This is a genomic window from Mesorhizobium sp. WSM4311, from assembly GCF_002295115.1.
Lineage (GTDB): Bacteria > Pseudomonadota > Alphaproteobacteria > Rhizobiales > Rhizobiaceae > Mesorhizobium.
In genome coordinates this window covers 279,963-504,648 of record NZ_NSFV01000005.1, presented here as the reverse complement: position 1 = coordinate 504,648, position 224,686 = coordinate 279,963, and the positions used below count along the sequence as shown (strand labels likewise).

The following is a 224,686-nucleotide window of genomic DNA, read 5'->3' as shown; positions in this document are numbered from 1 at the left end:
GCCAAAGAAGGTGGCGTGGCCGAACGACAGCAGGCCGGTGTAGCCGAGCAGGAGATTGAACGCGCAGGCCAGCAGCGCGAAACACAGCATCTTCATCAGGAAGATCGGATAAACCAGGAAGGGCGCAACCAGCAGCGCCGCTATGGCGAGCCCGACCAGCGTCCATTCGGGCCATGCCGGGGTTCCGGCTGCTGTCTCGCGAGGCGACGGCCCGGCCATGTCAGATGTCCCTTCCGACATGTCAGGCATCCCTCCCGAACAGACCGGCCGGCCGGACCAGAAGCACGATCGCCATGATGACGAAGACCACGAGGTTGGAGGCCTCGGGATAGAAGACCTTGGTCAGGCCCTCGGCGAGGCCGAGCATGTAGCCGGTGACGATCGCGCCAAGAATCGACCCCATGCCGCCGATCACGACGACCGCGAAGACGACGATGATGAGATCCGATCCCATCAGCGGGCTCACCTGATAGACGGGGGCGGCCAGAATGCCGGCAAGCCCGGCAAGGGCGGAACCGAGACCGTAGGTCAGCGTCAGCAGCAACGGCACGTTGACGCCGAAGGCCTGGACGAGACGGGGATTCTCGGTTGCCGCCCGCAGATAGGAGCCGAGCCTGGTCTTCTCGATCAGCGCCCAGGTTCCGAAGCAGACGATCAGCGAGGCGACCACGACCCAGCCGCGATAGTTGGGCAGGAACATGAAGCCGAGATTGGTGCCGCCCGCAAGCAGCGGCGGCACGGCGTAAGGGTTTCCCGACACGCCGTAGTAATAGCGGAATATGCCTTCGAGCACGAGCGCGAGACCGAAGGTGAAAAGCAGGCCGTAGAGCGGATCGGTGTCGTAAAGCCGCGACAGCGCCAGGCGCTCGACCGCGATGCCGAAGAGGCCGACGATCAGCGGCGCGAGGATCAGCGCGGGCCAGTAGCCGATGCCGAGATAGGTGAGCAGCAGGTAGCCGACGAAGGCGCCGAGCATATACTGGGCGCCGTGGGCGAAATTGATGACGCGCAGCAAGCCGAAAATGACGGCCAGCCCCAGGCTCAGCATGGCGTAGAAGGAGCCGTTGATCAGCCCCACCAGCAATTGGCCAAGCAGTGCCTGGACGGGGATTCCGAAGATCATCGTCATGGCGTCCTCATACACCCAGAACGTCGTGGAGCTGCCCCATGCGGTTCGTCAGTTCGCCGACCGGGAACCCGGCGACGACCTTGCCGTGCTCCATCAGGTAGAAGCGATCGGCGACACGGCTGGCGAAGCGGAAATTCTGCTCGACCAGCAGGATCGTCATGCCGCGCTTCTTCAACGTCACCAGCAACTCGCCGATGCGCTGCACGATGACGGGAGCCAGGCCCTCGGTCGGCTCGTCGAGAAGCAGCATCTTGACGCCGGTTCGCAGCATGCGGGCGATCGCCAGCATCTGCTGTTCGCCGCCCGACAGCCTCGTGCCGGGACTGTTGCGGCGCTCCTTCAGATTGGGGAAGAGGTCGAATATTTCCGCGACGCTCATGCCGCCCTCGGCGACGACCGGCGGCAGCACCAGATTCTCGTCGACCGTCAGCGTCGCGAAAATGCCGCGCTCCTCCGGCACGAAGCCGATGCCTTGATGCGCGGTGCGGTGCAGCGGCAGGCGCATCAGATCCGCGCCGTCGAAAACGACCTCGCCGGTCCGCGTGCGGATCAGCCCCATGATGGCGCGCAGCGTCGTCGTCTTGCCGACGCCGTTGCGGCCGAGCAGCGTGACCGTCTCGCCGGCAAACACCTCCAGATCGACGCCGTGCAGCGCATGGCCCTCGCCATACCAGGCGTTGAGGCCGCGGACCGCAAGCAGGGGAGCGGCACTAGTCATCTGCGGTGCCCATGTAAGCGACCTTCACCCGCTCGTCGCGGCTGACCGTCGCGTAGTCGCCGGCCGCCAGCACCTCGCCGCGCTGCATGACGGTTATCCAGTCGCAGAGATCGGCGACAACAGTCAGGTTGTGCTCGACCATCAGCACCGCGCGCTCGCTCGCCACCGAACGGATGAGGTCGGAAACCATGGCGACGTCCTCATGCCCCATGCCGGCCATCGGCTCGTCCAACAGCAGCACCTTCGGGTCGAGAGCCAGGGTCGTGGCGATCTCCAGCGCGCGCTTCCTTCCATAGGACAGATCGCCGGCCAGCCTGTTCCTGGCGTCGTCGAGACCAACGGCGTGCAACAGTTCGACGGCTCGCGGCGTCAACCGATCGAGCGCCGCCAGGGAGCGCCAGAACTGGACGCCGAGCCCGCCCGGCCGCTGCAATGCGACGCGCACATTGTCGAGCACGCTGAGGTGCGGAAAGATCGCCGATATCTGGAACGATCGCACCAGCCCCATGCGCGCCACCTTTGCCGGTGGCGTGCGGGTGATGTCGTGGCCGAGCAGTTCGATCCTGCCGCTGGTCGGCGCCAGGAACTTGGTGAGCAGGTTGAAGACAGTCGTCTTGCCGGCGCCGTTAGGCCCGATCAGCGCATGGATGTTGCGATGGCGGACATCGAGATCGACATTCCTGACGGCGACGAAGCCGGCAAAATCGCGCCGCAGCCCGCGGGCGGAGAGCACCACCGGCGGCTCGTTGGCGTTGAGATCAGACGGCGCCACGGGCCGCACCGATCACTGGGCCGCGGTTGGACAGCCGCTTTCCTTCTCGCTCAGGAAGGCCTGGTTGCCGGGGATGGTTGCGAGATATTTGTAATAATCCCAGTCCTTGGTGCTCTCGCCGGGCGCCTTGACCTGGTAGAGATACATGTCGTGGACCATGTTGCCGTCCGCCTGCACCTTGCCGTTGGTCGTCACGGCGTCGTCAACCGGCATCGAATGCAATTGCTTGGCGACGGCTTCGGTCGCGTCGGTGCCGGACTTGTCGATCGCCTTCAGATACTGCGTCACCGCCGAATAGGTCGCGGCCTGGACCATGTTCGGCATGCGGTTGGTGCGTTTGAAAAAGCGCTGTCCGAATTTGCGGCTCTTGTCGTCGCGATCCCAGTAATAGCCCTCGGTCAGCACGACTCCCTGCGCGGCCTGAAGGCCCAGCCCATGCACCTCGGCCAGCGTGAACAGAAGCGCGGCAAGGCGCTGGCCGCCCTGGACGATGCCGAATTCGGCAGCCTGCTTGATGGAGTTGGAGGTGTCGAGGCCAGCATTGGCCAGCCCGACGACCTTGGCGCCCGACGACTGCGCCTGCAGCAGGAAGGATGAATAATCGGTCGACCCCAGGGGATAACGCACTTCGCCAAGCACCTTGCCGCCGTGGCTCTCGACGAATTTGGCGGTCTGCTCCTTGAGCGAATAGCCGAACGCATAGTCGACGGTGACGAAGAACCAGCTGTCGCCGCCCTGCTGCACGAGGGAGCCCCCGGTTCCCACCGCCTGCGAATGGGTGTCATAGGCCCAGTGGAAGCCGTAGGGCGAGCATTGCTTGCCGGTGAGATCGGTGGTTGCCGCGCCGGTAACGATGTCGATCTTCTTCTTTTCCTTGGAGATCCCCTGGACGGCGAGCGCGACCGATGAGGTCGTCAGCTCCATGATGGCATCGACTTGTTCGGTGTCGTACCATTGCCGCGCGATGTTGGAGGCGATGTCAGGCTTGTTCTGGTGGTCGGCGCTGATGATCTCGATCGGCACGCCCTGTACCTTGCCGCCGAAGTCCTCGACCGCCATCTTGGCCGCCTCGACCGACCATTTGCCGCCGAAATCGGCATAGACGCCGGATTGATCATTGAGGATGCCGATCTTGACTTTTCCATCGGAAATTTCGGCGGCCGAGGCGGGGATAGCGGCCGCGGCAAGAAGCGCGGCGGAAACGAAATAGCATACCTTCATTATCGACTTCCTCCCATGATGAATCCGACCGTTCCCCCGGACGATCACCAGCAAGCGGTATTGAACATGAGCAAGATGGGGAATAACGGCAAGGGGCCGTTGCGGATTTCTGGTTCGAAGCACCCCTTCCTCGCCGGGAGTTTACCGCCACGAGGGCAGCCAAGGCGACTGGCCATCACGCCAGCCGGAAACCTCGGAAGCAGCAAGACCATGTGAACCGTGACCGGCGGCCTGGCGGGACAGCGCGTCCATGCCCACGAACTTAGTCGGGAGTATGGACTCGACCACCGGAGTCACAGCGCTTAGATTGCGTACGGATCACTAACCTTTCCACGGGGGAAGCCAACTGAGATATCAGGATGGCTTTGGCAATGAACAGGTCGATAACTGCCATTACTGTGACGCATAACAGCGCGCATACCGTGCGGGGGGCGCTCGCGCGCCTGCCTCCAGGGGTGGAGATCGTATGCGTCGACAATGCAAGTACCGACGATCTTGCCGGCGCGCTGTCCGGCCTTGCCGTTCATCGTATCGACAATCCTGTAAACCTCGGCTTCGGGCGCGCCTGCAACATCGGGGCGGCGGCGGCGACGGGTGAGTATCTGCTGTTCGTCAACCCCGACGTGCGTCTTGGGACGGACGCCGTCGATGCGCTCATGCAGGCGGCTGAACGCTATCCAAATTGCCGCGTCTTCGTGCCGCGCACCAATACGGTGGATGGCCGGCTCTGGTTTCGCGAGGAGAGCGAGATCGATCGCCTTTCAGGCATGTCGCTGCCCACACGCATCCGGCAGGTCTGGGGAGATTGTTGCGTCCGCTTCGTCAATGGCGGCGTGTTCATGATCAAACGAACGCTCTTCCTCGATACGGGCGGGTTTGACGAGGATATTTTCCTGTATTTCGAAGATGACGACCTTTCATATCGTCTGCTGCAGCGTGACGAGCCCATGATCCTTGTCAGTGGCGCGCATGCTGTCCACGACATTGGCACATCGGTTGCGCAATCAACCCGGGCGCGTATTTTCCGGTATCGCTCTAAGATGCGATCGGAGATCCACTTGCGCAAGAAATACGGCATCGCCTATAGCCCATTTGTAGACATACTCCGTTACTTGACGAAAATAGGCTTCTATTGCCTGACGCTTAATCGAAACAGATTGATCAATTCCCTGGGCCGGCTGATTGGCATATTCGACAGCATCCTTGACCGATCGCGCGCGAATCGGAACGGCGGCTATGTCGCCTGACGCTGCCGACACGAGCGTTGCCTTGCCTGATGTCCTGTCCCGCGAGCCGCGAAAAGGCGACAGCGTCGACCCAAGCAGTGCCGTGGGCGAAATCCACATCCACGCGCCGGGACGCTATGTCGTCGAGCTTTGGCCGACAGAGAGGTCGATGCCGTTTCTCCGGCTCGATGTTCGCCGCCCAGGACATGCGGACAGGGTCGTCTATGTGCCGGTCACCACGCGCACGTCCTATCTGCTCACAAGCAGCGAAGGCGGCCTGGGACTGCAATTTGATAGAGGCGACGTCGTCGCGGCGAGTGTTCGGCCCTTAGCCATCGGGGATATTGGCGCGCTGCTGCGTCGGCGTCGTCGCCATAAGCGATTTCAGCTGCCGCTCGGCGAAGGCCTGGTCTTGCAGCCTCTCTTGCACATCTCGGGACCGCAAGGGCGTGAGTTGGCCCGCGCCCTCGGCAGTCTTGCCGGTTGGGGCTTTGGCCCTGCGAGCGACAATCTGCAGAAGACCCTGTCGCGGCACTTTGATGGTCCGCCAGCCGAGGCCCTCGAACGCCGGCCCACCGCCGAGCCGAAGATTGCCGTGGCGCTTCACCTGCATTACCCCGATCTCTGGCCCGAGTTCGAGGCGTTGCTGGAAGCGACCGGTCGTCAATTCCAGCTCTTTCTCACGCTGACCCGGCCTGACGCGGCACTCGCGCAACGCGTTCAGGCGAGATTTCCGGGTGCCGAGATCACGGTCTACGAAAATCGTGGCCGCGACGTCGGCCCCTTCATCCAATTGCTTCGCGAAGGAAAGTTCGATCCCTTCGATCTTATCTGCAAGCTGCATGGCAAGAAGTCGGGGCAGAGCGGGCCGCGCATGGTTCTCGGCGAGATCTGGCGCCAGGCGAGTGCGTTCGACCTGATCGGATCCCGCGGCGTGGTCGACCGCATCATCGCCAAGTTCGAACGTTCTCCCGACATCCAGATGATTGGATCCGGACGCTTTCGGATGCCCAATGAATGGAAGGGGGAGAAGGCTGCGTGGGGCGAGAACAGGGCGATGGCTCTCAATCTGCTGGAGGCAATGGGGATGCCCTCCAGTTCTCCCCTCGATTTCTTTGCCGGGACGATGTTCTGGGTTCGTCGCGACGCGCTGGAACCGCTGCGACGGCTCGATCTGCCCTTGGCAGCCTTTCCCGAGGAGACAGGCCAACAAGACGGCACATTGCAGCATGCCCTCGAGCGTGTTCTTGGAATGATCTGCACAAAGATCGGCGTTGCCTCGGATGGTGACATGACGACGGATTCCCGCGAGGCAGACCCGTTTGGATAGATCCGAATTCTTGGTCTTGGTAAGATCGCTCACCAGCAGAAGCCGATGGAAGAGATTTCGCCTGCGGCAACGAATTCGAGCCAGCGGTCTGTTCGATGTGTCGTGGTATCTGGTTCAAAATCCGGATGTAGCCCGGAGCGGGAAAGATCCGATCCTGCATTACATCAGGCATGGTGTCGCGGAGTCGCGAAACCCGAGTCCGAACTTCGACAACGAATACTATCTGACGAAAAATCCCGACGTGGCTGCCGCCTCGATGAATCCGTTGGATCACTACATTCGCTTCGGCAAGATCGAGGGGCGCAGCCCCCGAGGTGCTCCGGGCACAAATGCCGGCGCCATCCAGAGACCCGCCACCTACGTGCCGCGATCCAGCGAGAGGCGACCCGTCGCACTGAAGGCGCGCCTCATTGCCTTCTACCTACCACAGTTTCATCCGATTCCTGAAAATGACGCCTTTTGGGGAAAGGGTTTCACGGAATGGACGAATGTGACACGCGCGGCGCCGCAGTTCGATGATCATTATCAGCCCAGGCGGCCGGCGGACCTCGGCTTCTACGACCTGAGAGTGAAGGACATCCAGAAGGAACAGATCGAGATTGCCCTTCAGTACGGCGTCTCGGGGTTCTGTTTTCACTTCTACTGGTTCAACGGCAAGCGCGTCCTTGAGATGCCGATCAGGCAATTCGTCGAAAACGATGCGCACGAACTGGGCTTCTGCATCAATTGGGCAAATGAACCCTGGAGCCGCCGTTGGCATGGGCTCGAACAGGAGGTGCTGATTGCGCAATCGCATTCACCCGAGGACGACCTGGCCTTCATCGAATATGTATCCCGCTATTTTCGCGACCGGCGATACATCCGCATCGGCGGCAAGCCTCTTCTGATGATTTACCGGCCAGGATTGTTTCCGTCGGCCGCTGAAACAGCACAACGCTGGAGAGCCTATTGCCGGGAAGCCGGCATCGGCGAGATTTTTCTTGCCTACCCGCAGTCGTTCGACAAGGACGATCCCGCCGAATTCGGATTCGACGCCGCCGTCGAATTCCCACCGAATCTTGGGAAATTTCGCGAGATCAGCGGCAGAATTCCAACGCTCAAGAGCGGCTTCAGGGGAAAGATCTTCGACTGGACGGAGCTCCTCAAACGCAGCCGCGCCTACCCACAGGTTCCCTACACGCTGTTTCGCGGACTTTGCCCTTCCTGGGACAACACCGCACGGAGGATGGAGGCAGCCCACATTCTGGTGAACGCATCGCCGCCCCGCTACGCAGAATGGCTCGCCAACGCGGTCGCCGATACATGCGATCGTTTCGCCGATTTCGACAGCCGCCTGATCTTCGTCAATGCCTGGAACGAGTGGGCGGAGGGAGCCTATCTCGAGCCTGACGCCCGCTATGGCTACGCCTATCTGCAAGAGACGCGGAACGTCCTGTCGGCTCCGTCAGCGGCCGGCAAATTCCCCGGGGGCGCGTCCTGGCGCGTTCTGTTCGTTTCGCACGATGCGGCTCTCGGTGGGGCGCAGGCTTCGTTGATCGACATCGTCCAATGGCTGCAATCGCACACCGAGCTGGAGATCAAGGTGCTGTGCCTGGCAGGCGGTGAACGGCTCGAACAGTTTCGACGCATTGTCGATACCGCCCTTCTGGACGATCTGGTTTCGCCAACCGAGATGACCGCCACGAAGCTGGCCCGCATCGCCGATTGGTACGGTGGCAGACCGGACCTCATCTATTGCAACAGCCTGGCCACCGGCCGTGTGCATGCGCTGCTTGGGGAACTGGGCATTCCTATCCTGACGCATGCCAGGGAATTGGCAACGAGCGTCGCCCGATACGCCAAGGACGACATTGAGGATGTGGTTTCCCACACGCGGAGATTCGTTGCGTGTTCGCCAAGCGTCCGGGACTATTTGGTGGCCGAGCACAAGGTCGAAACGAACGCCATCGACGTCATTCCAAGCGCGGTTCCGCAGCCCGGCGCCGATCCCGGTCAGGAAACCCAGCGTCTTGAACGTCGCCGACTGGCCGGCTGGCCCGTGGACAAGACCATCGTCCTGGGATCCGGCCTCGCAATGCCATTCCGCAAGGGTGCCGACCTGTTTATCGAGGTGGCCCGAATTCTTCGGGCCCGTGGGGTCGAGGACTATCATTTCTACTGGCTCGGCTCGTTTCCGGAGCGGGAACGGGATGAGGCTCTCGGCACCTGGTCGCAGCACCTCGACAGGATGCGGGCGGACGGGTTACACGAAAAAGTTACATTTCTGGGCGATGTCGACGATGTGCGCGGCTATCTTCGGGCTGCCGATCTGTTTCTTCTGACATCCCGCGAAGAGCCGTTCGGCCGCGTCATGCTGGAGGCGGCATTCGCCGAGTTGCCGGTAATCTGCTTCGCAGGCAGCGGCGGGGCACCGGATTTCGTCGAGGACGATGCCGGCATCATCGTCGAACGGGCCGATCCGGCCGCCATGGCCGACGCCACACTGAAACTGATCCGGGACAAGCCGCTGCGGACGAAGCTCGGCAGGCAGGCGAGCGCCAAGGCGCGGCGGCATTTTTCCACCGACCAGGTCTTTCCGCGCCTGCTGTCGACCATGCGGAAGGTTGCAGGCCAGCCGCCCGCGGGCCCGATCATCATGCCGAACTAAAATTACCGCCCGCTACCTGTCCGCAGCGACGAGGTGGCCGTTGCCGACATCCTGCAAAGCCAGTTTCAGCGGCGCCTCGCCGATCCTGCGGGTGGCGCTCGGGATTTCCTGGTCGAGGCGGGCGAAGCGGCTTCTGCGCCGCGCTGGATCGGGCACCGGCACGGCTTCGATCAGCCGCCTGGTGTAGGGATGGCGCGGGTTGGAAAAGACCTGGTCGCGCGTGCCCATTTCGACGATCTGGCCGAGATACATGACAGCGACGCGGTCGGAGATGTTCTCGACCACCGCCATGTCATGCGAGATGAAGAGATAGGCGACGCCGAATTCGCGCTGCAATTCCTTCAACAAATCGAGCACGCGCGCCTGCACCGAGACGTCGAGCGCCGAAACGCTTTCGTCGGCGATGATCAGCTTCGGCCGCAAGGCGAGCGCGCGGGCAATGCAGACGCGCTGGCGCTGACCGCCGGAGAATTCGTGCGGATAAAGCTCCATCTGATCGGCCGACAGGCCGACGCGCTCGAACAGGGCCGCGACACGCTGGCTGCGCTCTTCCCTGGAGGCGATGCCATGGATAACCAGCGGCTCGGCGACGAGGTCGCCGACGCGCATGCGCGGATCGAGCGAGGCGAAAGGGTCCTGGAAAATCATCTGCACGTCGCGGCGCACCGCCTTGCGTTCGTCGCGGCCGAGGCCCGACAAATTGCGCCCGCCAACGATGATGTCGCCGCTGTAAGGTACCAGCCCGGCCAGCGCCTTGGCGGTGGTCGACTTGCCGCAGCCGGATTCACCGACCAGCGCCAGCGTCTCGTTGGGCGCGACCGAGAAGCTGACGCCCTCGACCGCATGAACCCGGCGGGTGACCCGGCCGAAGACGCCTCCGCGCAGGTCGAAGCGGACATGCAGGTCTTTGACCAAGGCGACGCTGGCTGGCGTTGCCGTCTCCACATGCCTTGATTTCTGCCGCCCGACGCCGCTGCCGATGCGCGGCACGGCGGCCAGCAGTTCGCGCGTATAATCCGCCTGCGGCCGGGCGAAGATGTCCGGTGTCTTGCCCTCCTCGACCATGCGGCCATGCCGCATGATGATGACGCGATCGGCCATTTCGGCGACCACGCCCATGTCGTGGGTGATGAGGATGACGCTGGTGCCGTGCTGGCGCTGCAGGTCGCGCAGCAGTTCCAGCACCTCGCCCTGCACGGTGACGTCGAGGGCGGTCGTCGGCTCGTCGGCGATCAGTACGTCGGGCTCGAGCGCCAGGGCCATGGCGATCATCACCCGCTGGCGCATGCCGCCGGACAGCTCGTGCGGGAACTGAATTAGCCGGCTTTCGGCTTCCGAAATGCGCACCGCCTTCAGCGCCTCGATGGCGCGCTGGCGGGCTTCGGCCGGCGAGAGGCTGGTATGCGCCTCGATGGATTCGGTGAGCTGCCGGCCGATCGACAGCACCGGATTGAGCGAGGTCATCGGCTCCTGGAAGATCATGGCGATGCGGTCTCCGCGAATGCGGCGCATCCGGCGCTCGTCGAGGTCAGCCAGGTCGGTATCGCCAAGTCGGATCTTTCCAGATGAAATGCGGGCGGCAGGCTGCGGCAGGAGCTGCATGATCGCCAGCGCGGTCATCGACTTTCCGGAGCCGGATTCGCCGGCGATGCAAAGCGTTTCGCCACGCGCCAGCGTCAGCGACAGGTTGGACACGACCTCGCGCTCGCCATCCTCGCCGCGCACGCTGACGGAGAGGTTGGCGATGTCGAGGATGGTCTTGGGGGCTGAGTTCATTGGGAGAGCAGGGTTCTGAGAGGTTTATTCGGGCACGCCCCCCACCCGGACCTTCGGTCCGACCTCCCCACAAGGGGGAGGTAGGGCGCCAGCGCTTCACCCTCCCCCTTGTGGGGAGGGTCGCTGCGAAGCAGCGGCGTGGGGGTGCGGCGCCAACCTCGCGTCATTCAAACACGCAGCGCGGGAAGTAGAACGACACCACCCAGTTCGGCATGTCGACGATCTCGCTGATCCTGAGATCGCCGCACACCGAGGCGAGCATATAGGCCTCGACCGGGTCGATCTGGTAGCGCCCGGCAATCAGGTCGACCATCTGGGCAACCGCTTCCCTGGCGCCGGCCATCAGGTCGGGGCCGATACCCGTCGTCACTTCATAACCCTTGGCGTCGAGGTGACGCGTCACCGGGCCAGGGGTGGTGAAGCGCGGCGTCTTCAGCCTGGCATCCTTGAGCAGGTCGAGGTTGAGCACGACGTCCATCGGGCTTTCGATCGCCGTGCCGCAGACCTCGCCGTCGCCTTGCGCGGCGTGCGTATCGCCTACCGAGAACAGCGCGCCAGTCACCTCCACCGGCAGGTACAATATGGTGCCGGCGGCGAGATCGCGGATATCGAGATTGCCGCCGACGCGCCGCGGCGGCACCACCGAGTGGAGGCCCATCTCGGCCGGCGCATTGCCGATGGTGCCGGCGAACGGCTTCAGCGGTACGCGGGCATTCTTGCCGAACAGCGCCGGCTCGAGCGAGGCGGCGTCGTATTTCCAGATGTTGAGCGCCGGCTCCTTGAAGTCGTCGGCGAGCAGGCCGAAGCCCGGAATGTTCCCCGTCCAGCCGAAGCCGGACGGTTTGAACAGCTCGATCGTCACCTTCAGCGCGTCACCGGGCTCGGCACCTTCTACGAAGATCGGCCCGGTCACCGGGTTGATGCCGGCGAAGTCCAGCTTGGCGATGTCGGCGACCGTGCTGTCGGGCTTCAGCTGGCCGCCGGCGGAATCCAGGCACTGGAACTCGATGGTCGATCCGGGCGCCACCCGCTCGGCCGGGGCAAAGGAATTGTCCCAGCCGAAATGGTGATGGCGCCCATGGATGGTGTAGTCGCAACTATTGCACATCTTTTACGTACACATTGTCATAGTTGATCGGGATATGGACCGGGTCGACATAAAGGTTGTCGGCACCGCCCATGCGGGCCGATTTCATGGTGAAGCGCTGCTCGTTGAACACCGGCGCCCAGGGTGCGTCCTCCATGATCTTGTCGTAGATGGCGCTCCACATCTTGCCGCGCTCCACGGCCTTGGCCGGGTCAACCACGGAGTCGGCCTCGGCCGCCTTGGCGTCGAGGTCCTTGTTGCAATACCACGACCAGTTCCAGCCGCCCGGTACCGCACCGGCGCAGCCGAGGATCGGGCCGTAGAAGTTGGACGGATCGGGGAAGTCGGCGATCCAGGCCATGCCGCCCGACCAGATCATCGGCGCGCCGGCCTTGTCGCCGCCGGCGGCGATGACGTTGGCCTGGGCGAGCGACTGGATGCTGGCCTTGATGCCGATCGCCGCCAGATCCTGCTGGATCGCCTGGGCGATGCGCGGGTTCGGGTCGGTGTTCATGGCGAACAATTGCGTGTCGAAGCCATCGGGATGGCCGGCCTCGGCCAGCAGTGCCTTGGCCTTGGCAACGTCATACGGGTAACCCTTATACTCCTTGTCGTAGCCCGGCATCGATGGCGGCAGCGGCTGGTTGGCCGGCACGGCGCGGCCGTTGATGATCTGGATGACGCGCGCCTTGTTGATCGCCATGTTGACGGCCTGGCGCACCTTCACATTGTCGAACGGCGCCATGGTGGTGTTCATGGTGACATAGCCGGTGTGCAGCTGGCCGCCTTCGACGACGCGCGCCTTCTGCTCGGGATCGGCCATCACCTCCTGGAATTTTGCCGGCGGAATGCCGTCGCCGGGCACGTCGATCTCGCCCTTCTGCAAGCGCAGCAGCGCCACGATCGGCTCCTGGCCGATCTCGAAGGTGATCTTGTCGAGATGCGGCAGACCCTTGTGCCAGTAGTCCGCATTGCGCTCGAAGACGATGCGCTGGCCGAGCGTCCACTCGGCGAGCTTGAAGGCACCGGTGCCGACCGGATGCTTGCCGAAATCCGCGCCATATTTCTCGACCTCCTCCTTCGGCACGACATGCGAGAAGTTGATGGCCATCACATGCAGGAAGGTGGCGTCGGGGCGGGTCAGCTCGAACTTGACCGTATAGGGATCGACGACGGTGACGCCGGACAGGCTTTCGGCCTTGCCGGCGGCGACATCGTCATAGCCCTTGATCGAGCCGAAGAAGCCGGCGCCCGGGCTCTGCGTCTTCGGATTGGTGACGCGATCGAGCGAATATTTCACGTCGTCGGCGGTCATCTCGCGGCCATTGTGGAATTTCACGCCGTGCCGCAGCTTGAAGGTGAAGGTCTTGCCGTCTGGCGAGATCTCGTAACTTTCGGCAAGGTCGGACTTGAGGTTGGTGGTGCCCGGTTCGTAGTCCATCAGGCCGTCGAACAGGCTCTTGATCATCGACCAGTTCTGCCAGTCATAGCCGATCGCCGGATCGAGGGTGGCGACATCGTCCTTGTAGGTGATGGTGATGGCGCCGCCCTGCTTGGCGTTGGGGTCGATCGTGTCCTCGGCGCGGGCGCTTGCCATGCCGAGCATCAGCGCCAGCGCCGATGCCGCCACGGTGGTAGCCAGAAATCTTTTCATTTGGTGTTCCCTTTCTCTGATTGTTTTCTTGGTTTCATCTGAGCTTGATGCGCGGGTCGATGAAGGGCGCGATGATGTCGGCCAAGAGGTTGCCGAGCACGATGGCGAAGGCCGAGACCAGCGTGACGCCCATGATGATGGGGATGTCGACGCGCTGGATGGCCTGCCAGGCGAGCTGACCGATGCCGGGCCAGCCGAACACGCTTTCGACGACGACGATGCCGCCCATGAAGATGCCGATATCGATGCCGATCATGGCGATGACCGGCAGGATGGCGTTGGGCAGCGCATGGCGGAAAATGATGGCGCCGCGCGCCAGGCCTTTCGCGCGCGCGGTGCGCACATAATCCTGGCGCAGCACGTCGATCATCGACGAGCGCATCATGCGGGCGTACCAGCCGGCGCCGAGGATGCCCATGGTCAGCGACGGCAGCACCAGATGGCGCCAGGTGCCGTAGCCGCCGATCGGAAACCAGCTGAGCCGCACGGCAAAGACGTAAAGCAGCAAAAGCCCGACGACGAATTGCGGCGCCGAGACGCCGACGAAGGAGGCGACCATCAAGGTCTGGTCGGTCGCGGTGCCGCGCTTGACGGCGGCGATGAGGCCCATGCTCAGCCCGATCAGTAGCTCGCACAGGATGGCGCCGACCATCAAAAGCAGGCTGGCCGGCAGCCGCGAGACGATGAGTTCGGTGACTTCGGAGCGCTGGATGTAGGAGCGGCCGAGATCGCCGCTGACGAGCCTGGTCAGATAGTGCCAGTACTGGACGACAAAGGGCTGGTCGAGGCCGAGCTGCTGGCGGATGTTCTCGACCGTCTGCGGCGTGGCGCTGCGGCCGGCGATCTGGCGCACCGGGTCGGCCGGCAAGAGATAAAGCAGCGCGAAGGTGATCAGCGAAACACCAAGCAGGATGAGCAGCGACTGGATGAGGCGGCGGCCGAGATAGGCGATCATGCCCGGCCCCTTTGCATCGGATCGAGGATGTCGCGGAGCGCGTCGCCGATCAGGTTGAAGGCGAGCGCCAGCGCCAGGATCGCGGCGCCGGGGAAGAACACCAGCCAGGGTGCTGCCTGGAAATAGGTCTGGTTCTCGAAGATGATGTTGCCCCAGGACGCCGTCGGCGGCTGCACGCCGATGCCAAGAAAGGAGAGCGTCGCTTCGAGCAGCACCGTCGTCGAAATGCCGAGCGTGCCCCAGACGATGATGGTCGGCAGGAGATGCGGCAGGATGTGGCGGAACAGGATGCGCGGCGCGCCGGCGCCGATGGTGCGCTCGGCGTCGATGAATTCGCGCTCTGCAAGCGAGGAGGTTTCGGTGTAAATGACGCGCGCGGTCTGCACCCAATTGACCAATGCGATGACCAAGGCGACGATCCACAGGCTCGGTTGGAAAACCGCCGCCAGGCAGATGGCGAGCAGCAGCGCCGGAAACGCCATCATCAGATCGGTGAAACGCATCAGCGCACTGCCGATCCAGCCGCGGAAATAGCCGGCGGTGACGCCGACCAGTGTGCCGATGAACAGCGCCACCCCATTGGCGACGATGCCGATGATCAGCGAGGTGCGGGCGCCATAGAGGATGCGGGTCAGAAGGTCTCGACCGAGCAGGTCGGTGCCGAGCCAGAATTTGGCATCCGGCGGCAGCGGCGAGCCCTCTATGGTCAGGCCGTCGAACATCTGCTCGTTGGGATCATAGCCGGTCAGCCACGGTGCCAGCACGGCACCGGAGACGACAATGGCGACGATGACCAGGCCGAGCAGCGCCAGGCGACGTTTGACCAGCCGGCGCCAGACACCGGCGCGCGGCTTGGCCGGCATGCGCGCCGTGGCCGGGAGGTCAGGCGCGATGGGACTGGTCATCGCCGCCTTCCTCACCCGTTGCTTCCTCATCGGTCATCGCCACGATCCGGCGCGCGGCATCCTCGACGCTGATCTGCCAGCTCATCGCCAGCGAGCGCAGCTGCGCATAGGCGCGCTCGTCGTCCGAGCCTTTCGACAACGCCGCCACCGCGCGCACGATGGTCTGCCGCTCGGCGACACGCTGGCGCAGCGATGCAATTTCGCCGGCTAAGTGTTTACGCGCCTCGAAACTCTGCCTTGCGATCAATAGCGCGCTGTAGACGCCGGCAGTGCCGACCGGCTTAAGCAGTTGCGCGTCGGCCTTGTGCGAGAGCGCCCATTCGATGCGGCCGGGCGCCTCGGAACCGATCAGCGCCACCAGCGGCATCGGCGCTTCACCGGCTTTCCAGGGGAATTGCTCGTCGAAACCGAGATCTGCATCGAAGAAGACGAAATCGGCGGCCAGCGCCTCCGGCGGCAGTTCCGGCCAGCAGTCGAGCGCGATCAGGCCGATCGCCGACAATTGCCTGGTGATGGCCTGTACCGTCGGATGCGGGCGATGCAGGATGAAGGCCCTGGCGCCGCCGAGGTTGGGAATGCGCGGCGTCCTCGTCACGATACCACCCGCAGGCGCGGACGCCCGAACGTCCTGGCAGGATCATAGCGCGACAGATAGGGATCCGGCGCGACCTCATCCTCACGGCTGACGACCTCGAAGAACCCATCGGCGATCCGGCCGATGATGACAGGCAGCGTCGCGTGCTGGGTGTTGGCGTCGATGACGATCGGTCCAAGCCGGGTGGAGAAGCGCCGTTCGGCGAAAGCCTTGGAGAATTCCGCGGGTCCAGCTTCGGGATTGCGCGCGAGCACGTCGGCCATCACCTGCACCGAGGCATAGGCCGAGGCCTCGAAGGACGACGCGAAGGCCGCCGGCCGCGGCGCGAAATACGGGCCGACGGACAGATGGCCTCTCCCCGTCTCGCCGATCGCCGGCAGTTCGCCCTCGGTGAGGTTGCAGGAGATGACAGGACAATTTTCCGGACGGAAGGCGGCATCCTCGTCGCCCAAATCGCGATAGGCGGCGAGGAAGGCGTAGGACGAGGTGCCTATCAGATTGTTGAGGATGAAGCTCGGCCGCGTCGCCCGGATTTCCCCGATGAGGCGCGACACGTCGGTCTCGCCGATGCGCAGATAGCGTTCGCCCAGCACCTTGCCGCCGGCGTCGGCGATCAGGTCGCGCGCCACGCGGTTCATCTCCCAGCCCCAGATATAGTTCGAGCCGAGCAGGAAGCCGTTGGCGCCGAAGCGCGGCACGACATGGGCCATCAGCGGCACCAGATGCTGGTTGGGACAAGCGTGCATGTAGACGACATGCTCGTTGGCCTCGAAGCCTTCATAGGGGCATGCATACCAGAGCATGCCGCCGGCCTTCTCCAGCACCGGAATGGTCTCCTTGCGGCTCCAGGAGGTGACGCAGCCGACGACGTGGCGCGCGCTGCTGGTCTTGAAGATGTCTTCGCAAAGCGTCGCGTAGCGGTCGGCATTGCTTTGCGGATCGCGCTCGACCGGCACCAGCTCGATGCCTGAGCCGCGGTCGGCATTGATGTCGGCGATCGCCCGCATGGCACCCATGCGGCATGCATCGGAGACGAGCTGATAGCTCCCCGAACGGGAATAGAGGATACCGATCTCGATGCGCCGTTTCAAACAGGACCCCAGAAAATGAAAATGCCCCGCAGCCAGCGCCGCAAGGGCGAGGCATACGAGGCATTCTTGCCGCCCGGCGATCAGGGCCGGTATCTGGCCTTAGGGTATTCGGTCCGGCTGGTCAGTCAAGCGGGAAAGTGCGAGGGATCGGCACGTAGAGGATGTCTATCGTTTCCGGACGATGTCTTCGAAGCTGAGGTCGAAGCGCATGAGATATTTGCGCAGCCGGTCAGCATCGTTGCCGCTGGTCTTTTGCAGCCGCGAGACGGCGAACAGTTTTCGTCCGGCGGCGCTGATCGAATTGCTGTCGCGGCAAACCGTCAGCACGGTGGCCAGTTGTGCCCGGTCGAACATGTCGATCCGGCTTTGGCGCTCGGGGCCGAGGACCTCCTGCAGAATGGCGTCGCGATCGCCGGTGGCACCGGCATGCCATAGGGCCGTCAGACGATCGGTCTCGTCACGCACGGTCTCCTCGTTGATGCGGCCGAGCGGCGCCAGCGTCGCCATGCGGGTGACAGAGGCCGAGAGATCGCGGAAATTGGCCCGCCACATCGCCTCCGGAGCCACGGCGAATTTCAGATAGAGGTCGCGGGCCTCCTTGTTGAAGGTGACGTTTTGTGCTTCCCGCTCGCCGAAGCGGCGCAATTCGAAGTCGAGGTTCGGTTCAATGTCCTCCTTGCGGTCTCGAAGCGCCGGCAGCTGGAAGGTCCACAGGTTCAGGCGCGCAAAAAGATCCTCGCGGAACTTGCCCTCCTTCACACCGATCGACAGATCGCGGTTGGTGCCGGCGAGAAGCTGGAAATCCGACATGACGTCCTGGTCGGCACCAACCGGCAGGAAACGTTTTTCCTCGATGGCGCGCAGACACATGGCCTGTTCGTCGGGGCCGAGTTCGCCGATCTCGTCGAGGAACAGCACGCCCTTGTTGGCCGATTTCATCAGTCCGGCGCGCTCGTTCTGGGCGCCGGTGAAGGCACCCTTGACGTGACCGAACAGGGTCGACATCGCCTGGTCGCCACGCAAGGTAGCGCAATTGACCTCGATGAAGGCGCCTGAAACCTGCCGCTGTGCCTTCTTGAGCTCATAAATGCGCCTGGCCAGCTGCGACTTGCCGGCACCCGTCGGGCCGGTGAGCAAAACCGGCGCACGCGAGCGGATCGTCACCTTCTCGATCTGGTCGATCATCTGGTTGAAGGCCGCATTGCGGGTGGCAATGCCCGATTTCAGGAACGACGTCGCCTCGTCGCGTTCGGCGGCAAAGCGCGTGGCGATCGCGTCGTAGCGGGACAGGTCGAGATCGATGATCGAATGGCTGCCCGACGCGTCGTCGCGTCCCTCCTTGCGCGGCGAAAGCTGCAGCAGCCGCGCCGGGATGAAGTGCGCCTCGGTGAGCAGGAACCAGCAGATCTGGGCGACATGCGTGCCGGTGGTGATGTTGACGAGATAGTCTTCCCTCTCGGGATCGAAGGCATAGGCGCGGGCGAAATCGCGCAGCCCGGTATAGACCTCGCTGAAATCCCAGGGGTCACGCATGCTGATCAGATGTTGCCTGACCTCCGTGGCAGGCGAGACCTGCTCGATGTCGGCAATGATCTGCGTGGCCAGTTGCCGCGACTGAGTCCCCTGGATGAGCTCCAGCCGATCTATGAACAATCCCGGCTGCTGACACAGCGCAACCGTTGGCCGCCACTTCCTCCAACGGTCATCCGTACGCCCCGCATCAAGCGTTGTACCGAGAATGCCAATCGCGACGCGTCTTTTCATCTTATCCCATGATATAAGTACCGAGATTTTTGGATCACTATACAGGCTCTCCCCCGGACAGAGCCAGAGGCACCAAACAACCGGCTTGTTTTTTATTTTCTCATTAAATCAAACGGCTAGCCGAATTTAAGCGGATCGGCACGCGTTCATTCTTCAAACTGGCACGCCACCTGCTTTGATGGCGGTGTAAAAATGAAGGATGAGAACAATGGCGAACAAATCCGTGTTTGCGACGATCGCAGGAAAGCGGCTCCCGCCGGCTGACGCCAGGAATCGTGAAGGCGCCCAGGCTTACCGCCTGTCGCCGCATCAGGCTCTGGCGCAGCTGGCGGCGACGGGCACGTTCAACGCGACTTTCTATGCCGAGCCGCGGGAGCAGCTGGACGAGGTGCTGAAGCTCGCCTGGCAGGTCGAGCCGGGATTCCTGGCGCGCACCGCCGTCCACGCTTTCGAGCAGGGCTACATGAAGGATATGCCGGCGCTGCTGCTGGCCGTTCTGTCCTGCATGCAGGGCGACGAGTTCAATCGTGCTTTCGGGCGGATCGTCAGGAACGGCAGGATGCTGCGCGACTTCGTGCAGGTCATGCGTTCGGGCGCCACCGGGCGCAAGTCGCTCGGCACGCGGCCGAAGCGGCTTATCCAGGCGTGGCTCGAGCAGGCCGCCGACTTCGAGCTAATGCGGGTCGCTGTCGGCAACGATCCGTCGCTGGCCGATGTCATCAAGATGGTTCACCCGAAGCCGAAGTCGGCCTCGCGTGAGGCGCTTTATGGCTATCTGATCGGCAAGCCGCATGATGTGGCTATGCTGCCGGACGTGGTGAAGGCATTCGAGGCGTTCAAGCGCGATCCGTCGCTGCCGGTGCCGGAAGTGCCGTTCCAGATGCTGACCTCGATGCCGCTGTCGCGCGAGCATTGGGTGCAGATCGCGGCGACGGCCGGATGGCAGATGCTGCGCCAGAATCTGAACACTTTCGCCCGCAACGGCGTGTTCGAAGTGGACGGGTTTGGCGAGACGCTGGCGGCGCGCCTGCGCGATCCCGAGGAGATCCGGCGCGCCCGGGTGTTCCCGTATCAGCTCATGGTGGCGTTCACCATGGCCGGTGCGGAGGTGCCTGGCGTGGTCAGGGACGCGCTGCAGGATGCGATGGAGATCGCGCTCGACAACGTGCCCCTGGTCAAGGGTAATGTGGTCGTATGTCCGGACGTTTCGGGCTCGATGAGTTCGCCGGCGACCGGCTACCGCAAGGGCGCGACGTCGGCCGTCCGCTGCATCGATGTGGCCGCCCTGGTGGCCGCCGCGATACTGCGCCGCAACCCCACGGCCCGGATCCTGCCGTTCGAGAACGATGTGGTGGAGATCCGCCTCAACGCGCGCGACACGGTGATGACCAATGCCGCCAAGCTTGCAGCCATCGGTGGCGGCGGAACCAACTGTTCGGCTCCACTGGCACGGCTGGTTCGTGAGAAGGCTGATGTCGACCTGGTGGTGTTCGTGTCGGACAACCAGTCCTGGGTGGATGCGACGGCGCATGCGCATCAGGGGACGGCGACGATGCAGGAATGGCGGAAGCTGAAGGGGTTGAACCCGGCAGCCAAGCTGGTCTGCATCGACATCCAGTCTCATCTGACGACGCAGGCCAAGCCGCAGGCCGACATCTTGAATGTCGGCGGCTTCTCCGACCGCGTCTTCGACGTGGTGGGCACGATGCTGTCCTCGAACAGCGACCCGGACCATTGGGTGCGCACGATCGAGGCGGTGGAGCTCTAGACAATGGTCCCGGCGGCGCGTCCGCCGGGACTAACAGAAACAAAAATCCGGGCATGACGAATGCCGATGGAACTACAGGCTGTTCACCTCCAGGTCGCGGGTTCGAATCCCGTCGGGTCCGCCACTATGGACCCGTAGCTCAGCGGATAGAGCGGGACGTTTCGTCAAACCTTGTCGTCATGCCCGACGACTTTTGCGCGACATCGGTCGCAACTGGACAGAAAGGAACTGAACAAACGGCGTGACGAATGCCCGTGGAACTACATTCTAACTTTCGGGTCGCGGGTTCGATTCCTGCCGGAGCTGCCAATCGGCTCTGTAGCTCAGTCGGTAGAGCAGAAAGGCAGTTTCACAACAGACTTTGTCGTCACACCTCGCAAGAAACAGCCGCGGCGAATGCCCGATGGAACTACAGTACAACCAAGCGGGATGCTCCGTGAGGTTCGACTCCTCACCTTGCTGGCGCTCTCTGGCACGAGCGGGACTCCCGGGTTTCATCCTCTTTTGTCGCCGCGGCGACGCGAATACATGGCGAATGCAGGCAGGACTACAGGTAGCGCGCCCGCCGAAAAAGCGGGAGGTCGGGTGTTCAAATCACTCTCCCGCTCTGCGGAGCGGGGTGGCGCAGTCACCGTCTTGCCGATCCTTGTCGCCAGCCGATTGAAACAGGGCGAATGCCTGCGGGAATACACTGGTATCTGGCGGTTCGAATCCGCTCGTCGATCATCGATCGATCGGTTTCTCGCATCGACTTGTCGCCCGCCGGAGAGAAAGAGAACGAATGGCGAATGCAGGCAGGACTACAGGAAAGAGGTTCAAACCATCCCTTCCCTCCCAGGATGGAAGTAGCTCAGTCATTGTCTTGCCGATTCTTTGTCGCCAGACCGAAAGAACAGGACGAATGCCTGCGAGACTACAGGTAGACGCGGCTCGCTTCAGGCAAGCGGGTGCCGAAAGGCGTGAGGGTTCGTGTCCCTCCTTCGCGGCTTCGCGAAGTGGCGGAAAAGAGCTCTCGCATTCCCTTGTCGTCCGCCCGCAATACGCAGTGCTTGATATGGACCGAAAGTGAAAGACATGACCGAGATTTTGAGTGGACAGGATTTGATCGACGCCGGCATGCCGCAGGGCAAGTGGTTCGGCAAGGCGCTCGCCGCCGCCAACGCGGTGCTGGAGAGCGGCGGATCGCAGGGCGATGCGCTCGAGGCCGCGCGTGCCTTCGCGCCGCAGCCGGCCATGAAGCTGAATGCGGCCGCGTCCATGCCGCTGCACCTGAACATCGAGGCCGAAACGCCTGACGAGGCTGCCAATGTCGACGCGGTGACGCGCTCAATGGCCGAGCTGATGCGTACGCCGGTGATCCGTGCCGGCGCCATCATGCCGGATGCTTGTCCGACCGGTCCGTCGGGCACGATTCCCGTTGGCGGCGTCGCGGTCTCCGAGGCGATCCATCCCGGCATGCATTCGGCCGACATCTGCTGCTCGATGGCGATCTCAGTGTTCCCTGATGTGACGCCAGCCGTGTTGCTCGATGCCGTTCATGGCGTCACCCATTTCGGACCGGGCGGGCGTCCGCGTGGCCAGCAGATCCGGCCGGCCAAGGAGATCTTCGAGCGTTTCGAGGCCAACCCCTTGCTGCGTGACCTAACCAGTGCGGCGATCGAGCATTTCGGCACGCAGGGCGACGGCAACCACTTCGCCTATGTCGGCACGCTGAAGTCGAGCGGCGAAACGGCGCTGGTTACGCATCACGGCTCACGGTCGCCGGGTGCGCGGCTCTATGCCAAGGGCATGAAGATCGCCGAGGGCGTGCGCAAGACGCTGTCGCCGGAGACCTTGCCGCAGAACGCCTGGATTCCGGCCGACACGCGGGAAAGCGATGACTATTGGGAGGCCCTGCAGACGATCCGCGAATGGACCAAGGGCAACCATATGCTCATCCACGACCTGGCGGCGGAAAAGCTGTCGGCGAAGGTGTCGGACCGGTTCTGGAACGAGCACAACTTCGTCTTCCGCCGTTCGGACGGGCTGTTCTACCACGGCAAGGGCGCCACGCCGGCCTTCGACAACTGGGCCGACGACGCGACCGACCTGACGCTGATCCCGCTCAACATGGCGGAACCGGTGCTGATCGTGCGCGGCAAGAACGCGGCGCATGGACTTGGCTTCTCGCCGCATGGCGCCGGGCGCAATTTTTCGCGCACTCAGCACCGGCGCATGCAGGCGGGACGCAGCGACGCCGATATTTTCGCGCAAGAGACGAAAGGCATCGATGCCCGCTTCTTTTCCGGCGTGACGGATATTTCGGAGCTGCCTAGCGCCTACAAGAACGCGGCCTCGATGCGCCGCCAGATCGAGCATTTCGGCCTGGCGGAAATCGTCGACGAAGTGCTGCCCCATGGCTGCATCATGGCCGGCGACTGGGAAGCCAATGCGCCCTGGCGCAAGAAGCGGGAAGCGCGCCTACAGCAGGGGCGTTAGCCGGAAAATTGGATGCGGGTCGCGAGGCCCGCATCCACCCTATGTACGATCAGCGCCCTGCAGCTGCTTGCGCCGCCAGGCGGCAGGCGCTTCGCCTATCCGTTCGCGGAAGAAACGCGAGAAATAGGCGGGGTCGTCGAAGCCGATCTCGTAAGCGATGTCCTCGACCGTGCGCACGGTGAACAGCAAGAGCCGCTTGGCTTCCAGCAGCCGCCGCTCGCTGACGACGCGCTTGACGCCGCTGCCCAGCACCGCATGGGCAGCCTTGTCGAGGAGATGCGGCGTGGTGGCCAGCGTCGCGACGTAGCGGTCGACCGGCCAGTTGTCGCGGAAATGCGCATCGACAAGCCGGCGCAGGCCCATGGCCAGCGACGCATCGGAAGACGGTGCGGCGGCGACTGTCGCCGGCGCGAGACGCGCGATGTGGGAGAGCGCTACGGCAATCAGCGACGGCAGGATTTTGTCATTGCCGGCCTGCGCCTCGGCATATTCGGCGGCGATCATCTCCAGCACCGTCGCCAGCTTTTTCCATGCGGCGTGCCGGGGCAGGCCGTCGGCAAAGACCGGCCTGTCCAGCGGCAACAGGCTATGGCCGGCAAGGGCGGCGAGCGCATCGTCCGCGACAGAGACGACGATGGCGTCGGTGCCGGGGCCGATCGAGAAGCCATGCACGATGGTGCTCGGCACGAAGCTGACGGCCGGCGCCGAAAAGTCCCAGGCGCGGTCCTCGATGCGGTAGGTGCCGGAGCCGCTGGTCCAATAGGTGATCTGACCCATCTGCGGATGCTTGTGCGCCGCCACCTGGCCGAGATGGATGTTGCTGCGCGCAAGCACTGTCTCGACATGCAGGAAGCCGACATCGAGCGGCCGCACCGGCTCGCCATAGACGAAGAAATCGGGAATACCAGTTTCGCTCATGCCAGTGGAGAAAGTCCAAGCGGATTCGTGCTTTTGTCCATAAACCTTTGTAACGGCCAGCGCTATTGTTAACACGTTAAGGGAGGATGATGATGCGATCGGAAGATTTCCGGGCCGACACGAAACGCCCGTTCACCGGGGCCGAGTATCTGGAGAGCCTGCGCGACGGCCGCGAGGTCTATATCAACGGCGAGCGTGTGGCCGACGTCACCACGCATCCGGCGATGCGCAATTCGGTCCGCTCGCTCGCCCGCCTCTACGATGCCTTGCACGACCCGGCGCGGCAAGCGGCGCTGACCTCGCCGACCGACACCGGTTCGGGCGGCTACACCCACAAATATTTCCGCGTCGCCCATTCCGCCGCCGATCTCGCCGCCCAGCAGACGGCGATCGCGCAGTGGTCGCGCATGTCGTATGGCTGGATGGGGCGCACGCCCGACTACAAGGCGGCGCTGATGAACACGCTCGGCGCCAATGCCGACTGGTACGGGCCGTTCAAGGACAATGCGCTCGCCTGGCACAAACGGGCGCAGGACGCCGTGCTGTTCATGAACCATGCCATCGTCAACCCGCCGATCGACCGCCACAAGCCGGCCGAGCAGGTGAAGGACGTCTTCGTCCACATCACCAAGGAGACGGATGCCGGCATCCATGTCTCCGGCGCCAAGGTGGTGGCGACGTCCTCGGCGCTGACGCACTACAATTTCCTGGCGCAGGGCTCGGCGACGGTCACCGAGGATCCGTCGCTGTCGGTGATGTTCATCGTGCCGATGAACGCGCCGGGGATAAAGATGTTCTGCCGCGTCTCTTATGAACAGACAGCCAATACGGTGGCGGCACCCTTCGACTATCCGCTGTCGTCGCGCTTCGACGAGAACGACGCGATCCTGGTGCTCGACAATGTCTTCATCCCCTGGGAGGATGTTCTGGTGCTGCGCGACGCGCAGAAGATCCTGTCGTTCCACCCGGCGTCGGGCTTCATGCATGGCTATTGTTTCCAGGGCTGCACGCGCTTCGCCGTCAAGCTCGACTTCCTCGCCGGTCTGCTCGCCAAGGCGCTGCGCGCCACCGGCGGCGACGCCTTCCGCGGCAATCAGGCGGCACTTGGCGAGGTGATTGCGCTCAGGCACATGTTCTGGAGCTTTTCCAACGCCATGGCCTACAATCCGATCCCGTGGGCGAATGGCGCGGTGCTGCCCAATCTCGACGCCGCCCTCGCCTACCGCACCTTCATGTCGGAAGCCTATCCGCGCGTCATCGACACGGTGCGCCGGGTGATCGCCTCGGGCCTGATCTATTTGCCGTCATCGGTGCGCGACTTCAACAATCCCGAGATCGACAAGTACCTGGCGCAATATGTGCGCGGCTCCAACGATATGGGCCATGTCGAGCGCATCAAGATCATGAAGCTGTTGTGGGACGCGACCGGCACCGAGTTCGGCGGCCGCCACGCGCTCTATGAGCTCAACTATGCCGGCGCACCGGAAGAGGTGCGGCTGCAGGTGCTGAAGGGCGCCGAACGCGGCGGGCGGCTGAAGGCGATGGAGGAACTGGTCGACACCTGCATGGCCGACTATGACGAGAATGGCTGGACTGGCGACACCTGGCTGCCGCCGCTGACCTCGACGGCTGGATGAACTCCGATGGCCACGCAGATCTCGAAAACCGATTTCCGCGACGCCATGGCCAGGGTCTGCGCGCCGGTCAACATCGTCACGACGGACGGCCCGGCCGGGCGCGGCGGCTTCACCGCCACCGCCATGTGCAGCGTTTCCGACGAGCCGCCGACGCTGCTGGTCTGCATGAACGGGCGTTCGACGCAGGCCGCCATGTTCCTCGCCAACCGGCGCTTCTGCGTCAATGTGCTGACGCATGACCACATGCACCTGGCGGGAAAGTTCGCCGGTGCGACAAGGGACATGGAGGCCCGCTATTCGGCGGCGCGCTGGCAGACGCTGACCTCGGGCACGCCGGCGCTGTCGGACGCGATCGTCAATTTCGATTGCGAGATCGAGGACGTGCATATCGTCGGCACGCACAATGTCATGATCGGCCGCGTCATCGACGTGCGGCACGGCGGCGGTGGCTCGGCGCTGCTCTATGTCGACCGCAACTACACGCAGCCGACACGGCTCGGAAGCTTTGGAGGGTGAGGCGGGGCGAACGGCGCGGGACGGAGAGCGCTCAGCTCTCGCCGTCGATCAGCGCCTCCAGCAGATCGAGCAACTGCTCCAGCCGCTCATGGCCGAAGCGCTTTTCGATGTCGTCGTAGATGACGCGGCGTTCGGGGGACAGGGCGTCGATCAGGGCAGAGCCGGCCGGGGCGATGGTCAGGATGACGCGGCGGCCGTCGCCTTCCGCTTTGTTTCGGGTGATGAACTTTCGGCCCTCGAGCGCCTTGATGATGCGCGTCAGGCTCGGCGGCAGCACCGAGGCGCGATCGGCGAGCTCAGTCGCCTCGACCGGGCCGGCCTCGCTCAGCACGCGCAACACGCGCCATTGCTGTTCGGTCACGTCATGCGCGGCGAGCATCGGGCGAAACCGCGCCATCACCACTTCGCGGGCATGAAGGAGCGCCATTGGCAAGGAGCGGCGGGTGTTCTCGGGCAGCAAGTAAAATTCTCTCCAGCGCTGGCTTGCGATCGGCGGCGGGCTTTGCCCGGCAGCGCTGGCCGTCAAAGCCTGTCATCCCGTATCGTCGCCTCGGGCCGGATGCAAGGCTTGACTTCGGCGACATCACATGTAATTAACGCGTTAACTACAACAAGCAATGTTCCAGGGAACGAAACGCGGTGCCTCACTTCTCCATCGAGTATTCAGCCAATCTCGATGCCAAGGTCGACATGGCCGAATTGTGCGCGCTGGTGCTGCGCACCGTGCTCGACACCGGGCTGTTCGAGACCGGCGCGGTGCGGGTGCGAGCCTTCCGCGCCGAGGCCTACGCCATAGCCGACAATCTGCCGGAAAATGGCTTTCTCGACATGTCGTTTCGCGTCGGGGCGGGCCGCGGCGCCGAGGACAAGAAACGCACCGGCGATGCCGTCTTCAAGGCGGTGAACGAATATCTGGCGCCGCTGTTCGAGACCCCGCATTTCGCTTTGTCCCTGGAGATCCGAGAAATTGATCCGGCGCTGAGCTGGAAGAAGAATGCCATCCACCCGCGGCTGCGCGGCAAGTGACGGAAAGCTGACATGTCCGACCTCGAAGGCAATCTGAAGAAGGCCGAGGCCTATCTGGCCCGTTTCAAGAGCGATGGCGTGCTGAACCAGATTGGCGGCGAGGCGGTGCCGGCCGCTGACGGCTCGACCTTCGAGACGCTGTCGCCAGTCGACTTGAAGCCGCTGGCCAAGGTCGCGCGCGGCAGCAGTGCCGACATCGACCGCGCCGCCAAGGCGGCCAAGGCGGCCTTTCCGGCCTGGGCGGCCATGCCTGGCGAAGCGCGCAAAAAGCTGCTGCACAAAATCGCCGACGCGATCGAGGCGCGCGCCGAGGAGATCGCCTTCGTCGAATGCATGGACACCGGCCAGGCGCTGAAATTCATGGCCAAGGCTGCGTTGCGCGGTGCGGAGAATTTCCGTTTCTTCGCCGACCGCGCGCCGGAAGCGCGCGACGGCGAGACGCTGCGGACGACCGGCCAGATCAATATGACCACCCGGGTGCCGATCGGCCCGGTCGGCATCATCACGCCCTGGAACACGCCGTTCATGCTGTCGACCTGGAAGATCGCGCCGGCGCTGGCGGCAGGCTGTACGGTGGTTCATAAGCCGGCTGAGTTCTCGCCGCTGACGGCGCGCCTGCTGGTCGAGATCGCCGAGGACGCCGGCCTGCCGAAAGGCGTCTGGAACCTGGTCAACGGGCTTGGCGAACATGCCGGCAAGGCGCTGACCGAGCACCCCGACATCAAGGCGATCGGCTTCGTCGGCGAGAGCCGCACCGGCTCGATGATCATGAAACAGGGCGCCGACACGCTGAAGCGTGTGCATTTCGAGCTCGGCGGCAAGAACCCGGTGATCGTCTTTGCCGATGCCGATCTCGAACGCGCCGCGGATGCGGCGGTGTTCATGATCTACTCGCTCAACGGCGAACGCTGCACCTCGTCGTCGCGGCTGCTGGTTGAAGCCTCGGTCTACGACCGGTTCACCGATCTGGTGGCGGGGAAGGCCAAGCGCATCAGAATAGGCCATCCGCTCGATCCGAAGACCGTGGTCGGGCCGCTGATCCATCCGGTGCATGAGGAGAAGGTGCTGTCCTATATCGAGATCGGCAAATCGGAGGGCGCCGTGGTCGCTGCCGGCGGCGGCAAGTTCGCTGGCCCCGGCGGCGGCTGCTATGTCAGCCCGACGCTGTTTACCGGCGCCACCAACCGGATGCGCATAGCCCAGGAGGAGATTTTCGGGCCGGTGCTGACGGCAATCGCCTTCAAGGACGAGGCCGAAGCGCTGGCACTGGCCAACGACACGCAATACGGCCTGACCGGCTATCTCTGGACCTCCGACGTGACACGCGCCTTTCGCTTCACCGACGCGCTGGATGCCGGCATGATCTGGGTCAATTCGGAGAATGTGCGGCATCTGCCGACACCGTTCGGCGGCGTCAAGAATTCCGGCATCGGGCGTGACGGCGGCGACCATTCCTTCGATTTCTACATGGAGACGAAGAACATCGCCTTCGCCACGACGGCACACGCGATCCAGAAACTCGGCGGCTGACCGGAGGAGATCAGAATGCCCTTGCCCAAGCCCAACCTCTATCCGGCCTTCAACATCGTGCGCCTCAGCCATGTCGAGCTGGCGGTGACCGATCTGGCCAGAACGCGCGCCTTCTATGTCGACACGCTCGGCCTGCAGGTCACCGACGAGACATCGGGCGCCATCTACCTGCGCGCCATGGAGGAGCGCGGCCATCACTGCATCGTGCTGCGCAAGGCGACGACGCCGGAAGCCCGCGACCTCGGCTTCAAGGTCTTTTCGGATGAGGACCTCGACAAGGCGGCGCATTTCTTCAAGGGCAAGGGCCTGCCGGTGGACTGGGTCGAGCGGCCCTATCAGTCGCGCACCTTCCGCACGCGCGATCCGCACGGCATTCCGCTGGAATTCTATGCCGAGATGGCAAGGCTTGCGCCGATCCATCAGAAATACGCGCTCTATCGCGGCGTGAAGCCGCTGCGCATCGACCACTTCAACTGCTTCTCGCCCAATGTCGACGAGTCCGTCGCCTTCTACAACGAGCTCGGCTTCCGCGTCACCGAATACACGGAGGATGCCTCGAGCGGAAAGCTGTGGGCGGCCTGGACGCACCGCAAGGGCGGCGTCCATGACATCGCCTTCACCAACGGCATCGGACCGCGCCTGCACCATGTCGCCTTCTGGGTGCCGACGCCGCTCAACATCATCGACCTGCTCGACCTGATGGCAACGACCGGCTATCTCGCGAACATCGAACGCGGCCCGGGCCGGCACGGCATTTCCAATGCCTTCTTCCTCTATGTGCGCGACCCAGACAACCACCGCATCGAGATCTATTGTTCGGATTACCAGACGGTCGATCCGGACCTCGAGCCGATCAAATGGGACCTCAAGGACCCGCAGCGCCAGACGCTGTGGGGCGCGCCGGCGCCGAAAAGCTGGTTCGAGGAAGGCAGTGTTTTTGCCGGAGCGGAGGTGCGCCAGCCGGATTTGACGGCCTCGCCGATTGTGGCGCCCTGATGAGATTTGATCGATGACGGCATTCCTTCGCGCCCCCCTCTGTCCTGCCGGACATCTCCCCCACGAGGGGGGAGATTGGACGTCATCTCCGCCTTCGCCAATCTCCAACGCTGCAAGAAGAGCGCCATCCGTCCGAGCTGCCAATCTCCCCCCGTGTGGGGGAGATGTCCGGCAGGACAGAGGGGGGCGCCGTAGGGCTCCAACCTCGCCGATATTCCGCATCACCATCGGCGGAGCCGCCGCATGACCCCGTCACGCCTCGCCACCTTCACCGCCGGCGGCAAGGCGCGCTATGGCGCGGTCACAGGCAAGGGCGTCGTCGACCTGTCGGCCCGCTACAGCCAGTGGCCGACATTGCGCGAGGTGATCGAGGCCGGCGCCTTGCGGCGGCTGGCGGAAGAGGCGGAGGGGTTTGCCGCCGATTTTCCGCTCGACGCCGTCGCCTACGACATCCCTGTCCCGTCGCCGGAAAAGATCATCTGCGTCGGCGTCAACTATCCGGACCGCAACGAGGAGTACAAGGACGGGCAGGCGGCGCCGACCAACCCGTCGCTTTTCATCCGCTTCCCGCGCTCCTTCGTCGGACACGGCGCGCCGCTGGTGCGGCCGCCCGAATCGCCACAGCTCGACTATGAGGGCGAGATCGTCATCGTCATCGGCAAGGGCGGCCGCCGCATCGCGGAGACCGACGCGCTCAGCCATATCGCCGCGCTGTCGCTGTGCAATGAAGGCACCATCCGCGACTGGGTCCGGCATGCCAAGTTCAACGTCACGCAAGGCAAGAATTTTGACCGCACCGGCTCGATCGGCCCGTGGCTGGTGCCGTTCACCGGCGAGGCGCAGGTCGCCGACATTACGCTCTCCACCCGGGTCAATGGCGAGCTGCGCCAGCAGGACCGCACCAGCCGCATGATCTTTTCCTTCCGCAAGATCATCAACTACATCTCGACCTTCACCACGCTGGTGCCAGGCGATATCATCGTCACCGGCACGCCGACCGGCGCCGGCGCCCGCTTCGACCCGCCGGTCTGGCTGAAGCCGGGCGACGTGATCGAGGTCGAGGCCGACGGCATCGGCGTGCTGCGCAACAGCGTCGTCGACGAGGCAGCTTCATGACCCCGGAACAAGTGGAAGACGCCGCCAACCGGCTGTTCGAGGCCGAGCGCTCGCGCCGCCAGATCCGGCTGCTCAGCCTCGATTTTCCCGACGCCACCATGGAGGACGCCTATCGCGTCCAGGCGGCGCTGGTGACGCGCAAGATCGATGCCGGGCTGAAGCCGAAGGGCTGGAAGATCGGCCTGACCTCCAAGGCGATGCAATATGCGCTGGCCATCGACACGCCGGATTCCGGCGTGCTGTTCGACGACATGTTCTTCAACGACGGCGCGACCATTCCCGCCGGCCGCTTCATCCAGCCGCGCGTCGAGGCCGAGATCGCCTTCGTCATGAAAGCGCCGCTCAAGGGGCCTGGGGTGACTCTCTTCGACGTGCTCAATGCCACCGACTACATCACGCCGGCGCTGGAAATCCTCGACACGCGCATCGAACGCGTCAACGCCGAGACGAAGAAGGCGCGCAGCTTCTTCGACACGATCTCCGATAACGCCGCCAATGCCGGCATCGTTATCGGCGGGCGGCCGCAGCGGCCCGATGAAGCCGACATGCGCTGGATCGGCGCCATCGTCTCGCGCAATGCCGAGGTCGAGGAAACCGGGCTCGGCGCCGGCGTGCTCAACCACCCGGCCATGGGCGTTGCCTGGCTGGCCGACCGGCTCGCCCGCTACGGGATGTCGATCGCCGCCGGCGAAGTGGTGCTGTCGGGCTCATTCGTGCGTCCTGTGGAGGCGCGGCCCGGCGACACGATCGTCGCCGATTTTGGCAGTTCAGGCACGGTCAGCATTCATTTCGCCAAGGGCTGACGGTGCCGCCTATTCGCCGCGCAGATAGGCGATCACCACATCGGCCGCGATGTTGGACATGCGCAGGCCGACCTCCCTGGTGATGTCGCCTTCGACGCGGCTCTGCACCCAGCCCAGAAAGGCGAATGACCGCAGCGCGGCGAACAGCGGTAGCGCGGCGACATCGTGCGGCGTCAACGTCCGCTCCTGCCGGTAGCCCTCGAGCAGCGATGCCTCGATCAGCGGATAGAGCGGCTCCTGCCGGTTCTGATACAGGGCGACGGCAAGGTCGTACATATGCCAGCCAAAGCCGCAATCGTCGAAGTCGATGATGCGCACCGCGCCGTCATGGATCAGCACGTTCTCGCGCACCAGATCGGCATGGATGATGCCGAAGTTGCGAGGGCCGCGCTCATGCTCCGAAAGCGCCTTTGCGGCCTTGTCCCATGCCTGCAGAACAAGGTCGCGGCGCGGGCCATCGAGAAAGGGCGAGGTCTCGAAGCGGCCCCAGGTCGGGCTCGGGCCGAAGAAGCCGTCGAAATCCCAGGCATGGCGGGCAAAACCGGCGGGCGGCGTCCAGCTGGCGCTGATATTGTGCATCTGCGCGATGGTTCGGCCGATCGCGGTGAAGACCTGCCTTGCCTGTTCAGGAGTGTAGGCCAGGGGTACGCCCCGCGCGCCGACGGCGCGGCCTTCGAGCCAGCTCAGGCAATCGGCCTGGCGAGGCGGTCCTGAGGCGGCCTTCCTGACAAGCACGAACAGATCGCCGGCCGGTGTCGGCACCGGAGACGGCGTGGCGATACCGGCGGATTGCAGAAAACCCATCCATTGCAGTTCCGAGCGCAGCGCGGCATCCGTGTGGTAGCCAAGCCGATGGATGCGCATGGCGGCCGGCTGGCCGTCCGGCAAAGAAACGCGGAAGACCGCATTCTCGCGGTATTTCAGCAGCTCCGGTTCGCCGTCGCGGACGCCCCAATGGGTGAGCGCATGCCGGGCAAGTGCGGTAACATGCGCTTCCGTCTCGGGCTCGGATCGCTCGGAAACCACGTTCACGCCGTCCCTCCGTCGACTTCATCGAGCACTTCGTCGAGCGTGCCGATCAGCAGATCGGCATGGGCGCGGGAAAACGGCATGGGCGGGCGGATCTTGAGCACATTGCCGTGGATGCCGGTCTTGCCCATAAGCACGCCACGGTCGCGCATCGCGTTGATGACGCGCCCGGCGATGTCGGGCGCGGCCTCGCGCGTCTCGCGGTCGTGGACCAGCTCGGCGCCGAAGAACAGGCCGGCGCCCCTGATCTCCCCGATGCAGTCATGCCGATCGGCCAGCGGCCGCAGCAGGCCGAGCGCATAGGCGCCGACATCGCACGCATTGGCGACGAGGTTTTCGTCTTCCAGGACATCGAGGACGGCATTGGCGACCGCACAGGAAACCGGATTGCCGCCAAAGGTGTTGAAGTAGCGGAAGGCGTTGCGGAACGTCGACAGGATCTCTGTGGTGGTGACGACAGCGGCGACCGGGTGGCCATTGCCCATCGGCTTGCCCATGGTGACGATGTCGGGAACGAAGCCGGCGCGCTGATGGCCCCAGAAATGGCTGCCGGTGCGGCCAAAGCCGGGCTGCACCTCGTCGGCGATGACCAGACCGCCGGCCTCACGCACCGCCGCCACGGCGTCGTCGAAGAATCCGGTGGGCAGCGTCGGGAAACCCTCATTGGCGAGCAGCGGGCAGAGGATCATGCCGGACAGGCCGATACCGTCCTTTGCCAGCGAGGCGATGGCTTCGCGCACCGCGTCGCCGAACGCCTTGCCGTTGGCCATGGCGTCGGGATGGCGATAACTGTCGGGCGCCGGCACCAGCCGGACATAGGGCGCACGGCCGCCGACCGGAGGCATGCGCGTTGAGAGCTGCGAAACGGCGGAAGTGTTGCCGTGATAGGTGGCGTCGGTGGCGATGATACCCATCTGGCCTGACGTCGCCTGCGCCATGCGCAGCGCGATGTCGTTGGCCTCGCTGCCGGTGCAGGTCAGGATGGCGGTGGACAGGCCGGCATCGAATGTCGCGGTCAGCCGCTCGACATAGTCGAGGATGGCGGTGTGGAGATAGCGCGTGTGGGTGTTGAGCAGGCCTGCCTGCCGGCACAGCGCCTCGACCACATGCGGGTGGCAGTGACCGACATGGGCGACATTGTTGTAGGCATCGAGATATTGGCGGCCGTCAGCGTCATAGAGCCAGACGCCTTCGCCGCGCACCAGATGGACCGGCTCGTCATAGAACAATTGCGATTTCGCGCCGAGCAGGCGGCCACGCCGGCCAATCAGCGTTTCTCCAGCCGGTTTCTTCTGGGATTGAGCCATCTGCATGTAGCAAAACTCCGTTGTATCAGCCGCTTTGTCAGACCTTCGAGAGGCCGGCGTCCAGCGCTTCGCCAATCTTGGCGACATCGGCGGCGCTGATGATGAGGGGCGGCGACAGGATGATGTTGTTGCCGGAGACACGCAGCATGACGCCGGCCTCGTAGGCCGCCTCCGAAACCACGGCCATGGTCTTCTTGTCGGTCGGCTTCTTGGTCGCGCGGTCGGAAACCAGTTCCAGTGCCGCCATCAGCCCCTTGTACCTGACATCGCCGACGATGGCGTGCCGGGCCTTCAGCCCTTCCAGCACCGCCCCAAGCTCGACGCCGCGCACGGCCGCGTTCGCGTTCAGACGGAGCCGTTTGGTCTCGGCAAGTGCCGCCAATCCCGCCGCGCAGCCGACAGGATGGCCGGAATAGGTGTAGCCATGGCCGATCGACCCAAAACTGGTCTTGTCGGCCTCGAAGACATCGGCAACCCTGGCGCCGATCAAGGTCGCGCCGAGCGGGAAATAGCCCGACGTGATCGCCTTGGCGATGGTCATGAAATCCGGCTTCACACCGGTCAGCCGCGAGCCCGACCAGGCGCCTGTGCGGCCGAAGCCTGTCACCACCTCGTCGGCGATCAGCAGGATTTCGTGGCGATCGCAGATCTCGCGCACCAGCGGCATGAAGCTTTCGTGTGGAACGATGACGCCGCCGGCGCCGAGCACCGGCTCCATGATGAAAGCGGCGATGGTGTCGCCGCCCTGGAAGGCGATCTCCTCCTCCAGCGCCCTGGCGCAGAGTTTGGCCAGCCGCGCCGGGTCTGCCTCGTCGAACGGGTTGCGGAAGGTCCAGGGTGCCGGGATATGGAACACGCCGGGCAGCAGCGGCTCGTAGTTGCGGCGGAAATTCGCGTTGCCGTTGACCGAAGCGCCGCCGAAATGCGTGCCGTGATAACCCTTCTTCAAGGCGAGGAACTTGGTGCGGTCGGCCTGGCCGCGGATCTTCCAGTATTGCCTCGCCAGCCGCAGTGCTGTCTCGACCGAATCCGAGCCGCCCGAGGTGAAGAAGGTCCGCACCATGCCTTCCGGTGCGAACCATTCGGCGAGTTCGTAGGCGAGCTCGATCGACGGCCCGGTCGAGGTGCCGCGAAAGCCTGAATAGTAAGGCAGCGCGCCGAGCTGGTCGGCGATCGCCTTCTTGATCGGGTCGCAGCTGTAGCCGAGATTGACGTTCCACAGGCCTCCGACCGCGTCGAGCACGCTCCTGCCATCGATATCGGTGACGGTGACGCCCTCACCCTTCATGATCACCTTGGGCGGATTGGCCCGCATCTCGGCCGGATGCGCCATCGGATGCCAGATCGGCTTGGCATTGGTCTCGGTGAGGAAATTGATGTCGCGCATCACAAGGCTCCGCAAATGGTCTCAGGCAACTGGGACGAGGTCGAAATGGGCAAGGGCTTCGGCGTAGGAAAGCGCTGGCCGGGCAACGTCGAAATGCACCGTGCGCATGCCGGCGGCATGGCCGCCATCGACATTGCGCTGCTGGTCGTCGACGAAGACACAAGCCTCGGCAGGCAGGCCTAACGCCTCGGTGACGAAACCATAGGCGCGCGCGTCGGGCTTGAGGATGCCGGTATAGGTGGCGTCGACGATCACGTCGAACAGGCCGAGCAGCGGCAGCCGCCGGCGAAAATCGGCACCGTAGAACAGGTCGAGTTCGTTGGACAGGATCGCCAGGCGAAAGCCGGCGGCATGAACGGCGCGGATGGCATGTTCGGCTTCGGGCCGCACCACCTTTTCCGGCTCGGCCCCCCGTGCGCGCTGGACGAAGGTTTCCATCGCCTTCCAGTCCTCTCCGACGAGACGCCCGACCTCACTCGTGCGGGTGCGCCAATAGTCACGCTCGCTGATCTCGTCGGCCTGCATCGAGCGCCACAGCGGATCGCTGGCTGGATCGAACGGGCCGCGCCATTGCAGCGTTCCCGGCTTCAAGCCGAGCGCCTGTTCGGTCAGGGCATGGGTCTCGAACAGCGTGCGGGTGACGACGCCGCCGAAATCGAGGACGAGCGCCTGGGCCGGAGCAGCGCTCACGCTGCCACCCCCTTGGCCGGCATGCCGCGCGGGATGATGCCTTCCTCGACCCAGCGGTCGAAGATCTCGAGTGCCTTGGCGACAAAATCGTCGCTGTTGATATGGGCGTCGATCTCGTGGAACTCGACTTCGGGGGAAATCGCCTTGCGCATCTCGTCGACGAAGGCGGCGAGGGCTTCCGGCTCATAAAGCGGCTCGCCCGGCATGTCCCACTCCTGGATGCCTTGGGAAGGCAGGATGAGGGCGGAGCGCCCTTTCGAGGCGTCGAGCTTGGCGGCGATGGTCCTGGCGACCTCGCGGCGGTCGTCGGCATCGACGGTGATCGAGGCGATCAGCCTGTTATGGGCGTGAAACGGGCGCTCGGAAAATTTAGCCGGCAAATCCTGCCAGGTCGGCAGGTCGACCATGTCCACCGCGCCAGGGGCGGCGATCTGCGGAATGCCGCGAGCGCCGGCATTTTCCAGCCGGTCATTGCCGGAGGAGACGACGGAACCGGCCAGATGGTTGGTGATCTCCTGCAGGCTGAAATCGAAGACGGCGCAGAAATGATCCTGGCCGGCGATCGATTCGAAGGCGCGGCCGCCCATGCCTGTGGTGTGGAAGACGGCGACATCATAGCCGCGGCGTTCCAGCGCCGGCTTCAGCGTCTTCATGTAGCGCAGGCAGGAGCTGCCGAGCGACGTCATGCCGATGGTGGGGCCGATCGCCGGGGCCGAGGCGCGGTTCTCCAGAACGATCCTGGCCGCGCCGACCACCGCGCCGCAGGCCTGCGACAGGACCAGTCTGCAGATCGAGTTGAGGCCATAGAGCCCGCCGGCCCAGAGGATCATCATCAGGTCCGGCGCGACGCGTTCGGGCGGGATCAGGTGCGAATAGGCGATGGTGGAGACGACGAATTTCGGCACGCCGAGCGGCAGGGAAAGCGCGACGTCGAGCGCCAGGTCGGTACCCATTGAACCGCCTATGGCGATGAAGGCGTCGATCTCGCCATTGCGGTGCAGCTGGCGCACCAGTTGCACGGCCCCGCCCGCCATCAGCGTCATGGCGGTGTTCTCGTCACCGCTCGCGACGATCTCCTCGATCGTCACGTCGACGGCGCGGGCCACGGCGTGCTTGTCGTGATCGGGGCTGTAGGGCGGATTGCCCAGCACACTGACATCCATCATCACGGCGCTGCCGCCCGATGCCTCGATGCAGGCTTTCATGAACAGCAATTCGTCGGCCTTGGTGTCGCCGGTGCCGATAACCAGGATGCGGGGCGCGGTCTCTGCGGACATTAGGCCTGCCTCCTTAGACTTTGCAGATTGTCGCCATTGAGGCGCATCGAAATCTCCCGTGCCGTTGCCATGACCGCAAGTCCGCGTTGCGTGATGTCGGCCGTCGTCGTCCTGGCCTTCGGCGCGGCCACGGCGATGGTGCCGAGCGCGAAGCCGTCCGCCGCCAGGATTGCCGCCGCGACGGATATGACGCCTTCTTCCAGGCCCTGATCGCAGATCGAATAGCCGCGCTCGCGCGCCTCGGCCATGGAACGGGAAATGGCCGCGGGCTCGGTCAGCGTGTGCGCCGTGAAGGCTTCGAGAAGACCCGCCAGGCATGCCTTGACGGCCTCATCCCTGGCAAAGGCCAGATAGGCGATGCCCGACGCGGTCGAATGCAGGGGCAGAAGCTGGCCGATATCGATGTTGACGCGGTTCGCCCGGGCCGGATGCTCGACATGGACGGTGACCAGCCTGTCGATGCCGAATTCCGACAGATGCACGGTCTCGGCCGTGGCGCTGGCCAGATCCCGCACCAGCGGTACCGCGGTCCGCAGGAAAGGGAAGCGCGCCTCGCGGATGCGTGCCAGCCGCGACAGGCCGGCACCGAGCCTGTAGTGCCGCGTGGCGGCGTCCTGCTCGACGAAGCCATGACGCGTCAGCGCCACCAGCAGCCGCCGCGTCGTTGCCTTGTCGAAGCCCGAGCGGCGCGCCAGATCGCTCAGCCCGAGTTCGGGTTCGGCCACGGTGAACAGCTCCAGAAGTGAAATCGCCTTGCCGACCGTACCCAATGCGTCCTCCCGGCATTTGCCTCCCAGCAGGGGCAATCAATTAACGTGTGAATTAACTTGACAGCAAGCCGCTTGGTTTGCAAGTCTATATTCAAAATAACGGTTCAAATAATGAACCAATATCCAGAGCATATGGGACAGGCCATTCGGCCGGCAAGCCAAACCGGTTTGCAAACAGGAGGGATCAATGACAGCAGTTTCGGAACAGGCGCCGGCCAACAGGCTGCGCAAGAACAGTCTCGGCGTCGGCGCCATCACCTTCATGGTGATCTCGGCGGCCGCGCCCCTTACGGCGGTGGCCGGCGGCACGCCGCTCGGCATGCTGATGGGCAATGGCGCGGGCTTTGCCGGCACCTACCTGATCGTGACGGTGCTGCTGCTGCTGTTCGCGGTCGGCTATGTCGCCATGTCGCGCCATGTCGGCAATGCCGGCGCCTTCTATGCCTATGCCGCGCGCGGCCTGGGCGGTTTCGCCGGCGGCGCCACGGCGCTGATCGCCATCCTGTCCTACAATGCCATGCAGATCGGCGTCATGGGCCTGCTCGGTGCAGCCACCTCCGGCCTGTTCGCCGGCTGGGGCATCAACCTGCCCTGGTGGGTGTGGAGCTTCATCGCCATCGCCATCGTCGCCGTGCTCGGCTACCGCCAGGTCGACCTGTCGGCCAAGATCCTGACGGTTCTGGTGCTGTGCGAATATGCCGTGGTGCTGATCCTCGATCTGACGATCCTCAAGACCGGCGGCGACAGCGGCCTGTCGGCCGCGCCGTTCAGCTGGAGCCAGATCATTTCGGGCGCACCGGCCATCGCCATCCTGTTCTGCTTCGCCGCCTTCATCGGCTTCGAGGCGACGACGATCTATGCCGAGGAAGCCCGCGACCCCAAGGTCACCATTCCGCGCGCCACCTATTTCTCGGTGCTTTTGATCGGCGTGTTCTACATGGTCACCGCCTGGCTGATGGCGGTGGGCGCCGGCGTCGACAAATTGCTGCCGGCGCTGCAAGGCCTGCAGGATCCGACGACCTTCCTGTTCGGCTTGTCCGACCGCTACGCCGGAACGCTGCTGACCCACGCCATGAGCATCCTGTTCGTGTCGAGCCTGTTTGCCGGCGTGCTGGCGTTCCACAATGCGGTCGCCCGTTACATCTATGTCTCTGGCCGCGAGAAGCTGTTGCCGCAGTCGATCGGCGTGACGCATTCGGCGCATCAGAGCCCGCATGTCGCCTCGGTGATCCAGAGCGTGCTTGCTGCCCTCGTCGTCGGCCTATTCGCCGTGCTCGGCCTCGATCCGGTGCTGGCGCTGTTTTCCTGGCTGACCAATGTCGCGACGCTCGGCGTCATCGTCATGATGGCGGTGGCCTCGCTGGCCGTGGTGATGTATTTCCGCGCCAACCCGTCGGCGCAGGAGAACGCGGTGAAGACCACCATCCTGCCCGGGCTGACCTTCATCGCCTTCGTCATCATCATCTATCTGATCGTCATCAATTTCGGCAGCCTGTCGGGAGCCGGCGGCTTCCTCGGCGTGTTCCTGCCGGGGCTGGTGCTGATCGCCGCGGTAGTCGGCCTGCTGCTGGCCGGCGCCCTGCGAGGCCGCGACCCGGTCGCCTTCGAGAGCCTCGGCCTGCCGCTGAGGGATTGAGCGAAATATCTGGGCGGCGTACCAAGCCGCCCAGCCCACCTGAAATGAGAAGATCATGATCAGTCAAAATGCCATCGACACGCTGCGCCACACGGAGATCGGCACGCGCGGCCTGTTCATCGATGGCGCACAATCGCAGGGAATAGCCGGCGCGACGCTGCCGGTGATATCGCCGATCGACGGCCGCGTTTTCGCCAGCATCGCCGACGGCAATGCCGCTGATGTCGACCGCGCGGTGACATCGGCGCGCAAGGCGTTCGAAAAGGGTTCGTGGTCGCGCGCCGCGCCCGCCTTCCGCAAGAAGGTGCTGAGCAGGCTCGCCGAATTGGTCGAAAAGCATGCCGACGAACTGGCGGTGCTCGGCGTGCGCGACAACGGCACCGAGATCGGCATGGCCTACAAGGCAGAGCCGCTGTCCGCGGCCGGCACCATCCGCTACTACGCCGAGGCGATCGACAAGGTCTATGGCGAGATCGCGCCGACGGCAGAGAACGTGCTGGGCCTGATCCACAAGGAGCCGCTCGGCGTCGTCGGCGTCATCGTGCCGTGGAATTTTCCGCTGATGATCGGCGCCTGGAAGGTCGCGCCCGCCCTTGCCGCCGGCAATTGCGTGGTGGTCAAGCCGCCGGAGATCGCCTCGCTGACGCTGTTGCGGCTGGCGGAACTGGCGGCCGATGCCGGCCTGCCCGCCGGCGTGCTCAACGTCGTCACCGGCCGGGGCGCGGTCACCGGCGAGGCGCTCGGGCTGCATATGGATGTCGACGCCATCGCCTTCACCGGCTCGGGGCCGGTCGGCCGGCGGCTGCTCGACTATTCCGCCCGCTCCAATCTGAAACGCGTCTTCCTCGAACTCGGCGGCAAGTCGCCCAACATCGTCTTCGCCGCCGCCCCGGACCTGAAGCAGGCGGCGGTCGTCTCGGCCAACGGCATTTTTCGCAATTCCGGCCAGGTCTGTGTCGCCGGCTCGCGCCTGCTCGTCCAGGCATCGGTCTATGACCGTTTCATGGACGAGCTTGTCTCGGCGACCACGCGGCTGAAGGTTGGCGATCCGCTCGATCTCACCAGCGACATCGGCGCGGTGTCGAGCGCGGAACAGCTGGACAAGAACCTCGGCTTCGTCGCCCGGGCGCAAATCGAAGGCGCACGCCTGGTCACCGGCGGCGAACGCATCCTGGCCGAGACCGGCGGCAGCTACATGGCGCCGACGATCTTCGAAAACGTCACGCAGAACATGCAGCTTGCCCGCGAGGAGGTGTTCGGCCCGGTGCTCGGCGTCATGCGTTTCGATACCGAGGAGGAAGCGGTACGCCTTGCCAATTCCACCGTCTACGGGCTCGCCTCCGCGGTGTGGACAGCCAACCTCTCCACCGCGCACCGCATGGTGCGCGCCATCAATGCCGGCGTCGTCCACGTCAATACCTATGGCGGCGCCGACATCACCGTGCCGCTCGGCGGCGTCAAGCAGTCCGGTTTCGGCCGCGACAAGTCACTGCACGCGCTGGAGAAATATCTGGAGCTGAAGACCGCCTGGATCGCGCTATGAGGACCCGCTAGGCCTCCAGAATCTGATCCCTCCCGATTGCCCCGGATCGCAGCGCTACATCGCCGCGGTCGATCCAATGGCGTCTTGTGCTCCCTCCCTTCAAATTTTTGAGAGAATATTCCGGGCTTTGCCGAGAACGGCGAAACACGTTCTTTGATAAACTCGATAGAATTTCTGACGATGTGACCAAGCCTGGGCAATCCGCCTTGCTGCCATGACTTCACAACCGCAGAGATCAATCATGTCCGACGTCAACAACACTTTGCCATCTTCCCTTTGGTCAACCATCAACCGCCGCAGCGGCCTGGCTCTGCTGTTCGCATCGGCCGTCGCGGTCGGCAGCCTGATGGCGCCGCATGCGTCTTTCGCCGAGGACAAGAAAGCGATCAAGGTCGGCATCATCAGCGGCGAGGACGAGGATGTCTGGCGCGTCGTGGTCGCCCAGGCCGCCGAAAAAGGCCTGACCATCGAGACCGTAGTGTTCAACGATTACACCCAGCCGAACGAGGCGCTGGAGCGCGGCGAGATCGACGCCAACGCCTTCCAGCACCAGCCCTATCTCGACAACCAGATCAAGACTCAAGGCTATCACATCGTGCGCGTCGGCTACACCGGCGTCTGGCCGATCGGCCTCTACTCCAAGAAGTACAAGGCGGTCGCCGATCTGCCCGAGAGCGCGGTGATCGGCGTGCCGAACGACCCGTCCAATGAAGGCCGGGCGCTGCGCGTGCTGCAGAACGAGGGCGTGATCAAGCTGAAGGACGGCACCGGCATCCTGGCGACCACGGCCGACATCGCGGAGAACCCCAAGAAGGTCGAGATCAAGGAACTCGACGCCGGCATCGTCGGCCGCTCGGTCGAGGATCTCGATGCCGCCGTGGTCAACACCGACTGGGCGCTGAAAAGCGGCCTGACGCCGGAAAACCGCATCGCGCAGGAGCCCATCGCTGACAATCCCTACCGCAACTTTATCGCGGTCAAGGTCGGCAATGAGAACTCGGCCTGGGTGAAGACGCTGGTGGCCTCCTACCAGAACGACGCGGTGAAGGCCGAGTTCGACAAGGTCTACAAGGGCACCGGCCTCAGCGCCTATTGATCCGCGACCGGACGCCCGGTTCGAGAGCAAATGCGGTCCGCGCCTGAGCGCGGGCCGCACTTGCGTTTTCGATGGCGAGAACAGGAAACCGCATGAACCAGCATATCACGGCATCCAGGGAGATCGCCGATCCGCCCCACGCCGGACCCGACCTGTCGCAAGACGTTGTGCGCCTTGTCGACCTGAGGCGCCGCTTCGGTGCCACGCCGGCGATCGACGGCATCTCGCTGACGGTGCGCAAGGGCGAGATCCTCGGGATTATCGGCCGCAGTGGCGCCGGCAAGTCGACGCTGATCCGCTGCCTGAACGGGCTGGAGCGGCCCGATTCCGGCAAGGTCTTCATCGAGGGCCGTGAGATCAGCCGGCTCGGCGAGCGCGACCTGCAGCCGTTGCGGCGGCGAATCGGCATGATCTTCCAGCATTTCAACCTTTTGTCGGCCAAGACGGTCGAGGACAATGTGGCGCTGCCGCTGAAGATCGAGGGCCGTCCGAAGGCCGAGCGGCTGGCGCGGGCGGCGGAGCTGCTTGAGCTCGTTGGCCTGTCGGAGAAAGCCCGGGCCTATCCGGCATCGCTGTCAGGCGGCCAGAAGCAGCGCGTCGGCATCGCCCGGGCGCTGGCCGCGCGGCCGGCGCTGCTGTTGTCGGACGAAGCGACATCGGCGCTCGACCCGGAGACGACGCGCTCGATCCTCGCGCTGCTGAAAGACATCAACCGGCAGCTTGGGCTGACCATCCTGCTGATCACCCATGAGATGGAAGTGATCCGCTCGATCGCCGACCGTGTGGCGGTGATCGACGCCGGGCGCATCGTCGAGCAAGGCCCGGTCTGGTCGGTGTTCGCCGAGCCGCAATCGGACATCACCAAAAGCCTGCTCGGCGCCATCCGGCCGCAACTGCCGGCCGAACTGGCGGCGCGGCTGCTGCCGGCTTCCGGCGCGGAGACGATCCTGCGCGTGGACGTGGCCGGCGAAGCGGCAAGCGGCCCGCTGCTGTCCGACCTTGCCATTGCTGTTCCGGGCGCCTTCCGCCTCGTCCACGGCGGCATCGACCATATCCAGCAGCAGCCGGTCGGGACGCTGTTTCTCTCTGTCGCTGGCAGCGATGCAAGCCACCTCGCTGCCGTCATCACATTCCTGAAGGCCCGCCAGGCGCGGGTGGAGGTGCTTGGCCATGTCGCCAGTCCTGTTTGAGCTTCTGCTGCGGTCGATCTGGGAGACGGTGCTGATGACGGCCGCCTCCGGTCTGATCTCGCTGGTCTTCGGCCTGCCGCTTGGACTTGCCCTGATCGCCACCGAGCGCGGCGGCATCGCGGAGAGCCTGTGGGTCAACCGCGTGCTCGGCGCAATCATCAACGGCTTCCGCTCGGTGCCGTTCATCATCCTTCTGGTGGCGCTGATCCCGCTGACGCGGCTGATCGTCGGCACCTCGATCGGCACATGGGCGGCCATCGTGCCGCTGTCGATCGCCGCCACGCCGTACTATGCGCGCATCGCCGAAGTGTCGCTGCGCGAGGTCGACCACGGCCTGATCGAGGCGGCGCGCGCCATGGGCGGCAACCGCTGGACGATCATCCGCGAGGTGCTGGTGCCGGAGGCGCTCCCCGGCATCGTCGCCGGCTTCACGGTGACGCTGGTGACGCTGATCGGCGCCTCGGCCATGGCTGGCGCCATCGGTGCAGGCGGCCTCGGCGACCTCGCCATCCGCTATGGCTATCAGCGATTCGAGACCTCGGTGATGGTCGCGGTGGTGATCGTGCTGATCATCCTGGTGTGTGGCATCCAGTGGGCGGGGGATCGATTGGTGGCGCGGCTGGATCGGCGGGGATGACCCGGCGAGCTACGCGATGATGTCTTCGATGAGAGCCTGTAGTGGTGCCTCGGACCCACTGAAACTGTCTATCATGGCCTGAATCACCCGGTCACGGTCGAGGATATCGGCGTTGAACGTGAAGCCTGCGTGCTCGGCGAGCATGGCCAGGAATGTAAGCTGGGTACGGCCATTGCCTTCACGAAATGGGTGAACGGCATTGATCTCCGCGATGATGTGCGCCAGATGCTTCGCAAAGCTGACTCTGTCAAGATCAGCCAGGTGGTCGGGGTTGCCGAGTTCGCGGAACACCCGAGCCATCTCACTGGCTATGTGCTCAGGATAACAGAACCAGCTGCCGGCCTTGCCGATGCGGATCGTGCGCGCCTGACCCGCCCAGCCATAGACATCCTGGAACAAGTGCTGGTGCACGTAGTCGAGTTCGCCTGCCGGAAGAGGCTCATCGGCGCGAGTCAGGAACAGGGCGAGCTCAACCTCATCGAGTTCGGCCTGATCGCGGACGTCCAGCAGATTGATGAGCACCGTCGTGCCGGGATAGCAGAGCGGATCGAACTCGGCAGCGTAGGCCAATGTCTATTTCTTTTTGCGGATTTCTTCCTTGATGAGCGAACGCCGCTCATCACCGGACAGTCCGCGCCGGACGCCCTGGCTAAGTATTTCACCCATGCGAGGGGAGAGCTTCATGCCTTCCACGGCGCTGATTTTCTCGCCGCGCACGCTCGTCAAGACGAACTGGCCTGTCTTGGCCGAACGGATGATTCTTGAATTGGGAGCCTTCATTCGCAAATCATATCATGGACCCGGAGGGGAAACCAAAACGATTCCAGGCAAGCCGGGCTACCCCCCTCAATCTCATACCCTCGGGATCGAAGAACGGCATCGGCGCCAAGCGCAGATGCGCGGTCGCCAGCGCCTTGCCGTCGTCTTCGTAGCCGAACTCCACCCCGCAACAGGAGCATATGGCATAGCTGGGTTCTCCGCCGCTCTCGCCCCACGGCATATCGGGGGACTGATCGAGGCCGCAGACACGGCACTTGAACTTGCCCTGAGGGTTCATGTGGTCCCGAACAAATCCTTGGCTTGCTCGGCTGTATAATAGCCAAGCCGGACGTCGCGCGCGACCAATTCCGGGTCGCGCTGGCGCGGGTCGCCGTAACCGCCGCCGCCGGGCGTGCCAACGCGCACGCGGTCGCCGGCCTTGAGCGGAATGTCCTGTTCCTTGGAGAGATGCGGCGGCACGTGTTCCTCGCCACCACGGAAGACGGTCACGCTGTTGACCGCGCCGTCCTTGCCGCCGAGCGCGCCTTGCGGGCCGAAACGGCCGTGATCCATGACGAAGGAGGCCCGCGCATCGCCACGCAGGATCTCGACCTCATAGGCGAGGCCGAAACCGCCGCGATGCTTGCCCGCGCCGCCCGAGCCTTCGCGCAAGGCGTAGTGGCGATAGAGCACCGGAAAGGCCTGCTCCATGATCTCGACCGGAGGCGATTTTGAAATGCCGATGGTCGAGCAGCCATTGGTCAGCCCGTCATGGCCCGAATTGCCGCCATAGCCGCCACCGGAGATCTGGTACATGACGTAATCGCGGCCGCGCGCCGGATCGTTGCCGCCGAGCGCGAAATTGCCGCTGGAGCCGGCGGGCGCCGCCGTCACCTTGTCGGGCAATGCCTGCACCATGGCCGCGAACACCGCCTCGGCGATGCGCTGCGAGACTTCCGCCGCGCAGCCCGACACCGGACGCGGATATTTGGCATCGAGGAAGGTGCCTTCCGGCCGCTTGACGATCAACGGCTCGAAGGCGCCGGCGCTGATCGGCACGTCCGGAAAAATGTGGCGCATGGCGAGATAGACCGAGGACAGGGTCGTCGCCAGCACGCTGTTCATCGGCCCGGCGCAAGGCTTGGACGAGCCGGCGAAATCGAAGATCAGCGTGTCGCCTTGTTTTTCCACCGCAAGGGCGATGGTCAGCGGCTCGTTGACCACGCCATCGGAATCGACAAAGGCCTTCGAGCGATAGGTGCCGTCGGGAATGGCCGCTATGTTGGCGCGCATCTGCTCGGCGGCGCGGCGGCGCAGTTCGGCGATCGCCTCGACAACGGTTTCGTCCCCGTAACGATCCAGGATTCCATTGAGCCGATCCTGACCGATCAGCAGCGCGGCGGCCTGGGCCCTAATGTCGCCGATGCGCTGGTCTGCGACGCGGATGTTGGAGCAGATGATGGCGTAGATCTCGGGATCGAGCACGCCCTTCTTGAACAGTTTGACCGGCGGCAGCCGCAGGCCTTCCTGTTCGACCGCCGTCGCCGAGGCCGAGAAGCCACCGGGCACCGAGCCGCCAATGTCGGGCCAGTGGCCGGTGTTGGACAGCCAGCAGAAGATCTTGCCGTCCCGGTAGACCGGCATGGCGAAGCGCACATCCATCAGATGCGTGCCGCCAAGATAGGGATCGTTGACGATGTAGATGTCACCCGGCTCAGGGGCCAGGCAACGGCCATCGGCGATCATCTCGATCACCGTTTTCGTCGAATATTGCATGACGCCGACGAACACCGGCAGGCCCTGGCTTCCCTGTGCGATCAGCGAACCGTCGACGGCGGAATAGATGCCGTCGGAACGGTCGTTGGCTTCGGCGATGACCGGCGAGAAGGCAGCGCGGGAGAATGTCAGGTCCATCTCGTCGCAGACCTGCTGCAAGGCCGCCTGGAGGACCGAAAGGGTGATGGCGTCGAGCTTTGCCATGTCAATGTCAGGCATCTCAGGCCTCGCCAATGTCGATGATGATGTTGCCGTCGGCGTCCGACCTTGCGCGGTCGCCGGGTTCGAGCACGGTGGTGGCGTCCATCTGTTCGAGGATCGCCGGGCCTTCGATGACGGCATCGAGCGGCAGTTTTTCCCTGATATAGACCGGCGTGTCGTGCCACTGGCCTGCATACCAGACCGGCCGGATCTCGCGCCGCGCCTCGTCCAGCGCCCTGGCGCGCCCGGCCGGGTCGATCAGCCGCGACAGGTCGATCGCCGGGCGCACGCCGGTGACCGAGGTGTTGAGGTTGACGAGGTTGGCGCGGATTTCCGGCAGCTCGACCTTGAAGCGGGCAAAATAGGCCTTTTCGAACAGGGCCTGCAGCTCCTGCCGGGTCACGGACGAGGACGGCAGCGGCACGTTGATGATATGGGTCTGCCCGACGAACTGCATGTCGGCGGAGTGGGTGACGCGGATCGTCTCCGGCTTCACCGCTTCCTTGCCGATCAGCTCCTCGCCTTCGTTTCGGTGCCGTTCCAATACTTGATGAAGCTGACTTTCGTCCAGAACCGCGACCGGCTGGTTGATGGTGTTGACGAAGTCATGGCGCAGATCGGCAACGACGCAGCCGAGCGCGTTGGTGATGCCGGGGCGCGCCGGCACCAGCACACGGGGCAGGCCGAGTTCGCGCGCCAGCGCCGTCGCATGCAGCGGCCCGGCGCCGCCGAAGGCAAACAGCGCGAAATCGCGCGGGTCATGGCCGCGCGACACCGAGACCATGCGGATGGCGCCGGCCATCTTCATGTTGCCGAGCCTGAGCACCGCACCCGCCGCCTCGACACCGGACAGGCCGGTCGCCTTGCCGATCTTGTCCTCGAAAATGCCGGTGACGCGCTCCACGGTGACCGGGTTTTCGACGGCCAGCAGCTTCTTCGGCGCCAGCCGGCCAAGCACCAGATTGGCGTCGGTGATGGTAGGCTCGAGGCCGCCGCGGCCATAGCAGATCGGCCCGGGATTGGCGCCGGCGCTTTCCGGACCGATCTGGATCAGGCCGGCGGCGTCGACGCGGGCGATCGAGCCGCCGCCGGCGCCGACCGTGTGCACCGCCACCATCGGCACATGGATCGGCATGGCATATTCGATCTCGATCTCGTTGGAGACCGCCGGCTCGGCGTTGCGGATCAGCGCCACGTCGGTCGAGGTGCCGCCCATGTCGTAGGTGACGAGGTTCTCGAAGCCGGCACGCTTGCCCGTATAGGCGGCGGCGATGACGCCCGAGGCCGGGCCGGACATCACTGTCTTGGCCGATTCACGTGTGACGAAGCGGGCCGAGATCATGCCGCCATTGCCGTTCATGATCAGGAAGTCGCGGGCATAGCCTTTGGCGGCCAATTCCTTGCGCAGCCGCTCGACATAGCGCTCGAGAATAGGCTGCACGGAGGCGTTGACGGAAGCCGTCACCCCACGCTCGAATTCGCGCGCTTCCGACAGCAGCGCGTGGCCCGTGGTGATGTAGCCGTTCGGCCAGAGCTCGGCGGCGATCTCGGCGGCGCGCCGCTCATGCGAAGGGTTGGCGTAGGAATGCAGGAAATGGATGACGAGGGATTCGCAGCCGGCCGCGATCAGCGCCTTCACCGCCTCGCGCATCCCGGCCTCGTCGAGCGGCGTGCGCACCGCGCCGGAAGCCTCGACGCGTTCCGACACTTCGAGCCTGAGATTGCGCGGGATGACGGGAACGAAAGTGCCGGTCATGCCATAGGGTTGCGGCCGCGTGCGCCGGCCAAGCTCGATCACGTCGCGAAAGCCGCGCGTGGTGATCATGCCGGTCTTGGCCAACCGGCGCTCCAGCACGGCATTGGTGGTGGTGGTCGTGCCATGCACGATGAGGTCGATGCCGTCGATCGCAAATCCGGTGGCGCCAAGTGCCGAAACCACGCCGAAGGCCTGGTTGTCGACCGTCGTCGGGGTCTTGGCGATATGCACCTTGCCGCCGTGCTTGCCGTCGATCAGAAGCAGGTCGGTGAAGGTCCCGCCGACATCGATGCCGGCCACGACGCTGCCCAGGGAATCCGGCGGCTGCACCGAAAAATTCTCTTTCATTGTCGAAACCCGAAATGCTGGGACTACGGATATGGCACAGTTTGGAAAGGTGTTTCGCGACGGTATCTTGACGCAAATATCGTTTGTATACTAATAAATTCCGGACACAAGAGCTTACCGCTTTGGAGTGTGCGAGCAGCACGCCGGGACCTGAACGGTCCGGGCGCGCAGGAAAAGGTTTGGCGCCCGCGTCCCCGGCTGGGCCAGAAAGTTGGATTTGATGAACACCACATCCGCCTTCAACACCGCCGGCGCCCGCCCGCTGCAGTTTCCTATACCGGCCAATGTCTATGCCGAAACCGTCGTCTCGGTGAAGCACTACACCGACCGGCTGTTCTCGTTCCGCATCACCCGCCCGCAGTCGCTGCGCTTCCGCTCCGGCGAATTCGTCATGATCGGCTTGCCCAATGCCGAGAAGCCGGTGTTCCGCGCCTATTCGGTGGCAAGCCCGGCCTGGGACGAGGAGCTGGAATTCTTCTCGATCAAGGTGCCGGACGGCCCGCTGACCTCGGAACTGCAGAAGATCCAGGTCGGTGACACCGTCATCATGCGCCAGAAGTCGACCGGCACGCTGGTGATCGACGCGCTGACCCCGGCCAAGCGGCTGTTCATGATCTCGACCGGCACCGGCATCGCGCCCTTCGCCAGCCTGCTGCGCGACCCCGACACCTATGAGAAATTCGACCAGCTGATCCTGACCCATACCTGCCGCGACAATGCCGAACTGACCTATGGCCAGGAATTGGTGGCGGCGCTGGAAAGCGATCCGCTGATCGGCGAACTGACCACCGGGCGCGTCACGCTCTACAATTCGACGACCCGCGAAGAATCGGCCCGCATGGGCCGCATCACCGCGCTGATCGGCTCGGGCAAGTTCTACGCCGATCTCGGTATCGAGAAGCTCAATCCGGAAACGGACCGGATCATGATCTGCGGCTCGATGCATATGCTCAAGGACGTCAAGGAACTAGCCGAAAGCCTCGGCTTCCAGGAAGGCTCGCTCAGCCATCCCGCGACCTTCGTCGTCGAGCGCGCCTTCGTCGGCTGAGGACCGCACGCCGGCACCTCAAGACCCGCATTTTGACCATGCGGTCAAAAACTAGCTGCTTTTGCGGCCTTTTTCAGCTATCCCTCGCTTGAGGACTCGTGAAGCGTGGCTTCACGGGCTATCTTGTCGGGAAACGACGCGCACCAAGACATAAGCGCAAGTCGCTGAATGAAAGGGCAGGAGATGAGCAGCACAATCCGCGAAGCCGATCTTGGCACCAAGGTGACGCCGCTGCCGGCCCGCGCCGCCGCCAACACCCCCGTGCCGCTGGACCATCGCATTGCGCGCAATCCGGGCATGAAACTCGACCTCGGCTTCATGGAATCGGTGCGCAGCGTCAACCGCTCGGCACTGGAACGGCGCGTCGCCAGCCTGACCAAGCGGCGCTCGATCAAGGCCGACAACCAGGCGGCCTGGCTGCTGCGCGCTGTCGCCTGCATGGATCTGACGACGCTGAACTCCAACGACACCGAGGAGCGGGTGCGCCGGCTCTGCGCCAAGGCGATCAATCCCTTCCGCCGCGACATCGTCGAAGGCCTCGGCATCGCAGGTGAAACCATCCGGCCGGCTGCCGTCTGCGTCTACCACCCCTTCGTCGCCACGGCCGTGGATGCCGTGCGTGGCACCGGCATCCACGTCGCCGCCGTCTCCACCGCCTTTCCGCATGGCCTGGCACCCCTGTCGACCCGGCTGCAGGAAATCGAGGCTTCGGTGCGCGACGGCGCCGACGAGATCGACGTCGTTATTCCGCGCGGGCTGGTGTTCGGCGCCAAGTGGCGGGAGCTCTACAATGAGATCGTGTCGATGCGTGCTGCCTGCGGCGATGCGCATCTGAAGGTCATTCTGGGCACTGGCGACCTCGCCACTTTGCGCAATGTCATGCTGGCCTCGATGGTGGCGATGATGGCGGGCGCCGATTTCATCAAGACCTCGACCGGCAAGGAAAGCGTCAACGCCACGCTGCCCGTCGGCCTCGCCATGGTGCGCGCCATCAGGGCCTATTTCGAGGAAACCGGCTATCTCATCGGCTTCAAGCCGGCCGGCGGCATATCCACGGCAAAAGCCTCGCTCGACTGGCTGGTGCTGATGAAGGAAGAGCTCGGCCGGCCATGGCTGGAACCGGAACTGTTCCGCTTCGGCGCGTCGAGCCTTTTGACCGACATCGAGCGGCAGCTCGAGCATCATCTGACCGGGCACTATTCGGCCAATCACCGCCACGCAATGGCTTGAGCACCCACCCCGATCGGCTTGGCCGATCGACCCTCCCCGCCAAGGGGAAGGGTGAAGGAGGCACCCCATGAATATTCTCGACCGCTATCACGCCATGGAATACGGACCGGCGCCGGAAGCCCGCAACGAGGCCGATGCGTGGCTTGCCGCGCGCGATTTCGGCAAGGCGCTGTTCATCGACGGCGGCTGGAAAGCCGCTTCCGGCGGCAAGACTTTCGAAACCAGCGAGCCGTCTTCCGGCAAGCTGCTGGCCAAGGTCTCCGACGCCAGTGCCGCCGATATCGACGCGGCGGTTGCGGCCGCCACCAAGGCGCTGCCGAAATGGAGTGCCAGTTCAGGCTACCAGCGCGCCAAGGTGCTTTATGCCATCGGCCGTGCCATGCAGCGTCATCAGCGCCTGTTCGCGGTGCTCGAGTCCATCGACAACGGCAAGCCGATCCGCGAAAGCCGCGACATCGACGTGCCCCTGGCGATCCGCCATTTCATCCATCACGCCGGCTGGGCGCAGGCGCTGGACAAGGATTTTCCCGGGCACAAGGGCGTCGGCGTCGTCGGCCAGATCATCCCATGGAATTTCCCGCTGCTGATGCTGGCCTGGAAGATCGCGCCGGCACTGGCCGCCGGCTGCACGGTGGTGCTGAAGCCGGCCGAGTTCACGCCGCTCACCGCCATCCTGTTCGCCGAGATCTGCGAGCGTGCCGGCGTACCGAAGGGCGTCGTCAACATCGTGCAGGGTGGACCGGAAGCGGGCGCCGCCATCGTCAACCATCCCGGCATCCAGAAGATCGCCTTCACCGGCTCGTCGGAAGTCGGCAAGATCATCAGGAAGGCCACCGCCGGATCGGGCAAGAAACTGTCGCTGGAGCTCGGCGGCAAATCGGCCTTCATCGTCTTCGAGGATGCCGATCTCGACAGCGCCGTGGAAGGTCTGGTCGATGGCATCTGGTTCAACCAGGGCCAGGTCTGCTGCGCCGGATCGCGGCTCCTGGTGCAGGAAGGCATTGCCGAAGCCCTGATCGCCAAGGTCAAGATGCGGATGAGCCGGCTGCGCGTCGGCAGTCCGCTCGACAAGAACACCGATATCGGCCCGCTGGTCGATCCGACGCAGCTCGACCGCGTCAAGGGTCTGGTCGCCGAAGGCGCGAAGCAGGGCGCCGTCTGTTGGCAGCCGGATGCGGCGCTGCCGGCCACCGGCTACTATCACCTGCCGACACTCGCCACCGGTGTTTCGCCGGCTAACATCCTGGCGCAGGAAGAGGTGTTTGGGCCAGTTCTGGCGACCATGACCTTCCGCAACACCGAGGAAGCGATCGAGCTTGCCAACAACACGCGCTACGGGCTCGCGGCGAGCGTGTGGAGCGAGAATGTCAACCTCGCGCTCCATGTCGCGCCGCAGCTGAAGGCCGGCGTCGTCTGGGTCAACGGCACCAACATGTTCGACGCCGCCTGCGGCTTCGGCGGCTACCGCGAAAGCGGCTTCGGCCGCGAGGGCGGGCGCGAAGGCATGTTCGAATATCTCGCGGCAAATCTGCCGCTCGGACCGGTCATCAAGCCGGCGGTGGTCTCGGCGCAACCGGTCGAGCAGGCTGACGGCGCGGCCATCGACCGCACGGCAAAATTGTTCATCGGCGGCAAGCAGGTGCGGCCGGACGGCAATTATTCGCTGGCTGTCGCCACCGCCAAGGGCAAGCTGGCCGGTGAAGTCGGCTTTGGCAACCGCAAGGATGTCCGTGATGCCGTCGCGGCCGCCCGCGCCTGCAAAGGCTGGCCGGAAGCCACCGCCTACAATCGCTCCCAGGTGCTTTATTACCTGGCCGAGAATCTTTCCGGCCGCGCTGGCGAGTTTGCCGCCCGTCTCAGCGAGCTGACCGGGGCTACGCCCAAGGCGGCGCGCGAGGAGGTCGACCAATCGATCGAACGGCTGTTCCTCTATGCTGGTCTTGCCGACAAGTTCGAGGGGCGCGTGCACCAGCCGCCGGCCCGCGCGGTGACGCTGGCGCTGCATGAGCCGGTCGGCGTCGTCGGCATCGTCGCACCGGACGCATCACCGCTGCTTGGCCTGATCTCGCTGGTGGCGCCGGCGCTGGCCATGGGCAACACGGTGGTCGCGGTGCCTTCGGAACGCTATCCGCTGCTCGCCACCGATCTCTATCAGGTGATCGAATATTCCGACGTTCCGGCCGGCGCCATCAACATCGTCACCGGCCGCACCGCCGAGCTTGCCGGCGTGCTGGCCAAGCATGACGATGTCGACGGGCTCTGGGTGTTCGCCGATGCCGAGACCTGCGCCAAGGCGGAAGCCGAGTCCATCGGCAACCTCAAGCGCGTCTGGAGCGGCAATGGCCGCGGCCTCGACTGGGCATCCGACGAGGCGGCCGGCGATGCTTTCCTGCGCCGCGCCGTCGAGGTCAAGAATGTCTGGGTGCCTTACGGCGACTGACATTTCCCGGCTGTCGCAATGGTGATCGTGTTCGGGCTTGACGCCCGGACATATGTTCTTTAACGAGAAAAAACATCTTTATCAGTGAACTGGCTGCGCCACAGGCCGCACAATCGAGCCTGACTGGCACATGACGCCTCGGCCGGTCGCCGATAAAGGCAGTTGACACCCAAGCAGGCGAGGAAAAAGGCATGGCGGATCTGGCAGGCAAGGTCGTTGTCATCACGGCGGCGGCGCAAGGCATCGGCAAGGCGAGCGTGCTGGCCTTCGCCAAGACTGGAGCCACCGTCCACGCCACCGACATCAACGAGACGCTTCTCGCCGAACTCGCCAAGACGCCAGGGATCAAAACCCGCAAGCTCGATGTCCTCAACGACGAGGCGGTCAACGCCGCCTTCGCCGAGATCGGCCGCGTCGACGTGCTGTTCAACTGCGCCGGCTTCGTCCATTCCGGATCGATCCTGGAGATGAAGGATGGCGATCTCGATTTCGCCTTCAACCTCAATGTCCGCGCCATGATCCGCACCATCCGGGCCGTGCTGCCCGGCATGCTGGAGCGCGGCGACGGATCGATCGTCAACATGTCTTCCGTCGCCGGCGCCGGCAAAGGCGTGCCGAACCGCTTTGCCTATGGCGTCACCAAGGCCGCTGTCATCGGCCTGACCAAGGCGATTGCCGCCGACTATGTCGGCAAGGGCATACGCTGCAACGCCATCTGCCCAGGCACGGTCGAGAGCCCGTCGCTGCAGGACCGCATGCATGCGCAGGGCGACTACGAAGCCGCCCGCGCCGCCTTCATCGCCCGCCAGCCGATGGGCCGGCTCGGCACGCCGGAGGAAATCGCCGATCTCGCCGTCTATCTGGCCGGCGCGACCTACACGTCCGGGCAGGCCTATAATATCGACGGCGGCTGGTCGATCTGAGATCGGGTTCCGCTCCAACGTCTGCCGTGGATCGGGAAGTCTGAAAATCCGGCGCGCCGGCCCGCCCAACAGCTGTCCGTGCTTGCCCGGGAAGAGGTCGATGGGTACGGTCCGCCCGGCTCCCTGGGGAGCCATCGCCTCGGCGGAGAGTTTGCAAAAGGCCGCGAGGCCGCAACCAGGAGAAGGATTTAGATGAAACTGCTGCGCTATGGCGAGGCGGGGAGCGAACGCCCCGGCCTGCTCGATGCGGATGGAACGATCCGCGATCTCTCCGCCCATGTCGCCGACATTGCCGGCACCACGCTTCATCCGGCCTCGCTGGAGATGCTGGGCAAGCTCGATCCGAAGTCGCTGCCGGCGGTTTCCGGCAAGCCTCGCCTCGGCGCCTGCGTTGGCGGCACCGGAAAATTCATCTGCATCGGCCTCAACTACTCCGACCACGCCGCCGAAACCGGCGCCACCGTGCCGCCGGAACCGATCATCTTCATGAAAGCAAGCTCGGCCATTGTCGGTCCGGATGATGACGTGCTGATCCCGCGCGGCTCTGAAAAGACCGACTGGGAAGTCGAGCTCGCCGTGGTTATCGGCAGAAAAGCCAAATATGTCAGCGAAGCCGATGCGCTCGACTATGTCGCCGGCTATGCCGTTGCGCATGACGTGTCCGAGCGCGCCTTCCAGGCCGAGCGTCAGGGCCAGTGGACCAAGGGCAAGAGCTGCGACACGTTTGGCCCGACCGGCCCGTGGCTGGTGACCAAGGACGAAGTCGCCGATCCGCAGAACCTGAAGATGTGGCTGACCGTCAACGGCAAGACCATGCAGAACGGCTCGACCAAGACCATGGTCTATGGTGTCAAATATCTGGTGTCCTACCTCAGCCAGTTCATGTCGCTGCACCCCGGCGACATCATTTCGACAGGTACCCCGCCCGGCGTGGGCCTCGGCATGAAGCCACCGGTGTTCCTCAGGGCTGGCGATGTGGTGGAACTGGGCATCGAGGGCCTGGGCCAGCAGAAGCAGACGTTCAAGGCTGATTTGTAGGCGCGGCTCCTGCGTTCCTCTCCCCGTCGATCGGGGGAGAGGTGTCGAGCGAAGCTCGACGGAGTGGGGGTCGACTGCTCGGCGAGACCAGGCATTCGCTGGGTTGTGCCTGTTTTTCAGCGACTGCACTTGGTGGACCGGCTTCCCCCACTCCGTCGCCGCTTCGCGGCGCCACCTCTCCCCCCTCCGGAGGGAGAGGAAAGAACACGCGCGGGCGTATCTACTTCAGCACCTTCCCATCCGCGCCAAACCGGTAGGTCTTTGCCGGATCCGGTGTCGCATAAAGCGTCGCGCCTGGCTCCGCGTCATAGACGCCGAAGATGCGCACCGTAATCAGCCCGGCCTTTTCGCAGTCGAGATAGAGATTGGTGTCGGCGCCGAGATGTTCGGCATGCACCACCGTGCCCTTCCAGGCGCCTGACTTCGTGTCGACGGTCAGATGTTCCGGCCGCACGCCGATGGTCTTGGCCGTCTCGCCGAGACGCGCACCCTCGATGAAGTTCATCTTCGGCGAGCCGATGAAGCCGGCGACGAATTCGTTTGCCGGTGAATTGTAGAGCTCCATCGGACCGCCGATCTGCTCGATCCTGCCGGCGTTCAGCACGACGATCTTGTCGGCCAGGGTCATCGCCTCGACCTGGTCGTGGGTGACGTAGATCATCGTTGCCTTCAGCCGGCGGTGCAACTGCGCGATCTCAAGCCGGGTGTTGACGCGCAGTGCTGCGTCGAGATTCGACAAGGGCTCGTCGAAGAGGAAGAGCTTGGGCTCGCGCACCACGGCGCGGCCGATGGCGACGCGCTGGCGCTGGCCGCCGGAGAGTTCGGCAGGCCGCCTTTCGAGATACGGCTCCAGCGACAGCATGGACGAGGCGATGCCGATGCGGCGATCGATCTCCGGGGCGGGCGTGCCGGCCTGTTTCAGCCCGAGGCCCATATTGTTCTTCACCGTCAGATGCGGGTAGAGCGCATAGGTCTGGAACACCATGGCGATGCCGCGCTTGGCCGGCGGTGTGGCCGACACATCCGCGCCGTCGATCACCACCCGGCCCGAGGTCGAATCCTCCAGCCCGGCGATGACCCTGAGCAAGGTCGACTTACCGCAGCCCGACGGGCCGACGAAGACGACGAATTCGCCATCCGTCACTTCGAGGTTGATGCCTTTCAACACCTCGACCGGCCCGAAGGCCTTCTTCACATTTTCGATCTTCAGCGAGCCCACGGCAGTCCTCCAAATTGATGAGTGAGCGCCAAGGCACCCCCCGATGACAATGCCCCGGTCACAATCGCACCGCCTTTCCGCTGCGCACGCTCTCGTCGGCGGCAAGGCAGACGGCGAGCGACTTGACCGCGTCGTCCATGTGGCGGGTGAGATCCATGTCCTCGCGGATCGCCTTCAGGACGAAGGCCTGTTCGAGATCGCAGAGGTCCTGATGTCCGGGTTCGCCGGCCATGGACAGCATCTCGTCCGCCTTGACGAATTTGCCGTCCGGGCCGGTCGCCGCACCGTGCAGGCGGATGGTCGAGGTCTTGGTATGGGTGTCGATGTCGTCCGACTTCACACCTTCTTTCATGACGATCGACACGCAGCCATTCGGCGAGATGACGTCCTTCACGAAGAAGGCGGTTTCGGAAATCATCGGCCCCCAGCCGGCTTCGTACCAGCCGACCGAACCGTCATCGAACAGCACCTGCAGGTGGCCGTAATTGTACATCGTCGGCGCCACTTCCTGCGTCAGCCGCAGCCCCATGCCGCGCACCTCGACCGGCCTGGCGTCGGTGATCTGCAGCATGACGTCGAGATAGTGGACGCCGCAATCGACGATAGGCGACGTCGTCTGCATCAATTGCTTGTGCGTCTCCCAGGTAGGGCCTGAGGACTGCTGGTTGAGGTTCATGCGGAAGACATAGGGGCCGCCGAGCTTGCGCGCCTCGGCGATCAGCCGGATCCAGGACGGGTGGTGGCGCAGTATATAGCCGATCACCAGTTTCCTGTCGTTGGCCTTGGCGGCCGCGACGACGCGCTTTGCGTCGGCCACCGTCGTTGCCAGCGGCTTTTCGACAAAGACATGGCAGCCGGCCTCGAACGCCCTGACCGCATAGTCGGCATGGCTGTCGGAATAGGTGGCGATGCAGGCGAGATCAGGCTTTTCGTCGCGCAGCGCCTCGTCGAAGGAACGCCTGATGCCATAGGCCGACAGGCCTTCCGGCAGCGGCACGTCGGAACGGTTGATCAGTGCCGCAATCTCGAAGCCAGGATTGGTGTGATAGGCCAGCGCATGGCTGCGGCCCATATTGCCGAGGCCGGCGACGACGACGCGAAGGGGTGGTTTTGAGCTCACTTGACGGCTCCAGACGTAATGCCGCGGATCAGCTGCCGCGAGAAGATGACGTAGAGGATCAGCACCGGCATGATCGCCAGCGAGAGGGCTGCCAGGATGGCGTTCCAGTTGGTGACGAACTGGCCGAGGAAGAGCTGCGCGCCGAGTGTCACCGTCTTGGTCTCTTCAGACGGCGCCAGGATCAGCGGAAACCACAGATCGTTCCAGATCGGGATCATGGTGAAGACGGCGACCGTCGCCATCGATGGCCGCACCAGCGGCAGCACCAGCCGGAAGAAGATGGTGTATTCCGACAGGCCGTCGATGCGGCCGGCATTCTTCAGGTCGTCGGACACCTGCTTCATGAATTCCGACAGGATGAAGACGGCGAGCGGCAGGCCTTGCGCGGTGTAGACCAGGATGAGTGCGGTCAGCGTGTTGACCAGCCCGCTCGCCACCATCAATTGCAGGATGGCGACGGTGCCGAGGCGGATCGGGATCATGATGCCGAGCGCCAGATAGAGCCCCATCAGCGAATTGCCGCGGAAGCGGTATTCCGACAGTGCGAAGGCCGCCATGGCGCCGAACAAAAGCACGAAGAACAGCGAGGCGACGGTGACGACGAGGCTGTTCTGGAAATAGTGGATGAAGTCGCCCTGGCCGATCACCGTGGTGTAGCCGATCAGGTCGAATGTCTTCGGCGTCGGCGGCGTCAGCGGCGCGCCGAAGATGCCGGCGCGGGACTTGAACGAATTCATGATGACCAGGATCACCGGAAACAGCGCGATCGCCGTATAGGTCAACAGAATCGCGTGGGCGCCGATGGTGCGGGGCAGCGAACGGGTGGCAGTGCTCATCTCTTGCCCTCAGAACTGGTAGCGACGCAGGCGCGTCTGGACGAGGAAGAGGTAGACACAGACGCCGCCGAGGATGATCAGGAACATCATCGTGGCGATCGCCGCGCCCATGTTGGGGTCGCCGACCTGCAGCTGGAAGCCGAAGAAGGCGCGGTAGAGGAAGGTGCCGAGAATGTCGGTCGAATAGTTCGGCCCGGCGAGCGCCCCCTGTGCGGTGTAGATCAGGTCGAAGGCATTGAAATTGCCGACGAAGGTGAGGATCGAGATGATGCCGATCGACGGCAGGATCAGCGGCAGCTTGATCTTCCAGAACTGCGACATGCCGGTGATGCCGTCGCATTCGGCGGCCTCGATCACCTCGTCGGGGATCGACAGGAGTGCTGCGTAGATCAGCATCATCGGGATGCCGACGAACTGCCACACCGAGATCAGGCTGAGCGCGGTCAGCGCGTATTCTTCCTTGCCGAGCCACGGCGTGAACAGGCTTTTCAGGCCGATAAGGTCCAGCATGTGCGGCGCCACGCCCCAGAGCGGCGACAGGATCAGCTTCCAGGCGAAGCCGACGATGACGAAGGACAGGATGGTCGGCACGAAGATCGCCGTGCGGTAGAAGGCCGCGAATCTGAGCCTCGGGCTGGACAACAGGGCTGCCAGCATCACGCCGATCGGGTTCTGCACCAGCATATGGATGATGAAGAACCAGACGTTGTTGCGCAGCGCATTCCAGAAATTCACCGACCAGTTGGGGTCGCCGAACAGCGTGCGGAAATTGTCCAGTCCGACAAAGACCTGGTGCTGCTCGATGTTGCGGAACAGCGACAGCTGCAGCGTGCCGGCGAGCGGCAGGATCATGATTGCCGTATAGACGAGCACGGCCGGCGCCAGGAAGATGGCGATGTGCCAGCGAAACGGTCTTTTCGGTCGGATATCTGCGGCCATGAGTTCGGTTCCCGCCGTCTCTCGGTTCCAGACGATGTTGTTGCTAGATGATGCCTCGATGCACGGCCCAGACATCCTTGCCCGGTGCGGCAAGAACAGAGGCCTGCGACTGATCAGCTAGCCTTCCCCAAGACGAGCAAGGGGTAAGGCCGCGAGGCGGTGCCGACAATCGCTATCTGAACGGGGTATCCGGAACCGGCCAGGCATGCGCCCGGCCGGCTCCGTTGCCTGAACTCTTACTTCGCCGGCTTATACCAGCTGTCGAGACCGGTCTGCAGCTTCTTGGCCGCGGCTTCCGGCGTGTCGGTGCCGTTGATGACGTTGGCCGATTCAACCCAGGTCTCGTTTTCGAGGTTCGGCGTGCCGCGCGACAGGATCTGGTAGGTCGAGCGGATCGTCGACTTGCACTTGCCGCGCCAGGAGACGAATTCCTGCGCCAGCGGGTCCGCCATCTTCACCGGCGAGGAGTTCAGGCTGAAGAAGCCCGGCAACGCGTTGGCGTAAATGGTGGCGAAGTCCGGCGAGGCGACCCACGACAGGAAGGTCTTGGCCGCGTCGGCATGCTTGGAGGCTGCATTCAGGCCCATGCCGATATCGGTATGGTCGGAGATGTAGCAGGTGTCGCCGGCCTTCTCGACCGGCGGCGGGAAGGCGCCCATCTTGAACTGGGCCTGGGTGTTGAACAGGCCGATTTCCCATGAGCCGGCCGGGTAGATGGCGGCGCGGCCGAGCGTGAACAGGTTCTGGCTGTCCGGATAGGTCTGCGCCTCGAAGCCGTCGCCGAGATACGGCTTCCACTTGGCCAGTTCCTCATAGGGAGCGACCCAGTCCTTGTCGGTCAGCTTCTGCGTGCCCTTGATCAGCGCCTGACGGCCGTCCTCGCCCTTCCAGTAGTTGGGGCCGATGTTCTGGTAGCCCATGGTCGCGGCTTCCCAGAGGTCCTTGGTGCCCATCGCCATCGGGATGTAGGTGCCGTCGGCCTTGATCTTGTCAAGCGCGGCGAAGAACTCGTCGCGGGTCGTCGGCACCTTGATGCCGAGCTTGTCGAAGGCGTCCTTGTTGTAGATGAAGCCGTGGATGACGGATGCCATCGGCACGCAGAAGCTCGCCTTGCCGTCATCGGTCTGCCAGGCGGACTTGGCGACCGGCGAGAAGTTCTCCATGCCGGGCAGCGCCGAGAGATCGGCGAGGTTGCCCTTCTTGTAGAGTTCAAGCGACTTGTCGAAGGGGCGGCAGGTGATCAGGTCGCCCGCCGAGCCGGCGGCGAGCTTGGCGCCAAGGGCGGCGTCATATTCGGTCGGAGCCGATGGTGCGAACACCACCTTGATGCCGGGATTCTTGGCTTCGAAGGCCGGGATCAGCTTGTCCTTCCAGATGGCAAGGTCGTCGCCGCGCCAGCTTTCGATGTTGAGCGTTACGTCCTCGGCGTGAGCCAACCCGGCCGAGCCGAGAATGCTGGTGCCCAGAAGCAGTGCCGTCAGTAGTTTCGTTGTCATGCTCAGTCTCCCTGTTGACCTTTTTCAGGTTCGGTTTTGATGAGAACGGAGGCAGTGCGCCCCTTGCTCCCCTCGATCGCGGAAAGCGCCGGCCTCAGCCTCTGGCCGGTTCCTTCCAGCAGTTTCTCCGCCGCGTCGGCGCTGTCGGCGCCGGCGGCGAGCAGAATGGCGGTCTTGACCGCGCCGCCGCTCTTTTCGAGCAGCCGGGCGGCTTCGTCCCTGTCGCGCCCGCTGATGGCGGCGACGATGCGCGCGGCGCGGTCGCGCAGCTTGATGTTGTCGGCCAGGAGATTGACCATGTACCCGTCATGGACATGGCCGAGATGGACGGCGGTCAGCGTCGACAGCATGTTGAGCGCGATCTTCTGCGCGGTACCGGCGCCCATGCGCGTCGAGCCGGCGATCACTTCCGGCGGCGTTTCCAAGAGGATGGCGGTTTCGGCCTGGCGCAGCAGGGCCGAGTCCCGATTGTTGGCAATGCCGATGGTGGCTGCACCCTGGCTGGCAGCTTCCTCGATGGCGCGCACTGCATAGGGCGTGGCGCCGCTGGCGGAAAGGGCGATCAGGCAATCGCCCACGCCGATACCGGCATTGGCGACGGCAGCCGCCGCCTCCTCCGTATCATCCTCCGGGCCGCCGGCCAGTGTCCTCAAGGCCTCGTCGCCGCCGGCGATCAAGATGGCGATGCGGTCGCGGCGGATGCCGAAAGTGCCGGGAAGTTCCAGGGCGTCGGCCAGCGCCATCAGGCCGGAACTGCCGGCCGCGGCATAGGCAAGCTTGCCGCCGCCGCTCAACCGGCCGGCGATGATCTCGGCTGCCTTGGCGATGGCGGGGATGGCGTTGCGGACGGCCTTTGCGGCTTCGATCTGCGCATCGGCCAGCGAAACAAGGATGGCTTCCGGAGCCTGGATATCCAGCCCCTCGGCATTCCTGTGAAGCGCTTCGGTGCGCGTTTCAGCCATCCGTGTTCCTCCAATACCAGAACAATACCAAAAAAATACCACTTGTCCACATGCATTAACGAATTCGCGGAGAGGAAATCGCTGAGCCGGCGAAATGTGCAGGGTTTTCAATAAAATACGGCTTAATCTTTTTGAAACGGAAATTAACTCTTGGCTATTGGTATTTTATTGGTATTATCCGCCCGGAGGAGAAATCGCGTGAAATTCGTGCTCGGCATCGATGGCGGCGGCACCAGCTGCAGGGCCGCCCTGGCAACAGTTGAAGGTTCGGTCATTGGCCGTGCCAAAAGCGGCGCCGCCAACATCCGCACCGATCTCACCGGCGCGCGCTCGAACATTGTCGACGCCGCGCGGCAGGCTTTCATTGCCGCCGGGCAGGATCCCGAACTCATCCCGCAAACACCGGCCATTCTCGGCCTTGCCGGCGCCAATGTCGGCACCTACCGGCAGCAGCTCGAAGCCATCCTGCCGTTCAGCATCAGCCGTGTCGAGACCGATGCCGAGATCGCGCTCGAAGGGGCCGTCGGCTCCGGTGACGGCGCCATGGCCATCCTCGGCACCGGCACCGCCTATATGGCGCGCAAGCACGGCAGGTCGCGCGCCATCGGCGGCTGGGGCTTCCAGGTCGGCGACCAGGGCAGCGGCGCCCGCATCGGCCGCGACCTGCTGGAGCAAACGCTGCTTGCCCAGGACGGCGTGCGCGCACGCTCGCCGCTGACCGACGCCATGATGGCGATCTTCCGCAACAATCCCGAGGACGTGGTCGAATTCACCACCAACGCCAAGCCCGGCGATTTCGGCGGCTTCGCGCCCAAAGTGTTCGAGCATGCGCAAAAGGGCGATGCCGTCGCCAACTGGATCGTCGACAAGGCGGTCGGCGATGTCGAGGCCTCGCTGGGCGCACTCGACCTTTCGGATGACGCGCCGCTTTGCCTGCTTGGCGGGCTGGCGCCGCTTTATGCGCCGCGCCTGTCGGCGCGCTACCGCGCACTGCTCAAGCCGCCGCTCGACGACGCGCTGGGCGGCGCGGTGCAGATGGCGGTCCGGCTTTTCGCCAAACCGGTGGAGGCGGCGCGATGAGCGACGCCGCCGACCAGATCTTCGCCACGCTGAGGCAATCCGCGCAAAGCGGCGCGCCGCTCTATCTGCAGCTGCGCAAGAGCATCGAGGACGCCGTCAACCGTGGCCTGATCGGGCCTGGCGATGCGCTGCCCTCCGAGCGCGATATCGCCACCAAGGCCGATATTTCGCGCGTCACCGTGCGCAAGGCGGTGCAGGACCTGGTCAAGGGCGGCATTCTCGTGCAGCGCCACGGCTCCGGCACTTTCGTGGCGCCGCGCATGGAACGCGTCGAGCAATCGCTGTCGCGGCTGACCTCGTTTACCGAAGACATGGCGCGGCGCGGCATGGCGGTGCGTTCGGCATGGCTGGACCGCGGCCTCTATGCGCCCTCGCCCGACGAGATGATGGTGCTTGGCCTGTCGTCGAGCGAGCTGGTGGCGCGCGTGGCGCGCCTGCGCATCGCCAACGACACGCCGCTGGCGATCGAACGCGCCTCGCTGTCGGCCAGCGTGCTGCCCGACCCGGCGGGTATCGGCTCTTCGCTCTATGCCGCGCTGGAATTGACCGGCAACCGGCCGGTGCGGGCGGTGCAGCGCATCTCGGCCGCCAATCTCGGCGACAGCGATGCGCGCCTGCTCGAGGTGCCGCCGGGTATCGCCGGCCTGCATATTGAACGCATTTCCTATCTGGCGAGCGGCAAGGTGATCGAATTCACCCGCTCCATCTACCGGGGCGACGCCTATGATTTCGTCGCCGAACTGCGGCTGACAGGGCCGAGCGAAGAGGGCCGACCATGATCTCCAACATCACCCATATGCAGCGCGAGATCGAGGAGATCCCCGAGGCCGTCGCCCGCCTGCTCGACGGCTCCGGCGCCGTGCTCGCCGAGGCCGGGCGCGGTATCAAGGAGCGCGACCCGCATTTCGTCGTCACCGTGGCGCGCGGCTCGTCCGACCATGCGGCGACCTTCATGAAATATGCCGTGGAGCTGACCGCGGGCCTTGCCGTCGCTTCGGTCGGTCCGTCCATCGCCTCGATCTATGGCCGCAAGCTGAGGCTCGACGGCTCGGCGTGTCTGGCGATCTCGCAGTCGGGCAAGAGCCCCGACATCGTCGCCATGGCTGAAACCGCCCGCGCCGGCGGCGCGCTGACCATCGCCGTCACCAACACCGCCGACTCGCCGCTGGCGCGCGCCTGCGACTATTCGATCGACATTCTTGCCGGACCCGAGCGCAGCGTCGCGGCGACCAAGACCTTCGTCAATTCCGCCGTCGCCGGTCTCGCCTTGATGGCGCATTCCACCGGCGACGAAGCGCTTCTGGCAGCGCTGGCCCGCTTGCCCGAGCATTTCGGCAAGGCGATCGCCTGCGACTGGATGAGCGTGCTGGCCGAAACCATCGAGAAGCAGAAATCGCTGTTCATCCTTGGCCGCGGCCCGTCGGCGGCGATGGCCAACGAGGCGGCGCTGAAGTTCAAGGAAACCTGCGGCATGCATGCCGAGGCCTATAGCGCGGCCGAAGTCATGCATGGCCCACTGGCGCTGGTCGGCCCCGACTTCCCGGTGCTGGCATTGGCCGCGCGCGATGCGTCCGAACCGTCCGTCGCCGAAGCAGCCGACGGCCTGGCGGCCAAGGGAGCGCCGGTGTTCGTCACCTCAACGCTCGCCAACCGCGCGACGCGCCTGCCGCATGTCGCCACCGGTCACCCGCTGACCGATCCGCTGACGCTGATCGTTTCGTTCTACGTGTTCGTCGAGGCCTTCGCGCGCCATCGCGGCCTCGACCCGGACACGCCGCGCAATCTTCGCAAGGTGACGGAGACCGTATGAGCGACCGTTTTGCCCTGACTGGCGCCCGAATTTTCGACGGTGACGACTGGCATGAAGGCCACGCCCTAGTCGTGCGCGACGGCCTGGTCGAGGCGATCTTACCCTCGGGCGCCATTCCCTCGGATATCCGTGCCGTCGACGCCGGCGGCGGCATGCTGGTGCCGGGCTTCGTCGACATCCAGGTCAATGGCGGCGGCGGCGTCATGCTCAACGACCATCCCGATGTGGCCTCGATCGAGACCATCTGCCGGGCGCATGCGCCGTTCGGCACGACGGCGCTCTTGCCGACGCTGATCACCGACACGCCCGCGATCACCGCTTCCGCCATCGCCGCCGGCGCGGCCGCCGCTCGACAAAAGGTGCCGGGATTCCTCGGCCTGCATCTCGAAGGCCCGCATCTGTCGATCGCGCGCAAGGGCGCGCATGACCCGGCGCTGATCCGGCCGATGACAGATGCCGACCAGGCAATGCTGATCGCGGCGCGGCCGAAACTACCGGTGCTGCTCACCACGATCGCGCCGGAATCCGTCGATCCGGCGCGCGTTGCGGCCTTGGTCAAGGCCGGCATCATCGTCAGCCTCGGCCATTCCGACACGGGTTATGCCACGGCAAAAGCCTTTGCCGAGGCCGGTGCCGGCGTGGTCACGCATCTGTTCAACGCGATGAGCCAGATCGGCAACCGCGAGCCCGGCCTCGTCGGCGCGGCCGTCAGCATCGGCACACTGTCAGCCGGGCTGATCGCCGACGGCATCCACGTCCATCCGGCAACCATCCGGATCGCGCTCGACGCCAAACAGGGGCCGGGCAAGATCGTGCTGGTCACCGATGCGATGGCGACGATCGGCACCGACATGACCTCGTTCACGCTCAACGGCCGCACCATCTACCGCAAGGACGGGAGCCTCAGGCTTGCCGACGGCACGCTGGCCGGCGCCGATCTCGACATGATCTCGGCTGTGCGGTTCATGCACGATGTCGTCGGTGTCGATCTGTCCGAGGCCTTGCGCATGGCTTCGCTCTATCCGGCGCAGGCGATCGGCCAATCGCACCGGCTTGGCCGCCTGGCCAACGGCACGGCGGCCGACATCGTTGCGCTGTCGGACGATCTTGGCATAGGAAGCGTCTGGATCGGCGGCGACAAGGTGTTCGAGGCCGGCGCTTCACGCTGAAGGCGGGCCATGCAGACAATCGATTGTGTCGTCGCCGGAGCAGGCGTCGTCGGGCTTGCCATCGCCAGGGCGCTTGCCGTGTCGGGCCGCGAGGTGGTGGTGGTCGAGCAGGCGGATGCGATCGGCACCGTCACCAGTTCACGCAATTCCGAAGTCATCCATGCCGGGCTCCATTATGCGCCGGGAAGCCTGAAGGCCCGGCTCTGCGTCGAAGGGCGCCGGCGTCTCTACGCCTACTGCGCCGAGCACGACATCGCCCATAAGCGTACCGGCAAGCTGATCGTCGCCAGCGAGCCAAGCCAGACCGACGGATTGCGGAAGATCGAGGCCAATGCGCGATGCTGCGGGGTCGACGACCTGCAATTCCTGACGCGTGACGAAGCCGAAAACCTGGAACCTGCACTGACATGCGCGGGCGCGCTCCTGTCGCCATCGACGGGCATTGTCGACAGCCATGCGCTGATGCTGTCGCTGCGCGGCGAGGCCGAAGCCGCCGGTGCGTCCTTGGCTTTCCTGACCACCGTTGCCGGGGCGACGATCGGGACCGGCGGGATCCGGATCGACACGCGCGATGCCAATGGCGAGACCTTCGCCCTGGAAGCGGCTGCCTTCATCAATGCCGCGGGCCTCGAGGCTCAGGCCCTGGCCGCCCGGATCGACGGTTTCCCCGAGGATTTCATCCCCCGGCAGTGGCTGGCGCGCGGGAATTATTTCGCGCTTCCCGGGCGCTCGCCTTTTTCGCGGCTGATCTATCCGGTTCCGGTCGACGGCGGCCTCGGCGTCCATCTGACGCTCGACCTTGGCGGCGGTGCGCGCTTCGGGCCCGATGTCGAATGGATCGACCGTGTGGATTATACGGTCGACCCCGGCCGAAGCGCCGTCTTCTACGAAGCGATCCGGCGCTATTGGCCCGACCTTGCCGAGGGCGCCCTGCTACCGGCCTATGCCGGCGTCAGGCCGAAATTGTCTGGCCCCGGCCAGCCTGCCGCCGATTTCATCATCCAGGGTCCGGCCGATCATGGCGCCGGGCGGATCGTCAATCTGTTCGGCATTGAGAGCCCCGGCCTGACGGCAAGCCTGGCCATCGCCGACCATGTCGTCGAACTGCTGCACCCGCGATAACGGGCGCGGTCAGGAATTTGTCATCTCAAGCGGCCATCATGAAACCTTTTGATTTCGAGCTCGTTGTCGGGGCGTATGTCCGAGGCGAAACCCAGATCCAGACCGGCCGACGGCATCAAACCGCGCGGCGCCCCCAAGCCGCGACGGCAGCGTGACGATCGCTCGCGCGCCGAGGAGCCGCGCGAAAAGAAGCCACGCAACAAGAGGATGTCGACCGTCGAAGCGGCCGCGTCCGGGACTGGCGGCGAAGCTCCGCCGCCGGAAGCCGTCGAACCCGATCCCGAACTGACGCCCAAGCAGGCAGAGGAGGCGCGCAAGAAGTACCTGCTGAAGCGATTCTGGATCAGCGGACGCGGCTATTGGGGACGGCACGGCGACAAGCTCGGCTGGCCGTTGACGGTCGGACTGCTGGTCCTGATCGTCGTCAATCTCGGCTTCCAGTACGGGATCAACGTCTGGAACCGCTCGATCTTCGACGCCATCGAGAAGCGCGACGCCCACACCGTCTATTTCCTGAGCGCGGTGTTCGTGCCTGTCGTGCTTGGCAGCATCAGCCTTGTCGTCGCGCAGGTCTATCTGCGCATGACCATGCAGCGCCGCTGGCGCTCCTGGCTGACCGCCTCGGTGATAGCGCGTTGGCTCGCCAACGGCCGCTATTACCAGCTGAATCTCGTGCAGGGCGACCACCAGAACCCCGAGGCCCGCCTCTCGGAAGATCTGCGCGTCGCCACCGAGGCGCCGGTCGATTTCGTCGCCGGCGTGATCGTTGCCACCCTGTCGGCGTCGACCTTCATCGTGGTGCTGTGGACGATTGGCGGGGCCTTGAGCTTCACCCTGGGAGGCTCGACCTTCACCGTGCCCGGCTTCCTCGTCGTCACGGCGGTGATCTATGCCGCGATCACCTCCACCTCGATGTTCGTCATCGGCCGCGATTTCGTGCGGCTGTCCGAAGAGAAGAACCAGACGGAAGCCGAATTCCGCTACGTGCTGACGCGCGTGCGCGAAAACGGCGAGAGCATCGCCTTGCTCGGCGGCGAGGAGGAGGAACGCAGCGGCATCGACAGGACCTTCGGCGGCGTGCTGAAGCGATGGGCGCAACTGACCGGCCAGCATATGCGCACGGCCCTGGTCTCGCAGGGCTCGAGCCTATTCGCACCCGTCGTGCCGGTCTTGCTCTGTGCTCCAAAGTTCCTTGAAGGCTCGATGTCGCTCGGCCAGGTCATGCAGGCGGCCTCCGCCTTCGCCATCGTGCAGGGCGCTTTCGGCTGGCTGGTCGACAATTATCCGCGCCTCGCCGACTGGAACGCCTCCGCGCGCCGCATCGCCTCGCTGATGATGTCGCTCGACGGGCTGGAGCGCGCCGAGCAGAGCGACGAGCTCGGGCGCATCCAGCACGGCGAGACCAAGGGCGATACGATGCTTTCCCTCAACGAGCTCTGCGTGACGCTCGACGACGGCACGTCTGTGGTCAAGGAGACGGAGGTCGCCGTCGAATCGGGCGAACGGGTGCTGGTTTCAGGCGAATCCGGCTCGGGCAAGTCAACGCTGGTGCGGGCGCTCGCCGGTCTGTGGCCGTGGGGAAGCGGCAGCGTCGATTTCCATCCCGACAAGCGGTTGTTCATGCTGCCGCAGCGGCCCTACGTCCCTTCGGGCACACTGCGCCGGGTGGTCGCCTACCCAGCGGCCCCCAACAAGTGGAAGCTCGACCAGATCAAGGCCGCCCTCGACAAGGTCGGCCTCGGCTACCTCGCCGACCGGATCAAGGAGGAAGCGCCCTGGGACCAGACGCTGTCGGGCGGCGAAAAACAGCGTGTCGCCTTCGCGCGCCTTTTGCTGCATCGCCCCGACATCGTCGTGCTGGACGAGGCGACGTCGGCGCTGGACGAAAAGAGCCAGGACCAGATGATGCAAACGGTGATCCGCGAACTGCCAGAGGTGACCATCGTCAGCGTGGCGCATCGCGCCGAACTGGAAGCGTTCCACACCCGCAAGATCACGCTGGAGCGGCGTAAGGGCGGCGCGAAACTGGTCGGGGATATCGACCTCGTGCCGCGCAACCGCAAACGCGGCCTATTTCAGCGCGCCTTGTGGGGCTCCGGCACGAGGACCGAAAAGCCGCGTAAGACGAAGTAACGGGGCCCCCCACTACCTAGAGCAATTCCAGGAAAAGTGTGAGCGGTTTTCCGTCCGGAATTGCGTCAAAACAAAGAGTTAGAGCGGTTCGCCGTTTCCATGAAACGGTGAAACGCTCTAGGACGTGTAGAGATCCTTGTAGGCGTCGCGCAGAAGATTCTTCTGGACCTTGCCCATCGTGTTGCGCGGCAATTCGTCGACGAAGATCACCTGCTTCGGGTGCTTGTACCTGGCCAGGCGCTCGGCGATGGCGCCGAGGATTTCGGCTCCGCTGATCGCCGCCCCCGGCGCCCGCACGACGACCGCGGTGACGCCTTCGCCGAAATCCGGATGGGCGACGCCGATGACGGCGCTCTCGCTCACGCCGTCAAGCGCGTCGATCTCGCTTTCCAGTTCCTTCGGATAGATGTTGAAGCCGCCCGAAATGATCAGGTCCTTGCCACGGCCGACGATATGGACATAGCCGTCGGTGTCGATCATGCCGAGATCGCCGGTGATGAAGAAACCGTCGGCGCGGAATTCCGCCTTGGTCTTTTCCGGCATGCGCCAGTAGCCGCCAAAAACGTTCGGACCCTTGACCTCGATCATGCCGACCTCGCCTTGGGCCAGCGGCTTGCCGCTGTCCGGGTCGGCGATGCGCAGCGACACGCCAGGCAAGGGGAAGCCGACCGTGCCGGCGCGCCGTTCGCCCTCATAGGGGTTCGAGGTGTTCATGTTGGTCTCGGTCATGCCGTAGCGTTCGAGGATGGCGTGGCCGGTGCGTTCGCGCCAGGCCTTGTGCGTGTCGGCCAGCAGCGGCGCCGAACCGGATACGAACAGCCGGATGGTCTTCGTCGCCTGTCGGTCCAGTCCATCCTGCTGCAGCAGCCGCACATAGAAGGTCGGCACGCCCATCAGCGCGGTGGCGCGCGACAGTAGCGCGACGATGCGGGCCGGATCGAATTTCTGTTCGAACAGCATCGAGGCGCCCGCCATCAGGACGACATTGGTGGCGACGAACAGGCCATGGGTGTGGAAGATCGGCAAAGCGTGGATCAGCACATCGCCCGACGTGAAGCGCCATTGCTCGACCAGCACCCGCGCATTCGAGGCCAGGTTTTCGTGGCTGAGCATGGCGCCTTTCGAGCGGCCTGTCGTTCCCGACGTGTAGAGGATTGCCGCGAGATCATCCGGCCCGCGCACCACATCGTGAAAATCCGACGGCAGATGCGAGGCCTGGTCCGCCAGCGATCCCCGGCCATAGCGGTCGAGCGTGACGACGACGGCGCCGGATGGCTCGACCATGCGGCCGATATCGGCCGCCTTTGCCGGATCGCAGACGATGACGCGCGGCGCTGCATCCGAGAAGAAATAGTCGAGCTCGGTCAGCGTGTAGGCGGTGTTGAGCGGCAGGAAGACGGCGCCGGCGCGCACGCAGGCGAGATAGAGCAGCAGCGCTTCCGGGCTCTTCTCGACCTGCACGGCGACCCGGTCGCCGGGCTCGACATCCAACTGCAGGAGCGCATGCGCGAGCTGCGCCGACCGCGCCAGCATGTCGCCATAGCCGAGCGCGCGCCCGTCATCGGTTTCCATCAACAGATGCCCGGGCGCCGGCATCCGGGACCGGAACGCGTCGAACAGATGATTGCTCATGAAGTCTTCCTGCGGTGACGGCAATGGCGACGCCGGCAGTGCCTCTGGGGCGACATGAGTCGGCGGCGAAGAGTTCGCGTTTCCCGGCCATGCCGTCAAGGCCGCAAACGGCGGTCCAGCACGTCACGTCCGCCGAAAGGTGGCTAAGGATCGCGACAAGGCGCCAAGGGAAAAGATCGTTACGGCCGGGCGCGTGCGGCCGAGGCGGCGACCTTTGAGACTTCGCCTTGCTTGAAACGCTCCATGCATATGGAAGCGGTCAGCTGGTAGTGCTCGATCAAGGCCTTGACCGCGCCGTCGGCATTGCCGTCCAGTGCGCATTCGGCGATCAGCCGGTGTTCGGCGAAATCGTCGCGCGGGATGCTTTCGCCGTCATTGGCCATTTGCCGGTAGCGGTAGGCGTGATCGGAAAGCTGATCGCAGAAACCCACCAGCCAGTGCGACCGGCAGGCCGAAATCAGCACCCGATGGAAGGTGCGGTGCAGTTTCTCCCAATCGGAATCGAGCGACGTGGCATTTTGCAGCGAAAGACGTGAGGCGCGGCCCAGGCGATGCAGCGCCAGCACCAGCTGTTCCTCCCATTCGGCGGTGCGATGGTCGATGGATTCGCGCAGCGCCCGCTCCTCGAGCCAGCAGCGGGTGCGCGTCAGCTCCTCGAGCTCCGCCGCACTGACCGGCATGATGAAAAAGCCACGCTGGTCGTGGCGACCAAGAAGTCCTTCGGAGGCAAGACGATTGAGAGCTTCGCGAACCGGGGAAGCGCCGGCGCCATATTTGGAAACAACCCACTCGACCCGCAGCTTGCTTTCGGTTTCAAGAGCGCCGCTGAGCAGATCCTCCCGCAGTTGATGATAGACGGTGCTGGCAAGCGTGCTCTTGGATCCTGTGCCGTCGTCGTTCAGATTGGCAGCTCCGTACGTCAAAGCGACTCCTCGTCCCAATTTCTGGCCTGGGCAATTCGAGTCCGAAAAACGTCCCTCTCCGTACATGTATTATACAGCCTCTGCCGTCGGGCGCTCAAGCAGAAGATCGCGTTATTGTACTTTAGCACAAAGAAATATACCCCAAACCGCTGGCGGGTCGGGCAAACTCGCTCATCTCCACAACCAGCGGAAACTTAACGTGTTTCGTATGCACGCAGAATCATCTGTTCTTCGTGTGCTCGTGCGAGCGTCTTTTCTGCCGCGCGCAAAGATGCCGGATCGGGCGGCCGAATCAGCCTTGTCCGGGCTCGACACTCGGCGCATGGATGCACAAGGCGGCCCGCACGAATCCTTAGCCGGCGGCCTTGTCGGCCGCTGTCCTGATCGCCTCGATGTTGGCGCGGTAGGCTTCGATGCTGCCGCCCTTGAAGATGGCCGCGCCCGCCACCAGCACATCGGCGCCGGCTGCCGTGACCAGGGGGGCTGTTTCGGGCGAAACGCCGCCGTCGATCTCGATGCGGATCGGCCGGTCGCCGATCAGCGCCTTGACCCTTCTCACCTTGTCAACGATCCCCGGGATGAAGGCCTGGCCGCCAAAACCCGGATTGACGGTCATGATCAGGATCAGGTCGAGCCGGTCGAGCACATATTCGATCATCGTTTCCGGCGTCGCCGGATTGAGCGATACACCGGCCTTCTTGCCGAGATTCCTGATGGTCTGCAACGAGCGGTCGAGATGCGGCCCGGCCTCGGCATGCACGGTCATGCCGTCACAGCCGGCTTCGGCGAAAGCGGCGAGGTAGGGATCGGCCGGCGCAATCATCAGATGGCAGTCGAAGAAGGCCTTGGTGCGGTTGCGGATCGCCTTGATGACGGGCGGGCCGAAGGTGATGTTGGGGACGAAATGGCCATCCATGACATCGAGATGGATCCAGTCGGCGCCTGCCGCCGCGACGGCTTCGACCTCGTCGCCGAGCCTCGAAAAGTCCGAAGCCAGCACCGACGGTGCGATCAAGGTCTTTCTGCTCATCCTGCGGCCTTTCCAAGCGTCCTTTTTCATCGGGCTCTGAACCGACTGCCTAATGCGCTCCAGATGACTTGTCGAGGGCGCAGGTACGGGCGCCGCCTGCAGCGTATGGCGCGGCAGGATTGCCAAGGATCAAAAAAGAACCCGCCGGATCGCTCCGGCGGGTTTCTGGTCTGGTGTCGAGCAGCTGGTTACTGCTGCTGGAGCTTCAGGATTCTGTTTGGATCCTGCTGCTGGTCGACCTGCGGCTGACGCCGTGGCAGCACTTGCTGCAGCAGCAATCCCGGGTTGATCTCCAGCGATGGTTGTCCCCGGATCGGCCGGCAGTTCGGATACCGTCCAATCGTGCCTTCCGGGCAGCGCCGCTTGAAGATCGGCTGGCACTGGCCATTGATCATCTGCGTGCCCGGCGCGCACTCCGTCTGCTGCCTGGGCCTGCGGCATGCGCCGTCGATCACCTCGGTGCCGCGCGGACAGACACACTCGCCGCGCTTGTTGTGGACCTGGCCGCGTATGTCGCATTGCTCCAGTTGCGGCTGCTTGCGCCGGCACGCGCCGTCGATCACCTCGGTCCCACGCGGGCAGACGCAATCGCCATTGGCATCGTGCACCTGGCCGCGGATAGCGCACTGCTCGGGCTTCGGCCGGACCGGCCGGCAGGCCCCATTGCGCACCTCGGTGCCCTGTGGACAGACGCAATCGCCATCGCCATTGCGGATCTGTCCGGGGATGCGGCACTGCTCAGGCTTCGGCCGCACCGGACGGCAGGCGCCGTTGCGCACCTCGGTCCCTTGCGGGCAGACGCAGTCGCCATCGCCATTGCGGATCTGGCCGGGGATGCGGCACTCCTCAGGCTTTGGCCGCACCGGGCGGCAGGCGCCGTTGCGCACCTCGGTCCCTTGCGGGCAGACGCAATCGCCATCGGCATTGTGGATCTGGCCGCGGATGGTGCACTGTTCGGGCCTGTCGGTCCTGACGCACGTGCCGTTCTCCAGCGCCGTGCCGCGCGGGCAGATGCAGTGCCCGTCCTCGGTGCGGATCTGGCCTTCGAGCAGCACGCAGCGCTTCGGCGGTGGCGTCGGCAGAATGTTGGTGCCGCCGCCGGTGCACTGGCCGTTGCGGAAGGTGGTGCCTTCCGGGCAGACGCAGCGGCCGGCATCGTTCATGACGAAGCCCGGCGAGCATTCCTTCTTCACCTCATGGGTGATGTTGAAGGGATGGCACGCATAGGCCTTGCCGCGATCGCCCTGCACATTGGCCGCATCCTTGGACAGCACATCGCCGCCGCCCTGCACCCGTGTATCGGGAGACAGGACGCCAACGCAGTTCTGGCCATTGACGTTGCCCTGCAAATTGGCCAGACGCCCGTCGTCGGGAATGACCACGGTGACGTGATGCGACTGGCTCTCGCCGGCGCCGAGCGTCAAGTTGGCAATACAGGACAGAGGCAGGGTCGCCGGTTCGGGCGAGCAGCCGAAGGGCGGGTCGATCGAGGTGATCGCAACGCCGTCCAGCCGGCCGAGACCCTCCACGCCGATCGCATCGCCGATGCGAACCGGACCGGAGAAGGGACTCGTCCCGTCATTGGTGATGGTGATGTCGAACGAGCAGGGCTGGCCGAGCCGGCATTCGCGGTCGCCGGTCTTCTCGACACGGATGGTCGAGGAGCCGCCACCCTTGGCGCAGGCCTGGCCGATCGGATAGACGATGTCGTCGCCAGGCGCCGGACCATAGGAGCCGCGCGCGCAGTTCTCGAACTCGCCATTGGCCGAGACGGTGACGTCGAAGTGCCTGCTGGTTCCGGGCGTCATGACGGCGCCGGGAATCTGGCACGACAGCGTGTTGGCCGGAAGCGGTCCGCACGCCCATTCCGCGCCGTCGGGGGTGACGGTCTGGATCTGGACCGGCGCCCCGCCCGACACCAGCGCGGCAGCATCGTTGACCCGCACAGGACCGGTGGGGGCGGCCGTGCCGGCGTTGGAGACGGTGATGCGGCAAGAAACGACCGCGGCACCGGCCAGCGAGCCGTTGCACACCTTGGTGATGCGCAGGCCAGGCTTGCCGCCATTGGGACGACGGATGCGTTCCTTGGCGCAAGCCTTGTTGTTGGTGAGGTCGACCTCACCGGGAATGGCCTTCACCGCGGCGCAGTTCTCGACCGTATCCGACTGGTAGCCGGCCGGCATGACCGCCTTGACGAAGATCGGCGTCGAGGCGCCCGCGGGCAGCGAGAGGCCGGCATTGTCGCAGCGGAACTGGCCGGGGCCGTTCGGACCGCATGTCCAGGGCGGGCTCGGCCCGAAGGTCGAGGAGCTCGGTGCGCCGCCAGGATAGTTGTCGATCACCGTCAGCGGCCCGTTATAGGTCGATGTGCCATTGTTGATGATGTCGATCACGAAGGTGCAGACGCCGTCCGGCGTGCAGATTTCGGTACGGGCCCGCTTCTTCAGGATCAGGTCGACCTTCTTCTCGACCGGCGGCTGGCAGTCGCGGTCACGATCGCCACGGCGGCAGATCGGGATCGAGGCGCAGCCACGGTCGTTCGACTGGCTGCCGAACAACGGCTTGCCGCTGGCGGCATAGTTGTAGGTCGCGCAGTTGCGCAGTGCACTGCCTTGCCAGCCCCCGGCCGGCTTGAAGCCGAGCTTGAGGTCGACAAAGGCCCCCGGGTTGAGCGTGGTCACCGGATAGGTGCACGTCATCGGGGTGGTGCCGGGCACGCAGACCCAGGGCGGATTGGGCCCCGAACTCAGCGTCGAGCCGGCCGGCAGCGTCACCTCGTCGAGCACGATCTTGCCGTTGTAGGGTGCGGTGCCGACATTGGTGACCCGGATGGTGAAGTCACAGCCGCCGGCCATCGTGCAACGTGGCACGTCGGCGCGTTTCTCGACCTTGAGGTCCGGCTGCTTTTCAGGCGGGCATCTGACGTCGCGCGGGATGACGATGTCGATGGTCTGCGTGCAGCACAGGCCCCAGCCTTCCTTCGGCCCGGCATAGGTCTCGATGCCGGTGACGATGAGGTGGATGACGTCGCCGGGCGATGCGCCGACGATCTTCCAGTTCAGCACGCCGCCGCCTGGAGGCACCAGCTGGGTGTCAGGGATGATGGTGATGCCGGGCGTCGTCGTCGAAACCTGCACCCACTTGCCGCCCATCTCCGGGCCGACCGGCATGTGGTAGATGAAGGCACCGCCGCCGGGCACGCAATCGACGGTGCCGCGTTCCACCTTGAAGCATTCCTTGCCGGGAGGTGGCGGCGGCGGGTTGCATTTGGTGACGTCGATCTTGATCGAGGTCTTCACACCGGTCTTATAGTCGCCGTCGTCCGGCTTGCCCGGATCCTGCGACGGGATGACGGTCGCCGGGCCGCCCCTCAGGCTCACTCTGATCTGGCCCTGGTTGTCGACCGTCGTCGGCGCAGGAAACGCCGCATGGTCTATCTTGGCGGTGATCCGGAAGGTGATGATGCGTTCGTTCACGGCGCCTGACCCGTCGAGGTCGGAGGCGGAAATCCGGAAATCGGAAACATCGGCGGTATCGTCGGGTCCGGCCGAATTGCTGATGACGGCCGCCGGCAGCGGTCCGCCAGAAGCGTCCGTGCCGTCGCCGGCGACCTGCACGTTGACGATCGACAGTCCGTGCGGCAGCTGGTCCTTGAAGTCGATCCTTGCGGCTTTCAGCAAGGCGGCGAGGCTCGGATTGTCGAAGCCTTTCGGATCGCCGCGCAGGCCGAAGCTCAGGAAATATTCGACATAGTCGCAGCTTCGCTGGCCGCCTTTCTTGGTGAAGAAGGGCACGATCCGGCCGGGCTCCGGATTGATCACCCGGGGATTGTCGAGTTCGAGCCGTGGCTCCGGACTGACGGTTTCGAGTTGACCGGCCGGAGCAAGGTCTTCAGCGAAGCCGTGCACCGGGGTGAGCATGGCGACCGCGATACCGGCCGCCATCAGCCAGCGCGCGCCGCGCCTGGCATATGACAGGGGTTTCATGATCGTCTCCATGACGGTTGAGTGGTTTTGCGCGAACGGGGAGAGTGCGAGATTGTTCATCTTCCCCTCCTCAACGTTCGCAGCTGACGGCTGGGGTGCGGAGCGGCAAGGTCATCTTGCAGCAAGGGTAGTAGCCACCCTTGTCCTTGTCGGACTTCCTGTAGAAGCAAAGTCCAACATCCACTCTGTCGCCCGGATAGTGGCCGGTGATGCCGATCGTGTAAGGCGTGCCGGGCGCATGCGACATGGGTGAGGTCACCGCGACGCCTGGCGTCCTGGACTGGGCCTTGATCGAATCGCCGCCGAAGCCGGCATGGTCATGGAGATAGAGATCGGCCTCGAGGCCCGAAGGCGTGCAGTAATACTGGACGTCCTCGACATCGAGACAGGGAGGCAGGTTGCCGGGCGGTGGGAAGTCCGGCGGGTAGAAGGGTGGCAGATAGCCGCCCGGGATTTCTTCATAATAGCCGGCGCGGCCCTCGCAGGGGTGCCAGACGGCGACGTCGCCGACATGGCCTTCCACCTCGGGATCTTCGAAATAGCCGTCGAAATCGTCGAACCAGGAACCGAAGGGCGGCACGTTGGCCGGCTTGACCAGGTCCTTGGGCGTGATCTGCACGCCATGCACGGCGAGCGGCCCGCCGGCTGAGAGCTGCTCGGCAAGCGTCGGATTGTCGCGCAATTTGTCGCCGGTGTTGACCAGCGTCTGCGTGCACACCGAGGTGTCGAGATTGCCGTCGGCGTCATAGCCATATTGCAGGTCGAGGCCGCCGGCCGACTGCCGGTTGCCTTGCGGGAAGCCGACCGCATATTCCTGCGGCACTTCCACCCAGACCGATTCCGTTGCCGGATCGTCCGGATTCTCGTGCCAGTAGCGGATGACCTCGCCTTTGCCGGAATCGGCGAACTGGCTGTAATCATAGCGGTTTTCGACCGGGCCGCGCTGGGCGAGATACATGAAGCCACTGTCGTCGAAGGCGATATCGGTGACGGCGTAGTCCTTGTCGGCCTTGACCGTCAGTTCCCAGCGCGGGTCGCCGGCAAAGCCGCCGTCGCGGGCAATGCCCACCGACCAGATTTCCGACTTTTCGCCGACCGAATAGTAGAGCCGGCCGCCATGGTAGGAGACGGCCCAGACGCGGCGCTCGTCCTGGGTGTAGCCCCAGGTCTCGGGGTCTTCCGTGTCGAAGGCGGCACCCTGAATGTCCATCACCGCGGCATCGTCGGCGACGGGAGCCAGGCCATGCGCCGGGCGCCCGGCGACGCCATGATCGAACGTGTCGATCAATCTGCCGGTGGCGTCGATGCGATGGATCAGGCCGGTGTCGAGATCCGAGGCGAAGAACTGGCGGTGGTTGGGATCGAAGGTGAGATTGCCGATGCCGGGACCGCTGTCGGTGTCGATGTCGGCGAATTTGGCGACCTGGCCGGTGATGCCGTCGATCTTCCAGATGGTGCCCGGGCCGCCGCCGTTTTCGGTGCCGAACTGGCCATCCATGAAAGTGGCGCCTGCCGTGCCGCGGCGCTGCCGCTCCGGCCTGCCGTCACTGTCGGCGTCCGGCGTGACGATGCGGATGCCGTGCAGCGAGGTTGCGGCGGCGTAAAGATTGGGAACGCCCGACGGAACCCCGTCGCGCACGCCGTCATCATAGGTGAGGCCGAAAACCTGGCCGATCTGGCCGGCCGTCACCTCGAAGGGCGGCGGCGTGAAGACGAGCTGGCCCGAGGCCGGCCCGCCGAGATGCGAAACGTCGAAAACGCGCAAGGTGGCGCGCGTGGTGTCGATGAAGGTTTCGTCGACCGGATCGACGCCGGGCGGCAGGCCTTCGTCGAAGTTCGGAATGACGGTGCCGGAAAATCCGGTGACCGCCATCGAGCCGGGATAGATGATCTGGGTGTCCTGCGCCCGGGCGACGCCGCCAAGCCAAAGGCCGGCGGTCAGGGCAATCGCAAGAAGTCCGCCGGTTGCCTTGATCAGGCGGTGCAAACGGCTGGCGCGATAAGACACGAACGGGCCGTGATCGCAAGACATGGAACTCCCCCCGAAGTCTGCGGGAGGAGCCTCCGGCTGTGCCGCGCGAACCAGGGCAAGGCGCGGCGGTCCGGCTCGTTCTTCCCTGCTCGAATTGTCTGCTTTCCTCATTGTCACGATACGCCTGCTCTTACGCAGGGTCAACGGAATCAGCAGGAAGCCCAGCGCATCGACCCCGTCCCGAAGGCGGTGGTCGCGCCGAGTTCCTGTTGTTCCCGGAGACCTGGGAGTCTCTGGGTTGCTGGTCATGGGGGCTTCCTTTCCGGGCCGCACCATGCGGCACCTTGACCTCTGTCGCGGACGGAGGTGGAAAGGTTCATGGAAGCCTTGCGCAGAATGCTTGCGCCCGCTGTCGCGTGTTCTTATATACGCGCCAAGCCGTCCGACGCCGGAACTCCGGTGGCCGGACGGGATTTCTTGTGAACAGGGGCTTTCGTCGGAACGCCTTCACGGGTCCTGAAAGCCTGCTTAGCGGAGAGACTAGAAAAATGGCAAAAGTAATCGGTATCGATCTCGGAACCACCAATTCCTGCATCGCCATCATGGATGGCAAGGAGCCCAAGGTTATCGAGAATGCGGAAGGCGCGCGCACGACGCCTTCCATCGTCGCCATCTCGGGCGACGGCGAACGTCTGGTCGGCCAGCCGGCCAAGCGCCAGGCGGTCACCAATCCTGAAAACACCATCTTCGCGGTCAAGCGCCTGATCGGCCGCCGCTATGACGATCCGGTGACGGAAAAGGACAAGAAGCTTGTCCCCTACAAGATCGTCAAGGGCGACAATGGTGATGCCTGGGTCGAAGCCGGCGGCAAGAAGCAGTCGCCCAGCCAGATCTCGGCCATGATCCTGCAGAAGATGAAGGAAACGGCGGAAGCCTATCTCGGCGAGAAGGTCGAGAAGGCGGTCATTACCGTTCCGGCCTATTTCAACGACGCCCAGCGCCAGGCCACCAAGGACGCCGGCAAGATCGCCGGCCTCGAAGTGCTGCGCATCATCAACGAGCCGACGGCCGCCGCGCTCGCCTACGGCCTCGACAAGAAGGATGGCAAGACCATTGCCGTCTATGACCTTGGCGGCGGCACGTTCGACATTTCGGTGCTCGAAATCGGCGACGGCGTGTTCGAGGTGAAGTCGACCAATGGCGACACCTTCCTCGGCGGCGAGGATTTCGACATGCGCCTGGTCGAGTATCTGGCGGCCGAGTTCAAGAAGGAACAGGGCATCGACCTGAAGAACGACAAGCTCGCCTTGCAGCGCCTCAAGGAGGCGGCTGAAAAGGCCAAGATCGAGCTGTCGTCCACCACGCAGACCGAAATCAACCTGCCCTTCATCACCGCCGACGCGACCGGGCCCAAGCACCTGACGCTGAAGCTGACGCGCGCCAAGTTCGAAAGCCTGGTCGAGGATCTCGTCCAGCGCACCATCGACCCGTGCAAGGCAGCACTCAAGGATGCCGGCCTGAAGGCTGGCGAGATCGACGAAGTGGTCCTGGTCGGCGGCATGACCCGCATGCCCAAGATCCAGGAGATCGTGAAGCAGTTCTTCGGCAAGGAGCCGCACAAGGGCGTCAACCCGGATGAGGTCGTTGCTCTCGGCGCCGCCATCCAGGCCGGCGTGCTGCAGGGCGACGTCAAGGACGTGCTGTTGCTCGACGTGACGCCGCTGTCGCTCGGCATCGAGACGCTGGGCGGCGTGTTCACCCGGCTGATCGAGCGCAACACGACGATCCCGACCAAGAAGAGCCAGGTGTTCTCGACCGCTGAAGATTCGCAGTCGGCCGTGACCATCCGCGTCTTCCAGGGCGAGCGTGAAATGGCCGCCGACAACAAGGCGCTCGGCCAGTTCGACCTGGTCGGCATTCCGCCGGCGCCGCGCGGCGTGCCGCAGATCGAGGTCACCTTCGACATCGACGCCAACGGCATCGTCAACGTTTCGGCCAAGGACAAGGGCACCGGCAAGGAGCACCAGATCCGCATCCAGGCCTCGGGTGGCCTTTCGGACGCCGACATCGAGAAGATGGTGAAGGACGCCGAAGCCAATGCCGAGACCGACAAGAAGCGGCGCGCCGTGGTCGAGGCCCGTAACCAGGCCGAGGCGCTGGTGCATTCGTCCGAGAAGTCGCTGAAGGAATATGGCGACAAGGTCTCGGAAGCCGAGCGCACGGCGATTTCCGATGCCATCGCGGCACTGAAGACCGCCGCCGAGGGCGACGACGCGGCCGACATCGAGGCCAAGAGCCAGGCGCTCGCCGAAGCTTCGATGAAGCTCGGCCAGGCCATGTACGAGGCCTCGCAGAAGGAAGCGGCGGAAGCCGACGCCAAGGCGGATGCCGCCAAGGACTCCGACGTGGTCGATGCCGATTTCGAGGAAATCGACGAGGACGACGACAAGAAGAAGTCGGCCTGAGCCGCTTGACGGCAAGATAAAGCGGAAAGCCCGGCGTAAAGCCGGGCTTTTTTGCAACCCTCGCTGAAAAAAGTGCGGGGCCTGCCGAAAAAATCACTGAAAACCACGGACAAGTTCGCGCCGGCCCTAGCATCGGGGCAGCACCGCTCCTAAATCGAGGCGACGTGCCGGCAAACGACGCAACAATGCATCAAGACGTTGAGCATCCGGACAGCGGGAAAAAATGAAAGCTGATTTCTACGAAACGCTGGGCGTACAAAAGGGCGCCGACGAGAAGGAGCTCAAGAGCGCTTTCCGCAAGCTCGCCATGCAGTTCCATCCTGACCGCAACCCCGGCGATCACTCCTGCGAGCACAAGTTCAAGGAAATCAACGAAGCCTACGAGACGCTGAAGGACCCGCAGAAACGCGCGGCCTATGACCGTTTCGGCCACGCCGCCTTCGAACAGGGCGGCATGAATGGCGGGGCGCAAGGCTTTGGCGCCGGCGGTTTCGCCGACATCTTCGAGGATATTTTCGGCGACATGATGGGTGGGCGCCAGCGCCGCTCGTCGGGCGGCCGCGAGCGCGGCGCCGACCTGCGCTACAACATGGAAATCTCGCTGGAAGAGGCTTTCGCGGGAAAGACCGCGCAGATCCGGGTGCCGGCCTCGATCTCGTGCTCGGAATGCTCCGGCAGCGGCGCCAAGCCCGGCACCCAGCCGGTGACCTGCTCGATGTGCCATGGCCATGGCAAGGTGCGGGCGACGCAAGGCTTCTTCTCGATCGAGCGCACCTGCCCGCAATGCCAGGGCCGCGGCCAGACGATCAAGGATCCGTGCCCGAAATGCGCCGGCCAGGGCCGCGTCACCGAGGAGCGTTCGCTGTCGGTCAACATTCCGGCCGGCATCGAGGACGGCACCCGCATCCGCCTTGCCAATGAGGGCGAGGCCGGCCTGCGCGGCGGGCCCTCGGGCGATCTCTATATTTTCCTGGCGGTGAAGCCGCACGAATTCTTCCAGCGCGATGGTGCCGATCTCTATTGCAAGGTGCCGATCTCGATGACGACGGCGGCCCTTGGCGGCTCCTTCGAGGTGACGACGCTGGACGGCACCCAGACCAAGGTGAAAGTGCCCGAAGGCACGCAGAATGGCCGCCAGTTCCGCCTCAAGGGCAAGGGCATGCCGGTGCTGCGCCAGCCCAATATCGGCGACCTCTATATCCAGACCGCTGTCGAGACGCCGCAGAACCTGTCGCGCCGCCAGCGCGAGTTGCTGGAGGAGTTCGAGCAGCTGTCCTCGCAGGACAATTCGCCCCAATCGAGCGGGTTTTTCGCCCGCATGAAGGATTTCTTCGAGTCCTTCAGCGAACGTTGATGGTGCAAGAACGGCGCGGGAATCGATGAAACGCGCCGTGTTTTGAGACGCGACGAAATCTATCTTATCCACGACATGCGTCTCGCAACGCCTTGCCTTGCGTCAACCAGGTGTTAAGTAGCTTTGCGGGGGAGCCTTGAGGAGAGCTTGCATGACACGTGGTCACGGACTGCGGAAGGCGCTTGCCGAGAAGTTCGACGACGAACTCAAATTCTTCAAGGGCTGGATCGACAAGCCGAAGACGGTCGGTTCGATCGTGCCGACCAGTTCGATCACCGCGCGCAAGATGGCCTCGATCGTCAATCCCAGGTCCGGCCTGCCGGTGCTTGAGGTCGGTCCCGGCACCGGTGTCATCACCCGTGCCATCCTCGCCCAGGGCGTGCGGCCCGAAAACCTCTATGCCGTCGAATACAGCGCGGATTTCGTGCGCCATCTGCGCCAGCTCTATCCCGGCGTCAACGTCATCGAGGGCGACGCCTTCAACCTCAACGCCACGCTTGGCGAGAGGAGCGGGATGATTTTCGATTCCGTCGTGTCCGGCGTGCCGCTGCTCAATTTCCCGGTCGCCCAGCGCATCGCCTATATAGAGAGCCTGCTCGACCGCATTCCGGCGGGCCGTCCGATCGTGCAGCTGACCTATGGCCCGATGTCGCCAATCCCGGCCGGTCGCGGCGACTATACGGTCAAGCATTTCGATTTCATCTTCCGCAACATCCCGCCGACGCAGCTGTGGATCTACCGCCGCGAAGCGCATTAAGTGAGAGGGGAGTAAGGGAGTAGGAAATGACGATTCAATTTCCGGACTGTTCCCTGCTGACCTACTGCCTTACCGCCTTACTCCCCTATTCACCGACCCAGCCGTTGATTTGAGCTGCCTCTGGCTGTACCTGTCCGGGAACAAGGGTGGCCAATGGCAGTGATCCCGAAAATCCTCGTCTTCGCCGGCTCGGTGCGCAGCGGCGCCTATAGCGGCAGGACCGCCGATGTGGCGCAGAAGGAACTTGCGGTGCAAGGCGCCGAGGTGACCCGCATTTCGCTCGCCGATTATCCCTTGCCGATCCTCGACGAGGATCTCGAGAAGGAAAAAGGCGTTCCCGAAAACGCCGCCAGACTCGGCCGTCTGATATCAGCCCATGACGGATTGCTGATCGCCACGCCCGAATATAACGGCTCGATCCCGCCGCTGCTCAAGAACACGATCGACTGGGTGAGCCGGGTGCGCCGCGATGGCGGCCGATCGGTCAGGCCGCTTGCCGGCAAGGTCGCCGGGCTGTGCTCGTCCTCCAACGGCCGTTTTGCCGGCATACGCTGCATCAACCATCTGCGCGCCGTGCTGGTACGCTGCCAGATGGAGGTGGTGACACCGGAATGCTCGGTGCCGGATGGCGGCGACGCCTTCGACGAAGGCGGCAATTTCCGTGACGAAAGACTGTACAAATCGATGGAGCATTTATGCCGCACGCTGATCGAAACCTCGCGCATGCTGTCGACCCGGGTCGAGGCGTGACCGCCACGACCATGCAGGCCAAATCCATCCGGGCCCAGTCCATCCAGGAAAGACTGATCGTCGGCCTCGACGTGCCGACCGTGCGGGAAGCCGAGCAGGCGGTGCGCGAACTCGACGGCGTCGTCTCCTTCTACAAGATCGGCTATCAGCTGGCCTTCGCCGGCGGGCTCGACTTCGCCAGGGAACTGGCGAGCGGCGGAACCAAGATCTTCCTCGACATGAAGCTGCTCGACATCGACCATACGGTGGCCAAGGGCGTCGAGAACATCGTCAAGATGGGCATGACCATGCTGACCATCCATGCCTATCCCAAGGCGATGCATGCAGCGGTGGAAGCGGCCAGGGGCAGCGACCTTTGCCTGCTCGCCGTCAGCGTGCTGACCTCGATGGACGAGCAGGACATGATCGATGTCGGCTACGAATATGACCCGCACACGCTGGTGCTGAGGCGCTCGGAACAGGCGCTGCATGCCGGCATGGGCGGCATCGTCTGCTCGGCGGCGGAGGCAGAAGCGGTGCGCCGCATCGTCGGCCCCGACATGGCGGTGGTGACGCCCGGCATCCGGCCGGCCGGCAGCGACCATGGTGACCAGAAACGCGTGGTGACGCCGGCGCAAGCAGTCCGCAACGGCGCCAGCCATCTTGTGGTGGGCCGCCCGATCGTCGCGGCAAACGACCGCCGCGCGGCAGCGCAGGCGATCCTCGACGAAATGCGCTCTGCGTAGACAAGGGAGAGAACAATGCCGAAGGGATACTGGATCGCCCGCGTCGATGTACGCGATGCCGAAGGCTACAAGGCCTATATCGCCGCTTCGAAGCTCGCCTTCGACCGTTTTGGCGCAAAATTCCTGGCGCGCGGCGGAGCCCATGAGCTGGCCGAAGGGCCTGGCCGCGCCCGCAACGTGATCATCGAATTCGAATCGCTTGCGATCGCGCATGACTGCTACCACTCGCCGGAATATCAGCGAGCGGTGGCCATTCGCCAGAAGGTCGCCAACGGTGAGATCGTGCTGGTCGAAGGGGCCTGAAGCCTATCGCGGCCCACAGGCTTCAGACGAAGTCCTGAAGGTTCACGTCCCGCAGCTTGGCTCCGCCAAGCAGCGCCCCCACCAGCTGGTGCTTGAGGGCAAGGCACTGCGAGCGGGCGAGTTTCACGATGCCGGGAACGTCGCTCTTTTCGCAGGCCTGCAGCAATTGCCTCTGCTGTTCGATGATCAGCGGCATGAAATCGCGCGACTTGAAGCCGAGATGGAGCGCCCGTTCCGACTGGTCGAGGATCTGGCTGAGGAGCTGTACCAGCCGCAAATTCTCGGAAAGCTCGACGATCGCCAGGCGGAAGGCACGGTCGGCCGCGAGGAACGCAACGGGGCTGCGCAGCGTCTCCGGCTTCAGCACCTTTCTCGCCGCCAGCCTGATCTCGTCCAGCCCGCGCTCGGTAATGCCGGTGGTGGCAACCCGGAACACTTCCGGCTCGACCAGGCCGCGCACGTCGAAGATCTCGTTGACATCGCGCAGGGTCAGCGTGGTGATGACATAGCCGCGACGCGGCTCGCTCCTGACCAGCCCTTCCTGCATGAGTCGGGCAAGTGCGGAGCGGATCGTCGCCTTCTTGATGCCGTAGCGCGCCTCGATCTGTTTTTCGGTCAAGGCTTCACCGGGCGACAGGACGCAGGCGACGATGTCGCTCTTCAGCTGTTCGTAGGCCTGTTCGCTGCGCAGCACATCGGCCGTCGACAGCGCCGGCGTCCCGTCCGGGGACGCGGCCGATTTCGATGGCGTGATTTTGGTCGGCCCCATGCTTCTCTCGCTTCGCGTCGGCCTTGACGCGCATTGGCCATCTTAGTTATGCTCACTGAGCATCTCAGTCAGGAGCTGTGGCATGCCGCTATTGGCCGACTCCCCTCTCTACCCCGCGATCAGGGATATCGTCAACGCGGCGGCTGGCGCCAATCCCTTCGAGGACGTCAAGGCCGTGCTAAGCGACTATACCAACCGCTTCCATGCGCGCGGCGGACTGGCTCACGAGGAGGAGGACGACGAGCTTTTGCTGCATGCCAGCCCGCAGCTGACGATCTATCACATCACGCTCTCGCCCGGGGTGCAGTATCCGCCACATAACCATCTGATGGACGCCCTGATCGGCATCTATTGGGGCGGCGAGACCAATTTCATCTACCCGCTCGCCGGCCAAAAGGTCGACGAACCGGAGCGGCAGGATTTTTCGGCGCCCGCGCTGGTGCACATGTCTTCCAGCACCATTCACTCGGTCGCCAATACCGGCAGCGCCCGGTCCGGAGCCCTGCATGTCTATCTCGGCGATCTGCCCGGCGCCGACCGCCAATTGTGGAGCCTGGCCGACAACCGGCCGGAGCCGTTCGACAACGCCAGGTACATGGCCGGCGCACGGCCGATATAGGCCGAGCCTAGCCGCCGTGGCGCTCGCCGATAAATCGGCTTGCCGCCGTCTCGGCCATGACGTCGGCAAGCTCCAGGCCCCATTGCCGGCGGCAGTAGGCACGGAAATCGAAGCAGGGAAGGCCGGGGCAGACCTCGAATTCGATCAGGTGAACCGTGTCGTCGGCCTCGACGCGCAGGTCGATGGAAAACACGTCGCGCAGGCCGAGCCCGCCGATCAGCCGCCCGGCGATCGCTCTGATCCTGGCGTCGGCGACCGGCTGGACATCGGCGACGGCGACGAGCTCTGGTTCGGCATAAAATCCTGCCGCCTTCGCCGCCTCGCCGGTTTCGCCGTAGAGCGCCATACTGTCCGCCATGGTCTGGAAATCCGCGCCGGAATCGACAAAGGCGACGCCGAGCGCCTCGACACCGGTTTGCGGCGTCAGTGCGAGAAAGCTGGCGCGCACATTGCGGCCGGCGACATAGGGCTGGACGACGACATCGTCGCGATAGGCGGCGAAGACCCGCCGGCTAAGCTCCAGCGCGTGGCCGAGATCAGCCACACGTGAATCCGGCCAGATGCCGATCTTGGCGCCAAGCCGGTTGGGCTTGACGAACCAGCCGGCGGCGGAGGCCGGCGGCTCGACCAGCCATTTGCCATCACGGGCAAGGCCAGCCTGCGGCGCCGGCAGGCCGAGCGCGCCAAGCACGGCACCGGAGCGGAACTTGTCCTGGCAGAGCGCGAACAGCGAATCATCGGCGCCGATCGTCCGCAACCCCTTGAGCCGGGCCAGTGCGGGAGCCGCGCCGCCACGGAAATAGGCGACGCCGTCGGACAATGTCCAGACCAGCGTGCTCTGCGCATCCGCACCCTCCAGCGCCTCGGCGACATCGTCGAGCGCCACCGGCGCAAAGGCGAGACCCCGCGCCTCGCAGGCGGCGGCGAGTGCGGCGAATTCGGGGGCGATGTCCGTCGACTGCGCGAGGTAGGATGAGATCTCGGTGGCGCGCTGCGATGGGAAGCCGTCGGCGATCAGACGATCGAAACAAGCCTTCTCCGGCTCGTAGACAAGGATCAGCTTCGGCTTATGCTTTGCCATGATGGGGCGGATTCCAGCGGTGCGATGGCTTAGAGCGCGTCGCGTCGAAACGACATGCATTACCATCCCACGGCGCCTGCCATCGGCTTTCGCGAAACCGACCGTGCCGGGCGCTTGCGTGACAACGCCCGCGAAAACAATTACCTGCCGCGGGTGTTCAGGCGATCAGCACGCGCGGTTCGAACCGGCCGTTGACGGGGATATCGACGAGGAAGGTCATGCCCGCCTGCGGATCGAGCTTGCGCTGCTTGTCGTCCTTGCCCTTCCAGGCCGAGGTCACCGCCAGCCGGTCGGCCTTGGCGCCGATAAAGGCCGGACAGGACGCCTGCGTCGCCGGCATGGGAATTTCGCGCAACAATGTGCCATCGGGCGAATAGGCCTTCACCGCCTTGCCGCCCCAGACGGCATTCCACAGCACACCATCGCGGTCGACGACAGAGCCGTCGACGTAGCCCTTCGACGAGCGGTGGTCGACGAACACTTTCGGTTCGCCAACCGGCAGGCCTGTCACCGGATCGCAGCCGACGCGCATCAACAGGCCGGTCGCGGTATCGGTGTAGTAGGCGATCGTTCCGTCCTCGGAAAAGCAGATCGAGTTCGACACGGTGATGTCCGAAAACAGGCGGCGCAGTTCGCCCTTAGAGAACCAGTAGATCGAGCCCGCGCCCTTGCTCTCGTCCTTGGCCATCGTGCCGACCCAGAAGGCACCGCAGGGATGGACGCGGGAATCGTTGGAGCGGGTGAGCGGGTTATCGGCCTCGATCGGCGTGTGCAGCGTCATCGTGCCGGTCGCGACATCGCGGACAAAAAGCCCGGTCTCGGTGGCGATCAGCTGGCGCTGCTCGTCGATGATGGCAATGGCGCTGGCCATCTGGCCAAGCTCGTGGATCTTCAGGGCGCCCGTGAGCGGCTTTTCCAGAAGCTGGCCGTTGACGATGTCGAACCAGAACAGCGCATCGGTAGCGGGATCGTAGCTCGGGCCTTCGCCGAGCTGGCAGATGTGATCGGAAAAAATCGAAACCGCGCTCATCATGCTTCTCCGAACACCGCATCCCAGGCCGCAACGGCGGCGTGCGCACGGGCGGCGACGTCGTCGACGCTCATGCCCGGTTTGAACAGGCTGGAGCCCAGGCCGAAGACCGAGACGCCCACCGCCTTGTAGCCGGCAAAGTCCTTCTCCGAAACGCCGCCGACGGCGCCGACCAGGGTCTGCGCCGGCAGCACCGCCCGGATGGCGGAAATGCCTGATGCGCCGAGCGCGCTCGCCGGAAAGAATTTCAGGGCCGAAGCGCCCAGCCGGATCGCCTGAAAAGCTTCCGTCGGCGTGAACACGCCGGGCATGGTCACCATGCCGTAGTGCATGGCGCGCGCCATCACCTCGGCATCGATGTTGGGGCTGACCAGCAGCCGCCCGCCGGCCTGGTGCAGGCCGTCGACATCGGCCGCCGTCAGCACCGTGCCGGCACCGACCAAGGCGGTTTTCGGCAGCACTTGGACAATCCTGGCGATCGACGAGAATGGCTGGGGCGAGTTGAGCGGCACTTCGATCGCCTCGATGCCGGCGTCGAACAGCGCCTGCCCCATGGCAATCGCCTCCGTGGGTTTCAGGCCGCGCAGGATGGCGACCAGCCCGCGCTTGAGTCTTGGAAAGGCTGCGGTCTCGGTCATGCCAAGGCTCCGGTTCTGGCGATCATGCCGTTTTCGCGCGCGGCTTCGATGAGGCCGGCGCGCACCGCTTCATCGGCGTCGACGGTGCGGACGGCAAGCCCCGCAAAGCCGAGTGCGGCCTGGTAGAGCACAGCGAGCGCGCCCGAGGCAATCAGCACGACGGGCGCATCGCCGGCGCCATAGCGGCGCTTCGCCGAGGCGATCTCGCCGCCGATCAGAAGCCCGGACAGACAGGAAGCCGCATCTTCCGACTTCAGGTCCTGCAGGAGCCCGGCGGCGCGGATGGCAAACAGCTTCGAGGTGACGTCACCGCCCTCGCCGAGCGCGCGTTCGCACCACTGCCGGAAGAACGGATTGCCCGCAGCGACGGGAGCCGGATGCTCGCCCAGCGAATGTTTGAGGATGGAATGCGCTGAAAGCACCGAGAACAACTCGCCGGTCGGCCATGTGCCGAAGCCGGCAACCGCGCCGTCCTCGACCAGCACCCATTTCGAATGGGTGCCAGGCATGCAGGCGAGATGCCGCCCCTTCGGCGGCAAACCGGCGCCGGCAAGCTGTGTTTCCTCACCGCGCATGACATCGGGCGCATCGGCCAGGCGCTGGGCAAGGCCCGGCACGATGCGGATGTCGCGTTTCTGATCAGCCACGCGGGCGGCACCGCCGAGGATGGCGCCGATCGGCGCCGGCACGCTCACATAGGGCGCCTCGATCCAGCCCTGACGGGAGCCGGCCATGCCGCAGATGATGACGGGCAGTGTTTCCGGCGCGCCCAGGGCGGCCAGATGGCCTTCCAGAACGTTCGAAAAACCTTTTTCGCGCGCGGTGATCAGGCCGTCATCGCCGCGGCGCTCGGCAAGCACCTTGCCGCTGCCGTCGATCAGCCATGCGCGAAGCCGGGTCGTGCCCCAATCAAGCGCGGCTACCGCCGGCATATCGCCGGCAAATTCCGGGCTCACAGAAAACCTCCGTCGACGATCAGCATCTGCGCGGTCAGCATGCGCGAGGCATCCGAGGCCAGGAACAGCACCGTGCCGACCATGTCGTCCGGGCGCATGACCTCCTTGATGCACTGCTTGGCGACATGGGCTGCAAGCGCCCCTTCGGTCACCCAGCGTTCCTGCTGCCGCTCGGTGATCACCCAGCCGGGCGCGACGGCGTTGACGCGGATACGGTCGGGCCCGAGCTTGCCGGCCAGCCCTTTGGTGAGGCCGAGGATGCCCGCCTTGGCGGCGGTGTAGGCCGGCATGTCGGGATGGTTGATGAGGTAGGATGTCGAGGTGAAGTTGATGATCGAGCCGCCCCCGGCCCGCTTCATGCCCGGCGCCACCGCCTGCGCGGTGAAGAAATGTGGTCTGAGGTTGATCGCCTGGTTGTTGTCCCAGAACTCCACCGTCACGTCCTCGACGGCGTGGCGCTCGTCCCAGGCGGCATTGTTGATCAGCACGGTGACATCGCCATGCGCCTGTGCCGCCTTGGCCGCCGAGGCGCGCAGCGCCTCGATGTCGCGCAGATCGGTCTTGAGATAGAGCGGCCGCCGGCCGAATTCCTTCTCGATGCGGTCGGCAAGCAGCGTGCTCGGACCCTCGGCGATGTCGATGAAGGCGACATTGGCGCCCTGGCGCACGAAACCCTCGGTCAGCGCCGCGCCGATCCCGGAACCGCCGCCGGTGATCAGCACCGAGGCGCCCTTGAGGTCGGCAAAATCCGCCGATGGCATCATCTTTCTTGTCTCCCAGCGCATGACCCCGAAAATCGGATCGATTTTCGGATAGGGATCATGCGCAAACATAAGTTGCAACAGCGTCCTTTGCGCGTCCCAAGGACGCACGGCGCTGTAGGCGTGAACGGCGCGCATCCTAGCCACGCAAGTCGCGCGGGCAAGGGCGAAACGTCGGATTTGCAGGCTCATGTCGGACAAAACGACAATGCGCCGCAGTGGAAGCGCGCCGCGACATCGGCGGAATGCTGACTACGTCGAAATCGCCGGTCAGATCGCCTTGGCGCGCAGGGCGCCGCGGAAGGAATCGCGGAGATAGCCGAGCGTGGCGTCGGCATCGACCGGCTTGCCAAAGAGATAGCCCTGCCCGCCGGCGCAGCCGAACTGGACAAGGCGATCGGCCTGCGCTTCCTCTTCGATGCCTTCGGCGACCACGTCCATGCCAAGCCCTTCGCACATGGCGAGAATGGCGCGGATGATGTGTTCGGACGGGCGGTCGTCGAGAATGGAGGAGACGAAGGCGCGGTCGATCTTGAGCTTGTCGAAATGGAATTCGCGGAGGCGGCCGAGCGAGGACTGGCCGGTGCCGAAATCGTCGAGCGAGACGCGGATGCCGACGCGGCGCAGATCCTCGACGATCTGCGCGGCCGAGGCCGGGTCGTTCATCAGGCCGGTCTCGGTAATCTCGATCTCGAGGCGGCGCGGATCAAAGCCGGTGCGGTCGAGGATCGCCAATATGTGCAGGCCGGTGTTCTGGTCGACGAGCTGCGAGGGCGACAGGTTGAAGGACAGGAACAGGTCGCTCGGCCAGTTTCTGGCCGCCTCGGTCGCCTTGCGCAGCACGAGCTGCGACAGCGGGCCGATGATGCCGCGCTCTTCGGCGATGGGGATGAAGACGGTCGGCGGCACGGCGCCGAGGTCCCGATCGGTCCAGCGCGCCAGCGTCTCGAAGCCGATGGTGCGGCGCGTGGTGAGGTCGACGATAGGTTGGAAATGCGGCTCCACCTCGCCGGCCGAGACGGCGCGGCGCAGAGCCTGCTCGATGCGGGTGACGCGCTTGGCCGCCTCTTCCATCTCGCGGGTGTAGACGACGACCCGGCCACGGCCGGAGCGCTTGGCGTGGTAGAGCGCGGTTTCGGCCTTGTTGATGAGGATCTCGGTGGTCTCGTCGCCGGAATAAAACAGCGAGCAGCCGACCGAGGCCGACAGCCTGGCGGTGCGTTCGCCGACATCGTATGGCGCCGACAGGATCTCGATCAGCATGCGGGATTTTTCCGCCGCCGCTTCCTCGGAGAACACCAGCGGATAGAGGAAGGCGAATTCGTCGGCGCCGATGCGGCAGACCGTCGAATGGCCGTCCATCGAGGCGCGCAGCCGCATGGCGACCTGGATCAGGATGTCGTCGCCGGCCTTGTGGCCGAACAGATCGTTGATCGGCTTGAAGCCGTCGAGGTCGAGAATGCCGACGGTGAAAGGCGCGGGATCATCGGCGCGGTCGCTGATCAGGCGATCGACCTTGTCGAAGAAGCGGCGATGGTTGCCAAGCCCGGTCAACGGATCGGTGAAGGCCAGATCCGTGCTCTCCCTGTTTGCCTGACCGGTGCCAAACGGAGTTTGCATCGGTGTCCCTGTTTTTGACGTCGGAATTTATATCGGAGACTGGCAGCAAACCCTTTAGGAAACGTATCTCGAAAATCGATTTTTTTGCGGCCGGGACACGATCCGGAAAACGCAATCCGGTTTCCCCGGCGATGTTGTCGCGGCAAAGAGCCGGACGCCCAGGGAAAGCCGGCTAAGCTGAGCGTCAAACCCTTGTTTTCGCGGTGATTTTCAGCCGCCAAGCTTGACGCGATAGAGCTCAAGCAGGGGCCTGCCCGTCTCCGCCACCGGCTCCAGCCAGTCCGGCACGTCGCCGCGCGCCAGCCTGGCCAGGAATCCGTCAGGCGCCCTGCCGACGAGCAGGCGGGTTTCCGGGTTGCCACGGCAGAGCGCGACAAGCCCGACATGGTGGCTTTCGACCACCGACCTGGCATCGGCGTCCGATCCGAGGAAGGTATCGAGTGCAAGCAGGTTTCCCGCGACGTTGCGATGATACGGCCCGGCGAAAACGCGATGTCCGGAATAGGCCAGGATGGGCGATCCGAGATTGGAAATAGCGAGCACGGCGGTGTCCGGCAGCTGGCTGAGCGCCGCAAACGAGGTCTTGCCTTGGCAGTTCCCATTGACACTGGCGCCGTTGACGGCCGCACTGGTTTCGAAGGCGCTTGACGCAGCCACGGCCGCGCACGCCCAGAGTGCATTGACCGAAACCAGCCAGGCCGCGGCCACCCTGAGCGCGGAGCCGCGCGACGGGCTGGCTTCGGCCCGCTGCCGCCATTTGGCGATCCAGGCGCAAAGCGGGATCACCGCCAGGGCAATGGAGAAGGTCGAGCCGCGCACTTGCCAGGCACTGACCAGGAACGCCACCACCAGCAGCGCGCCAACCAGGCTGTCCTGCCGCCGCGAGCCGCCACGACCGAGGCCAAGCGCCATCAGCAGGATCGCCACCAGTGGCGTGGCAAAACGCTCTACCACCGCGACCCGATTGTAGATGACAAGCTTGTACAGCGACTGCGCCTCTTCGATGTTGTCGAGCCACAATTCCCTGAGGCGCGGATCGAGGTTCGCATAGGGAGCCGCCAGGCATTGCGGGAAAAGCGACACCACGACAGCGGCAAGCACCACGCCAAGCAGGCCGAGTGCCACGAGACGCCGGCCGAGCGTGGCTTTGGCCATATCGAGCGATGCCGCGGCGGCGAGGCCGCATCCGGCGAGCGCGGCCACCACGAACTGCACTGTCGAAAAGGCATCGCATTGCGGCTGGCCCCACGCCGACGGGGCGATGGTGGTGACGAAGACCAGCCCTGAAACGCCGGCAAAGCCAAGGCCGAAATCCCTGGCGATCCGCCCCTCGCCGCCGGGGTCGGCGACAAACAGCAAGGCAATGCACGCGCCGATGGTGGCGACGTAGGGCGCCGTTTCCATGCCGACGGCCAGCATCAGCGCCGCGCACAGGCCCGCGAGCAGCGCGGCCCAGCGCTGCACGGGTGCATCGAGCAGCAGGCTCAGGCAGGCCATGGTCAGCGTCAGCTGGACATTGTGATGATCGAGCGAGCCGGGCGAAAAGATGCCGATGAAATGCAGCGCCGCGGCGCCGATGACGACGGCCGGCAGCACGGCGGCGGCACCGGCGAAACTGCGCGCCGCGCGGGCGGTAAAGAGCAAAGCGAGGGAGAAGAGCAGTGCCGGCCAGAGCACCTCGGCGATTGTCTCGGCCCTTGCCATGCTGCCGGTCAGCGCCGAGGCTACGAGAACGATGGCGGCAAGCGGTGCGTCGACCAACCGCGACCAGTGCATGACGAAGCCGCCTTCGAGACCCATCCGGTACTGATGCAGGTCGAACCAGCCCTGGCCGGCCAGCATGTCGCGAACCTCGACCAGGCGCAGCAGATTGTCATTGTCGCCGCCGGCGTCGGTCAAGTCACGGAATCCGCTGAGAGCGCTGACGGCAACCATCACCAGCGTGGCGACGAGCACGAGCGCGAGGTCGTTATACCGTGACGGACGTGGCGTGGCCTCGGCGGAGATCATGGTCTTGGCAGGAGTCACGGGACGGCCTCTGGGCGCTCTTTTCGTGCCGGAAGTTATCGCGAACTCACTGCGCAAATCTTAAACCAGCCTTGCGCTTCGTCGCATCGCGTCGACGGGCCGCCGTCGAATGCCTTCACGCGGCTCTTTGATCGTCGCGAAACACCCAGACCGATGAGAGCACATAGCTCGCGGCGCTTGCGGCGATCGTGATGATGGCTGACATGATCAGCGGCGAGGCGGAAAATATCGACACCGCGACATGGGCGGACAGGCCTGCGAACCCTGCGCAGACCAGCTGGGTGGCGAGATACCGTGGCAGCGCATGGGCGTGGTCGTGCCGTCCCTCGAACGTCCAGCCACGCTGTGCCGAATATGCCACGACAAAGGCCAGCATGTAGGCGATGACGCTTCCGACGAATGGCGGCATCCCGGCCGACACCAAGGCCCATGACAGTACGAAAAGCAGCAGCGCCGCGCCAATGCCGACGATGACAAATCGGACAAGCCGTATGGCGGCGAATTTTCGTAGAAGCCGGCTCATTTTTCAGCAGGCGCGGCGGCTTCGCCTGATCCGCCGGGCTGGCCGGCTTTCAGCCGCTTGACCGGAATCTCCAGGACACCGAGCAGGAATGCCGAAAAGAAGGCCTGGAACGAAATGACGATCAGGCTCAGGCCCAGCACGACGATGCGCGGGATTTCGGAATCGTTCAGCGGGCCGAAGCCGAGATGCGCCCAGCGCAGCACCGCATAGCCGAAGAACAGGACACCGCCGGCAAAGCAGATGCCGGCATTGGCGGCAAGACGGTCGGTGCTGATGGTCCTTCTCAGCCAGTCGGACCCGCGGCTGCGCGGCAGGATGCCGGTGATCTCGGCATAGTATCGCGATATGGCGCCGAAGGTGATGAGCTGGATGCCGGTGATGATCATGAAGCAGGCGGCGACGAAAGTGTTGAGGTCGAGCGAAAGATTGTCGATCACCCGCAGCGGTCCAAACACCAGAAGGGCCGCGAACAGCGTGCCCAGGCCGCACAGCGCCGCGCCCGGGATGAAGAACATCCAGCGCGGATTGTAGACGAGCAGGAATTTGAGATGCCGCCAGCCGTCACGCCAGGTCCTGAGATGCGGGGGCCGGCTGCGGCCGTCGGGCTTGAGCGTGGTCGGCACTTCCTCGATGCGCAGCCCGGCAAGCGCGCTGCGCACCACCATTTCGCTGGCGAATTCCATGCCGGTCGTCTGCAGGTCGAGCTTGCGGATGCTCTCGGCGTTGAAGCCGCGTAGGCCGCAGTGGAAGTCCCCGGTCTTGATGCGGAAAAACAGGCGGCCGACGAAGCTCAGCACCGGATTGCCGAGATAACGATGCAGCGGCGGCATGGCGCCGGTTTCGATGCCGCCCTGGAAGCGATTGCCCATGACCAGGTCGGCGCCGTCGCGCAGGCGCGTCATGAAGGCATCCAGCGCGCCGAAATCGTAGCTGTCGTCGGCATCGCCCATGATGATGAAGCGTCCCCTGGCGGCGGCGATGCCGCCCAGCAGGGCCGCGCCATAGCCCTTCTGCGCCACCGGAACGACACGGGCGCCGCCCTGGGCCGCGATCTCCTGCGAGCCATCGGTGCTGCCATTGTCTGATATCAGCACCTCACCCAGGATGCCGGCCTTGTCGAGGAAGGCCCTGGCCTTGCCGATGCAAACGGCCAGCGTCTCGGCCTCGTTGAGGCACGGCATCAGGATGGTGAGTTCAAGCTGGTCGGTCGCGGCGGCGCGGATGGCGGTGAGCGCGTTCATGGTCGTTGTTCCATCGAGGACCCCCATCCGGCGCCTGCCGTTGGGGTATTCGAGGCTTATTCTTGTACGGCAAGGCTTAAGAAAACGATGACGCGGCCGCTTGCCTTGTCGCGATCGGGCTGGCGGGGGTTGCGTCCTGCCGTTGCCGTTCTTCAGACGTCGCGATTGGCAGAAGGCGCGGCGACCCTTATATCGCTCTCGTCGACTGCGCTGGGGACCCGCCATGAAGCTGAAAATCGCCGTCCAGATGGACCATATCTCCACCGTGTCGATCGCCGGCGACACTTCGTTCGCGCTGTCGCTGGAAGCGCAGAGGCGCGGCCATCAATTGTTCCACTACACGCCCGACCGGCTGTCGCTGCGCGACGGCAAGGTGTTTGCGCGCATCGAGGAATTGCAGGTGCGCGACGAGAAGGGCAGCCATTACTCGTTGGGCGAGAAGGTGCGCACCGATCTGTCGGAGATGGACGTGGTCCTGCTGCGCCAGGATCCGCCCTTCGACATGAACTACATCACCACCACGCATATCCTCGAGCGCATCCACCCGAAGACGCTGGTGGTCAACGACCCGGCCTGGGTGCGCAACAGCCCGGAAAAGATCTTCGTCACCGAGTTTGCCGACCTGATGCCGGACACGCTGATCACCAAGGACAGCCAGGAAGTCGCAGCCTTCCGCAAGGAGTTCGGCGACATCATCGTCAAGCCGCTCTACGGCAATGGCGGCGCCGGCATCTTCCATCTGCACGAGGCCGACCGCAACCTCGCCTCGCTGCTCGAAATGTTCGGCCAGATGTTCCGCGAGCCCTATATCGTGCAGCGCTATCTCAAGGACGTGCGCAAGGGCGACAAGCGCATCATCCTGATCGACGGCGAGCCGGTCGGAGCCATCAACCGCGTTCCGGCCGAGCACGATTCCCGCTCCAACATGCATGTCGGCGGCCGCGCTGAAAAGACCGAACTGACCGAGCGCGAGCGCGAGATCTGCGCCCGCATAGGCCCGTCGCTCAGGGAACGCGGCTTCATCCTGGTCGGCATCGACGTCATCGGCGACTACATGACCGAGATCAACGTGACCTCGCCGACCGGCGTGCGCGAGGTGCAGCGCTTTGGCGGCGCCGACATCGCCAGCCTATTCTGGGACGCGGTCGAGGGGAAGCGGCGCAAGTAGGCAGTTTTCAGTTCGTATTAACCATGTTCCGCCTTTTCAACCGGGCTCAATCCGGCTGCAACCATGGCGATTGCCTTGTTCTCGTAATGTTCTTGCTTTGACCGGCAATCTGTGATTGTCTTCTGCCGGGGCCAGGTTCCAGGCCTATCGCATGGGTTGCGGCCCATATCCGGGGTGGGAAAATGGTGGCGCGGGTTCGCACGGTCGCTTTCCAGGGCATCGAGGCCGTGCCGGTCGACGTGCAGGTGATGATCGCGCCCGGCAAGGTCGGCATGCAGATCGTCGGGCTCCCCGACAAGGCGGTGGCCGAAAGCCGCGAGCGGGTGCAGGCCGCGCTCCATGCGTCGGGCCTGTCGATGCCGTCGAAGAAGGTGACGGTCAATCTGGCGCCGGCCGACCTGCCCAAGGAAGGCAGCCACTACGATTTGCCGATCGCGCTTGGCCTGATGGCCGCGCTTGGCGCCATTCCGGGCGACATGCTGGCCGGTTATGTCGTGCTTGGCGAATTGTCGCTCGACGGCACCATTGCCGCCGTCGCCGGTGCCTTGCCGGCGGCGATCGGCGCCAATGCCGAGGGCAAGGGCCTGATCTGTCCGTTCGCCTGCGGGCCGGAAGCGGCGTGGGCCGGCAAGGATTTCGACATTCTGGCGCCGCGCAGCCTGATCGCCATCGCCAATCATTTCCGCGGCACGCAGGTGCTGTCGCGGCCGGAGGCCGGCATCCACGCCGCGGCGCGCGACCTGCCCGACCTCGCCGACATCAAGGGCCAGGAGACGGCCAAGCGGGCGCTGGAAGTGGCGGCGGCCGGCGGCCATAATCTTCTGATGGTCGGCCCGCCGGGCTCGGGAAAATCGATGCTGGCGCAGCGGCTGCCGTCGATCCTGCCGCCCCTGATGCCGAAGGAATTGCTCGAAGTCTCGATGATCGCCTCGGTGGCAGGCGAGCTCGGCGAAGGCAAGCTGACCGACCGGCGGCCGTTCCGCGCGCCGCACCATTCAGCCTCGATGGCGGCGATGGTCGGCGGCGGGTTGCGCGCACGACCTGGCGAAGTGTCGCTCGCCCATCACGGCGTGCTGTTCCTCGACGAGTTCCCCGAATTCACGCCGCAGACGCTGGATGCGCTGCGCCAGCCGCTGGAGACCGGCGACTGCATGATCGCGCGCGCCAACCACCGCGTCACCTATCCGGCGCGCATCCAGCTGGTGGCGGCGATGAACCCGTGCCGCTGCGGCATGGCCGGCGAGCCGGGCTATCGCTGCCTGCGCGGCGAGCGCTGCCGCACTGATTATCAGGCACGCATTTCCGGTCCGCTGCTCGACCGCATCGACCTGCGGATCGAAGTGCCTGCGGTCTCGGCCAGCGACCTGATAAGGCCGGACCGGGCGGAGAAGAGTGCTGATGTGGCGCTGCGCGTGGCACGCGCCCGCACCTTGCAGCGCGAGCGTTTCGAACGGCTCGGCGTGACCAGCGCCACCACCAACGCCCATTGCGCGCCCTCCGTCATCGAGGAGATCGCCATGCCCGACGCGTCAGGCCTGTCGCTGCTCAAGGACGCCAGCGAAAAGCTCGCCTTTTCGGCCCGGGCCTACCACCGCGTGCTGAAAGTGGCGCGCACGCTGGCCGATCTCGACGCCAGCGAAATCGTTGGCCGCATCCATCTGGCCGAGGCGATCTCCTATCGCATGAGTTCGGAGCGCGTGGCGCAGGCGGCGTAGGCGAAGGCATCCGCAGCTACGCCAGGTCCGTTGCTCCGGGCCGATCCGTCTTTGCCCGGATCATTCGGTCGGGGATCAACTTCTGCAGCGTCGGCGTCAGGATCATGCCGAAGGTCAAGACATCGCCATAGGCTCGCGCGGAAAGCATTGCGCCATGCACGGTCGCCATGAAGGCCTCGGCCTCAACGCGTGGCGAAGCGGAAATTGCCAGCGTGCCTTTGTCGGCACCGCGCTCGATGACGCCAGTCAGCCATCCCGAGAGAAACTGAAAATACGCCCGGACTTCAACGGCAAGCTCCGGTGGAAGGGCCGGCAGCTCGCTGGCAAGCAGTGCGCAGACGCAGAACGGCATGCTCGCATCCTCGATGCACCGGGCCCAGATACCGGCATAGGTGCGAAGCAACTCCGGCGGCTCGGGGACATCGCGCTCGAGCCCTGCCATGCCCGTGACGGCATCCTCGAGGTAACGCTTGAGAAGGGTCTGCACGAGGTCGACCTTGCTGGGGAAATGGTGATGGATGCTGGCTTTGCGGATGCCAACCACCTCGGCGATATCGGCGTAGCTGAAGCCATTGTAGCCGCCGGCGACGATGAAGCTTCGCGCGGCGGCCAGGATCTCATCGGCGGTGTTCGAAGGCTTGCTCATGACTTGCTCCGGCGGAGGGCTCCTCTGCACTTAGAGCGGTTCGCCGTTTCATGGAAACCGGCGAACCGCTCTAACTCTTGTTTTGACGCAATTCCCAAGGGAAAGCGCTTACACTTCCTGGAATCGCTCTAGCTTGCGACCCGCGGTGACTTGCGAAGGATGTCGCTGACCGACAGCCATAGAGCGGACACGAGGAAGTAGAAGGCGCCGAACGCGGCATAGGGCGCGACATTGGCGATGCCAATGATCTCCGTGCCGCCGGCCATCTTGACGAAGAAGAGACCCGCCAGCGCCGATTGGGCGCCGCTCAGGATCATCGGCCATTGCGCACCGTTGGTTTTCCAGCGCCGCGCCGCGGTCAGGAGCTGAAATACGCCGGAGACAACGGCCCAGACGCCGTAGACCGAAAGCACCGCGTTCATGCTGTGACCGAGCGCGATGGCGACGGCAATCGTGGCGAGGATGCTGACGGCGAAGTTCAGCAACTGCGACTTGTTGCGGCCGAGCCCGCCGGTACGCTGGGCGTCGATGTAATTCGCGAGCGCGTCCCATGCAGGGTAGGCAACCAGCATGGCGGCGGCGAGCGGCGGGCTGCTTTTCGCGACGGTGAAAGCCACCGCAACCCAGGCCGCCGATACGGCAAACCGCAGATAATAATAGCTTTTGAGCCAGCCGTTCGATGTCGCGGCGCGGCTCTGATCATTCATTTGTCCAGACATGGTGGGGATCTCTCGTTTCACTTCCTACCAACTAGTAGGTAGCCCAGTGACCGTCAAGGCGCCTGGAAACGATTGCCGGTCACCTCGACATCGCATTTGTGTGATCGGCGCTCGATCTCGTGGCGCCAGTTCGCTGTCCAACCAATTGTAGCGCCGCCCCTCATCCGCCTGCCGGCACCTTCTCCCCGTATAGTGACGGGGAGAAGGGAGCTGCTGCGCCCTCGGCGCTCTTCTTGCGACATTGATGATTGGCGAATCGGCGATAGAAGCGTCTTTCTCCCCGTCACTACGGTGTCACTACGGGAGAAATGCCCGGCAGGGCAATTGAGGGGCAGCGCGGACCGACGATACTTGGTCGACCCGTTGCGTCAGGCCGTTTCAACGCAAATCCGCTTGATCCTGCTTCGCCTTCAGTTCCAGCCGCCGCGCGTGCAGCACCGGCTCGGTATAGCCGTTGGGCTGGCTGGTGCCCTTGAACACCAGGTCGCAGGCGGCCTGGAAGGCGATGGACGTGTCGAAATCCGGCGCCATCGGCCGGTAGAGCGGATCGCCGACATTCTGGCGGTCGACGATGGCCGCCATGCGCTGCAGGGAATCGCGCACCTGGATCTCCGAGCACACTTTGTGGCGCAGCCAGTTGGCGATGTGCTGCGATGAGATGCGCAGCGTGGCGCGGTCTTCCATCAGCCCGACATCGTTGATGTCGGGCACCTTCGAGCAGCCGACGCCCTGGTCGATCCAGCGCACGACATAGCCCAGAATACCTTGCGCATTGTTGTCGAGTTCGCGCTGGATTTCGTCCGGCGTCCAGTTCGGCCGCACGGCCACCGGCACGGACAAGATGTCGTCGAGCCTGGCCTTCGGCCGGTTCTTCAGCGCCGCCTGCACGGCGTGCACGTCGACCTTGTGATAGTGCGTGGCATGCAGCGTCGCGGCCGTCGGCGACGGCACCCAGGCGGTATTGGCGCCGGCCTTGGGATGCGCGATCTTCTGTTCCAGCATCGCCGCCATCAAATCCGGCATCGCCCACATGCCCTTGCCGATCTGGGCATGGCCGGCCAGCCCGCATTCGAGCCCGGTGTCGACATTCCACGCCTCGTAGGCGGAGATCCAGGCGGCCTGCTTCATGTCGCCCTTGCGGATCATCGGGCCGGCTTCCATCGAGGTGTGGATCTCGTCGCCGGTGCGGTCGAGGAAGCCGGTGTTGATGAACACCACGCGTTCCCGCGCGGCGCGGATCGCCTCCTTGAGGTTAACGGTGGTGCGCCGCTCCTCATCCATGATGCCCATCTTGATGGTGTTTTTCGCCATGCCGAGCAGCGCCTCGACCCGGTCGAAGATCTCGACGGCGAAGGCGACTTCCTCCGGCCCATGCATCTTGGGCTTCACGACATACATCGAGCCGGCGCGGGAATTGGCGTGGCGGCCTTTCGGCCCGACATCGTGCAGCGCGATCAGCGCCGTCAGCGCGGCGTCCATGATGCCTTCGGGCACTTCGTTGCCGTCGCGGTCCAGGATCGCCGGATTGGTCATCAGGTGGCCGACATTCCTGACCAGCATCAGCGAGCGGCCGGGCACGGTGAGCTGGCCCCCGGCCGGCGCGGTGTAGGCGCGGTCGGGGTTGAGCTTGCGGACAAACGTCTTGCCGCCCTTGCTGATCTCCTCGGCGAGGTCGCCCTTCATCAGGCCGAGCCAGTTGCGGTAGACGACGACCTTGTCCTGCGCATCCACCGCCGCGACCGAATCCTCGCAGTCCTGGATGGTGGTCAGCGCCGATTCCAGGATGACGTCGGCAATGCCCGCCGGATCGGTGCGGCCGATCTGGTTGGCGCGGTCGATGACGATCTCGATGTGCAGGCCGTTCCTGGCCAGCAACACGGCATCGGGGTTGGCGGCGTCGCCGCGGAAGCCGGCGAATTGCTTGGGATCGGCGAGTGTCGTGACACCGGCACCCTCGCCCAGCCGCAGCATGCCGTTGACAAACGACAGCCCGTTGACGCCGGCCCATTTGCCCGAGGTGAGCGGCGCCGACTGGTCGAGGAAATCCTTGGCCCAGGCGATGACTTTGGCGCCGCGCGCCGGATTGAAGCCCTTGCCCTTTTCGGCGCCGCCGGTCTCGGGAATGGCATCGGTGCCATAGAGCGCATCGTAGAGCGAACCCCAGCGCGCATTGGCAGCATTGAGCGCATAGCGCGCATTCATCACCGGCACGACCAGCTGCGGTCCGGCGACGACGGCGATTTCCGGATCGACATTCTCCGTCGACACGCTGAAGGCCGGCCCCTCGGGAACGAGATAACCGATCTCTTTCAGGAAGCCCCTGTAAGCCTCCATGTCGACGGGCGCGCCATTGTCGCGATACCAGCCGTCGAGCTTTTCCTGCATGGCGTCGCGTTTTTTGAGCAGCGCCCGGTTCTTGGGCGCCAGGTCGTGGACGATGGCCGAAAAACCGTTCCAGAACGCATCGGCGGCGATGCCGGTGCCGGGCAGGGCCTCGCCAGCCACAAAATCATGCAGCTCGCGGGCAATCCGCAATCCGGCGATCTCGATGCGATCGGTCATCAGTTTGTCTCCAGACGAAAGGCTCGGGCGCGCCTTTGGCATGTCAGGTCTACAGGGTCAATTCGGCTTAAGGTGAAGGGGACGTTTAGGCAAGGTTGGCGAAGCAGCCGATCTCCCTCCTTGTGGGGGAGATGCCCGGCAGGGCAGAGGGGGGCGTGAAGGATCGCAACCTTTACCCTGTGATCGATTTGAGACCGGGCCAAAAGGCTTGATTGAAAACCACAGATAGGTCGGCGGGACAGCGCCCCCCTCTGGCCTGCCGGCCATCTCCCCCACAAGGGGGGAGATCGCTCTCATCCTCACACGGCGATCCTTGGCCGTCCCGAGGCCACCGCCACCACATGCGCTTCGATGAACATGCGCTGGGCTTCCACCGTGGAAACCTTGAATTCGGTCGCGACGTCGATCTCGGCATTGTCGGTGCCGGCGTCCCGGGCGCGCCCGGCGACGATGGCCCGCACATCGGCCTCGGCGGCCGCGATCGCCGCCGCCTCGTCGAGGAAATCACGCACCGTCTCACCCGAGGCAAGCCGGAACAGCCCTTCCCTTGGCTGGCTGACCCGCGCCTCGGCCGAGACCCTGACCTGGCCGACGACGGCGCCAAGCGCGTTGGCGACATCGGTGTCCTCGGGCACCACGCAGTCATTGCCGACCAGGGGCGCCAGGCCGGCATAGTGCAGCGGCGCCGAGGCGCCGAGGCCGATGACAGGGCGGTCGAGCGCGACGCTCAGCCGGGCGATGCCGGGATGGGCATCGACGGCACGCTGCACGAGCGCGTGTGCCACTGTCGCCGCGCCATCGAGCCCGTCCTCGGCGAAGGCGGTTTCGAGGATGTATTCGGCCGACCAGCGCGTCAGCGTCACCAGCACGCGCTCCGAGATTATCTCCGGCGACCCGGCAATAGGCTGGCCGCGGCCGTCGCGCTTGCGGGCGAACAGCTCGGCGCCGAGGCGCGCGGTGGCGGCATCCCAATTGGCCTGTTTACCCATCACATGCGCCGCGTCCGAGGGGGTGAAGCCTGAGATATGCACCAGGCCGCGCGAGACCAGCCGGTTCAAGGTGGCGTTCTGGGCATTCGACGTCAGCAGCCTGTCGAGGGCCAGCGGGGTCGCGCCGATCGCCTCGTAAAGCCGCGCTTCCGGAGCGGTCAGCCCGGCGGCAAGCCTGTCCGGCACGCCGGTGCGAACCGCGAAGCGGCCGTCCATGCGGCCGGGATTGGGCGAACGCAGCTGGCGTTCGAGCTCCGATTTGACGGCCTCGCCATGCGCCATGCCAGCCAGCGCCAGCGGCACCAGGCGGCGCGGCCCAAGCAGGATCTTTGGATTGAGCGCGCCGTCCTCCAGCGCCACTTCGGAATCGCCGCCAAGGCCGAAGGTGCGCATGGCGACCGCCTCGACCATGGTGCGGAAGCCGCCGACGGTGGCGCCTTCGGGATCCAGGCGCGGCCGGCCCTTGTCGAGCACGGCGACATCGGTGGTGGTGCCGCCAATGTCGGAGACCACGGCGTTGTCGAGCCCGGTCATGTGGCGGGCGCCCACCAGACTGGCAGCCGGACCGGACAAAATGGTCTCGATCGGCCGCTGGCGGGCGAACGCCGCCGAGACCAGCGCGCCGTCGCCGCGCACCACCATCAGCGGGGCGGCGATGTCGCGGGCTTGCAAAAACCCTTCGGTCGCGGCCACCAGCCGGTCGATCATCGAAATCAGCCTGGCGTTGAGCAGCGTGGTCAGCGCCCGGCGCGGGCCGCCGAGCTTGGCCGACAGTTCATGGCTCGCGGTGACCGGCAGGCCGGTTCTGTCGCGGATCAGCTCGCGGGCGGCGATCTCGTGCGCCGGGTTGCGGGTGGCGAAATAGGCACAGACGGCAAAGCCGGACACCGAGGCGCCGAGTTCCGGCAAGGCCTCTTCCAGCCCTGACAGATCAAGCTTGGCGGCATTGCCGTGGACATCGTGGCCGCCCGGGCAAAACACCACCGGATCGGTGCCGAGCGCCGTCTTCAGCCCGTCGCGGGCGAGGTCGGCTTCGGAAAAGCCGATCATGACGAGCGCGACGCGACCACCCTGGCCCTCGACCAGCGCATTGGTGGCAAGCGTCGTCGACATCGAGACCAGTTTGATCGCGGCCGGATCGGTGCCGGCCTTTTCGAGCACCGCGTCGACCGCGCCGGAAATACCAACGGCGAGATCATGCCTGGTGGTCAGCGCCTTGGCCTTGGCCAGCACCTTGCCCTTGTTCGGCTCCTGCTGCGGGCCTTCGGTCTCGGACCACAGCACGGCATCGGTATAGGTGCCGCCGGTGTCGATGCCGAGGAACAGGGGTTTTGGCTTGGTCTTGGCGGTCATTGGCAGTCCGGGCGGTGGGGAATTTTGCTTCCCCGCCCTTAGCCTATCGCGGCCGGCCGATAAAGCCACGAGCGCTGGGCCAACACGCGATGACCGCAATAGGAGCCTCGATCTCCCCCTGGGAGGAGATCGGCGGCCTTGACCACAGCGCCAGGGACCCTCTGGCGAGGATGCCGCTATTTGGCTGTGACAATGCCCTTCATCGAGCTGTGGATCGCACAATGGAATGGATGTGCGCCGGCAGCCGATACCTTGACCTTGGCGCTCTTGCCGGTGGCGAGGTGGCCCGTGTCGAAGGAGCCGTCGAGCGCCGTGGCGGTGTGCGTCATCGGGTCGGCATTGGTGAAAGTGATGGTATCGCCAACGGCGGCCGAGATTTTCGCCGGGTTAAATTTCATGCCCTTGATCTGGACCGCATGATTGGCGGCATAGGCGGGCATGGCAAAGGCAAGCAGAGCAAGAACGAGCATGGTGCGCATGATGGATTTCCTCCTGAACGCGAACCCTCATCCTGCACTAACGCTGGCGAACGGCCTTTTATCCCACGAAGCCGATCTTCTTATGCGTATTGTCACAAAACGGCTTGTTGGCCGAATGGCCGCAGCGGCAGAGGAAGGTGCGTTGCGTGCGGTCGATCGTGTGGCCGGTGCCGGTGACGATCTCGACATTGCCTTCGAGCTTGAGCGGGCCGTTGGTGGTCGGCGTCACTTTCAGCGGGCCATTGCGCGCTTCTAGCGCCGGCGCGTCCTTCAGCGCCGGTTCGCCGGTGGCGGTGAAGCCAGCCTTGCTGTGGCTGCCGTCGCAGAACGGCTTGTTTTCCGACGCGCCGCAGCGGCACAGCGTGGCGCGATAGAAGGTTTCACCGTCGAGCACGATCTCGGCATGCACGGCGAGCGGGCCGTTTTCGCGCAGCCGCACGGTGTTGACCACCGGCGGCTGTTCCTGCGGCCCGCCATCCTTCCTGACATAGGTGATGGCGCCGGACGGACAGCTTTCGGCTATGGCGACGATCTTCTCGACACTGGCCGCCTCGGGATGAATCCATTGTCCCGGCGCGTTAGGCTCGAAGACATGCGGGTCGCCGAGCACGCAATTGCGCGAGTGGATGCAGCGCTTGCCGGCAAAGCCGACGTCGATCTTCTCACCCTCGACCGTGCCTGCCATTGCCGTGCTCCTCTTGCCTGGGCCGCGTCGCGGCTGAACAGACGCGGCGCGCTTTGGGTATCGGCACAGGCTATGGCTCCCATGGGGAAAACCGTCAAGCTGGCAAACCGGTCAGGGGACGAGATTGATCTCCTCGGTCTCGCCGCCGCTGCAGGTGTAGCAGCAATCCTCGCATTTTTCCTTGTTGCCGGGGCCGACGCCCCAATAGGTGCCCTCGTCGCCATCGACCCAGGCGCCGTAGCAGATCGATTCGCCCTCGTTGCAGGAGATCGGCAGCGACTTGGTCTCGCCGTCATCGAGATAGAAGTCCTTGCCGTTGCCCGGCCAGACATAGTCGCGGTCCTGGCTGTAGAGCTCGAGGCGCATGGCGTTGGGATGGCTGTTCTTGACGGCGAAGGTGACGTCGCCGGCATGGGCGGCTGGTGCAAACAGGATGGCGAGAGAAAACGCGGCGGCAAGCCGGCGCGCTGGTATGAAAGACATGGAAACCCCCGATGAAGAATCGGCCCCCACGGCCGATGGGGTCATCATGCCATGACGGGGGCCGGTGCTAAAGGGGGATGACGACGATCCCTGAAATAATCGCAGGAGTTAAACGACGAACCGGCGCCATTGCGCCCTTCGCCTATCGTTGCCAGAAAGGCAGCTTGGCGATCTCTTCATCGACCTGCCGTCTGGTCAGGCCGATATCGTCGATCAGATGCGGGTTGACTTCCGAGATCCGCTTGAGATCCCAGCGAAAGCGTGTCTGTTGACGCCAGGCCGCGATGGTGTTGCGCAGGGTGGCAAGGCTGTAGCGCCGGCGCGATGCCTGCCCCATTCCCCGCCGCACTGCCCGATGGGGAGCCGATGCAAGAATATTGGTCATGACAACCTCCATATGGTTTGGCGCCCACAGGCTTGAGAATGGGCGGCCTTCGATCTGAACGAGGTTGAATTCTGCAGGATATGGAGGGCGCCGTAATTAAGCCCTGCCAAATAGTTCTCAAAAGTTCCAAACAGGCCCTAACGCGTTGTTTTGGCGTCATTCCCTGGGGGAGGGCGGCGCGCTTTTTTCCCGGTGAAACCGCCTCACACTTTTCCCGGAATTGCTCTATAGATGCGCCCTATGCAGGGATCGCGCTTTGCCTTTGGTCCGTTCGTGCTTGATCCGGGTGCGGGAACGCTGCTTCGGAACGACGATCCCGTTGCCGTCGGCTATCGCGGGCTGAAATTGCTTGCCGCGCTCGTCGGACGGCCCGGCGAAATCCTTGAGAAAGCCGAGCTGATGGACGCGGCGTGGCCGGGGACGGCGGTCGAGGAAGGCAACCTCACCGTCCAGATCGCGCAGTTGCGCAAGCTGCTTGGTTCGCCCGCCGATGGCGGCGAATGGATATCGACGGTTCCGCGCGTCGGCTACCGCTTCACGGGCGCCATCGAACAGCTTGATCGCGTGAAGCGAAAACCCTTGCCGCTGCCGGACAAACCATCGATAGCGGTGCTGCCTTTCGTCAATCTCAGCAACGACCCCGAGCAGGAGGCCTTCGCCGACGGGTTGACCGAAGATTTGATCACCGACCTGTCCAGGGCCCCGGGCCTGTTCGTCATCGCGCGCAACTCGACCTTTGCCTACAAGGGCAAGGCGATGGACGTGCGCGCGATCGCCGAGGAACTTGGCGTGCGCTACCTCCTGGAAGGCAGCGCCAGACGCGCCGCGGGGCGCGTGCGTATCAACGCCCAGCTGGTCGACGCGATAAGCGGCGAGCATTTGTGGGCCGAACGCTTCGATCGCGGCCTGGACGATATCTTTGCCGTTCAGGACGAGGCCACGGCCAAGATCGTGGAGGCGCTGCTCGGACGGCTGCGGGCGCCACCGCCACGCAACCGGCCGACAAATCTCGAGGCCTACGATCTGTGCGTGCGGGCGCGCAAGCTGATCGACGAATCACCGCAGACGGCACGGGAAGCGCATCTGTTGCTGACGCGCGCGGTGTCCCTCGATCCGGACTACGCCGAGGCCCATCGCTGGCTTGCCATGAACCACTGGATGGGATGGGTGCATTGGGGCGAGCCGGTCGAACCCAACCGTCGCATCGCCCTGGACCTGGCGCGCAAGGCGGTGGCGATCGATCCCAACGATGCCGGCTGCCGTTGGGTGCTCGGCAATCTGCTCGCCTATGAGCACAGTTTCGAAGAGTCGGATGCCGAATTCGCCAAAGCGTTCGAACTCGACCCGAACGAGGCCGACGCCTGGGCGACCTTGTCCGACATCGCGGTGCTGGCCGGAAAGGTCGAGGAAGGCCTCGAGCATATCCGCAAGGCGTTCCGGCTCAATCCCTATCCGGCAAGCTGGTACTATCTGACGCTCGGCGAGGCGCAATATGCGGCGCGCGACTACGAAGCCGCCGTCGAGACCTTGCGTCGGGAAGAGACCTACCGGACGAGCTCACGCCGCTTCCTGGCGGCGAGCCTGGCGCAACTCGGCCGGCTCGACGAGGCGCGCGCAGAAGTCGAATTATTCCTCATCGGCAACCCGCATTTCACGACCAGCTACTGGGTCTGGACGGAGCCATTCCGCGATACCGCGATGCGCGATCATTTCGTCGATGGTTTTCGCAAGGCCGGTCTTCCCTAAAGCGCTCACACTTTTCTTGGAATTGCTCCAGAGCGTTTCCGGACGGAGACCGTTTCACAATTTCCTGGAATTGCCCTGGTGATGCCCCGGCCAATCACGGCACCAGATCGATCGTCTCGGTCGTGTGTTCCACGCAGATGAAGCAGCAGATGTCGCAAGGCTGGTCGTTGTCAGGCCCGACGCCGGCCGAGATCTTGTCATTGCCGTCGACCCAGGCACCATAGCAGATGCGCTCACCCTGATTGCAGGACAGCGGCACCGATTTCTGGGAGGTCGGGTCGATCAGGAACACCTTGCCGTTGCCCGGCCAGACCGTCTCGCGGTCGCGGCTGAACAGTTCGACCGCAACCGCTTCCTTGCGCAGGTTCTTGACGAAGAAGGCCATGTCGGCGGCCTCGGCCGAATTGGCGCAGACCAGCGCCGCGAGCACGGCCACACGAAACAGCGTCACGGTCGGACCTCCCGAATCACCGCCGCAGAATCGCATGGCCGCCCATGCCTGTCGCTGGCTTTTGGAACTATTTCACGGAAGGACCTTCCGCCGCGATCTGCCGCCCAGCCGCGCTGGCCAGCCGGCTCGACGAGGCGCGCGGCTTTGCCGCCGCGATCCGCAGGACATTGCCGGACTACCGCGCCGACGATTTCATCGGCACGTTCCGCTTCGATGCGGACGCCGAGGCGCTGTCCCGGCAAGGCGCATCGGGCTCAGCTGATTTCGCGCTTGCAGCCCCGTTAACGAAGTCGGAAGGAGTTGCTTAACAGTTCGCCTCTATGTGACCCCTGGGGTCCATGGCAAAGTGAGTATGATGAGCGACAGCCCCGACAAGCGCAGCAACGAATGGCGCGCCATTCTTCATATACAGGCTCGTGTCGCCGTCCTGTTCGTTCCGGTGGTGGCCAGCCTGCTGCTCATAGCCGCGCTTGCCGGCAACGAACGCAGATCCGTTCCCGATGTCGACCGGACGGTCACCGGATCGGTGCGATAGGCGGCACAACAGCCGGCCGCGAACCCGTGTTGGGCGGACGTGCATGTCTAGGGCCGCCAACCATCCTGCGAGGCGCTCAGCGTGCGCTATTGGGCGCGTCATCCTTTGGCGCTAAGGTCATCCAATGGCAACATTGAGCGAATGGGCCCGGGCGATCAAGCGCGACGTGCATGCGCTCTACCTTGCCGCGCGCGATCCGCGAACGCCGTGGTACGCCAAGGCGCTTGCCGTGTGCGTCGCGGGCTACGCCTTGTCACCAATCGACCTGATTCCCGATTTCATCCCCGTGGTTGGATACCTCGACGATGCGATCCTGGTGCCCTTGGGCATCCTTGTCGTGGTCAAGATGATACCGACCGAGGTCATGGCAGAACACAGGCAGGCCGCCGCCCTTGCCGTCGACAGGCCGGTGAGCCGCGGCGCGGCGCTGATCATCGCCTGTATCTGGGTTGCTTCGGTGGCGCTGGCGGGATGGCTGGGGTATCGGTACTTCGTAGGCTGATCCTGAAGCCGAGTCCCGTCGCCTGGAAACAGCCCGATCGCGTTCGCGAACGCGTCCTTGAGCAGCGCCCGGCCCGGCTGCGTGGCACGGCGCCTCAATAAAAGCGCGGGATCGGACCGTTCTGCGGCGTCGTGCGGTCGCCAAGGTCGAGAAAGACCTCGTCGACATAGCACCAGCCCCAGCCTTCCGGCGGATCGTAGCCCTCGATGACGGGATGGCTGGTGGCGTGAAAATGTTTGGTTGCGTGGCGGTTGGGCGAGTCGTCGCAGCAGCCGACATGGCCGCAGGTGCGGCAGAGCCGCAGATGCACCCACCACGAGCCGCTCTTCAGGCATTCCTCGCAGCCGAGCGCGCTCGGCGTCACATCCTTGATCCCGGCCGCATGCCTGCATTCGTCCGCCATCACTCTCTCCTGAACTGTCTCTTCGTTGAAGCTTTTCCGAAAACCGACTTTTCGGGATCATGCTTTGAGGCGTGACGGCGGGCTGCCGTCCCGCGCGAGATAGGCATGCAAGGCGGCGACCACCTGGGCGCCCTCGCCGACGGCGGCCGCGACGCGCTTGACCGAGCCGCAACGCACATCGCCGATGGCAAATACGCCGCTGCGGCTGGTTTCCATCAGGCCATGTTGCGGTCCGAGTTCCGATCCGGTGCGGATGAAGCCCTTGGCATCCAGCGCCACATTGCATTGCGCCAGCCAGTCGGTGTTCGGGTCGGCGCCGATGAACAGGAAAAGGTGGCGGATCGGGCGTGTCGTCTCTTCGCCGCTGACGCGGTTGCGCCAGCGGACAGTGGCAAGATTGCCCTCCTCGCCCTCCAGCGCCTCGATTTCGGTCTCGGTCAGCACCTCGATGTTCGGCTGCGCCTTGATGCGCTCGACCAGGTAACGCGACATCGAGGCATCGAGGCTGCCGCCGCGCGCCAGCAGCGCCACCTTGCGCGCATGGCTGGCCAGATAGACCGCCGCCTGCCCGGCCGAATTGCCGGCGCCGACCAGCGCGACCTCCTGCCCGGCGCAAAGCCGGCCTTCGATCGGCGAGGCCCAATAGTGCACGGACGTGCCCTCGAACTGCGACAAATTGGCGACGTCGAGGCGGCGATAGCGCGCGCCGCTGGCGATCACCACGCTGCGCGTGCGCACCGTTTCGCCGTCGCCGACATCGAGCAGGTAGCCGGCGCCCGAATTGTCGGTCGCCGCGCTCAACAGCTTCGCCTCGTCCGGGATCACCATTTCGACGCCGAATTTCTGCGCCTGGTTGTAGGCGCGCGCCATCAGCGCCATGCCGGTGATGCCGGTGGGGAAGCCGAGATAGTTCTCGATGCGCGAAGAGGCGCCAGCCTGCCCGCCGAAGGCCCGGCAATCGAGCACGATGGTCGACAGCCCTTCGGAGGCCGCATAGACCGCCGCCGCCAGCCCCGCCGGCCCGGCGCCGACAATGGCGACATCATACAGCGTATCGGCATCGATCGGCCTGAGCAGGCCGATGCAGCGGGCGAGGTCTTTCTCGCTCGGATTCATCAGCAGCCTGCCGTTCGGGCACAACACGACAGGCAAATGGTGCGGATCGACATCGAAACGCTCGACCAGGGTTTTGGCGCACGGATCGCTGCCGGAATCGAGCACGCGGTGCGGCTGGCCGCTGCGGGCCAGGAAGCCCTGCAGCCGCAGCACGTCGACATTGCCGAGCGGTCCGATGATGATCGGCCCGCTGGTGGCGCTTTCCAGGAGCCCGACGCGGCGCAGGATCAGCGCCCGCATGATGCGCTCGCCGAGATTGGCCTCCTGCACCATCAGGTCGCGCACCCGCCGCGAGGGAATGACGAAGGCCTCGACCGGCTCGGCGGCCTCGGCATTGACCAATGAGGGACGGGCCGAAAGCTGCGCCAGCTCGCCGACGAAACTGCCCGGGCCATGGCTGACGATCGTCTCGCGCCGGCCAAGACCATCCTGGATGATATCAACCTTGCCCGACAGCACGACGATCAGGCCGGGCGCGACATCGCCAGCCTTGATGATGTGCTCGCCGGCCGCATAGGCGCTGGCCTCGCCGAAACGGCGCATGTGGTCGATGTCCGCCTCGCTCAGCGTGGGAAATGCCTGGTCGCGCCGGGCGCCGAAGATTGCAGTGCTGGATTGAGACATGCCGCAAGCGTAGCGAAGCCGCGACCCGGTTTGAAGTGGTTTGTTCGGCGCCTAGCCGCGAGGGCAGGTTTGGTTGACGGCCGTCGTCCCATTCGTGCCGGGATGACGACTGGAGGTTCAAGGATCGGTGCTGTCGACGGTGTCCGCGCCTGACAGCCAATTGTCAGCTGGATCGTGAGACATTGTTTCCGAATTGCCGCGAAGTCGATTCGCCGGCACGGGATTGAAGGTGAGACGAGCCAATGAAACAGATTGCCCTGTCGCTTTTCGTGATCGCGTCTTCGGGCGCCTATGTCTGGGACCAGGCAGGCAAGGGTCCTGCCGGCGACATGATCGACACGGCGGGTTCCGCCAATGCCGCCGAGGACAGTGTGGCGCAGCCCCCTGCTCCGGCCAGCCCCGTTCAAACTGATCCCACTCCAGCGCCTCCACCGCCATCGCCCGGGATCCGCCAGCAGAGTGCGCGGCTCGATCCTCCCGCGACCACGCCGACATCGGTCGGCGGCAAAACCACCGCCGCGATCTCCGCGCCCGCGCCAAAGCAGCAGCAGGCGACCAAGCCGCCGCTCTCAGCCAGCTCTCCGCAGCTTTCCCAAGCGCCCGCAGCCCAGCCAGAACAGGCGTCAGCTCAAACTGTCGCCGATGCCGCGCCGCGGACGGCGTCCTTCACCATAACCCCGGCCGTCTATATCCCGATTCCCCAGCCGAGACCGGATTATCCGCAAGCACACGCCCGGGTCTTCAAGGCCGCCATGAAGCTGGCTGTAAGCCCGGGCACCAAGCCGGCGGGGCACGGCTTTGCCGACGGTACCTACACCGGTCCTGCCGCCGATGCCTATTACGGCCTTATCCAGATTCAGGCTTCCATCCAGGGCGGCCGCCTCACGGCGCTCAAGGTGCTGAAATACCCGAATGACCGCCGCACCTCGATCAGCATCAACAGGCAGGCGCTGCCGATGCTGCGTGACGAGGCGATCCGTGCGCAGAGCGCCGATGTCGACATCATTTCGGGCGCCACGCTGACCAGCAGGGCCTTCATCCAGTCGCTTGGCGGCGCATTGAAGAAGGCATCGTCCTGATCCATGCGCGATACGAGGATCTTGATGGGCATGCCCATCACCGTCGACATCGCCGGTGCCTCGGGCGCGACACTTGTCGACACGGTCTTCGATTATTTCGAGCACATCGACCGCCGCTTCAGCACCTACCGGACCGACAGCGAGATTTCGACCATCAACCGGGGTGATCTTCCGATCCGCGACTGGAGCGCCGAAATGACGGAAGTGATGGCGCTTGCCGCACAGACGAAAAACCAGACGGACGGGTATTTCGACATCCGCAAGCCAGACGGATCGCTGGACCCGTCCGGCATCGTCAAGGGCTGGGCCATCCGCAATGCCGCCGGGATCGTTCGCCGGGCCGGCGTCGGCGATTTCTTCATCGAGGCGGGCGGCGACATCCAGTCCTGCGGCCGAAATGCTTCGGGTCTCGACTGGAGCGTCGGCATCCGCAATCCCTTCAATGCCGAAGAGATCATCAAGATCGTCTATCCGCGAGGACACGGCGTCGCCACCTCCGGCACCTATGTGCGCGGGCAGCACATCTACAATCCGCTCGGGGCCGGCGATCCGATCACCGAAATCGTCAGCCTGACCGTCATCGGCTCGGATGTGCTCGAGGCCGACCGTTTCGCCACCGCCGCCTTCGCCATGGGCCGGCGGGGCATTCTCTTCCTCGAACAGGCGCCTGGCCTCGAAGGCTACGTCGTCGACAGCAACCGTCGGGCCACGCCGACGAGCGGCTTCGGAGCTTTTTGCCAGCCATGATCAAGACCATCGACCGGCTTCTCGACCATCAGACCATGTACCGGCTGGTCCTCTATTACCTGATCGCCCTGCTGGGCACGGCCGTCGTGCTCGGCTTCCTCAAGCTGGTGCCGCATGATCCGGTCATGCTCTCCTTCACGACGGGGCTGATGCTGGCTGCCTGCTGGGTCACCAACAGGGTTTTTGCGGCCGTCTTCAAGGTTCCGGCCAACACCGAGTCCGTCTACATCACCGCCCTCATCCTGGCGCTCATCCTCGATCCGGTGGCCGCCACGGACCTCAAGGGGATATGCGCGGTGGTGTTCGCCTGCGTCTGGGCGATTTCATCCAAGTTCATCCTCGCCATCGGCGGGAAACACCTGTTCAATCCCGCAGCGCTGGGCGTGGCGCTGACCGCGCTGCTGCTCGACCAGCCGGCCAGCTGGTGGGTCGGCGGCAATCTGCCATTGCTTCCCGTCGTGCTTGTCGGCGGCCTCCTCATGGTGCGCAAGCTGCGCCGGCTCGATCTGGTCGCCACCTTCGGTGTCGTCGCGCTGACGACAATCCTGGCAACCACCGAGCCGTCGCAGTACGCCGCCGCGCTGACGGAGACGCTGGGCTCGTCGCCGCTGCTGTTCTTCGCCTTCGTGATGCTGACCGAGCCGCTGACCGCGCCGACCACACGGTGGCCGCGCATCGCCTTCGCCGCCATCGTCGGCTTCCTGTTCGCGCCAAACATCCATGTCGGCTCGTTCTATTTCACGCCGGAACTGGCGCTTCTGACCGGCAATCTGTTTGCCTACGCGGTGAGCCCAAGGGGACGCTTCGTGTTGACGCTCGAGCGCATCGAGCAATCGGCGGTCGACAGCTATGATTTCATCTTCAGGTCACCGCGAAAGCTTGCCTTCCAGGCTGGACAGTATCTGGAATGGACACTTGGGCTCGACCGATCGGACAGTCGCGGCAACCGCCGCTATTTCACGGTGGCGTCGGCGCCCACGGAGCAATCCATACGGCTCGGGGTCAAGTTCTACCCGCAATCGAGCGCCTTCAAGCAAATGCTGGGCACAATGAAGCCGGGGAGCACGATCCATGCCTCCCAACTGGCCGGCGACTTCACATTGCCGGCCAATCGCCAAACCAAGGTTGCCTTCCTGGCCGGCGGCATCGGCATCACGCCATTCCGCTCGATGCTGCAATATCTCATCGACAGCCGTGAAAGGCGGCCGATCGTCGTCCTCTACGGGGCCGAGACCCAGCAGGACATCGCCTATCGCGATGTGCTCGGCGCGGCGAGACGGGAACTGGGCATAAGGACGGTGCTTGCCGTGGCCCGGGGGGCCGAGCGGGGCCAGTATCCCGGCTATATCGACGCGCGCCTGGTGCGCCTGGCCATCCCCGACTATCTGGAGCGGACCTTCTACATTTCCGGCCCCCAGGCCATGGTCAAGGCGCTGCGCGACACGCTGCTGGGCATGGGTGTTCGCCGCTCGAAGATAAAGGTCGACTATTTCCCCGGCTTTGCCTGAGCGTCGATCAACCTTGCCGGGGCAGGGTGATGGTCACGACCAGGCCGGGGTCGGCGTTGCTCATCGTCAGCCGTCCGCCATAGGCTTCGACAATGTCCGCGACGATGGCCAGGCCCAGCCCGCTGCTGCCGCCCTTGCTGTCCAACTGCACCCCGCGTGACAGGGCGGATTCCCGGTCCGCGTCGGGGATACCCGGGCCGTCGTCGGCGACGGCGATGGACACCTCGCCGCCGGTTGCCCACGCCTTGACCCGGACGGAGGATCTTGCGAAGCGCGCCGCGTTCTCGACCAGATTGCCGAGGATTTCCGAAAGGTCGCCCTCGTCGACCGGCGCCATGAAATCCTCCGCGGCGTCGATCCGGAACGAGAGCTGCTTGCCGCCCGGCGTGCGCTTGATGACGGCGATGACGCCGGCCGCGGCTTCCCTGACGCGGCACGATGCCTTGCCGGAAACGCCGGGCGCCAGACGGGCGCGCGCGAGTTCGCGCTCGACATGACGTCGGATCGCTCCAGCGCTCTTCTCGATCTCGTCGGCCAGCTCGGTCTCGCCCTTGCCGCGCAGGGCCCGGATGTCGGCCGACAGCACCTGCAGTGGCGTCTTCAGGCCATGCGCCAGGTCGGTGGCGCGCGACCGGGCGCGTGCAAGGGCCTTCTCCTGCGCATCGAGGAGGCGGTTGATTTCGTCGGCGAGCGGCTGCACCTCGCTCGGCGCCGCCACGTCCAGTCGTGCCGTCCGCTGCGCGATCACGTTTCGAACGGCGTCCCGCAGGCTTTCCAGCGGCGCGAGGCCAACGGTGATCTGGACGAAGAAGGCCGCCATGAGGGCGGCGGCGAGCAGGATGAGCGCCGGGATGAGATCGCGTACATATTCGCGCACCGACACTGTGACGCTGCCATGATCTTCCGCCACGATGGCGCGAAACGACCGGCCGTCGGCATCGGTTATGGTGCGCACGACGGCTACGGTGAGTTCGTCGCCAGGCCCCTTGAGCTCCTCGATCGTTCTCAGTTCGCCGCTGGCGCCCTGGTCGGGCAATGCAAGCTTTGCGTCCCATAACGAACGCGAGCGCACCAGGCTATGGCTGGCCAGGTCTTCCACCTGCCAGTAATGACCCGACAGCGGATTGGTGAAGCGCGGGTCGGTCAGGCCCGGGGCGACCGAAAGCTGGCCGTTGGCCGCGAAGCTGGTCGCGCCGATCAGTTCATTGAGATCGGCGGTCAGTTCGCCGACGATACGCCTCTCGACATTCAGCTCGAACAGATAGCGCAGCCCGACCCCGGCAATGGCAAGGGCGACGAGGATCGAAATGGTGGCCGCCGACCAGAGCCTGAAGCGGATCGAATTGCCCATCAGGACGGCTCGTCGGGGACGAAATATCCGAACCCGCGCCGAGTCTCGATGACGTCGTTGCCGAGCTTGCGGCGCAGGCGCGCGACAATGACCTCGATTGTGTTCGGATCGCGATCATTGCCGGAATCGTAGAGATGCTCGGCGAGTTCGGTCGGCGCCACCACGCGCCCGGCATGATGCATCAGGAACGCCATCAGCCGGTATTCCAGCGGCGACAATGCGACGGCAACGCCGCGCAGCGAGATGCGCATCTGGCGCGTGTCGAGGAGCAGCGGTCCGGATTTCAGCACCGGCGCCGCCTGGCCTGTCGAACGGCGAAGGATCGCGCGCAGCCGCGCCAGCAGTTCGTCCATTTCGAACGGCTTGGGCAGGTAGTCGTCGGCGCCCGCATTGATGCCTTCGACGCGCTCGGTCCAGAGGCCCCGCGCCGTCAGGATCAGGACGGGAAAGCGGCGCGTGTTGGCCCGCCAGCGCTTCAGCACGGTCAGGCCATCGAGTTTCGGCAATCCGAGATCGAGGATCGCCGCGTCGTAATTCTCGACGTCGCCCGCGAACCAGGCGGCCTCTCCGTCGCGCACGGTATCGACGGCCATCCCCGCGGCCTTGAGCACCGCCGCGATGTCGCTGGCGATGCGCGGCTCGTCTTCGGCAAGCAGTATCTTCATCAGTCACCGCCCCTGCCGCGCATCAGCACGCCGGCGCCGGCATCGACATCAACGATCCTGCGGCGTCCGTCAGGGGCGACGACCTGGAAGCGATAGACCCAGCGGTCGCCGATCCGGATGAAATCGACGGCCACGATGTCGCCGGGTGCATCGGCGTGAACCACGCCAAGGATATTGGCCAGGCCCTTTATTTCGCCACGCTCGTAAAGGTCCCGCGCCCGGTCGTGATCGCCATCGTCATCCTCGTCCGCGCGGGCGTGGACCGGTCGAAGCAGGACAAGCCCGACCAGGCTCGCCGTCGCCAGATGTTTCAGCATCGGTTTCATCCGAGGGCCATGCAGCAGACCTTGTGTTTCAATCCGGCTCGTCACCTGGCCTTGTCTCCTGGTCCGCAAACACGGCAAAGGGCATCGCCCGCCGACGTTGCCTTGCAATCAGGGGCCAGTTGTCCCCGGCAGCATACGCTTGAGCACGTCGTCCCCGCGGATATAGTGATGCCAGAGCGCAGCCGCCGCGTGCAGACCGGCAACGATCAGGATCAGATTGGCGCAGAGGCTGTGCAATTCCCTTATGGTTCGGGCCGTGGCGCTGTCCGCGGAGACCGGAGCCGGGATGGTGAAGAGGCCGAAGAAACTCAAGGCGTCGCCCCTGTACCAGGTCACCAGGATGCCAAGAACCGGAATGGCGACAAGCAGCCCGTAAAGCACGAGATGCGCGACCTTGGCCACCCATCGTTCCAGCTCCGACATGTCCCGCGGCAGCCCCGGGGTTCCCAAGATCAGGCGCAGGCCAATGCGGATGACGACCAGCGCCAACAGCAGCATCCCGAACGAGATGTGGAACCACCAGACGAGTGCCCGGCCGGGGTCGTTGCGTGGAAAGATATCCGCGACATAAGTCAGGCCGTAAAGGCCGATAACCAGCAGAAACACGGCCCAATGAATGGCCTTCTGTGCGCTTGTGTAGGTAGGATTCATGCAAGGCTGTCCAATTTTGAATGTTTCTAAACTAGCCGCGATCATGTCAAAGCTTTGTCGGGTCGGTCCCTTCGACGGCAATCGAGGGGGCCGTGACGGTTGGCCCGACGAGAGCGGTTGTGGAACCGGGCATTGACGATCGCGACCCGGCGAGACATTGGCTGGAGGAACCTGTCAGTTCGCTGACAGTCGGGCACCGGACAACGCCGATATGCCGGACAAAGAAAAAGCCCGGACGAACCGGGCTTTTTCTTTGGGTTTCTGAACCATCGAACGGTTCGAAACGGGAATTTGGTGCCCAGAAGAGGCGTGACAGAACAGTATCGAACCATCTGTCGATCTGGCGCAAGGCCATACGTTCCAAGGAATTGCGACGTCTAAGCGTCTCCGGGGTCCGGGTTGCGGTGGACCTCTAAAATGGCCTACCAGTGGACCTCGGTCAAGCCGCCACGGTCCACGATGTGGCTGACAGCCCCTGCCCAGACCAGTCCCTGAAGGTCTCCCACGTCCCGCTCTTTAGGGTCACCCTGATGAACAGGCTGCGGCGGGTCAGTTCCAGTTCGAGGCGCTTCGTCTCAACGTGCATTCCGGTGCATTCCCTCTCTCGCTTGCCCGGCCCGTTGCCGTGGCGGCGGCAGGGTTAGCGCGACCCGGTCTGTCGGATCAAATCAGTAATTTTCATCCCGGCAGTGGAGCGATTTCCACAAAGCCTGAACACCTCGGCCATCCGCGTGGTGACCATCGACGGCAACCCGTGGTTCGTGGCGAGTGACGTCAGCGCCCCGTTGGGTTGGACGCTCGACAATCTGCGCTACCACCTGAAATCAAACCTCACCGCCGATGAGAAGCGCGTGGTGGCGAAGAGAGATGGTAGTCTGCCTACCGGCTCTCTGTTCGAGGGGAACATGGCATGGGTAACCCTCATCTCCGAGAGCGGCCTCTACAAGCTGGTCATGCGGTCGGATAAGCCGCAGGCCAAACCGTTCCAAGACTGGGTGACCAAGGTGGTGCTGGCGGCCATCCGCAAGGACGGCATGTACGTCGTCGGGGAGGAGAAGGCCCCGCCCCCGACGCACCTCTTGGGGCGATGCATCGGGAGGGGGCAGAATTTACCCCTCGTGAGGGATTAGTCGCTGTAGGCCGAACCGTCCTTACGGGCCGCTGCTATGACTTGGGCGTGGCTATGGAAGACGTGCCATTCACCCTTGGCGGCAGCCCTGCGCAGCGCCGGGAGATCAGCGTCGTCGACATGCTCCATGTACGTCGCCATCGTCAGCCCATGCTGCCGAAGCACATTGCGGTCCAGATGCTGCTCGAAAGCCACCATGACCACAGCCGCCTCAACCTCCTCGATCCCGAAGGCTTCGCCGGTCGGTATCTCTCCGGTCTCCACGAAGGCGTCCACGATGAATTGCTGTTGAGGTTCACTGTGCGTCTCTCGAAATCTGTCAAGGCTCTGGTCGGCCATGCGGACAAACTCGGCATGCTGCTTCTCGTCCTTGTCGTCGTCGGTCAATTCCTCATCGGTGTCAGCGTCGTCGGTCTTGTCATCCGCAGTCGACAAGGAAGCGGCCTTATCGGCCGCCCCCTCCGTCTCGGTCGCTGCGGCTATTTGAAACCCTTCGGTGCGGCGTATCCACGGGCAGCCAGCCCGTCGACCACGGCCCTGTTGAACTCGGCCTGCGTGATCTGCCCGACCTCAGCCATGTCCTTTGCTTGCTGAAACGAGACCTCGATACCACCGAGAACCTTGATCGGGGTCTTCTCGACCTCTGCCATTGGGGGGACGAAGCCGACATCCTGAGACCGGACCGCTCCTTGGGTCTTCACACCCATGCGCTGGGCCTGAAGCTGCTGGTTCATGCGGGACATCGAGAGTTCGACGGCACGGTCAATCTCCTCCTGCTTGGCGCGTTCTGTCGCTTCGGCGGCAAGCGCGTCTTGCTTGGCCCTGTCAGCGTCGGCCTGTGCTTCCTGTGCCCGGAACATGGCCTTGGCCACGAGGGTGTTGTCGGTTTGGTACTTGTTCGGGTTGTCGTCGTAATGGGTCATGGTGGTTCCTTCGATTGGTCGTGATTGATCGCCCCCGGCGCGTCATTGCTTCGGGGTGCGGGTAGGCTTGGTTTTGGTGTGGGTGCTATGCCCGGCGAGTGAACCCGTAGGTCGTCGTCACAGGGCTTTCAGGGCGCGCGCTAAGGCCGGCTTGGGTAGTCGGTCCAGAAAGGCCGCTGCTGCCTCCGGTGACCCGTCCACGTGCCGTTGGTAGGCTGGGCCGCATGAATGCCTCGACAACACGCCGGGCGACCGCCACTGCCTCTAGTTCGGGATAGCCATAGACCTCGAAACATCGCTCGGCAGCCGCATTGAAACTCTCGGTCCATGTGATGCCGATCTCGGCCAGTCTCCGATCTAGCTCCGAGACGCTTTCCCAGTCGTCCGCCTTGATCCATTCGACTAAGTCAAGGGCTGCCTCACGGGCGGGATAGGTCGCAACGTGGTCCCGCCGCTTGATCCAATCCGGGGTCACGCTCGATCTCCCTTCGAGGTCATTCGGCCCATGCGGTAGAGGTACGCCAGCGGCGACCCCTCGGGGTTCGTCTCCTCGTCGACCATGAGCGGGTCGAGGGTTCCCATAGCCACCAGCTTGTCGATGGTCTGGTGGTATTGCTTCACGTCGGATGGCGTCATCTCCCGCCACTCATCTTTGCGCGGCTGGATCATGATCGCCTCGGTTGTCATTCGTCTCAATTTCCTCCTTTCCTGTGCTGCCTTCAGTGACTTCGTTCGGCGCATCTTGGCGCGCTGTGAAAGGGCCTCGTCGGGGATCACCCGCTGGCCTTGTATGTGGTCGAGCGTCACTCGTTCCCGCCCCCCTCGCTCGGCTCTGTCGTCGTGGTCGAGTTTGTGCCGCTTGCTTCGCTTGTCCTTGTCCTGGCGGACCTTTGCCGCAAGCCTGATGCCCTCGACCATCTCTTCCCAATCGGCTGGGGTGTAGCCCTCGTTCTCGGTCGAGGTCATGACCAGATGCGCGACCTGCTCAGAGGTCAGGTCACTGGGATCGACCACGGTGTCGAGGATGGTCCACAGCGATGGGAAGTAGGTCTGCTCGCCTGCTGCATTGCGTGGTCCGGTCCATGGTTCGACCGGGCTGCTCTTCTCGTACAGCGGTCGTCCGTCTGGGCGCTGGTCGAGGTATTGCGCCATGAATGCCGTGACGGCCTCATGGGTGACGTATTGGTCGTGAAGGCCATTCGGGTCCCATCCGGGCAACCGTAGCGCGGCCAACGCTTTCTCATCTGGTCTCATTGTCTCCTTCGAGATGTGGAAAGAGCGCCCCGATCATGGGACACCCTGTACAAAATGTACCCCGTAGTGATTGTACAGGCGGGGCCTCAGAACTCGTCAGTATCGACCTCAATCGCCCTTCTGTCGTCCTCGCCAAGATGCTCTCTAAGGAACCCGTAGACCTCCGGCAGCTTCCGCCCGAAGTAACTCGCCAGTGCCATGGCGGCGATCTCGGGGTTCAGTGCCAGCTTGGTCGAGAACTTCTTAGTCAACTCGTCGGCGTACCTGTCAGCAACCTGTTGCATCCATTGCTCCCGCTCGTCTTCTCCGTTGCGTTCGTGGTCCTTTCCATTCGCTGCAAGGCGAGCCCTGAACCATGACGTATGGTCGCCCGCGTCCTCACCCAACGTCCGCTTAACGCGCCTCATGATTGCCACTTGGTTTCCTGAAATACCCGACGCCTTGGCCACCTCGGCCTTGCTGTGCCTGTCGATCAGCACCAGCCGCCAAGCGAAGTTCTGCCGGTCGGTGTTGTCCATCGGCAGCTTGGCCTTGGAATTGGCCTCGCCAGCCACCAGAACGGCCTCTTCGGGTGTCCCTTGGAAATACGTGACTGGCACCGGCTGGGTCCACTTGGCTGCCCCATAGGCTTCAACCCGGTGGTGCCCATCGATCAGGATGAACCTCGATCCCGCAGCCTGCGAGGACGATCCTCCCGCTGAGGTATCGGGAATACCTCTGCCGACCACCATCACGGTCACCGGGTCGAGGGCTCCAACAGCCTTGATAGCCTTGATCAGGTCCGACACATGCCGCTCGCTAATCCCGCCCCTCGGCTGGAACAATTCGGGCACCGTCTCGATGTCTTCTAGGCGTAGCTCGGGCGGGCCTGAGGCGGGGCCTGTAAATTCTTCGGTCAGTTGCCGGAGGGTTTCCCCGGCGCTCATGTCACGTCCTCCATGTCGTCGTTTTGTTTCCTTCTGGTTGAAAGCGTTCCCCGTACTCACGATACGGGGATGGCATTGGGGAGGTTGTCCACCTCGAAACATTCAGGGGGTCGTCCACCGGGAAAGACACGGATAGGCAGACACGCGTGTGAACATTCGCGATAGCTCGGCTTAGCCTCCGCACTTCACCAAAGCTGCCCCGTCAAGCGCCACATCCCGTCACCCTCGAAGGAGCGAAACAGGGCAACAGGCGGTCGCAACAGGGGAGAACTGCACGGAGCAGCTTGGGTGAAGGGCGTTGCGTAGTGCTAGTGGGATGGTTATCGACGGAAATCGCCTTCGTAGTGCTAGTGGGTCCGTTATGGGAAATCACCTTCGTGGTGCTAGTCGTCAGGTTATTCAGCAATCGCTAATGGACGACCAACATAGCTAGTGGGCCACCTATTCGCTCGCCTGCCGCGCGAGGATGCGGCTAACCGTCTTCATGTCCATGCCGACCTCCTGCCCAATCCTGTTGAAGCTGGCCCCATCCCTGCGCATGACCACCATACGCGCAATCACAGCCTGCTCTGCCTCATTAGGCACCAGCCGCTTGTCGTCCGCTTCCGCGACCACATCGAACCCGAATGGCCGCTTGCCTCCATTGTAGAGACCACGGGAGGCCATGCTCCGTTTAACGTCGCGGATGCGTTCCCTGATACGGTCCCGCTCGTTCTCTGCCACGGCTGAAAGGATCGTGAAGACCAGCTTGGAAATGCCATTCCCGCATACGTCGCCACCAAGGTCCAGCATGTGCAACTCGACCTTGGACCCCTTCAATTCCTCAAGGGTCACCAAGGCATCGGTCGCATTGCGAAACATGCGGTCGAGCTTGGGCGTGATGATGATGTCGCCAGACGCTATCCCGGCCAACATGCGCTGGCCCTCTGGACGCTCGGCCAACGGCACGGAGCCAGACACGCCGGCCTCAGTAAACGTCTCCGCAATCGTCCAACCCTTCATCATGGCGTAGCCTTCGATTGCCCTCTTCTGGGTCTCAAGGCTCTCGCCAGAGTTGGCCTGTTCGAAGGTCGAAACGCGGATGTATCCGAAGACTTTCATGGCATGTCCTATGTCATTGCTACTGCACAGCCATAGACTGCACAATGCCATAGAGGAAATCAAGGGGTTTGTGGTCGTCGGTGTTTCATAGGTGCTAGTGGAGTGGGTATTCGCCCCCGGTCGCACCAATGGAATAGGTGTGATCAGATCACTCTTATCCAGCGCCACCACAGCGACCCGCTCGGGGCCACCGCAACGGTCGTACGTCAGGGCAGCCGCTCGGGGCCAATGTCGAGGATACCCGAGGGGGTACGGGGGGTCGGCGCACGTGCCTGTTATCCGATCCCCCTCACGGAAATTTCTGCAGTTTTATAGCGACCCATTTGACAAGCCCTCGCGCCAGTCTTGACATTTGTAAGACTAACTCTTACAACATGTTCACTGCTGCCACAGAGGACGACCAATGAGTAAAATTCCCAATCTCTCCAACACGGAGTATGAGATCATGAACCTTTTGCGAAGTCGCGAGATGTATGGCCTTGAGATGATCAAGGCGTCTCCCAGCCTTAAGAGGGGGACGATATACGTCACCTTGGATCGCATGACGGACAAAGGATTTGTCACCTCCAGACCCGTTCATAATCCCAATGAGGCAGGAATGCCGAGGCGGGTGTATTCGGTGACGGCTCTCGGACAGCGCGTTCTGCAGGCCCGCCACGCGGCTGAGGCTTCATTCGCTTCGGGTGCCTTCGCATGAGAAGAGGGAGCAGTTTCTCCGAGGCCTTCGCAAGGCAGCTTCAGAAGCAAATGCGAGAGGTTGACCTGACGACTGGTTTTGCGGACCACCGGGGGTCCAAGGTTTACTGGGTCATCATGAACGTAGCCGTTTCCTTTGTGTTCTGCGACTATCTGCAGACGTTTCCGAGCCTCAACTTCTATGAAGTAGTTGGGCTCGGCGTCGTCGCGTCCTTTACATTTCCCATCATTTGGCAGGCAATCATAGCGGCTGCTTTGCGAATGGCTGCCTCGAAGGGATCATTCATTGCCCATGCCCCCGGAGGCAGGCTCATCGCAGTGCTGAGGTTCCTGTTTACTAAACGTGCCTTCGACAACATCTTTTCGCAAGTCGTCATGGACGGACGAGAGGAGTATTGGGAAGCACTCACCCGGGGCGACAGGTGGCTAGCCAGATGGCGACGGGTTCAACTCTATCTCTCGTTGGCGATTGCGGCCGGCACTTGGATCGGCGTATCAACTCTCAAGAGGGCAATCAAGATGTGGAAGGCGGGCTAACCGAACCGCGACACGCAGCATCAAACCAGTAACATCACTCCCAACGTCTTCCGCAGCGCCCTCGTCGCCGCTTCAAGCCTCGCCTCAGGTCCGCCGTAAGCCTCGCTCACGGCCCCCGACGAATGCCCAAGGATCATGTTCTGCACGGCCTCGGGAACGTCCGCCTTGACCAGCCTGTCCTTGAGCGTGTGTCGCAGCGAATGCACCGTGACCTTCCGGTCTGCCACCACCTTGCGGACATGCTTCATCAACACCTGTGATGCAGCCGTAGCGCCACCTTCTCGGGCATAGGATGGGAACAGTAGGGCGCGCTCTCCCGCCTCCCCATGGGCCTCCTGAGCGGCCTTGAGCGCGTCCCCGACCAGCGGCACCCGTCGCACACTTCCGGCATTCTTCAGCCGCCTGTGGGGGTGAACCTTGAGGTCGAGGTAAGGATGACCCCGATCAAGGTGAACGTCCTCAACCATGAGCCCTGTGACCTCGGCCAGCCGACACCCGGTCTGCTCCAGCATCCGCCAGACGCGCTGAAGGTCGACCGAAGCGTGACCCAGCACCCGCGCCCTGGCTGCCTTAAGCTGCCCCTCGTTAAAGGGCTTGCGGTCCTCTTTGGCTAGCGTCTGCTTCTTGACCTCCAGCCCGTTGAACGGATTTGTCGCGCCTTTGAGGTCGTCGACCTCCTTGATGGCGTGTGTGATGATCGCGCGGAGGTCGTTCAGATAGCGGTGGACCGTCGCCGGGGACATGTCACCGTCAGCCAGCATGTGGTCCCTGACCTCTCTGGCGTCAGTCCGCGTCAGCGATTTAATCTGCGGATCACCACGGTTCAAGGCCTTCACGACGTGCCCCTGTACACGCTCCACCCGTTGCTGCTTCTTGGTTTCGTCCGGCGTCCCATCGACCTTGTCTTTGAGGTAGAGCTTGACGGCGTCGGCAAGGGTCGGCTGAGGCCGGTCGTTTGGAACCACCAAGGCGCGATAAAGCTCTGCCTGTCCGGTCTCCTCCAGATGGTGGGCCAGCGCGTCAACCGCGTCGTCGCTCATCGGTCCCCATTCGGCAATCTGTCGTGTTGCCCATTGGTATTTCTCCAGCGCGGTCTTCTCCACTGGCTTGGACTTGCCCCGCATCGCGGCCTTGATCTCGGCCTCAGCCTTTGTGTGTGCCTTGCCATAATGTCGCAGCACCTCGGCGGGTGTCCTGCCCAATGGAAGGATGATCCACGCCTTGCCGAGAACCGGTCGAAGAAAGTCGGGCACCTTCCGCCGATAGCGATAGTGCGCCTTGCCTGAGGGCTGGTGAACGTAGGGGAGATGAATTTCCAAGGGTGAGCCTCCAGAGGGACCTTTAAGTGGACCTCCGGGGACGCTCAACGCCTTGGTTTCCTTGGATTTCACGCGTTTGCGTGAGATAGATGGTGCCCAGAAGAGGACTCGAACCTCCACTCCTTGCGGAACACGGACCTGAACCGTGCGCGTCTACCAATTCCGCCATCTGGGCTGGTGCGGGCTCATGTAAGCGGGCAAGCGATTGCTGTCAACGCGCTTTTTGGACCATGCCGCCGAAAGCTGGAAACACGGCTTTGGCTAAAGCGCGATGTTCCAGCCGAGGCCTGGACTTCCGCTTGCCGGCTCAGCAAGCGTCAGCCCTCCAGCACTTCCTTCGACGCCACGGTCGAATCGGCGTTCAGCTGGTAGATGACCGGCACGCCGGTGCCGAGTTCCAGCTTGACGATCTCCTCGCCAGACTTGCCGTCCAGCGCCATGATCAGCGCGCGCAGCGAATTGCCGTGCGCGGCGACCAGCACCGTGCCGCCGCGCAGCACGTGCGGCTGCAGGTCGTGCAGATAGTAAGGCCAGACGCGGGCGCCGGTGTCCTTCAGGCTTTCGCCGCCGGGCGGCGGCACGTCGTAGGAGCGGCGCCAGACATGCACCTGCTCCTCGCCCCATTTCTTGCGGGCATCGTCCTTGTTGAGGCCGGAAAGGTCGCCATAGTCGCGCTCGTTGAGCGCCTGGTCGCGGATGGTCTTGAGATCGCTCTGGCCAACGGCGTCGAGAATATGCTGGCAGGTCTTTTGCGCCCGGCTCAGCGCCGAGGTGAAAGCGATGTCGAACTTCATGCCGCGCGCCTTGAGTTTTTGCCCGGCGGCCTTGGCCTCGGCGTGACCCTGCTCGGTCAGGTCGACGTCACGCCAGCCGGTGAACAGGTTTTTCAAATTCCATTCGCTCTGGCCATGGCGCACGAGCACGAGGGTTCTCGACATGTTTGCTCCTTCAGATTGGCAAAATTGGCAGATTGGCCGCTTCAGCTCAGGCCGAGCACGTCCCGCATCGAATAGAGTCCTGGCTTCTTGCCACGGGCCCACAGCGCCGCCTTGACGGCGCCGCGCGCGAAGATGGCGCGGTCCTCGGCATGGTGGGACAGCGTGATGCGCTCGCCGGTGCCGGCGAGGATGACGCTGTGGTCGCCGACCACCGAGCCGCCGCGCAGCGTGGCGAAGCCGATGGACCCGGTTTTTCGCACGCCCGTATGGCCGTCGCGTGAACGCACGTCATTGCCGGCGAGCGCAATGCCGCGCCCGGCGGCGGCGCCCTCGCCGAGCAGCAATGCCGTGCCCGAAGGCGCGTCGACCTTGTGCTTGTGGTGCATTTCCAAAATCTCGATGTCGAAATCGTCGGCGTCGAGCGCGCGTGCCGCCTGTTCGACCAGCACCGCCAGGAGATTGACGCCGAGGCTCATATTGCCCGACTTGACGATCGTCGCGTGGCGCGCCGCGGCCGCGATCCTCGCATTGTCGTCGGCCGAACAGCCGGTGGTGCCGATGACGTGGACGATGCGCGCCTGCGCCGCGTAGCCGGCGAATTCGACCGATGAGCCCGGCGTGGTGAAGTCGAGCACGCCGTCGGCCTTGGCGAAAACCGGCAGCGGATCATCGCCGATCGGCACGTTGATGATGCCTATGCCTGCGAGCTCGCCGGCATCCTTGCCGAGATGGGGCGAATCCGCGCGCTCGACCGCGCCGATGACGCGGGCGCCCGGAATGGTGTGGATGGCGCGGATCAGCGTCTGGCCCATGCGGCCGGCTGCCCCCACCACCACAAGGCCCATATCGCCTTGATCGTTCATGTGCTCCTCACCGCCGTCTTTCTCGCACGCGTGGCCCGGACCGGAGTTTGGATCGGCTTGCTGTCATCGACAAGCCCCAGACCCTTCTTGCCCTGTACCCGATGGAACCGTGCATAGACACTATGCGGATCTGCCATCAGCGCGGCATGCGTGCCTTCCTCGACCACCCGGCCCTGTTCCATGACGACGATGTGGTCGGCATTGACCACCGTCGACAGGCGGTGGGCGATGACGATGGTGGTGCGTCCTTCCATGACATGGGTCAGCGCTTCCTGGACGCGGGCCTCCGCCTCGTTGTCGAGCGCCGAGGTCGCCTCGTCGAGCAGCAGGATGGGCGCCTGGCGCACGATGGCGCGGGCGATCGAGACGCGCTGGCGCTGGCCGCCGGACAGCGTCGCGCCATTCTCGCCGACCGGAGTGTCGTAGCCTTGCGGCTGCTGGCGGATGAACTCGTCGGCCGCTGCCTGGCTTGCCGCGCGCTCGATCTCGGCGTCGGTGGCCGACATGCGGCCATAGCGGATGTTGTCGCGGATCGTGCCTTCGAACAGATAGGGCGACTGCGAGACATAGGCGATCGAGCCGCGCAGCGACTGTTTGGTCACCTTGGAAATGTCCTGGCCATCGACCTCGATAGTGCCGGACTCGACGTCGTAGAAACGCTGCAGTAGCGCCACCAGCGTCGTCTTGCCGGCGCCCGAGGCGCCGACAATGGCGGTCATCTTGCCGGCGGCGGCGACGAAGCTCAGCTCCTGCAGCACCGGCGTCTCCTCGACATAGCGGAAGGACACGTTGTTGAAGCGCACTTCACCCGACGTGAAGTGTGCCTCGACGGCATCCGGCGCGTCGCCCTGTTGCGGCTCGAGGTCGAGCAGTTCGTAGATCATGCGGGCATTGACCAGCGCGCGCTCCATGCCGACCTGCATGCGCGCCAGGCGCCGTGCCGGATCGTAGGCCAGAATCAGCGCGGTGATGAAGGAAAACACCGCGCCCGGCGGCTGGCCGAGAACGAGTGCCCGGTAGCCGGAATAGGCGATGACGGAGGTGACGGCGAGGCCGGCCAGCATGTCGGAAATCGGCGCCAGCCGCTCCGAGACGCGGGCGATCTTGTTCGACCGCTGTTCGGCCGTGTCGGCCAAGGCGCCGATGCGGGCCGCCAGCTGTTCCTCCATGGTGAAGGCCTTGACGATGGCGATGCCTTGCGTGGCTTCCTGGACAGCGCCGATCAGCCGGGAATTGATCAGCACGGATTCCCGCGTGATACGCCGCACCCGACGCGTCAGGTGGACGACCGCCCAGATCAGCGGCGGTCCGATCAGCAGCGAACTCAGCGATAGAACCGGATCCTGGTAGATCATGATGCCGACAAGGCCGACCAGGGTCACCGCGTCGCGGGTGATGGATGTCAGCGTGATCGACAAGAGGTCACGGATGCCGCCGACATTCTCGTTGACCTGCGCCGCCAGCCGGCCGGAGCGCGTATCGTTGAAGAAGCCGACGCCGAGCTTCATCAGATGGTCGAAGATGCGTTTCTGGTAGCGCGCCACCAGATTGTTGCCGATCGTGGCCAGCGCCACCGCCTGGCCGTAGCCGGCGAAGCCGCGCACCAGGAAGGCCCCCATGATCCCGGCGCAAATCCACACGACCAGGTCGCCGCGCCGTTCGTAGAAGATCTGGTTGACGATTGGGCTCATGATCCAGGCCGTGAAGGCGGTCGTGCCCGACACCAGCAGCATGCAGGAGACGGCGACGACATAGGACCAGCGATGATCGCGGCCGTTTTCGGAGAGGATGCGGCGCAGCACGGCGTTGACTTCGCCAACGCTGGCTTTCTGCTTGTTTGGAGCTTGAAGTGTCAAATCGGGAGCTTCGTGGGTTTTTCGCCTGGGACCGGGCTGCAATTCGGCACTCCTCTTAGCGCCATGCGACCGGCTTGCCTATGCCCGCGGCTGATTAACTTCGTCGCGGGCGCCCCGACGATTCGCGCTGGGGGTTCAGGCCTGCCAGCGCCGGCCGGCCGTCTGGACGCCGAACAGCGACGGGTTCCTGGCATAGGCGGCAAGGCCGAGAAGGGCGGCCAGCGGATGGGTGATGACATAGACGGGCATGGTGCGCATCAGCGCGCTGTGCGGCGCCTTGTCCTCGAAGGCGGCGCGGAAATTGCCCTCCTTGAGCGCCGGCACGATCTTCTGCGCGATGCCGCCGGTCAAAAACACGCCGCCACGGCTCATGAACACCAGGGCAAGATCGCCGGCGGTGCGCCCAAGGCAGGTGACGAAGGTCTCCAGCGCTTCCTGCGCCACCGGATCGGTCTTGGCCAGCGCCGCGCCGGTGATCTCGGCCGGCGTGGTGAAAGGCGCCGGCTTGCCGTCCGCCTTGGCGACAGCCCGGTAGACGTTGACGAGGCCGCGCCCGCACAAGATCTGTTCGCCGGAAATGCGGCCCTCGAGCTTCTCTATATGCGGAAACACCTCGAAATCGCGCGGCGTGCGCGGGCCGATGTCCATATGGCCGCCCTCGCCGGGCACCGGGATCCAGTGGTGTAGCGCATAGACCAGCCCGGCGACCCCGAGACCGGTTCCAGGCCCGAGCACGACGCGGCCGGCATTGGGCTCAGGCGTGCTGCCGCCGATCTTTTCCATATGCTCTTCGCCGAGCGCCACGACGGCCAGCGCCTGCGCCTCGAAATCGTTGAGCACGACGATGTCGCTCAAGCCGACATTTGCGAACATCTGCCTCGGCTTGACGACCCACGGGCAATTGGTGAGCTCGATCTCGTCGCCGTCGACCGGACCGGCCACCGCCAGCACCGCCGAATTGGGGCGGACCGACGAGCGGTCGAGCACCGCCGCCTGGATTGCCTCATCGATCGTGTTGAAATTGGCGGTCTGGACGATCTGCGGCTCGGTCGGCTCGGAATTGTCGTCAAGCACGATCGAAAAGCGCGCATTGGTGCCGCCAATGTCGCCGATCAGGATCGGAAACCGCAACGACGTGTCGGTATCGCTTACGCTTGGCATGCTCTCGTCCGTCTCCGGCGCCCCCTGACGGCGTCTCGCCGTTCCTCCGTTGACTAGCGCATGGGTTTGAAAAGGGAAACGGTTTTCGAACCCGTCCGTGCGCAGAGAGGGGTTCTGCGGCCAAACGGCCACTATTTCCCGAAAACAGCTGGCTAAACCGATTGAGCCGGCCGGTGGCGCGGAGGCAATCAGTTCGCGGGCGGCCGTGGCCGTGGCACCGGCGCGCCCATCCTGGGGGTCGCGGCGAAAGCATTTGCCGCGCCTGGCAAATCGCCGCTGCCACTGGCCATGGCGGCAGGCGGCGATGGCACCTCCGGTTCGGGTGCGGCGACCGCGACCGGCACGGCGCCGCCATGATAGGTCGCCGCCTCGGCCGAATCCGGGCCCGGCGCGTCGAGCACGGCGCGGCATTCCTTGGGAAGGTTGGCCATCGTCATCACGTCACGGGCCTTCGGCGCGTCCGGCTTCTTGTTCGGCCGCCATGGTTCTTCGGTGAACCACCAGGCCAGCGGCTTGCCGCAGCCGTCATCATCCGGCGTCGCCTCCTGCGCCTTGCAGTCGGGCGAGCCCGGCTGGCAGCCGATGCGCATATGGAAATGATAGTCGTGGCCCCAGAACGGCCGGATCTTGCGCAGCCAGCCGCGGTCGCCCTTGACGGTGTCGCAGAGCTTTTTCTTGATCCCCGGATTGACCAGGATGCGTTCCACCTCGGTGTAGCTCGCCGCCCGCTTCAGAAGCGCGGTGTGCTGCGGCGTCCACAGCGCGTCCTTCACCAGATGTGTCTTCTCGTCGACCATCAAGGTGGCGCTCATCGATTCGCGCTGCGCCCTGGTCATGGCGCGGTCAGGCATCGGTGTCAGCCAGATGTCGGCATCGAGCCCGATCTGGTGCGAGGCATGGCCTGTCATCATCGGGCCGCCGCGCGGCTGCGAAATGTCTCCGATCAGAAGGCCCGGCCAGCCGTCGGCGGCGGCGTCGCGCGACAGTTTCTCGATCAGCGCGATCATTGCCGGGTGGCCCCAGCGGCGGTTGCGCGAGGGCCGCATGACCTGCCAGGTCGGGCCGTCCATGGGGATGGCGACACCACCGGCGAAGCAGCCCTTGGAGTAGAAGCCGAAGGATTGCGGGGTGGTCGCGGTCGGCAATTTTTCGGCGCCGAACAGGTCTTTTGCCCGTTCCTCGGCCGCCGCGGGCTGCGCGGCCAGAACGAACAGGCCAAGTGCTGCCGCCAGCAGTGATTTCTTGGCCACAACCGGCCGTGACGCTGTCTTCATGAAACCGGATCCCACCGCATCCCAAGGCCGAATCATAGCACGCAACGCAGCCTGCTTCGATCGCCCTAACCCTTGGCGCAATTCCTGAGGAAAAACCGTTTCACGCCTTTCCTGGAATTGCTTAGCCCTTCATCGGGCTGCGCGCTTCGCCGTCGCGCCAGTCGCCGCTTGCCCACATATGGTCGAAGGCGGCGCGGTAGTCGGGAAAGCGAAAGCGATAGCCCGTCGCCTTGATCGCCGCATTGGCGACACGCTTGTTCTCGCCATAGAAGGACCGCGCCATGGGCGAAAGTTGGGCGGTGTCGAAAGGAATTTCCGGCGGCGGCTCGACGCCCATCAGCGACGCGGCATAGGCAACGACATCCTGCGGCGGCGCCGGCTCATCATCGGTGACGTTGAAGATCCCGCCCTTGTTGTCCTCGATGAGTTGCCACAACGCCGCGGCAATATCGTCGCAATGGATGCGGTTGAACACCTGATCGGGCTTGACCAGCCGCCGCGCGGTGCCGTTTTCCAGATTGACCAGCGCATTGCGGCCAGGACCATAAATGCCGGACAGGCGCAGGATCGCCACCGGCTTGCCGATTTCCCCGCCGAGCTTCAGCCAAGCCTGCTCAGCCTCGACCCGCATGACGGAGCGTTTCGACACCGGCCGGCATGCGGCCGTTTCGTCGACCCAGGCGCCGCCATGGTCGCCATAGACGCCGACGGTCGAGAGATAGCCGATCCATTCGAGCGCCGGCATCCCCGCGATCGCCTCCCGGGCGGCATTCAAGACGGGGTCGCCGGCCTCTTCCGGGGCGACCGAAATCACCAGATGGGTTGTTTTTTGCAGCGCTTCGCCGATTTCGCCGGTCAACGCGCCATCGAACAGCAGCGGCGCGATGCCGGCCTGGCGCAGGGCCGCGAATTTTTCATTGGACCGCGTCGTGCCAAGGATCGCGGCGGCATCCCTGTTGGCGCGGGCAAAGGCCTTGCCGGAGTAACCGGCGCCGAAGATGAAGATCTGCTTTTCACTCATGCATGCGCCCCGTCTGGCCGCGCCAGGCGCCATTCCTCGCGCACCGCCGCATCGTTCTCGGTTTTCAGACCGGTCGCGGCCCGCTCGGCATATTCGGCGTCAGGCACCAGCCGCGCCAGCGCCCATATTGCCGCGCCCCGCACCAACGGCGAGGGATCGCTAAGCAGCGCGCGCACAGGGACTGCGAGCGCGGCATCGCCGGAATTGCCGGCGGCGATCAGCACGTTGCGGATGAAGCGGTCGCGGCCGATGCGCTTGATCGGCGAGCCGGAGAAGAAGGCGCGGAAGGCCGCGTCGTCCAGTTCGAGCAGGTCGGCGAGCGGCGGCTCGCGCAGATCGTTGCGCGCGGCGAGTTTTGCTTCCGACGCGGCGCGGGCGAACTTGTTCCACGGGCAGGCGGCCAGGCAATCGTCGCAGCCATAGATGCGGTTGCCGATCTTTTCGCGGAATTCGTGCGGGATCGGCCCCTTGTTCTCGATGGTGAGGTAGGAAATGCAGCGCCGCGCATCGAGCCGGTAGGGCGCCGGGAAAGCATCGGTCGGGCAGGCGTCGAGGCAGGCGCGGCAGGAGCCGCAATGGTCGATCTCGGGGCGGTCGGGGATCAATTCGGCCGTGGTGAAGATGGTGCCGAGGAACAGCCAGGAGCCGTGCTCGCGGCTGACCAGATTGGTGTGTTTTCCCTGCCAGCCGAGACCGGCGGCTTGCGCCAGTGGCTTTTCCATCACCGGCGCGGTGTCGACGAACACCTTAACGTCGCCGCCGGCGCGCGCGACGATCTTGCCGGCGATTTCCTTCAGCCGGCCTTTCATCACATCATGATAATCTCGGTTCTGCGCATAGACCGAGATTGCGCCCCGGTCATGCCTGGCCTGCAGCACACGCGGATCATGGTCCGGCCCATAGTTCATCGCCAGCACGACGATCGAGCGCACGTCAGGCCAAAGCGTGGAAGGTTCGCTGCGCCTTGCAATCGTCTCGGCGATCCAGTCCATCGAACCGTGAAAGCCGTCGGCAACGAATTCGGCCAGGCGGGCCGGAGCCAGCGGGATCGCGTCGGGGGTGGTGACGGCAATGGCATCGAAGCCGGCGCGCTGCGCCTCCGCGTCGATCAGCGCGCGCAGTTTTGCGGCGTCAGAAATCGAGGTCCGCATAGTGTGACACCGGCGACAGGCCGCGCACGCGGTCGGTCAAGAGCGGCCGGAAGGAGGGCCGCGACTTCACCCGCGTGTACCATTCGCGCGCCGCGGCATGTTCGCGCCAGTCGATCTCGCCGAGATAGTCGAGCACCGACAACGTCGCGGCGGCGGCGAGATCGGCATAGGTGACCCGGCCGCCGGCCAGCCAATGGCGGGTGCCGGCCAACCAGTTGGTGTATTTCATGTGCTGGCGGATGTTGGCGCGCGCCGCGCGGATCGCGCCCGAATCGGGCGAACCGCCACCGGCGGTTTCCGGCATGATCGGCTTCAGCACGCGTTCGCGCACCAGATGGCGGGTGACTTCGCTTTCGGCCTTGTTGAGGTACCAGTCGATCAGCCGGCGGATTTCGGCGCGCTGCATCGGGTCTTCGGCGAACAGCCGCTTGTCGCGCTTGAGCACACCGCGGGTCTCGTCGAGATATTCCGAGATGACCGTCGCGCCGACGATCGGCACGTCGCCTTCGGCGAGCAGGATCGGCAGCGTGCCGGCCGGGTTCAGCGCCAGAAACTCCTTGCGCCGCGTCCACGGCTTTTCCTCGATCAGCGCCAGCTCCTCGCCATACTCGCCGAAAGCAAGGCGGACGAAGCGGCAGGTGGCGAACATGGGATGATGGAAAAGCGTCAGCATGGTTCCGCGATGATAAAGCGCACTGGTGTGGTGGATTTGAAGTTCCTGCCCCCCTCAATGGCATCAGCGTTCAGGAACTTCAAATCCAAACCGCACTAGAACTTAAAGTCACAGTGTGGCTCAGAATCCGGAATTCGCGCATCGCGCTACTCCCAGGTGAGGCGAATTCCGGATTGCACACTGGCGAATCGCCGGGCGCACCGGTAAGTCTTGGCCGCCCGGTTAGCGGGCCGTCAGGGTGTTGCGACCTATAGGGGGACTTCAACGCCATGACAAGCAAGCCGTTCAGTTAGCCGTCGCGCAAAGCCGAGGTAGCCATGGAAAGCCAGACCATCGTCGAAGCCCTGCTGCTCGGCCTGCTGGAGGGCCTGACCGAGTTCATACCGGTGTCCTCGACCGGCCATATCCTGCTCGCCGGCCATTTCCTCGGCTTCAATTCAACCGGCAAGGCCTTCGAGATCCTGATCCAGCTCGGCGCCATCCTGGCGATCCTGAGCGTCTATTTCCGCCGCCTGTGGCAGATGCTGCTCGACCTGCCGCATGACCGGCTGACGCGGCATTTCGTCATCGGCATCCTGATCGCTTTCCTGCCGGCGGCGGTCATCGGCGCGCTGGCGCATGATTTCATCAAGACGGTGCTGTTCGAATCGCCAAGGCTCATCTGCATCATGCTGATCATCGGCGGCGTCGTGCTGCTGGCGGTGGACCGCATGAACCTGAAACCGGTCTATCGCGATGTGGAGCGCTTCCCGACCAGGCTTTACCTGCAGATCGGCCTGTTCCAGTGCCTGTCGCTGATCCCCGGCACGTCACGCTCGGGTTCGACCATCGTCGGCGCGCTGCTTCTGGGCGTCGACAAGCGGGCGGCGGCGGAATTTTCCTTCTTCCTGGCGATCCCGACCATGGTCGGCGCCTTCGCCTTCGACCTGTTCAAGAACCGCAACGTGCTGACCTCGGCCGACCTGCCGATCATCGCCATCGGTTTCGTCGCCGCCTTCGTCGCGGCGCTCATCGTGGTGCGCTTCCTGCTCGATTACGTCTCGCGCAACGGCTACGCGCTGTTCGGCTGGTGGCGGCTGGTGGTGGGTATCGTCGGGCTGGTCGCATTGCTGATCTGGGGGTGAGGAGTGGTCCGCGAAGCGGACGGAAAGCCAATTGCTTGGCGTTCCGAACGACGAACGCCCTGAGCCGGCGAAGGGCGAGCAACGCTTGAGACTCCTCGACTTCGTCATCCACGGGCGGAGCAAGGAGCGTAGCGACGCAGCGCAGACTCGAGGATCCATGCCGTGAGCCAGATCGAAGAGCGCTGCGGTCGAGAATAGCTATTGCCAGGCGGCTGTCTCCCGCGGGAATTCTTCCACATCCTGCACCGTAGAAGCGCTCAGAGGTCGCGGCATGGATCCTCGGGTCTCCGCGACGTCGCTTCGCTCCTGCTCCGTCCGTGGATGACGAAGGATGTTTTCGTCCCCTCTAATTCCGCCCATAAAACGCATTCTCGACATGCACCGGCCAGCGCCAGGGCAGCACGGCGACCATGTCGAAGCGCATCGACAACCTGCCGTAATCCGCCTGCCGCGAGAGCCAGATGTCGGCGGCGGCCTCGATGCGGCGCTCCGATTCGTGGCCGATCGCTTCCATGGCTTCCATCAGCGAACGCCGAGCCTTGACCTCGACGAACAGCACGAGATCGCCGCGCCGCGCGATCAGGTCGATCTCGCCGAAGCGGGTGCGATGGCGGCGCGCGAGGATGCGGTAGCCCTTCAGCATCAGCGCGGCAGCCGCCAGCCACTCGCCGCGATGGCCGCGCCGATAGGCTTTCCGGCGGTTGGCGCTCGGGCGCTCAGCCACCGTCGCCTTCTCCTGAGGTGTCCTTGAGTTCCAGCAGCCGCCGGTAAAGCGCCTGTTTCTGGCCGCCGGTCATCTTCGCGGCCTCCGCCGCCGCTTTGGAGGCCGGCATTTCGGCGGCGAGCGACAAAAGCAGGCGGTCAATGTCTTCGGGCTCGTCCGCCTTGGCCTCGGCGGGGCCGATGCAGACGACGATCTCGCCCTTCGGCGTGTCGGCGGCCGCATAGTGGTCGGCCAGCGCCCGCAGCGTGCCGGTGCGCATTTCCTCGAAGGTCTTGGTCAATTCGCGGCCGATTGCGGCTTTGCGCTCGCCGCCGAGCGCCTCGACCATGGCGCCGAGCGATTCGGCCAACCGGCGCGGCGATTCGAAGAAGATCAGCGTCGCCGGCACCGCCTTCAGTGCCTCCAGCCGCGTCAGCCGCTGCCCAGTCTTCACCGGCAAAAAGCCGGCGAACAGGAAAGCGTCGGACGGCAGGCCTGACGCGGTGAGCGCGGCCAGTGGCGCCGACGGACCGGGGATCGGCACGACGCGAATGCTTTGGTCGATTGCTTCGCCGACCAGCCGGTAGCCGGGATCGGAGACGAGCGGCGTGCCGGCATCGGAAATCAGCGCCACGCTCTGGCCGGCCTGAAGCGCCGCGATCAGCTTCGGCCCGGCCTCGCCGGCATTGTGCTCGTGATAGGCCGTGGTGCGGCGGCGGATGCCGTAGCGGTCGAGCAGCACGCGCGACACCCTGGTGTCCTCGCAGGCGACGATGTCGGCGGCGGCCAGCGTCTCCAGCGCGCGCAGCGTGATGTCGGCGAGATTGCCGATCGGCGTCGCCACCAGATAGAGCGCCGGCTCGAGCGGCCGGGTGGGAAATTCGGCCTGCCCGACCACATAGATGCGCTTGCCCGTCTCGTCGGTCACTGATGCCGTCTCCATTCAGCCCTGTTGGCCTGCCAAATCTTGTTTGGCATGGCTGGCGCAGGCTTGCAAAAGCTCACGCCGATGTAAGGTGATCGCCATGCCTTCGCCACAGTAGGGAACCAAACCGGCATTGGCAGATTTAGCCCCTGATTCCTAAAGGGAGGACAGGATGGACAGCCTGAAGATACAGGACGCTTTCGAGCCTTACTATGCCGGCCGCAAGCGCGTTGCCGCCGCCAGGGACAAGCGCCTGCCTGCCAAGACCGACACCAGCCTGACCGAGCGGGCGACAACCGCCCTGCCGACGAATGTCAGGCTTTCCGACAACCAACCAGACAGCACGACGGAGCACTGACCGGACGATGCCCAATCGCTTCGATATCTTCATCACCCGTCTTGAAACGAAAAGCGCCAGGGAAGGCGTGCCGCCACATCCGATGAACGACCAGCACAGCGTTCGCCGCGAAAAGGCCGACGCCAAACCGGCCCGCAACGGAGAGGCGCATGCCGAGAAGGATCGCGGCAAGCGCCGTTTCAAGCACGACGCCTGACAAGCGCGACTGGCCGAGACCGCTCTGCCTTCGTCTGGGTCACACCAGATAGCGGGAAACGCGCGCCTTCAGAAGGTCGATCAGCTCGATATCCATGAATTCATAACTATCCGGTATATCGAGGCAGATGACCCGGGCCTGCTTCAGGCTCGTCTTGAATTTCTTCTGCAGCTTGGTGCGGTGCACCTTTTCCATGACGAAGATGATGTCGGCCCAGGCGACCAACTCATGCGTCAGCGGCGTGTCGGCATCATGATTGGTGCCGGCCGACGCAACTTCGATATCCCGGCGCGTTGAAAACACCTGCTCGGCGGTCGGGCTGCGCAGGCGGTTCTGGCTGCAGACGAAGAGAACGTTTTTTTCACCGATTACTCATCCCAGATCTCACGCAGATTTTTGCTCATGGGGATGTACTGATCAAACGTCAGTCCATTCAAATCAAACTCTACAAAATTATCCTTGGCAATTCCTCGAAGCTTACTTCCGATATACGTTATGAAACTAAGGACAACGTTAAATTCGCTCAAGTGGGTCAATTTTAATTTGGATGTGACCTTCGTGTTTCTGATGAAGATCGCCTCAGCCTCAAAGAGATCGTCATGTTCCGGAGATCTCGATATCTCGGTTAATCCAAACTCGAACACATCGTCCGTGTTCAATGTCCGCAACGTCTCGTGGATCAGGAACTTCATGGCAGACCCATATTGGATGCGGCGCGACGCCTTCGGCTAAGCAAGCCGAACTTCTAGCATCCTTGATCGAGTGGATAAATCGTCCACCACAGTCCACCATTTGGCCTTAGCTATCGCGCCAGATCGGCCACCACTGCGTCGAGCACGATCATGCCGGCCGGCGTGGCGCGCAGGCGGGCGTTGCCGATCGGCGCCACCAGTCCCTCGCCCTGCAGCACCGACAGCCGCGCGCTCGACAGGCCGCGGCCGGAGAAGGCTTCGTAGCGCGAAAGGTCGATGCCTTCGGCCAGCCTCAGCCCCATCAGCAGGAATTCGTCGGCCTCTTCCGAACGTGTCAGGATCTCGCCGCCGGTGACGCCATGGCCCTTGGCCTCGACGAGGTTGGCCCAGGTCTCCGGCATCCGCTCGGCGATCGTCACCGTGCGTCGGCCGTTCTCGACGAAGCGGCCATGCGCGCCGGGGCCGACGCCGACATATTCGCCATAGCGCCAATATGTCAGATTGTGCCGGCTTTCCGCGCCCGGCCGGGCGTGGTTGGAAATCTCATAGGCCGGCAGGCCGTGCGCCGTGGTGATCTCCTGCGTCAAAGCATAGAGGTCGGCGGCGTGGTCATTGTCGGGAATGGCGAATTTCTTTGCCGCATGCAGGGCGTGGAAGGGCGTGCCTTCCTCGATGGTCAGCTGGTAGAGCGACAGATGGTCGGCGGCGTGGCCGATGGCCTGTTCGAGTTCGGCCGCCCAGGCTTCCGGCGTCTGGCCCGGCCGGGCGTAGATCAGGTCGAAGGACAGGCGCGGAAAGATTTCGCGCGCGAGCCCGATGGCGTGCAGCGCCTCGTCGACATTGTGCAGCCGGCCGAGGAAGCGCAAATCCTTGTCGTTCAGGGCCTGCACGCCGAGCGAGACGCGGTTGACGCCGGCCGCGCGATAGCCGCGAAAGCGTTCGGCCTCGACCGAGGACGGGTTGGCCTCCAGCGTCACTTCGATGCCGTCAGGCACCGTCCAGTTCTTCGCCACGGCGTCCAGAACCCTGGCCACCGTCTCCGGCTTCATCAGCGAGGGCGTGCCGCCGCCGAGGAAAATGCTGGTCACCTCGCGCGGCCCGGTCCGCTCACGCATCGTCGCCAGTTCCGCCTCAAAGGCGGCGGCAAAGCGCTCCTGGTCGACCGGCTGGTGGCGGACATGGCTGTTGAAGTCGCAATAGGGGCACTTGGCCGCGCAGAACGGCCAATGGATGTAGACGCCGAAGCCGGGGCTGCGGTCGAGCGGCATGATCATGCCAGGTCCGGTCATGCCGAGCCCAATCTAGGCAGATCCAACCGTGCTTGGGCGAATTTCTGGAAGGCGCGGGCGCGATGTGAGAGCGCCGTTGGCTGGCCGGGTTTCCAGCCGTGCTTTTCCTCAGCGCTCATCTCGCCAAACGTCTTGTCGAAGCCATTGGGCAAAAACACCGGGTCGTAACCGAAGCCGAGCTCGCCGCGCGGCGGCCAGACCAGCGTGCCTTCGGCCTCGCCGCGATAATATTCGGCCGCGCCGTCGGGAAAGGCCAGGCAAATGACGGCGACGAAGCGGCCCTTGCGCCGTTCGGCCGAGGCGGCGCCGACTTCCTGCAAAGCCACTTCGGTGCGCTGCATGGCCATGGCGAAGTCCCTGCTGCCGTCAGGGGTTTCGGCCCAGTTGGCGGTGTAGACGCCGGGCGCGCCGTCGAGGGCGTCGACGCAGAGGCCGGAATCGTCCGACAGCGCCGGCAGGCCGGTCGCCTTCGCCGCGGCCAGCGCCTTGATGTAGGCGTTTTCCTCGAAGGTCGTGCCGGTCTCGTCCGGTTCCGGCAGACCGTAGTCCTTGGCCGACTTCGCCTCGAAGCCGAAGGGCCCCATCAGGTCGGCGAATTCGCGCAGCTTGCCGGCATTGTGGCTGGCGACGACGATCTTCTTGCCATCAAGTGTATGCATCAAAGGCCCCAGATTCTCGGCTCGGCGAACTCGATCGAATTGCCCGAGGGGTCGCGTATATAGAGCGAACGGCCGCCTTGCGGCCATTCGAATTCGCTTTCGATGGCGATCTTCTTCGCCTCGAGATGCGCTTTCCAAGCCACGATTTCATCCGCGCTGGCGGCAAAGCAGAGATGACCTTCGCCGACCGCGCCGTGCGGCGGCACCGGCAGCCGGGCATCCGGCGCCGGCGGGATCTTGGTTGCCTCGGCGTTGAAGATGAGCAGCACGCCCGGCCCGCAGCGAAAGAAAAGATGCCTGCCGTCGACCTTGCCGAGGAACGTGAGGCCGAGGATGTCGGTGTAGAAATGCTCGGCCGCGTTGAGATCAGTCACATAGAGCGCTGATTCCAAAATTGCATTGGGTGTCACGAGGCACCCCCCTCTGCCCTACCGGGCATCTCCCCCTCAAGGGGGGAGATCAGCAGCCTCAATCTCGCCGCCCATCTTGCAACGCCGGAAATTGGCGAAGGCCGAGATGACATCCGATCTCCCCCCTTGAGGGGGAGATGGCCGGCAGGCCAGAGGGGGGTGCCTGGGCTCGGCATCTAAAACCTACGCCACCGCCATTTGCTGCAAACTCACCAGCCGCGAAATGCCTTTCTTGGCCAGGCCCATCAACTCGGCGAACTGGTCTTCCGAGAAAGGCTCGCCCTCGGCCGTGCCCTGGATCTCGACGATGCCGCCCTTGCCGGTCATGACGAAATTGGCGTCGGTGCCGGCCGCGGAATCCTCGAGATAATCGAGGTCGATGACCGGCTGGCCGTCATGGATGCCGCAGGAAATCGCCGCGACATGGTCCTTCAGCACCTTCGAAACACTGGCCATCTGCCGGGCTTCCATCCAGCGCAGGCAGTCGTACAGCGCCACCCAGCCGCCGGTGATCGAGGCGGTGCGAGTGCCGCCATCGGCCTGGATGACGTCGCAATCGACGGTGATCTGCTGCTCGCCCAGCGCCTGCAAATCAACCACGGCGCGCAGCGAGCGGCCGATCAGGCGCTGGATTTCCAGCGTGCGGCCGCCCTGCTTGCCTGCGGAGGCCTCGCGGCGCATGCGCTCGCCGGTCGAACGCGGCAGCATGCCATATTCGGCCGTCACCCAGCCCTTGCCGGAATTGCGCATCCAGCCCGGCACCTTCTCCTCGAGGCTCGCCGTGCACAGGACATGGGTGTCGCCGAACTTCACCAGGCACGAACCTTCGGCGTGCTTGGAGACGCCGCGCTCGAAGGAGATGGCGCGCATTTCGTCGAATTGGCGTTTGGAGGGGCGCATTCAGGCTTCTTTCCCAGTCATTTTTCGGAATCGTGGCCGGCTTTTAGCCGCATGGGGGGCAGCGCGCAAAGGAAAACGGACCGGGCGATCCGATACAGAGACCGGTTGCGCCCACCGTGCCGAAGTCTATATCCTGAGGACGGAGGTTTTTGGCCGAATGACCAAGGCAATCGATCCGGGTTCGCAGCCGCTCGCACTTCAATCACTCGACATGCGCTCTCGTGACATCTTCCGGCGCATCGTCGATTCCTATCTCAGGGATGGCGAGCCCGTGGGCTCGCGCAGCCTGTCGCGCATCCTGCCGTCCTCGCTGTCGCCGGCCACCATCCGCAATGTGATGAGCGACCTCGAGCATCTCGGCCTGATCTACGCGCCGCACATTTCGGCCGGACGGCTGCCGACGCAGGCCGGCCTGCGCTTCTTCGTCGATGCCTTCATGGAACTTGGCGACCTCTCCGACGAGGAGCGCCGCACCATCGAGGCGCAGGTGCGGGCCTCAGGCTCTGGCGCGACGCTGGAGCACATGCTGACCGAGGCCAGCCAGATGCTGTCGGGCATGTCGCGCGGCGCCGGCCTGGTGCTGGCCGCCAAGAACGAGGTGGCGCTGAAGCATATCGAATTCATCCAGCTCGAGCCGACCAAGGCACTCGCCGTGCTGGTGTCGCAAAATGGCGACGTCGAGAACCGCGTCGTCGAGCTGCCGGCGGGCATCACCGTCTCGCAGTTGCACGAGGCTTCGAATTTCCTCAACGCCCATATTCGCGGCCGTACGCTGGCGGAGGCGCGCACCGAAATCGCCCGCATCAAGGAAGAGACGAGAGCGGCCCTCGACACGCTGTCGCAGGACCTCGTCGAGAAAGGCCTGGCGGTGTGGGCGGGCGCCGAAAGCGGCCTGCCGGCACGGCTTATCGTGCGTGGCCGCGCCAACCTGCTCGAAAACGTCACCGCCCAGGCCGACATCGAGCTGCTGCGGCATCTGTTCGAGGACATGGAAACGCAGGACGGGCTGATCCAGCTGCTCGACCTCGCCGAGCAGGGATCGGGCGTGCGCATCTTCATCGGGTCGGAAAACAAGCTGTTTTCGCTGTCGGGCTCGTCGCTGGTTGTCGCGCCCTATCGCGACAAGGACGCCCGCGTCGTCGGCGCGCTCGGGGTCATCGGCCCGACCCGGCTGAACTACGCCCGCATCGTGCCGATGGTCGATTATACGGCGCAGTTGATATCGCGCATGTTGCGCTAAGGTGTGGATATTCGGGTGATGCCGGCCTGCGAATGGCTGATACCTGCGCTTCCGGTACTCGCGTACGACCAGTACGCTCCGGTTCTCGGTATCGACCATTTTCGGCTCGGCCTGACCTGAAGCTCTGCACCTTAGTGCCAAGATCGAAACGGGCAGCAAGGAGAAAAAGAATGGCGCTCGAAGAACTCAAGGCCCGGATCAGCCTGCTGCTGGAGGAGATGGTCAACCAGCCGGAAGACCAGCACGAAATCCAGGAACAATTGCGCGAGAAATTGCGGGAAATGCGCGCCATGGGCCTGCCGCTGCCGGCCGATCTCGTCGCGCTGGAAAAACGCCTCGACGACGATTTTTACGCGGCCGGGACATAAAGCCGGACTTTCGCTTCCTCATCAGGTCGAGTGAGGCGGAACCCGGAGACAAGCCGGCCGTTGGTTTCCTTCGCGACCAGATGGAGGACAAGATGATCCGATTGGCCGGACTGGTGATCCCCGCCCTCTTTCTCACAGGCGCGGCATTCGCCCAGCAGGCGGACCAGCCGGTGCTGAAGGGCGCGGCCGCCTTCGGCGACTGGCGTGCCGACAGACCGGGCGTGCGCCGCCTGATCAAGCCGGAAGACCTGCCGAAGCCTTACGTCACCAAGTCGGTGTCGAACAGCGCCGGCCTTGCCGACATGCCGACGGGCGCGAAGCCGCAATTGCCGCCGGGTTTTTCGGCCGAACTGATCGCCTCCGGCATCGACAATCCGCGCGCCGTGCGCGTCGCACCCAATGGCGACCTGTTCGTCGCCGACAGCGAAGCCAACCAGATCCGCGTCTATCGCCTGGCCAAGGACAGCGCCAAGCCCGCCGAGGACCGCATTTTCGCCGGCAATCTCAACCAGCCCTATGGCATTGCCTTCTACCCGCCGGGCGATGATCCGCAATGGGTCTATGTCGCCAACAGCGACAGCATCGTGCGCTTTGCCTACCGCAGTGGCGACCTGAAGGCATCCGGCGAACCGGAAATCATCGTCGCCAACATTCCCTCGAACCATCACTGGACCCGCGACATCGTCTTTTCGCCGGATGGCAAGACGCTCTATCTGTCGGTCGGCTCCGGTTCGAACGTCGCCGAGGACATGGGCAAGGCGCCGGATGGCGGCCTCGACGCGTGGGTGACATCGCAGCCGCTCGGCGCAAGCTGGGGCTCCGAAGAGGGGCGCGCCGACGTGCAAGCCTTCGATCCGGACGGCAAGAACGGCCGCATCGTCGCCACCGGCCTGCGCAACTGCTCGGGCATGACCATCCAGCCGGCGACCGGGGCGCTGTGGTGCGTCGTCAACGAGCGCGACGCGCTGGGCGACAATGTGCCGTTCGAATACGCCACCTCGGTCAAGGACGGCGCGTATTATGGCTGGCCCTGGTACTATATCGGCAACCACGAGGACCCGCGTCACAAGGGCGCGCGGCCCCACCTCGCCGGCAAGGCAACCATTCCCGATGTGCTGATGCAGGCGCATTCGGCGCCGCTCAACATCACCTTTTACGACCGCAAGGACCTGCCCGCCGACAGCGGTTTTCCCAGGGAATACCGGGGGGATGCCTTCGTCGCCCTGCACGGTTCGTGGAATCGCGGCAACAGGACCGGCTACAAGGTCGTCCGCCTGCTGTTCAGGGACGGCAGGCCGACCGGGGAATATGAGGATTTCATGACCGGCTTCGTCGTTTCCAACGGCGAGGTCTGGGGCCGGCCGGTCGGCGTGGCGGTGGCCCATGACGGGGCGCTGATCATGACCGAGGACGGCAACGGTACGATCTGGCGTGTGACCTATGACGGCGGCCGTTCCTGATCCTGCTGGACAATGCAGACCCCCTCACCCGGGATTGCCAATCGAATTGCGAAGGGCAATTCGGGGCAATCCGACCTCTCCCCCTCGGGGACAGGAGCTTGTTGGCGCCGGCGCCTTTCTCTTCTCCCCACGGGGGTCCGAAGGACGGGCGAGGCCCGTGACTCGCCCCGGCAAAGGTGGCCGCGAAGCGGCCGGATGAGGGGGGCCTTATAGGGCGAAGACCGCGCTGTCTGGTGCAATCAAATCCAATCCTCAGGAAATTCAATTCCATTCGGATGTATGCAATATGGCCCTTCAATCTGGGACCTATCCATGACCCTCACCGGCTTCCTCGCCTACAGTGCCGCCCTCGGCATCGCCGCCGCCATTCCCGGCCCCGGCGTCACCGCGCTTGTCGCGCGGGCGCTCGGCTCCGGTTTTCGCTCGTCGCTGGCCATGTCCTTTGGCCTGATGCTGGGCGACCTCACCTATCTGACCGCCGTGGTGCTCGGCCTCGCCTTCGTGGCGCAGACCTTCGGCATGGTGTTCCTGGCTATCAAATGGGCCGGCGTTGCCTATCTGGCATTTCTGGGCTGGCGCTTCTGGACCGCCGGCATCACGCCCGAAACGGTCGAGGCCCGGAAGGGCAAGGGCGGGCTGGTGTCGAGTTTCATCGCCGGCCTTACCGTCACGCTCGGCAATCCGAAGACGATGATCTTCTACCTCGCGATCACGCCGACCATCGTCGACCTGAAGACCATTACGCTGGCCGATTACGGCATTCTCGCCGCGCTGACGGTGGTCGTGCTGTTCGTCGTGCTGGTTCCCTACCTGGCGCTCGCCGCCAAGGCGCGCTGGTTCTTGAAATCGCCGCGCGCGCTGAAGCTGCTGAACCGCACCGCCGCTGGCTTCATGGTGGGCGCGGCGGCGGCGATCGCGGCCCGCCAATAGCATGCTTTCAGCCAAAACATTCCGGGGGCAGGCTTCCCGGTGAAATGCTTTTCCGGGACATGGGCGTTTTAGACACGGGCCCCACTCGGATATTTCCGGCCAACAGCTTATGTTGCGCGGCTGAAAGCCTTATCTTGCCGGCTGCAATGCCACTTGCCTGAAATCCTGGGAGCGAAACCAATGAACAAGCCAGTCACCTCCGCCCGCGTCCCCGGCCGCGGCCGCATCTACAGTTCCATCACCGACACGATCGGCGACACGCCCCTGGTCCGGCTCGACAAACTCGCCAAGGAGAAGGGCGTCGTCGCCAATCTCGTCGCCAAGCTCGAGTTCTTCAACCCGATCGCCTCGGTCAAGGACCGCATCGGCGTGGCGATGATCGAGGCGCTCGAGGCGGCCGGCAAGATTGCGCCCGGCAAGACCACGCTGATCGAGCCGACCTCGGGCAATACCGGCATCGCGCTCGCCTTCGCCGCCGCCGCCAAGGGTTACAAGCTGATCCTGACCATGCCCGAGACGATGTCGGTCGAGCGCAGGAAGATGCTGGCGCTGCTCGGCGCCGAACTGGTGCTGACCGAAGGTCCGAAAGGCATGAAAGGCGCCATCGCCAAGGCCGACGAGCTGGCCGCGACGATCCCCAATGCCGTCATCCCGCAGCAGTTCGAAAACCCGGCCAATCCGGAAATCCACCGCAAGACGACAGCGCAGGAGATCTGGAACGACACGCAGGGCGAGGTCGACATCTTCGTCGCCGGCATCGGCACCGGCGGCACCATCACCGGCGTCGGCCAGGTGCTGAAGAAGCTCAAGCCATCCGTGCATGTCGTCGCCGTCGAGCCGGAAGCCTCGCCGGTGCTGTCGGGCGGCCAGCCCGGCCCGCACAAGATCCAGGGCATTGGCGCCGGCTTCGCGCCAAAGATCCTCGACACCACGATCTATGACGAGATCGTCAAGGTTTCCAACGAGGATTCGGTCGCCAATGCCCGCCTCGTCGCCCGCCTCGAAGGCGTGCCGGTCGGCATCTCGTCGGGTGCGGCGCTGCAGGCGGCAATCGTCGTCGGCTCGCGGCCGGAGAACAAGGGCAAGACCCTGGTCGTGGTCATCCCCGATTTCGCAGAACGCTACCTGTCGACGATCTTGTTCGAGGGGCTGGGGGCCTAGGTCAGCCCCCATCGACGGGCCGCCTTGCGTTGCTGGCCCGTTGAAAAATCCTCCCGTGGCGCCTGTGACCCGGCTTGAGCAGAACCCTGCTTCCGGGTCATATCGCCCGGTCCGCTTTGCACGGGCCAGGGGAGAAATTCATGTACAAGCTCTATACGCGTCCCGGCAGCGGCGGCTTCGTCGTCGAGGCAGCGCTGGCGCTGGCCAACGCGCCGTTCGAACAGATCGACGTGCCGAAGTCCGAGCGGCCCGATCCGGCTTTCCTCGACATCAGCCCACTGAACCAGGTGCCGGTGCTGACCTTGCCGGACGGACGCTCGATGACCGAATCGGCGGCGATCTGCATCCTGCTCGCCGAGCGCCATCCGCAGGCCCGCCTGGCGCCGGCGGTCGATGCGCCCGCCCGCGCCGATTTCCTGCGCTGGATGGCCTTCATGTCGTCGGTGCTCTACCCGGCGGTGCTGCGGTTCTACTACGCCCATCGCTACACGACCGACGCCGACGGCACGAAGGCCGTCAAGCAGGCGGCAATCGCCGAGATGGACCGCGGCTTCGCCGTTCTGGACAGCGCTCTGAAGGGGCGTGACTGGCTGGTTGGCGACCAGATGTCGCTGGCCGACATCTATCTCGTCATGCTGGTGGCCTGGCATCCCAACATCGACAGCGCGCGGGCGGCATGGCCTGATATTGAACGTCTCTGGGCCAGGCTGCGCGACCATCCGCTGCTGAAGGCGCTCAACACCTCGCATGAGATGTGGCCGGGCTGAACGTCAGTTTCGCAGCGCCGCCCTTTTGCCTTGCAGGAAGCGGCGCACCGCCGGATCGCGTTCGAGGCCGATCGCCCGGTCATAGGCCTCGGTTGCCTGCGGTACCTGGCCAAGCCTGGCCAGGAGGCCGGCCCGCGCCGCCCAATAGGGCTGATATTCATTGAGCCGCTTGTCGTCGCCCAGCACGTAAAGCGCCGCCAGCCCCGCCACGGCGCCCTCCGTCTCGGCAAGCGCCACCGCGCGGTTGATGGCCACCACCGGCGAACCGACGATCGAAAACAGCGCGTCGTAGAGCGCGCGGATCGCCGGCCAGTCGGTGCGGCCGGTGAGCCGTCGCGCCGCGTGGGCGGACTGGACGGCCGCCTCGAGCTGGTAGCGGCCGACCACACCACTCGCCGCGGCATGGGACAGAAGCATCTCCGCCTCGTCGATCAGGGCACGGTCCCACAGGTCGCAGTCCTGCTCGGCCAGCGGCACGAAGTCGCCTTCGGCACTGCGCCGGGCGGCGCGGCGGGCCTCGGCAAACAGCATGAGCGCCAGCAGGCCAAGCGCTTCCGGCTCTTGCGGCATCAGCGTCGCCACCAGGCGGCCGAGCCAGATGCCTTCGGTGGCGAGGTTGCGGCGCTGCGTCTCGGTGCCGGCCGGATCGGACCAGCCTTCGGCGAAGGCGGCGTAGATCGCCTCCAGCACCGCGCCCAGCCGTTCGCCGAGTTCGGCCCGTTCCGGCACACGGAACGGAATGCCGGTTTCGCGGATGCGCGTCTTGGCGCGCACCAGGCGCTGGCCCATCGTTGCCGGCGAGACCAGGAAGGCGGAAGCGATCGTCGCGGCATCGAAACCCAGCACGGTCTGCAGGATCAGCGGCGCCCGCACGCCCGGTTCGATCGCCGGATGCGCGCAAGCAAACATCAGCCGCAGCCGTTCGTCGGGCAGCTCTTCGTCGGTCATGCGCGCCTCCATCTCCTCGGCAATCAGCTTGAGATGATCGCGGGCCGCCTCGCGGGTGAGCCGCCGGCGAACCGCATCGACCCGCCGCCGCCGCGCCACGGCGAGCAGCCAGGCTTCCGGCTTTTCAGGCACGCCCGATTTCGGCCAGCGTTCGAGCGCGGCGGCAAAGGCGTCGGCCAGCGCATCCTCGGCCGCGGTCACGTCGCGCGTGCGCGCCGCGAGCCAGGCGACCAGCTTGCCATAGCTCTGCCGGGCGGCGGCCTCGGCGGCCGCCCGGGCGATCTCCGGGCGACTGTCCATCACATGGTCATTTCTTGGCACGTCGTCATTGCTTGGGCATGTAATCGGCCATTTCCCAGATCGGCCGCAACTCGACCGTGCCGGTGCTGGCCGCTGGACAGCGCGCCGCCCATTCGATGGCGGTATCGATGTCGGCCGCCTCGATCATGTAGAAGCCGGCAAGCTGCTCCTTGGTGTCGGCATAGGGGCCGTCGATCACGTTGGTCTTGCCGTCGGCGATCCGCACCGAGGTGGTCGCCTGGGTCGGGCGCAGCCGTTCGCCGGCCAGCCAAGCGCCGGATTGCTTCAACGCATCGGTATAGGCGTTATAGGCCGCGCTCATCTGCTGGGCCTTCTCGATCGGCATGGCCGCCATTGCGGCTTCGCTATTGTTGATCATCAGCATGTATCGCATGGGTCTTCTCCCGTGTTTCGAAGGCCGCGTCCTTGCGGGGCCAGACGTATGTCGCGCGGCGTCGACCGATTTCGACAAGGCGCAGCAAAAAACTTTCGACTTCGTCACGCGCTTTCGCAAGGACCAGGTTTCGCCAAACGGCCCGCGGCGGCTGGCAATGACGCCCCGCCGCACTATCCTTTGTGATCCAGGCACGTCACGCCAGGGATGGGAGATGAGCAATGGAACTCGTGACCCACAAGAAATTCAAAAGCGGCCGGTTGATGCCGTGGGGCAAGGGGACAGTTGTCACCGGCGCGAAGGGATTTGTCTACCTTTGTGGAAACACGGCGACTGCCGCCGACTACGATCCGGCCGGCAAGCAGGGCGGTCGTTTCGCTGGCGATGCGGCGGCGCAGTGGCTCGAGGTTCTGGGCAACATCAAAGCCGATCTGGAGGAGCTGGGCACCGCGCTTGAACACCTCGTCAAACTGACCTTCTTCGTCAGAGGACCATTTCCCGACGGCGGCGTTCTCAGCTCTGCCAATTTTCGCCTGGACGTTCTGGACGCGTTCTTTGCCGAGCATTGCCCGAAGCACTGCAGTTACAACAACCCGCCGCCCTCGGAGGTGATTGGCGTCGCCGCGCTGGCTCAAGCCGACATCGTCATTGAAATTGTCGCGATCGCGGCCTTGCCGGATTGATCTCAGCCATGGCGTGGCTGCCTCTCACCACCATGCGCACGAAGCCGGAGCACAGCACGCAGACGCCATCGAAGACGATCAGCGGATGGCTGGCATCGAAAGATGGTTCAGCCGGAGGACTGGGCTTGGCCAGACGTGATTGGGGCGGACTTGACTGGGAAAGATCGGTCACGCGGGCCTCGGCTGCTCGTGTCCTGGGACACCAGGCCAGCCGGGAGCGGGATCAAAGACGTGGCGATGTCGCACGGCGCCTGTCGCTCGGAGCCGGGCGCTCGGAACGATAAGTGGTGGCGCGGGTCGTGGTGTCCGGCCTGCAGATGCGGCTGTTGTGGCGGCTCTCGAACGTCATGGTCAGTGCGCGCCCAGCGACGTGCCGCGACGGGCGCAAGCCGGACCAGGGCCGCGCATGTAATAGCGCTCGGGCCGATAGGTCGGCGCGACGAATTCGCGGATGGCGGCGGCGTAGCCGATGAGGTGCGTTAGGAAGTTCATTTACCCTGTCCCTGTCCCGATTTTCGGATGTCCCTTCCGAATTGCGTGAAGGATAGCATCGAGGCGTGAATAGTCGGTGAACACGATGTTAATATCTGGTCGAAAACCCGTTGCTTCGTGGCCGGAATGCGGCTGATTCGGGGTGTTTCCGCGCCTTTTGTCGCCATTCCGGCCAGTGTGACTTTTGCATCACATATGTTTCGTTTGAGTGTCGCCTGGGCGCGGTTCTGTTTCAACTTCCGGCTGGCCGATGGAATTTCCTTGCTCAGCCAGGAAAGGAAGGAACCGGCATATAGGGCGGACGTTGACCGTCGGGACTGGCGTGGCCGGTCCGATATTGCCTGCAAGCCGCAGGCATGTACACCAACACCGCAAGAGCAAATGGAAAGGCTAGAACCATGGGCTTCTTTTCGAAGGACATCAAAACGCTGGACGACCTGTTCGTGCACACGTTGCGCGACATCTATTACGCGGAAAAGCAGATCGAGAAGGCGTTGCCGAAGATGATCGACAAGGCCACCAACGCGCAGCTCAAGGCAGGCTTCGAAAAACATCTTGAACAGACCAAGGGCCATATCGAACGCGTCGAAGAGGTGTTCGAGCTGCATGGCGTCAAGGCCAAGGCGATCAACTGCCCGGCCATTGACGGCATCCTCGAGGAAGCTGACGAGGTGAGCGGCGACATCGCCGACAAGCAGGTCCTGGACGCCGCCCTGATCGCCTCTGCGCAAGCGGTCGAGCATTACGAAATGACCCGCTATGGCACGCTGATTGCCTGGGCCAAGCAACTCGGCCGCAGCGATTGCGCCAACGTACTCGCGAAGAATCTCAAGGAAGAGCAAGCGACCGATCGCAAGCTCACCGAGATGGCGGAAAGCAAGATCAATCTCCAGGCTGCCGAATAGGTGAGATGGCAGGCAGGATCGGCGCCGCAACGGCGCCGACTTGCCTTGTCGCGCGGTCGGAACCGGAATGGGCTTTGCCCCGTTCTGGATTGAACCCGTTGCAAGGAGTTTGTCATGGCGCCGCGTCCAGCCTGGAAAGGCTATCTGAAGCTGTCGCTGGTGACCTGCGCGGTCGAACTGACCAATGTCGTCACCCACACCGAAAGGGTGTCGTTTCGCATCCTCAACCGCAAGACCGGCAACACGGTGAAGCGCATCTATGTCGACGCCGAAACCGGCAAGCCCTTGGACGATGGCGACGAGATCAAGGGTTATGAATTGGACGACGGCGATTTCGTCCATATCGAGGAAGACGAGATCGAGGCGGTGCAGATCGAATCCTCGCACACGATGAGCCTCGACGGTTTCGTCGACAAGGCCTCGATCCAGCAGATCTATCTCGACACGCCCTATTATGTCGCGCCGGCCGACAAGGTGTCGGAAGAGGCATTCGCCGTCATCCGCGATGCCATGGCGGGCAAGAAGATGGCCGGGCTGGCGCGGATCGTGCTTTATCAACGCGAACGGCCCGTGGTCATCGAACCGCTCGGCAAGGGCATGGTGCTAACGACGCTTCGCTACGACAATACGGTGCGCCAGCCGGACAGCGTGTTCGGCGAGATCAAGGCGGTGAAGACCGACCAGGAAATGACCGATCTCGCCGAACTGATCATCGACAAGAAGAAGGCCAAGTTCGATCCGTCGAAATTCGACGACAAATATGAGGACGCGCTGCTCGAGCTGATCCGCGCCAAGAAGGCGGGGCATAAGGCGCCGAAGGCCAAGGCGGCGCCGAAGCCCTCCAATGTCGTCAATCTGTTCGACGCGCTGAAGAAGAGCCTGTCGTCGGATTCCGGTTCGCCGAAACCATCATCGGCGAAAGCCAAGCCGGCGGCCAAACGCGCCAGGCCGAAAGCGGCGCCCAAGCGCAAATCGGCCTGAGGAGACCAAGCAATGGCCGGCCTCGAACAATATCACGCCAAGCGCGATTTCAAGAAAACGTCGGAGCCGGCGGGCAAGGTCGCACGCACGAAAAAGAGCGAAGCGGGCGGCATCTTCGTCATCCACAAGCACGCGGCGACCAGGCTGCATTACGACCTTCGCCTCGAGCATGGCGGCGTGCTGTGGAGCTGGGCGGTGACGCGGGGGCCTAGCCTCGATCCGCATGAGAAGCGGCTCGCCGTTCATGTCGAGGACCATCCGATCGACTATGCGCCGTTCGAGGGCACGATCCCGAAGGGCGAGTATGGCGGCGGCTCGGTGATCGTCTGGGACGAGGGAACGTGGGTGCCGGAGACCGACCCGGCCAAGGCGATGAAGAAGGGGCATCTCAGTTTCGAGCTCAACGGCCATAAGCTGCATGGGCTGTGGCATCTGGTGCGGCTGAAACCCCGCGCGGGTGAAAAGCGCGACAACTGGCTCTTGATCAAGTCGGACGACGCCGCGGCGCGCCCGGGCGAGGACATTTTGAAGGAGAGGCCGGAATCGGTGAAGTCGGGCCTGACGATCGAAGAGGTCGGCGAAGGCAAGACCGCCAAGGGCAAGAAGCCCGAGGTCTGGCATTCGAACAAGCCGGCCGCCGGCAAGGCGAAGGCAGCGGCGCGCAAACTCGACTTCATCGAACCGCAGCTGGCGACACTGGAGCGGGATGCACCGCCGGGCAGGGACTGGCTGCATGAAGTCAAATTCGACGGCTATCGCATGCAGGCGCAGATCGCCGGCACGGAAGTGCGGCTCTTGACCCGCACCGGCCTCGACTGGACCGACAAGTTTGGGAGCGAGATCATCGTGGAGCTGGCCGCGCTGAAATGCAGCGACGCTATCGTCGACGGCGAGATCGTCGTGCTGGCCGACAGCGGCGTCTCGTCCTTCGCGCTGCTGCAGCAGGACCTGTCGGCGAAGCGGACACACCGCTTCATCTACTACGTGTTCGACCTGATGCGGCTCGACGGCAAGGATTTGCGTCGCGAGCCGCTGGTCGAGCGCAAGCAGGCCTTGCAGGAGCTGCTCGGCGAGCAGCCGGAAAATGCGGCGGTGCGTTTCTCCGACCATTTTTCCGAGCCCGGCAAGATCATGCTGGAACATGCGTGCCGCATGGGGCTGGAAGGCGTCGTCTCCAAACGTGCCGATGCGCCCTATCGCAGCGGGCGCGGCCCGACCTGGGTGAAGTCGAAATGCACGGCCCGGCAGGAATTCGTCATCGGCGGTTATCTGCCGTCGGACAAGACCGGGCGCGGGCTGCGCTCGCTGCTGGTCGGCTATTACGAGGGCGGCAAACTGCAGTATGCCGGCCGTGTCGGCACCGGTTTCTCCGCCAAGGGCGCCACCGCGCTAAAGCAGAAGCTGGACGCGCTGAAGGCGACGGCTTCGCCTTTCGACAAGGCCGTACCGAAAGGCAAGGGCCTGGTCTGGGTCAAGCCGGAGCTCGTCGGCGAAGTGGAGTTTCGCAGCTGGACGTCGGACCGTATAATACGCCATGCCTCGTTCCAGGGGCTGCGCGAGGACAAGCCGGCGGAGGACGTTGTGCAGGAAAAGCCCAAGGCAGCGACAGGCAAGGCTAAGTCGGCCTCAAGGGGCACCGCCGCCGGGACCATGACGACCAGCGTAAAACTCTCCCATCCCGACAAGCTGCTATGGCCCGACGAAAAGATCTCCAAGCAGGGGCTGCTCGACCATTACGCCGAGGTTTGGCCGCGCATGCAGCAATTCGTCGTCAACCGGCCGCTCAGCCTTGTGCGGGCGCCGGACGGCGTCGGCGGCCCGCGCTTCTTCCAGAAACATGCCTCGGCCGGCATGAGCGACAGAATAGCCCGGATGAAGGACCCGACGGATGGCGAGGAAATCCTGTTCGTGCGGGATTTCGACGGTGTCGCGGCGCTCGTCCAGTACGGTGTGGTCGAGATCCACATCTGGGGCTGCACGATCGACAAGCTTGAACAGCCGGACCAGATCATCTTCGATCTCGACCCCGATGAAGGCGTCGATGTGAAAGCGGTGCGCGAGGCGGCGCTCGATATAAGGGGCAAGCTCGACGAGCTGTCGCTGCCGAACTTCGTCAAGACATCGGGCGGCAAGGGCTACCATGTGCTGGTGCCGCTGAAGCCATCGGCCGACTGGGAGGCGGTGAAGACCTTCGCGCATGATTTCGCCAAGGCGCTCGAACAGGGTGCCCCCGACCGCTACACGGCCACACTGTCGAAGAAGGCGCGGACCGGGAAAATCTTCGTCGACTATCTGCGCAATGGCAGGGGCTCGACGACGGTCGCGCCCTATTCCTCGCGCGCCAAGAAAGGAGCCACCGTGTCGATGCCGGTGACCTGGGCCGAGATCGAGGCCGGCCTGGCGCCGAACGCGTTCCCAATCGGCGACAAGACGACGCTGAAGCAGCTGGCGGAAGCCGATCCGTGGATGGATTTCTTCAAGCAGGCCAAGGCGTTGAAGCGGGGGTGAGCCTACCCGACTTCGTCATCCTAGGGCGAAGCAAGGAGCGAAGCGACGCGGCGCAGACCCTAGGATCCATGCCGGGACGCCAAGGAAAAACACGGCGGCACAGGATCCAGCGATCTTCCTCGCCGTGCTGGCAGCAAGGTTCTGCACCGTTGCGGCGCTCTGAGATCGCGGCATGGATCCTAGGGTCTCCGCGACGCCGCTTTGCGGCTGCTCCGCCCTAGGATGACGAAGGTTGAGGAGCCGGCAAACTAAGCCAAAAACACCTTCTCGAAGGCCTGCTTGCCGGGCGGCGAGAAAATCACCGCGCGGCTGTCCTTTTCGCGGCGCGCCCATTTTTCAAGAAGGATCTTGTCGAGGATGGCGGCGCCCAGCGTGCCGGCGAGGTGCGAGCGGCGCACGCTCCAGTCCAGGCAGGCGCGGCAGACCGGGCGGCGCGGCTTGGCGTCGACATCGATGCCAATGGCCGCAAAATGCGATGGCGCCGACGGTCCGAGCCTGATCTCCCTGTCATCGCGCAGCAATATGTCCTTCTCGACAAGGCGGTCGAGCATCGCCACCGCCTGCTCGCCGGCGAGATGGTCGTAGCAGACGCGGGCGACGCGCATGGCGCCGTCGCGCGGACCCGGCCGCACGCGCTTCGGGCCGACAGCCTCGGCGACACCGGTGATGGCCTCGATCATGCCGGCCACCTGCGGGCCGGCGAGGCCGTAATAGCGGTGGCGGCCCTGGCTGGCCAAGGTCAGCAGCCCGCCCTCCATCAGTTTCGACAGATGCGACGAGGCGGTCGGCAGCGACACGCCGGCTTCCAGCGCCAGTTCGCTCGCCGTCAGCGCCGTGCCGCCCATCAGCGCGTTCAGCATGTTGGCGCGGGCCGGGTCGCCGACCAGGCTGGCGATGCGGGCGATGTCGGGTCCTTCACGCATAGTTCGTTCCTTATCGAAGCATTCTTGTCAGATAGCCATTATTCTCCGGTCAGATCAAGGCGCCGGCGACGCAAGCGACAATGGCTCCTGACAGGAAATGCCTAGCACATCGATGCGTATGACGTTTCGACCGCGCTCGAAGCGTCGATGCAGGAACCCAAGGAGACGACCATGACCATCACCTGCTTCATCCGCTATGAGATCGACCCGTTCGGCAAGGCCGCCTTCGAGGAATATGCCCGCAACTGGGGCCAGGCCATTCCGCGCTGCGGCGCCGATCTGATCGGCTACTATGCTCCGCATGAAGGCTCGGCGACGACGGCCTACGCCGCCTACAACATTGAAAGCCTGGCGGCCTATGAAGCCTATCGCGCCCGGCTTGCCGCCGATCCCGCCGGCAAGGCAAACTACGAGTTCGCCAAGCGAGAACGATTCATCCTCAAGGAGGACCGCATGTTCCTGAAACACGTCTCCGGGCCGCACGCCAAGCTGGTGCTGCCGTGATCGCCGTCATTTTCGAGGTGCAGCCTGCCGAGGGCAAGCGCGATGCGTATCTCGCCATCGCCGCCAATCTGCGTCCCTTGCTCGACGGCAGTGATGGCTTCATCTCGATCGAACGTTTTCAGAGCCTCGCCGATCCGAACCGCATCCTGTCGCTGTCGTTCTGGCGTGACGAGGACGCGGTGAAGGCCTGGCGCAACACCGAAGAACACAGGCAGGCGCAGCAGGCCGGCCGCGGCGGAATCTTTGCCGGCTATCGACTGCGGATCGCGCATGTAGTGAGGGATTATGGGCTGACCGAAAGGGAGGAGGCGCCGGCGGACAGCCGGGCGGTGAATGGGTAAGCCTTCTTCCTTCCCCCCTTGTGGCCCTTGTGGGGGAAGGGAGAACCGCCCTCACGCGTTGCCGATCAGCACGCCGGCCGCGAACACCAGCGCGCCGCCCAGCACCACCTGGAAGGCGGCGCGCAGGAACGGGGTCTGCATGTAGCGGTTCTGGACGAAGGCGATGGCCCAAAGTTCGAAGAACACCACCACGGCGGCGACGGCCGTCGCCGTCCAGAAATGCGGAATGAGATAGGGCAAGGCGTGGCCGAGGCCGCCGGCCGATGTCATGACGCCGGTGGTGATGCCGCGTTTTATCGGCGAGCCGCGACCTGAGAGCTTGCCGTCGTCGGAAGCCACTTCCGTAAAACCCATGGAGATGCCGGCGCCGATCGACGCGGCAAGCCCGACCAGGAAGGTCTGCCAGGTGTCATGCGTGGCAAAGGCAGCGGCGAAGATCGGCGCCAGTGTCGACACCGAACCGTCCATCAGGCCGGCCAGGCCGGGCTGCACGTAAGTCAGGATGAACTGGCGCTGCTCGGCGGCGGCCTCTTCATCCTTCACCTCGCCGGGCACGTGCTTCTGCTCCAGCCGCTGCGCCAGCGTCTCGTGGCCCTGTTCGGCTATCGCCAGGTCATTGAGAAGTTTTCGCGTCGAGGCATCGGTCGTGCGCTTTGCCGCTTCGACATAGAACAGGTAGGCCTGCCGCTCCATGGCCTCGGCCTGGCTGCGCACATGCTCGATGCCGAGCGGCCTCACCAGCCAGTCGGGCTTGCGCTCATAATAGCCCTTCACATGTTCGCGCCGGATCAGCGGGATGCGCTCGCCGAAGCGCTTGCGAAAGAGCTCGATCAGCGAGTCGCGATGGCCGTCCTCTTCCTCGGCCATCTCCTCGAACACTTTCGCCGATTGCGGAAACCTTTCCGCCAGCCCGTCGGCGTAGGCCCGGTAGATGCGCCCGTCATCTTCCTCGGATGAAATGGCCAGCGCCAGGATTTCCTGTTCGGAGAGCGATTCGAAGGAGCGGCGGCCGAAGCCGAAAACACGGGAAAGCATGAGGAAAGGACCCTAGTTTAGAATTGTTCTAAACTATGGTTTAGCATGCTCCGGGTCAATCGCGCTGAGGGTCACGGGTTCAAGAATTGTTGAAGCGTGCGAGCGGCCACGCTTCTTCCTTATTGGCAAAGATTCCCCTATATAGCTGAACCTAAGACAAGAACGAGGATCCCCGCATGACGAAGCCGCACCCCCAGCATTTCGACCCGAAACCCGTTCTCGATCTCATCGCCAGCATCGAGGCCGATCTGCAGCGCCTGAAGGGCCTGGTCGAGCAGCAGATCGAGAAATTCGACCCCGCCAATCCACACAACAAGGCCCCCGACGGCAAGCTGACCGAGGAAGGGGTGGAGTGCTGCTACCGCATGTTCGACGAAGGCAAGTCGCGCTATTCGGTCGCCCAGCAGATGAAGATCTCCTTTGCCGCCGCCACCCACCGCTTCAACAATTGGCGCAAGCTGGGCGGGACCAAGAGGCAGCGGACGTTGCTTGGGTGAAACCGGCGAGATGTCGGCGGGGCATCGCGGCGACGGCGGAGACAGTCCGCCAACTTTGTAACGGTCACATTTTTTCGATGGTGCGCCACGGCCGTTTGCGGGCATCATGAGAAGAGACTGCCTCTTTTTGCTGGACTTCGCATGACCACCCCTCCCGGCATTGCCGACATCCACGCCGCCGCGGCGCGGCTTTCCGGCCTGATCGTCGAAACCCCCTTGATCGAATCGCCCGAGCTGAACAGGCGCTTCGGCGGCCGCATCCTGTTCAAGCCGGAGACGTTGCAGCGCACCGGCTCGTTCAAGTTCCGCGGCGCCTACAACAAGCTGTCGTCGCTGAGCGAGGAAGAGCGCAGCCGTGGCGTCGTCGCCTTCTCCTCCGGCAATCATGCGCAAGGGGTCGCCGCTTCGGCCGCCATGTTCGGCGTCAAGGCGGTCATCGCCATGCCGGAGGACGCGCCGGCGATGAAGATCGGCAATGTCCGCAAGCTGGGGGCGGAAGTGGTGCCCTTCGACCGCTTTCGCGATGACCGCATGAGCGTGGTTCGCCCCTATATCGACAAGGGCATGGTGCTGGTGCCGCCCTTCGACGATCCGGCCATCATTGCCGGGCAAGGCACGATCGGCCTCGAACTCATGCGGCAGGCCAGGGCGCTTGGCGTCAGCCTCGACGCCGTCGTCATCCCCTGCGGGGGCGGCGGCCTGTCGAGCGGCATTTCGGTGGCGGTCAAGGATGTCTCGCCGGGCACCGCGGTCTGGGCGGTCGAGCCCGAGCATTTCGACGACACGCGCCGCTCGCTCGCCGCCGGCGCCCGGGTTTCGAACGAACCGGGCCATAGCTCGATCTGCGACGCGATCCTGACCGCCGAGCCGGGCGCCATCACCTTCGAAATCAACCGCAAAAACCTTGCCGGCGCCGTCGCCGTCTCCGATAAGGCGACCGCACAGGCGATGCGCGATGCCATGGCCTATCTCAAGCTGGTGGTCGAGCCGGGCGGCTGCGTGGCGCTCGCGGCCCTGTCGTCGGGCGAGATCGAACTGTCTGGCAAAAGTGTCGCCGTGGTGCTTTCCGGCGGCAATGTCGATTTCGGCACCTATGCCGGGATCATGGCAGCCGCCTGATCGCCCTATCCTCTCAGCCGTGCCCACCATCGGCGCGGTCCGACGGGCTGCCATCCAATCAAGAGGCTTGCACGTAGGGTAGCCTTTCAGCGACCTTCCTGCGAGCGCCCGTCAGTCCAGCGTGCGCCTGAACCGCAAGAGCGCGGTGCCCGCGAACACCAGCACGAACACGGCCAGCCAGCCGATCTCGGTGGCGATGGCATGGAAGTCGGCGCCCTTCAGCATCACCGCGCGGGTGATGCGCAGGAAATGCGTCAGCGGGAAGATTTCGCCCAGCGCCTGGGCCCAGCCCGGCATGCCGCGATAGGGGAACATGAAGCCGGACAACAGCAGCGACGGCAGGAAGAAAAAGAAGGTGAGCTGCATGGCCTGCATCTGCGAGCGGGCCATGGTCGAGATGGTGTAGCCGAGCAGCACCAGCGACAGCACGAAGACAAGTACCGACGACAACAGCAGCGTCAGGCTGCCGACGAACGGGATATCGAACAGAAGCTTCGCCGCCACCAGCACCACCGCGACCTGCACCGCGCCGACGACAAGGAAGGGCAGCACCTTGCCCAGCATGATCTCGGCCGGACTGGACGGCATGGCGAGCAGGTTTTCCATCGTGCCGCGCTCGGTTTCGCGGGTCAGCGCCATGGCCGTCATCATCACCATGGTCATCTGCAGGATGACGCCGAGCAGGCCGGGCACGATGTTGTATTGCGAAATGCCTTCGGGATTGTAGCGATGGTGCACCACCACCTGCAGCTGCTGCCTGGCATTCTCGGCGGCGGCCGCCTGCATGCCTTGCGCGCGCAGCAGTGCCTGGCTCGCCACCGTGCTCAGCGTGGAAATGGCGCCGCTCGCGGCCGAGGGATCGGTCGCGTCGGCCTCGATCAGGATCTGCGGATTGTCGCCGCGCTCGACCCGGCTGGCGAAGTCGGCCGGGATGGTGACGACGAAGGAAACGTCGCCGCGCGCCATCAGGAACTCCGCCTCTTCGGCGCTCTCGGTGACATGGTCGAAATGGTAGTAGCCCGTCACCTGCAGCGCCGAGACCATGGCGCGCGTATACTGGTCGTTGCTCATCGCCACCAGCGCCGTCGGCAAGCCCTTGGGATCGTTGTTGATGGCGAAGCCGAACAGAATGAGCTGCAGCAGCGGCACGCCGAGCATCATGGCGAAGGTGATGCGGTCGCGCCGCATCTGGATGAACTCCTTGATCAGCAGCGCGCCGAGCCGGGCGAAGGAGAAGACGCTGTTCATGCCATATTGTCTCATGCCATATTGTCCTTCGACCCCGACATGAACTGGATGAAGACGTCCTCCAGGCTGGTTTCGCCTGGCACCACGGTCACGCCCTTGTGCTCCTTCTCGACATCGGCGAGGGCTGCCTCGAGCTTCTTCCTGTCGGAACCGACGACATGCAGCGTGGCGCCGAACGGCGCCACCTGGTCGACACCGCGGCGGCCCTGCAGCTCTTCGGCCACCTTGGCGAGCTGTGGACCCTGCACCACGAACGTCGTCAGGCCGGCGTTTTTCACCACCTCCTCAACGGTGCCGGTGGCCAGCATCTTGCCATAGGAGATGTAGCTGATGCGGTGGCAGCGCTCGGCCTCGTCCATGTAGTGGGTCGAGACCAGCACGGTCAGCCCGCCGCTGGCGAGGCGATGGATCTCGTCCCAGAATTCGCGCCGCGCCTTCGGGTCGACGCCGGCCGTCGGCTCGTCGAGCAGCAGCAATTTCGGCTTGTGCATGATGCAGGCGGCGAGCGCCAGCCGCTGCTTCCAGCCGCCGGACAGCGTGCCGGCCAGCTGGTCGCGGCGCGAGGCGAGGCCGAGTTCATCAAGCGTCCTGGCGACATAGTCCTCGACCGGTTTCAGCTGGTAGAGCCGCGCCACGAATTCGAGATTCTCGCCGATCGTCAGATCCTCGTAGAACGAGAATTTCTGCGTCATGTAGCCGACTTCGCGCTTGATGCTGAGCGAGTCGGTGCGGATGTTGAAACCCAGCACCGTGCCTTCGCCTTCGTCGGGCGTCAGCAGGCCGCACATGATGCGGATGGTGGTGGTCTTGCCCGAACCGTTGGGGCCGAGGAAGCCGACGATCTCGCCCTCGGCGACCGACATCGTCACATGGTCGACGACGGTCTTGTCGCCGAACCGCTTGACCAGGCCGTGAACGTCGATGGCATTCATTTGGCCGTTTCCGCAAGGTCGACATCGACGATCTGGCCGGGCTGCAGCGGGCCGGCGTCGCCCTCCGGCCGCGCCTCGACCAGATAGACCAGCTTCTGCCGGTTCTCGAGCGAATAGATCACCGGCGGGGTGAATTCGGGATCGGGCGAGACATAGCTGACGCGCGCCTTCACATCGGGGCCGCAGCCGTCGCAATGGACGCTGAGCAGGCTGCCGATCCTGACCGAGGCGAAGGCGGCCTCCGGTATGTAGACGCTGAGCTTCACCGCGCCGTCAGGCAGCATCGAGATGACCGGCGCGGTCGGGCCGGCGGTGTCGCCGGGATTGCGGATGACGTCGTTGACGCGGCCGGGCGAAGGGGCGGCGAGCGTGCGCTTGGACAGCCGCCACTCGGCCTGCCGCAGGGTTGCCTGCGCCTGCTTGACCTGATTGTCGGCGGCCTTGATCGTCTCGGGCCGCGCCGGCAGGCCGCCGACGGCGAGATTGGCCTGCGCCTGGCCGACCTGGGCGTTGGCGGTCTCCAGCGTCGCCGAGGCGGTGTCGTAGTCGGCCTGGGTGCCGGTGCCGCGCTTGAACAGATCGGCGGCGCGGTCGTATTTGCGCTTGGCGTCGTCGGCCTGCGCCTTGGCCATGTCGACCTGCGCCTTGAGTGCGGCGATCTCTTCCGGCCGCTTGCCGACCTGCAGATCGGCGAGCTGCGCCTGCGCCTGCGCGAGGCTTGCCTCGGCCTGCGCCACCGCGATCCTGGCGTCGGCGCTTTCCAGCGTCACCACCGTCGCCCCCGGCGTGACGCGATCGCCGCGCTTGACGGCGACGGTCTCGACCTGCGCCACCTCGATCGGCGCCAGCAGCACATAGTCGCCCTCGACATAGCCGACGGCGAGCGGAGCGGCGGGCGCACAGGCGCCGAAGAGTTGAGCGGCAAGCGGCAAGGAGCAGAGGAAACTCATTGTTTTGATCCAATTGGGGGTTTTGATCCCATTTGGGGTTTTGATCCCATTCGGGCGGCCAGCATGGCGCTGAGATTGTCCGTCGTGACGGCCGCGACCTTGGCGGCCTCGGCGGCGCCGATGTCGTGCCAGCCCATGCGGCGCTTCACCGCCTCGCGGCCGATGCGAAAATAGACGACCTGGCCGATCAGCGTGAACACGGTGAGCCGGGTCCGCTCGCTTTCGGCCGGCTCGCCGGTCGCCTGCTCCCAGAGATGACATAGCCGGCGATGCGCCGGCTCGAACACGCCTTCATAGATGCGGTCGAGCGCAGCGGTGGGATGCTGCAGTTCGCGTAGCAAGAATTGCACGATCTCGCCGGCGCGCGGCTGCGCCACGACGAAGCCGACGATCCCCTCTATCGCCGCGAAAAGCTGCGCGCGCGCCGCCTCCGCATCGCCCGCCGGCGCGGCACGGCCACCGGCTGGCGCCTGACCGGCTGCCAGTGCCTGGGAGGCGACCGCCTGGATAGTCTCGACGATATAGTCGGCGACGGCGGCGCGGAGGCCTTCCTTGCCGCCGAAATGATAGGCGATGGAGCCGATATTGGCCTGCGCCGCGGCCGCGATCTCCCGGGTCGAGGTGCCATCGAAACCCTGCCGGCCGAACAGTTTCAGCGCCGCCTGCACGAGCGCGGCGCGGGTAGGCTCCGCCGGAGATGTCTCGCGGCGGGAATTTTTGGCGTCGGGCAATTTGATCATGACAGTACTTTAATCAATCGATTGATTAAAGTCAACTTCTGTTCGGAGTTGTCTTGCCATCGCCCGCGCCAAACGCTTTAGTGCGCGGCCATGGGCAAGGAAGTCGAGCGCAAGTTCCTGGTCTCCAGCACCGCATGGCGGGAGCTGGCCGAGGCGGATATCGGCATCCTCCAGTTCTATCTCGCCACGGCGCCCGGGCGAACCGTCCGCATCCGCATCAGCGACGGCGCTTCCGCCAAGCTGACGCTCAAATTCGGCAGTGGCGCTCGCGAGCGCGACGAGTACGAATATCCGATCCCTCTGGCGGATGCCCTGGAAATGCTGGACTTCGCCATCGGACGTGTCATCGAGAAGACACGTCACCATGTTAGGCATCGCGGCTATCTCTATGAAGTCGATGTCTTTGGCGGTGCACTCGCGGGACTTGTGGTGGCCGAACTCGAGACTCCGGAAGATGTGCCGGACGAAATGCTGCCTGACTGGCTCGGCCGCGAAGTGACAGGCGAGCAGAAATTCTACAACGCGTCGCTCGCCCTCGGGGGGATACCGGAGATCGCCGCATGAGCTTTCGCATCGACCCGCGCCTGCCGCTGACCGGCGAGGTCAGACGCATCCTTGCCGCGGAGATCGGCAAGGCGCTCCAGCATCTGGATGCGGCGCGCAGCCGGCCGGAACAGGGGCTGCACAAATGCCGCAAGCGGCTGAAGAGCGCGCGTGCCTTGCTGCGGCTGGTTCATTCCGGCGCCGAAACATTCTGCACGACAGAGAACCAATGCTATCGCAACGTGGCGGCGCTGCTTGCCGCTCCGCGCGAGGCAACGGCGCTGATCGAGACCCTCGACCGGCTGGCGGCGGCTTTTCCCAAGGAGAGCGCCGATGGCGGGCTCGACGCCGTGCGCGACAGGCTGGTCGCCCGTCAGCACGATTTGCATGAAGGCGCCGGCCTCGAAGCAGCGATCGGCGCGGCGACCGCTGCCTGCGAAGACGGCATCAAGCGGATCGAAAGCCTCGCCTTGCCCGACCAGCCGGAACAGGCGGCCGACGTGCTTGCCGAAGGTGCACGCGTCACTCTGCGCCGCGCCAAAAAGGCGCTCGACAAGGCCGGCGCGCGCGGCGAAGCCAATGATTTCCATGATTTGCGCAAGGCCGCCAAAACGCATGGCATGCACCTGTCCCTGCTGGGCCGGCTGTGGCCGACGCCGATCAAGGCGCGGCGCAAGGCGGTCGATGAACTGGGCGAGCGGCTCGGCGAACTGCATGACCTGTTCGTCATGCGCGCCCTGCTCGAGGCGGACGACGAGCCGCTGGGGCCGCACCAGGACACAAAGCTTCTCGGCAAGCTCTTGAAGCGTTCGGAGAAGCGCCTGAGGAAATCCTGCCTTGCCGAGGCGGCTGAGCTGTTCGGCGACAGCCCCAAGCGCTCGACACGCAAACTGGCCCGCAAGGCGCGCGACGACCTGGCCAGCCCGACGCCGCATGACGAGACGAGCGCTTCCGCCGGCTGACCAAACGCCGGCGCGCTGGCACTCCCCCGCCGGGCCGTGCTAGTCACGCTCTACCATGACCGAGCCCGGCGACACGCTTCTGGATCGACTTGGCCGCTGGCTTGCCGGCCGGCTGCAGCAAGAATCCTCCGGCTATGAGCCCTATACCCCATCCGACGCCGAGACGCTGCGCCGCACGCTGGAGCCGGGCGACATTCTGCTGATCGAAGGCAACCAGAGGATTTCGGCGGCGATCAAATACCTCACCCAGTCGACATGGTCGCATGCGGCCTTCTATGTCGGCGACGCGCTGGCCGAACCGGAGGACGGAACCGAGCGGCGGCGGCTGATCGAGGTGACGCTCGGCGAAGGCTGCGTGGCGGTACCCCTGTCGCGCTATCGCACCTACAACACCCGCATCTGCCGGGCGAGCGGGCTCACTCCGGAGGACCGCGATCATGTCGTCGCCTTCATGATCGGCAAGCTTGGCCTGAGATACGACCTCAAGAACATTTTCGACATGTTGCGCTACTTCTTCCCGACGCCGCCGGTGCCGGTGCGCTGGCGCCGCCGCATGCTGGCCTTCGGCTCCGGCAATCCGACGCGGGCCATCTGCTCCTCGCTCATCGCCGAGGCCTATGGCGAGATCCACTACCCGATCCTGCCCGAGATCACCCGTGTGCCGGGCCGCGCGTCGGCGCAGTCGAGCTATATGCGCAAGGAGATCCTGCACATTCGCCACCACTCGCTCTACACGCCGCGCGACTTCGACCTGTCGCCGTTTTTCCGCATCGTCAAGCCGACGCTGGAATATGGTTTCGACTACCGGCAGATGGTCTGGGACGACAAGGCAAGCACAGACGCCGGAGCCGCAAAGGCTGGAGCAATCGTCCCAGACACGTGATGGCTTCGGCCTAGAGCAGTTCACCGTTTCACGGAAACGGCAACCCGCTCTAACTCTTTGTTTTAACGCAATTCCGGACGGAAAACCGTTTCACACTTTTCCTGGGATTGCTCTAGGTCAGGACATGCCCCTGTAGCGCGGCCTATACGGCCGAGGTGCAGGCGTTTCACATGGCGGCCTGCATCATGCCGAGACCGCGACAGTGCCCTGGCTTTCGGCTCTGCGTTCGACCCAGACATGGACCGGTTCGTCGCGGCCGCGGATGCTCACCGGTCCATGATCGCGCGCATTCAACCGTGCCGTGGGCGATTCCGCCTTCGCGGCCTCAATCAGTCGTGACCCAAAGCAAATATTCGCCTGAAGCTCCCGGCAGAGCGACTGCAAACGGCTGGCGACGTTGACGGTGTCGCCCACCACCGCGAAGGACAGATTGCGCTCGCTGCCGACCGCGCCGATGACGACTGCACCATATTGTGCACCGATCCGAACGTCCAGCGGCGGATATCCCCTGGACACCCGCTGCACATTCCAGTCTTCGAGAGCGGCGACCATCGCTTCAGCGCACTGGATGGCGCGAGTGGCGTCGTCATGGCTGGCTTGCGGAACCCCGAATGTCGCCATGATGCAATCGCCGATATAGTTATCGACGGTGCCATTGTGGTCGAAAACGACCTGCTCCATGCGACGGTGGAACTGACGCAGAAGTTCGAACACTGCTTCGGCCGGATGATCCTCGGAATAGTGTGTGAAGCCGACAATGTCGGCGAACAGCACCGCGATATCCTGCCGGCGGACCGGGCCGAAGGGCTCGTCATCGGTGGCGAGCTGGTCGACGACATTGGGCGAAAAATGCCGGGCGAGATTGGCGCGGGCGCGCTCTGCCTTGACATAGTCTTCCGACAGACGTCGGGAACGAGAGACGACCAGCGCCATGATCGCGCCGATAATCAGCACGACCAACACGTTGGTCGCCTGCGCGAATGTATCGACGAAATTGGGGTTGAGATAGAGGTTCAGTCGCTCTTTCACCGGCAGCGAATAGAGGTTCGTCGCCGGAATGACGGTTCCCGGATAAGAAATCACCCATCCCACCCCGATCGCCCACGTCAAGGCCGCGAGCGCGCCGAGATAGAGCGCCAATCGTGTCGAAAGGGTCAGCGCGCCAAGGCATACGAAAATCAGCAGGAATTTGAAGCTGCCCTCGCGCAGTTGCATCGCGGCTGGCGCGGCCTCCTGGGAAAACGGGTTGGGCGTTACCAGCAGAACGGTCAACAGAATGATGTCCAGCGTACCGACGAGGTAACCGATCCACCATCGCGCCGTGCGACGGCGCGCAAAGAGAAACTGGATCAGGCCGACGAGCTGGAACAGCACGAGGCCCGCCAGCACGAAGAGCAGCGAAGCATCCCAGCGGCTGATCAATGAAAAGAAGCAGGAGATCACGGCGAGCGATGCCGTACGCGCCCAGAACTGCAATGCAGCACCGTGGCGTTCTGCCCGCGCCCGCAAATTTTTCAGGCGCGAATAGCGGCGAAGTTCAAGTGTTGGTGCGGTCGGCATAGGATCACTTCGATTTCACGGGGGCGTGTCACGCATTCGGCAAGCCGTCCTCTACAGTCTGGCAAATCGGTGCGCGAATCCTATCACGAATGTTGGTGCCGGATCTGTTCTATCCCAGCGCGCCCTATGGGCGCGGTCGGCATCGCTGGTCGCATGGCTCGTCCGGTCGGCGGGCTGCCGGCGAATGGTGACAGTCGGCGCCGCCGGAGCGGGCGCGACATGCTCAGCCGCCAGATGCAATCCTGCTTGGGATGATTGTTCAGGCCGGCAAGGGACGGCGTCCCTTTGCAGGAGCGGCGGGCTGGGCGCCGGCGTCGCGCGGGTGCGGGCCGATCGGCATGATCGCGGGAAACGGCGTCGCGCCGAAGGCAAAGGTGAATTTGTAGCCGGTGAGCCCGTCCTCGGGCGTCGTATGCTGGTCGTGATGGGCGAGCAGCTTGGCGCGCTCGGCGAGCTCCTCCGCCTCGCGCCGCACCATCTCCGCCGTTTCCGGCCGCATGCGCCTGGAGAAGCTGACGAAGGTCGCCTCCTTGTCGATATGGGTGATGGCCCAGCCGATGAAATTCTTGTTGGTCATCTCGAACAGCGGCCTCAGCGGCCCTTCGAAATTCCACTGGATCGGCGTCTCGACCAGCAACCTTGCCGAAAGACCCCGGCCGAGCGCGATCAGGCCGAGTTCCTCGAGGTCGCGCAGATAGAGGAACATCGAGGCCTCGCTCAGGCCCTGTGAACGCATGATGCCTTCAGGCGTGAACTTTTCCGACAGCATGACGAAGATGAACAGCAGCGCCGGCCGGCCGGCGAGCCGGCGCTCGATCTCGGGTGCGATGTGGTTGACCGGCCCCGGCCCGCGGTTCATCGAGCCGAGCACGTTTTCCAGCTCGACGCCGGCGGCCGTGCAGATCTCCACCAGCCGGTCGAGCTTGCAGTTGCGCTCGTGGAAGATGCGCTTCACCGTCGGCTCTGAAACGCCCATGCGTTCGGCAAGCTCGCGATAGGTGACGCCCTTGGCCTTCAGCGTCCGCTTCAGCGCCTCGAAGATCAGACCGTTCATGGGATGCACCTCTTGCCAGCGGTTTCGTATCGATATTTGATACTAGTGGCAATTAGGCTTTCCGAAAAGTATCGAAAATCCTAGCTCTGGCCTGTCATCACAGGAGAACAGCCATGAACCGCCTCTCAGCCTTTGTCGTCGCCATCGGTATCGCCGCCGCACCAGCCGCCCAGGCCGGTGAGCTCTGGCGCGCCACGGGCCTCGAACAGCCGGAATCGGCGCTGTTCGACGCCGCCAACAACCGCATCATCGTCTCCAACATCGTAGGCAATCCCGGCGCCGCCGACGGCAATGGTTATCTCTCGGTGCTGTCCCTCGACGGCAAGACGATCACCCAGCACTGGACCGACGGCATGGACGCGCCCAAGGGCATGGCGATATCGGGCGGCAAGCTCTATGTCGCCGACATCACCAAGGTCCGCGTCGTCGATCTGGCCAGCGGCAGGCTGATCGCCAGCATCGTGGTGCCGAATGCCGTCTTCCTCAACGACATGACCTCGGACCACACGGGCAAGGTCTATGTCAGCGACATGCTGGCCGACACGATCTACCGCGTCGATGGCGACCGGCCGGAGCTGTTCGTCAGCGATGCGCTGCTGGCTTCGCCCAACGGCGTCTTCGCCGACGGCGACAGGCTGATCGTCGCCTCCTGGGGCAAGGGCATCAAGCCCGACTTCAGCACGGCGGAGCCGGGCGGGCTGCTCGCCATCGATCTCGCCAGCAAGGCGATTTCGCCGCTGCCCGGCGCGCAGAAATTCGCCGACCTCGACGGCGTCATCGCTGTTGGCGACACCATTTATGCCACCGCCTACATGACCGGCACGCTCTACCGCTACAAGGCCGGCGGCGCGCCGGAAGCGGTGGCGCATTTCAAGCCGGGCAGCGCCGACATCGGCACCGACGGCAAGTCGATCCTCTACGTGCCGCTGATGAACGAGGGCGAAATCGCGGCACTGAAGCTCGACTGAGGGCTCAGGGCCGATCCGCGCGACCTCTCGCTAACGGCCGTGGGATGGACCGTGCTACGACGGTCCATCCCACGATGACGGTCAAGGAGGATTGCGATGGAAGACATTGCCATGGAGGACTGGGGCATCCCCACGGCTCTGGATCGTCACTGGGCTGCCTCCGATGCCGGCGACTTCGAAGCGGAGCATGAGATCTACCGGGAGGATGCGGTGCTCGACTGTCCCGGTATTATGGCGTTTGCGCCATAATACCGGGTTGATGCGCTTCATTTCGAACCGGGAATGCAGGCCATTCCATGAGACGGCTTCGTCTGCGTTGACGACAGTGCCGTCTACGATCCGCGACTTGATCCAAGCCAGCGCCGCGCCTTCCGTGCCGAACACCGCCGGCAATGAATTGCCGTTGCGCTCACGGATGATGATAACGGACTTGCGCTTGCCGTTCTGATTTTCCAAAAGCCGGCGGTCAATACAGTTTTCCTTCCGGTTGGCAGGCTTCACGTAGCCGCCGAAATAGCCGCCATCGACCTCCGCAATCTTGCCTTCGCCGCCGATGGTGCGACCCTTCATTTCCTCAGCCATCGCTTCGCGCATCTTGTGGCAAAGAACGAAAGCGGCCTTGTAGGACAGGCCCAGGTCGCGGGACATGGCGAGCATGCTCTTGCCCTTGACCTCATTGCAGAAGATCGCAATTGCCGCCAGATAGCCGCGCAGTGGCAGCTTGTGCGAAGCGAACAGTGTGCCCGAGGTGACGCTGAAATCCTTCTGGCAAGCGCGGCAACGGAAGCGGCTGGCACCATTCGGACGGCGGCAATCGTAGGCATCGACGCCACCGCAAGACGGGCAAACCGGCTCGCCATTCGTCTCGGCCCAACGGACCTTGCGGAAAACCGTTTCCGCTTCCGCATCGGTCATGCGGAAGACCTGAGCGAGGCTCAGGGTCTTTGCTGCCGAAGAGAGGAGGAATTGTTGGGCCACAGGTGTTCTCGTTTCTGAGAACACATTATCGTATGCGGTATCATTATCAACATGAAAATCTCGTATATGATAACCAGTCTCCGAATATGAGATTGGAAACCGCATGACATTTGCCAAGACTGAGAAGGAATGGGCCGAACGGGTCGCACGTCATCTGAAGGTGGAGCTAAAGCGCGCCGATCTGACATATGACGATCTGGCCGAACGGCTCAAAGAACACGGATTCAACGAGACGAAGGCCAGCATTGCCAATAAACTTGCGCGCGCAACAATGTCCGCGCATTTCTTCCTTGCCTCACTTGCGGCCACAGGTCGCAAAAGCGTAACACTGGAAGACATCTAGGCTTTCAGGGGCGGCTTTGGGATGCACAAACCAACTATGGCGCGACTAATCGCGGCGCCTTTCTTGTTTTTGGTCGTGCTCCTAGTCGCTGCCTGGACCTCCGGGTCTCAAGAAATAATATGCAAGCAGACAAAGGGCGGCGAGGAACACTGCGCTCCCTATAACCTCGCGGCGTATTACCTCGTCGAGATCAAAGAAACTATCGACGAGAACGACGGGCTTATCACCACGCTGGCCACGATTGTAATCGCCGCGTTCACTTGCACGCTTTGGCTGTCCACCCGGAATTTGTGGCTGGCTGGTGAGCGCCAGATGACTTTGATCGAGTCGAACGCCACCCAGCAATCCGCCGACATGCAAGCCTCCACCAAGGCCGCCCAAGATGCCGTCGCAGTCGCGAGAGAAACTGGCGTAGCGCAAATACGCGCGTACATCAGCGTAACCAAGGTGGAGGTCGGCTTTCACTCACTCCCGTATCTTATCGATGTCACTACAGGCAAATCCACCAAGCAATATCAAATGTGGGTGGATCTGAAAGTCGGCAATTTTGGTCGAACGCCAGCTCGTCGCATCCAAACTAGCTGGGTTATCTCCCGCTACTCCGATCAGAGTGATATTTGGGCTGGTCGCCACAACTACATCGAGAACATCGACATCCCGCCAGAGCAAACAGACTACATCGTCAGCGATGCACAATTTAAGGCGCCTGCTGAAGCTGGCGAGCGTTTCGCCAAAAAGGAAATTGATCTCGTTTTGGAAGGGGCGGTCATCTACGATCCCGTTGCCGGTCCGCCACAACGTATAACACCATTCCTCTATCTGCTCAGCTTTGACGAGACGCTCGATAGCGGTGTGAAAATCCGCATGTCGACCTATGTGGACCATGCAACCTAACCATGCAGCAATCGCGACAACCCCTACTACCAGCGATCCGCCTATTAACGATAATATTTTTTCTGGCGCTATGTGGCGTCGCCCACGCGGATCCATGGTGGCTTGAATCATCTCAGCCACCCCATCCACCAACTCAGCAACAAGCCGCCGCCGAAGACGCAGCCAAAGACCCCAAAGATGAAGGTGGCGAATCCATCTGGCAGCGGACGATAAGCGATCCGCTGGCGCTCTATACCTTTGTTTTGACCTCCTTCACTGGTCTTCTCGGTCTGTCCACAGTCCTGCTTTGGTGGGAAACACGCCGGATCCGCAAGTCTGCTGCGGAGGATATCCGAACTCTCCAACGCGCCTACGTGAGCGTCGAACCACATGGCGTACACGCGCATAACGAACGCGGGCGCGCCCGGCTCTCGGGGCATAAGGGGCCATTCCAATGCGTGGCGCAAATCAAAATATCCAACGCCGGCAACTTGCCCGCCCGAGACATAAAGTGGCTGATTGAACACAAGTTCAGCGTTGATGGGCGACTGGATGACTTCTGGCCAGATGAGACTAAATGCCAGGGGCGAAACGTAATCCCGCCTTCCGGGCACATGATTCAGGGCGGTATAACCATCAACGTTGGTGAAATCGGCAGTGCCGACCCGGGCGAATTGTGGGAGGAAACTGATCGTTTCCTGTATGTCTGGGGGATCGTGATCTACGATGACGGCTTTGGGAAAACCAGGCGGACCCGGTTTTGTCACCGCTACAACTGCGTCAACCTTGACTATGTCTGGGCTGACGCGAAAGCCCCTAAGCGAGTTTGCATAGGCCGCTGGATAGCGGCTGAATTCGCCAGGCATCACCGTTACGGCAATGATGCTGATTAATGCGGCCAATGCCGCCTGCGCCCGCACGGCGCGCCGCCTAGCTCACGGTCTCCTCCTGCGATCTAGGAACGGTGGCTTTTGCTCGGCCCGTGGCGTTTGCGCCATAATACCGGACTGTCCGCAATCGGGCGAGCGCATGCCGTGAGCCATGGGGAAGATCATCCGCCGATCGCCCGTTCGGAGCTGCCTAGCGAGACGGTCGCGCTCGCCCGCTTCCTCATCGGCAAGCTGGTGGTGCGCGATTTGCCAGAGGGCATGGTCAGTGGCCGCATCGTCGAGACCGAGGCCTATGTCGTCGGCGACACCGCCGGGCATGGTTTCAGGGGGATGACCCGGCGCAACCGCTCGCTGTTCCTCGAGCGCGGCCACGCCTATGTCTATCTCGCCTATGGCGTCTCCATGATGCTGAATGTCTCGAGCGAGGGGGAAGGTACCGGAACCGGCGTACTGATCCGGGCGCTCGAGCCGCTCGAGGGCATCGCCATCATGCGTCAGAATCGCGGCGTCGAGCGCTTGCGCGACCTGGCGCGCGGGCCGGGCAGGCTGGCGGCGGCGCTGCGGATCGACCGGTCGCTCGACGGGCTCGACCTTTGCCGGAAAGGGCCTCTATGGCTGGCGAAGGACGGCCAAAAAGCCGGCGACATCGGGCAGGGCATCAGGATCGGCATTACCAAGGATGCGGACCGGCTGCTGCGGTTCTATGTCAGGGGAAGCCCGTTCGTCAGCGGTCCGAGCTCGCTCAACCCATGACGGCCGGCAGCCCTCCTCCCTTGAGGCACGCTGGCTGCGTCGGGGCTGCCTCTCTCATTTCTCCGCCAGTTGCGTCCGTGCATCGCTGATCGAGGCGGCATAGGTCACCAGCGGTCGCTTGACGCCGTGGTTGATCAGGGTGCGCCGTATTTGCGCAGAGGCCCCCCGGCAGGTGGTAGCCTTCGCGCCAGACCGTCACCAGCTTGGGCGTGAATAATTCGGCAAATGTCGGGCTTGCCGACCCTCGGGCGGACCCCGCGAGTCGACTTATGGGTCGGTTGATGCACTGCCTGCCGTGTCTGATCCATGGACTGCCTTCCGCACATGAAGGCGGCGGGACCGTCGGCAGGAATGTCGGCGGTCGCCGTCGCGACTTATGCCGGCTCAGCCCTGGGATCTGGCGGCACGGCGGGTTTGAGGCGCACGCCCCTGCCGCCGCGTTCGCTGGCCTGGTTCTCGCCGATCAACTCCACCCCGGCCTCGTCGAGCGCCTGGATGACCTTCATCAGCGTATCGACCACGCCCCGGACCACGCCATCGCTCGCTTCCATGCGCTGGATGGTCGGAAGCGAAACGCCTGCGCGTTCGGCGAGCGTCTTCTGGTCGATGCCGGCCAAGGCCCTTGCGGCACGCATCTGCGCGGCAGTGATCATCGGCCGGACCCCATGTCTGTGTCTGCAGGAATAATGTGTAATGCCATTGTCATGATGTTTCAAGCATCAATATGAATGTTTGACGCGTAAGCGCCTTCGCCTGATTGTCCATTTTTCCCGATACTTCCCGAGGATTGCAGGCTAGGGTGTTGCCCATCTGGGCAGGGGTAACGCGGTTGAATATTTTCAAGACCTTGATGACATCGGCATGCCTGCTTTCGATGGTTCTGGTTCTGGCAGGCTGTGGTGGACACCTCATCAACCGATTGATCTGAGCGCAAGCCCGAGGGTGCAGTCAGGCGCCGTCGGCATCGTCGCCCACCACCTTGCGGCGCTGCAACACCCGCGCCACCAGCCAGCACAGCATCGCCCAGGCGAAGCCCGCGCACCAGCCGGCCAGCACATCCGACGGCCAGTGGACGCCGAGATAGATGCGGCTGACGCCGACCAGCACCGTCGTCAGCACGGCCAGCGACAAGACGTAGATCTTCGTCGCCCTGCCATGCAGGAAGCGCGCCGCGAGCGAACCGAGCGTGAGATAGGTCACCGCCGACAGCATGGCGTGGCTGCTCGGGAAGGAAAGCGACGTCTCGCTGACCAGATGCGAAACGAGCTCGGGCCGCGGCCGGTCGACGCCGACTTTCAGCAGGCTCGACAGCACCTGGCCGCCGGCCACGGCTACGAAGATGAGAAGGGCCGTCCCCGGCCGGCGGATCAACAGCAGATAGAGGATCGTTGCCGAAGTGATCAGCACCAGCACGCTGGCGCTGCCGAGGCTGGTGATGTCGCGCATGGCGCCTTCCAGCCACGATGGGCCGATCGGGATTGCCGTTTGGCCAACCTGGCGGAAGGCAAGCAGGATTTCGGTGTCGAAGGCGTGCGGCGCGGTTGCCCGCGCCACCTCCATCAGTTCCACGAAGCCCCAAAGGCCGCCGGCGATGACCAGGCCGGCCAGCAGCACCGGGAATTCGATGCGGTTGAGCAGGGTGCTTGCGGTGTCTTTCATCGGGCCGGTGTCGCAATCTTCATCTCGATCAACTCCCCTGCAGATAGGGCCCAAGCGTGATCAGCGCCACGGCGGCGATCGCCAGCACGATGCCGGTGGCCTGCAGCGCGTTGACGCGCTCGCCGAAGAACACCAGCGCCACGACGTTGACCGAGACCAGCTGGATGACCGCCGAGAGGCTGAACGACACCGACATGCCGAATTCGCGGATCAGCCGCAGCATGATCAGATTGCCCAGCGAGTAGAGCGCGAGCGTCAACAGGATCTTGCCCAGGCTCGGCGCCAGTCCCCATTGCTTGGCGGCTGTTGCCGCCAAAAGGAAGATCACCGTCGAAAAGCCAAGCTGCAGCAGTCCCGAAAAACTCAACGTCCCATCCCCCCTCGAAGCGGCGGCCGCCGCATGTGCCGCGGACCTTGTTTCCGAAGCGCCTCGACACGTCAAGCGACCTCGTTCTAACGAAGGTCTTGCTAACGAAGGTCTTGGCAACGGCAAGACTGAGGCTCAATGTGCCGATATCGTCCAGCTTGTTCGATCCAAGGGCGATCAGGGACTCATGATTCGTATTCTGCAGAATTTGGCGCGGCGCTGGAGCGAGCTTTCCCTTGCCCTGCAATTCCTCGTTGCCGGCGGCTTTGGCCTGCTGGCCGTCATGCTGGTGGTGGGTGCCTGGGTGACGTCGCAGATCCGGGACGGCGTCACCCGCAATTCGGCCGCCACGACGGCGCTCTATGTCGACAGCGTGATCGCGCCGCTGCTGCCAGACCTGCGCAAGAGCGAGGAGCTCAGCGAGTCCGTCAAGCAGGCGCTCGACGAGACGCTCGGCCAGGGCGCGCTCGGCAAGCGCCTGGTCTCGTTCAGGCTCTGGCGCCGAGACGGCACCGTGCTCTACGCGAAAGATGCAACTTTGATCGGCCGCCGCTTTGATCTGACCGACGATCTGCGGTCCGCCTTCCAGGGCAACGTCACCGCCCAATTCGACGCGTTCGACGAAACCGAAAGCAAGGAGCAGGCCGTGGGCGTGCCGTTGCTGGAGATTTACAATCCGGTGCGCGAACCCTGGTCGGGCGAGGTGGTGGCCGTCACCGAATTCTTCGAGGTCGCCACCGATTTCAAGGCCACGCTGGCCTCTGCCCTGCTGTCGAGCTGGCTGATCGTGGCCGGTACCACCCTGACGGCTTTTCTGCTGCTGTCGAGCATCGTGCTGCGCGCCAGCCGCACCATAGACGATCAGCGCGGAGCGCTGCGCCGCCAGGTGTCGGAGTTGCAAGGCCTGGTGACGCAAAACAGCGCCTTGCGGCAGCGTGTGCAGCGGGCGTCGCGCCGCGCCACCGCGCTCAACGAACGATATTTGCGCCGGATCGGCGCCGACCTGCATGACGGACCGGCGCAGCTGGTGGCCCTGGCGGCGCTGCGCATGGACAGCCCGGTATTCTCCGGCGACGGCCATTGGGGCGAAAACCGCGCGACCGAGGTCGCGATGATCCGCAAGACGCTGGAGGATGCGATGCGCGAAATTCGCGGTATCTGCACCGGTCTCGTCTTGCCGCAGATCGAAACGGCCGCGGCAACGGACATATTGCGGATGGCGGTCGACGAACATCAGCACCGGACGGGAACGTCCGTGTTGCTCACGCTGCCCAGGCATTTGCCTGATCTCGGCACTTCCGAAAAGATCAGCATCTATCGTTTCGTGCAGGAAGGGCTGAACAATGCCTATCGCCACGGGCGGGCCAAGGATCAGACGGTGCGGGCCGGGATGAAGAATGGCAGGCTTTTTGTCGAAGTGTCCGATAGCGGACCGGGTTTCGATCCGGCGCGGGTCGATGGGTTGGGGCTCGCCGGCCTCAGGGAGCGGGTCGAAAGCATTGGCGGCCAGTTCGAGACCTTGACCGGAGCGCAAGGCACGCGATTGGTGATCAGTCTTTCGATCGAGGAGCAAGCATGATTGGCGCTATCCGCATCGCTATTGTCGACGATCATCCGCTATTTCGCGAAGGCGTGACGCGCAGCCTGTCGGAGATCGGAGGTTTCGAGATCGTCGGCGAAGGCGCGACAGCGCAGGATGCCGAACGCATCGCCTCGACGGTGCAGCCTGACATATTGCTGCTCGACATCTCCATGCCGGGCGGCGGCCTGTCCGCGGTTGCCAGCATCCTTGCCGACCACCCCGCCCAGAAGATCGTCATGCTGACGGTGTCGGAGACCAATGCCGATGTAACCACGGCGCTGAACGCAGGCGTGCAGGGCTATATCCTCAAGGGCGTCGGATCGCGCGCGCTCGCCGACATCCTGCGCAATGTGGCAGCCGGCGAGGGTTACCTTACGCCGACGCTGTCGGCACGGCTGCTTTCCGATCTCCAGTCCCCGCAATCCGCCGACGGCGTGGCGGACCGGTTGCGGCAACTGACCGAACGGCAGGCGGAAATCCTGCGGCTGGTGGCGGAGGGGCTCAGCAACAAGGAGGTTGCCCTGCGCCTGGAGCTGCAGGAGAAGACGGTCAAGCACCACATGACCGGGGTGCTGTCCAAACTCAATGTGCGAAACCGCACTGAAGCGGCTCTCATGGTGCGCGAGTTCCGCGACCGGGACAGAAGTCGCTCCTAGAGCAATTCCAGGAAAAGTGTGAAACGGTTTTCCGTCCGGAATTGCGGCAAAACCAAAGCGCTGGAGCAATTCCAGGAAAAGTGTGAAACGGTTTTCCCGGGCAAAGCGCTGGCCGTTGCCTGCTGGCCAGTTTCACAAGGCTTTCAGACGGCTGACATCGGCCGGCGTGGCCCGGCGGTCGATGATCGTGCGACCCAGCGCATCCTTCATTCTGAAACGGCCGTTCTCGATCTTTTCGGTGATGCCGTCGGGATGTGTGACCGTGATCTTGTTGCCGCTCACCTCGACCTTGTCACCGGTCGTGCCGTTGACATGGCTGGCGCCTTTGGTGCTCTGACCCTTGCCGGAGGCCGAGTTGTCACCGCTGCCATCCGTTGCGGAATTGCCGCCGTTTGCATTTCCGTTGCCGCCGCTGTTACCGCCACTACCGCCGCCACTGTTGCCGCCGTTACCGCCGCCGCCGCCATTGCCGCCGTTACCGCCGTTGCCGCCATTACCGTTGCCGGCCTGTGCTGATGCGGCGTCGATCCCGGGGGCGGAGCCGTGCAGGGCAATTCGATAGGGAACGATGGTCAGCGCCAGAGCCGCCGCCGAAACGAGCGTCAGCCGGCGGCACCGGGCCGTGATCGATCCGTGCATCCTGATCTCCGTCGATTGAGCCGGCGCGCCCACCCCAACGTTGCAACGAGCAACATCGCCGAAAGATGTATTGGCCGGAAGCGACCTCCGACCGTTGCGTTTGTCCTCCAGGACTTTTGCAAGCGCAAGATTGGACCAAAGTCCGAGGTCCGCGCGAGCAAGTCGCCTCGCCCCGAGCCTTCGGGCCTGTATGATGTCACGAAAATGTGATCGGCCTGGCGTAGGGGTCGGACAGGCAACAAGCTCCAGCCACTCCAAAGCCAGAGGCCTTTCGTGACCGAACATCGCTCCCCTGACGCCCAATTCCGCACCAGCCTGCTCGAGGAAAACGAAGGACCGGCCACCAATCCCACCGACAACCGCACCATGGGCGAGATCATCGCCGCGCGGTTCTCGCGCCGGGGATTCCTGAAGGGATCGCTCGCCGTCTCGGCGATCGCCGCGACGGTCGGCCCGCTGGCCATGATCGCAGCCGACGATGCCCGCGCCGCGGAAGGCTCCGCCTTCAAATTCGACGAGATCGAGGCCGGGATCGACGACAAGCATCATGTCGCGCCGGGCTACGACGCCGACGTGCTGTTGCGATGGGGCGATCCGCTGTTTGCCGATTCGCCGGAGTTCGACCCGACGAAACAGTCGGCCGAGGCGCAGGCCAGGCAGTTCGGCTACAACAACGACTATGTCGGCTACGTCGCGATCGACGGCTCGGCCGAACACGGCCTGCTCGTCGTCAACCACGAATACACCAACCCGCATCTGATGTTTCCGGGCATCGTTGCGATCGTCGAGAAGGACGGGAAGAAGAAGGCCGAGGTGGCGCCGCTCGCGAAGGAGCAGGTCGATGTCGAGATGGCGGCGCATGGCGGCACCATCGTCGAGATCCGCAAGGAGGGCGGCAAATGGCAAGTGGTGCGCGACGGCAAGCTCAACCGCCGCATCACCGCCACCACCGAGATGGCGCTGTCGGGCCCGGTCGCCGGCCATGACCGCGTCAAAACCAATGCCGACCCGTCCGGCACGAAAGTGTTCGGCACTTTCAACAACTGCGCCGGCGGCGTCACCCCTTGGGGCACCTATGTGATGGCCGAGGAGAACATCCACGGCTATTTCTCCGGCGAATTGCCCGAGGGCCACAAGGAAGCCGCCAACTACAAGCGGCTCGGCATTCCGGAAGGCGCCTATGAGTGGGGCGCGCATTACGACCGCTTCAACCTCGCCAAGGAGCCGAACGAACCCAATCGCTTCGGCTGGATCGTCGAGGTCGACGTCAACGATCCGGCATCGACGCCGAGGAAGCGCACCGCCATGGGCCGCTTCAAGCATGAGGGCGCCGAATCCATCGTCGCCAAGGACGGCCGCGTCGTCTTCTATCTCGGCGACGACGAGCGCTTCGACTATGTCTACAAATTCGTCACCAAGGGCACGTTCAGCGCCAACGACCATGCCGCCAACAAGGACCTGCTCGACGAGGGCACGCTGCATGTCGCCAAATTCGCCGAGGACGGCACGGTGGACTGGCTGCCGATCGTCTTCGGCCAAGGGCCGCTGACCGCCGAGAACGGCTTCGCCGGCCAAGCCGACGTGCTGATCGAGACGCGGCGCGCCGCCGATCTGCTCGGCGCCACCAAGATGGACCGGCCAGAGGACATCCAGCCCAATGGTGTCAACGGCAAGGTCTATGTCATGCTGACCAACAATTCGAAGCGCAAGCCCGATCAGGTCGATGCCGCCAATCCGCGTGCCGAGAATGCCTTCGGCCACATTATAGAGATCACCGAGACCGATGGCGATTTCACGGCCGCCAAGGGCAAATGGGAAGTGCTTTTGAAATGCGGCGATCCGTCGGTTGCCGATGTCGGCGCCACCTTCTCGACGGCGACGACGGCCCATGGCTGGTTCGGCATGCCCGACAATTGCGCGGTCGATTCGGCCGGGCGCCTGTGGGTCGCTACCGACGGCCAGGGCCCGAAGGTCACCGGCCGCACCGATGGCCTGTGGGCGGTCGACACGGAGGGGGCCGCGCGGGCAACCTCGAAACTGTTCTTCCGCGTGCCGATCGGCGCGGAAATGTGCGGCCCGCTGTTTGCGCCTGACGACCAGACCGCCTTCGTCGCCGTCCAGCATCCGGGCGATGGCGGCGAGGATTGGGAAGGTTTTGGCCGGCCGTCCTACTATGAGGATCCGTCGACGCGCTGGCCGGACTTCAAGCCCGAAATGCCGGTGCGGCCGTCGGTCGTCGCCATCACCAGGCAAGGCGGCGGCAAAATCGCGGTGTGATATCAGGCCTGCGAACCTCGAGGGAGGGCTTCGGTTTGCCACCGCCCCTCCTTCGGCGTGAATCTATTCAAGCTCCGGGAAAGATTGGCAATTTACTGATGGCGCCCTAGGTCGTTCCCAGGAGATCACCGCCATGTCGAAGTCAGTCTATGATCGCGGCCTGCTCAAGCCCGGCGACATCGCCAAGCTGCAGCGCGTCTTTGACGAAGCCTGCCTGCGGCGCGAAGCACGACCCGATTCGCCGGAAGCGCGCGAGATCGCCCTCAACCTGCTCGCGCTCCACAATGCCGGCATGGTCGACGAGGAGATGCTGGTGCAAGCCGTCGGTTTCCGCCGGCTGGAGCCGAAATCGGCGTGAGGCGCCAAGTCGCCAGAGACCTTTGTTTTGACGCAATTCCCGAGGGAACGCGCTCACACTTTTCCTGGAATTGCTCTAGCGGCTGGCTCCGGCGATCCGCCTGGCGATCGCCTTGCCCAAAATGGCGGCATTGGCGAAGCAGCCACGAATGCTCGGCCGCATGCCGGTGAACCACAGGCCGGGCAGTTTCGGGTCGGCTTCATCGCCATTGAAGAGCGGGACACCCTTGGCGTCGAGCACGCCGAGAGTGCCGACCATGCGTTCCAGGCCGGTGCGGTAGCCTGTCGCGGCAATGACGATATCGGGATCGACCAGGCGGCCATTGGCCAGGATCACCCCGTCGCGGGTGAATTCGCGTATCGCCGGCACCACGGTGATCTTGCCCGACTTGATGGCGTCGACGGCGCCGTCGTCCGCGGCGATCGCCGTGTAATCCGAGGCCAGGCGGCTGGCGCCGCCCGACGGCGCGGGCGGCATGCCGAATTTGGTGAGATCGCCGAAAACCAGGCGCTGCGTCGCGGCCATCACCGCATCGGCGACGCGCAGCGGCAAGCGTGCCATGAGCGGCGAAAGCCGGTGCACGGCGATCTTGCCGATCCGCTTGGGCAGAAGCGCGGGGCCATTGCGGGCCGATAGCCAGAGAGAAGCCGTATCCACGCCGGCCAGATGATTGAGGGTATCGAAGCCCGAATTGCCGGCGCCGACGACCAGCACCTTCTTGCCGGCATAGGACTTGGCGTCGCCAAAATCCGCCGAATGGATGATCCGGCCCGCAAAGGCCTGCATGCCCATCCACTGCGGCGTGAAGGGCTCCTTGTCACGGCCGGTGGCGACGATGACATGACGCGCCAGACGCGAGCCGGCGCTGGTGCGCACCACCCAATGGTCGCCCCCGAACACGAGTGTCTCGACGGCGACGCCGAACTCCACCGGCAACTGGTTCGCCTCGCGGAAATCGTTCATATGGCGGATGACGACATTCCTGGGTGGAAAGGCTGGCGTCCCTCCCGGAAAGGAGAGGCCGGGCAGCGCCGAGAGATCGCGATGGGTGTTGAGATGCAGCTGCTGGTGCCGCCGATGCCAGGGTTCGGCCAGCCGGCTCTCCTGTTCCAGGATCGCCACCGGCACGCCAGCCTTCATCAGGGCCTGCGCGACAGCCAGTCCGGCGGCGCCGGCGCCGATGACAATCGCCGGCTCGACCACCGCCACCTGCTCCACCTTCGGTCTGCTTGTCGTATCAGCCATTCGCTCTCAAAATCCATTCAACCGCCGCATCCTACAAGCTCGCAGAACGCTGTAACCGTTTGATCGCGCGCAAACCCAAACAGCGGATCGGTGCGCTCGAGTGCCTTGCGGCGCCAGGGCGCAAACAACTCCCATCGCGCAAATGCGACTAAACCAACGACATGGAACCGAATGCCCCGCTTCCGTCCGAAACCATGCAGCCCTATATGGCATATCAGCGGCATCGGCGATAATCAGGTCGCGGCATTGTGATTGATTCGAGTTCCGAGGGGCTGGCGGATCTCGTTACCGACGCAGGAATTCGAAACCGCAGCGATTTCGGCTTCCCGTGAAAAATCAAGGCGCCGTGGCGCGTCTGGCGTGCCGAAAGGCACGCCGCGCCACAGACGGCACGCGGAATCCGGACCATGCCCTCCTTGCGGATCTATTTCGACAAAATCCTCGAGGGTGCCTCGCCCAAGGTCGAGCGCCAGGCGTTGACGCATGTCGAACGCCTGGCGATGGTCCGCCGCCATGGCGACTTCTCGCTCGCCTATTCGACTGCCGTACAGCGCAAGCTTTCCTATTTTGGCGACGCCGACGGCTACATCGCCTTCGGCACCAAGATGAAGCATCATTTCGCGCTTGGCGACCCGGTGGCGGCGCCGGCCCGGCGGCCCGACTATATCAGGCGCTTCGTCGAGACCGCCGGCGACCCGTGGTTCGTGCAGATTGGCGAGGAGACCGCGCACGTGCTGGCCGGGCTCGGCTACAAGGTCAACCGGCTGGGCATCGACACCCGCCTCGCCCTGCCCCAACACGACTTTTCAGGCAAGCGCAACGAGACCGTGCGCTATTCCGAGCGCTGGCTCTTGAAGAAGGGCTTTTCGTTCGAGGAAGACACGCGGACGGTATTCCTCGACGAAATCGCCCGGCTGTCCGAGAACTGGCGCGGCGACCGCATCGTCAAGCGCTGGGAGATGGGTTTTCTCAACCGCCCATTCTACGATCAGCTCGGCACCGACATGCGCCGCTTCGTCCTGCATGGCCCCGATGGCGAACTCGTCGCGCTGCTCGATTTCGATCCGTTGTTTCGCGACGGGAAGGTCATCGGCTACACCACCGCCTTCAAGCGCAAGCACATCGATGCCTCGCCGCACGCCGAGATCGGCCTGACCAAATTCGCCGTCGACCGGTTTCGCGAAGAGGGCATTTCGGTGGTCACGCTCGGCCTGTCGCCGCTTCTCGACGTCACCCCCAGCGGTTTTGCCGAAAGCGATTTCTGGCGCAACACTTTTCAGCGCGCCTATTCTTCGCCATGGGTCAACCGCCGCAGGTTCAACCTGCAGGGCCAGGCGGCGTTCAAGCGCCGCTTCCATGGCATGGAAGAGCCGGTCTACATCGCTTTCCGCAAGGGGACCTATGTCGAGATGCTGGGCCTGCTGCGGCTGGTGAAAGCAATCTAGGGACGGCGCGGTCCTGGCCAAAGCCTTTTCATTCGTCATCCATGCGCGGCGTCGCTCGCTCCTTGCCTCGCCCTCGAATGACGAATGCCGGGTTGCCGTGGAAGATATTTCCGCACCACGGCGCCAACTCGCAAAATCATTCCTCTACTAAATTTATAGAACTACCTAGCCTTGCCGCTCATCCAACCGGCGAGGACGTTTTCCCGGCGCCGATCCGCAGCGAAGGAGAGGGATCATGTTCAATCTGACCGAGCGCTTCAATCTGACGAGACGCGTTTTCGGCATCGGCCTGCTCGCCGCTACCGTCGGTCTGTCGTTCGGCGCCGCCGCGCAGGAGCTGAAGCGGTTCAACATCGGCTATCAAAAGACCGGCCTGCCGGTGATCGCCCGGCAGCAGCAGGTGATCGAGAAGGCGCTCGCCGACAAGGGCGTCACCGTCAAGTGGGTGGAATTCACCGCCGGCCCGCCACTGGTCGAGGCGCTCAATGTCGGCGCCATCGACGTCGGCTGGACCGGCGACGCACCGCCGATCTTCGGCCAGTCGGCCGGCGCCAACATCGTCTATGCGGCGGCACTGCCGTCCAATGGCGATGGCGAAGCGATCTTCGTCAAGCCGGCCTCGCCGGTCCAGTCCGTCGCCGACCTCAAGGGCAAGCGCGTCGGCGTCGGCAAGGGCACCTCTGCGCATAATCTGCTCGTCGCCGCGCTGGAAAAAGCCGGCGTTCCCTTGGACCAGATCACGCCGGTTTACCTCAGCCCCGCCGATGCGGCCGCCGCCTTCGCCAGCGACCAGATCGACGCCTGGGCGGTCTGGGATCCGTTCTTCGCCATTGCCGAAACACGCTACCAGCCGCGCGTGCTGGCCCGCTCCAGCGAGGTGCTCAAGGTCAACACCTATTTCCTCGCCAACAAGGATTTCGCCAAGGTGCATCCCGAAATCATCACAACCACCATCGCCGCTCTCGGCGAAGCGGCGAAATGGGCGGACCAGAACCGCGACAAGGTGGCCGCGGCGCTGCATGAGGTGACCGGTGTGCCGCTCGACGCCCAGACCATCGCCGCCAACCGCAGCAAATTCGGCATCTTTCCGATCACCGACGAGATCACCGCCGGCCAGCAGGCGACCGCCGACCGCTTCTACAAGCTCGGCCTGATCCCGAAAGCGGTCCGCATCTCGGACGCCGTCTGGACCGCGCCGGGCAACTGATGTTTCTCGTGCGGCGCCGGGCGGAAACGTCCGGCGCCTTTGCCGTTTGTGCCTGTAATCTTCAGGAGATCTGTCCGTGACCGCGCCAGACATGACCACGCCAGCCAGCCCGCTCGATTTCTTCTGGTTCATCCCGACGCATGGCGACGGCTCCTATCTCGGTTCCGAGGAGCAGCAGCGGCCGCCGGAGTTCGGCTATTTCAAGGAGATCGCGCAGGCGGTCGACAGGCTCGGTTTCCCCGGCGTGCTGCTGCCGACCGGGCAGAATTGCGAGGATTCCTGGATCACCGCGACAGGCCTTGCGACGCTGACCGAAAAGCTGAAGTTCCTCGTCGCACTGCGGCCCGGCGTGACGCTGCCGACTTTCGCCGCGCGCCAGACCGCGGCACTCGACCGGCTGAGCAATGGCCGCCTGCTGCTCAATGTCGTGGTCGGCGGCAATCCGACCGAGCTCGCCGGCGACGGCGTCTTCCTGCCGCATGATGAGCGCTATGCCCAGGCGCATGAATTCCTGACCATCTGGCGTGGTCTCGTCTCGGGCGAGCGCGTCAATTTCGACGGCAAATATTATCGCGTCGAAAACGGCCGCCTCGACCTTCTGCCGCTGCAGGAGCGGCCGCCGCTCTATTTCGGTGGATCGTCCGACGCCGGCCAGGATCTCGCCGCCGACCTCGTCGACATGTATCTGACCTGGGGCGAGCCGCCGGCGCAGGTGGCCGAGAAGCTCGCTTCGGCGCGCAAAAAGGCGGCGCTGCGCGGCAGGAAACTGCGCTTCGGCATCCGGTTGCATTTCATCGTGCGCGAAACCGAGGACGAAGCCTGGCGCGCCGCCGACCGGCTGATCCGCCATGTCACCGATGCCCAGATCGAGAATGCGCAGGCCCGCTTCCTCAACCAGATGGATTCGGTCGGCCAGCGCCGCATGGCCGAGCTGCATGGCGGCCGTCGCGACAGGCTCGTCGTTTCGCCCAATCTGTGGGCCGGCGTCGGCCTGGTGCGCGGCGGCGCCGGCACCGCGCTGGTCGGCACGCCGGAGCAGGTCACGCAGCGCGTCCACGAATACCAGGCGATCGGCATCGACACCATCATCGGCTCGGGCTACCCGCATCTCGAGGAAGCCTACCGCGTCGCCGAGCTCTTGTTCCCGCGCCTCGGGCTCGGCACCAGGCGGCAGCGGGCGCATCGCGACATCGCCAACGAATTCTCGGTCGGCTTCCATGGCGCCGCCCGCCTGCAGGCCTCCTCATGAGCTTTTCCGCGCGCCTCCACGCAAATGCCATCGGCTGGGTGCTGCCGGTCCTGGTGATCGCCGGCTGGGAAGCCGCATCGCGCGCGGGCGTCGTGCCGGCCAATGTGCTGCCGGCGCCAAGTGCTGTCGCCGAGGCCTTCTGGCGGCTGACGCTTTCGGGTGAACTGATCCGCAACATCGCTGTTTCGACGGCGCGCGCGCTTGCCGGCTTTGCCATAGGCGGTTCGATCGGCTTCGCGCTCGGCCTTGCCAACGGCCTGTCGCGGCTCAGTCGCGGCCTGACCGACACCACGCTCCAGATGATCCGCAACATCCCGCATCTGGCGCTGATCCCGCTCGTCATCCTGTGGTTCGGCATCGACGAGGAAGCAAAGCTGTTCCTGGTGGCGCTCGGCGTGTTCTTTCCGACCTACGTCAACACGCTGCTCGGCATACAGAGCGTCGATCCGCAGCTGGTCGAGATGGGCCGCGTCTACGGCATGGACCGGCGCGCCCTGTTCTTCCGCGTCATCCTGCCCGGCGCGCTGCCGGCGATCTTCGTCGGCCTGCGCTATGCGCTCGGCATCATGTGGCTGACGCTGATCGTCGCCGAGAGCATCTCGGCCAGTTCCGGCCTCGGCTACATGGCCATGCAGGCGCGCGAATTCCTGCTGATCGATGTCGTTGTGCTGTCGATCCTGATCTACGCGCTGCTCGGCAAGCTCGCCGACAGCCTCGCCCGCCTGCTCGAGCGGCTGTCGCTCGGCTGGCATCCCGCCTTCCAGAACGGATGAGGTTTCGATGCCAGCCGCCAGCCTGACCTCCGTCCGTTCCTTCGTCGCCGCGCCAGCGCCGGCGCGCCCGGCGATTTCTGTCGAAGGCCGGCGCGCCTTCGCCTTCAACGGCGTGGAAAAACGCTTCGGCGACAAGATCGTGCTCGACGGCATCGACCTTGACGTGCCGGCCGGGCAGTTCGTCGCCGTCATCGGCAAGAGCGGCTGCGGCAAGAGCACGCTGCTCAGGCTGCTGGCCGGGCTCGACCGGCCGACATCGGGATCGCTGACGCTGGGCGCCGAGGAAGCGGGCCACAGCCGCACGCGCTTCATGTTCCAGGAGCCGCGCCTGCTGCCCTGGGCGAGTGTGGTGAAAAATGTCGAGGTCGGGCTGACCGGCATCGCTGCCGGCCAGGACGCAAGGCAACGCGCGCTCGACATTCTGGGCGAGGTTGGCCTGGCCGACCGCGCCGACGAATGGCCTTCGGTGCTGTCCGGCGGCCAGAAGCAGCGGGTGGCACTGGCCCGCGCGCTGGTCGGCCAGCCGCAGATCCTGGCGCTCGACGAGCCGCTCGGCGCGCTCGACGCGCTGACCCGCATCGAGATGCAGCAATTGCTGGAGCGCATCTGGCTCGCCCAGAAATTCACCGCCGTGCTGGTAACGCATGATGTCGCCGAGGCGGTCGCGCTCGCCGACCGGGTGGTGGTGATCAGCGCCGGCAGGATCGCGCTCGACCTGGAGGTGCCGGCGGCCAGGCCGCGCCGGCGCGGCTCGGCCGAGCTCGCCCGCCTCGAAGGCACGATCCTGGACCGGCTGTTCGGCTAGAGCGTTTCACCGTTTCATGGAAACGGCGAACCGCTCTAACTCTTTGTTTTGACGCAATTCCGGACGGAAAACCGCTCACACTTTTCCTGGAATTGCTCTAGGGCTGTCGGCTGCGGCGCCATCGACGAGCGGCTTCCCCAGCTCCGTCGAGCTTATGCAAGCTCACGCCTTTCCTCTCCCCCGTCGATCGGGGGAGAGGTGGCTCGGCGAAGCCGAGACGGAGTGGGGGTCGACCTGGCTCCGCCGTTGTCATTTCAAGCCGGGCGATGCCTCGTCCTGATTGAAAACTCTGCGGTGAATTGCTGGCGGCGGCGCATTTGAAAACCGGCTTCCCCCACTCCGTCGCTGCTTCGCAGCGCCACCTCTCCCCCCTCCGGAGGAAGAGGAAGGGCGCCAACCTTGTCGACCTCTCACCGAAGCCCTACCGGTTCGCCCATACCAGCCCGGCCAGGCCGAGCAGCATGGCGACGAGGCCGATGTAAAGCCATTGCGGCTGGCCGGTCATGAAGCTGCCGCCGATCACGCCGATGCCTTGCAGCGCCCACACCGCACCGATAGCCAGCACAATCAAGGCCAGCAGATTTTTGGTCAGTCTCATTGACGGATCTCGCTTTTCAAGTCGATCGTTCGCGGCGCCATGACCGTGATGAAAGAGCCAAAGGAATGAGCCCAATCATACCGGATTCTACTTGGATATTAATCCGATATCTTGTCAAAGCGATCTCTCATATCGGGCCGAAGATCGTCGAAAATGAATCAAATCGCGCCGGAAAACCCCTGACAGACTGTTACCTTCCGACTCCAAACGTGTGATCTCGCCACGGAACGGACAGATGCTTGCCGCATTTCCTGCCTTATTCGGCACCTAACGGCTGGGGTCTGTCAAAAACGGAGCCATCCCTCAAATATGAAGACCCTAAACCAGACCGCGCTTGTCGCGGTAACGATCGCTGCTGGCCTGATGGTCGGTGCTTCGGCCACTTCGGCAACCGCCGCCGCCGGCCAGTGTGGCCGTGCTTCCTGGTACGCGCTGCACTCGCGCACCGCATCTGGGGAGCGCATGAACCCGTCGGCATTGACCGCCGCCCACCGCTCGCTGCCTTTCGGCACCAAATTGCGGGTCACCAACCAGAACAATGGCCGCAGCGTCATCGTGCGCATCAACGATCGCGGCCCGTTCATCCGGGGTCGCGTGCTCGACCTGTCGAAGGGCGCCGCCGGCCAGCTCGGCTTCATCGGTTCCGGCCATACCTCGGTCTGCATGGCGCGCGTGTAAAAATTGCCTGTGTCCGGCGCAGGGCCGGACACATTTCCTACACATTTCGGCACTGCACATTGAGCCGGCTCGGCCGTTCCAGGCGGATTTGCAACGCTTTGGACGAAAGAACCATTGGTCACGCCACGTGACGTATTGCATCGCAGCAATTAGTTGTTAACCTCGCCACGAGACATTTGAGGCTCGGCGCTGCTCGTCGTCCCTTCGGTCGCAGCAGCAGCGGGGTTGTCGATGTTCTACCAGCTTTACGAATTGAACCATGCGGCGCTGCAGCCGGCCCGGCTCTATGCCGATGCGGTGCGGATGTTCTATTCCAACCCGCTGAACCCGGTCTCGCACACGCACTGGGGCCGTTCGGTCGCGGCGGGCGCCGAACTGTTCGAGCGCAGCACGCGCCGCTACGGCAAGCCCGCTTTCGGCCTCGACAAGACCGTCGTCGACTGGAAGAGCGTCGAGGTCACCGAAAAGACCGTCTGGTCGAAGCCGTTCTGCAACCTCGTCCGCTTCGAGCGCGCCGTGCCCGCCGGCCGCAAGCCGGATCCGAAGCTTCTGATCGTGGCGCCGATGTCGGGCCACTATGCGACGCTGCTGCGCGGCACGGTGGAAGCCATGCTGCCGCATGCCGATGTCCACATCACCGACTGGGTCGACGCCCGCATGGTGCCGCTGGCCGACGGCAGCTTCGATCTCGACGACTATATCGACTATATCATCGAGATGTTCCATGCGCTGGGGCCTGATACCCATGTGATGGCGGTATGCCAGCCTTCCGTGCCGGTTCTGGCGGCGGTGGCGCTGATGGAGGCGAAGGGCGATCCGTTCGTGCCCTCGACCATGACGCTGATGGGCGGCCCGATCGACACGCGCCGCAACCCGACCGCGGTCAATCTCCTGGCCGAGGAAAAGGGCATCGACTGGTTCCGCGACAATGTCGTCATGCGCGCGCCCTGGCCGGTGCCCGGCTTCGGCCGCGAGGTCTATCCGGGCTTCCTGCAGCTGTCCGGCTTCATGAGCATGAATCTCGACCGCCACATCATCGCCCACAAGGACTTCTTCATGCACCTTGTGAAGCATGACGGCGACAATGCCGAGAAGCACCGCGACTTCTATGACGAATACCTGGCCGTCATGGACCTGACGGCGGAATTCTACCTGCAGACCGTCGACACCGTGTTCGTGCGCCATGCCCTGCCCAAGGGCGAGATGATGCATCGCGGCACCAGGATCGATCCGTCTGATATCCGCAACGTCGCCTTGTTCACGGTCGAGGGCGAGAACGACGACATATCGGGCCTCGGCCAGACCAAGGCGGCGCAGGATCTGTGCGTCAACATTCCGGCCGACAAGAAGGCGCATTACATGCAGCCGGCGGTCGGCCATTACGGCGTCTTCAACGGCTCGCGCTTCCGCTCCGAAATCGTGCCGCGCATCGTCGACTTCATCACCAGCTATGGCCGCCAGAACCGCGTCGCGGTGAAGCCGAAACTGGTCCGCACCGCCAAACGGTAGGCCATTCCGGGACAAAATCGGCCGCAGGGCCGATTCCGTTGCACAATGGACGCTGTCCCTCCCCGCGGGTAACCATGCCGCAAATCAGTCCGTCGTCGTAATTGACACGGACTGTCAATCGCCCTTAACGTTTCGTTAACAACAGGGTGAGCGGGGACAATGAATTCCTCAACAATGGCAAGAAGGCTGCGTTTGTGCGTGGCTGCGGCCGGTCTGGCAGCCTCGGGAAGCTGGCCGGCCTTGGCTGCCGAAGCGATGGCGACCGGGGGCATCACCTCGCAGCCGATCGGCCACTATGATTTCTGCAAGCAGCACCCCGGCGAATGCTCGATCCGTCCGAGCAACCTGGCGCCGGCAAAAATGACCAATGGGCTGATGCGCAAGCTCGCCGGCATCACCGCCAGGGTCAACGCCGCCGTCGAGCCGATGAGCGACATGGACATTTACGGCAAGGACGAGGTCTGGGCCTATCCCGACAAGGGCGTCGGCGATTGCGAGGACTATGTTCTGGAAAAGCGCCGCCGGCTGTCCCACATGGGCATCTCGCTTGCCGATCTGCTCATCACCGTGGTGCGCAAGCCCGACGGCGAAGGCCATTCCGTGCTGACTGTGCGCACCGACAAGGGCGACTACGTGCTCGACAATCTGACCGACAAGGTCAAGGCCTGGGACCAGACCGGCTACCACTTCCTCAAGCGCCAGGCGATCGACAATACCGGCCGCTGGGTTTCCATACGCGGCGGCCAGCAGGTGCTGGTCGGTTCGGTGGAGTAGCGGCTGCGGCTGGCTGGTTGGGCTGCGGCGCAGACCCTAGGATCCATGCCGTGACACCAACATAGAACACGGCGGCCCAGAAACAGGCGTCGGCCATCTTCATGGAGCCATCGCCACATTCTGCGCCGTTGCGGCGTCCGCAGGTCGCGGCATGGATCCTCGGGTCTCCGCGACGCCGCTGCGCGGCTGCTCCGCCCGTGGATGACGAAGGCGTGGAGGTCCACCACGCATCTCTTCGAAAAATTTCCATCCCTCTCCATGAACCATTTCCGTTCGCCCGGCGACACACGGCCGTGAACGACAGAAACCCAACCATGGAGACTTCAAATGACTGCTTTGCTGCGTAACACCCTTCTCGCCGTCGCTGCCGTGTCGGCCCTGGGCGGATCCGCGAAGGCCGACCAGACGGTCAGCTGCGTCCACACCAACCTCAATGATCTCTGGGCCGGCCGTTGTTGCGGCACTGCCGGCGCGTCGGACTGCCTGGGCGGCGACCACAATGGCCACGACCATGGCAACCCGGGCACCAAGGGCGGCAACCCCAATGGCAGCACGGCCGGCAAGCCCTGATCCCGCAACAGTGGCCCGCCGGCTGCCATCGGCGGGCCCTGTTTCGCGCTCCGGCAGGCCGTCGCGAACTTCAGGTAAAACCAGTTACTTCAGCCGGCCAAGCGCGGCGCGGATCGAGGCGGTGATGCGGCGCAGTTCCGCTTCGTCGAGCTTCTCGATGTTCTCGGCCAGCAGGTTGGCGAGCTCGGTGGCGGCGGGATTGAGGCCCGACGTATCGAGCCGCACACGCGGATGCGAGGCTTCGGCCAGCCGCGCCAGCTCCTCGGCATCGTCCCAGATGATGTTGAAATAGCCGATGATCTTCTGGATCAGCGTCCAGGTCGGCGCACCGCGCCTGCCATGCTCAAGCGCCGAGAGATAGGCGGCACTGACGCCGATCGCCGCGGCCATGTCCTTCTGGCTGACGCCGCGCTCGCGCCTGAGCGCCCGCAGCCTTTCGCCGAACGGCGTCATGCGCCCGGCCTCCCGATCCTCATGACCGCGCCCGCCGCAGCCTGATATAGAGCGCGCCGGCGCCGCCATGGTTGCGGGCGGCATGGTCATGGCTGGAGACCAGCGGCCGGAAGGCCGGCGTCGACAGCCAGGCCGGCACCGCGCGCCGCAGCACGCCGTCGCCGCCGGAGGACGACCCCTTGCCGGTGATGACCAGCACATAGCGGATGCCGCCGGCATGCGCCCGGTGCAGGAACGAGAACAGCAGCGAATAGGCCTCGTCCTGCGTCATGCCGTGCAGGTCGACACGGCCCTCGATCGGCAGCCGGCCCTTCGACAGTTTGTCCAGCGTCGGCTCGTCGAGCCGGTGCGTGACATGCTGGACTTTCGGCTTTGTCGCGCCCGGCGCACTGGCGGCGGGCTGGGCCGGTGGCGGCGCCGTCGGCTTGGCCTCGATGGCCATGTCGGGCATGTCGACCGAGATTTTTCCCTTGAGCGGCTTGGCCGTGCGCGCCACCAGGTTCCACAGCACCCGGTCGTCTTCGCTCAGCCTGTCCGGACGCTTGCTCATTTGGCGCCCCCGGCCAGCGCGCGCGGCACCAGCGCATAGAATTCGGCGGCGTTGCGCACCACGCCGGCGATCTCGCCGGCGGCATCGCCCGAACCGGCGAAGAGATCGCCGCGCGCCGGTCCGGTGATGGCCGAGCCGGTGTCCTGCGCGATCATCAGCCGGCGGAACGGTCTTGCGTCGAAGGCGGTGAGCGTCGGCGCGTCGATGTAGAAGGGCGTGCCAAATGTGTGCAGAAGCCGGTCGACCGCGACCGAGCGGCCCGGCGTCAGCGGCACCTTGGCGGCGGCGATCGGGCCGAGCGCGGCATCTTCCACCTCGGCCTCGCGGAAGAAGATGTAGGAGCGGTTTCGCCACAGGATCTCGTTGATGCGCTGCGGATGCGCCTTGAACCAGGCGCGGATCGATTGCATCGTCACCTCGGCCAGCGGGATTTCGCCAAGCTCGCTCAAGACCTTGCCGGGTCCGGTGAAGCGCTGGCCCGACTTGGCGGCGTAGGTGACGCGGCGCAGCCGGCCGTCGGTCATGGCGAGCCTTGCGGCCCCTTGCACATGGATGAAGAAGGCATCGACCTTGTCGGCCAGCCAGGCGATCTCAAGCCCTTGGCGCTCAAGCGCGCCGCGCTCGATCGCGCCACGGTCGAAATACTCGGCCAGTCCGTCCGCCGTCCGGCGCGCGAAGGCGAGGTAGGGATCCATGCCCTGGGGCCGATTGGCATCGTCGACATCGGCGAGATCGGCCGGCCGCGACAGCAGCGGCACGACGAAACGCTCCGTGCGCACCGGCGAGGCCTCGACCTGCGGCTCGTAGAAGCCGGTGACGAGGCCGGCGCCGCTTTCGGCGCGGACCAGCATCGGGACAAAATGGCGCTCGAAGAAAGTTCGCGCCTCCGTCCGGTTCGCGGGCGCCGCGATGCGCGCTTGCGCATAGGCCGCGGCGAAGGCGCCGAAATCGACGCCGAGCGCGCCGCTGCGATAGGGTTTTACCGGCACATGGAAGGCGGAGCGGCGAAACGCCTCGAAGGCCGGCACAAGGTCGTCATCGCCCCAGCCGGGCAGATCGTCAAAGGATTTTTCGATGAAGAGAGGCGATAGCGACACCGGAGCCCCGTCGCCTTAAAGCGCGTCGTGTTTGAAGAGTGTCATGCGACGCGCTGCGGCTCTTGGTTTTGCTGCAAGTCGTTGTCCCAAAACCGCTTCGCACTTTTGGGCGACATGCATCGGGGCTCAGTCTTCTTCTTCGGTGGCGACGAGCTTCCAGTTCGGATCGCGCGAGCGCGTGTCGCGGGCGAAGGTCCAGACATCCTTGACCTCGGCCACGGTCTCCGGATCGCCGTCGATGACCGTGCCGGCCTTGTCGCGCGTCGCCGAAATCAGCTCGCTGATGATGCGCAGCGTCACATGCGCCTCGCCGCCCTTCATCTCGGCCGACACGATGTCGGCCTTGTCGATGCCGACGAAGGAGGACTGGATCTTTTCCGACTTCGCCTCGCGCTCGCCTATCGCGGCGACGAAGCCGTCGAACACCTCGCGCGACAGGAGGTTCTTCAGCGTTTTGCGGTCGCCGTCGGCATAGGCCATGACGATCATCTCATAGGCCATCTTGGCGCCGTCGATGAAACCCTTCGGGTCGAAGGACGGGTCATTGTCCTTGATCGCGCGCAGGCCCTTGTTGAGATCGGTGTCGGGCTTGGCGAAGGCGTCGATCGCCGTATAGGCGTCGGCCGGCGCCGGCTCGCCGGGCAGGCGCTTGCGCGGCAGCGAAACGACATTTTCAGGCTTCTGCGTGGCGTCCTTCTCAGTGCGCGCCGCCGAGTAGGGGTCGAAGGGCGGCCGCTCGCTCCCGGTCCGACGGCCCAGCACGTTGCGCAGCTGGAAGAAGATCACCACCGCCGCGATCAGGAAGAAAATCGTGCCGAAGTCGAAGAAACCCATATCTTCCGCCAATCAATCCCTGCCTCTAGGCCGGACCATCCGGCCGACAGGCCGCGGTCGCATAGCGTTCAACATTCAAAGCATATAGAACGCAAGGTGCAATCATTCAAATTAAAGGCAGGCATACCTATCTAACGGCCTCAGGGCCAGCGGCGATTGGCCGCCAGGGCCAAACAATCGAAACGACCAACGACCGGAAGGCTCGCAAGACTTGCGCATTTCGCTGCTTCCCCTGTTTCTTCTCGCTCTGCCGCTGCTGGAAATCGCCGGTTTCGTCATCGTCGGCCGTGAGGTCGGCGCGCTGGCGACCGTCGGCCTGGTGCTGGCCTCGAGCATCGCCGGCGTGCTTTTGCTCAGGCACCAGGGTTTTGGCGTCATGGCGCGGGTGCGCGCCGAGATGGACGCCGGCCATGATCCCAGCCGCCATCTTGCCCACGGCGCCATGATCGTCGTCGCCGCGATCCTTCTGATCATCCCCGGCTTCATATCAGACATTATCGGCCTGCTCTTGTTCCTGCCGCCGGTGCGCGACCTTGCCTGGCGCCGGTTCAAGGGCCGCATCGTCGTCGCCACCGATTTCTCGGCCGGCGGCTTTCGCCGGTCGCGCGACAGGGTCATCGACCTCGACGACGGTGACTATTCGCGCGAGGACGATTTCAAGCGCGGCCCGGATCACAATTCGCCGTGGCGGCGTCTCAAGGACGATTAGGTCGCGGGTGCGGCGTTCTGATCTGTTCCGAGAGGCCAGCGCCGCTCCAGCCAGGCTCCTTTCCTCTCCCTCCGAAGGGGGGAGAGGTGGCTCGGCGAAGCCGAGACGGAGTGGGGGAACCACCTGGCAGGCGCCGCGACCGGATATTGAAAAGGGACCAAGGCGCAGGCATTGCGTCGCCTTGCGCCGAAGGGTCGACCCCCACTCCGTCGAGCTTCGCTCGACACCCTCCCCCGATCGACGGGGGAGAGGAAGGGCGCCGCCCTTCTGCAACGGCTGCGGAGGACGGGCAACCTGATGAGGGGCAGCGCCGACCCCGACAATGATCTCTCCACAGCCAACCGCGGCCGACACGAGCCCCAAGGCGGCAAACCTTGTCTTGTCATGCCGACCATGGTAGCGAACGCCCGATTTCAATTCGGTCAGCACGGCTGCCCAGGGGAAAAGGATATAAGGCTCATGGCCAGCAATGATGACGCGCCGACCGGCGCAGCCAACGGCAACGGCAACGCGACGCAGCCGTCGCTCAACGTGCTCGCCCAGTATGTGAAGGACCTGTCCTTCGAGAGCCCCGGCGCGCCGAACTCGCTGCGCGGCCGCGACAAGGCCCCCGGCATCGCCATCAACGTCAATGTCAACGCCAACCCGCTCTCCGACAAGCAGTTCGACGTCAATCTGACGCTGAACGCCAAGGCCTCCTTCGACCAGGAAGTGCTGTTCAATGTCGAGCTGGTCTATGGCGGCGTCTTCGCCATTTCGGGCTTCCCGCAGGAGCACATGCTGCCGATCCTGTTCATCGAATGCCCGCGGCTATTGTTCCCCTTCGCCCGCCAGATCATCGCCGAGGCGACCCGCAATGGCGGCTTCCCGCCGCTGATGCTCGACCCGATCGACTTCGCGCAGATGTTCCAGCAGAAGATCGCCGAGGACCAGGCCGCGTCGAAGGTCCAGGTGAGCTGAGGCTTATCTACAGAATGCCTCGAAAAGCCCGGCCTTGAGCCGGGTTTTTTGTTGCCTTGGTGACCCTTGGCAACGCTGCTGGGACAGGCCCGTAGGCGTCACCTTAACGGTGCTGGTCGGTTGAAATACAACGATCGAGCCATGGGTCGACCCCCACTCCGTCGAGCTTCGCTCGACACCTCTCCCCCGATCGACGGGGGAGAGGAAAGGCGCGCGCTTGGCCAGGCTGGCTCCCTTCCTCTCCCTCCGGAGGGGGGAGAGGTGGCTCGGCAAAGCCGAGACGGAGTGGGGGAAGCCGCTGGTGAAACGCGAAACCGCGGGCCAGGGAGCGGAACTCGGCGGCCACCAGGGCTGGATCGCCCCACCGGCCACGGCCTCGCTGCGGAGCAGCGCACAACTCATGCGGATTCCAGAACACTCCGCAACGTCACCCCGCCCTATCATCGCCGCCTCAGGCAAACCCGGCGGTTGCAGCCGCCCCCGCGTCGGCGCTCCGCCGGGACGAGCCTGCTTCCGTGCATGTCCCAAAACCCCTGCAGTTTTGGGCGGCATGCACCAACGACAAAGGGAACGACAATGAAATTCATGCTGACCGACCGCAAACTGCACCCGCAGGCCAAGCCCGTCGCCGAGGATTTCAAAACTGGCGGCATCAGCCGCCGCGAATATCTGGCGCTGATGGCCGGTCTCGGCGTCAGCGCCGCCGGCGCGTTTGCGCTGGGCGGTCTCGCCGCGACGCCGGCCCGCGCGGCCGAGCCGAAGAAGGGCGGCACGCTGCGCGTCGCCATGAATGTCAAGGGGTTCAAGGACCCGCGCACCTTCGACGGCGTCGAAATGTCCAACGTCGCCCGCCACTGCAACGAATATCTGGTGCGCTGGAACACCGATTTTTCGTTCGAGCCCTGGCTCCTGGAAAAATGGGAGATGAGCGACGACGCCAAGACGCTGACGCTGCATGTGCGCAAGGGCATTTCTTGGTCGAACGGCGACGCTTTCAACGCCGACGATGTCGTCCACAACCTCACCCGCTGGTGCGAGGCCGGTGTGGCCGGCAATTCGGTCGCCGCGCGCATGGGCGCGCTGGTCAATGCCGACACCAAGAAGGCGGTCGATGGCGGCATCGAGAAGGTCGACGACTACACGATCAAGCTCAACCTGCCGAAGCCCGACATTTCGCTGATCGCCGGCATGGCCGACTATCCCGCGCTGATCATGCACCGCTCCTATGATGGCGACGGCGATCCCCTGAAGGCGCTGGCCATCACCACCGGCCCCTGCGAACTGGTGAAATGGGACGCCGAGACCGGTGCCGAGGTGAGGCGCAGGGACAAGCCGTGGTGGAAGGGCGAATTCCACCTCGATGGCATCCAGTGGATCGACTACGGCTCCGATCCCAACGCCATGCTGTCGGCCTTCGAATCCGGCGAGATCGACACCGACCACGAAACCGCCTCCGACGCCGTCTCGCAGACCGACAAGATGGGGCTCAAAAATTCCGAGATCGCCACCGGCTCGACCATCGTCGCCCGCTTCAACGTCGGCAACGCGCCCTATGACGACATCAAGGTCCGCCGCGCCGCCCAGCTCGCCGTCGACAATGCGGCCGTGCTGGCGCTCGGCCTCGGCGGCCGCGGCAAGCCCGCCGACAACCACCATGTCGGCCCCATGCATCCCGAATACGCCGATATCGGCCCGGCCAAGCGCGATGTGGCGGAGGCCAGGAAGCTGCTCGCCGCCTCCGCCAAGCCGGACCACGAATATGAGCTGATCTCGGTCGACGTCGAATGGCAGAAGACCACCGGCGACGCGATCGCCGCGCAGATGCGCGAGGCCGGCCTCAAGATCAAGCGCACCGTGCTGCCCGCCGCGACCTTCTGGAACGACTGGAGCAAATATCCCTTCTCCTGCACCGAATGGCTGGGACGCCCGCTCGGCGTCCAGGTGCTGGCGCTGGCCTACAAATCCGGCGCGGCCTGGAACGAAAGCGCCTATGCCAGCAAGGAATTCGACGAGCTGCTGGACAAGGCGCTCGCCACCCCCGACGCCAAGGCCCGCAAGGAGATCATGGCCGGCATCGAAAAGAACCTGCGCGACAGCGGCATCATCATCCAGCCCTACTGGCGATCGGTCTACCGGACCTACCGCAAGGGGGTCGAGGGCTGCGAGCAGCACCAGGCGCTGGAGCAGCATTTCGAGAAGGTGTGGTTGGAGGGGTGAGACTTCGCTATTCCTGGGTTCCTCGCCCCCACGGAAGTGGGGGGTCCGAAGGGCGGGCGAGACCCGTGGCTCGCCCCGGCAAGGTGGCCCGGCGAAGCCGGGACGAGCGGGGGGACGCCCTCGCCAATGTCAAAACCGTGTCAGGATTGAGGATAGAGGCTAGCGCGTACCTATCGCAGGTCGGCGCTGCCCCTCACTGTCCTGCCGGCTCCCCGTAAACGGGGCGAGAGAGGCTGCCGCAACGCCGGCGCCCTTCCTGCAACGTCTGCGATTGGCGAAAGCGGCGACAGCAGCCCCCTTCGCCCGCTTACGGGGAGAAGATGGCGGCAGCCAGATGAGGGGCAGCGCCGACGCTCGCCTTCCTGTCGCGGGCGGACAGCGCTACCGCCCCTCCCTCAGCAAAGTCCAGATCCACCCAACAAAAGTCAGCACCAGGAAGGGATAGCCGGCGGCGGGCAGCGGCGAGGAGGTCGGCAGCAGCGGCGTGCCCCACAGCACCATGCCCAGCGAGGCGAAGAACAGCGCGGCGGCGACGAATGCGGTGAACCGCATCCACAGCGCGAAAGTGGAGGGCACGCTGACCATGATGAGCGCCGCCGCCCAAAGCGAGATGCCGCCGACATAGGACGGCACGCTGGCCTCGAGCCCCGCCGCATTGCCTGATAAAAGCAGGCTTTCGCCGGCCAGGAAGGTCAGGAAGCCCGCGGCAACGCAATCATTGCCGAGGCGCTGGTATTTCATGGTGAGCAGGGCCGTCGCGACGACGATGCCCACGCCGTCGATCGCCCACAGGGATTCGCGCAGCGGAGCGCTGGCAACGAAGGTGCCGGCAAGGCCGAAGATGCCGCCGATGGCGAGGCCGAGACAGGCGATGGTGTCGGAGGTGGTGCGCATGTTGTGTTTCCCCAAGCCTTGCAATGGGTACTCTCTTGCGGGACGTTTTCAAATGGTGGTGCCCGGTTGCACGCGGCTCTGGTGAGGGAATGGTGCGCCGCATGACGCGAGATCGAACGGCTCTTTGAGAAATTTATCTATCGCCATTAACAGGAAAAGGAACGTGTCGGCTCGACAAAGTCAAAGTTTCGCTTTCTGTCTTCCCTTCCGCGTGGAGGAAAACATGGCAGAAGATAGTCAGATCAATAACGTATCTGTTTCTGGCGAACTGACAGAGACCGGGATCAAGGCAAGTATCATGTCTCGTGCGGTGTCTGCATGGGACCGACTATGGGGCGCGAAAGCGGATAAGAAAAGAGCCCCGATCGATGCTGATATTGCCGAAACAAGTGCGCTATCTGAAGCGCGAGTTAAGATGATTCAAGCCCTTGGCGAGCTTGGAGTTGATCGTTTGAGGAGCGATCCAGAGTTCGCTACCCGGGCTATGGAGAATTTCCTGCCTTCTTTGTTGCGTCGGCAGGAAAACAAGGACGCGGTGTTGGAATTAGCCGTCGAAGATTTGCGACAGAATCCCGGTTCTGAACAGGAGTCTCAAGCAGGGCCTGCAGAGCTCAACGATGCATTCCTCAATCGCTTCGAACGCTATGCGGAAGACGCTACTGATGAGCAGATTCGCGAGCGTTGGGCAAAAGTACTAGCGTCTGAGGTCAGGAAGCCAGGCACGTTCTCCAGCAAGGTGCTTCGGGTAGTTGACGAGCTGGATCCATCGACCGCGCAGTTATTTGAACGCGTCTGTGGTTTCAGGATGGGAAATGTTATTCCTAAAGCTCTTTCAAGCAACCTGGCCTTTGTCGAGGCGGCGCGCCTTGTGAGCGCGGGGCTTCTTGTCGAGCCTGGGCTTGGCCAGATTCGCAACTCCGCTGAACTCAATGACAGGAACGGCGTGGGATTGTGGTTCTGGGTATTTGGGTCGCTAGGGATTGCTGCAACCAAGTCCGGCGATCTGCGCCATGAGGAGGGCGTCATCCAAATTAACGAGTCGAAGCCGGCTATTCCGGTTTACGTTCTGACGGATGTCGGAGCTGCGATAGCTTCGATTCTTCCCTACAATCTCGCAGACCTGACGGATCAGCTTTCCGCCAAGATAGCGTCAGCAATGCCAGAATCAGAAATCAGGAGATACATCCTACCAGCCGGGACTAACGAGTGGCTGCAGTTCGCCACCATCCAGCCAAAGCAACCAACTGGCAGTAGCGACCCAAGTTGATGGTCGTTCGCTTCACGCCACTACGGCACCTTGGTCGACCAGCTCGAAGGTCCAAGACGCCGCGCTGGCGGGGGGCCTGCTGCCTCCGGCAGCTCCCCCGCTTTCGAAGCCTGTCATCGATCCACCGGATCGATGACTCGGCGCGCTCCGCGCGCCAACCGGCTTCTCAATCCCCCATCTTCAGCGCCTGGATAAACGCCTCCTGGGGAATATCCACCTTTCCAAACTGCCTCATCCGCTTCTTGCCCTCTTTCTGCTTGTCCAGCAGCTTGCGCTTGCGGCTCACGTCGCCGCCGTAGCATTTGGCGGTGACGTCCTTGCGCAGCGCCGAGATGGTTTCGCGGGCGATGACCTTGCCGCCTATTGCCGCCTGGATCGGGATCTTGAAGAGGTGGTGCGGGATCAGCTCCTTCAGCTTCTCGCACATCTGCCTTCCGCGCTTTTCCGCCGCCGTGCGGTGCACCAGCATGGACAGCGCGTCGACCGGCTCCTCATTGACCAGGATCGACATCTTCACCAGGTCGCCCTCGCGGTAGTCGGTCAGGTGGTAGTCGAACGAGGCATAGCCCTTGGAGATCGACTTCAGCCGGTCATAGAAGTCGAAGACGACTTCGTTGAGCGGCAGATCGTAGGTCAGCATGGCGCGTTTGCCGACATAGGACAGGTCCGCCTGGATGCCGCGCCGGTCCTGGCAGAGTTTCAATATGCCGCCGAGATAGTCGTCGGGGGTGAGGATGGTGGCGCGGATCCACGGCTCCTCGATGGCCGAGATCTTCACCACGTCGGGCATGTCGGCCGGGTTGTGCAGTTCCTTCACCGAGCCGTCATTGAGCAGCAGCCGGTAGACGACCGATGGCGCGGTGGCGATCAGGTCGAGGTTGAACTCGCGCTCCAGCCGCTCCTGGATGATTTCGAGATGCAAGAGGCCGAGGAAGCCGCAGCGATAGCCGAAGCCGAGCGCGGCGCTGGTTTCCATTTCGTAGGAGAAGGAGGCGTCGTTGAGGCGCAGCTTGCCGACGGCGGCGCGCAGGTCCTCGAAATCGGCGGCGTCGACCGGGAACAGGCCGCAGAACACCACCGGCTGCGCCGGCTTGAAGCCGGGCAGGGCATGCGCGGTCTGGCGCCTGTCCTCGGTGATGGTGTCGCCGACGCGGGTGTCGGCCACTTCCTTGATCGAGCCGGTGAAGAAGCCGAACTCGCCGGGGCCAAGCTCGTCGACATTGATGCGGGCGGGCGTGAACACGCCGGTGCGCTCGACCAGATATTTGGCGCCGGTGCCCATCATGCGGATGGTCTGGCCCTTCTTCAGCACGCCGTCGATGATGCGCACCAGCACGATGACGCCGAGATAGGCGTCGTACCAGCTGTCGACCAGCATGGCCTTCAAGGGTGCTGTCGCATCGCCCTCGCGCGGCGGCGGCAATTGGTGGACGATGGCTTCCAGCACGTCGGGAATGCCAAGGCCGGTCTTGGCCGAGATCAGCACGGCGCCGGAAGCGTCGATGCCGATCACCTCCTCGACCTGCTCGCGGATGCGCTCGGGCTCGGCGGCCGGCAGGTCGACCTTGTTCAGCACCACGACGATCTCGTGGTTGTTGTCGATGGCCTGGTAGACATTGGCGAGCGTCTGCGCCTCGACGCCCTGGGAGGCGTCGACCACCAGCAGCGAGCCCTCGCAGGCGGCGAGCGAACGCGACACTTCATAGGCGAAGTCGACATGTCCGGGCGTGTCGATGAGGTTGAGGATATAATCCTCGCCATTGTTGGCGCGGTATTTCAGCCGCACCGTCTGCGCCTTGATGGTGATGCCGCGCTCGCGCTCGATGTCCATCGAGTCCAGCACCTGCTCCTTCATGTCGCGCAGCTCCAGCCCGCCGGTGGACTGGATCAGGCGGTCGGCGAGCGTGGATTTGCCATGGTCGATATGGGCGACGATGGAGAAATTTCTGATGTGGTCGAGGGGCGTGCTCATGTCGCGCGCTTTAGCAGGGGTGGCTTGCGGCGGCAAGGCTTGCGGCGCAAGGGCGGCGCCTTCGATCACAAAGCGGCGAGCCGCACCAAATGCCGGCCGCGGCGGCCGTGGATGCTTAAACTTTGATCGATCGCGTTAGACCTTGGTTTGCCGCCGCGTGCTATATGCCCCATCACTAATATCCGCGGGGTAAAAAAAATGCTGAAAGTTGCAGGCGGGTTTGCCCGTTCGCGCAGCGGCTCGATGATGCCGCTGTTCTTTCTCACGCTGGTGCCTGTCATAAGCGCCGTCGGCTTCTCGATCGACTATACCAGCGCGATCCAGGTCCGGTCCAACCAGCAGCAGGCCCTGGATGCCGCGCTCCTGTCGATCACCACCATGGACACCACCTCGACGCTGGCGCAGCGCCAGACGGCGCTGCAGGATTCTTTCATCGCCAACGGTGGCCAGGGCACTGCGACGCTGAACAGTTTTGTGGCTGGTACCACCACCGCCGCCGCCACCGGCCGGGCCTCGGCAAGTTTCTCCATGCCGACCACATTCATGCAGATCGCCAGGATCAACACCGTGCCGATCGCCGTCGCGTCGGCGGTCAGCAAGCCGCCGGCGCTCGTCAATGCGAGCTTCAAGATCACCAAGGTGTCGGGCTGGTGGAACAAGACGATGACGCTCTACGGCACGCAATTCGGAGCGACAGCGGCCAAGCCGCTGATGTCCATCGAGTATGTCTATAATGGCTTCGGGGATCCGAAGGGCTACGGCACCACGAACGTGTATACGATCACCAACAATGGTGGCGCCGATATCAAGACGCTCGTCCAGTCGCAAGTTTGCACCACCGCCAGCGTGACCACTTTCACCGGCCTGCCTGCCAATGCGATCCTCCAGACCAGTGGCAACAAGAAATATTCGACAACCTGCGTCGACACCATGTATCCGGCCAACAGCGCCGGCGCGGCGATCGATGTCAGCCAGATGGGTGGCCTCTCTCTGCAGATGTACGTGCCATCGGGCAACCCGCAATACCTCAAGTCGGACGATGCGAGCACCTCCAACCGACTCTTTAGCGGGGTGGACGCGAACGCCCTGACCGAGACCGCGACCGGGACGAGGGTCGACATCTTCTCCATCGTGCCTTGTGGCGTCACCAGCTATCAAGCCTGGGAAGACGGTGGCACAACGGTGCCGACTACGTCCTCAAATGCCGACTTCTTCTACAACGTCACCGGCAAGTGCGACTTCAACAAGCGGCCCTCGGACACAGCGCTGACGCAGTAGGGACAGACGCTGCTCACCTTGTCCCCTTGCGGGAGAAGGTGGATCGCCGCGTAGCGACGAGACGGATGGTTGGACGGAACGCCGGGTCTGGCTAATCTGGCGCCATGCCGCATCAACCCGTCACCCAAGCCAAGCGTAAATTTGCCCGCTCGCTCCGGCGCGAGATGACGGAAGCGGAAGGCAGGCTCTGGCAGGAGCTGCGCGATCGCAGACTCGACCGGATAAAATTCCGGCGCCAGGCGCCTATCGGAAAATACGTCGCCGATTTCGTTTGCCCTGAAGCTCGGCTGATCATCGAGATCGATGGCAGCCAGCATGCGGGTCCGGATACGGACCAGATCCGCAAGACCGAGCTCGAGGCCAAGGGCTTTCGGGTTCTGCGTTTCTGGAATGACGATGTCCTGAAAGACCTCAACGCCGTCTGCGACACGATCATCGCCTATGTAAGAGACACCAGTCTGCAGCCCTGGCGGTGATGGCGCGCCCTTCCTTCTCCCCTTGCGGGAGAAGGTGGATCGCCGCGTAGCGGCGAGACGGATGAGGGGTGTTCCAGGGAACGCCAACGCCTCACTCCGCTGGAGCACCCCTCATCCGACCTCGCTTCGCGAGGCCACCTTCTCCCGCAAGGGGAGAAGGGAAGGGCGCGCCCCATGCGCACTCAATCTTGATTGGGCACGGTATTGGCGGCCTGGGTCGGCGTGGCCTAGCCTGGAGCGCGTCAACTCCTGGAGAAGAAGCCGATGCCTGATTCCGTGCTGCGCGTTTCCATCCTGCGCTGCGATGCAGCGAAGTTCGCGGCGTTTCGAGAGATGATGGTGGACGACGAGGCAGAGCTTCGGCCCGGCATCGAGGCACTGCCGGGGCTGCTCGTCTTCTACGCCGGCGCCGACGAGGCTACATCGTCGCTGATCAACACCAGTGTTTGGGACACGCTGGAGCACGCCAGGCAACTCGATACCTTCCAGCCCATGCTGGATGCGGGAAAGCGATTTGTCGCCGCGGGCGCAAGGCTCGAGCGGCCGATCATGCACTACACCTCGCTGTGGCGTTTCGGGCCACTGGCGTAGAGGTGCCTTCATCACAAACCGGTGAGCGCTGTAACGAAGGGGCGGATGGCGGCGAAGTGGGGGAATGACCGGCGCATCCCAGCGCCGCCCCCACGGAGCCGTCCCATGCCGAGAGCCTCAAAGTTCATTGCCCTGTCCAGCCTGGGGGCGCTGGCGCTCGCCGCCTCGCTCGGTGCCGCCGCCGCGCAGCCGCTCAGCGTGGTCGAGCTGTTCACCAGCCAGGGCTGCTCGTCCTGCCCGCCGGCCAATGCCAATCTGATCAAGGTGAAGGACCAGCCCGGCGTGCTGGCGCTGTCCTTCAACGTCACCTACTGGGATTATCTCGGCTGGAAGGACACTTTTGGAAAGCAGGAATTCACCCAGCGCCAGGTCTCCTACGAGCCACCGCTCGGCCATGACGGGCCGTTCACGCCGCAGGTGGTGGTCAACGGCCATGCCGATGTCGTCGGCGCCGCACCGGGCGAGATCGAGCAGCTGATTTCCGCGACCGGCAAGACCGGCGGCCCCTCGCTGTCGCTCGAGGGCGGCAAGGTGGCGATCGGCGCAGGCGCCGCACCGGGCGGCAAGGCCGATGTCTGGCTGGTGCGCTATGCCAAGGGCGTCGTGCAGGTGCCGGTGGCGCGCGGCGAAAACACCGGCCGCACGCTGCCGCATGCCAATGTCGTGCACGCGCTGGAAAAACTCGGCAGTTGGACCGGCAACGCCACTTCCTATGCGCTGCCCGCCGCCTCGGGCGGCCTGAGCACCGCCGTGCTGGTGCAATCGCCGGGCGGCGGGCCGATCCTGGCCGCCGCCACCAACTGATTTTCTTTCTCTTCGCGCGGGGCCGCATGCCGCGGCAACGCATCACCCGGCCCGCTTGCGCGCCAAAACCCAAGGAGACTTCCATGACCAAGTACCTGACCCTGCCGGCGCTCGCCTTCGCGCTCTCGGCCGCCGTCTTCGTCGCCGGCGCCCGTGCCGACGACGCGACCAACGCCATGAAGCCGGCCAATGCGATGGCCACCGACGCCATGAAACCGGCGACGGATGCGATGAAGCCGGCGGATGCCATGAAGCCCGCGACCGACGCGATGAAGCCCGCCGACCCGATGGCCACCAATGCGATGAAGCCCGCAGCGGACGCCATGAAGCCTGCCGCCGACGCCATGAAACCGGCGGCGGATGCGATGAAGCCAGCCACCGACGCGATGAAGCCAGCGCAGTAAGCAGGTCGGCTGCCCCTCACCGCTTCGCTCGCCTGACCGTTCCGGGGCGAGCGGCGCCTTCTCCCCCTCGGGGAGAAGGTGGCCCGGAGGGCCGGATGAGGCCGACGACAGGAGCCGCCGCACGGCAAATTGAGACCTACTGGCGGCTTGCGTCGTATATATTGGAACAACAACAGGAGATCAGAACATGACCGGTATCGAAAAGACACGGCCGTTCTTTACCCGCGGCGCGCTGGCCGTGCTCGGTTTTGCGGCGGTGGCGGCTGCGGCCTTGTGGCAGACCCCGGCGCGCTCGGCCGAGGACGCGGTGGTGATCCCGCCGCCGGCAATGGACGAAAAGGCCGCCCCGGGCAGCGAGACGGCGATCTTCGCCGGCGGCTGCTTCTGGGGCGTGCAGGGCGTGTTCCAGCACGTCAAGGGCGTCAGCAAGGCGGTCTCCGGCTATACCGGCGGCGCCAAGGATGACGCGGTCTACGAGACAGTCGGCACCGGCCGCACCGGCCATGCCGAATCCGTCGAGATCACCTACGATTCGTCGAAGGTGACCTATGGCCAGCTGCTGCAGGTCTATTTCTCGGTCGCCCACAATCCGACGCAGCTGAACTTCCAGGGACCGGATTCCGGCACCCAGTACCGCTCGACGATCTTCGCCGAGAACGACACGCAGAAGAAGATCGCGCAGAGCTATATCGAGCAGCTCGACAAGGCCAAGCTCTATCCGGCACCAATCGTCACCACGATCGAGACCGGCAAGACCTTCTACCCGGCCGAGAACTACCACCAGGATTTTCTGACGCTGAACCCGACCTATCCCTACATCGTCTACAACGACCTGCCCAAGGTGGCGAACCTGAAGCAGCTGTTCCCGGCGCTGTACAGCGACAAGCCGGTGCTGGTGCTGTCGGCGAGCAATTGAGGCTTGCTTATCTCCCCCCTCGAGGGGGAGATGGCCGGCAAGCCAGAGGGGGTCGGTCCGACCAGGCCCAACCTCCTGCGACAGAAGGTCAGCGCTCCACACACGGCGAATCTCCCCCACGAAGGGGGAGATTCGCGTCCTGGTTACATGGGCTTCATCGCATCGCACGACACGTCAGGGTTCATGTCGGCGAAGGTGCCTGTCGGGTTCTTCTTCCAGGCCCAGACATGCAGCTCATAGAAGGGCCCCAGGCCATAGCGGTTGGGCGCGCTGTTGAAGTTGAACAGCTGTCCCTCCAGCGAAGCCGGCCCTTTCGAGGTGATATACTCGACCGCCACCAGCTTTTGCGTGCCGTCCGCCATCGGCTCGTACATGACGGCTTCCGGCTTGGCGAGATCGACCGCATCGTCCTTGAGATAGGCAGCGTTGACATAGTGAATGCCCATGGCGCCGCCGGTTATTCCACTGGCGCAAGGGATGGGTGCATAGCCTTCGGCGGTGGCCATCGCCACATTCTCGAAGCGGCTGTCGGCTGCCCGCACCTTCTCCTCCAGCGTGCCGGCGCCATCGGCATTCGCCGCCGTTGCCGCGATCGACAGGATCGACAGGTTGACGAGGTGCCTGGTCCACACATGAATGTTCATTTTCTCTCCTGGTTTGTTGATTGCAAGCGGGAGCGGCCGCCCCCGCCGCGAAGTCTGGGCTAGGCTGGGCGCATCATCTGTCCGACCGGGTGAAGTCCCAGTATTGCGGCAGCTCCACGAGCTCCGGCAAGCCGATGTCGCGTCTCAGATAGTCGTCCTGCGGTGGCAATCGGCGCCGCCTCGAGCGCAATGGTGCGAACAGCAAGGCGGCAAGCCCGCGCCAAAGCCGGCCCCGTAACGGGCCTCGTGCGACTGGTCTCGAAGCCGCCGGCACCTCGCTGGACGCGTTGTCAGGCAAGCCGCCATCGCCGCCAAGGGCAGTTGCATGCGCATTGCCGCGATCAACGGTAAAAGTAAGGGTCAAGAACCCGCACCTCCGTGATCTTGTCGACCGGGAGCGCGTTTTTCTGCGCGGTGCTGCGGATCGCTTCCGGCGAGGGCGCATCGTAAATGCAGAAGCTCTGCTTCTTGTCCGGCGAGACGAAGGACTGCACCCAGGTCACGCCCTTCTCGGCGTTGCGCATGATGACGCCGCCAAGCGCGTCGGCGCCGACATCGTTCATCGGCACGCTGAGGCCATCGGGAAATGTGCGTTGAACCACATAGCGAGGCATATTGGTTTTCCTTTTCCATGGTTTCACGCTCGATTTGAGCGCGCCTGGACATTGACCACGCTCGCCATGGCCGCGCATCGGAGCCTTTCCCTATGTTTTGTGGGAAGATTCCCCATAATGGCGACGTTATGTGTGAGGTTGCACCGAAATGTGTGGAGGGTCACATTGTCGGTCATGGTCCCGGACGCTTCTGGCGGACGTCGGGGAACCGCCGAAACATAATCCTTTCTGGGCGAATGATGATGCTTCTGGAACGGCAGACACAGCTGGCGCAGCTGGATGAACTTCTCGCGGAGGCCGCGAATGGACGCGGCCGCGTGGTGGCGCTGTCGGGCGAGGCAGGCGCCGGCAAGTCGGCGCTTGTCGAGGCTTTCGTCGGCAAGGTTGCCGATGGCACGCGCATCTTCCGCAGCGCCTGCGAGGATTTGTCGATCCCCGATCCGCTCGGCCCGCTCTACGATCTTGCCCGCGAGGCGCAATGGGCGATGCCGCGGGCGATCGACGCCCGGCAGGGGCAGAGGTTGCCCCTGTTTTCCGACGCGCTGGAAGTCTTCGAGGCAAGGACGCAGCCGACGCTCCTGATCATCGAGGATCTGCACTGGGCCGACGACGCGACACTGGATTTCGTTCGCTTCCTCGGGCGCCGCATCGCCAACACCCACATCCTGCTCGCCCTGACGGCGCGCACCGACCGCAGTGAGGGGCAGATGCGCGTGCGCCGCGTGCTCGGCGAAATTCCCGCCGGCAACGTCGTGCGCATCGATGTGCCCCTGTTGAGCGAGACGGCGGTGCTGTTGCTTGCCAATGCCGCCGGCCGTGATGGCGATGCCATCTACCGCGCGACGGCGGGCAATGCCTTCTTCGTTACCGAGCTTTTGTGCGCGGACAATGAGATGACGCCGCCTGCCAGCGTGCGCGACGCCGTCGTCGCACGGGCCGGCCGGCTGTCGGCCGGCGCCCGCTCGATGCTCGATGCGGTTTCGGTCTTTCCCAGACGCGCCGACGCGTGGGCACTGCAGGGCCTGTGCGGCGTCGCGGCTGCCGGCCAGCTCGCGGAATGTGTGTCGAACGGCCTGCTCGACGATCTCGGCGACGGCTACGCCTTCCGGCATGAGATCGCGCGCCGCGCCATCGAGATGATGCTGACGACGAGTTCCAGGAGACTGTTCAATCAGCGTGCGCTGTCGGCGCTGCTCGAGAATGGTGGTGTCGCCACCGCGCGCCTCGTCCACCATGCGGTCGAGGCGCACAATCTGCAGGCGGTGCGTGAGTTCGCACCGGTCGCGGCGCGGGAGGCCTCGCGTGTCGGCGCCCATCGCGACGCCGCCGGCTACTACGAGGTTGCCCTGCGGCAGGCCGACACCTTGCCTCAAGATGAGCGCGCCGGGCTTTACGAGCAATATGCGTTCGAGTGCCATCTGATCGCGCGCATAGACGAAGCCATCAAGGCGCAGGAACAGGCACGTGTGTTGCAACAGGCGCTGGGCAACAGGCTGAAGGAAGGCGACAGCCTGAGATGGCTGTCGCGCTTCGCCTATCTTCTGGGGGACCGACAGGCGGCCGACATGTTCGGCGCCCAGGCGGTCGCATTGCTGGAAACCGTTCCCGCCAGCGCCGAACTCGCCATGGCCTATTCGAACCTTTCGCAGCTTGCGATGCTGGCCGAAAGGCTGGACGAGACCTTGTCGCTCGGCGCCAGGGCGATCGAACTCGCCGAACGGTTGAACAGGCCGGAAGTCGTTTGCCATGCTCTCAACAATGTCGGCGCCGCCGAGCAGTGGCTGGACCTGAGCAGCAGCAGGCTGCATCTTGCCCGCAGCCTCGAGATCGCGCTGGAGCAGAATTTTCAGGAACATGCCGCGCGCGCCTTCACCAACTGCGCTTGTGGCGAGATGAACCAGTTGGGCTACAGCCAGGCCCAATCCTTCCTTGATCGCGGCATCGACTACTGCGTCGAGAACGATCTGGCGACCTGGCGCGATTACATGCGTGGCGTGCGGGCCCAGTTGTTGGTGCGCAACGGACGCTGGGATGACGCGGCTGCCGAGGCGCTGGACGTGGTTGCCAACGACCGGGCGACGGCGCTGGTGCGCTATCCCGCCCTCGTGGCGCTGTCGCGGCTGAGGGTCCGCCGCGGCGACCCCTCGGCAGAGCCGCTTCTGGCGGAGATGAAGCGGTTTCTGGAGAAGGGCGCCGAACTGCAGCGGCTGTTACCCTACGCGGCTGTGATGGCCGAACGGGCCTGGCTGGGGGAGGCGGAAAAGGACGAGGCGCTGCGGCTGATCGGCCTTGCCGAGAGCATGTCGCCGACCCGGGCGGTCTTCGCCGAACTGGCCGCCTGGCGGCAGATGCTGGCACCCGATGCAGATCCGGGCGACACATCGGGCATGGCCGCGCCGTACCGGATGCTGCTGGTTGGCGACTGGCAGGGCGCGGCCGCGGCGTGGGCCGAACTCGACGCGCCTTACGAACGCGCCCTGGCGCTGGCGCAGGGCGATGAGGCGGCACAGCGGGCGGCGCTGGAGATCCTCGAGGCGCTCGGCGCCCGGCCGGTCGCGAGCCATGTGCGCGACATCATGCGGCGAAACGGCGTCATCGGCATCGCGCGTGGACCGCGCCGCACCACGCGCGCCAACAGCGCCGGCCTGACCCAGCGCCAGATGGAAGTGCTGCAGCTGATCGAGCGGGGTCTTTCCAACAAGCGCATAGCCGAGCATCTCGCCATTTCGCCCAAGACGGTCGATCACCACGTCTCGGCGGTGCTGGGCAAGCTGGATGCCGTCTCGCGCGGCGAGGCCTCCGCTGCCGCGCGCGCCAGCGGGTTGATCTGAAGGCGGCAGGCCGGTTTGAACGGCCGACCCCTCAATCGTAGGTCAGATCCGTCGCCTTGCCGCCGAACACGCGGTAGGCATAGAAGGAATAGAAAATGATGATCGGCAGCACCACCGCCGTGCCGACAAGGATGATGGCCAGGCTTTCGGTCGCCGACGCCGCCTGCCATATCGTCAATTTATCGGGCACCACGAACGGGTAGAACGACCAGGCGAGGCCGGCAAAGCCGAGCACGAAGATGGCGGCCAGCGTCAGGAACGGCGTCAGCGCATGGCGGTCGTCGGGCTTCGGCAGATGGAAGGTCTGCCGCCACAGCCACAGGAACATGAGCGCCGACAGGATCGGCAGCGGCGAGAGATAGAGCATCTGCGGCCAGCCGAACCATTTGTCGAAGATGCGCGGGCTGGCGAAAGGCGTGGCCAGCGACACCGCCGCCATGCCGAGCGCCGTCAGCACCAGCGCGGTGCGCAGCCAGCGCACCGCTTTCCTCTGCAGCTCGCCCTCGGTCTTGTAGATCACCCAGGCGGCACCCATCGCCGCATAGGCGGCGGCCAGGCACAACGCCACCAGCACGCCGAACGCCGTACCGCCCAGGCCGACATCGAGGCCGAGCACATAGACGCCTAGCATATAGCCCTGCGCCAGCGAGGCGATGACGGAGCCGAGGAAAAAGATGCGGTTCCAGCGATGCTTCTTGCCGCTCGGCACCTTGGCGCGAAAATCGAAGGCGACGCCGCGCAGGATCAGCCCGACCAAGAGCACGAAGACGGGAATGTAGAGCGCGGTGAGGATGACGCCATGCGCCATCGGGAAGGCGACCAGCAGCAGGCCGACGGCCAGCACCAGCCAGGTCTCGTTGGCGTCCCAGAACGGACCGATCGCCGCGATCATCGTATCCTGCTCTGCGTCCTCGGCCATGACGAACAAGATGCCGATGCCGAGATCGAAACCGTCGAGGATGACATAGATCAGGATGGCGAGGCCCATCAGTCCGGCGAAGATCAGCGGGAGAGCGGTTGGCCAGTCCAAGGTCATTTTTCTTACTCCCCAGCCGCCGGCTGCGACATGGCTGCTTTCATGACGCCCGGCAGCGGTGATGAATCACCATCCTTCGCCGCTTTCAGCGCCAGATGCACCAGCACGCCGAGATAGGCGATCAGCAACAGCACATAGAGGATGAGATAGACGGCGAGCGTCAGCGCGACATGGCTGCCCGCCACCGGGCCGACGGCATCGGCGGTCTTGAGCACGCCGGTGACCAGCCAGGGCTGGCGGCCGATCTCGGTCGTGTACCAGCCGGCCAGCGTCGCCAGCCAGCCCGACAGCGCCATCGGCACCATCAGCATGGCGAGCGGCTTGGGCAGGCTGTGCCGGCGCTTGAGGAAGAAGGCGGCCGACCAGGAGACGGCGAGCATCAGAAGGCCGGTGCCGACCATGATGCGGAAGCTCCAGAAGATTGGGAAGACCGGCGGATGGTTGCCGGGAAAATCGTTCAGCCCCGGCACCACGCCGTCGGTCGAGTGCCGCAGCACCAGGCTTGCGCCGTCGGGGATGGCGACCTCGAATTTGTTTTCCTTGGCCGCCTCGTCGGGCAGCGCGAACAGCACCAGCGGCACGTTGGGGCCGGTGTTCCAGTTGGCCTCCATGGCGGCGATCTTCTGCGGCTGGTGCTCCAGCGTGTTCAGCCCATGCTGGTCGCCGGCAAGGATCTGGATGGGGATCAGGATCGCGGCGGTGAAGACACCGGTGCGCAACGCCTTCCACATCGATTCCGAGCGGTCGCCGTTGAGATAACGCAGCGCCGACAGGCCCGATATCAGGAACGAGACCGTCAGCCCCGAGGCCAGGAGCATATGGACCAGCCGATAGGGCATCGACGGGTTGAAGATGATGGCCCACCAGTCGACGGCATGCGCCTTGCCGTCAATCATCTCGAAGCCGGCCGGCGTCTGCATCCAGGAATTCAGCGCGATGATCCAGAAGGCCGACAGGGTGGTGCCGCCGGCGACCAGCACCGTCGCCAGCGTGTGGACGCGGTTGGAGACGCGGCGGAAGCCGAACAGCATGATGCCGAGGAAGGCAGCCTCGAGGAAGAAGGCGGTGAGGATCTCATAGGCCAGCAGCGGCCCGGCGATGTTGCCGACATGCTCCATATAGCCCGGCCAGTTGGTGCCGAACTGGAAGCTCATGGTAACGCCGGACACCACGCCCATGGCGAAGGACAGCGCGAACACCTTCACCCAGGTGAAATAGGCGCGCATCCAGGCGGAATCGTTGGTCGCGTTGTAGCGCAGCTTGAAGAACAGCAGCACCCAGCCAAGTGCAATGGTGATCGTCGGAAACAGAATATGAAACGAAATATTCGCGCCGAACTGGATGCGCGACAGTATGAGCGGGTCCATGGCGGGCTCCGGCTGCTATTTGCTGGCGGCAGCGTATGCCCGTAACGCGAGTTGGTCAAAGCGGCGTCCTGCCGCGAGGCTGAACGCCACAGGACAATTTTACCGATTCATGCGGGTACATCTCCAGCCGCTGCCGGCACGGGCTGTCCAGAACTGTCAGCAGCGCCACTGACTTGCGGGTTGCACGCGATGACATTCGGCCTATATCAGAGGACCTCTTTCAGGCAGCCGTTTTTCAGCCCATGCCCTCCATTCTGTCCATTTCCGGGGTCTCCAAGACCTACGCCACCGGTTTCACCGCGCTCAAGGAAGTCACTCTCGACATCCAGCGCGGCGAGATCTTCGCTTTGCTCGGGCCGAACGGTGCCGGCAAGACGACCCTGATCTCGATCGTCTGCGGCATCGTCAACCGCTCGACCGGCACCGTCACGGTCGACGGTCACGACATCAGCAAGGATTACCGCGCCGCGCGCAGCCTGATCGGCCTGGTGCCGCAGGAACTGACCATCGACGCTTTCGAGAGCGTCTGGGCGACGGTCAACTACAGCCGCGGCCTGTTCGGCAAGCCGGTTAACCACGGCTTCGTCGAGAAGGTGCTGCGCGATCTGTCGCTGTGGGACAAGAAGGACGCCAAGGCGATCACGCTGTCGGGCGGCATGAAGCGCAGGCTGATGATCGCCAAGGCGCTGTCGCATGAGCCGCGCATCCTGTTCCTCGACGAGCCGACCGCCGGCGTCGATGTCGAGCTGCGCCAGGACATGTGGGAGATGGTGCGCCGGCTGCGCGAGGATGGCGTCACGATCATCCTCACCACCCACTATATCGAGGAAGCCGAGGCGATGGCCGACCGCGTCGGGGTCATCAACCGCGGCGAAATCATCCTGGTCGAGAACAAGGCCGAGCTGATGCGCAAGCTCGGCCGCAAGCGGCTGGTGATGGAGCTGCGCAATCCGCTGCCGGCGATCCCGGAAGCCTTCTCGGGCTATGCGCTGGAGCTGTCGCCGGATGGCGGGCAGTTGACCTACACCTATGACAACCAGGCCGAGCGGCCGGGCGTCGCCTCGCTGATCCGCGATCTCGAGGCCGGCGGCATCCAGTTCCGCGACATCGACACGCAAAACAGTTCGCTCGAGGAGATCTTCGTCAATCTGGTGAGGAGAGAGCCATGACCCTGCGCGCAGCCATGAATTTCCGTGCAGTCTGGGCGATCTACCGGGTCGAGATGGCGCGTGCCTTTCGCACCGTGCTGCAGAGCATCATCTCGCCGGTCATCTCAACATCACTCTACTTCGTCGTCTTCGGCTCGGCCATCGGCTCGCGCATCACCGAGATCGACGGCATCAGCTACGGCGCCTTCATCGTACCCGGGCTGATCATGCTGTCGCTGTTGACGCAGTCAATCTCCAACGCCTCCTTCGCCATCTATTTCCCGAAATTCGTCGGCTCGATCTACGAGCTTCTGTCGGCGCCGGTCTCCTATCTGGAGATCGTCATCGCCTATGTCGGCGGCGCGGCGACCAAGTCGATCATCCTCGGCCTGATCATCCTGGCCACCGCCTCTTTGTTCGTGCCGCTCCACATCGAACATCCGTTCTGGATGATCGCCTTCCTGGTGCTGACGGCGGTGACCTTCAGCCTGTTCGGCTTCATCATCGGCATCTGGGCGAAAAGCTTCGAGCAGCTGCAGCTTGTGCCGCTCTTGATCGTCACGCCGCTCACCTTCCTCGGCGGCAGCTTCTATTCGATCCACATGCTGCCCGGCATCTGGAAGACGATCACGCTGTTCAATCCGGTCGTGTATCTGATCAGCGGCTTCCGCTGGAGTTTTTACGGCAAGGCCGACGTCTCGGTCGGCGTCAGCCTCGGCATGACGCTGGTCTTCCTGGCCGTCTGCATCGCCATCGTCGCCTGGATCTTCAAGACCGGCTACCGGCTGCGGAACTGACCGCCCCTCACTGCGACCAATACTGCCAGGCCCAGTAAAAGCTTTCGTCGCGCGGCGGCAGGCGGTCGCGGCTGGCCTGGAATTGGACCGGCGCCGGCGAGCGCTCCTGCCTCGCCGTCTTGTCGTCGGAGGCAAGGCCGAGCAGCCAGGCGCCGAAATGGGCGAACAGCACGGCGGTGGAATGGGTCATCGTCACTCTCCTGCGCTTGCGGTTGATCATTCCCGTCCCGCCCACGGGACGAGCGCGCGCTCGATCCTGCGGATGGTGAATTCGAGCACGAAGGCGATGGCCGCGATCACCAGAATGCCCATGATCACCACGTCGGTGACCAGAAACTGCGCCGCCGACTGGATCATGAAGCCAAGCCCGCGCGTCGCCGCCACCAGTTCGGCCGCGACCAGCGTCGACCAGCCGGCGCCGAGCGCGATGCGCAGCCCGGTCAGGATCGACGGCAGCGCGCTGGGCAGGATGACGTGGCGGACCACTTGCGCGCGCGTCGCGCCAAGCGATCGCGCCGCGTTGATGCGTTCCTGCGAGACGCTGCGGACGCCCGAAGCGGTCGACAGCGCCACCGGCGCCAGCATGGCGATGGCGATCACCAGGATTTTCGACGGCTCGCCAATGCCGAACCAGATGATCACCAGCGGCAGATAGGCCAGCGGCGGGATCGGCCGCAGGAATTCCAGCAGCGGATCGAAAATGCCGCGACCGACCGTGCTGGTGCCGATGGCAAGACCAACGGGCACGCCGACCAGGATGGCGGCGACCAATGCGGCGAACACCCGGCCCAGGCTGGCGACAGTGTGCTGCAGCAGCGTCGCGTCGACGAAGCCGTCGCCGATCACGACGATGAATTTGTTCCACACCGCGACGGGCGAGGGCAGGAACACCGGCGACACCAGTTGCAGGCGGGCCGACAGCGCCCATGCCGCCAGCACCACCAGGATGGTGACCGCGCTGATCATGCGGGCCGAAACGCCCTTGCGTTTCGGGCTCGGCCGCGACCACGGCACCGACAGGCCGTCGCCCTCTTCAGTCCTGGGGCCGGCGCGCTCGGTGTAGGAGAAGATGGTCATGCCGCTTCTCCCTCGAAGATGGCATCGGTCAGTTCGCCGCGCGCCGTGGCGAAGGCCGGGTCGGCCTTGATCGCGCGGATGGCCTCGCCCGCGGCGTAGCGCCTGGAAAAGTCTGGCTCGAAGGTGCGCACCACACGGCCGGGGCCTGGCGCCAGCACGACGATGCGGGTGGCGAGCACCAGCGCCTCCTCTATGCCGTGCGTCACCATCAGCACGCCGGCATGGCTTGCCGTCCAGAGATCGAGCAGCGTCGTCTGCATGCGCTCGCGCGTCAGCGCATCGAGCGCGCCGAGCGGCTCGTCGAGCAGCAGGAATTGCGGCTCGGCGGCGAGCGCGCGGGCAAGGCCGACGCGCTGGCGCATGCCGCCGGAAAGCTCCCAGATGTGCTTGTCGCCGGCATCGGCCAGCTTGACCAGCGCCAGAAGCTCGTCGGCGCGCCGCGCCCGCTCGGCCGGCCTGATACCGCGCAGGCGCAGCGCGAAGGCGACGTTTTCGCGCGCGGTCAGCCAGGGAAACAAGGCATCGTTCTGGAACACCACGGCGCGATCCGAACCAGGTGCCGAGATCGGGCGGCCGTTGATCGTGGCCGTGCCGCGTACCGGCGTGACGAGGCCAGCGGCGACATTGAGCAGCGAGGTCTTGCCGCAGCCGGAACGGCCGACAAGGACGACGAAATCATCCCCGGCCACGTCGATCGACGCACGCTCCACGGCGGGGTGGCCGTCATAGTGGATCGAGATCCTGTCGAGCACGAGATGCGGCATGGGGCCTCCCGGGAAGTTTCATTGAAGCTCGCCCGCCCCGAAACCACGCCTCGTCAGCGGTTCCGGGGCAGGCACGCGCGGCGTCAGGAAAGGAGATCCGCGCGCGTTCAGCTGGCGCCAGGCACTCAGTTCGAGGCCAGCGCCTCGGTGACGTATTTCGACGTCACATATTTCGAATAGTCCGGCAGCACGGCGTCGACCTTGCCCTGCTCCTTGAGGAAGGCGGAGGCGGCCGCGACAGCCTTGACCGTGCCGCCGCCGAGGAATTTGTCGGAGGCCTGCTCCTCCAAGGTCGGGAAGACATAGCCCTTCAACAGCTCCGGCACCTCTTCCAGCTTGGCGCCGGTAAGCTTGGCGATCTTGCCGGCCTGCGGCGAGGACACCGACCAGGCGTCGGGCTTGGCGAGGTACTCGGCATAGGCCGCGCCCGTGACCTTGACGAAATCGCGCACCGCTTCCGGGTTCTTCTGCGCAAAATCGGTGCGCACGATCCAGGCGTCGAAGGTCGGCGCGCCCCAGGCCGCGACCTGCGAGGAATCCAGCACCACCTTGCCCGTCGTCTTGATCTGGCCGAGCGCCGGATCCCAGACATAGGCCGCGTCGATGTCGCCGCGCGCGAAGGCGGCGGCGATTTCGGGCGGCCGCAGATTGAGGATCTGGACCGACTTCGGATCGACATTCTCGTGCTTCAACGCGGCAAGCAGGCTGTAATGCGTGGTCGAGACGAAGGGCACGGCGACCTTCTTGCCGGCGAGGTCGGCGACCTTCTCGATGCCGGCGCCGTTGTGGGCGACCAGCGCCTCGGACGGTCCGATCAGGCCTACGACGAAGATGGTCTGGATCGGCAATTCGCGGCTTGCCGCCGCCGCCAGCGGGCTCGAACCGACATAACCGATGTCGACCGAGCCGGAAGCGACCGCGGCGATGACATCGGCGCCGGAATCGAATTTACGCCAGTCGATCGTGGCCTTGGTGGCTTTTTCATAGGCGCCATCGGCTTGCGGCACTTTGGAAGGCTCGACCACCGTCTGGTAGCCGATGGTGATCTTCAGATCCTCGGCCAGGGCCGGGCTGAGAAAGGCGGCGCCGGCAAGCGCGGCGGACGACAGAAGGAGAATGCGTCGCGAAATGGTGGACATCAAAGGGCTCCATGAAAACAGAGAAAACCGGATTGCGCCATGATAGTCCGCTAATTCTATCGTTCTTGTAGAGTTAAATCCTTCCAACGAAGGCGGGTTTGTTGGAAAAAATCTGTCGGGGGCGCTGTGCCGATGCGGAAAGGGCGGCTGCAATTGCCGTCATCGCCCCTCCATATGAACGGGAAAGGTGCCCCGCGAACGCCAGACTTCGTCGTCCTAGGGCGAAGCAAGGAGCGCAGCGACGCGCGCAGACCCCCGGAGTTGCTCCGCAGCCCAAGGGATCCATTCCGTGACTCCGAAGCGTTGCTGCGGTGCATAGTTCTGCTCCGTCGCATCCTTCGATCGAGGTCACGGCATGGATCCTCGGGTCTCCGCGACGGAGCTTCGCTCCTGCTCCGCCCGTGGATGACGAAGTCGGGAAGGCTCGGCCAACCGTCGACGCCCTCACCTACGAAACGACAATTTCGCTTTTGCGATTGCCACACAAATCCATGCCTCGAATCGCCAAGGAATTGACAAGCCGTTTCGCGTGTTCGAGGGTAAGTATAGTATCCTTATCGACATGAGGGATTGGAGGCGAACGATGAGCGGGCACCCCTGCACCATGATCGCTCACGGCATGCACCGGCTCCTGGCGCCGCACGAGTCAGCGCGCGGCACGGCTGTTTCGCGCGAAACCATTTGTCGCCTCGTCGCCGTCGAGATGCATTTCTGTGCTCTTAATGGCACAAAAGCCTGACAAATGGCTCCAGCGGCTTGAAAACGAAGCAAAATCAACGTTTCTCGGCTTGTATATCATGTCACTAGAATTTATGTGTCATGGATGCTTGGGCGCGGCGGGGAGGCTCGCCAGGCGTTTCGCAACGGTGGCCTCGTGCCGTCGCATGACAGAGAAACGTTCGGTCAATGCTCACCAAAAAAGGCAAGTACGGCCTCAAGGCGCTGGTCCACCTGGCGCACCTGCCGGCCGGACAGCTGGCTTTCGTCAACGACATCGCGATCGGCAACAACATCCCGAAGAAATTTCTCGATGCCATACTGGGCGAGTTGCGCAATGCCGGTTTCGTCCAGAGCCGCAAGGGCAAGGATGGTGGCTACCGCCTGGCGCGGCCAGCCGACGAGATCAAGGTCGGCCATGTCGTGCGCGTCCTCGACGGGCCGCTGGCGCCAATTCCCTGCGCCAGCCGCACACAATATCAGCGCTGTGAAGACTGCAACGAGGCGACATGCCAAGTCCGACATCTGATGCTCGAGGTCCGGCAGGCGATCGCCGAGGTGCTCGACCAGCGCAGCCTCGCGGAAATGCGCGACATCGGCCTCGACGACCTTACGGTCGCGAGGGTGATCGACGAGCTGCCCGTCACCGTGAAGGTCCAGGCCTGACGCCTCGCATTGCGCAGGTGCGGGCATGAGCGGGCGCGCCAGTTCGATCATCCCCAATTCGATCATCATCGTCGGCGGCGGCGCCTCAGGCGTCGTGATGGCCGCGCATCTCCTGAAATCGACCAATCCGGATCTGCGCGTCACGCTGATCGAAAAGCGCCCGCATTTCGGCCAGGGCATCGCCTATTCGACGCTGCTGTCGGCGCATGTGCTGAATGTCAGCGCCGCCGGCATGAGCGCCTATGCCGACGATCCCGGCAATTTCTGGCGCTGGCTGCACGGGCGTGGCCTGGTAGACCAGGAGCAGACGCCGCAGACGCCCTTTTACGCGCCACGCAGCATCTACGCCCGCTATCTCGGCGAACTGCTCGACGAACTCGAAGCGCGCGAACAGCCGACCGGGCGGCTGCGCCTGATCCATGAAGAGAGCCTGTCGATCACGCCGACCGCGTCCGGCGTCGAGGTGGCGCTCGCCAACGGCACCAGCGTCGTCGCCCACATGGCCATACTCGCCACCGGCCATGACGAACAGCCGGCGCAAGGCCATGCGGTTCGCATGGGCTCGGAGGCCGACACCGCGCTCGACCCGGAAAGCCGCGTCATGGTGCTGGGCACCGGCCTCAGCATGGTCGACGCGTTCCTGGCGCTGGAACAGCGCGGCCACAGGCGCGAGATCGTCGCGGTGTCGCGGCGCGGCCTGCTGCCGTCGCCGCACCGCAAGGGCAATCCGATCAAGCTCGACGTCGCCGACATTCCGCTCGGCACCCAGCTTTCCTATTTCGTCGGCTGGTTCCGCGACCTGATCCGCGAGAACCAGAAGGCCGGCATCGACTGGCGCGACGTGGTCGACGGCCTGCGCCCCTTCAACCAGAAGATCTGGCAGAATTGGCCGGCTTCCGCCAAGCGCCGCTTCGTCGAGCACACCAAGGCCTGGTGGGACATCCACCGCCATCGCATGGCGCCCGAGGTCTACGCCAAGGTGACGCAAGCCGTGCAATCGGGACGCATCCGGCTTGTCGCTGGGCGCGTCGTCGGCATCACGCCAGGCGAGGCCTTCAGCGTCGACGTCCAGTCGCGCCACAGCCAGCTTGTCGAGACGTTCGACGTCGCCCGTATCTATGATTGCTCGGGGATCGTGCGGGACATTTCGACCTCGTCGAACAGCGTGGTGCGCTCGCTGGTCGACCGCGGGCTCGCGCGGCCGGATCCCATGCGCATCGGCCTCGACGTGTCGGCCAATTGCGAGATCATCGCCGGCGACGGCACGGTCTCGCGCAAGATCCTCGCCGTCGGGCCGCTGACGCGCGGCACCTTCTTCGAGATCGATGCCATTCCCGACATCCGCATCCAGTGCGCGCGGCTGAGCAAGCAGTTGCTAGGGTAGGGCGACCCAGACTCTTCGTTTTGACCCAATTCCAAAGGGAAAGCGCTCACACTTTTCCTGGAATTGCTCTAGCCGCCCAGCGCCTCGCAGACCAGGCGCGCGGTTTCGGCGCCGGAAAAATTCTGCTGGCCGGTGATCAGATTGCCGTCGCGCACGGCAAAGCCGCGCCACAGCCCGGCTTGCACATAATTGGCACCGATGGCCTTCAACTCGTCCTCGATGCGCCAGGGCATCAGATGCTTGCCGCGCTCGAGCGCGCCCATCTCCCACGTCGCCTTGTCGGCGAAATCCTCCTCGGCATTGGCGAAACCGGTCACCGTCTTGCCGGCGGCGAGCAGCGAGCCGTCGGCACGCCTGGCGTAGCGCAGCAGCGCGGTGCCGTGGCAGAGCGCGGCGGCCACCTTGCCGGCCTCATGGAAGGCGACGAAGGTTCGCTGCAGGTCGGTCGCGCTCTCGTAAGAGAACATCGGCGCCTGGCCGCCGGCGACCACAATCGCGTCAAAGCTGTCGACATCGATCTCCGCTGCCGGCCGCGTGGTCTCGACCAGGGCCGCCAGTTTCGGACTTGACAGGAAGCCGAGCGAGATGAGGTCGGTCTCGGAATAGCCCGATGGGTCACGCGGGTCGCTCAGCGCGTCGGCCTCGCATCTGCCGCCCTGAGGCGAAAAGATTTCCACCGCATAGCCGCGCTCGGTGAAGGCAAACCACGGATGCGTCAGCTCGCTCCACCAGAAGCCGACCGGCCATCCTGTCGTGGTCGATACGGCCGGATTGGCGATGACGATGGCGGCACGCTTTGGCTTGCGTGCATTGACCGGATTGGCATCCCTGACGCTCATCTTGGCTCTCCCTTATGAAACTGTCGCCGACAAAGCCGGGCCTGGCAATCTGGCCACATGGCGGGGCAAATTCCGCTTCCGTCGCCGCAGGGCCTTGCCTACGATGACGGCATGGCACAACGCGGTAGACTCTATGGCTGCCCGGTCGAGTTCGCGCTCGACGCGCTCGGCGGCAAGTGGAAAACGGTGATCATCGCACGCATCAAGCAAGGGCCGCTGCGCTATTCCGAGCTGCGCCGGCTGATCCCCTCGCTCTCCGACAAGATGCTGACGCAGCGCCTGGCCGATCTCGTCGAGATCGGCTTCGTCGTGCTCGAGACGTCGCCCGACGGCAAGGGGCGCTACGCCTTGACCGAGCGCGGCCACGATCTCGCCGCAGCACTCCAGGCGCTCTACGACTGGGGCAGCGTGCATGGCCGCGCCGAGGGCGTGCGCTTCCGCACTGATATCGAGGCGGCGGCCTAGCAACTTTTGTCCCTCAGTGCGCAGCGGCCAGCGCGCCGCAGAAGCCGGCGACATCGGTGATGACGGCCTCGCCGAGGAAACGCAGCGTCGCCATCGAGCGGTCGCGCGCTTCGCGGTTGCCGAAGCCGCAGGCGTCCTCGATCACAACGGCCGTAACGCCATTGTCGGTCGCCTGGCGGACGGTCGGCTCGATGCCGATCTCCGTGGCGATGCCGGCAAGGGCGACGGCGCGCACGCCGCAATCGCCGAGCGCAAAGCCAAGCGCCGTGGAATCGAAGGCCGACATGGTCAGCTTGTCGAACACGGCTTCGTCGGCGCGGGGCGCCAGTTCGGGGACGATCCCGGTCGCTTGGGCGTCGCGCAAAAACCACGGCTCGACCGCGTCGGGGTTGTCGCGC

At 64.3% G+C, this 224,686-nt stretch carries 215 protein-coding genes, 1 tRNA gene and 3 pseudogenes (2 of these 219 only partly in view); 101 read left to right on the top strand and 118 right to left on the bottom strand.

What is annotated here, in order from left to right:
• The 5 genes in view from CK226_RS16610 to CK226_RS16590 are tightly spaced (at most 22 nt apart) and all read right to left on the bottom strand, a layout consistent with a single transcriptional unit that may run on beyond the window.
• A protein-coding gene (locus CK226_RS16610; protein WP_095792462.1) for a branched-chain amino acid ABC transporter permease crosses the window boundary here: on the bottom strand, positions 1-219 show its 5' end (the start). It extends 753 nt beyond the left edge of the window; the window shows 219 of its 972 coding nt (coding positions 1-219); its start codon is at positions 217-219; its stop codon lies off the left edge, out of view.
• Positions 220-241: 22 nt separating this feature from the next.
• Positions 242-1,129 (bottom strand): branched-chain amino acid ABC transporter permease, encoded by an 888-nt coding sequence (locus tag CK226_RS16605; protein WP_095773444.1) that lies wholly within the window; start codon positions 1,127-1,129, stop codon positions 242-244.
• Between the two features lie 7 nt (positions 1,130-1,136).
• Positions 1,137-1,847, bottom strand: a complete 711-nt coding sequence (locus tag CK226_RS16600) for an ABC transporter ATP-binding protein (protein WP_064985307.1) — start codon at positions 1,845-1,847, stop codon at positions 1,137-1,139.
• Positions 1,840-2,619 (bottom strand): ABC transporter ATP-binding protein, encoded by a 780-nt coding sequence (locus CK226_RS16595; RefSeq protein ID WP_095792461.1) that lies wholly within the window; start codon positions 2,617-2,619, stop codon positions 1,840-1,842. Before CK226_RS16595 ends, CK226_RS16600 begins: the two co-directional genes overlap by 8 nt.
• 12 nt (positions 2,620-2,631) lie before the next feature.
• Positions 2,632-3,840: an ABC transporter substrate-binding protein gene (locus CK226_RS16590; protein WP_095773303.1), complete on the bottom strand. Its 1,209-nt coding sequence runs from the start codon at positions 3,838-3,840 to the stop codon at positions 2,632-2,634.
• A gap of 371 nt (positions 3,841-4,211) precedes the next feature.
• Here CK226_RS16590 and CK226_RS16585 point away from each other — a divergent pair, with 371 nt between their 5' ends.
• The 3 genes from CK226_RS16585 to CK226_RS16575 are packed head-to-tail and all read left to right on the top strand — an operon-like array spanning position 4,212 to position 9,043.
• Positions 4,212-5,087, top strand: a complete 876-nt coding sequence (locus tag CK226_RS16585) for a glycosyltransferase family 2 protein (protein ID WP_245437763.1) — start codon at positions 4,212-4,214, stop codon at positions 5,085-5,087.
• Positions 5,044-6,396 (top strand): rhamnan synthesis F family protein, encoded by a 1,353-nt coding sequence (locus tag CK226_RS16580; RefSeq protein ID WP_179301065.1) that lies wholly within the window; start codon positions 5,044-5,046, stop codon positions 6,394-6,396. Before CK226_RS16585 ends, CK226_RS16580 begins: the two co-directional genes overlap by 44 nt.
• Before the next feature lie 10 nt (positions 6,397-6,406).
• A complete protein-coding gene (locus CK226_RS16575; RefSeq protein WP_142887601.1) occupies positions 6,407-9,043 on the top strand; it encodes a glycoside hydrolase family 99-like domain-containing protein in 2,637 nt (878 codons plus the stop codon).
• Between the two features lie 12 nt (positions 9,044-9,055).
• Here CK226_RS16575 and CK226_RS16570 read toward each other — a convergent pair whose 3' ends face one another.
• The 8 genes from CK226_RS16570 to rtcR all read right to left on the bottom strand — a co-directional run bounded on the left by CK226_RS16570 (position 9,056) and on the right by rtcR (position 18,870).
• Positions 9,056-10,819, bottom strand: coding sequence for an ABC transporter ATP-binding protein (locus CK226_RS16570; protein WP_095788548.1), 1,764 nt, complete (start codon positions 10,817-10,819; stop codon positions 9,056-9,058).
• A gap of 163 nt (positions 10,820-10,982) precedes the next feature.
• Positions 10,983-11,927: an acetamidase/formamidase family protein gene (locus CK226_RS16565; protein ID WP_095792457.1), complete on the bottom strand. Its 945-nt coding sequence runs from the start codon at positions 11,925-11,927 to the stop codon at positions 10,983-10,985.
• Positions 11,917-13,560: an ABC transporter substrate-binding protein gene (locus tag CK226_RS16560; protein WP_095773309.1), complete on the bottom strand. Its 1,644-nt coding sequence runs from the start codon at positions 13,558-13,560 to the stop codon at positions 11,917-11,919. The genes CK226_RS16565 and CK226_RS16560 overlap by 11 nt, the downstream gene beginning before the upstream one ends.
• Before the next feature lie 34 nt (positions 13,561-13,594).
• Positions 13,595-14,515 carry an ABC transporter permease gene (locus CK226_RS16555; protein WP_095773310.1) on the bottom strand — a complete coding sequence of 307 codons (921 nt, stop codon included), beginning with the start codon at positions 14,513-14,515 and terminating at the stop codon, positions 13,595-13,597.
• The gene (locus CK226_RS16550; protein ID WP_179301072.1) at positions 14,512-15,378 is read right to left on the bottom strand and encodes an ABC transporter permease; all 867 of its coding nucleotides are present in this window, start codon (positions 15,376-15,378) and stop codon (positions 14,512-14,514) included. Before CK226_RS16550 ends, CK226_RS16555 begins: the two co-directional genes overlap by 4 nt.
• Positions 15,379-15,397: 19 nt before the next feature.
• Positions 15,398-16,015, bottom strand: coding sequence for an ANTAR domain-containing protein (locus CK226_RS16545; protein WP_095792456.1), 618 nt, complete (start codon positions 16,013-16,015; stop codon positions 15,398-15,400).
• Positions 16,012-17,106 carry a transporter substrate-binding protein gene (locus CK226_RS16540; protein WP_095773313.1) on the bottom strand — a complete coding sequence of 365 codons (1,095 nt, stop codon included), beginning with the start codon at positions 17,104-17,106 and terminating at the stop codon, positions 16,012-16,014. The genes CK226_RS16545 and CK226_RS16540 overlap by 4 nt, the downstream gene beginning before the upstream one ends.
• 165 nt (positions 17,107-17,271) lie before the next feature.
• Entirely contained in the window at positions 17,272-18,870 is a 1,599-nt protein-coding gene (gene rtcR, locus CK226_RS16535; protein ID WP_095792455.1) for an RNA repair transcriptional activator RtcR, read from the bottom strand.
• 208 nt (positions 18,871-19,078) lie between these two features.
• Between rtcR and CK226_RS16530 the strand changes: the two genes are divergently transcribed.
• Together CK226_RS16530 and CK226_RS16525 are read left to right on the top strand one after the other, a co-directional pair.
• Positions 19,079-20,638 carry an RNA-binding protein gene (locus CK226_RS16530; RefSeq protein WP_095792454.1) on the top strand — a complete coding sequence of 520 codons (1,560 nt, stop codon included), beginning with the start codon at positions 19,079-19,081 and terminating at the stop codon, positions 20,636-20,638.
• A 1,074-nt stretch (positions 20,639-21,712) separates the two neighbouring features.
• Positions 21,713-23,116, top strand: coding sequence for an RtcB family protein (locus tag CK226_RS16525; RefSeq protein WP_179301064.1), 1,404 nt, complete (start codon positions 21,713-21,715; stop codon positions 23,114-23,116).
• A gap of 39 nt (positions 23,117-23,155) precedes the next feature.
• Here CK226_RS16525 and CK226_RS16520 read toward each other — a convergent pair whose 3' ends face one another.
• On the bottom strand, positions 23,156-24,034 hold the full coding sequence (locus tag CK226_RS16520) for a helix-turn-helix domain-containing protein (protein WP_095792453.1): 879 nt from the start codon (positions 24,032-24,034) through the stop codon (positions 23,156-23,158).
• 92 nt (positions 24,035-24,126) lie between these two features.
• On the opposite strand from CK226_RS16520, the gene CK226_RS16515 reads away from it, so the two are divergent.
• A complete protein-coding gene (locus CK226_RS16515) occupies positions 24,127-25,671 on the top strand; it encodes a 4-hydroxyphenylacetate 3-hydroxylase N-terminal domain-containing protein (RefSeq protein WP_095792536.1) in 1,545 nt (514 codons plus the stop codon).
• A 6-nt stretch (positions 25,672-25,677) separates the two neighbouring features.
• Positions 25,678-26,187, top strand: a complete 510-nt coding sequence (locus CK226_RS16510; RefSeq protein WP_095773315.1) for a flavin reductase — start codon at positions 25,678-25,680, stop codon at positions 26,185-26,187.
• Positions 26,188-26,218: 31 nt separating this feature from the next.
• Here CK226_RS16510 and hpaR read toward each other — a convergent pair whose 3' ends face one another.
• Positions 26,219-26,614 carry a homoprotocatechuate degradation operon regulator HpaR gene (gene hpaR, locus CK226_RS16505; protein WP_245318148.1) on the bottom strand — a complete coding sequence of 132 codons (396 nt, stop codon included), beginning with the start codon at positions 26,612-26,614 and terminating at the stop codon, positions 26,219-26,221.
• A gap of 212 nt (positions 26,615-26,826) precedes the next feature.
• On the opposite strand from hpaR, the gene CK226_RS16500 reads away from it, so the two are divergent.
• The 5 genes from CK226_RS16500 (at position 26,827) to hpaH (ending at position 31,658) form a co-directional block, all read left to right on the top strand.
• Positions 26,827-27,213, top strand: a complete 387-nt coding sequence (locus CK226_RS16500) for a 5-carboxymethyl-2-hydroxymuconate Delta-isomerase (protein ID WP_095792452.1) — start codon at positions 26,827-26,829, stop codon at positions 27,211-27,213.
• A gap of 12 nt (positions 27,214-27,225) precedes the next feature.
• Entirely contained in the window at positions 27,226-28,743 is a 1,518-nt protein-coding gene (gene hpaE, locus CK226_RS16495; RefSeq protein ID WP_095792451.1) for a 5-carboxymethyl-2-hydroxymuconate semialdehyde dehydrogenase, read from the top strand.
• A gap of 15 nt (positions 28,744-28,758) precedes the next feature.
• On the top strand, positions 28,759-29,739 hold the full coding sequence (gene hpaD / locus CK226_RS16490; protein ID WP_095792450.1) for a 3,4-dihydroxyphenylacetate 2,3-dioxygenase: 981 nt from the start codon (positions 28,759-28,761) through the stop codon (positions 29,737-29,739).
• A gap of 243 nt (positions 29,740-29,982) precedes the next feature.
• The gene (locus CK226_RS16485; RefSeq protein ID WP_095792449.1) at positions 29,983-30,855 is read left to right on the top strand and encodes a fumarylacetoacetate hydrolase family protein; all 873 of its coding nucleotides are present in this window, start codon (positions 29,983-29,985) and stop codon (positions 30,853-30,855) included.
• Positions 30,852-31,658 (top strand): 2-oxo-hept-4-ene-1,7-dioate hydratase, encoded by an 807-nt coding sequence (gene hpaH / locus CK226_RS16480; RefSeq protein ID WP_095792448.1) that lies wholly within the window; start codon positions 30,852-30,854, stop codon positions 31,656-31,658. The genes CK226_RS16485 and hpaH overlap by 4 nt, the downstream gene beginning before the upstream one ends.
• Before the next feature lie 9 nt (positions 31,659-31,667).
• Here the strand turns inward: hpaH and CK226_RS16475 are convergent, their stop codons facing one another.
• The 6 genes from CK226_RS16475 to CK226_RS16450 are packed head-to-tail and all read right to left on the bottom strand — an operon-like array spanning position 31,668 to position 38,118.
• Positions 31,668-32,690 (bottom strand): phosphotransferase, encoded by a 1,023-nt coding sequence (locus CK226_RS16475; RefSeq protein WP_095792447.1) that lies wholly within the window; start codon positions 32,688-32,690, stop codon positions 31,668-31,670.
• Positions 32,687-33,994: an aminotransferase class III-fold pyridoxal phosphate-dependent enzyme gene (locus CK226_RS16470; protein ID WP_095792535.1), complete on the bottom strand. Its 1,308-nt coding sequence runs from the start codon at positions 33,992-33,994 to the stop codon at positions 32,687-32,689. The genes CK226_RS16475 and CK226_RS16470 overlap by 4 nt, the downstream gene beginning before the upstream one ends.
• A 37-nt stretch (positions 33,995-34,031) precedes the next feature.
• The gene (locus CK226_RS16465; RefSeq protein ID WP_095792446.1) at positions 34,032-35,381 is read right to left on the bottom strand and encodes an aminotransferase class III-fold pyridoxal phosphate-dependent enzyme; all 1,350 of its coding nucleotides are present in this window, start codon (positions 35,379-35,381) and stop codon (positions 34,032-34,034) included.
• A gap of 21 nt (positions 35,382-35,402) precedes the next feature.
• The gene (locus tag CK226_RS16460) at positions 35,403-36,071 is read right to left on the bottom strand and encodes an HAD-IA family hydrolase (protein ID WP_095792445.1); all 669 of its coding nucleotides are present in this window, start codon (positions 36,069-36,071) and stop codon (positions 35,403-35,405) included.
• Complete coding sequence (locus CK226_RS16455) at positions 36,068-37,348, bottom strand: Tm-1-like ATP-binding domain-containing protein (protein ID WP_095788563.1); 1,281 nt, start codon at positions 37,346-37,348, stop codon at positions 36,068-36,070. Before CK226_RS16455 ends, CK226_RS16460 begins: the two co-directional genes overlap by 4 nt.
• Entirely contained in the window at positions 37,348-38,118 is a 771-nt protein-coding gene (locus CK226_RS16450) for an IclR family transcriptional regulator (protein ID WP_095788564.1), read from the bottom strand. The genes CK226_RS16455 and CK226_RS16450 overlap by 1 nt, the downstream gene beginning before the upstream one ends.
• Before the next feature lie 187 nt (positions 38,119-38,305).
• Between CK226_RS16450 and CK226_RS16445 the strand changes: the two genes are divergently transcribed.
• The 5 genes from CK226_RS16445 (at position 38,306) to CK226_RS16425 (ending at position 44,220) form a co-directional block, all read left to right on the top strand.
• Positions 38,306-39,754 (top strand): APC family permease, encoded by a 1,449-nt coding sequence (locus CK226_RS16445; protein WP_095792444.1) that lies wholly within the window; start codon positions 38,306-38,308, stop codon positions 39,752-39,754.
• A gap of 55 nt (positions 39,755-39,809) precedes the next feature.
• Positions 39,810-41,297, top strand: coding sequence for an aldehyde dehydrogenase (locus tag CK226_RS16440; RefSeq protein ID WP_095792443.1), 1,488 nt, complete (start codon positions 39,810-39,812; stop codon positions 41,295-41,297).
• Between the two features lie 241 nt (positions 41,298-41,538).
• Positions 41,539-42,393 carry a MetQ/NlpA family lipoprotein gene (locus tag CK226_RS16435; RefSeq protein ID WP_095792442.1) on the top strand — a complete coding sequence of 285 codons (855 nt, stop codon included), beginning with the start codon at positions 41,539-41,541 and terminating at the stop codon, positions 42,391-42,393.
• A gap of 92 nt (positions 42,394-42,485) precedes the next feature.
• Positions 42,486-43,583, top strand: a complete 1,098-nt coding sequence (locus tag CK226_RS16430; protein ID WP_095792441.1) for a methionine ABC transporter ATP-binding protein — start codon at positions 42,486-42,488, stop codon at positions 43,581-43,583.
• On the top strand, positions 43,564-44,220 hold the full coding sequence (locus CK226_RS16425; RefSeq protein ID WP_095773447.1) for a methionine ABC transporter permease: 657 nt from the start codon (positions 43,564-43,566) through the stop codon (positions 44,218-44,220). Before CK226_RS16430 ends, CK226_RS16425 begins: the two co-directional genes overlap by 20 nt.
• A gap of 9 nt (positions 44,221-44,229) precedes the next feature.
• Here the strand turns inward: CK226_RS16425 and CK226_RS16420 are convergent, their stop codons facing one another.
• The 4 genes from CK226_RS16420 to CK226_RS16400 form a co-directional block, all read right to left on the bottom strand.
• Entirely contained in the window at positions 44,230-44,790 is a 561-nt protein-coding gene (locus tag CK226_RS16420; RefSeq protein ID WP_095788569.1) for a Fic family protein, read from the bottom strand.
• A 3-nt stretch (positions 44,791-44,793) separates the two neighbouring features.
• Positions 44,794-45,000, bottom strand: a complete 207-nt coding sequence (locus CK226_RS16415; RefSeq protein ID WP_095773331.1) for a hypothetical protein — start codon at positions 44,998-45,000, stop codon at positions 44,794-44,796.
• Between the two features lie 273 nt (positions 45,001-45,273).
• Positions 45,274-46,959, bottom strand: coding sequence for a hydantoinase B/oxoprolinase family protein (locus tag CK226_RS16405; RefSeq protein ID WP_095792534.1), 1,686 nt, complete (start codon positions 46,957-46,959; stop codon positions 45,274-45,276).
• A gap of 16 nt (positions 46,960-46,975) precedes the next feature.
• Positions 46,976-49,060: a hydantoinase/oxoprolinase family protein gene (locus tag CK226_RS16400; protein WP_095792439.1), complete on the bottom strand. Its 2,085-nt coding sequence runs from the start codon at positions 49,058-49,060 to the stop codon at positions 46,976-46,978.
• Positions 49,061-49,280: 220 nt separating this feature from the next.
• Here CK226_RS16400 and CK226_RS16395 point away from each other — a divergent pair, with 220 nt between their 5' ends.
• The 5 genes from CK226_RS16395 to CK226_RS16375 all read left to right on the top strand — a co-directional run bounded on the left by CK226_RS16395 (position 49,281) and on the right by CK226_RS16375 (position 55,739).
• The gene (locus CK226_RS16395) at positions 49,281-50,108 is read left to right on the top strand and encodes a ferredoxin--NADP reductase (protein ID WP_095773334.1); all 828 of its coding nucleotides are present in this window, start codon (positions 49,281-49,283) and stop codon (positions 50,106-50,108) included.
• A 183-nt stretch (positions 50,109-50,291) separates the two neighbouring features.
• A complete protein-coding gene (gene deoC, locus CK226_RS16390) occupies positions 50,292-51,338 on the top strand; it encodes a deoxyribose-phosphate aldolase (protein ID WP_010912704.1) in 1,047 nt (348 codons plus the stop codon).
• A 67-nt stretch (positions 51,339-51,405) separates the two neighbouring features.
• Positions 51,406-53,778 carry an aldehyde dehydrogenase family protein gene (locus CK226_RS16385; RefSeq protein ID WP_095792438.1) on the top strand — a complete coding sequence of 791 codons (2,373 nt, stop codon included), beginning with the start codon at positions 51,406-51,408 and terminating at the stop codon, positions 53,776-53,778.
• 191 nt (positions 53,779-53,969) lie between these two features.
• A complete protein-coding gene (locus CK226_RS16380; protein ID WP_095788573.1) occupies positions 53,970-54,701 on the top strand; it encodes an SDR family oxidoreductase in 732 nt (243 codons plus the stop codon).
• 192 nt (positions 54,702-54,893) lie between these two features.
• Positions 54,894-55,739, top strand: a complete 846-nt coding sequence (locus tag CK226_RS16375; protein ID WP_095788574.1) for a fumarylacetoacetate hydrolase family protein — start codon at positions 54,894-54,896, stop codon at positions 55,737-55,739.
• Between the two features lie 220 nt (positions 55,740-55,959).
• Here the strand turns inward: CK226_RS16375 and CK226_RS16370 are convergent, their stop codons facing one another.
• The 6 genes from CK226_RS16370 to CK226_RS16345 all read right to left on the bottom strand — a co-directional run bounded on the left by CK226_RS16370 (position 55,960) and on the right by CK226_RS16345 (position 62,311).
• Positions 55,960-56,958 (bottom strand): ABC transporter ATP-binding protein, encoded by a 999-nt coding sequence (locus CK226_RS16370; protein WP_095792437.1) that lies wholly within the window; start codon positions 56,956-56,958, stop codon positions 55,960-55,962.
• Positions 56,959-57,016: 58 nt separating this feature from the next.
• Positions 57,017-58,078 (bottom strand): Gfo/Idh/MocA family oxidoreductase, encoded by a 1,062-nt coding sequence (locus tag CK226_RS16365; protein WP_095792436.1) that lies wholly within the window; start codon positions 58,076-58,078, stop codon positions 57,017-57,019.
• Positions 58,075-58,914, bottom strand: coding sequence for a carbohydrate ABC transporter permease (locus CK226_RS16360; RefSeq protein WP_010912697.1), 840 nt, complete (start codon positions 58,912-58,914; stop codon positions 58,075-58,077). Before CK226_RS16360 ends, CK226_RS16365 begins: the two co-directional genes overlap by 4 nt.
• Before the next feature lie 9 nt (positions 58,915-58,923).
• Positions 58,924-59,853 (bottom strand): sugar ABC transporter permease, encoded by a 930-nt coding sequence (locus CK226_RS16355; protein ID WP_095773339.1) that lies wholly within the window; start codon positions 59,851-59,853, stop codon positions 58,924-58,926.
• Between the two features lie 236 nt (positions 59,854-60,089).
• A complete protein-coding gene (locus CK226_RS16350) occupies positions 60,090-61,349 on the bottom strand; it encodes an ABC transporter substrate-binding protein (protein WP_010912695.1) in 1,260 nt (419 codons plus the stop codon).
• Between the two features lie 2 nt (positions 61,350-61,351).
• Positions 61,352-62,311: an N-acetylmuramic acid 6-phosphate etherase gene (locus CK226_RS16345; protein WP_095792435.1), complete on the bottom strand. Its 960-nt coding sequence runs from the start codon at positions 62,309-62,311 to the stop codon at positions 61,352-61,354.
• A 198-nt stretch (positions 62,312-62,509) separates the two neighbouring features.
• On the opposite strand from CK226_RS16345, the gene CK226_RS16340 reads away from it, so the two are divergent.
• The 6 genes from CK226_RS16340 (at position 62,510) to CK226_RS16315 (ending at position 69,625) form a co-directional block, all read left to right on the top strand.
• Entirely contained in the window at positions 62,510-63,391 is an 882-nt protein-coding gene (locus CK226_RS16340; RefSeq protein ID WP_095792434.1) for an N-acetylglucosamine kinase, read from the top strand.
• A complete protein-coding gene (locus CK226_RS16335; RefSeq protein WP_095773342.1) occupies positions 63,388-64,170 on the top strand; it encodes a GntR family transcriptional regulator in 783 nt (260 codons plus the stop codon). The genes CK226_RS16340 and CK226_RS16335 overlap by 4 nt, the downstream gene beginning before the upstream one ends.
• Positions 64,167-65,201, top strand: coding sequence for an SIS domain-containing protein (locus CK226_RS16330; RefSeq protein ID WP_095792433.1), 1,035 nt, complete (start codon positions 64,167-64,169; stop codon positions 65,199-65,201). Before CK226_RS16335 ends, CK226_RS16330 begins: the two co-directional genes overlap by 4 nt.
• The gene (nagA, locus tag CK226_RS16325) at positions 65,198-66,370 is read left to right on the top strand and encodes an N-acetylglucosamine-6-phosphate deacetylase (protein WP_095792432.1); all 1,173 of its coding nucleotides are present in this window, start codon (positions 65,198-65,200) and stop codon (positions 66,368-66,370) included. Before CK226_RS16330 ends, nagA begins: the two co-directional genes overlap by 4 nt.
• A gap of 9 nt (positions 66,371-66,379) precedes the next feature.
• On the top strand, positions 66,380-67,492 hold the full coding sequence (locus tag CK226_RS16320; protein ID WP_095792431.1) for an NAD(P)/FAD-dependent oxidoreductase: 1,113 nt from the start codon (positions 66,380-66,382) through the stop codon (positions 67,490-67,492).
• A gap of 75 nt (positions 67,493-67,567) precedes the next feature.
• Positions 67,568-69,625 carry an ABC transporter ATP-binding protein/permease gene (locus CK226_RS16315; RefSeq protein WP_095792430.1) on the top strand — a complete coding sequence of 686 codons (2,058 nt, stop codon included), beginning with the start codon at positions 67,568-67,570 and terminating at the stop codon, positions 69,623-69,625.
• A 117-nt stretch (positions 69,626-69,742) separates the two neighbouring features.
• On the opposite strand, the gene CK226_RS16310 is transcribed toward CK226_RS16315, so the two are convergent.
• From CK226_RS16310 to CK226_RS16290, 5 genes are all read right to left on the bottom strand, one after another.
• A complete protein-coding gene (locus tag CK226_RS16310) occupies positions 69,743-71,257 on the bottom strand; it encodes a malonyl-CoA synthase (RefSeq protein ID WP_095792429.1) in 1,515 nt (504 codons plus the stop codon).
• A gap of 179 nt (positions 71,258-71,436) precedes the next feature.
• Complete coding sequence (locus CK226_RS16305; protein WP_095773348.1) at positions 71,437-72,180, bottom strand: GntR family transcriptional regulator; 744 nt, start codon at positions 72,178-72,180, stop codon at positions 71,437-71,439.
• Between the two features lie 352 nt (positions 72,181-72,532).
• On the bottom strand, positions 72,533-73,210 hold the full coding sequence (gene rpe / locus CK226_RS16300) for a ribulose-phosphate 3-epimerase (RefSeq protein ID WP_095773449.1): 678 nt from the start codon (positions 73,208-73,210) through the stop codon (positions 72,533-72,535).
• 188 nt (positions 73,211-73,398) lie between these two features.
• The gene (locus tag CK226_RS16295; protein ID WP_095792428.1) at positions 73,399-77,256 is read right to left on the bottom strand and encodes a hypothetical protein; all 3,858 of its coding nucleotides are present in this window, start codon (positions 77,254-77,256) and stop codon (positions 73,399-73,401) included.
• 10 nt (positions 77,257-77,266) lie between these two features.
• Complete coding sequence (locus CK226_RS16290; protein WP_095792427.1) at positions 77,267-79,504, bottom strand: hypothetical protein; 2,238 nt, start codon at positions 79,502-79,504, stop codon at positions 77,267-77,269.
• A gap of 212 nt (positions 79,505-79,716) precedes the next feature.
• Here CK226_RS16290 and dnaK point away from each other — a divergent pair, with 212 nt between their 5' ends.
• The 6 genes from dnaK to CK226_RS16260 all read left to right on the top strand — a co-directional run bounded on the left by dnaK (position 79,717) and on the right by CK226_RS16260 (position 85,522).
• The gene (gene dnaK / locus CK226_RS16285) at positions 79,717-81,633 is read left to right on the top strand and encodes a molecular chaperone DnaK (protein ID WP_010912682.1); all 1,917 of its coding nucleotides are present in this window, start codon (positions 79,717-79,719) and stop codon (positions 81,631-81,633) included.
• 223 nt (positions 81,634-81,856) lie between these two features.
• Positions 81,857-82,987, top strand: coding sequence for a molecular chaperone DnaJ (gene dnaJ / locus CK226_RS16280; RefSeq protein WP_095773351.1), 1,131 nt, complete (start codon positions 81,857-81,859; stop codon positions 82,985-82,987).
• Positions 82,988-83,138: 151 nt separating this feature from the next.
• A complete protein-coding gene (gene pmtA / locus CK226_RS16275; RefSeq protein ID WP_095773352.1) occupies positions 83,139-83,744 on the top strand; it encodes a phospholipid N-methyltransferase PmtA in 606 nt (201 codons plus the stop codon).
• A gap of 153 nt (positions 83,745-83,897) precedes the next feature.
• Positions 83,898-84,494, top strand: a complete 597-nt coding sequence (locus CK226_RS16270; protein WP_095792426.1) for an NADPH-dependent FMN reductase — start codon at positions 83,898-83,900, stop codon at positions 84,492-84,494.
• Positions 84,495-84,505: 11 nt separating this feature from the next.
• Positions 84,506-85,219: an orotidine-5'-phosphate decarboxylase gene (gene pyrF, locus CK226_RS16265; protein WP_179295957.1), complete on the top strand. Its 714-nt coding sequence runs from the start codon at positions 84,506-84,508 to the stop codon at positions 85,217-85,219.
• Between the two features lie 15 nt (positions 85,220-85,234).
• Positions 85,235-85,522, top strand: coding sequence for a DUF1330 domain-containing protein (locus CK226_RS16260; RefSeq protein ID WP_095792425.1), 288 nt, complete (start codon positions 85,235-85,237; stop codon positions 85,520-85,522).
• A 22-nt stretch (positions 85,523-85,544) separates the two neighbouring features.
• On the opposite strand, the gene CK226_RS16255 is transcribed toward CK226_RS16260, so the two are convergent.
• A complete protein-coding gene (locus CK226_RS16255; RefSeq protein ID WP_095792424.1) occupies positions 85,545-86,291 on the bottom strand; it encodes a GntR family transcriptional regulator in 747 nt (248 codons plus the stop codon).
• A gap of 82 nt (positions 86,292-86,373) precedes the next feature.
• Between CK226_RS16255 and CK226_RS16250 the strand changes: the two genes are divergently transcribed.
• Positions 86,374-86,910: an autotransporter gene (locus CK226_RS16250; RefSeq protein WP_095792423.1), complete on the top strand. Its 537-nt coding sequence runs from the start codon at positions 86,374-86,376 to the stop codon at positions 86,908-86,910.
• Between the two features lie 7 nt (positions 86,911-86,917).
• Here the strand turns inward: CK226_RS16250 and CK226_RS16245 are convergent, their stop codons facing one another.
• The 9 genes from CK226_RS16245 to CK226_RS16205 form a co-directional block, all read right to left on the bottom strand.
• The gene (locus CK226_RS16245; RefSeq protein ID WP_095792422.1) at positions 86,918-87,991 is read right to left on the bottom strand and encodes a D-alanine:D-lactate ligase-like protein; all 1,074 of its coding nucleotides are present in this window, start codon (positions 87,989-87,991) and stop codon (positions 86,918-86,920) included.
• Positions 87,992-88,148: 157 nt separating this feature from the next.
• On the bottom strand, positions 88,149-89,024 hold the full coding sequence (locus CK226_RS16240) for an SMP-30/gluconolactonase/LRE family protein (protein ID WP_095792421.1): 876 nt from the start codon (positions 89,022-89,024) through the stop codon (positions 88,149-88,151).
• The gene (locus tag CK226_RS16235) at positions 89,021-89,659 is read right to left on the bottom strand and encodes a 2-dehydro-3-deoxy-6-phosphogalactonate aldolase (protein WP_095792420.1); all 639 of its coding nucleotides are present in this window, start codon (positions 89,657-89,659) and stop codon (positions 89,021-89,023) included. Before CK226_RS16235 ends, CK226_RS16240 begins: the two co-directional genes overlap by 4 nt.
• Positions 89,656-90,615, bottom strand: coding sequence for a 2-dehydro-3-deoxygalactonokinase (locus CK226_RS16230; RefSeq protein ID WP_179301063.1), 960 nt, complete (start codon positions 90,613-90,615; stop codon positions 89,656-89,658). Before CK226_RS16230 ends, CK226_RS16235 begins: the two co-directional genes overlap by 4 nt.
• The gene (locus CK226_RS16225; protein WP_095773452.1) at positions 90,612-91,379 is read right to left on the bottom strand and encodes an SDR family oxidoreductase; all 768 of its coding nucleotides are present in this window, start codon (positions 91,377-91,379) and stop codon (positions 90,612-90,614) included. The genes CK226_RS16230 and CK226_RS16225 overlap by 4 nt, the downstream gene beginning before the upstream one ends.
• A gap of 267 nt (positions 91,380-91,646) precedes the next feature.
• Entirely contained in the window at positions 91,647-92,996 is a 1,350-nt protein-coding gene (locus CK226_RS16220; RefSeq protein WP_095773360.1) for an EAL domain-containing protein, read from the bottom strand.
• Positions 92,997-93,206: 210 nt separating this feature from the next.
• The gene (locus CK226_RS16215) at positions 93,207-95,006 is read right to left on the bottom strand and encodes a GtrA family protein (protein ID WP_245437762.1); all 1,800 of its coding nucleotides are present in this window, start codon (positions 95,004-95,006) and stop codon (positions 93,207-93,209) included.
• A 133-nt stretch (positions 95,007-95,139) separates the two neighbouring features.
• Positions 95,140-95,547, bottom strand: coding sequence for a GtrA family protein (locus CK226_RS16210; protein WP_095788595.1), 408 nt, complete (start codon positions 95,545-95,547; stop codon positions 95,140-95,142).
• Positions 95,544-96,788 (bottom strand): glycosyltransferase family 2 protein, encoded by a 1,245-nt coding sequence (locus CK226_RS16205; protein ID WP_095792418.1) that lies wholly within the window; start codon positions 96,786-96,788, stop codon positions 95,544-95,546. The genes CK226_RS16210 and CK226_RS16205 overlap by 4 nt, the downstream gene beginning before the upstream one ends.
• Positions 96,789-97,011: 223 nt before the next feature.
• On the opposite strand from CK226_RS16205, the gene gshB reads away from it, so the two are divergent.
• The gene (gene gshB / locus CK226_RS16200; protein WP_095773365.1) at positions 97,012-97,956 is read left to right on the top strand and encodes a glutathione synthase; all 945 of its coding nucleotides are present in this window, start codon (positions 97,012-97,014) and stop codon (positions 97,954-97,956) included.
• Between the two features lie 182 nt (positions 97,957-98,138).
• Complete coding sequence (locus CK226_RS16195; RefSeq protein WP_095792417.1) at positions 98,139-99,671, top strand: YifB family Mg chelatase-like AAA ATPase; 1,533 nt, start codon at positions 98,139-98,141, stop codon at positions 99,669-99,671.
• Positions 99,672-99,687: 16 nt separating this feature from the next.
• On the opposite strand, the gene CK226_RS16190 is transcribed toward CK226_RS16195, so the two are convergent.
• From CK226_RS16190 to CK226_RS16150, 8 genes are all read right to left on the bottom strand, one after another.
• Positions 99,688-100,317 (bottom strand): TetR/AcrR family transcriptional regulator, encoded by a 630-nt coding sequence (locus CK226_RS16190; RefSeq protein ID WP_095792416.1) that lies wholly within the window; start codon positions 100,315-100,317, stop codon positions 99,688-99,690.
• Between the two features lie 128 nt (positions 100,318-100,445).
• Positions 100,446-101,036 (bottom strand): DUF308 domain-containing protein, encoded by a 591-nt coding sequence (locus CK226_RS16185; RefSeq protein WP_095792415.1) that lies wholly within the window; start codon positions 101,034-101,036, stop codon positions 100,446-100,448.
• 378 nt (positions 101,037-101,414) lie between these two features.
• Positions 101,415-103,598 carry a malate synthase G gene (locus CK226_RS16180; RefSeq protein ID WP_095792532.1) on the bottom strand — a complete coding sequence of 728 codons (2,184 nt, stop codon included), beginning with the start codon at positions 103,596-103,598 and terminating at the stop codon, positions 101,415-101,417.
• Positions 103,599-103,897: 299 nt separating this feature from the next.
• Positions 103,898-105,940, bottom strand: coding sequence for a hydantoinase/oxoprolinase family protein (locus tag CK226_RS16170; RefSeq protein WP_095792414.1), 2,043 nt, complete (start codon positions 105,938-105,940; stop codon positions 103,898-103,900).
• Between the two features lie 176 nt (positions 105,941-106,116).
• Positions 106,117-106,419, bottom strand: coding sequence for a cupredoxin family copper-binding protein (locus CK226_RS16165; RefSeq protein WP_095773371.1), 303 nt, complete (start codon positions 106,417-106,419; stop codon positions 106,117-106,119).
• 58 nt (positions 106,420-106,477) lie between these two features.
• On the bottom strand, positions 106,478-107,104 hold the full coding sequence (locus tag CK226_RS16160; RefSeq protein ID WP_095792413.1) for a CDGSH iron-sulfur domain-containing protein: 627 nt from the start codon (positions 107,102-107,104) through the stop codon (positions 106,478-106,480).
• Positions 107,105-107,215: 111 nt separating this feature from the next.
• Entirely contained in the window at positions 107,216-107,587 is a 372-nt protein-coding gene (locus CK226_RS16155; RefSeq protein WP_095773373.1) for a hypothetical protein, read from the bottom strand.
• 142 nt (positions 107,588-107,729) lie between these two features.
• Complete coding sequence (locus CK226_RS16150) at positions 107,730-107,972, bottom strand: DUF1127 domain-containing protein (protein ID WP_245318143.1); 243 nt, start codon at positions 107,970-107,972, stop codon at positions 107,730-107,732.
• A gap of 231 nt (positions 107,973-108,203) precedes the next feature.
• Here CK226_RS16150 and CK226_RS16145 point away from each other — a divergent pair, with 231 nt between their 5' ends.
• A complete protein-coding gene (locus tag CK226_RS16145; protein ID WP_179295947.1) occupies positions 108,204-109,718 on the top strand; it encodes a winged helix-turn-helix domain-containing protein in 1,515 nt (504 codons plus the stop codon).
• Between the two features lie 94 nt (positions 109,719-109,812).
• Here the strand turns inward: CK226_RS16145 and CK226_RS16140 are convergent, their stop codons facing one another.
• The gene (locus CK226_RS16140; protein ID WP_095792531.1) at positions 109,813-110,169 is read right to left on the bottom strand and encodes a hypothetical protein; all 357 of its coding nucleotides are present in this window, start codon (positions 110,167-110,169) and stop codon (positions 109,813-109,815) included.
• Between the two features lie 110 nt (positions 110,170-110,279).
• On the opposite strand from CK226_RS16140, the pseudogene CK226_RS16135 reads away from it, so the two are divergent.
• From CK226_RS16135 to CK226_RS16125, 3 genes and pseudogenes are all read left to right on the top strand, one after another.
• Positions 110,280-110,477: pseudogene (locus CK226_RS16135) on the top strand (hypothetical protein); the annotation flags it as partial.
• Between the two features lie 47 nt (positions 110,478-110,524).
• A complete protein-coding gene (locus CK226_RS16130) occupies positions 110,525-110,704 on the top strand; it encodes a hypothetical protein (RefSeq protein ID WP_179295948.1) in 180 nt (59 codons plus the stop codon).
• A gap of 124 nt (positions 110,705-110,828) precedes the next feature.
• Positions 110,829-111,206, top strand: coding sequence for a YkvA family protein (locus CK226_RS16125; RefSeq protein ID WP_095773378.1), 378 nt, complete (start codon positions 110,829-110,831; stop codon positions 111,204-111,206).
• 94 nt (positions 111,207-111,300) lie between these two features.
• Here CK226_RS16125 and CK226_RS16120 read toward each other — a convergent pair whose 3' ends face one another.
• A complete protein-coding gene (locus CK226_RS16120; RefSeq protein WP_095773379.1) occupies positions 111,301-111,609 on the bottom strand; it encodes a UBP-type zinc finger domain-containing protein in 309 nt (102 codons plus the stop codon).
• A gap of 57 nt (positions 111,610-111,666) precedes the next feature.
• Positions 111,667-113,349, bottom strand: a complete 1,683-nt coding sequence (locus tag CK226_RS16115; RefSeq protein WP_095773380.1) for a cyclic nucleotide-binding domain-containing thioredoxin-disulfide reductase — start codon at positions 113,347-113,349, stop codon at positions 111,667-111,669.
• Positions 113,350-113,591: 242 nt separating this feature from the next.
• Between CK226_RS16115 and CK226_RS16110 the strand changes: the two genes are divergently transcribed.
• Genes CK226_RS16110 through CK226_RS16100 form a run of 3 tightly spaced genes read left to right on the top strand, consistent with a single transcriptional unit; the run spans position 113,592 to position 116,683 of the window.
• Positions 113,592-114,428 (top strand): FMN-binding protein, encoded by an 837-nt coding sequence (locus tag CK226_RS16110; RefSeq protein ID WP_095792411.1) that lies wholly within the window; start codon positions 113,592-113,594, stop codon positions 114,426-114,428.
• Positions 114,429-114,458: 30 nt separating this feature from the next.
• The gene (locus CK226_RS16105; RefSeq protein WP_245437761.1) at positions 114,459-115,175 is read left to right on the top strand and encodes an FAD:protein FMN transferase; all 717 of its coding nucleotides are present in this window, start codon (positions 114,459-114,461) and stop codon (positions 115,173-115,175) included.
• The gene (locus CK226_RS16100; RefSeq protein ID WP_095788607.1) at positions 115,172-116,683 is read left to right on the top strand and encodes an RnfABCDGE type electron transport complex subunit D; all 1,512 of its coding nucleotides are present in this window, start codon (positions 115,172-115,174) and stop codon (positions 116,681-116,683) included. Before CK226_RS16105 ends, CK226_RS16100 begins: the two co-directional genes overlap by 4 nt.
• Positions 116,684-116,690: 7 nt before the next feature.
• On the opposite strand, the gene CK226_RS16095 is transcribed toward CK226_RS16100, so the two are convergent.
• The 4 genes from CK226_RS16095 to CK226_RS16080 form a co-directional block, all read right to left on the bottom strand.
• Positions 116,691-118,034, bottom strand: coding sequence for a HAMP domain-containing sensor histidine kinase (locus CK226_RS16095; RefSeq protein WP_095792409.1), 1,344 nt, complete (start codon positions 118,032-118,034; stop codon positions 116,691-116,693).
• Entirely contained in the window at positions 118,034-118,699 is a 666-nt protein-coding gene (locus CK226_RS16090) for a response regulator transcription factor (RefSeq protein WP_095773385.1), read from the bottom strand. The genes CK226_RS16095 and CK226_RS16090 overlap by 1 nt, the downstream gene beginning before the upstream one ends.
• Entirely contained in the window at positions 118,699-119,016 is a 318-nt protein-coding gene (locus tag CK226_RS16085) for a hypothetical protein (RefSeq protein WP_245318145.1), read from the bottom strand. Before CK226_RS16085 ends, CK226_RS16090 begins: the two co-directional genes overlap by 1 nt.
• 117 nt (positions 119,017-119,133) lie before the next feature.
• Positions 119,134-119,676 (bottom strand): cytochrome b, encoded by a 543-nt coding sequence (locus CK226_RS16080; protein ID WP_095773387.1) that lies wholly within the window; start codon positions 119,674-119,676, stop codon positions 119,134-119,136.
• 725 nt (positions 119,677-120,401) lie between these two features.
• Between CK226_RS16080 and CK226_RS16075 the strand changes: the two genes are divergently transcribed.
• Positions 120,402-120,806, top strand: coding sequence for a BRO family protein (locus CK226_RS16075; RefSeq protein ID WP_348629089.1), 405 nt, complete (start codon positions 120,402-120,404; stop codon positions 120,804-120,806).
• On the opposite strand, the gene CK226_RS16070 is transcribed toward CK226_RS16075, so the two are convergent.
• The 5 genes from CK226_RS16070 to CK226_RS16045 form a co-directional block, all read right to left on the bottom strand.
• Positions 120,803-121,240 (bottom strand): hypothetical protein, encoded by a 438-nt coding sequence (locus tag CK226_RS16070; protein WP_095792407.1) that lies wholly within the window; start codon positions 121,238-121,240, stop codon positions 120,803-120,805. The genes CK226_RS16075 and CK226_RS16070 overlap by 4 nt on opposite strands.
• Positions 121,241-121,284: 44 nt before the next feature.
• On the bottom strand, positions 121,285-121,728 hold the full coding sequence (locus CK226_RS16065) for a hypothetical protein (protein ID WP_095792406.1): 444 nt from the start codon (positions 121,726-121,728) through the stop codon (positions 121,285-121,287).
• Between the two features lie 471 nt (positions 121,729-122,199).
• Positions 122,200-122,982 (bottom strand): hypothetical protein, encoded by a 783-nt coding sequence (locus tag CK226_RS16055; RefSeq protein WP_095792404.1) that lies wholly within the window; start codon positions 122,980-122,982, stop codon positions 122,200-122,202.
• 86 nt (positions 122,983-123,068) lie between these two features.
• Complete coding sequence (locus CK226_RS16050) at positions 123,069-123,908, bottom strand: ParB N-terminal domain-containing protein (protein ID WP_245437759.1); 840 nt, start codon at positions 123,906-123,908, stop codon at positions 123,069-123,071.
• A gap of 441 nt (positions 123,909-124,349) precedes the next feature.
• Complete coding sequence (locus tag CK226_RS16045; protein WP_095792402.1) at positions 124,350-125,009, bottom strand: recombinase family protein; 660 nt, start codon at positions 125,007-125,009, stop codon at positions 124,350-124,352.
• 693 nt (positions 125,010-125,702) lie between these two features.
• On the opposite strand from CK226_RS16045, the gene CK226_RS16035 reads away from it, so the two are divergent.
• Positions 125,703-126,242: a hypothetical protein gene (locus CK226_RS16035; protein WP_095792400.1), complete on the top strand. Its 540-nt coding sequence runs from the start codon at positions 125,703-125,705 to the stop codon at positions 126,240-126,242.
• A 20-nt stretch (positions 126,243-126,262) separates the two neighbouring features.
• Here CK226_RS16035 and CK226_RS16030 read toward each other — a convergent pair whose 3' ends face one another.
• The 10 genes from CK226_RS16030 to CK226_RS15985 all read right to left on the bottom strand — a co-directional run bounded on the left by CK226_RS16030 (position 126,263) and on the right by CK226_RS15985 (position 136,498).
• Positions 126,263-127,561: a tyrosine-type recombinase/integrase gene (locus CK226_RS16030; RefSeq protein ID WP_142887596.1), complete on the bottom strand. Its 1,299-nt coding sequence runs from the start codon at positions 127,559-127,561 to the stop codon at positions 126,263-126,265.
• A 90-nt stretch (positions 127,562-127,651) separates the two neighbouring features.
• Positions 127,652-127,736 (bottom strand) — tRNA-Leu (locus tag CK226_RS16025).
• Positions 127,737-127,878: 142 nt separating this feature from the next.
• Positions 127,879-128,499 carry a 2,3-bisphosphoglycerate-dependent phosphoglycerate mutase gene (locus CK226_RS16020; protein ID WP_095773388.1) on the bottom strand — a complete coding sequence of 207 codons (621 nt, stop codon included), beginning with the start codon at positions 128,497-128,499 and terminating at the stop codon, positions 127,879-127,881.
• Positions 128,500-128,540: 41 nt separating this feature from the next.
• Positions 128,541-129,362 carry a 4-hydroxy-tetrahydrodipicolinate reductase gene (gene dapB, locus CK226_RS16015; RefSeq protein ID WP_095792398.1) on the bottom strand — a complete coding sequence of 274 codons (822 nt, stop codon included), beginning with the start codon at positions 129,360-129,362 and terminating at the stop codon, positions 128,541-128,543.
• On the bottom strand, positions 129,359-131,218 hold the full coding sequence (locus CK226_RS16010) for an ABC transporter ATP-binding protein (protein ID WP_095773390.1): 1,860 nt from the start codon (positions 131,216-131,218) through the stop codon (positions 129,359-129,361). The genes dapB and CK226_RS16010 overlap by 4 nt, the downstream gene beginning before the upstream one ends.
• Positions 131,219-131,353: 135 nt before the next feature.
• Complete coding sequence (locus CK226_RS16005; RefSeq protein WP_095792397.1) at positions 131,354-132,379, bottom strand: glucokinase; 1,026 nt, start codon at positions 132,377-132,379, stop codon at positions 131,354-131,356.
• Positions 132,380-132,567: 188 nt separating this feature from the next.
• Entirely contained in the window at positions 132,568-133,653 is a 1,086-nt protein-coding gene (mepA, locus tag CK226_RS16000; RefSeq protein WP_095792396.1) for a penicillin-insensitive murein endopeptidase, read from the bottom strand.
• Positions 133,654-133,774: 121 nt separating this feature from the next.
• Complete coding sequence (locus tag CK226_RS15995) at positions 133,775-134,674, bottom strand: SDR family oxidoreductase (protein ID WP_095792395.1); 900 nt, start codon at positions 134,672-134,674, stop codon at positions 133,775-133,777.
• Entirely contained in the window at positions 134,671-135,825 is a 1,155-nt protein-coding gene (gene queG, locus CK226_RS15990; RefSeq protein WP_095792394.1) for a tRNA epoxyqueuosine(34) reductase QueG, read from the bottom strand. The genes CK226_RS15995 and queG overlap by 4 nt, the downstream gene beginning before the upstream one ends.
• A complete protein-coding gene (locus CK226_RS15985; RefSeq protein ID WP_010912586.1) occupies positions 135,806-136,498 on the bottom strand; it encodes a glutathione S-transferase family protein in 693 nt (230 codons plus the stop codon). Before CK226_RS15985 ends, queG begins: the two co-directional genes overlap by 20 nt.
• Before the next feature lie 317 nt (positions 136,499-136,815).
• Between CK226_RS15985 and CK226_RS15980 the strand changes: the two genes are divergently transcribed.
• Positions 136,816-137,622 carry an undecaprenyl-diphosphate phosphatase gene (locus CK226_RS15980; protein WP_095773395.1) on the top strand — a complete coding sequence of 269 codons (807 nt, stop codon included), beginning with the start codon at positions 136,816-136,818 and terminating at the stop codon, positions 137,620-137,622.
• Between the two features lie 346 nt (positions 137,623-137,968).
• On the opposite strand, the gene CK226_RS15975 is transcribed toward CK226_RS15980, so the two are convergent.
• Both CK226_RS15975 and rsmI read right to left on the bottom strand, forming a co-directional pair.
• Positions 137,969-138,346: a YraN family protein gene (locus tag CK226_RS15975; RefSeq protein WP_095773396.1), complete on the bottom strand. Its 378-nt coding sequence runs from the start codon at positions 138,344-138,346 to the stop codon at positions 137,969-137,971.
• Complete coding sequence (rsmI, locus tag CK226_RS15970; RefSeq protein WP_095792393.1) at positions 138,339-139,268, bottom strand: 16S rRNA (cytidine(1402)-2'-O)-methyltransferase; 930 nt, start codon at positions 139,266-139,268, stop codon at positions 138,339-138,341. The genes CK226_RS15975 and rsmI overlap by 8 nt, the downstream gene beginning before the upstream one ends.
• A 154-nt stretch (positions 139,269-139,422) precedes the next feature.
• Here rsmI and CK226_RS15965 point away from each other — a divergent pair, with 154 nt between their 5' ends.
• The gene (locus CK226_RS15965; protein ID WP_095773398.1) at positions 139,423-139,608 is read left to right on the top strand and encodes a hypothetical protein; all 186 of its coding nucleotides are present in this window, start codon (positions 139,423-139,425) and stop codon (positions 139,606-139,608) included.
• A gap of 7 nt (positions 139,609-139,615) precedes the next feature.
• A complete protein-coding gene (locus CK226_RS15960) occupies positions 139,616-139,804 on the top strand; it encodes a hypothetical protein (protein ID WP_038650961.1) in 189 nt (62 codons plus the stop codon).
• A gap of 39 nt (positions 139,805-139,843) precedes the next feature.
• Here the strand turns inward: CK226_RS15960 and CK226_RS15955 are convergent, their stop codons facing one another.
• From CK226_RS15955 to rph, 5 genes are all read right to left on the bottom strand, one after another.
• Entirely contained in the window at positions 139,844-140,173 is a 330-nt protein-coding gene (locus CK226_RS15955) for a low molecular weight protein tyrosine phosphatase family protein (protein WP_095792392.1), read from the bottom strand.
• Positions 140,174-140,606: 433 nt separating this feature from the next.
• On the bottom strand, positions 140,607-141,785 hold the full coding sequence (gene hemW / locus CK226_RS15945) for a radical SAM family heme chaperone HemW (RefSeq protein WP_179295949.1): 1,179 nt from the start codon (positions 141,783-141,785) through the stop codon (positions 140,607-140,609).
• On the bottom strand, positions 141,782-142,444 hold the full coding sequence (gene rdgB / locus CK226_RS15940) for an RdgB/HAM1 family non-canonical purine NTP pyrophosphatase (RefSeq protein ID WP_095788617.1): 663 nt from the start codon (positions 142,442-142,444) through the stop codon (positions 141,782-141,784). Before rdgB ends, hemW begins: the two co-directional genes overlap by 4 nt.
• Complete coding sequence (locus CK226_RS15935; RefSeq protein ID WP_095788618.1) at positions 142,444-142,854, bottom strand: VOC family protein; 411 nt, start codon at positions 142,852-142,854, stop codon at positions 142,444-142,446. Before CK226_RS15935 ends, rdgB begins: the two co-directional genes overlap by 1 nt.
• Positions 142,855-143,037: 183 nt before the next feature.
• Positions 143,038-143,754: a ribonuclease PH gene (gene rph, locus CK226_RS15925; RefSeq protein WP_095773405.1), complete on the bottom strand. Its 717-nt coding sequence runs from the start codon at positions 143,752-143,754 to the stop codon at positions 143,038-143,040.
• 157 nt (positions 143,755-143,911) lie between these two features.
• Between rph and hrcA the strand changes: the two genes are divergently transcribed.
• The 6 genes from hrcA to CK226_RS15895 all read left to right on the top strand — a co-directional run bounded on the left by hrcA (position 143,912) and on the right by CK226_RS15895 (position 149,680).
• Positions 143,912-144,994, top strand: a complete 1,083-nt coding sequence (gene hrcA, locus CK226_RS15920) for a heat-inducible transcriptional repressor HrcA (RefSeq protein ID WP_010912575.1) — start codon at positions 143,912-143,914, stop codon at positions 144,992-144,994.
• A 170-nt stretch (positions 144,995-145,164) separates the two neighbouring features.
• On the top strand, positions 145,165-145,362 hold the full coding sequence (locus CK226_RS15915) for a hypothetical protein (protein WP_010912574.1): 198 nt from the start codon (positions 145,165-145,167) through the stop codon (positions 145,360-145,362).
• Between the two features lie 92 nt (positions 145,363-145,454).
• The gene (locus tag CK226_RS15910; RefSeq protein WP_095792530.1) at positions 145,455-146,822 is read left to right on the top strand and encodes a sorbosone dehydrogenase family protein; all 1,368 of its coding nucleotides are present in this window, start codon (positions 145,455-145,457) and stop codon (positions 146,820-146,822) included.
• A gap of 312 nt (positions 146,823-147,134) precedes the next feature.
• The gene (locus tag CK226_RS15905; RefSeq protein ID WP_095773406.1) at positions 147,135-147,752 is read left to right on the top strand and encodes a LysE family translocator; all 618 of its coding nucleotides are present in this window, start codon (positions 147,135-147,137) and stop codon (positions 147,750-147,752) included.
• A 180-nt stretch (positions 147,753-147,932) separates the two neighbouring features.
• A complete protein-coding gene (cysK, locus tag CK226_RS15900; protein ID WP_095792390.1) occupies positions 147,933-148,913 on the top strand; it encodes a cysteine synthase A in 981 nt (326 codons plus the stop codon).
• 140 nt (positions 148,914-149,053) lie between these two features.
• Positions 149,054-149,680, top strand: coding sequence for a glutathione S-transferase family protein (locus CK226_RS15895; RefSeq protein ID WP_095792389.1), 627 nt, complete (start codon positions 149,054-149,056; stop codon positions 149,678-149,680).
• Between the two features lie 3 nt (positions 149,681-149,683).
• On the opposite strand, the gene CK226_RS15890 is transcribed toward CK226_RS15895, so the two are convergent.
• Positions 149,684-150,928, bottom strand: coding sequence for an RNA polymerase sigma factor (locus tag CK226_RS15890; RefSeq protein WP_095792388.1), 1,245 nt, complete (start codon positions 150,926-150,928; stop codon positions 149,684-149,686).
• Between the two features lie 25 nt (positions 150,929-150,953).
• Positions 150,954-151,322: a YciI family protein gene (locus CK226_RS15885; RefSeq protein ID WP_095788622.1), complete on the bottom strand. Its 369-nt coding sequence runs from the start codon at positions 151,320-151,322 to the stop codon at positions 150,954-150,956.
• 221 nt (positions 151,323-151,543) lie between these two features.
• Between CK226_RS15885 and CK226_RS15880 the strand changes: the two genes are divergently transcribed.
• On the top strand, positions 151,544-152,005 hold the full coding sequence (locus CK226_RS15880) for a RidA family protein (protein WP_095773411.1): 462 nt from the start codon (positions 151,544-151,546) through the stop codon (positions 152,003-152,005).
• Between the two features lie 351 nt (positions 152,006-152,356).
• Here CK226_RS15880 and CK226_RS15870 read toward each other — a convergent pair whose 3' ends face one another.
• The gene (locus tag CK226_RS15870) at positions 152,357-152,497 is read right to left on the bottom strand and encodes a hypothetical protein (RefSeq protein WP_013892047.1); all 141 of its coding nucleotides are present in this window, start codon (positions 152,495-152,497) and stop codon (positions 152,357-152,359) included.
• A gap of 398 nt (positions 152,498-152,895) precedes the next feature.
• Between CK226_RS15870 and CK226_RS15865 the strand changes: the two genes are divergently transcribed.
• The 3 genes from CK226_RS15865 to ligD all read left to right on the top strand — a co-directional run bounded on the left by CK226_RS15865 (position 152,896) and on the right by ligD (position 156,891).
• Positions 152,896-153,402 carry a ferritin-like domain-containing protein gene (locus CK226_RS15865; protein WP_095788624.1) on the top strand — a complete coding sequence of 169 codons (507 nt, stop codon included), beginning with the start codon at positions 152,896-152,898 and terminating at the stop codon, positions 153,400-153,402.
• 114 nt (positions 153,403-153,516) lie between these two features.
• Positions 153,517-154,383 carry a Ku protein gene (locus CK226_RS15860; protein WP_095788625.1) on the top strand — a complete coding sequence of 289 codons (867 nt, stop codon included), beginning with the start codon at positions 153,517-153,519 and terminating at the stop codon, positions 154,381-154,383.
• Between the two features lie 12 nt (positions 154,384-154,395).
• Complete coding sequence (gene ligD / locus CK226_RS15855) at positions 154,396-156,891, top strand: DNA ligase D (RefSeq protein ID WP_095792387.1); 2,496 nt, start codon at positions 154,396-154,398, stop codon at positions 156,889-156,891.
• A gap of 248 nt (positions 156,892-157,139) precedes the next feature.
• Here the strand turns inward: ligD and CK226_RS15850 are convergent, their stop codons facing one another.
• Positions 157,140-157,814: a winged helix-turn-helix domain-containing protein gene (locus CK226_RS15850; protein ID WP_095792386.1), complete on the bottom strand. Its 675-nt coding sequence runs from the start codon at positions 157,812-157,814 to the stop codon at positions 157,140-157,142.
• Between the two features lie 171 nt (positions 157,815-157,985).
• On the opposite strand from CK226_RS15850, the gene CK226_RS15845 reads away from it, so the two are divergent.
• On the top strand, positions 157,986-158,318 hold the full coding sequence (locus CK226_RS15845; RefSeq protein ID WP_095776169.1) for an NIPSNAP family protein: 333 nt from the start codon (positions 157,986-157,988) through the stop codon (positions 158,316-158,318).
• Positions 158,315-158,659 (top strand): antibiotic biosynthesis monooxygenase, encoded by a 345-nt coding sequence (locus CK226_RS15840; RefSeq protein WP_095776149.1) that lies wholly within the window; start codon positions 158,315-158,317, stop codon positions 158,657-158,659. Before CK226_RS15845 ends, CK226_RS15840 begins: the two co-directional genes overlap by 4 nt.
• A 51-nt stretch (positions 158,660-158,710) precedes the next feature.
• On the opposite strand, the gene mbfA is transcribed toward CK226_RS15840, so the two are convergent.
• Positions 158,711-159,694: an iron exporter MbfA gene (gene mbfA / locus CK226_RS15835; protein WP_095792385.1), complete on the bottom strand. Its 984-nt coding sequence runs from the start codon at positions 159,692-159,694 to the stop codon at positions 158,711-158,713.
• A 176-nt stretch (positions 159,695-159,870) separates the two neighbouring features.
• Between mbfA and CK226_RS15830 the strand changes: the two genes are divergently transcribed.
• Entirely contained in the window at positions 159,871-160,191 is a 321-nt protein-coding gene (locus CK226_RS15830; protein WP_019862259.1) for a hypothetical protein, read from the top strand.
• A gap of 141 nt (positions 160,192-160,332) precedes the next feature.
• Positions 160,333-161,310 carry a threonine/serine dehydratase gene (locus CK226_RS15825; protein ID WP_095792384.1) on the top strand — a complete coding sequence of 326 codons (978 nt, stop codon included), beginning with the start codon at positions 160,333-160,335 and terminating at the stop codon, positions 161,308-161,310.
• A 111-nt stretch (positions 161,311-161,421) separates the two neighbouring features.
• On the opposite strand, the gene CK226_RS15820 is transcribed toward CK226_RS15825, so the two are convergent.
• The 4 genes from CK226_RS15820 to CK226_RS15805 are packed head-to-tail and all read right to left on the bottom strand — an operon-like array spanning position 161,422 to position 165,180.
• The gene (locus CK226_RS15820; protein WP_032932402.1) at positions 161,422-162,558 is read right to left on the bottom strand and encodes an ABC transporter permease; all 1,137 of its coding nucleotides are present in this window, start codon (positions 162,556-162,558) and stop codon (positions 161,422-161,424) included.
• Positions 162,559-162,569: 11 nt separating this feature from the next.
• Positions 162,570-163,490 (bottom strand): ABC transporter ATP-binding protein, encoded by a 921-nt coding sequence (locus tag CK226_RS15815; protein ID WP_095776152.1) that lies wholly within the window; start codon positions 163,488-163,490, stop codon positions 162,570-162,572.
• Positions 163,487-164,440, bottom strand: a complete 954-nt coding sequence (locus CK226_RS15810; protein ID WP_095792383.1) for an HlyD family efflux transporter periplasmic adaptor subunit — start codon at positions 164,438-164,440, stop codon at positions 163,487-163,489. Before CK226_RS15810 ends, CK226_RS15815 begins: the two co-directional genes overlap by 4 nt.
• Complete coding sequence (locus tag CK226_RS15805) at positions 164,437-165,180, bottom strand: DUF1956 domain-containing protein (protein WP_095792382.1); 744 nt, start codon at positions 165,178-165,180, stop codon at positions 164,437-164,439. Before CK226_RS15805 ends, CK226_RS15810 begins: the two co-directional genes overlap by 4 nt.
• A 90-nt stretch (positions 165,181-165,270) precedes the next feature.
• Here CK226_RS15805 and CK226_RS15800 point away from each other — a divergent pair, with 90 nt between their 5' ends.
• From CK226_RS15800 to CK226_RS15790, 3 genes are read left to right on the top strand one after another with little or no spacing between them, the layout of a single operon-like run.
• On the top strand, positions 165,271-165,744 hold the full coding sequence (locus tag CK226_RS15800) for a CYTH domain-containing protein (RefSeq protein WP_095788631.1): 474 nt from the start codon (positions 165,271-165,273) through the stop codon (positions 165,742-165,744).
• A complete protein-coding gene (locus tag CK226_RS15795; RefSeq protein WP_095792381.1) occupies positions 165,741-166,685 on the top strand; it encodes a CHAD domain-containing protein in 945 nt (314 codons plus the stop codon). Before CK226_RS15800 ends, CK226_RS15795 begins: the two co-directional genes overlap by 4 nt.
• Before the next feature lie 55 nt (positions 166,686-166,740).
• A complete protein-coding gene (locus CK226_RS15790; protein WP_095792380.1) occupies positions 166,741-167,568 on the top strand; it encodes a lipo-like protein in 828 nt (275 codons plus the stop codon).
• Positions 167,569-167,751: 183 nt separating this feature from the next.
• On the opposite strand, the gene CK226_RS15785 is transcribed toward CK226_RS15790, so the two are convergent.
• Positions 167,752-169,128: an adenylate/guanylate cyclase domain-containing protein gene (locus CK226_RS15785; protein WP_095792379.1), complete on the bottom strand. Its 1,377-nt coding sequence runs from the start codon at positions 169,126-169,128 to the stop codon at positions 167,752-167,754.
• Positions 169,129-169,387: 259 nt separating this feature from the next.
• Positions 169,388-170,182 (bottom strand): helix-turn-helix transcriptional regulator, encoded by a 795-nt coding sequence (locus CK226_RS15780; RefSeq protein ID WP_095792378.1) that lies wholly within the window; start codon positions 170,180-170,182, stop codon positions 169,388-169,390.
• Positions 170,183-170,295: 113 nt separating this feature from the next.
• On the opposite strand from CK226_RS15780, the gene CK226_RS15775 reads away from it, so the two are divergent.
• Both CK226_RS15775 and CK226_RS35535 read left to right on the top strand, forming a co-directional pair.
• Positions 170,296-171,150 carry a PQQ-binding-like beta-propeller repeat protein gene (locus CK226_RS15775; protein WP_095776160.1) on the top strand — a complete coding sequence of 285 codons (855 nt, stop codon included), beginning with the start codon at positions 170,296-170,298 and terminating at the stop codon, positions 171,148-171,150.
• Positions 171,151-171,261: 111 nt separating this feature from the next.
• A pseudogene (locus tag CK226_RS35535) lies at positions 171,262-171,375 on the top strand (nuclear transport factor 2 family protein); the annotation flags it as partial.
• Between the two features lie 33 nt (positions 171,376-171,408).
• On the opposite strand, the pseudogene CK226_RS15765 reads toward CK226_RS35535, so the two are convergent.
• Positions 171,409-172,065, bottom strand: a pseudogene (locus tag CK226_RS15765) (IS1595 family transposase); the annotation flags it as partial.
• Positions 172,066-172,231: 166 nt separating this feature from the next.
• Between CK226_RS15765 and CK226_RS15760 the strand changes: the two are divergent.
• Both CK226_RS15760 and CK226_RS15755 read left to right on the top strand, forming a co-directional pair.
• Positions 172,232-172,471 (top strand): DUF6471 domain-containing protein, encoded by a 240-nt coding sequence (locus CK226_RS15760; protein WP_095792377.1) that lies wholly within the window; start codon positions 172,232-172,234, stop codon positions 172,469-172,471.
• A 21-nt stretch (positions 172,472-172,492) separates the two neighbouring features.
• The gene (locus tag CK226_RS15755) at positions 172,493-173,365 is read left to right on the top strand and encodes a hypothetical protein (protein ID WP_210202243.1); all 873 of its coding nucleotides are present in this window, start codon (positions 172,493-172,495) and stop codon (positions 173,363-173,365) included.
• 107 nt (positions 173,366-173,472) lie between these two features.
• Here the strand turns inward: CK226_RS15755 and CK226_RS34425 are convergent, their stop codons facing one another.
• Positions 173,473-174,264 carry a hypothetical protein gene (locus tag CK226_RS34425; RefSeq protein WP_142887598.1) on the bottom strand — a complete coding sequence of 264 codons (792 nt, stop codon included), beginning with the start codon at positions 174,262-174,264 and terminating at the stop codon, positions 173,473-173,475.
• 96 nt (positions 174,265-174,360) lie between these two features.
• Between CK226_RS34425 and CK226_RS15740 the strand changes: the two genes are divergently transcribed.
• Positions 174,361-174,987, top strand: a complete 627-nt coding sequence (locus CK226_RS15740) for a DNA-3-methyladenine glycosylase (RefSeq protein ID WP_179301070.1) — start codon at positions 174,361-174,363, stop codon at positions 174,985-174,987.
• A gap of 374 nt (positions 174,988-175,361) precedes the next feature.
• Here CK226_RS15740 and CK226_RS15735 read toward each other — a convergent pair whose 3' ends face one another.
• From CK226_RS15735 to CK226_RS15725, 3 genes are all read right to left on the bottom strand, one after another.
• Complete coding sequence (locus CK226_RS15735; protein WP_010912541.1) at positions 175,362-175,640, bottom strand: helix-turn-helix transcriptional regulator; 279 nt, start codon at positions 175,638-175,640, stop codon at positions 175,362-175,364.
• Positions 175,641-175,935: 295 nt separating this feature from the next.
• Positions 175,936-176,646 (bottom strand): phosphatase PAP2 family protein, encoded by a 711-nt coding sequence (locus CK226_RS15730; RefSeq protein ID WP_095792372.1) that lies wholly within the window; start codon positions 176,644-176,646, stop codon positions 175,936-175,938.
• Positions 176,647-176,674: 28 nt separating this feature from the next.
• Complete coding sequence (locus tag CK226_RS15725) at positions 176,675-177,013, bottom strand: hypothetical protein (RefSeq protein WP_095788639.1); 339 nt, start codon at positions 177,011-177,013, stop codon at positions 176,675-176,677.
• Between the two features lie 187 nt (positions 177,014-177,200).
• Here CK226_RS15725 and CK226_RS15720 point away from each other — a divergent pair, with 187 nt between their 5' ends.
• Together CK226_RS15720 and CK226_RS15715 are read left to right on the top strand one after the other, a co-directional pair.
• Positions 177,201-178,592: a sensor histidine kinase gene (locus CK226_RS15720; protein WP_095776166.1), complete on the top strand. Its 1,392-nt coding sequence runs from the start codon at positions 177,201-177,203 to the stop codon at positions 178,590-178,592.
• Positions 178,589-179,251: a response regulator transcription factor gene (locus CK226_RS15715; RefSeq protein WP_095788641.1), complete on the top strand. Its 663-nt coding sequence runs from the start codon at positions 178,589-178,591 to the stop codon at positions 179,249-179,251. Before CK226_RS15720 ends, CK226_RS15715 begins: the two co-directional genes overlap by 4 nt.
• A 132-nt stretch (positions 179,252-179,383) precedes the next feature.
• Here CK226_RS15715 and CK226_RS34920 read toward each other — a convergent pair whose 3' ends face one another.
• Entirely contained in the window at positions 179,384-179,890 is a 507-nt protein-coding gene (locus CK226_RS34920; RefSeq protein WP_095792529.1) for a hypothetical protein, read from the bottom strand.
• 273 nt (positions 179,891-180,163) lie between these two features.
• Here CK226_RS34920 and CK226_RS15700 point away from each other — a divergent pair, with 273 nt between their 5' ends.
• On the top strand, positions 180,164-182,167 hold the full coding sequence (locus CK226_RS15700) for a PhoX family phosphatase (protein ID WP_095792370.1): 2,004 nt from the start codon (positions 180,164-180,166) through the stop codon (positions 182,165-182,167).
• A 133-nt stretch (positions 182,168-182,300) separates the two neighbouring features.
• Positions 182,301-182,525 carry a hypothetical protein gene (locus CK226_RS15695; protein ID WP_095775657.1) on the top strand — a complete coding sequence of 75 codons (225 nt, stop codon included), beginning with the start codon at positions 182,301-182,303 and terminating at the stop codon, positions 182,523-182,525.
• 75 nt (positions 182,526-182,600) lie between these two features.
• Here CK226_RS15695 and CK226_RS15690 read toward each other — a convergent pair whose 3' ends face one another.
• Entirely contained in the window at positions 182,601-183,770 is a 1,170-nt protein-coding gene (locus CK226_RS15690; RefSeq protein ID WP_095792369.1) for an NAD(P)/FAD-dependent oxidoreductase, read from the bottom strand.
• 407 nt (positions 183,771-184,177) lie between these two features.
• Here CK226_RS15690 and CK226_RS15685 point away from each other — a divergent pair, with 407 nt between their 5' ends.
• The 5 genes from CK226_RS15685 (at position 184,178) to CK226_RS15665 (ending at position 189,249) form a co-directional block, all read left to right on the top strand.
• Positions 184,178-185,215: a phosphatidylglycerol lysyltransferase domain-containing protein gene (locus CK226_RS15685; protein ID WP_095788646.1), complete on the top strand. Its 1,038-nt coding sequence runs from the start codon at positions 184,178-184,180 to the stop codon at positions 185,213-185,215.
• Between the two features lie 235 nt (positions 185,216-185,450).
• Positions 185,451-186,422 (top strand): sulfonate ABC transporter substrate-binding protein, encoded by a 972-nt coding sequence (locus CK226_RS15680; protein WP_095792368.1) that lies wholly within the window; start codon positions 185,451-185,453, stop codon positions 186,420-186,422.
• Positions 186,423-186,513: 91 nt separating this feature from the next.
• Positions 186,514-187,671, top strand: a complete 1,158-nt coding sequence (ssuD, locus tag CK226_RS15675) for an FMNH2-dependent alkanesulfonate monooxygenase (RefSeq protein WP_179301069.1) — start codon at positions 186,514-186,516, stop codon at positions 187,669-187,671.
• Positions 187,668-188,444, top strand: coding sequence for an ABC transporter permease subunit (locus CK226_RS15670; protein WP_095792366.1), 777 nt, complete (start codon positions 187,668-187,670; stop codon positions 188,442-188,444). Before ssuD ends, CK226_RS15670 begins: the two co-directional genes overlap by 4 nt.
• A gap of 7 nt (positions 188,445-188,451) precedes the next feature.
• The gene (locus tag CK226_RS15665; RefSeq protein ID WP_095775651.1) at positions 188,452-189,249 is read left to right on the top strand and encodes an ATP-binding cassette domain-containing protein; all 798 of its coding nucleotides are present in this window, start codon (positions 188,452-188,454) and stop codon (positions 189,247-189,249) included.
• Positions 189,250-189,670: 421 nt separating this feature from the next.
• Here CK226_RS15665 and CK226_RS34915 read toward each other — a convergent pair whose 3' ends face one another.
• Entirely contained in the window at positions 189,671-189,847 is a 177-nt protein-coding gene (locus CK226_RS34915; RefSeq protein ID WP_179295950.1) for a hypothetical protein, read from the bottom strand.
• A 309-nt stretch (positions 189,848-190,156) separates the two neighbouring features.
• Here CK226_RS34915 and CK226_RS15660 point away from each other — a divergent pair, with 309 nt between their 5' ends.
• The 4 genes from CK226_RS15660 to CK226_RS15645 all read left to right on the top strand — a co-directional run bounded on the left by CK226_RS15660 (position 190,157) and on the right by CK226_RS15645 (position 193,378).
• Positions 190,157-190,525 (top strand): septal ring lytic transglycosylase RlpA family protein, encoded by a 369-nt coding sequence (locus tag CK226_RS15660; RefSeq protein ID WP_095792365.1) that lies wholly within the window; start codon positions 190,157-190,159, stop codon positions 190,523-190,525.
• Positions 190,526-190,756: 231 nt separating this feature from the next.
• Positions 190,757-192,034 carry a polyhydroxyalkanoate depolymerase gene (locus tag CK226_RS15655; RefSeq protein ID WP_095788649.1) on the top strand — a complete coding sequence of 426 codons (1,278 nt, stop codon included), beginning with the start codon at positions 190,757-190,759 and terminating at the stop codon, positions 192,032-192,034.
• 159 nt (positions 192,035-192,193) lie between these two features.
• Positions 192,194-192,808: a transglutaminase-like cysteine peptidase gene (locus tag CK226_RS15650; protein WP_095792364.1), complete on the top strand. Its 615-nt coding sequence runs from the start codon at positions 192,194-192,196 to the stop codon at positions 192,806-192,808.
• A 327-nt stretch (positions 192,809-193,135) separates the two neighbouring features.
• Positions 193,136-193,378, top strand: a complete 243-nt coding sequence (locus CK226_RS15645) for a hypothetical protein (protein ID WP_095775647.1) — start codon at positions 193,136-193,138, stop codon at positions 193,376-193,378.
• Between the two features lie 84 nt (positions 193,379-193,462).
• On the opposite strand, the gene CK226_RS15640 is transcribed toward CK226_RS15645, so the two are convergent.
• From CK226_RS15640 to CK226_RS15625, 4 genes are all read right to left on the bottom strand, one after another.
• A complete protein-coding gene (locus CK226_RS15640) occupies positions 193,463-193,831 on the bottom strand; it encodes a helix-turn-helix domain-containing protein (RefSeq protein ID WP_019862229.1) in 369 nt (122 codons plus the stop codon).
• Positions 193,832-193,850: 19 nt separating this feature from the next.
• A complete protein-coding gene (locus CK226_RS15635) occupies positions 193,851-194,381 on the bottom strand; it encodes a Smr/MutS family protein (RefSeq protein ID WP_095792363.1) in 531 nt (176 codons plus the stop codon).
• Positions 194,378-195,478 (bottom strand): murein transglycosylase A, encoded by a 1,101-nt coding sequence (locus tag CK226_RS15630; RefSeq protein WP_095792362.1) that lies wholly within the window; start codon positions 195,476-195,478, stop codon positions 194,378-194,380. Before CK226_RS15630 ends, CK226_RS15635 begins: the two co-directional genes overlap by 4 nt.
• Positions 195,479-195,604: 126 nt before the next feature.
• Positions 195,605-196,312, bottom strand: coding sequence for a Tim44/TimA family putative adaptor protein (locus CK226_RS15625; protein WP_095775644.1), 708 nt, complete (start codon positions 196,310-196,312; stop codon positions 195,605-195,607).
• 211 nt (positions 196,313-196,523) lie between these two features.
• Between CK226_RS15625 and CK226_RS15620 the strand changes: the two genes are divergently transcribed.
• From CK226_RS15620 to CK226_RS15610, 3 genes are all read left to right on the top strand, one after another.
• Positions 196,524-197,021, top strand: a complete 498-nt coding sequence (locus CK226_RS15620) for an FxsA family protein (protein ID WP_095775643.1) — start codon at positions 196,524-196,526, stop codon at positions 197,019-197,021.
• A 459-nt stretch (positions 197,022-197,480) separates the two neighbouring features.
• Positions 197,481-197,981, top strand: a complete 501-nt coding sequence (secB, locus tag CK226_RS15615; RefSeq protein ID WP_095775642.1) for a protein-export chaperone SecB — start codon at positions 197,481-197,483, stop codon at positions 197,979-197,981.
• A gap of 576 nt (positions 197,982-198,557) precedes the next feature.
• Complete coding sequence (locus tag CK226_RS15610; protein ID WP_095792361.1) at positions 198,558-200,198, top strand: ABC transporter substrate-binding protein; 1,641 nt, start codon at positions 198,558-198,560, stop codon at positions 200,196-200,198.
• Between the two features lie 381 nt (positions 200,199-200,579).
• Here CK226_RS15610 and CK226_RS15605 read toward each other — a convergent pair whose 3' ends face one another.
• Positions 200,580-201,092 (bottom strand): hypothetical protein, encoded by a 513-nt coding sequence (locus tag CK226_RS15605; RefSeq protein WP_095792360.1) that lies wholly within the window; start codon positions 201,090-201,092, stop codon positions 200,580-200,582.
• A 223-nt stretch (positions 201,093-201,315) separates the two neighbouring features.
• Here CK226_RS15605 and CK226_RS15600 point away from each other — a divergent pair, with 223 nt between their 5' ends.
• Complete coding sequence (locus tag CK226_RS15600; RefSeq protein ID WP_095792359.1) at positions 201,316-202,359, top strand: DUF2806 domain-containing protein; 1,044 nt, start codon at positions 201,316-201,318, stop codon at positions 202,357-202,359.
• A 166-nt stretch (positions 202,360-202,525) separates the two neighbouring features.
• Here the strand turns inward: CK226_RS15600 and lepA are convergent, their stop codons facing one another.
• Positions 202,526-204,331 (bottom strand): translation elongation factor 4, encoded by a 1,806-nt coding sequence (gene lepA / locus CK226_RS15595; protein ID WP_095775671.1) that lies wholly within the window; start codon positions 204,329-204,331, stop codon positions 202,526-202,528.
• Positions 204,332-204,529: 198 nt separating this feature from the next.
• Here lepA and CK226_RS15590 point away from each other — a divergent pair, with 198 nt between their 5' ends.
• The 6 genes from CK226_RS15590 (at position 204,530) to msrA (ending at position 208,800) form a co-directional block, all read left to right on the top strand.
• Positions 204,530-205,609: a pilus assembly protein TadG-related protein gene (locus CK226_RS15590; protein ID WP_179301061.1), complete on the top strand. Its 1,080-nt coding sequence runs from the start codon at positions 204,530-204,532 to the stop codon at positions 205,607-205,609.
• A gap of 104 nt (positions 205,610-205,713) precedes the next feature.
• Positions 205,714-206,085: an endonuclease domain-containing protein gene (locus CK226_RS15585; RefSeq protein ID WP_095775635.1), complete on the top strand. Its 372-nt coding sequence runs from the start codon at positions 205,714-205,716 to the stop codon at positions 206,083-206,085.
• A gap of 264 nt (positions 206,086-206,349) precedes the next feature.
• Positions 206,350-206,676: a hypothetical protein gene (locus tag CK226_RS15580; RefSeq protein WP_095792358.1), complete on the top strand. Its 327-nt coding sequence runs from the start codon at positions 206,350-206,352 to the stop codon at positions 206,674-206,676.
• Positions 206,677-206,781: 105 nt separating this feature from the next.
• Entirely contained in the window at positions 206,782-207,480 is a 699-nt protein-coding gene (locus CK226_RS15575; RefSeq protein WP_095792357.1) for a DUF1223 domain-containing protein, read from the top strand.
• An 83-nt stretch (positions 207,481-207,563) separates the two neighbouring features.
• Complete coding sequence (locus tag CK226_RS15570) at positions 207,564-207,884, top strand: hypothetical protein (protein ID WP_019862212.1); 321 nt, start codon at positions 207,564-207,566, stop codon at positions 207,882-207,884.
• Positions 207,885-208,071: 187 nt separating this feature from the next.
• A complete protein-coding gene (msrA, locus tag CK226_RS15565) occupies positions 208,072-208,800 on the top strand; it encodes a peptide-methionine (S)-S-oxide reductase MsrA (RefSeq protein WP_095792356.1) in 729 nt (242 codons plus the stop codon).
• 143 nt (positions 208,801-208,943) lie between these two features.
• Here msrA and CK226_RS15560 read toward each other — a convergent pair whose 3' ends face one another.
• Both CK226_RS15560 and CK226_RS15550 read right to left on the bottom strand, forming a co-directional pair.
• Positions 208,944-209,444, bottom strand: coding sequence for a hypothetical protein (locus CK226_RS15560; RefSeq protein ID WP_095792355.1), 501 nt, complete (start codon positions 209,442-209,444; stop codon positions 208,944-208,946).
• A 341-nt stretch (positions 209,445-209,785) separates the two neighbouring features.
• Entirely contained in the window at positions 209,786-210,058 is a 273-nt protein-coding gene (locus tag CK226_RS15550) for a DUF4242 domain-containing protein (RefSeq protein ID WP_095788663.1), read from the bottom strand.
• Positions 210,059-210,300: 242 nt separating this feature from the next.
• Between CK226_RS15550 and CK226_RS15545 the strand changes: the two genes are divergently transcribed.
• The gene (locus CK226_RS15545) at positions 210,301-212,889 is read left to right on the top strand and encodes an AAA family ATPase (protein ID WP_095792527.1); all 2,589 of its coding nucleotides are present in this window, start codon (positions 210,301-210,303) and stop codon (positions 212,887-212,889) included.
• 31 nt (positions 212,890-212,920) lie between these two features.
• Here CK226_RS15545 and CK226_RS15540 read toward each other — a convergent pair whose 3' ends face one another.
• Positions 212,921-213,925: a cytochrome d ubiquinol oxidase subunit II gene (locus CK226_RS15540; RefSeq protein WP_095792353.1), complete on the bottom strand. Its 1,005-nt coding sequence runs from the start codon at positions 213,923-213,925 to the stop codon at positions 212,921-212,923.
• Positions 213,926-213,930: 5 nt separating this feature from the next.
• The gene (locus tag CK226_RS15535) at positions 213,931-215,292 is read right to left on the bottom strand and encodes a cytochrome ubiquinol oxidase subunit I (RefSeq protein WP_095792352.1); all 1,362 of its coding nucleotides are present in this window, start codon (positions 215,290-215,292) and stop codon (positions 213,931-213,933) included.
• 242 nt (positions 215,293-215,534) lie between these two features.
• Here CK226_RS15535 and CK226_RS15530 point away from each other — a divergent pair, with 242 nt between their 5' ends.
• Both CK226_RS15530 and CK226_RS15525 read left to right on the top strand, forming a co-directional pair.
• Entirely contained in the window at positions 215,535-216,461 is a 927-nt protein-coding gene (locus CK226_RS15530; protein ID WP_095792351.1) for an ABC transporter ATP-binding protein, read from the top strand.
• 14 nt (positions 216,462-216,475) lie between these two features.
• Complete coding sequence (locus CK226_RS15525; RefSeq protein ID WP_095775669.1) at positions 216,476-217,237, top strand: ABC transporter permease; 762 nt, start codon at positions 216,476-216,478, stop codon at positions 217,235-217,237.
• Positions 217,238-217,244: 7 nt separating this feature from the next.
• Here CK226_RS15525 and CK226_RS15520 read toward each other — a convergent pair whose 3' ends face one another.
• The 4 genes from CK226_RS15520 to tauA all read right to left on the bottom strand — a co-directional run bounded on the left by CK226_RS15520 (position 217,245) and on the right by tauA (position 220,217).
• Positions 217,245-217,427, bottom strand: coding sequence for a hypothetical protein (locus CK226_RS15520; RefSeq protein ID WP_095792526.1), 183 nt, complete (start codon positions 217,425-217,427; stop codon positions 217,245-217,247).
• 26 nt (positions 217,428-217,453) lie between these two features.
• Positions 217,454-218,314 carry an ABC transporter permease subunit gene (locus tag CK226_RS15515; protein WP_095792350.1) on the bottom strand — a complete coding sequence of 287 codons (861 nt, stop codon included), beginning with the start codon at positions 218,312-218,314 and terminating at the stop codon, positions 217,454-217,456.
• On the bottom strand, positions 218,311-219,078 hold the full coding sequence (locus CK226_RS15510) for a taurine ABC transporter ATP-binding protein (protein ID WP_095792349.1): 768 nt from the start codon (positions 219,076-219,078) through the stop codon (positions 218,311-218,313). Before CK226_RS15510 ends, CK226_RS15515 begins: the two co-directional genes overlap by 4 nt.
• A gap of 125 nt (positions 219,079-219,203) precedes the next feature.
• Positions 219,204-220,217: a taurine ABC transporter substrate-binding protein gene (gene tauA / locus CK226_RS15505; RefSeq protein ID WP_095775622.1), complete on the bottom strand. Its 1,014-nt coding sequence runs from the start codon at positions 220,215-220,217 to the stop codon at positions 219,204-219,206.
• A 583-nt stretch (positions 220,218-220,800) separates the two neighbouring features.
• On the opposite strand from tauA, the gene CK226_RS34910 reads away from it, so the two are divergent.
• From CK226_RS34910 to CK226_RS15490, 3 genes are all read left to right on the top strand, one after another.
• On the top strand, positions 220,801-220,956 hold the full coding sequence (locus CK226_RS34910; protein WP_179301060.1) for a hypothetical protein: 156 nt from the start codon (positions 220,801-220,803) through the stop codon (positions 220,954-220,956).
• Between the two features lie 167 nt (positions 220,957-221,123).
• A complete protein-coding gene (locus CK226_RS15495; RefSeq protein WP_095792347.1) occupies positions 221,124-221,600 on the top strand; it encodes an Rrf2 family transcriptional regulator in 477 nt (158 codons plus the stop codon).
• A 25-nt stretch (positions 221,601-221,625) separates the two neighbouring features.
• On the top strand, positions 221,626-222,984 hold the full coding sequence (locus tag CK226_RS15490; RefSeq protein WP_095792346.1) for an FAD/NAD(P)-binding protein: 1,359 nt from the start codon (positions 221,626-221,628) through the stop codon (positions 222,982-222,984).
• Positions 222,985-223,052: 68 nt separating this feature from the next.
• On the opposite strand, the gene CK226_RS15485 is transcribed toward CK226_RS15490, so the two are convergent.
• On the bottom strand, positions 223,053-223,823 hold the full coding sequence (locus tag CK226_RS15485; RefSeq protein ID WP_095792345.1) for a type 1 glutamine amidotransferase domain-containing protein: 771 nt from the start codon (positions 223,821-223,823) through the stop codon (positions 223,053-223,055).
• 57 nt (positions 223,824-223,880) lie between these two features.
• On the opposite strand from CK226_RS15485, the gene CK226_RS15480 reads away from it, so the two are divergent.
• Complete coding sequence (locus CK226_RS15480) at positions 223,881-224,288, top strand: helix-turn-helix domain-containing protein (RefSeq protein ID WP_245437758.1); 408 nt, start codon at positions 223,881-223,883, stop codon at positions 224,286-224,288.
• 13 nt (positions 224,289-224,301) lie between these two features.
• On the opposite strand, the gene CK226_RS15475 is transcribed toward CK226_RS15480, so the two are convergent.
• Positions 224,302-224,686 carry the 3' portion of a cysteine hydrolase gene (locus CK226_RS15475; protein ID WP_095775618.1) on the bottom strand. It continues 263 nt past the right edge of the window, so 385 of the gene's 648 nt are visible here — the last part of the coding sequence; its start codon lies beyond the right edge, outside the window — the gene reads right to left on this strand; its stop codon occupies positions 224,302-224,304.

Bases quoted from the DNA above. Each gene is read 5' to 3' on its own strand.
- CK226_RS15880 (WP_095773411.1), top strand. From the start codon at position 151,544: ATGGAACTCGTGACCCACAAGAAATTCAAAAGCGGCCGGTTGATGCCG.
- CK226_RS16120 (WP_095773379.1), bottom strand. From the start codon at position 111,609: ATGGCGGACGAATGCAGGCATGCGGCCGGGATCAAGGATGTGACGCCG.
- CK226_RS16315 (WP_095792430.1), top strand. From the start codon at position 67,568: ATGTCCGAGGCGAAACCCAGATCCAGACCGGCCGACGGCATCAAACCG.
- CK226_RS16085 (WP_245318145.1), bottom strand. From the start codon at position 119,016: ATGCTGAAACATCTGGCGACGGCGAGCCTGGTCGGGCTTGTCCTGCTT.
- deoC (WP_010912704.1), top strand. From the start codon at position 50,292: ATGAGCAGCACAATCCGCGAAGCCGATCTTGGCACCAAGGTGACGCCG.
- CK226_RS16255 (WP_095792424.1), bottom strand. From the start codon at position 86,291: ATGGGGCCGACCAAAATCACGCCATCGAAATCGGCCGCGTCCCCGGAC.
- rph (WP_095773405.1), bottom strand. From the start codon at position 143,754: ATGCGCCCCTCCAAACGCCAATTCGACGAAATGCGCGCCATCTCCTTC.
- CK226_RS16225 (WP_095773452.1), bottom strand. From the start codon at position 91,379: ATGATGCCATCGGCGGATTTTGCCGACCTCAAGGGCGCCTCGGTGCTG.
- CK226_RS16465 (WP_095792446.1), bottom strand. From the start codon at position 35,381: ATGCGCGACATCAATTTCCTCACCGAGACCAATGCCAAGCCGATCTGG.
- CK226_RS16130 (WP_179295948.1), top strand. From the start codon at position 110,525: ATGAGCGACAGCCCCGACAAGCGCAGCAACGAATGGCGCGCCATTCTT.
- CK226_RS16110 (WP_095792411.1), top strand. From the start codon at position 113,592: ATGAAACAGATTGCCCTGTCGCTTTTCGTGATCGCGTCTTCGGGCGCC.
- CK226_RS16270 (WP_095792426.1), top strand. From the start codon at position 83,898: ATGGCAGTGATCCCGAAAATCCTCGTCTTCGCCGGCTCGGTGCGCAGC.
- ligD (WP_095792387.1), top strand. From the start codon at position 154,396: ATGGCCGGCCTCGAACAATATCACGCCAAGCGCGATTTCAAGAAAACG.
- CK226_RS15515 (WP_095792350.1), bottom strand. From the start codon at position 218,314: ATGACCATCTTCTCCTACACCGAGCGCGCCGGCCCCAGGACTGAAGAG.
- CK226_RS15720 (WP_095776166.1), top strand. From the start codon at position 177,201: ATGATTCGTATTCTGCAGAATTTGGCGCGGCGCTGGAGCGAGCTTTCC.
- CK226_RS16515 (WP_095792536.1), top strand. From the start codon at position 24,127: ATGCGATCGGAAGATTTCCGGGCCGACACGAAACGCCCGTTCACCGGG.
- CK226_RS16210 (WP_095788595.1), bottom strand. From the start codon at position 95,547: ATGAGCCGGCTTCTACGAAAATTCGCCGCCATACGGCTTGTCCGATTT.
- ssuD (WP_179301069.1), top strand. From the start codon at position 186,514: ATGACCACGCCAGCCAGCCCGCTCGATTTCTTCTGGTTCATCCCGACG.
- CK226_RS15680 (WP_095792368.1), top strand. From the start codon at position 185,451: ATGTTCAATCTGACCGAGCGCTTCAATCTGACGAGACGCGTTTTCGGC.
- CK226_RS15905 (WP_095773406.1), top strand. From the start codon at position 147,135: ATGACCCTCACCGGCTTCCTCGCCTACAGTGCCGCCCTCGGCATCGCC.
- hpaH (WP_095792448.1), top strand. From the start codon at position 30,852: ATGACCCCGGAACAAGTGGAAGACGCCGCCAACCGGCTGTTCGAGGCC.
- CK226_RS34910 (WP_179301060.1), top strand. From the start codon at position 220,801: ATGAGCGGGCACCCCTGCACCATGATCGCTCACGGCATGCACCGGCTC.
- CK226_RS15510 (WP_095792349.1), bottom strand. From the start codon at position 219,078: ATGCCGCATCTCGTGCTCGACAGGATCTCGATCCACTATGACGGCCAC.
- mbfA (WP_095792385.1), bottom strand. From the start codon at position 159,694: ATGCTTTCCCGTGTTTTCGGCTTCGGCCGCCGCTCCTTCGAATCGCTC.
- CK226_RS16165 (WP_095773371.1), bottom strand. From the start codon at position 106,419: ATGCGCACCATGCTCGTTCTTGCTCTGCTTGCCTTTGCCATGCCCGCC.
- CK226_RS16565 (WP_095792457.1), bottom strand. From the start codon at position 11,927: ATGTGCAATAGTTGCGACTACACCATCCATGGGCGCCATCACCATTTC.
- CK226_RS15485 (WP_095792345.1), bottom strand. From the start codon at position 223,823: ATGAGCGTCAGGGATGCCAATCCGGTCAATGCACGCAAGCCAAAGCGT.
- CK226_RS16320 (WP_095792431.1), top strand. From the start codon at position 66,380: ATGCAGACAATCGATTGTGTCGTCGCCGGAGCAGGCGTCGTCGGGCTT.
- CK226_RS16425 (WP_095773447.1), top strand. From the start codon at position 43,564: ATGTCGCCAGTCCTGTTTGAGCTTCTGCTGCGGTCGATCTGGGAGACG.
- CK226_RS15820 (WP_032932402.1), bottom strand. From the start codon at position 162,558: ATGAACAGCGTCTTCTCCTTCGCCCGGCTCGGCGCGCTGCTGATCAAG.
- CK226_RS16095 (WP_095792409.1), bottom strand. From the start codon at position 118,034: ATGGGCAATTCGATCCGCTTCAGGCTCTGGTCGGCGGCCACCATTTCG.
- CK226_RS16350 (WP_010912695.1), bottom strand. From the start codon at position 61,349: ATGACAACGAAACTACTGACGGCACTGCTTCTGGGCACCAGCATTCTC.
- CK226_RS15790 (WP_095792380.1), top strand. From the start codon at position 166,741: ATGACCGAGCCCGGCGACACGCTTCTGGATCGACTTGGCCGCTGGCTT.
- CK226_RS16525 (WP_179301064.1), top strand. From the start codon at position 21,713: ATGACCGAGATTTTGAGTGGACAGGATTTGATCGACGCCGGCATGCCG.
- CK226_RS16235 (WP_095792420.1), bottom strand. From the start codon at position 89,659: ATGACCGAGACCGCAGCCTTTCCAAGACTCAAGCGCGGGCTGGTCGCC.
- CK226_RS15690 (WP_095792369.1), bottom strand. From the start codon at position 183,770: ATGGCTGATACGACAAGCAGACCGAAGGTGGAGCAGGTGGCGGTGGTC.
- CK226_RS16400 (WP_095792439.1), bottom strand. From the start codon at position 49,060: ATGAAAGAGAATTTTTCGGTGCAGCCGCCGGATTCCCTGGGCAGCGTC.
- CK226_RS15810 (WP_095792383.1), bottom strand. From the start codon at position 164,440: ATGAGTTTCCTCTGCTCCTTGCCGCTTGCCGCTCAACTCTTCGGCGCC.
- CK226_RS16330 (WP_095792433.1), top strand. From the start codon at position 64,167: ATGATCTCCAACATCACCCATATGCAGCGCGAGATCGAGGAGATCCCC.
- nagA (WP_095792432.1), top strand. From the start codon at position 65,198: ATGAGCGACCGTTTTGCCCTGACTGGCGCCCGAATTTTCGACGGTGAC.
- CK226_RS15580 (WP_095792358.1), top strand. From the start codon at position 206,350: ATGCCTGATTCCGTGCTGCGCGTTTCCATCCTGCGCTGCGATGCAGCG.
- pyrF (WP_179295957.1), top strand. From the start codon at position 84,506: ATGCAGGCCAAATCCATCCGGGCCCAGTCCATCCAGGAAAGACTGATC.
- pmtA (WP_095773352.1), top strand. From the start codon at position 83,139: ATGACACGTGGTCACGGACTGCGGAAGGCGCTTGCCGAGAAGTTCGAC.
- CK226_RS16290 (WP_095792427.1), bottom strand. From the start codon at position 79,504: ATGGTGCGGCCCGGAAAGGAAGCCCCCATGACCAGCAACCCAGAGACT.
- CK226_RS15915 (WP_010912574.1), top strand. From the start codon at position 145,165: ATGGCGCTCGAAGAACTCAAGGCCCGGATCAGCCTGCTGCTGGAGGAG.
- hpaR (WP_245318148.1), bottom strand. From the start codon at position 26,614: ATGGCGCTCCTTCATGCCCGCGAAGTGGTGATGGCGCGGTTTCGCCCG.
- secB (WP_095775642.1), top strand. From the start codon at position 197,481: ATGGCCAGCAATGATGACGCGCCGACCGGCGCAGCCAACGGCAACGGC.
- CK226_RS15965 (WP_095773398.1), top strand. From the start codon at position 139,423: ATGGACAGCCTGAAGATACAGGACGCTTTCGAGCCTTACTATGCCGGC.
- CK226_RS16035 (WP_095792400.1), top strand. From the start codon at position 125,703: ATGAGAAGAGGGAGCAGTTTCTCCGAGGCCTTCGCAAGGCAGCTTCAG.
- CK226_RS16570 (WP_095788548.1), bottom strand. From the start codon at position 10,819: ATGAACTCAGCCCCCAAGACCATCCTCGACATCGCCAACCTCTCCGTC.
- lepA (WP_095775671.1), bottom strand. From the start codon at position 204,331: ATGAGCACGCCCCTCGACCACATCAGAAATTTCTCCATCGTCGCCCAT.
- CK226_RS15685 (WP_095788646.1), top strand. From the start codon at position 184,178: ATGCCCTCCTTGCGGATCTATTTCGACAAAATCCTCGAGGGTGCCTCG.
- CK226_RS16600 (WP_064985307.1), bottom strand. From the start codon at position 1,847: ATGACTAGTGCCGCTCCCCTGCTTGCGGTCCGCGGCCTCAACGCCTGG.
- CK226_RS15885 (WP_095788622.1), bottom strand. From the start codon at position 151,322: ATGCGATACATGCTGATGATCAACAATAGCGAAGCCGCAATGGCGGCC.
- CK226_RS16170 (WP_095792414.1), bottom strand. From the start codon at position 105,940: ATGACCGCCAAGACCAAGCCAAAACCCCTGTTCCTCGGCATCGACACC.
- CK226_RS16435 (WP_095792442.1), top strand. From the start codon at position 41,539: ATGTCCGACGTCAACAACACTTTGCCATCTTCCCTTTGGTCAACCATC.
- CK226_RS15695 (WP_095775657.1), top strand. From the start codon at position 182,301: ATGTCGAAGTCAGTCTATGATCGCGGCCTGCTCAAGCCCGGCGACATC.
- CK226_RS15785 (WP_095792379.1), bottom strand. From the start codon at position 169,128: ATGCCGACCGCACCAACACTTGAACTTCGCCGCTATTCGCGCCTGAAA.
- CK226_RS15650 (WP_095792364.1), top strand. From the start codon at position 192,194: ATGAATTCCTCAACAATGGCAAGAAGGCTGCGTTTGTGCGTGGCTGCG.
- CK226_RS15825 (WP_095792384.1), top strand. From the start codon at position 160,333: ATGACCACCCCTCCCGGCATTGCCGACATCCACGCCGCCGCGGCGCGG.
- CK226_RS15645 (WP_095775647.1), top strand. From the start codon at position 193,136: ATGACTGCTTTGCTGCGTAACACCCTTCTCGCCGTCGCTGCCGTGTCG.
- CK226_RS15910 (WP_095792530.1), top strand. From the start codon at position 145,455: ATGATCCGATTGGCCGGACTGGTGATCCCCGCCCTCTTTCTCACAGGC.
- CK226_RS16125 (WP_095773378.1), top strand. From the start codon at position 110,829: ATGGCAACATTGAGCGAATGGGCCCGGGCGATCAAGCGCGACGTGCAT.
- CK226_RS15775 (WP_095776160.1), top strand. From the start codon at position 170,296: ATGAACCGCCTCTCAGCCTTTGTCGTCGCCATCGGTATCGCCGCCGCA.
- CK226_RS15890 (WP_095792388.1), bottom strand. From the start codon at position 150,928: ATGGACAGTCGCCCGGAGATCGCCCGGGCGGCCGCCGAGGCCGCCGCC.
- CK226_RS16405 (WP_095792534.1), bottom strand. From the start codon at position 46,959: ATGGCAAAGCTCGACGCCATCACCCTTTCGGTCCTCCAGGCGGCCTTG.
- msrA (WP_095792356.1), top strand. From the start codon at position 208,072: ATGACCGGTATCGAAAAGACACGGCCGTTCTTTACCCGCGGCGCGCTG.
- CK226_RS15495 (WP_095792347.1), top strand. From the start codon at position 221,124: ATGCTCACCAAAAAAGGCAAGTACGGCCTCAAGGCGCTGGTCCACCTG.
- CK226_RS16155 (WP_095773373.1), bottom strand. From the start codon at position 107,587: ATGTCTTTCATACCAGCGCGCCGGCTTGCCGCCGCGTTTTCTCTCGCC.
- CK226_RS16055 (WP_095792404.1), bottom strand. From the start codon at position 122,982: ATGAGACCAGATGAGAAAGCGTTGGCCGCGCTACGGTTGCCCGGATGG.
- hrcA (WP_010912575.1), top strand. From the start codon at position 143,912: ATGACCAAGGCAATCGATCCGGGTTCGCAGCCGCTCGCACTTCAATCA.
- CK226_RS16160 (WP_095792413.1), bottom strand. From the start codon at position 107,104: ATGGCAGGCACGGTCGAGGGTGAGAAGATCGACGTCGGCTTTGCCGGC.
- CK226_RS16430 (WP_095792441.1), top strand. From the start codon at position 42,486: ATGAACCAGCATATCACGGCATCCAGGGAGATCGCCGATCCGCCCCAC.
- CK226_RS16045 (WP_095792402.1), bottom strand. From the start codon at position 125,009: ATGAAAGTCTTCGGATACATCCGCGTTTCGACCTTCGAACAGGCCAAC.
- CK226_RS16375 (WP_095788574.1), top strand. From the start codon at position 54,894: ATGAAACTGCTGCGCTATGGCGAGGCGGGGAGCGAACGCCCCGGCCTG.
- CK226_RS16005 (WP_095792397.1), bottom strand. From the start codon at position 132,379: ATGCCAAGCGTAAGCGATACCGACACGTCGTTGCGGTTTCCGATCCTG.
- CK226_RS16115 (WP_095773380.1), bottom strand. From the start codon at position 113,349: ATGTCTCAATCCAGCACTGCAATCTTCGGCGCCCGGCGCGACCAGGCA.
- CK226_RS15960 (WP_038650961.1), top strand. From the start codon at position 139,616: ATGCCCAATCGCTTCGATATCTTCATCACCCGTCTTGAAACGAAAAGC.
- CK226_RS16555 (WP_095773310.1), bottom strand. From the start codon at position 14,515: ATGATCGCCTATCTCGGCCGCCGCCTCATCCAGTCGCTGCTCATCCTG.
- CK226_RS15585 (WP_095775635.1), top strand. From the start codon at position 205,714: ATGCCGCATCAACCCGTCACCCAAGCCAAGCGTAAATTTGCCCGCTCG.
- CK226_RS15660 (WP_095792365.1), top strand. From the start codon at position 190,157: ATGAAGACCCTAAACCAGACCGCGCTTGTCGCGGTAACGATCGCTGCT.
- CK226_RS15795 (WP_095792381.1), top strand. From the start codon at position 165,741: ATGAGCTTTCGCATCGACCCGCGCCTGCCGCTGACCGGCGAGGTCAGA.
- hemW (WP_179295949.1), bottom strand. From the start codon at position 141,785: ATGACCGGACCTGGCATGATCATGCCGCTCGACCGCAGCCCCGGCTTC.
- CK226_RS16550 (WP_179301072.1), bottom strand. From the start codon at position 15,378: ATGCCGGCCAAGCCGCGCGCCGGTGTCTGGCGCCGGCTGGTCAAACGT.
- CK226_RS16415 (WP_095773331.1), bottom strand. From the start codon at position 45,000: ATGAAGGCTCCCAATTCAAGAATCATCCGTTCGGCCAAGACAGGCCAG.
- CK226_RS15525 (WP_095775669.1), top strand. From the start codon at position 216,476: ATGAATTTCCGTGCAGTCTGGGCGATCTACCGGGTCGAGATGGCGCGT.
- CK226_RS15570 (WP_019862212.1), top strand. From the start codon at position 207,564: ATGACCAAGTACCTGACCCTGCCGGCGCTCGCCTTCGCGCTCTCGGCC.
- CK226_RS16485 (WP_095792449.1), top strand. From the start codon at position 29,983: ATGACCCCGTCACGCCTCGCCACCTTCACCGCCGGCGGCAAGGCGCGC.
- CK226_RS15670 (WP_095792366.1), top strand. From the start codon at position 187,668: ATGAGCTTTTCCGCGCGCCTCCACGCAAATGCCATCGGCTGGGTGCTG.
- CK226_RS15780 (WP_095792378.1), bottom strand. From the start codon at position 170,182: ATGAACGGTCTGATCTTCGAGGCGCTGAAGCGGACGCTGAAGGCCAAG.
- hpaE (WP_095792451.1), top strand. From the start codon at position 27,226: ATGTCCGACCTCGAAGGCAATCTGAAGAAGGCCGAGGCCTATCTGGCC.
- CK226_RS16530 (WP_095792454.1), top strand. From the start codon at position 19,079: ATGGCGAACAAATCCGTGTTTGCGACGATCGCAGGAAAGCGGCTCCCG.
- gshB (WP_095773365.1), top strand. From the start codon at position 97,012: ATGAAGCTGAAAATCGCCGTCCAGATGGACCATATCTCCACCGTGTCG.
- CK226_RS15550 (WP_095788663.1), bottom strand. From the start codon at position 210,058: ATGCCTCGCTATGTGGTTCAACGCACATTTCCCGATGGCCTCAGCGTG.
- CK226_RS16150 (WP_245318143.1), bottom strand. From the start codon at position 107,972: ATGACCAATATTCTTGCATCGGCTCCCCATCGGGCAGTGCGGCGGGGA.
- CK226_RS16080 (WP_095773387.1), bottom strand. From the start codon at position 119,676: ATGAATCCTACCTACACAAGCGCACAGAAGGCCATTCATTGGGCCGTG.
- CK226_RS16260 (WP_095792425.1), top strand. From the start codon at position 85,235: ATGCCGAAGGGATACTGGATCGCCCGCGTCGATGTACGCGATGCCGAA.
- CK226_RS15520 (WP_095792526.1), bottom strand. From the start codon at position 217,427: ATGACCCATTCCACCGCCGTGCTGTTCGCCCATTTCGGCGCCTGGCTG.
- CK226_RS15575 (WP_095792357.1), top strand. From the start codon at position 206,782: ATGCCGAGAGCCTCAAAGTTCATTGCCCTGTCCAGCCTGGGGGCGCTG.
- queG (WP_095792394.1), bottom strand. From the start codon at position 135,825: ATGCGGACCTCGATTTCTGACGCCGCAAAACTGCGCGCGCTGATCGAC.
- CK226_RS15980 (WP_095773395.1), top strand. From the start codon at position 136,816: ATGGAAAGCCAGACCATCGTCGAAGCCCTGCTGCTCGGCCTGCTGGAG.
- CK226_RS16105 (WP_245437761.1), top strand. From the start codon at position 114,459: ATGCCCATCACCGTCGACATCGCCGGTGCCTCGGGCGCGACACTTGTC.
- dapB (WP_095792398.1), bottom strand. From the start codon at position 129,362: ATGAACGATCAAGGCGATATGGGCCTTGTGGTGGTGGGGGCAGCCGGC.
- CK226_RS15665 (WP_095775651.1), top strand. From the start codon at position 188,452: ATGCCAGCCGCCAGCCTGACCTCCGTCCGTTCCTTCGTCGCCGCGCCA.
- rpe (WP_095773449.1), bottom strand. From the start codon at position 73,210: ATGAGCAGAAAGACCTTGATCGCACCGTCGGTGCTGGCTTCGGACTTT.
- CK226_RS15535 (WP_095792352.1), bottom strand. From the start codon at position 215,292: ATGGACCCGCTCATACTGTCGCGCATCCAGTTCGGCGCGAATATTTCG.
- CK226_RS16090 (WP_095773385.1), bottom strand. From the start codon at position 118,699: ATGAAGATACTGCTTGCCGAAGACGAGCCGCGCATCGCCAGCGACATC.
- dnaJ (WP_095773351.1), top strand. From the start codon at position 81,857: ATGAAAGCTGATTTCTACGAAACGCTGGGCGTACAAAAGGGCGCCGAC.
- CK226_RS15600 (WP_095792359.1), top strand. From the start codon at position 201,316: ATGGCAGAAGATAGTCAGATCAATAACGTATCTGTTTCTGGCGAACTG.
- cysK (WP_095792390.1), top strand. From the start codon at position 147,933: ATGAACAAGCCAGTCACCTCCGCCCGCGTCCCCGGCCGCGGCCGCATC.
- CK226_RS16395 (WP_095773334.1), top strand. From the start codon at position 49,281: ATGAACACCACATCCGCCTTCAACACCGCCGGCGCCCGCCCGCTGCAG.
- CK226_RS16240 (WP_095792421.1), bottom strand. From the start codon at position 89,024: ATGATGAGCGCGGTTTCGATTTTTTCCGATCACATCTGCCAGCTCGGC.
- CK226_RS15540 (WP_095792353.1), bottom strand. From the start codon at position 213,925: ATGACCTTGGACTGGCCAACCGCTCTCCCGCTGATCTTCGCCGGACTG.
- CK226_RS15895 (WP_095792389.1), top strand. From the start codon at position 149,054: ATGTACAAGCTCTATACGCGTCCCGGCAGCGGCGGCTTCGTCGTCGAG.
- CK226_RS15590 (WP_179301061.1), top strand. From the start codon at position 204,530: ATGCTGAAAGTTGCAGGCGGGTTTGCCCGTTCGCGCAGCGGCTCGATG.
- CK226_RS16440 (WP_095792443.1), top strand. From the start codon at position 39,810: ATGATCAGTCAAAATGCCATCGACACGCTGCGCCACACGGAGATCGGC.
- CK226_RS16205 (WP_095792418.1), bottom strand. From the start codon at position 96,788: ATGAACGCGCTCACCGCCATCCGCGCCGCCGCGACCGACCAGCTTGAA.
- hpaD (WP_095792450.1), top strand. From the start codon at position 28,759: ATGCCCTTGCCCAAGCCCAACCTCTATCCGGCCTTCAACATCGTGCGC.
- CK226_RS16195 (WP_095792417.1), top strand. From the start codon at position 98,139: ATGGTGGCGCGGGTTCGCACGGTCGCTTTCCAGGGCATCGAGGCCGTG.
- CK226_RS16560 (WP_095773309.1), bottom strand. From the start codon at position 13,560: ATGAAAAGATTTCTGGCTACCACCGTGGCGGCATCGGCGCTGGCGCTG.
- CK226_RS15860 (WP_095788625.1), top strand. From the start codon at position 153,517: ATGGCGCCGCGTCCAGCCTGGAAAGGCTATCTGAAGCTGTCGCTGGTG.
- mepA (WP_095792396.1), bottom strand. From the start codon at position 133,653: ATGAAGACAGCGTCACGGCCGGTTGTGGCCAAGAAATCACTGCTGGCG.
- CK226_RS16385 (WP_095792438.1), top strand. From the start codon at position 51,406: ATGAATATTCTCGACCGCTATCACGCCATGGAATACGGACCGGCGCCG.
- rtcR (WP_095792455.1), bottom strand. From the start codon at position 18,870: ATGAAAAGACGCGTCGCGATTGGCATTCTCGGTACAACGCTTGATGCG.
- CK226_RS15605 (WP_095792360.1), bottom strand. From the start codon at position 201,092: ATGCGCACCACCTCCGACACCATCGCCTGTCTCGGCCTCGCCATCGGC.
- CK226_RS15865 (WP_095788624.1), top strand. From the start codon at position 152,896: ATGGGCTTCTTTTCGAAGGACATCAAAACGCTGGACGACCTGTTCGTG.
- CK226_RS15635 (WP_095792363.1), bottom strand. From the start codon at position 194,381: ATGAGCAAGCGTCCGGACAGGCTGAGCGAAGACGACCGGGTGCTGTGG.
- CK226_RS16520 (WP_095792453.1), bottom strand. From the start codon at position 24,034: ATGAGCGAAACTGGTATTCCCGATTTCTTCGTCTATGGCGAGCCGGTG.
- CK226_RS15730 (WP_095792372.1), bottom strand. From the start codon at position 176,646: ATGAAAGACACCGCAAGCACCCTGCTCAACCGCATCGAATTCCCGGTG.
- CK226_RS16185 (WP_095792415.1), bottom strand. From the start codon at position 101,036: ATGTCTGGACAAATGAATGATCAGAGCCGCGCCGCGACATCGAACGGC.
- CK226_RS16455 (WP_095788563.1), bottom strand. From the start codon at position 37,348: ATGTCCGCAGAGACCGCGCCCCGCATCCTGGTTATCGGCACCGGCGAC.
- dnaK (WP_010912682.1), top strand. From the start codon at position 79,717: ATGGCAAAAGTAATCGGTATCGATCTCGGAACCACCAATTCCTGCATC.
- tauA (WP_095775622.1), bottom strand. From the start codon at position 220,217: ATGTCCACCATTTCGCGACGCATTCTCCTTCTGTCGTCCGCCGCGCTT.
- CK226_RS16250 (WP_095792423.1), top strand. From the start codon at position 86,374: ATGCCGCTATTGGCCGACTCCCCTCTCTACCCCGCGATCAGGGATATC.
- CK226_RS16360 (WP_010912697.1), bottom strand. From the start codon at position 58,914: ATGAGCACTGCCACCCGTTCGCTGCCCCGCACCATCGGCGCCCACGCG.
- CK226_RS16295 (WP_095792428.1), bottom strand. From the start codon at position 77,256: ATGAACAATCTCGCACTCTCCCCGTTCGCGCAAAACCACTCAACCGTC.
- CK226_RS15985 (WP_010912586.1), bottom strand. From the start codon at position 136,498: ATGCTGACGCTTTTCCATCATCCCATGTTCGCCACCTGCCGCTTCGTC.
- CK226_RS15805 (WP_095792382.1), bottom strand. From the start codon at position 165,180: ATGATCAAATTGCCCGACGCCAAAAATTCCCGCCGCGAGACATCTCCG.
- CK226_RS15850 (WP_095792386.1), bottom strand. From the start codon at position 157,814: ATGCGTGAAGGACCCGACATCGCCCGCATCGCCAGCCTGGTCGGCGAC.
- CK226_RS16245 (WP_095792422.1), bottom strand. From the start codon at position 87,991: ATGGCAAAGCATAAGCCGAAGCTGATCCTTGTCTACGAGCCGGAGAAG.
- CK226_RS16215 (WP_245437762.1), bottom strand. From the start codon at position 95,006: ATGATCTCCGCCGAGGCCACGCCACGTCCGTCACGGTATAACGACCTC.
- CK226_RS15560 (WP_095792355.1), bottom strand. From the start codon at position 209,444: ATGAACATTCATGTGTGGACCAGGCACCTCGTCAACCTGTCGATCCTG.
- CK226_RS15715 (WP_095788641.1), top strand. From the start codon at position 178,589: ATGATTGGCGCTATCCGCATCGCTATTGTCGACGATCATCCGCTATTT.
- CK226_RS15545 (WP_095792527.1), top strand. From the start codon at position 210,301: ATGCTTCTGGAACGGCAGACACAGCTGGCGCAGCTGGATGAACTTCTC.
- CK226_RS15530 (WP_095792351.1), top strand. From the start codon at position 215,535: ATGCCCTCCATTCTGTCCATTTCCGGGGTCTCCAAGACCTACGCCACC.
- CK226_RS15995 (WP_095792395.1), bottom strand. From the start codon at position 134,674: ATGAGTGAAAAGCAGATCTTCATCTTCGGCGCCGGTTACTCCGGCAAG.
- CK226_RS16220 (WP_095773360.1), bottom strand. From the start codon at position 92,996: ATGCAAACTCCGTTTGGCACCGGTCAGGCAAACAGGGAGAGCACGGAT.
- rdgB (WP_095788617.1), bottom strand. From the start codon at position 142,444: ATGCATACACTTGATGGCAAGAAGATCGTCGTCGCCAGCCACAATGCC.
- CK226_RS15490 (WP_095792346.1), top strand. From the start codon at position 221,626: ATGAGCGGGCGCGCCAGTTCGATCATCCCCAATTCGATCATCATCGTC.
- CK226_RS15655 (WP_095788649.1), top strand. From the start codon at position 190,757: ATGTTCTACCAGCTTTACGAATTGAACCATGCGGCGCTGCAGCCGGCC.
- CK226_RS16020 (WP_095773388.1), bottom strand. From the start codon at position 128,499: ATGTCGAGAACCCTCGTGCTCGTGCGCCATGGCCAGAGCGAATGGAAT.
- CK226_RS15735 (WP_010912541.1), bottom strand. From the start codon at position 175,640: ATGATCACTGCCGCGCAGATGCGTGCCGCAAGGGCCTTGGCCGGCATC.
- CK226_RS16050 (WP_245437759.1), bottom strand. From the start codon at position 123,908: ATGAGCGCCGGGGAAACCCTCCGGCAACTGACCGAAGAATTTACAGGC.
- CK226_RS16605 (WP_095773444.1), bottom strand. From the start codon at position 1,129: ATGACGATGATCTTCGGAATCCCCGTCCAGGCACTGCTTGGCCAATTG.
- CK226_RS16445 (WP_095792444.1), top strand. From the start codon at position 38,306: ATGACAGCAGTTTCGGAACAGGCGCCGGCCAACAGGCTGCGCAAGAAC.
- CK226_RS15870 (WP_013892047.1), bottom strand. From the start codon at position 152,497: ATGAACTTCCTAACGCACCTCATCGGCTACGCCGCCGCCATCCGCGAA.
- CK226_RS15760 (WP_095792377.1), top strand. From the start codon at position 172,232: ATGACATTTGCCAAGACTGAGAAGGAATGGGCCGAACGGGTCGCACGT.
- CK226_RS15610 (WP_095792361.1), top strand. From the start codon at position 198,558: ATGAAATTCATGCTGACCGACCGCAAACTGCACCCGCAGGCCAAGCCC.
- CK226_RS15800 (WP_095788631.1), top strand. From the start codon at position 165,271: ATGGGCAAGGAAGTCGAGCGCAAGTTCCTGGTCTCCAGCACCGCATGG.
- CK226_RS15845 (WP_095776169.1), top strand. From the start codon at position 157,986: ATGACCATCACCTGCTTCATCCGCTATGAGATCGACCCGTTCGGCAAG.
- CK226_RS16180 (WP_095792532.1), bottom strand. From the start codon at position 103,598: ATGACCGATCGCATCGAGATCGCCGGATTGCGGATTGCCCGCGAGCTG.
- CK226_RS16590 (WP_095773303.1), bottom strand. From the start codon at position 3,840: ATGAAGGTATGCTATTTCGTTTCCGCCGCGCTTCTTGCCGCGGCCGCT.
- rsmI (WP_095792393.1), bottom strand. From the start codon at position 139,268: ATGGAGACGGCATCAGTGACCGACGAGACGGGCAAGCGCATCTATGTG.
- CK226_RS16100 (WP_095788607.1), top strand. From the start codon at position 115,172: ATGATCAAGACCATCGACCGGCTTCTCGACCATCAGACCATGTACCGG.
- CK226_RS16380 (WP_095788573.1), top strand. From the start codon at position 53,970: ATGGCGGATCTGGCAGGCAAGGTCGTTGTCATCACGGCGGCGGCGCAA.
- CK226_RS16310 (WP_095792429.1), bottom strand. From the start codon at position 71,257: ATGAGCAATCATCTGTTCGACGCGTTCCGGTCCCGGATGCCGGCGCCC.
- CK226_RS16190 (WP_095792416.1), bottom strand. From the start codon at position 100,317: ATGAGCAAGCCTTCGAACACCGCCGATGAGATCCTGGCCGCCGCGCGA.
- CK226_RS34915 (WP_179295950.1), bottom strand. From the start codon at position 189,847: ATGAGACTGACCAAAAATCTGCTGGCCTTGATTGTGCTGGCTATCGGT.
- CK226_RS16355 (WP_095773339.1), bottom strand. From the start codon at position 59,853: ATGGCCGCAGATATCCGACCGAAAAGACCGTTTCGCTGGCACATCGCC.
- CK226_RS16510 (WP_095773315.1), top strand. From the start codon at position 25,678: ATGGCCACGCAGATCTCGAAAACCGATTTCCGCGACGCCATGGCCAGG.
- CK226_RS16585 (WP_245437763.1), top strand. From the start codon at position 4,212: ATGAACAGGTCGATAACTGCCATTACTGTGACGCATAACAGCGCGCAT.
- CK226_RS15830 (WP_019862259.1), top strand. From the start codon at position 159,871: ATGACGAAGCCGCACCCCCAGCATTTCGACCCGAAACCCGTTCTCGAT.
- CK226_RS15625 (WP_095775644.1), bottom strand. From the start codon at position 196,312: ATGGGTTTCTTCGACTTCGGCACGATTTTCTTCCTGATCGCGGCGGTG.
- CK226_RS15480 (WP_245437758.1), top strand. From the start codon at position 223,881: ATGGCGGGGCAAATTCCGCTTCCGTCGCCGCAGGGCCTTGCCTACGAT.
- CK226_RS15640 (WP_019862229.1), bottom strand. From the start codon at position 193,831: ATGACGCCGTTCGGCGAAAGGCTGCGGGCGCTCAGGCGCGAGCGCGGC.
- CK226_RS15815 (WP_095776152.1), bottom strand. From the start codon at position 163,490: ATGAATGCCATCGACGTTCACGGCCTGGTCAAGCGGTTCGGCGACAAG.
- CK226_RS15755 (WP_210202243.1), top strand. From the start codon at position 172,493: ATGCACAAACCAACTATGGCGCGACTAATCGCGGCGCCTTTCTTGTTT.
- CK226_RS34920 (WP_095792529.1), bottom strand. From the start codon at position 179,890: ATGCACGGATCGATCACGGCCCGGTGCCGCCGGCTGACGCTCGTTTCG.
- CK226_RS16065 (WP_095792406.1), bottom strand. From the start codon at position 121,728: ATGACCCATTACGACGACAACCCGAACAAGTACCAAACCGACAACACC.
- CK226_RS16470 (WP_095792535.1), bottom strand. From the start codon at position 33,994: ATGGCTCAATCCCAGAAGAAACCGGCTGGAGAAACGCTGATTGGCCGG.
- CK226_RS16335 (WP_095773342.1), top strand. From the start codon at position 63,388: ATGAGCGACGCCGCCGACCAGATCTTCGCCACGCTGAGGCAATCCGCG.
- CK226_RS16145 (WP_179295947.1), top strand. From the start codon at position 108,204: ATGCGCCCTATGCAGGGATCGCGCTTTGCCTTTGGTCCGTTCGTGCTT.
- CK226_RS16345 (WP_095792435.1), bottom strand. From the start codon at position 62,311: ATGGCTGAAACGCGCACCGAAGCGCTTCACAGGAATGCCGAGGGGCTG.